General features: G+C 60.2%; 208 protein-coding genes and 7 pseudogenes (1 of these 215 cut by a window edge). 93 read left to right on the top strand and 122 right to left on the bottom strand.

Features of this window, described 5'->3' with window-relative positions; translation table 11 throughout:
* A protein-coding gene (locus N1937_RS24970) for an AI-2E family transporter (RefSeq protein WP_222295200.1) crosses the window boundary here: on the bottom strand, positions 1-622 show its 5' portion. It extends 428 nt beyond the left edge of the window; 622 of the gene's 1050 nt are visible here — the first part of the coding sequence; the start codon lies at positions 620-622; its stop codon lies off the left edge, out of view.
* A gap of 159 nt (positions 623-781) precedes the next feature.
* Between N1937_RS24970 and N1937_RS24965 the strand changes: the two genes are divergently transcribed.
* The 3 genes from N1937_RS24965 (at position 782) to N1937_RS24955 (ending at position 3113) form a co-directional block, all read left to right on the top strand.
* Positions 782-1708 carry an alpha/beta fold hydrolase gene (locus tag N1937_RS24965; RefSeq protein ID WP_260059647.1) on the top strand — a complete coding sequence of 309 codons (927 nt, stop codon included), beginning with the start codon at positions 782-784 and terminating at the stop codon, positions 1706-1708.
* Between the two features lie 179 nt (positions 1709-1887).
* Positions 1888-2562: a L,D-transpeptidase gene (locus N1937_RS24960; protein WP_017967731.1), complete on the top strand. Its 675-nt coding sequence runs from the start codon at positions 1888-1890 to the stop codon at positions 2560-2562.
* Between the two features lie 59 nt (positions 2563-2621).
* Positions 2622-3113, top strand: coding sequence for an OmpA family protein (locus N1937_RS24955; protein ID WP_206120705.1), 492 nt, complete (start codon positions 2622-2624; stop codon positions 3111-3113).
* A 279-nt stretch (positions 3114-3392) separates the two neighbouring features.
* Here N1937_RS24955 and N1937_RS24950 read toward each other — a convergent pair whose 3' ends face one another.
* Positions 3393-3863, bottom strand: coding sequence for an Hsp20 family protein (locus tag N1937_RS24950; protein ID WP_025396923.1), 471 nt, complete (start codon positions 3861-3863; stop codon positions 3393-3395).
* A 622-nt stretch (positions 3864-4485) separates the two neighbouring features.
* Positions 4486-6948: a beta-glucosidase gene (locus N1937_RS24945; RefSeq protein WP_260059646.1), complete on the bottom strand. Its 2463-nt coding sequence runs from the start codon at positions 6946-6948 to the stop codon at positions 4486-4488.
* A gap of 199 nt (positions 6949-7147) precedes the next feature.
* Here N1937_RS24945 and N1937_RS24940 point away from each other — a divergent pair, with 199 nt between their 5' ends.
* Positions 7148-7786, top strand: a complete 639-nt coding sequence (locus N1937_RS24940) for a TetR/AcrR family transcriptional regulator (protein ID WP_260059645.1) — start codon at positions 7148-7150, stop codon at positions 7784-7786.
* A gap of 62 nt (positions 7787-7848) precedes the next feature.
* Here N1937_RS24940 and N1937_RS24935 read toward each other — a convergent pair whose 3' ends face one another.
* Positions 7849-8685, bottom strand: coding sequence for an alpha/beta hydrolase (locus N1937_RS24935; protein WP_170259437.1), 837 nt, complete (start codon positions 8683-8685; stop codon positions 7849-7851).
* Between the two features lie 113 nt (positions 8686-8798).
* On the opposite strand from N1937_RS24935, the gene N1937_RS24930 reads away from it, so the two are divergent.
* Entirely contained in the window at positions 8799-9740 is a 942-nt protein-coding gene (locus N1937_RS24930; protein WP_260059644.1) for a LysR family transcriptional regulator, read from the top strand.
* Positions 9741-9835: 95 nt separating this feature from the next.
* Here N1937_RS24930 and N1937_RS24925 read toward each other — a convergent pair whose 3' ends face one another.
* The gene (locus tag N1937_RS24925) at positions 9836-12862 is read right to left on the bottom strand and encodes an alpha-mannosidase (RefSeq protein ID WP_260059643.1); all 3027 of its coding nucleotides are present in this window, start codon (positions 12860-12862) and stop codon (positions 9836-9838) included.
* A gap of 274 nt (positions 12863-13136) precedes the next feature.
* Complete coding sequence (locus N1937_RS24920) at positions 13137-14156, bottom strand: LacI family DNA-binding transcriptional regulator (RefSeq protein ID WP_017967738.1); 1020 nt, start codon at positions 14154-14156, stop codon at positions 13137-13139.
* A gap of 170 nt (positions 14157-14326) precedes the next feature.
* Between N1937_RS24920 and N1937_RS24915 the strand changes: the two genes are divergently transcribed.
* The 8 genes from N1937_RS24915 to N1937_RS24880 all read left to right on the top strand — a co-directional run bounded on the left by N1937_RS24915 (position 14327) and on the right by N1937_RS24880 (position 23490).
* On the top strand, positions 14327-15586 hold the full coding sequence (locus N1937_RS24915; protein WP_260059642.1) for an ABC transporter substrate-binding protein: 1260 nt from the start codon (positions 14327-14329) through the stop codon (positions 15584-15586).
* A 63-nt stretch (positions 15587-15649) separates the two neighbouring features.
* Positions 15650-16531: a carbohydrate ABC transporter permease gene (locus N1937_RS24910; RefSeq protein ID WP_162115867.1), complete on the top strand. Its 882-nt coding sequence runs from the start codon at positions 15650-15652 to the stop codon at positions 16529-16531.
* Positions 16524-17360 (top strand): carbohydrate ABC transporter permease, encoded by an 837-nt coding sequence (locus tag N1937_RS24905; protein WP_260059640.1) that lies wholly within the window; start codon positions 16524-16526, stop codon positions 17358-17360. The genes N1937_RS24910 and N1937_RS24905 overlap by 8 nt, the downstream gene beginning before the upstream one ends.
* A gap of 13 nt (positions 17361-17373) precedes the next feature.
* The gene (locus N1937_RS24900; RefSeq protein ID WP_162115869.1) at positions 17374-18516 is read left to right on the top strand and encodes an ABC transporter ATP-binding protein; all 1143 of its coding nucleotides are present in this window, start codon (positions 17374-17376) and stop codon (positions 18514-18516) included.
* 141 nt (positions 18517-18657) lie between these two features.
* Complete coding sequence (locus tag N1937_RS24895) at positions 18658-20031, top strand: NosD domain-containing protein (RefSeq protein ID WP_260059639.1); 1374 nt, start codon at positions 18658-18660, stop codon at positions 20029-20031.
* Between the two features lie 92 nt (positions 20032-20123).
* Positions 20124-21797 carry a glycoside hydrolase family 32 protein gene (locus N1937_RS24890; protein WP_260059704.1) on the top strand — a complete coding sequence of 558 codons (1674 nt, stop codon included), beginning with the start codon at positions 20124-20126 and terminating at the stop codon, positions 21795-21797.
* A gap of 162 nt (positions 21798-21959) precedes the next feature.
* The gene (locus tag N1937_RS24885; protein WP_246730835.1) at positions 21960-22142 is read left to right on the top strand and encodes a hypothetical protein; all 183 of its coding nucleotides are present in this window, start codon (positions 21960-21962) and stop codon (positions 22140-22142) included.
* A gap of 208 nt (positions 22143-22350) precedes the next feature.
* Positions 22351-23490, top strand: coding sequence for an ROK family transcriptional regulator (locus N1937_RS24880; protein WP_260059637.1), 1140 nt, complete (start codon positions 22351-22353; stop codon positions 23488-23490).
* Positions 23491-23498: 8 nt separating this feature from the next.
* Here N1937_RS24880 and N1937_RS24875 read toward each other — a convergent pair whose 3' ends face one another.
* Positions 23499-24545 (bottom strand): Gfo/Idh/MocA family protein, encoded by a 1047-nt coding sequence (locus N1937_RS24875; RefSeq protein WP_026154527.1) that lies wholly within the window; start codon positions 24543-24545, stop codon positions 23499-23501.
* A gap of 367 nt (positions 24546-24912) precedes the next feature.
* On the opposite strand from N1937_RS24875, the gene N1937_RS24870 reads away from it, so the two are divergent.
* The 6 genes from N1937_RS24870 to N1937_RS24845 all read left to right on the top strand — a co-directional run bounded on the left by N1937_RS24870 (position 24913) and on the right by N1937_RS24845 (position 31431).
* Complete coding sequence (locus N1937_RS24870; protein WP_017967749.1) at positions 24913-26211, top strand: extracellular solute-binding protein; 1299 nt, start codon at positions 24913-24915, stop codon at positions 26209-26211.
* A gap of 169 nt (positions 26212-26380) precedes the next feature.
* Positions 26381-27310 (top strand): carbohydrate ABC transporter permease, encoded by a 930-nt coding sequence (locus N1937_RS24865; protein ID WP_170255532.1) that lies wholly within the window; start codon positions 26381-26383, stop codon positions 27308-27310.
* Positions 27307-28149: a carbohydrate ABC transporter permease gene (locus N1937_RS24860; RefSeq protein ID WP_260059636.1), complete on the top strand. Its 843-nt coding sequence runs from the start codon at positions 27307-27309 to the stop codon at positions 28147-28149. The genes N1937_RS24865 and N1937_RS24860 overlap by 4 nt, the downstream gene beginning before the upstream one ends.
* Positions 28150-28189: 40 nt before the next feature.
* Positions 28190-29428, top strand: coding sequence for an ROK family transcriptional regulator (locus N1937_RS24855; RefSeq protein ID WP_260059634.1), 1239 nt, complete (start codon positions 28190-28192; stop codon positions 29426-29428).
* A 65-nt stretch (positions 29429-29493) separates the two neighbouring features.
* Positions 29494-30348, top strand: a complete 855-nt coding sequence (locus tag N1937_RS24850) for a sugar phosphate isomerase/epimerase family protein (protein WP_260059633.1) — start codon at positions 29494-29496, stop codon at positions 30346-30348.
* 21 nt (positions 30349-30369) lie between these two features.
* A complete protein-coding gene (locus tag N1937_RS24845; RefSeq protein WP_260059632.1) occupies positions 30370-31431 on the top strand; it encodes an ABC transporter ATP-binding protein in 1062 nt (353 codons plus the stop codon).
* A gap of 171 nt (positions 31432-31602) precedes the next feature.
* On the opposite strand, the gene N1937_RS24840 is transcribed toward N1937_RS24845, so the two are convergent.
* The 5 genes from N1937_RS24840 to N1937_RS24820 form a co-directional block, all read right to left on the bottom strand.
* A complete protein-coding gene (locus N1937_RS24840) occupies positions 31603-32076 on the bottom strand; it encodes a ProQ/FinO family protein (protein ID WP_260059630.1) in 474 nt (157 codons plus the stop codon).
* Positions 32077-32347: 271 nt separating this feature from the next.
* Positions 32348-32881, bottom strand: a complete 534-nt coding sequence (locus N1937_RS24835; RefSeq protein ID WP_260059629.1) for a TetR/AcrR family transcriptional regulator — start codon at positions 32879-32881, stop codon at positions 32348-32350.
* A 184-nt stretch (positions 32882-33065) separates the two neighbouring features.
* Positions 33066-34010 (bottom strand): aldo/keto reductase, encoded by a 945-nt coding sequence (locus N1937_RS24830; RefSeq protein WP_222296296.1) that lies wholly within the window; start codon positions 34008-34010, stop codon positions 33066-33068.
* A 194-nt stretch (positions 34011-34204) separates the two neighbouring features.
* A complete protein-coding gene (locus tag N1937_RS24825; RefSeq protein ID WP_260059702.1) occupies positions 34205-35725 on the bottom strand; it encodes an MFS transporter in 1521 nt (506 codons plus the stop codon).
* A gap of 1 nt (position 35726) precedes the next feature.
* On the bottom strand, positions 35727-37085 hold the full coding sequence (locus N1937_RS24820; protein WP_260059628.1) for an HlyD family secretion protein: 1359 nt from the start codon (positions 37083-37085) through the stop codon (positions 35727-35729).
* 295 nt (positions 37086-37380) lie between these two features.
* On the opposite strand from N1937_RS24820, the pseudogene panC reads away from it, so the two are divergent.
* Positions 37381-38291, top strand: a pseudogene (panC, locus tag N1937_RS24815) (pantoate--beta-alanine ligase).
* The gene (panB, locus tag N1937_RS24810) at positions 38288-39109 is read left to right on the top strand and encodes a 3-methyl-2-oxobutanoate hydroxymethyltransferase (RefSeq protein WP_260059627.1); all 822 of its coding nucleotides are present in this window, start codon (positions 38288-38290) and stop codon (positions 39107-39109) included. The pseudogene panC and the gene panB overlap by 4 nt, the downstream one beginning before the upstream one ends.
* 21 nt (positions 39110-39130) lie before the next feature.
* Here panB and N1937_RS24805 read toward each other — a convergent pair whose 3' ends face one another.
* Positions 39131-40045: a hydrogen peroxide-inducible genes activator gene (locus tag N1937_RS24805; protein ID WP_222296288.1), complete on the bottom strand. Its 915-nt coding sequence runs from the start codon at positions 40043-40045 to the stop codon at positions 39131-39133.
* A 143-nt stretch (positions 40046-40188) separates the two neighbouring features.
* On the opposite strand from N1937_RS24805, the gene katG reads away from it, so the two are divergent.
* Positions 40189-42369, top strand: coding sequence for a catalase/peroxidase HPI (gene katG, locus N1937_RS24800; protein ID WP_260059624.1), 2181 nt, complete (start codon positions 40189-40191; stop codon positions 42367-42369).
* 63 nt (positions 42370-42432) lie between these two features.
* Here katG and N1937_RS24795 read toward each other — a convergent pair whose 3' ends face one another.
* A complete protein-coding gene (locus N1937_RS24795) occupies positions 42433-42843 on the bottom strand; it encodes a type II toxin-antitoxin system VapC family toxin (RefSeq protein ID WP_222296283.1) in 411 nt (136 codons plus the stop codon).
* A gap of 164 nt (positions 42844-43007) precedes the next feature.
* Entirely contained in the window at positions 43008-43982 is a 975-nt protein-coding gene (locus N1937_RS24790) for a zinc-dependent alcohol dehydrogenase family protein (protein ID WP_260059623.1), read from the bottom strand.
* Positions 43983-44032: 50 nt separating this feature from the next.
* Between N1937_RS24790 and N1937_RS24785 the strand changes: the two genes are divergently transcribed.
* The 3 genes from N1937_RS24785 to N1937_RS24775 are packed head-to-tail and all read left to right on the top strand — an operon-like array spanning position 44033 to position 47191.
* The gene (locus N1937_RS24785) at positions 44033-44449 is read left to right on the top strand and encodes an acyl-CoA thioesterase (protein ID WP_017967760.1); all 417 of its coding nucleotides are present in this window, start codon (positions 44033-44035) and stop codon (positions 44447-44449) included.
* Positions 44450-44478: 29 nt separating this feature from the next.
* The gene (locus N1937_RS24780) at positions 44479-46008 is read left to right on the top strand and encodes a class I adenylate-forming enzyme family protein (RefSeq protein ID WP_260059621.1); all 1530 of its coding nucleotides are present in this window, start codon (positions 44479-44481) and stop codon (positions 46006-46008) included.
* Positions 45986-47191 (top strand): thiolase family protein, encoded by a 1206-nt coding sequence (locus tag N1937_RS24775; RefSeq protein WP_260059620.1) that lies wholly within the window; start codon positions 45986-45988, stop codon positions 47189-47191. Before N1937_RS24780 ends, N1937_RS24775 begins: the two co-directional genes overlap by 23 nt.
* A 20-nt stretch (positions 47192-47211) precedes the next feature.
* Here the strand turns inward: N1937_RS24775 and N1937_RS24770 are convergent, their stop codons facing one another.
* Positions 47212-47670, bottom strand: a complete 459-nt coding sequence (locus N1937_RS24770) for a carboxymuconolactone decarboxylase family protein (protein ID WP_170281015.1) — start codon at positions 47668-47670, stop codon at positions 47212-47214.
* 398 nt (positions 47671-48068) lie between these two features.
* Between N1937_RS24770 and N1937_RS24765 the strand changes: the two genes are divergently transcribed.
* Both N1937_RS24765 and N1937_RS24760 read left to right on the top strand, forming a co-directional pair.
* On the top strand, positions 48069-48833 hold the full coding sequence (locus tag N1937_RS24765) for an SDR family oxidoreductase (protein WP_222296275.1): 765 nt from the start codon (positions 48069-48071) through the stop codon (positions 48831-48833).
* Between the two features lie 43 nt (positions 48834-48876).
* Positions 48877-49290: a cupin domain-containing protein gene (locus tag N1937_RS24760; protein ID WP_017967765.1), complete on the top strand. Its 414-nt coding sequence runs from the start codon at positions 48877-48879 to the stop codon at positions 49288-49290.
* Positions 49291-49355: 65 nt separating this feature from the next.
* Here N1937_RS24760 and N1937_RS24755 read toward each other — a convergent pair whose 3' ends face one another.
* The 17 genes and pseudogenes from N1937_RS24755 to oiaX all read right to left on the bottom strand — a co-directional run bounded on the left by N1937_RS24755 (position 49356) and on the right by oiaX (position 69986).
* On the bottom strand, positions 49356-50639 hold the full coding sequence (locus N1937_RS24755) for a cystathionine gamma-synthase family protein (protein WP_260059619.1): 1284 nt from the start codon (positions 50637-50639) through the stop codon (positions 49356-49358).
* Between the two features lie 72 nt (positions 50640-50711).
* Complete coding sequence (locus N1937_RS24750; protein WP_222296269.1) at positions 50712-51791, bottom strand: YihY/virulence factor BrkB family protein; 1080 nt, start codon at positions 51789-51791, stop codon at positions 50712-50714.
* 3068 nt (positions 51792-54859) lie between these two features.
* Positions 54860-55484, bottom strand: a pseudogene (locus N1937_RS24740) (protein-L-isoaspartate O-methyltransferase family protein); the annotation flags it as partial.
* A 23-nt stretch (positions 55485-55507) separates the two neighbouring features.
* Positions 55508-56454 (bottom strand): IS630 family transposase gene (locus tag N1937_RS24735; RefSeq protein ID WP_260059618.1). Its coding sequence is split into 2 segments (ribosomal slippage): positions 55508-56079 and positions 56079-56454, totalling 948 coding nucleotides; the frame shifts between segments, so codons are not numbered across the junction.
* Between the two features lie 93 nt (positions 56455-56547).
* Positions 56548-56707 (bottom strand): annotated as a pseudogene (locus N1937_RS24730) (protein-L-isoaspartate O-methyltransferase); the annotation flags it as partial.
* A gap of 165 nt (positions 56708-56872) precedes the next feature.
* Complete coding sequence (locus N1937_RS24725; protein ID WP_017967770.1) at positions 56873-57442, bottom strand: GNAT family N-acetyltransferase; 570 nt, start codon at positions 57440-57442, stop codon at positions 56873-56875.
* A 64-nt stretch (positions 57443-57506) separates the two neighbouring features.
* Positions 57507-58148, bottom strand: a complete 642-nt coding sequence (dhaL, locus tag N1937_RS24720) for a dihydroxyacetone kinase subunit DhaL (protein WP_260059617.1) — start codon at positions 58146-58148, stop codon at positions 57507-57509.
* 3 nt (positions 58149-58151) lie between these two features.
* Positions 58152-59156, bottom strand: a complete 1005-nt coding sequence (locus N1937_RS24715) for a dihydroxyacetone kinase subunit DhaK (protein ID WP_260059616.1) — start codon at positions 59154-59156, stop codon at positions 58152-58154.
* A gap of 55 nt (positions 59157-59211) precedes the next feature.
* Entirely contained in the window at positions 59212-61074 is a 1863-nt protein-coding gene (apnL, locus tag N1937_RS24710) for a D-apionate lactonase (RefSeq protein ID WP_260059615.1), read from the bottom strand.
* Positions 61071-62105, bottom strand: a complete 1035-nt coding sequence (locus N1937_RS24705) for a Gfo/Idh/MocA family protein (protein ID WP_260059614.1) — start codon at positions 62103-62105, stop codon at positions 61071-61073. The genes apnL and N1937_RS24705 overlap by 4 nt, the downstream gene beginning before the upstream one ends.
* A 1-nt stretch (position 62106) precedes the next feature.
* Positions 62107-63171, bottom strand: a complete 1065-nt coding sequence (locus N1937_RS24700; protein ID WP_017957302.1) for an ABC transporter permease — start codon at positions 63169-63171, stop codon at positions 62107-62109.
* Positions 63168-64718 carry a sugar ABC transporter ATP-binding protein gene (locus tag N1937_RS24695; RefSeq protein WP_260059607.1) on the bottom strand — a complete coding sequence of 517 codons (1551 nt, stop codon included), beginning with the start codon at positions 64716-64718 and terminating at the stop codon, positions 63168-63170. Before N1937_RS24695 ends, N1937_RS24700 begins: the two co-directional genes overlap by 4 nt.
* Positions 64715-65359 (bottom strand): DUF2291 family protein, encoded by a 645-nt coding sequence (locus N1937_RS24690; protein WP_260059606.1) that lies wholly within the window; start codon positions 65357-65359, stop codon positions 64715-64717. Before N1937_RS24690 ends, N1937_RS24695 begins: the two co-directional genes overlap by 4 nt.
* A 72-nt stretch (positions 65360-65431) precedes the next feature.
* Positions 65432-66373, bottom strand: a complete 942-nt coding sequence (locus tag N1937_RS24685; protein ID WP_003550404.1) for a D-ribose ABC transporter substrate-binding protein — start codon at positions 66371-66373, stop codon at positions 65432-65434.
* A gap of 75 nt (positions 66374-66448) precedes the next feature.
* Entirely contained in the window at positions 66449-67276 is an 828-nt protein-coding gene (locus N1937_RS24680; protein WP_260059600.1) for a phosphogluconate dehydrogenase C-terminal domain-containing protein, read from the bottom strand.
* Between the two features lie 110 nt (positions 67277-67386).
* Positions 67387-68724, bottom strand: a complete 1338-nt coding sequence (locus N1937_RS24675; protein WP_260059701.1) for a four-carbon acid sugar kinase family protein — start codon at positions 68722-68724, stop codon at positions 67387-67389.
* A gap of 5 nt (positions 68725-68729) precedes the next feature.
* Positions 68730-69986, bottom strand: coding sequence for a 3-oxo-isoapionate-4-phosphate decarboxylase OiaX (gene oiaX, locus N1937_RS24670; protein ID WP_260059599.1), 1257 nt, complete (start codon positions 69984-69986; stop codon positions 68730-68732).
* A 176-nt stretch (positions 69987-70162) separates the two neighbouring features.
* On the opposite strand from oiaX, the gene N1937_RS24665 reads away from it, so the two are divergent.
* The 3 genes from N1937_RS24665 to N1937_RS24655 all read left to right on the top strand — a co-directional run bounded on the left by N1937_RS24665 (position 70163) and on the right by N1937_RS24655 (position 72163).
* Positions 70163-70867, top strand: coding sequence for a transcriptional regulator NanR (locus N1937_RS24665; protein WP_170276194.1), 705 nt, complete (start codon positions 70163-70165; stop codon positions 70865-70867).
* A gap of 172 nt (positions 70868-71039) precedes the next feature.
* The gene (locus N1937_RS24660) at positions 71040-71360 is read left to right on the top strand and encodes a hypothetical protein (protein WP_170276195.1); all 321 of its coding nucleotides are present in this window, start codon (positions 71040-71042) and stop codon (positions 71358-71360) included.
* 275 nt (positions 71361-71635) lie between these two features.
* Positions 71636-72163 carry a sigma-70 family RNA polymerase sigma factor gene (locus N1937_RS24655; protein WP_017967784.1) on the top strand — a complete coding sequence of 176 codons (528 nt, stop codon included), beginning with the start codon at positions 71636-71638 and terminating at the stop codon, positions 72161-72163.
* A 707-nt stretch (positions 72164-72870) separates the two neighbouring features.
* On the opposite strand, the gene N1937_RS24650 is transcribed toward N1937_RS24655, so the two are convergent.
* Both N1937_RS24650 and N1937_RS24645 read right to left on the bottom strand, forming a co-directional pair.
* A complete protein-coding gene (locus tag N1937_RS24650) occupies positions 72871-74256 on the bottom strand; it encodes a sensor histidine kinase (RefSeq protein WP_017967786.1) in 1386 nt (461 codons plus the stop codon).
* 645 nt (positions 74257-74901) lie between these two features.
* Positions 74902-75414, bottom strand: a complete 513-nt coding sequence (locus N1937_RS24645; protein WP_162118918.1) for a ferritin-like domain-containing protein — start codon at positions 75412-75414, stop codon at positions 74902-74904.
* A gap of 195 nt (positions 75415-75609) precedes the next feature.
* Between N1937_RS24645 and N1937_RS24640 the strand changes: the two genes are divergently transcribed.
* The 9 genes and pseudogenes from N1937_RS24640 to N1937_RS24600 form a co-directional block, all read left to right on the top strand.
* Positions 75610-76434, top strand: coding sequence for a manganese catalase family protein (locus N1937_RS24640; protein ID WP_260059597.1), 825 nt, complete (start codon positions 75610-75612; stop codon positions 76432-76434).
* A gap of 64 nt (positions 76435-76498) precedes the next feature.
* Complete coding sequence (locus N1937_RS24635) at positions 76499-76996, top strand: DUF4142 domain-containing protein (RefSeq protein ID WP_170255511.1); 498 nt, start codon at positions 76499-76501, stop codon at positions 76994-76996.
* A gap of 74 nt (positions 76997-77070) precedes the next feature.
* Entirely contained in the window at positions 77071-77991 is a 921-nt protein-coding gene (locus N1937_RS24630) for an alpha/beta hydrolase (protein ID WP_260059595.1), read from the top strand.
* Between the two features lie 272 nt (positions 77992-78263).
* Positions 78264-79022, top strand: coding sequence for a FadR/GntR family transcriptional regulator (locus N1937_RS24625; protein ID WP_260059594.1), 759 nt, complete (start codon positions 78264-78266; stop codon positions 79020-79022).
* Between the two features lie 23 nt (positions 79023-79045).
* Complete coding sequence (locus tag N1937_RS24620) at positions 79046-80020, top strand: sialic acid TRAP transporter substrate-binding protein SiaP (RefSeq protein WP_017967793.1); 975 nt, start codon at positions 79046-79048, stop codon at positions 80018-80020.
* Between the two features lie 272 nt (positions 80021-80292).
* Complete coding sequence (locus N1937_RS24615; RefSeq protein WP_017967794.1) at positions 80293-80865, top strand: TRAP transporter small permease; 573 nt, start codon at positions 80293-80295, stop codon at positions 80863-80865.
* A 4-nt stretch (positions 80866-80869) separates the two neighbouring features.
* Complete coding sequence (locus tag N1937_RS24610) at positions 80870-82276, top strand: TRAP transporter large permease (protein ID WP_017967795.1); 1407 nt, start codon at positions 80870-80872, stop codon at positions 82274-82276.
* 10 nt (positions 82277-82286) lie between these two features.
* Positions 82287-83321 carry an L-idonate 5-dehydrogenase gene (locus N1937_RS24605; RefSeq protein ID WP_260059593.1) on the top strand — a complete coding sequence of 345 codons (1035 nt, stop codon included), beginning with the start codon at positions 82287-82289 and terminating at the stop codon, positions 83319-83321.
* A 23-nt stretch (positions 83322-83344) separates the two neighbouring features.
* Positions 83345-83623: pseudogene (locus N1937_RS24600) on the top strand (FAD-dependent oxidoreductase); the annotation flags it as partial.
* Between the two features lie 82 nt (positions 83624-83705).
* On the opposite strand, the gene N1937_RS24595 reads toward N1937_RS24600, so the two are convergent.
* From N1937_RS24595 to N1937_RS24555, 9 genes are all read right to left on the bottom strand, one after another.
* Positions 83706-85361: an alpha-keto acid decarboxylase family protein gene (locus N1937_RS24595; protein ID WP_260059592.1), complete on the bottom strand. Its 1656-nt coding sequence runs from the start codon at positions 85359-85361 to the stop codon at positions 83706-83708.
* 36 nt (positions 85362-85397) lie between these two features.
* Positions 85398-86222 carry an MBL fold metallo-hydrolase gene (locus N1937_RS24590; RefSeq protein ID WP_260059591.1) on the bottom strand — a complete coding sequence of 275 codons (825 nt, stop codon included), beginning with the start codon at positions 86220-86222 and terminating at the stop codon, positions 85398-85400.
* Between the two features lie 139 nt (positions 86223-86361).
* Positions 86362-87378, bottom strand: a complete 1017-nt coding sequence (locus N1937_RS24585) for a sugar phosphate isomerase/epimerase family protein (RefSeq protein WP_260059590.1) — start codon at positions 87376-87378, stop codon at positions 86362-86364.
* Positions 87379-87505: 127 nt separating this feature from the next.
* Positions 87506-88444, bottom strand: coding sequence for a myo-inosose-2 dehydratase (iolE, locus tag N1937_RS24580; RefSeq protein WP_260059589.1), 939 nt, complete (start codon positions 88442-88444; stop codon positions 87506-87508).
* A gap of 45 nt (positions 88445-88489) precedes the next feature.
* A complete protein-coding gene (locus N1937_RS24575; protein WP_260059588.1) occupies positions 88490-88975 on the bottom strand; it encodes a hypothetical protein in 486 nt (161 codons plus the stop codon).
* Positions 88972-90090 (bottom strand): ferritin-like domain-containing protein, encoded by a 1119-nt coding sequence (locus N1937_RS24570; RefSeq protein ID WP_260059587.1) that lies wholly within the window; start codon positions 90088-90090, stop codon positions 88972-88974. The genes N1937_RS24575 and N1937_RS24570 overlap by 4 nt, the downstream gene beginning before the upstream one ends.
* Positions 90091-90190: 100 nt before the next feature.
* Complete coding sequence (locus tag N1937_RS24565) at positions 90191-92062, bottom strand: GMC oxidoreductase (protein ID WP_260059586.1); 1872 nt, start codon at positions 92060-92062, stop codon at positions 90191-90193.
* Positions 92063-92157: 95 nt separating this feature from the next.
* Complete coding sequence (locus N1937_RS24560) at positions 92158-93588, bottom strand: glycoside hydrolase family 15 protein (RefSeq protein WP_260059585.1); 1431 nt, start codon at positions 93586-93588, stop codon at positions 92158-92160.
* Positions 93589-93914: 326 nt separating this feature from the next.
* Positions 93915-94259: a helix-turn-helix domain-containing protein gene (locus N1937_RS24555; protein WP_018245423.1), complete on the bottom strand. Its 345-nt coding sequence runs from the start codon at positions 94257-94259 to the stop codon at positions 93915-93917.
* A 181-nt stretch (positions 94260-94440) separates the two neighbouring features.
* On the opposite strand from N1937_RS24555, the gene N1937_RS24550 reads away from it, so the two are divergent.
* On the top strand, positions 94441-95079 hold the full coding sequence (locus tag N1937_RS24550; protein WP_222295851.1) for an acyl-homoserine-lactone synthase: 639 nt from the start codon (positions 94441-94443) through the stop codon (positions 95077-95079).
* Between the two features lie 163 nt (positions 95080-95242).
* A complete protein-coding gene (locus tag N1937_RS24545) occupies positions 95243-95968 on the top strand; it encodes a helix-turn-helix transcriptional regulator (RefSeq protein WP_222295852.1) in 726 nt (241 codons plus the stop codon).
* Positions 95969-95984: 16 nt separating this feature from the next.
* Here the strand turns inward: N1937_RS24545 and N1937_RS24540 are convergent, their stop codons facing one another.
* Positions 95985-96449 (bottom strand): Lrp/AsnC family transcriptional regulator, encoded by a 465-nt coding sequence (locus tag N1937_RS24540; protein ID WP_260059581.1) that lies wholly within the window; start codon positions 96447-96449, stop codon positions 95985-95987.
* Between the two features lie 126 nt (positions 96450-96575).
* On the opposite strand from N1937_RS24540, the gene alr reads away from it, so the two are divergent.
* From alr to N1937_RS24525, 3 genes are all read left to right on the top strand, one after another.
* Entirely contained in the window at positions 96576-97709 is a 1134-nt protein-coding gene (gene alr, locus N1937_RS24535; protein WP_260059579.1) for an alanine racemase, read from the top strand.
* A gap of 29 nt (positions 97710-97738) precedes the next feature.
* Entirely contained in the window at positions 97739-98989 is a 1251-nt protein-coding gene (locus tag N1937_RS24530) for a D-amino acid dehydrogenase (RefSeq protein ID WP_260059577.1), read from the top strand.
* 74 nt (positions 98990-99063) lie between these two features.
* Complete coding sequence (locus N1937_RS24525; RefSeq protein ID WP_260059699.1) at positions 99064-100086, top strand: helix-turn-helix transcriptional regulator; 1023 nt, start codon at positions 99064-99066, stop codon at positions 100084-100086.
* A 75-nt stretch (positions 100087-100161) separates the two neighbouring features.
* On the opposite strand, the gene N1937_RS24520 is transcribed toward N1937_RS24525, so the two are convergent.
* A complete protein-coding gene (locus N1937_RS24520) occupies positions 100162-101496 on the bottom strand; it encodes an aspartate aminotransferase family protein (RefSeq protein WP_260059576.1) in 1335 nt (444 codons plus the stop codon).
* 143 nt (positions 101497-101639) lie between these two features.
* Here N1937_RS24520 and N1937_RS24515 point away from each other — a divergent pair, with 143 nt between their 5' ends.
* Positions 101640-102188: a cupin domain-containing protein gene (locus N1937_RS24515; protein WP_003550363.1), complete on the top strand. Its 549-nt coding sequence runs from the start codon at positions 101640-101642 to the stop codon at positions 102186-102188.
* A gap of 98 nt (positions 102189-102286) precedes the next feature.
* Here N1937_RS24515 and N1937_RS24510 read toward each other — a convergent pair whose 3' ends face one another.
* Both N1937_RS24510 and N1937_RS24505 read right to left on the bottom strand, forming a co-directional pair.
* Positions 102287-103069 carry a pyrroline-5-carboxylate reductase gene (locus N1937_RS24510; RefSeq protein WP_260059575.1) on the bottom strand — a complete coding sequence of 261 codons (783 nt, stop codon included), beginning with the start codon at positions 103067-103069 and terminating at the stop codon, positions 102287-102289.
* A gap of 4 nt (positions 103070-103073) precedes the next feature.
* Positions 103074-103793: a GntR family transcriptional regulator gene (locus N1937_RS24505; protein ID WP_027664541.1), complete on the bottom strand. Its 720-nt coding sequence runs from the start codon at positions 103791-103793 to the stop codon at positions 103074-103076.
* Between the two features lie 199 nt (positions 103794-103992).
* Here N1937_RS24505 and N1937_RS24500 point away from each other — a divergent pair, with 199 nt between their 5' ends.
* From N1937_RS24500 to N1937_RS24460, 9 genes and pseudogenes are all read left to right on the top strand, one after another.
* Positions 103993-104826, top strand: a complete 834-nt coding sequence (locus tag N1937_RS24500; RefSeq protein ID WP_170255502.1) for a substrate-binding periplasmic protein — start codon at positions 103993-103995, stop codon at positions 104824-104826.
* A gap of 60 nt (positions 104827-104886) precedes the next feature.
* Positions 104887-105669: an amino acid ABC transporter ATP-binding protein gene (locus N1937_RS24495; protein WP_260059572.1), complete on the top strand. Its 783-nt coding sequence runs from the start codon at positions 104887-104889 to the stop codon at positions 105667-105669.
* 27 nt (positions 105670-105696) lie between these two features.
* On the top strand, positions 105697-106359 hold the full coding sequence (locus N1937_RS24490; RefSeq protein WP_170259375.1) for an amino acid ABC transporter permease: 663 nt from the start codon (positions 105697-105699) through the stop codon (positions 106357-106359).
* Between the two features lie 9 nt (positions 106360-106368).
* Positions 106369-107034: an amino acid ABC transporter permease gene (locus tag N1937_RS24485; RefSeq protein WP_170255499.1), complete on the top strand. Its 666-nt coding sequence runs from the start codon at positions 106369-106371 to the stop codon at positions 107032-107034.
* Positions 107035-107065: 31 nt separating this feature from the next.
* Positions 107066-107944: a 4-hydroxy-tetrahydrodipicolinate synthase gene (gene dapA, locus N1937_RS24480; protein ID WP_260059569.1), complete on the top strand. Its 879-nt coding sequence runs from the start codon at positions 107066-107068 to the stop codon at positions 107942-107944.
* Positions 107945-107966: 22 nt separating this feature from the next.
* Positions 107967-109253 (top strand): NAD(P)/FAD-dependent oxidoreductase, encoded by a 1287-nt coding sequence (locus N1937_RS24475; protein WP_260059568.1) that lies wholly within the window; start codon positions 107967-107969, stop codon positions 109251-109253.
* Positions 109254-109286: 33 nt separating this feature from the next.
* On the top strand, positions 109287-110777 hold the full coding sequence (locus N1937_RS24470; RefSeq protein ID WP_260059567.1) for an aldehyde dehydrogenase family protein: 1491 nt from the start codon (positions 109287-109289) through the stop codon (positions 110775-110777).
* Positions 110774-111808: a proline racemase family protein gene (locus N1937_RS24465; protein ID WP_260059566.1), complete on the top strand. Its 1035-nt coding sequence runs from the start codon at positions 110774-110776 to the stop codon at positions 111806-111808. Before N1937_RS24470 ends, N1937_RS24465 begins: the two co-directional genes overlap by 4 nt.
* Positions 111801-112239, top strand: a pseudogene (locus tag N1937_RS24460) (SDR family NAD(P)-dependent oxidoreductase); the annotation flags it as partial. The gene N1937_RS24465 and the pseudogene N1937_RS24460, both read left to right, overlap by 8 nt.
* 103 nt (positions 112240-112342) lie before the next feature.
* Here the strand turns inward: N1937_RS24460 and N1937_RS24455 are convergent.
* The 18 genes and pseudogenes from N1937_RS24455 to N1937_RS24370 all read right to left on the bottom strand — a co-directional run bounded on the left by N1937_RS24455 (position 112343) and on the right by N1937_RS24370 (position 127699).
* Entirely contained in the window at positions 112343-112924 is a 582-nt protein-coding gene (locus N1937_RS24455; RefSeq protein WP_260059565.1) for a TadE/TadG family type IV pilus assembly protein, read from the bottom strand.
* A 1-nt stretch (position 112925) separates the two neighbouring features.
* A complete protein-coding gene (locus N1937_RS24450; RefSeq protein WP_170255494.1) occupies positions 112926-113456 on the bottom strand; it encodes a TadE/TadG family type IV pilus assembly protein in 531 nt (176 codons plus the stop codon).
* Positions 113453-114814 (bottom strand): TadE/TadG family type IV pilus assembly protein, encoded by a 1362-nt coding sequence (locus N1937_RS24445; RefSeq protein WP_170255493.1) that lies wholly within the window; start codon positions 114812-114814, stop codon positions 113453-113455. Before N1937_RS24445 ends, N1937_RS24450 begins: the two co-directional genes overlap by 4 nt.
* Before the next feature lie 399 nt (positions 114815-115213).
* Positions 115214-115927 (bottom strand): RNA polymerase sigma factor, encoded by a 714-nt coding sequence (locus tag N1937_RS24440; protein ID WP_170255492.1) that lies wholly within the window; start codon positions 115925-115927, stop codon positions 115214-115216.
* A gap of 41 nt (positions 115928-115968) precedes the next feature.
* Complete coding sequence (locus N1937_RS24435; protein WP_017967809.1) at positions 115969-116289, bottom strand: cupredoxin domain-containing protein; 321 nt, start codon at positions 116287-116289, stop codon at positions 115969-115971.
* Between the two features lie 9 nt (positions 116290-116298).
* Positions 116299-116820 (bottom strand): DUF4142 domain-containing protein, encoded by a 522-nt coding sequence (locus tag N1937_RS24430; RefSeq protein WP_170255491.1) that lies wholly within the window; start codon positions 116818-116820, stop codon positions 116299-116301.
* 152 nt (positions 116821-116972) lie between these two features.
* Positions 116973-117068: pseudogene (locus N1937_RS24425) on the bottom strand (DUF488 domain-containing protein); the annotation flags it as partial.
* 64 nt (positions 117069-117132) lie between these two features.
* Positions 117133-117366, bottom strand: a complete 234-nt coding sequence (locus N1937_RS24420; RefSeq protein ID WP_017967811.1) for a BrnA antitoxin family protein — start codon at positions 117364-117366, stop codon at positions 117133-117135.
* A gap of 146 nt (positions 117367-117512) precedes the next feature.
* A complete protein-coding gene (gene ligD / locus N1937_RS24415; RefSeq protein WP_170255490.1) occupies positions 117513-118571 on the bottom strand; it encodes a non-homologous end-joining DNA ligase in 1059 nt (352 codons plus the stop codon).
* A gap of 8 nt (positions 118572-118579) precedes the next feature.
* A complete protein-coding gene (ku, locus tag N1937_RS24410) occupies positions 118580-119398 on the bottom strand; it encodes a non-homologous end joining protein Ku (RefSeq protein WP_170255489.1) in 819 nt (272 codons plus the stop codon).
* A gap of 12 nt (positions 119399-119410) precedes the next feature.
* The gene (ku, locus tag N1937_RS24405; RefSeq protein ID WP_170255488.1) at positions 119411-120310 is read right to left on the bottom strand and encodes a non-homologous end joining protein Ku; all 900 of its coding nucleotides are present in this window, start codon (positions 120308-120310) and stop codon (positions 119411-119413) included.
* A gap of 216 nt (positions 120311-120526) precedes the next feature.
* The gene (gene derI, locus N1937_RS24400) at positions 120527-120982 is read right to left on the bottom strand and encodes a D-erythrulose-4-phosphate isomerase (protein ID WP_170255487.1); all 456 of its coding nucleotides are present in this window, start codon (positions 120980-120982) and stop codon (positions 120527-120529) included.
* Positions 120983-120993: 11 nt separating this feature from the next.
* Positions 120994-121764, bottom strand: coding sequence for a triose-phosphate isomerase (locus N1937_RS24395; RefSeq protein ID WP_170255486.1), 771 nt, complete (start codon positions 121762-121764; stop codon positions 120994-120996).
* Entirely contained in the window at positions 121761-122537 is a 777-nt protein-coding gene (locus N1937_RS24390) for a DeoR/GlpR family DNA-binding transcription regulator (protein ID WP_260059562.1), read from the bottom strand. Before N1937_RS24390 ends, N1937_RS24395 begins: the two co-directional genes overlap by 4 nt.
* A 93-nt stretch (positions 122538-122630) precedes the next feature.
* Positions 122631-123566 (bottom strand): sugar-binding transcriptional regulator, encoded by a 936-nt coding sequence (locus tag N1937_RS24385; RefSeq protein ID WP_027686361.1) that lies wholly within the window; start codon positions 123564-123566, stop codon positions 122631-122633.
* 70 nt (positions 123567-123636) lie between these two features.
* Entirely contained in the window at positions 123637-124569 is a 933-nt protein-coding gene (locus N1937_RS24380; protein WP_260059555.1) for a sugar phosphate isomerase/epimerase family protein, read from the bottom strand.
* Between the two features lie 11 nt (positions 124570-124580).
* Entirely contained in the window at positions 124581-126092 is a 1512-nt protein-coding gene (locus N1937_RS24375; RefSeq protein WP_260059554.1) for a glycerol-3-phosphate dehydrogenase, read from the bottom strand.
* Between the two features lie 32 nt (positions 126093-126124).
* Positions 126125-127699, bottom strand: coding sequence for an FGGY-family carbohydrate kinase (locus N1937_RS24370; RefSeq protein ID WP_260059552.1), 1575 nt, complete (start codon positions 127697-127699; stop codon positions 126125-126127).
* A gap of 793 nt (positions 127700-128492) precedes the next feature.
* Here N1937_RS24370 and N1937_RS24365 point away from each other — a divergent pair.
* From N1937_RS24365 to N1937_RS24335, 7 genes are all read left to right on the top strand, one after another.
* Entirely contained in the window at positions 128493-129149 is a 657-nt protein-coding gene (locus N1937_RS24365) for a DUF2291 domain-containing protein (RefSeq protein WP_260059551.1), read from the top strand.
* Positions 129146-130690: a sugar ABC transporter ATP-binding protein gene (locus tag N1937_RS24360; RefSeq protein ID WP_260059550.1), complete on the top strand. Its 1545-nt coding sequence runs from the start codon at positions 129146-129148 to the stop codon at positions 130688-130690. Before N1937_RS24365 ends, N1937_RS24360 begins: the two co-directional genes overlap by 4 nt.
* 22 nt (positions 130691-130712) lie before the next feature.
* Positions 130713-131765 (top strand): ABC transporter permease, encoded by a 1053-nt coding sequence (locus N1937_RS24355; RefSeq protein ID WP_017967824.1) that lies wholly within the window; start codon positions 130713-130715, stop codon positions 131763-131765.
* A 110-nt stretch (positions 131766-131875) separates the two neighbouring features.
* Positions 131876-132823 carry a D-ribose ABC transporter substrate-binding protein gene (locus tag N1937_RS24350; RefSeq protein ID WP_017967825.1) on the top strand — a complete coding sequence of 316 codons (948 nt, stop codon included), beginning with the start codon at positions 131876-131878 and terminating at the stop codon, positions 132821-132823.
* Between the two features lie 149 nt (positions 132824-132972).
* Positions 132973-133815, top strand: coding sequence for a DeoR/GlpR family DNA-binding transcription regulator (locus N1937_RS24345; RefSeq protein WP_003562490.1), 843 nt, complete (start codon positions 132973-132975; stop codon positions 133813-133815).
* Positions 133816-133852: 37 nt separating this feature from the next.
* On the top strand, positions 133853-135382 hold the full coding sequence (locus tag N1937_RS24340) for an FGGY-family carbohydrate kinase (RefSeq protein ID WP_260059533.1): 1530 nt from the start codon (positions 133853-133855) through the stop codon (positions 135380-135382).
* Between the two features lie 37 nt (positions 135383-135419).
* Entirely contained in the window at positions 135420-137171 is a 1752-nt protein-coding gene (locus N1937_RS24335) for a glycerol-3-phosphate dehydrogenase/oxidase (RefSeq protein ID WP_260059531.1), read from the top strand.
* Between the two features lie 117 nt (positions 137172-137288).
* Here N1937_RS24335 and fba read toward each other — a convergent pair whose 3' ends face one another.
* From fba to N1937_RS24305, 6 genes are all read right to left on the bottom strand, one after another.
* On the bottom strand, positions 137289-138353 hold the full coding sequence (gene fba / locus N1937_RS24330; protein WP_260059530.1) for a class II fructose-bisphosphate aldolase: 1065 nt from the start codon (positions 138351-138353) through the stop codon (positions 137289-137291).
* Between the two features lie 305 nt (positions 138354-138658).
* Entirely contained in the window at positions 138659-139507 is an 849-nt protein-coding gene (locus tag N1937_RS24325; RefSeq protein ID WP_260059528.1) for a sugar phosphate isomerase/epimerase family protein, read from the bottom strand.
* An 11-nt stretch (positions 139508-139518) separates the two neighbouring features.
* Complete coding sequence (locus tag N1937_RS24320) at positions 139519-140505, bottom strand: ABC transporter permease (protein WP_260059527.1); 987 nt, start codon at positions 140503-140505, stop codon at positions 139519-139521.
* Complete coding sequence (locus N1937_RS24315; protein WP_260059526.1) at positions 140505-141533, bottom strand: ABC transporter permease; 1029 nt, start codon at positions 141531-141533, stop codon at positions 140505-140507. Before N1937_RS24315 ends, N1937_RS24320 begins: the two co-directional genes overlap by 1 nt.
* Positions 141526-143040, bottom strand: coding sequence for a sugar ABC transporter ATP-binding protein (locus N1937_RS24310; RefSeq protein ID WP_260059525.1), 1515 nt, complete (start codon positions 143038-143040; stop codon positions 141526-141528). Before N1937_RS24310 ends, N1937_RS24315 begins: the two co-directional genes overlap by 8 nt.
* A 126-nt stretch (positions 143041-143166) precedes the next feature.
* Complete coding sequence (locus N1937_RS24305; protein ID WP_260059523.1) at positions 143167-144150, bottom strand: autoinducer 2 ABC transporter substrate-binding protein; 984 nt, start codon at positions 144148-144150, stop codon at positions 143167-143169.
* 246 nt (positions 144151-144396) lie between these two features.
* On the opposite strand from N1937_RS24305, the gene N1937_RS24300 reads away from it, so the two are divergent.
* Positions 144397-145455: a LacI family DNA-binding transcriptional regulator gene (locus N1937_RS24300; protein ID WP_260059522.1), complete on the top strand. Its 1059-nt coding sequence runs from the start codon at positions 144397-144399 to the stop codon at positions 145453-145455.
* Between the two features lie 65 nt (positions 145456-145520).
* Here the strand turns inward: N1937_RS24300 and N1937_RS24295 are convergent, their stop codons facing one another.
* Complete coding sequence (locus N1937_RS24295) at positions 145521-147062, bottom strand: cation:proton antiporter (RefSeq protein ID WP_260059521.1); 1542 nt, start codon at positions 147060-147062, stop codon at positions 145521-145523.
* Between the two features lie 100 nt (positions 147063-147162).
* Here N1937_RS24295 and N1937_RS24290 point away from each other — a divergent pair, with 100 nt between their 5' ends.
* Together N1937_RS24290 and N1937_RS24285 are read left to right on the top strand one after the other, a co-directional pair.
* Entirely contained in the window at positions 147163-148392 is a 1230-nt protein-coding gene (locus tag N1937_RS24290; protein ID WP_260059520.1) for a flavin monoamine oxidase family protein, read from the top strand.
* A gap of 142 nt (positions 148393-148534) precedes the next feature.
* Positions 148535-148879 (top strand): YkgJ family cysteine cluster protein, encoded by a 345-nt coding sequence (locus N1937_RS24285; RefSeq protein ID WP_260059519.1) that lies wholly within the window; start codon positions 148535-148537, stop codon positions 148877-148879.
* A gap of 219 nt (positions 148880-149098) precedes the next feature.
* On the opposite strand, the gene N1937_RS24280 is transcribed toward N1937_RS24285, so the two are convergent.
* Entirely contained in the window at positions 149099-149548 is a 450-nt protein-coding gene (locus N1937_RS24280; protein ID WP_222313327.1) for a cupin domain-containing protein, read from the bottom strand.
* A 107-nt stretch (positions 149549-149655) separates the two neighbouring features.
* On the opposite strand from N1937_RS24280, the gene N1937_RS24275 reads away from it, so the two are divergent.
* Entirely contained in the window at positions 149656-150615 is a 960-nt protein-coding gene (locus tag N1937_RS24275; protein ID WP_260059517.1) for a LysR family transcriptional regulator, read from the top strand.
* A gap of 556 nt (positions 150616-151171) precedes the next feature.
* On the opposite strand, the gene N1937_RS24270 is transcribed toward N1937_RS24275, so the two are convergent.
* Positions 151172-152230 carry an LLM class flavin-dependent oxidoreductase gene (locus tag N1937_RS24270; RefSeq protein WP_260059516.1) on the bottom strand — a complete coding sequence of 353 codons (1059 nt, stop codon included), beginning with the start codon at positions 152228-152230 and terminating at the stop codon, positions 151172-151174.
* 158 nt (positions 152231-152388) lie between these two features.
* The gene (locus N1937_RS24265) at positions 152389-153438 is read right to left on the bottom strand and encodes a LacI family DNA-binding transcriptional regulator (RefSeq protein ID WP_260059515.1); all 1050 of its coding nucleotides are present in this window, start codon (positions 153436-153438) and stop codon (positions 152389-152391) included.
* A 263-nt stretch (positions 153439-153701) separates the two neighbouring features.
* Here N1937_RS24265 and N1937_RS24260 point away from each other — a divergent pair, with 263 nt between their 5' ends.
* The 12 genes from N1937_RS24260 (at position 153702) to N1937_RS24205 (ending at position 168075) form a co-directional block, all read left to right on the top strand.
* Positions 153702-154778: an ABC transporter ATP-binding protein gene (locus tag N1937_RS24260; protein WP_260059513.1), complete on the top strand. Its 1077-nt coding sequence runs from the start codon at positions 153702-153704 to the stop codon at positions 154776-154778.
* A gap of 58 nt (positions 154779-154836) precedes the next feature.
* Positions 154837-156090, top strand: a complete 1254-nt coding sequence (locus N1937_RS24255) for an ABC transporter substrate-binding protein (RefSeq protein ID WP_260059512.1) — start codon at positions 154837-154839, stop codon at positions 156088-156090.
* A gap of 138 nt (positions 156091-156228) precedes the next feature.
* Complete coding sequence (locus tag N1937_RS24250) at positions 156229-157164, top strand: carbohydrate ABC transporter permease (RefSeq protein WP_260059511.1); 936 nt, start codon at positions 156229-156231, stop codon at positions 157162-157164.
* A gap of 5 nt (positions 157165-157169) precedes the next feature.
* Positions 157170-158024 carry a carbohydrate ABC transporter permease gene (locus N1937_RS24245; protein ID WP_017967306.1) on the top strand — a complete coding sequence of 285 codons (855 nt, stop codon included), beginning with the start codon at positions 157170-157172 and terminating at the stop codon, positions 158022-158024.
* Entirely contained in the window at positions 158021-159766 is a 1746-nt protein-coding gene (gene araD, locus N1937_RS24240; protein WP_017967307.1) for an L-arabinonate dehydratase, read from the top strand. The genes N1937_RS24245 and araD overlap by 4 nt, the downstream gene beginning before the upstream one ends.
* Positions 159767-159776: 10 nt before the next feature.
* Positions 159777-160580 carry an HpcH/HpaI aldolase family protein gene (locus N1937_RS24235; RefSeq protein WP_017967308.1) on the top strand — a complete coding sequence of 268 codons (804 nt, stop codon included), beginning with the start codon at positions 159777-159779 and terminating at the stop codon, positions 160578-160580.
* A gap of 10 nt (positions 160581-160590) precedes the next feature.
* On the top strand, positions 160591-161475 hold the full coding sequence (locus N1937_RS24230) for an SMP-30/gluconolactonase/LRE family protein (RefSeq protein WP_260059508.1): 885 nt from the start codon (positions 160591-160593) through the stop codon (positions 161473-161475).
* A 3-nt stretch (positions 161476-161478) separates the two neighbouring features.
* Positions 161479-162243 carry an SDR family NAD(P)-dependent oxidoreductase gene (locus N1937_RS24225; RefSeq protein ID WP_260059507.1) on the top strand — a complete coding sequence of 255 codons (765 nt, stop codon included), beginning with the start codon at positions 161479-161481 and terminating at the stop codon, positions 162241-162243.
* Between the two features lie 24 nt (positions 162244-162267).
* Positions 162268-164259: an alpha-glucosidase gene (locus N1937_RS24220; RefSeq protein WP_260059505.1), complete on the top strand. Its 1992-nt coding sequence runs from the start codon at positions 162268-162270 to the stop codon at positions 164257-164259.
* 2 nt (positions 164260-164261) lie between these two features.
* Complete coding sequence (locus N1937_RS24215; RefSeq protein ID WP_260059503.1) at positions 164262-165035, top strand: sulfite exporter TauE/SafE family protein; 774 nt, start codon at positions 164262-164264, stop codon at positions 165033-165035.
* A complete protein-coding gene (locus N1937_RS24210) occupies positions 165032-166501 on the top strand; it encodes an NAD-dependent succinate-semialdehyde dehydrogenase (protein ID WP_260059502.1) in 1470 nt (489 codons plus the stop codon). The genes N1937_RS24215 and N1937_RS24210 overlap by 4 nt, the downstream gene beginning before the upstream one ends.
* A gap of 200 nt (positions 166502-166701) precedes the next feature.
* A complete protein-coding gene (locus N1937_RS24205; RefSeq protein ID WP_260058593.1) occupies positions 166702-168075 on the top strand; it encodes an ISNCY family transposase in 1374 nt (457 codons plus the stop codon).
* Positions 168076-168546: 471 nt separating this feature from the next.
* Here N1937_RS24205 and N1937_RS24200 read toward each other — a convergent pair whose 3' ends face one another.
* The 14 genes and pseudogenes from N1937_RS24200 to N1937_RS24130 all read right to left on the bottom strand — a co-directional run bounded on the left by N1937_RS24200 (position 168547) and on the right by N1937_RS24130 (position 178178).
* Entirely contained in the window at positions 168547-169272 is a 726-nt protein-coding gene (locus tag N1937_RS24200; protein ID WP_170259719.1) for an amino acid ABC transporter ATP-binding protein, read from the bottom strand.
* Positions 169250-169909, bottom strand: a complete 660-nt coding sequence (locus N1937_RS24195) for an amino acid ABC transporter permease (RefSeq protein ID WP_260059500.1) — start codon at positions 169907-169909, stop codon at positions 169250-169252. Before N1937_RS24195 ends, N1937_RS24200 begins: the two co-directional genes overlap by 23 nt.
* Positions 169906-170577, bottom strand: coding sequence for an amino acid ABC transporter permease (locus N1937_RS24190; protein ID WP_170275893.1), 672 nt, complete (start codon positions 170575-170577; stop codon positions 169906-169908). Before N1937_RS24190 ends, N1937_RS24195 begins: the two co-directional genes overlap by 4 nt.
* Before the next feature lie 79 nt (positions 170578-170656).
* Positions 170657-171442: a transporter substrate-binding domain-containing protein gene (locus N1937_RS24185; RefSeq protein WP_260059497.1), complete on the bottom strand. Its 786-nt coding sequence runs from the start codon at positions 171440-171442 to the stop codon at positions 170657-170659.
* Positions 171436-172197 carry a GntR family transcriptional regulator gene (locus tag N1937_RS24180; RefSeq protein WP_260059495.1) on the bottom strand — a complete coding sequence of 254 codons (762 nt, stop codon included), beginning with the start codon at positions 172195-172197 and terminating at the stop codon, positions 171436-171438. The genes N1937_RS24185 and N1937_RS24180 overlap by 7 nt, the downstream gene beginning before the upstream one ends.
* A 194-nt stretch (positions 172198-172391) precedes the next feature.
* Positions 172392-172817 (bottom strand): type II toxin-antitoxin system VapC family toxin, encoded by a 426-nt coding sequence (locus N1937_RS24175; protein WP_260059493.1) that lies wholly within the window; start codon positions 172815-172817, stop codon positions 172392-172394.
* Positions 172814-173068: a FitA-like ribbon-helix-helix domain-containing protein gene (locus tag N1937_RS24170; protein ID WP_260059698.1), complete on the bottom strand. Its 255-nt coding sequence runs from the start codon at positions 173066-173068 to the stop codon at positions 172814-172816. The genes N1937_RS24175 and N1937_RS24170 overlap by 4 nt, the downstream gene beginning before the upstream one ends.
* 154 nt (positions 173069-173222) lie before the next feature.
* The gene (locus tag N1937_RS24165; RefSeq protein ID WP_170258387.1) at positions 173223-173993 is read right to left on the bottom strand and encodes an amino acid ABC transporter ATP-binding protein; all 771 of its coding nucleotides are present in this window, start codon (positions 173991-173993) and stop codon (positions 173223-173225) included.
* An 11-nt stretch (positions 173994-174004) separates the two neighbouring features.
* Complete coding sequence (locus N1937_RS24160) at positions 174005-174664, bottom strand: amino acid ABC transporter permease (protein ID WP_017967322.1); 660 nt, start codon at positions 174662-174664, stop codon at positions 174005-174007.
* 5 nt (positions 174665-174669) lie between these two features.
* Positions 174670-175332, bottom strand: coding sequence for an amino acid ABC transporter permease (locus N1937_RS24155; protein ID WP_017967323.1), 663 nt, complete (start codon positions 175330-175332; stop codon positions 174670-174672).
* 116 nt (positions 175333-175448) lie between these two features.
* Positions 175449-176288, bottom strand: a complete 840-nt coding sequence (locus tag N1937_RS24150; RefSeq protein WP_017967324.1) for a transporter substrate-binding domain-containing protein — start codon at positions 176286-176288, stop codon at positions 175449-175451.
* Between the two features lie 445 nt (positions 176289-176733).
* A pseudogene (locus N1937_RS24145) lies at positions 176734-176931 on the bottom strand (DUF1217 domain-containing protein); the annotation flags it as partial.
* Between the two features lie 36 nt (positions 176932-176967).
* Positions 176968-177612, bottom strand: coding sequence for a TetR/AcrR family transcriptional regulator (locus N1937_RS24140; protein ID WP_017967326.1), 645 nt, complete (start codon positions 177610-177612; stop codon positions 176968-176970).
* A gap of 317 nt (positions 177613-177929) precedes the next feature.
* On the bottom strand, positions 177930-178178 hold the full coding sequence (locus tag N1937_RS24130) for a type II toxin-antitoxin system VapB family antitoxin (protein WP_260059490.1): 249 nt from the start codon (positions 178176-178178) through the stop codon (positions 177930-177932).
* A gap of 202 nt (positions 178179-178380) precedes the next feature.
* On the opposite strand from N1937_RS24130, the gene N1937_RS24125 reads away from it, so the two are divergent.
* Positions 178381-180198 carry a methyl-accepting chemotaxis protein gene (locus tag N1937_RS24125; protein WP_260059489.1) on the top strand — a complete coding sequence of 606 codons (1818 nt, stop codon included), beginning with the start codon at positions 178381-178383 and terminating at the stop codon, positions 180196-180198.
* Between the two features lie 148 nt (positions 180199-180346).
* On the opposite strand, the gene doeB is transcribed toward N1937_RS24125, so the two are convergent.
* From doeB to N1937_RS24075, 10 genes are all read right to left on the bottom strand, one after another.
* Positions 180347-181354 (bottom strand): N(2)-acetyl-L-2,4-diaminobutanoate deacetylase DoeB, encoded by a 1008-nt coding sequence (doeB, locus tag N1937_RS24120; protein WP_260059488.1) that lies wholly within the window; start codon positions 181352-181354, stop codon positions 180347-180349.
* Positions 181355-181361: 7 nt separating this feature from the next.
* Positions 181362-182543 carry an ectoine hydrolase DoeA gene (gene doeA / locus N1937_RS24115; protein WP_260059487.1) on the bottom strand — a complete coding sequence of 394 codons (1182 nt, stop codon included), beginning with the start codon at positions 182541-182543 and terminating at the stop codon, positions 181362-181364.
* Between the two features lie 32 nt (positions 182544-182575).
* Positions 182576-183568 carry an ectoine utilization protein EutC gene (gene eutC / locus N1937_RS24110; protein WP_260059485.1) on the bottom strand — a complete coding sequence of 331 codons (993 nt, stop codon included), beginning with the start codon at positions 183566-183568 and terminating at the stop codon, positions 182576-182578.
* A complete protein-coding gene (gene eutB / locus N1937_RS24105) occupies positions 183565-184566 on the bottom strand; it encodes a hydroxyectoine utilization dehydratase EutB (protein ID WP_260059484.1) in 1002 nt (333 codons plus the stop codon). The genes eutC and eutB overlap by 4 nt, the downstream gene beginning before the upstream one ends.
* Before the next feature lie 4 nt (positions 184567-184570).
* The gene (eutA, locus tag N1937_RS24100) at positions 184571-185350 is read right to left on the bottom strand and encodes an ectoine utilization protein EutA (RefSeq protein WP_260059482.1); all 780 of its coding nucleotides are present in this window, start codon (positions 185348-185350) and stop codon (positions 184571-184573) included.
* Between the two features lie 2 nt (positions 185351-185352).
* Positions 185353-186012 (bottom strand): ectoine/hydroxyectoine ABC transporter permease subunit EhuD, encoded by a 660-nt coding sequence (gene ehuD / locus N1937_RS24095; protein ID WP_170258399.1) that lies wholly within the window; start codon positions 186010-186012, stop codon positions 185353-185355.
* Positions 186013-186016: 4 nt separating this feature from the next.
* The gene (gene ehuC / locus N1937_RS24090; RefSeq protein ID WP_260059481.1) at positions 186017-186676 is read right to left on the bottom strand and encodes an ectoine/hydroxyectoine ABC transporter permease subunit EhuC; all 660 of its coding nucleotides are present in this window, start codon (positions 186674-186676) and stop codon (positions 186017-186019) included.
* A gap of 81 nt (positions 186677-186757) precedes the next feature.
* Positions 186758-187606: an ectoine/hydroxyectoine ABC transporter substrate-binding protein EhuB gene (gene ehuB, locus N1937_RS24085; RefSeq protein ID WP_260059479.1), complete on the bottom strand. Its 849-nt coding sequence runs from the start codon at positions 187604-187606 to the stop codon at positions 186758-186760.
* Between the two features lie 55 nt (positions 187607-187661).
* A complete protein-coding gene (gene ehuA, locus N1937_RS24080) occupies positions 187662-188447 on the bottom strand; it encodes an ectoine/hydroxyectoine ABC transporter ATP-binding protein EhuA (RefSeq protein ID WP_170275908.1) in 786 nt (261 codons plus the stop codon).
* A gap of 122 nt (positions 188448-188569) precedes the next feature.
* Positions 188570-189955: a MocR-like ectoine utilization transcription factor EhuR gene (locus tag N1937_RS24075; protein WP_260059477.1), complete on the bottom strand. Its 1386-nt coding sequence runs from the start codon at positions 189953-189955 to the stop codon at positions 188570-188572.
* Between the two features lie 101 nt (positions 189956-190056).
* Here N1937_RS24075 and N1937_RS24070 point away from each other — a divergent pair, with 101 nt between their 5' ends.
* From N1937_RS24070 to N1937_RS24030, 9 genes are all read left to right on the top strand, one after another.
* Positions 190057-190554 carry an Lrp/AsnC family transcriptional regulator gene (locus N1937_RS24070; RefSeq protein ID WP_260059476.1) on the top strand — a complete coding sequence of 166 codons (498 nt, stop codon included), beginning with the start codon at positions 190057-190059 and terminating at the stop codon, positions 190552-190554.
* 117 nt (positions 190555-190671) lie between these two features.
* Entirely contained in the window at positions 190672-192168 is a 1497-nt protein-coding gene (locus tag N1937_RS24065; protein ID WP_260059475.1) for an NAD-dependent succinate-semialdehyde dehydrogenase, read from the top strand.
* A 31-nt stretch (positions 192169-192199) separates the two neighbouring features.
* Entirely contained in the window at positions 192200-193579 is a 1380-nt protein-coding gene (locus tag N1937_RS24060; protein ID WP_260059474.1) for an aspartate aminotransferase family protein, read from the top strand.
* Positions 193580-193592: 13 nt separating this feature from the next.
* Positions 193593-194666, top strand: coding sequence for an alcohol dehydrogenase family protein (locus N1937_RS24055; protein WP_260059472.1), 1074 nt, complete (start codon positions 193593-193595; stop codon positions 194664-194666).
* Between the two features lie 166 nt (positions 194667-194832).
* Positions 194833-195225 carry a DUF4112 domain-containing protein gene (locus N1937_RS24050; RefSeq protein ID WP_170275913.1) on the top strand — a complete coding sequence of 131 codons (393 nt, stop codon included), beginning with the start codon at positions 194833-194835 and terminating at the stop codon, positions 195223-195225.
* Between the two features lie 148 nt (positions 195226-195373).
* Positions 195374-196480: an HlyD family secretion protein gene (locus N1937_RS24045; RefSeq protein ID WP_260059471.1), complete on the top strand. Its 1107-nt coding sequence runs from the start codon at positions 195374-195376 to the stop codon at positions 196478-196480.
* 1 nt (position 196481) lies between these two features.
* Positions 196482-198092 (top strand): DHA2 family efflux MFS transporter permease subunit, encoded by a 1611-nt coding sequence (locus N1937_RS24040; RefSeq protein ID WP_260059470.1) that lies wholly within the window; start codon positions 196482-196484, stop codon positions 198090-198092.
* A gap of 523 nt (positions 198093-198615) precedes the next feature.
* Positions 198616-200298, top strand: a complete 1683-nt coding sequence (locus N1937_RS24035) for a DUF262 domain-containing protein (RefSeq protein WP_260059469.1) — start codon at positions 198616-198618, stop codon at positions 200296-200298.
* A gap of 124 nt (positions 200299-200422) precedes the next feature.
* Positions 200423-201223, top strand: a complete 801-nt coding sequence (locus N1937_RS24030) for an HNH endonuclease (protein WP_260059468.1) — start codon at positions 200423-200425, stop codon at positions 201221-201223.
* Positions 201224-201250: 27 nt separating this feature from the next.
* Here N1937_RS24030 and N1937_RS24025 read toward each other — a convergent pair whose 3' ends face one another.
* From N1937_RS24025 to N1937_RS23975, 11 genes are all read right to left on the bottom strand, one after another.
* The gene (locus tag N1937_RS24025) at positions 201251-201790 is read right to left on the bottom strand and encodes an ATP-binding protein (protein WP_260059467.1); all 540 of its coding nucleotides are present in this window, start codon (positions 201788-201790) and stop codon (positions 201251-201253) included.
* Positions 201787-203322: a GNAT family N-acetyltransferase gene (locus N1937_RS24020; protein ID WP_260059466.1), complete on the bottom strand. Its 1536-nt coding sequence runs from the start codon at positions 203320-203322 to the stop codon at positions 201787-201789. Before N1937_RS24020 ends, N1937_RS24025 begins: the two co-directional genes overlap by 4 nt.
* On the bottom strand, positions 203297-204091 hold the full coding sequence (locus N1937_RS24015; protein WP_260059465.1) for a helix-turn-helix domain-containing protein: 795 nt from the start codon (positions 204089-204091) through the stop codon (positions 203297-203299). Before N1937_RS24015 ends, N1937_RS24020 begins: the two co-directional genes overlap by 26 nt.
* A 408-nt stretch (positions 204092-204499) precedes the next feature.
* The gene (locus tag N1937_RS24010; RefSeq protein ID WP_260059697.1) at positions 204500-205465 is read right to left on the bottom strand and encodes an ROK family protein; all 966 of its coding nucleotides are present in this window, start codon (positions 205463-205465) and stop codon (positions 204500-204502) included.
* A gap of 14 nt (positions 205466-205479) precedes the next feature.
* Positions 205480-206181 (bottom strand): ribulose-phosphate 3-epimerase, encoded by a 702-nt coding sequence (locus N1937_RS24005; protein WP_260059464.1) that lies wholly within the window; start codon positions 206179-206181, stop codon positions 205480-205482.
* 5 nt (positions 206182-206186) lie between these two features.
* Complete coding sequence (locus N1937_RS24000; RefSeq protein ID WP_162115654.1) at positions 206187-206996, bottom strand: alpha/beta fold hydrolase; 810 nt, start codon at positions 206994-206996, stop codon at positions 206187-206189.
* The gene (locus tag N1937_RS23995; RefSeq protein WP_170259698.1) at positions 206993-207838 is read right to left on the bottom strand and encodes a sugar phosphate isomerase/epimerase family protein; all 846 of its coding nucleotides are present in this window, start codon (positions 207836-207838) and stop codon (positions 206993-206995) included. The genes N1937_RS24000 and N1937_RS23995 overlap by 4 nt, the downstream gene beginning before the upstream one ends.
* Positions 207838-208914, bottom strand: coding sequence for a Gfo/Idh/MocA family protein (locus N1937_RS23990; RefSeq protein WP_162115652.1), 1077 nt, complete (start codon positions 208912-208914; stop codon positions 207838-207840). Before N1937_RS23990 ends, N1937_RS23995 begins: the two co-directional genes overlap by 1 nt.
* A gap of 133 nt (positions 208915-209047) precedes the next feature.
* Positions 209048-210193, bottom strand: a complete 1146-nt coding sequence (locus N1937_RS23985) for an ABC transporter ATP-binding protein (RefSeq protein ID WP_017967352.1) — start codon at positions 210191-210193, stop codon at positions 209048-209050.
* 227 nt (positions 210194-210420) lie between these two features.
* Entirely contained in the window at positions 210421-211356 is a 936-nt protein-coding gene (locus tag N1937_RS23980) for a PfkB family carbohydrate kinase (protein ID WP_260059462.1), read from the bottom strand.
* A 3-nt stretch (positions 211357-211359) separates the two neighbouring features.
* Positions 211360-212160: a class I fructose-bisphosphate aldolase gene (locus N1937_RS23975; RefSeq protein ID WP_260059461.1), complete on the bottom strand. Its 801-nt coding sequence runs from the start codon at positions 212158-212160 to the stop codon at positions 211360-211362.
* A gap of 247 nt (positions 212161-212407) precedes the next feature.
* Here N1937_RS23975 and N1937_RS23970 point away from each other — a divergent pair, with 247 nt between their 5' ends.
* A complete protein-coding gene (locus N1937_RS23970; protein WP_260059460.1) occupies positions 212408-213169 on the top strand; it encodes a DeoR/GlpR family DNA-binding transcription regulator in 762 nt (253 codons plus the stop codon).
* 91 nt (positions 213170-213260) lie between these two features.
* Here N1937_RS23970 and N1937_RS23965 read toward each other — a convergent pair whose 3' ends face one another.
* Positions 213261-214079 (bottom strand): sugar phosphate isomerase/epimerase family protein, encoded by an 819-nt coding sequence (locus tag N1937_RS23965; RefSeq protein ID WP_260059459.1) that lies wholly within the window; start codon positions 214077-214079, stop codon positions 213261-213263.
* Positions 214080-214362: 283 nt separating this feature from the next.
* Here N1937_RS23965 and N1937_RS23960 point away from each other — a divergent pair, with 283 nt between their 5' ends.
* Positions 214363-215511, top strand: coding sequence for a Gfo/Idh/MocA family protein (locus N1937_RS23960; RefSeq protein ID WP_260059457.1), 1149 nt, complete (start codon positions 214363-214365; stop codon positions 215509-215511).
* A complete protein-coding gene (locus tag N1937_RS23955) occupies positions 215508-216443 on the top strand; it encodes an alpha/beta hydrolase (protein ID WP_260059456.1) in 936 nt (311 codons plus the stop codon). Before N1937_RS23960 ends, N1937_RS23955 begins: the two co-directional genes overlap by 4 nt.
* Before the next feature lie 19 nt (positions 216444-216462).
* On the opposite strand, the gene N1937_RS23950 is transcribed toward N1937_RS23955, so the two are convergent.
* Positions 216463-217497: a LacI family DNA-binding transcriptional regulator gene (locus N1937_RS23950; RefSeq protein WP_170259694.1), complete on the bottom strand. Its 1035-nt coding sequence runs from the start codon at positions 217495-217497 to the stop codon at positions 216463-216465.
* Between the two features lie 569 nt (positions 217498-218066).
* On the opposite strand from N1937_RS23950, the gene N1937_RS23945 reads away from it, so the two are divergent.
* From N1937_RS23945 to N1937_RS23935, 3 genes are all read left to right on the top strand, one after another.
* Entirely contained in the window at positions 218067-219314 is a 1248-nt protein-coding gene (locus N1937_RS23945) for an ABC transporter substrate-binding protein (protein WP_162115646.1), read from the top strand.
* Between the two features lie 88 nt (positions 219315-219402).
* Positions 219403-220341, top strand: coding sequence for a carbohydrate ABC transporter permease (locus tag N1937_RS23940; RefSeq protein ID WP_222280675.1), 939 nt, complete (start codon positions 219403-219405; stop codon positions 220339-220341).
* Between the two features lie 5 nt (positions 220342-220346).
* A complete protein-coding gene (locus N1937_RS23935) occupies positions 220347-221192 on the top strand; it encodes a carbohydrate ABC transporter permease (protein WP_017967361.1) in 846 nt (281 codons plus the stop codon).
* A 25-nt stretch (positions 221193-221217) separates the two neighbouring features.
* Here the strand turns inward: N1937_RS23935 and N1937_RS23930 are convergent, their stop codons facing one another.
* The 9 genes from N1937_RS23930 to repA form a co-directional block, all read right to left on the bottom strand.
* A complete protein-coding gene (locus tag N1937_RS23930) occupies positions 221218-222198 on the bottom strand; it encodes a sugar kinase (RefSeq protein ID WP_260059455.1) in 981 nt (326 codons plus the stop codon).
* Positions 222199-222216: 18 nt separating this feature from the next.
* Entirely contained in the window at positions 222217-223032 is an 816-nt protein-coding gene (locus N1937_RS23925) for a carbohydrate ABC transporter permease (protein ID WP_170279704.1), read from the bottom strand.
* Positions 223032-223970 carry a carbohydrate ABC transporter permease gene (locus tag N1937_RS23920; protein WP_260059453.1) on the bottom strand — a complete coding sequence of 313 codons (939 nt, stop codon included), beginning with the start codon at positions 223968-223970 and terminating at the stop codon, positions 223032-223034. The genes N1937_RS23925 and N1937_RS23920 overlap by 1 nt, the downstream gene beginning before the upstream one ends.
* Complete coding sequence (locus N1937_RS23915; protein WP_017967365.1) at positions 223970-225298, bottom strand: ABC transporter substrate-binding protein; 1329 nt, start codon at positions 225296-225298, stop codon at positions 223970-223972. Before N1937_RS23915 ends, N1937_RS23920 begins: the two co-directional genes overlap by 1 nt.
* A gap of 55 nt (positions 225299-225353) precedes the next feature.
* The gene (locus N1937_RS23910; RefSeq protein ID WP_170276273.1) at positions 225354-226031 is read right to left on the bottom strand and encodes a GntR family transcriptional regulator; all 678 of its coding nucleotides are present in this window, start codon (positions 226029-226031) and stop codon (positions 225354-225356) included.
* A 7-nt stretch (positions 226032-226038) separates the two neighbouring features.
* On the bottom strand, positions 226039-226923 hold the full coding sequence (locus tag N1937_RS23905; protein ID WP_260059451.1) for a dihydrodipicolinate synthase family protein: 885 nt from the start codon (positions 226921-226923) through the stop codon (positions 226039-226041).
* Positions 226924-227037: 114 nt separating this feature from the next.
* Positions 227038-228333 carry a plasmid replication protein RepC gene (repC, locus tag N1937_RS23900; RefSeq protein WP_260059450.1) on the bottom strand — a complete coding sequence of 432 codons (1296 nt, stop codon included), beginning with the start codon at positions 228331-228333 and terminating at the stop codon, positions 227038-227040.
* A gap of 154 nt (positions 228334-228487) precedes the next feature.
* Positions 228488-229489 carry a plasmid partitioning protein RepB gene (gene repB / locus N1937_RS23895; protein ID WP_260059449.1) on the bottom strand — a complete coding sequence of 334 codons (1002 nt, stop codon included), beginning with the start codon at positions 229487-229489 and terminating at the stop codon, positions 228488-228490.
* Positions 229490-229492: 3 nt separating this feature from the next.
* Positions 229493-230686, bottom strand: a complete 1194-nt coding sequence (repA, locus tag N1937_RS23890; RefSeq protein WP_003550127.1) for a plasmid partitioning protein RepA — start codon at positions 230684-230686, stop codon at positions 229493-229495.

Genomic DNA, 230686 nt, shown 5'->3' with positions numbered 1-230686 from the left:
TCGCGTGAACGACCGAAGTGAATTTGGAGGTGAAGCGAAGTGTATGAGCATCGCTGAGAGGCAGCGCTCTTCTGATGGCGCGGGCAAGGGCGCGCCCGTCCCGGAACATGAAGAACAGGAGATAGAGCATGACGCCGAAGGTGACGAAGAACCGCAGGGTGTTCTGACCGAGGCTCAAGGCACGCCCGGCAAAGAATCCCCAGCCCTGCATCAATGCCGAGGAAACGCGGTCTTGAAACATACCGACGCCATTCAACTCGATCCTCCGGAGCCAGTCGCGGAGGAACAAGGGCATTGCTTCTTGCAGTTTCTGGACAAAGCTCCGGACATCGATCTCGCCGCTGTCCATGCGTTGGTAGAGAAGGTTGCCCTGCTGGACGAGTGAACTGAGGACGATCAACCCCGGTATGATCACGACGCAAAGGCAGACCAGCACCGAGAGGGCTGCAGCAAGGTTTGCCCGTCCACCCAGCTGGGCCTCGATACGGGCGTGAAGCGGGAAGAAGATGATGGCGAGGACGACTGCCCAGAATATTGCTGAATAAAACGGTAGCACGATGGCGACGAACGCAATGGTCACGAGGACCAGAAGCACATAAAAACTGACACGCTGAAGGAGCATTCGATCTTTCCGCTTCGAGACCGCGATGATGATGATAGCACAGATGCGGCAGCAGTGCTGGACCTCCCTTCCATCCTGTCTTGATGGCTCGATCCGCACGCGCCGTCTCGCAACCGACCGGAACTTCTTCTTCCGATTTTTGTTATTCGGCTCATGTTAATGAACCAATCAGTCCAGCCGAGGCTCGGAACAACAATTCATATCGAAGATCAGGATGTTCACATCCTTGACGGAGGCAACCCACATAGCCTTCCAGTCGTCCTCCTGCATGGCTGCGGCAGTCTTGCGCAGGAAATTTTGCTCGCCTTCGACAACAGCGATTTCCGGATCATTGCACCCGACCGGCCTGGCTATGGACTGAGCACGCCACCTGCACCAGCTGAGCGTGGACCTGAGGGACAGTCCTTCTGGCTTGAGCGCCTTCTCGCGTCTCTCGACCTGCCAGAGGTGAGGATCGTCGCGCACTCGATCGGCAGCGCAGCGGCCTTACACCTTGCTGCAAGAAGACCAGACCTCGTCAGGGGACTTTTTCTCATTTCCCCATGTTGCGCGCCTGTGCCATCGAAGCCGTTGATTGTGCTTAGATCGGCGGTCGCTCCGGTGGTCGGGCCGTTGATCCGCCAGCACGTCATCGGCCGGTGGCCCGCATTCTTTCTCGATCGAGGTCTGAGGTCGTCCTCTTTTCCAAATCCCCTGCCTTCTCATCTCGCGGACCTGCCGGCCTCTCACGTGGTCAATCCGATTACCATCCGCACGATGGCCGACGAGTTGCGCGCCTTCAACCGAGACATGGAACGCCTTCCAGATCTGCCTGGCGATCTTCCCCTGCACGTTCTCTTCGGCATGGCGGACCGCGTGATTTCACCGAACTGGCATATCGATTGGCTTTGCAGGAAGCATCCAGGGCCGGTCGTCAGATTGCTGGCAGGTGTCGGGCATTTACCCCATCATGTGGTTCCTGGCGTGGCGCGAGAGATGCTTTGTGATGTTGTGGAGGCATCGGCACAAGAAACGAAACTCCCGTGCCTGAGGAGCATCGGCTCGCAGGCGGTTGCAGAAGCGAGTGCCGGTCTCGAGAGAAGATGAATCCCCGGCCCTCCGATTCGACGTGCCGCGGTATTCCAGAGTAACGATGGGGCAATACCAGACCAGAAGGCCGCAAGCCAATCTCTGCCGGTAGAGTGGAGATGATTTTTCTGTTGTGGCAAATGAAAAATCTGATTTACTGACGCTTCGCTGCTTGGCTTTAAGGGGGGATATTGCCGATGCCGTGGACTCGCAGAAATATTGTGCTGGGTGGTTTGGCGTTACTTGGCGCCAGTGCAGTCCGGAAACCGGTATTTGCCGCGGCGTCTTCCTATTTCGACGGCACTACCGTCGACAATGGCGTGACGTTCCGAAGGACCAACTTTGCCAAGATCGACAGACAGTGGCACCGCCAGGTTGTCAAATATTTCAGCAGCGAGCCAATCGGCACCGTCGTCGTCGACACGAGGCACCATTTTCTCTACGTGATCATGGAGAACAAGACGGCCATCCGCTATGGCGTCGGCGTCGGTCGCGAGGGCTTCAAATGGTTTGGCCGCGCGACGATCGACGATAAATCGCTGTGGCCGCGCTGGACGCCGCCGCCAGAGATGCGCAAGCGCCATCCGGAACTGCCCGAATTCGTGGCGGGAGGCTCACCGAAAAATCCACTCGGTCCCCGCGCCATGTACCTGCATCGCGACGGCGTCGATACCGGCTATCGCTTCCACGGCACGCTGGAGCCGTGGAGCATCGGCAAGGATGCCTCCAGCGGCTGTATCCGCATGTTCAACGAAGACGCCATCGATCTGTACCAGCGTTGCCCCATCGGCACTGCGGTGCAGGTTCTGCCGCATATTGCAGACCAGGCTGAAAGCGCCACTCAGGTCAGCCAGACAACCCCGGTCGAATAAGGAATATCACCTTGATCTCAATTGCGACCGGATTTACCAGGCGCCTTCTTGCCGCGACAATGCTCTTGGCGCTTGCCGCCTGCTCCACCACCGAACTGGCCTCGCTGGAAGAACCTGCGGCGGCGCCAATGACCGGCCAGACGAACGATCCGGCGCCTGGTTTCGAAAACGTCGCGGCTGGCAGCGAGGAGGATTTTATCCTCAATGTCGGCCGACGGATATATTTTACACAGGACTCTGCCAAGCTCGATTCCGTCGCCATGGCGACCCTGGACAACCAAGCCAACTGGCTCAACAACAACCCGACCTGGATGCTCAAGCTACAGGGATTCTCCGACGATTCAGGGTCCGCATCCAAAATGGAGACGCTGTCGCACAAGCGCGCCGATGCCGCGATGGCTTATCTTGTCTCGAAGGGCGTGGACCCAAAGCGCATGTGGGCCAAAGGTTACGGGAACGAACGCGAAGTCCGCGACTGCACGGAGCGCTCCTGCAAAGTGCAGAACCGGCGCGTCGTCTCCAACCTCCGCAAGCAGCCCGACGCCGTCTGATCTCTTCGCGATGCCCATCGCGCAAAAGCGGATGAAGCCACGCAATTCGCGGCAAGACGACGTCGCGTAGGACCGCCAGACAAAAGGGCCGGCCACCAAGCCAGCCCTCCTGGATCCAACTCAATTCAGGATCGCGTTACCGGGATAGAGGCTCCGGAGCGGAGCTTGTCGAGAAGCTTCGAGAGCACACGCTTTCCCGCGTCCTTTGCGCTTGCCCCGCGGCGTTTCCTGATTTCGACCGTGAACGGCTTTTTCCGGGACTTCATCGAGAAGCCCTCCTTAAGCCACCTGGCGTTCGGCTTCGATCTGAAGAGGCGCCTGCTGAAAGGAGCCGTCTCCAATGGCGATTTTGCGCGGCTTCATGGCTTCCGGCACCTCACGCTTCAGCGCGATCGAGAGGATACCGTTCGTCAGGGACGCATTCTCGACCCTGACATGGTCCGCAAGTTCGAAGCGACGTTCAAACGCGCGCCCGGCGATGCCGCGATGCAGATATTCGCCATCCTTCCCTTCGGCCTTCTGGCCTTTCACCACAAGCACGTTCCGCTCCTGGGTAATCTCCAGATCGGCCTCGGCGAAACCGGCGACTGCCATCTGGATACGATAGTCGTCTTCGCTCGTCTTGACGATATCATAGGGTGGCCAGGTCTCGATCGCCTGCAGCCGCTGCGCATTGTTCAAGAGGTTGAAGACCCGGTCGAAGCCGATGCTGGACCGATAAAGGGGTGCGAAGTCAAGTTCGTTTCTCATAGCCATATCCTCCGTAAAGCAACATGGAATGGAGACGCGTCGAAAACACGTCCCCGGTCTGGTCGACCCGTCTTTGCGCTGTCGACGAAAATGATCTGGTTTCGGGCGTTTTTCGATTCAAGAGGACATCCAAAAAAAGTTTGGGCGAGGCTTGAGGCGGACCGCAAGCCTGTTAACCGCTGTTTTCCTTCACCTAAATCGAAGGGTGTCTGAAGATGTTCTCGTTTATGTGGAAATTTTTGGGAGAAGTTCATGACCAGCAAAAAGCTTCAGCACGAGCCCTCCGGACGGTGTCATCGAGGCGATCTTCGCCTCGCACATTCTTCATCCCGTCTCCATGTCCATTTCGCCTCTCCGAACGAAGTTCTCGCCGCCGAGATCGCTGCGCAGGAGAAGAGAGCGATCCTGGCGTCGTGGGCTTCGGAACTCTATGCCGTAGAGGCCGTTCCGGCTCTGCGGCGGCGCCTGGCGTGCCATCCCCGGTGCGTTATGCCGATATCATCATCGCGCTCAAAGCTCCGGATAGCGGAGGTGGTACGGCAGGCCATGTCGGAAAAGGGTTCCGACGCTGTCGTCCCACCGCGACGACGACATGGCGGCCTTTCACGTGTGCGACCACGGCCTACTGCGAAGGCGGCAGCAGATAGGCGCGTGGTGACGGCAGATCGATGACGAACCTGATATCCATGGCATTGGCCGCCACGACCAGCTGGTAGTCGCCGGGCTCAGCGCGGAAGGCGCCGGCCTCGACGTCGAAATAAGCGAGATCGCGCGGCAGGATCTTCAGTTCGGCCGTGCCTGTCTCACCGGGATTCAGCGAAAGCTTTGCGAAGGCGCGCAGCTCCTTGTCCGGCCGCTCCACCTTGGACTTTGGCGAACGCACATAGAGCTGGACCAATTCCGACCCGGCCCTGTCGCCGATATTGGTCAGATCGATGCTGACAGTCACGCCTTCGGCACCCATTTCGCTGGCTGAGAGCCGCGGCTCTCCCCAGCTGAAGCGCGTATAGCCAAGGCCGAAACCGAAGGGGAAGAGGGGCTCGACAGCGCGTGTATCGTGGTGACGGTAGCCAACGAACACGCCTTCGGCGTAACGCACATGCCCATCCTCACCCGGATAGACGGCTGGATCGCCTGTGATCGCGGAATTGTCGGCAAGCGCTTTCGGGAATGTCTGCGGCAAGCGTCCGCCGGGCTCGACATCGCCGAACAGGACATCAGCGACGGCATTACCCAGCTCCTGTCCGGGATACCAGATCTGCAGCACGGCGCGAACCTTGCCGAGCCACGGCATTTCCACCGGGCCACCGGTCTGCAGCACGACCACGGTGTTGGCATTGACGGCCGCAACACGCTCGATCAGTTCCTCCTGCCGGCCGGGAAGCCGCATGTCGGGCAGGTCCAAGCCCTCGGTATCCCATTCGCCGTCGCGGCCGACGAAGAGAAGCGCCACATCGGCATTCAACGCCGTCTCGACGGCTTCTTGCATATCGGCCTCGCCCAAGGGCTTTTCGACACCGAAGCGAATGGCCGTGAGGTTGATCCCCTCCCCCGTCGCCACCGGCGTGTCGTACTCGACGGTGACGGTATGGGCCTTGCCCGCATCGAGCGCCACGGTGCCGCGCTGTTCGTCATTGGCCGTGCCGAAATAGTTCTCGCCGCGTGTCCAGCCGTCATGGCCGTCGACCGTGAGCCTGCCATCGACGAAGAGCCGCGCCAGTCCGGCATTGGTCATGCCGAAGACATGATCGCCGCTCTCTTCCGGCGCGAATTGCATCGTCATCCGCGCCGAGAAATCGGTGGGGTCGAGTTCGCCCGACGGCAGCTCGAACCAGAAGAACTCGCCCTTGTCGACGGTCTCGACATGAAGCGGATTGCCCTGACAGCCACGCCCCTTGAAATATTCTACGGTGATCTTTCCCTTGAACACCTCGATCAGGCGGTTATGGCGGCAGCCGACTGCGTGGCTGACGCTGTTGACATTGGCAAGGGCGGCCCGAATCCCCTCGAGCGGGCTGATTGTATAGTGCGCCGCGATCTGCGCGCTGCCGCCGCCCATGACACGCGCGCTCGCAGCGTTGGGTCCGATGACGGCGATCCGGTCGAGCGACGTCTTGGCAAGCGGCAGGATGCCGTCGTTCTTCAAAAGGACTGCGCCTTCTGCGCCGAGACGCCGGATCAGCGCCCGGTCTTCCGGCAGGTCGACCGCCTGCTCCGTAAGGTCGGGCCTCTTCTCGAACGCACCAACCCGCTCTAGCAGAAGCAGGATACGTCGCGCCGCCGCCCGGACGGTCGCCGCCTCGACCCTACCTTCGCGCACGGCCACGACCAGCTTCTCGCCGCGATCACGCGCCGGACCGGGCATTTCGAGATCAAGCCCGGCATTGATCGTCTCGGCCGTCGAATGCGAACCGAACCAGTCGGACATGACGATCCCGTCGAATCCCCATTCCTCGCGCAGCACCTTGGTCAGCAGCCACTGATGCTCGCTCGTATAGGTGCCGTTGAGGCGGTTATAGGAAGACATAACGGCCATAACGCCGGCGCGGCGAACCGCCTGTTCGAAGGGTGGAAAATAGATTTCGCGCAGCGTCCGTTCGTCGATATCGGAAGACATGGTCTGCCGCTCGATCTCGGATTCGTTGCCGGCGAAGTGTTTGATGGTTGCGGCGATCCCCTGGCTCTGCACGCCCTTGATATAGGCGACCGCGAGTTCCGCGGTCAGCATCGGATCCTCGGAATAACATTCGAAATTTCGCCCGTTGAGACCGGAACGATGGATATTTACCGTGGGAGCGAGCAGCACGGCTGCGCCCTTGCTCTTTGCCTGGTGGGCAAGCGCCACGCCCATGCGCTCGACGAGATCTGGGTTCCAGGTGGCGCCGAGCGCGATGGCAACAGGAAAGCAGGTTGCCTTGACGCCGCCGACCAGCGAACCCGCGCCGCGAGCCCCATTCGGCCCGTCCGTCACCTTGATCTTCGGCACATCAAGACGTTCGACGGGAACGGTCGTCCAGAAATCGGCGCCTGACAGCAGCGAGACCTGCTCCTCGAGCGCCATCTTGTCGAGAATGGAATCGATCATGCAAACCTCTCCTTCAACGGAATTCGGGCATTGCGAAGTGCTGGCCGAGCATGCCAGGTGTCAATTCATCCGGCGGCATCATCACTTCTCAGCGCCAGACAGTTATTAAACCTACCGATTACTCGGTATTTTTAAGATGTCAACTGTCGAGCCGTGATGTATGGATGGAGGGCGGGAGAAGAGGCAGGCGAAAGAGACGATGGCACAATTTCTCGAATCGAAGACCGGACTGGACGAAAAGCAAGGGCGCCGATCTCGCAAGGGCGAAGCGCGCCGCGCGGAGATCCTGTCGGCTGCGATGCGACGTTTTGCCGAAGACGGCTACCAGAATGCCGCCATCGGCGATGTGGCTCGCGACGTCGGCCTGTCGCTGCCGGGCCTGCTGCACCATTTCCCGACCAAGGTCGATCTCCTGCTTGCCATTCTGGACAAGCGCGATCTCGAATGTGAAAGCTACATCGGGCCCTATCGTTCCGATCTCCGCGGCCTGCTCAAGGGCATGGTAGAGGTCTTTCGCCGCAACGCCGAAATGATCGAGGTCATCAGGACCTTCGCCATCTTGAATGCCGAGAGCCTGATGAAGGATCACCCGGCCAAGGCATGGTTTCTCGATCGCGCCACCCAGCTGCAGGACGACATCGCCGCCACCTTCGAACAGGCCGTCGCCGATGGATCGATCGACGGCACGATTGACGGCCGGGCGATGGCGGCCGAGCTGATCGCCGTGATGGACGGACTTCAGATGCTCTGGCTGCGCGATCCCACCCGCTTCGATATGGTCGGCGGGTTGGAAGCCTATGTCGGCCGCTTGCTGGTGAGCCTTGGTTTGGAGGATTGAGTTTTGGCTTGCGACTCTGCGCTGGGGAGCCGGTCGCGGATGACGCTCTATCGGAAGATCTATCATCTATCAAAGCGTGCCAACCAGGCCATAATGCGGCTTACGGCTTCGTAATACCTCTGCCCGACAAGCAGACCTGTGTGTGTCGTACCCCAGAGACCTAGATACTCGCCGCCGATGTGACGTGCTGTCGCTCGGCCTCGATGTTCATCGGATTCGTCGCTGATCGCGCAAATGACGAGGCTGGGACAGGCGATCTTCTCGCCTCTGATGGAAATCCCCTCCGCCCCGAAATGAAAGGAAAATGCGCTGAACGCCTTTGCAGATTCCATGGACAGGTAATTCCGCTGGAATTCGATATCCTCGAATGTTTCATCGACACTGATTTGCTCGTCGCGCACGGGAGCAGGCACGACGAGGCCGGGCATTCGCAACGCGAGATCGCGATAGGGCGCCTCCGCATGCACTTCCTTGCAAATGCTGGAATCGATCAAGACCAGCCCGGCAATCTTCACACTTTCCGCCAGTTTCTGGCTCAGGATTCCGCCCATGCTGAATCCGATCACGATGGGCGGGGTTCCACATTCTTTGGTGATTTCGGTGATCACCAGCCGGATGTCTTCCAGGTAATCTTCAAACAGGATTTTTGTGAAATCCACCGACCTGCTTTTGTAGTGACCCCGCAGGTTGATGCAATAAGAGTTCCATCCAGCCGATATGAAATGAGGAATATATTTGCTCCACATCCAGCTCCCGGTAAAGGCGCCGTGGACGAAGAGCAGAGGCGGCCGAACGGACTGCCTCGAAGCGCTGTGCGCATCAAATATTTCGAGAAATAGGTCATTCTCTCCGACGTATTTTCCCGTGTGGTCGGGTCTTTCTTTTGCATAGTCCCGCATACCGCTCACTCTTTGTTATTCGCTGGGGACCGAGGATATTTCCTATGCAATATTGATCAATGGTGCCTCGTGGCCGTACATAAAGGACAAAATATCTTCAATCAGGTGCTATTGTGGATAGTCTTGCGAACGTTGTCGCCTTCGTTCACGCCGTCGAACAGCAAAGCTACGTCGCAGCTGCCAGAGTTGCCGGAGTTTCGCCGTCCGCGGTCGGAAAAGCGGTGGCGCGTCTCGAAAGCCGGCTGGGCGTGCGGCTCTTCAACCGGACAACGCGCAGTATCAGCCTGACTGAGGAAGGAGCGGTTCTCTACGAGCGCTACAAACGCATCATCGACGACATGGATGACGCAGAGGCCACAATCTCACGAAGCCGGGAACGTCCAAGGGGGCGCCTTCGCGTCAGCGTACCGCATATTGTCGGGCATCACCTTCTCATACCGGTTCTACCCACTTTTGCCGAGCAATTTCCGGAGATCGAACTGGACATCGATTTCGAAGACAAGGTCATCGACCTGGTGGCAGAGGGCCTGGATGTCGTCGTGCGGAGTGGCGAGCTCGCCGATGCTCGATTGATTGCCCGCCATCTTGGCGACCAGCATTTCGTCGTTTGCGGAAGTCCCGATTATTTCAAGCGCCATGGACAACCGGAGACGCCGGATGACCTCTCCCAACATGCCTGCATTCATTTCAAATACCCATCCAACGGCCGGCTCGCACCATGGGCATTCCGCTCGCCATACGATCGGGTAATTTTCCCAAGAAGCCTTACATTCAACAATACGGACGCAGGGCTGCGGGCAGCGCGGGACGGTTTGGGGATCGCGCACCTGCCTGTCTACGTCGCAGAGCCCCATATGCGAACCGGAAGTTTGGTCCCTGTCCTGACCTCCTTCATGGTGCCGTACGGCTCGCTCTCGCTCGTCTGGCCGTCCAATCGTCAGCTTTCACCAAAAGTCCGCGCTTTCGTGGATTTTGTAGTTGCGAATTTTGCCGCCCGACCCGACGCTTTTCGCCCGCTGGATGCGGCTGGCGTCTCATCCAATTCTGGGGGATAGCGGCCGCTTTCAGAAGCGCCCGCCAGTCCTTGAAATCACCGTCCTACATGCTTGCCATAGGCCATTTGATTCCCGGCACGTATGGCGGTCAGGCGTCAGCCATTCTGCAGCTTCCAGGTCCGGATTTCAAACGGCATGATGTCGGCAGGTCCCTTCCGCTCCATCGGCTCTTCGAGAATGTTCAGCGGCTGCGATGCTGCCCATCCGGAAGGCAGCTCGAGGGCGAGGCTGCCGCGCCGGCCGGCCGGTTCGTAAAGGCGAAGGATAAGCCCATCGCCCTCTTCCGCCGGCTTCAGGCCTGAGAACGCGACGGGGATGCCGGTGACCGCAAGCGGCGCAAAATTGCCGGCGGAGAGACCGCTGGATTCAGCCGAGACGAGCGGTTGGTTGAGATCGATCGCTTCGTCGAGAACGCCGCCTTCATGCCAGGCGCCTTCATGCGGCATCAGCGCATAGGTGAAGCTCTGCTCGCCTTCGTCGGCCAGCGGATCCGGATAGATCGGCCCGCGCACGAGGCTCATGCCGATCACGTTGCCGCGGGCGCTATGGCCGTATTTGGCATTGTTGAGCAGCGCCACCCCGAAATCCGGCTCGCTGATATCGACGAAGCGGTGCGCGACGGCCTCGAACATCGCCTGCTCCCAGGACGTATTCGTGTGCGTTGCCCGCTCGACGATGCCGAAGGCACATTCGAAGGTCGCCTTGCGGGCCTGCGCGGCGACCGGGTTCAGGGTGCGCAGCAGCGTGCGGCGATCATGCCAGTCGATCGTCGTTTCGATGTCGAGCCGCCTGGCGTTGGCCGTCAGCACATAGGTCTGCGTGACGCTCGAATTCCGGTAGCGGTAAACGACGCGGATCGCCGCGCGGTGCGGGCCGTCTTCCACGAGGGTGATACCATCAGACGCATCGAGGCGGACGGCCTTTTCGGCATAATCCGCGTCGATATCCCAAGCGTCCCAGTTGCGCGGCTTGTCGGCCGGATAGACCCAGAGCTGGTTTGCCGAACCATCGACCGCTTCGCGGCCGGTCGCCTTGTGGATAAGGCTCGCAACCGCTCCGTCCTTGCCAATGACGACCGCGAGGTGGTCGTTTTCGAGACGGTCGGGGCTAGCCTTTAGCCCGCCCGCCGGCTTGAGCGAGCCCTTGTCGAAGACCGCGACGGACAAGGGCGCGACGAGATCGGCTGCCGCGACGACCGTACCGTCGGAAAGCGTTGCGCTGAGCGGCCTCGGCGCAAGAGACGGATTGACGACGACGAGGACATCGCCCGCCCCGCCCTTCGGCAGCTTGGCCGACAGCGCTTGCAATGCCATCGCCTGTTCGGCCATGGCATGTTCGATGACGCCCCCCAGTTCCTGCTCCGCATCCTGATAGACTTCACGGATGCTCGAGCCCGGCAGAATGTCGTGGAACTCGTTTTTCAGAACCACGCGCCAATCCGCCTCGAGGCTTCGGGGCCTGTCTGCTCCGAGCATATGCGCCAGCGAAGCAATTGTTTCGGCTGTGATCAGCGCCCGTTCGGCCTGGCGATGCTTGCGCTTGACGCCGCTTTGCGACGTCAGCGTGGCGCGGTGCAGTTCGAGATAGATTTCACCGTCCCACACGGGAAGGTTCTTTTCCCCTGCGGTGCGGTGCGCCTGCTCGTAATAGCTTTTGACCGTGCCCCAGCGCGCCTGCGGAATTGCCGGGAAATCGCGCAGCTGCACTTCGCGTTCGACCATCTCCGGCGTGACACCGCCGCCGCCGTCGCCATAGCCGACGGCCAGCAGCGAAGTATCGTGCTGCGTCTTGCCGCGGAAATTCTTCCATGTCGGCACGTAGCAATCGGCTTGCACGAAACCGTTATAACCCTGCATCGGATTGTCGAACGTGTGGGTCAGAACCCTGCTGCCGTCGAGACCCTTCCACCAGAAGAGATCGGAGGGAATATGGTTGGTCTCGCTCCAGTTGACCTTAATCGTGAAGAAGCTGTCGATGCCGCCCTGTCTCAGGATTTGCGGCAGCGCACCTGAAAAGCCGAAGCAATCGGGCAGCCAGCAGACCGTGTGGCGGGTGCCGAAGGTCTTTTCAAAATAACGCTGGCCATAGAGGACCTGACGGGCGAGGCTTTCGCCGGTCGGCATGTTGGTGTCGGGCTCCACCCACATGCCGCCGACGGTTTCCCACTTGCCTTCCGCGACCTTCTTCTTAATGCGCTCGAGAAGCTCCGGGTCTTCTTCTTCCATCTGCGCATAATAATGAGCGGTCGATTGATTGAAACGAAAATCGTCGGAGCGCTCCATCAGCGACAGCGCCGTGTTGAAGGTGCGCCGCATTTTCCGGCGCGTCTCGCGATAAGGCCAAAGCCAGGCGAGATCGATATGGGCATGGCCCGTCAGCAGCAGTTCTCCATTCGGCGGGAAGCGCTTCTGCAGCTCCTGCAACCTCGCCGTCAGAGCCTCGAATGCGGTGGTCGCCGAGCCGCTCTGCTCGTCCGTAAGGCCTGCCGGATCAGCCTCGAGCTCCGGCAGTTGCCAGATCTTCTGCTGCATGACAGCGCTTGATGTGCGGGAGATATAAGCCGCCGTATCCGACGGCCAGTCGAGGCTGCGCAACGCATGCTCGGCGGCATCCATCAGATGCGGCACAACTTCATGCTCGCCGAGCGCATCGATTGCCTCGGCAACCTGCTTCAACAGAAGGTGCAGGCGATGGGCGGGTCCGTCGAGCCAGATAAACCGGGCCTTGTTGAGTTTGGGCGCTCGATTGGGCTCGCCGAACGGAAAGCGGGCGACGGTTTCCGTTGCAATCGAAAAGCGGCGGCCCTTCACCGGGAATTCCTGATGATAGGGATCGAGACCGAATGTTTCCGTCTCTCCATCGGGATAGCTCAGTGTGATCAAGCTCTCGCCGCCGAGATCGAGCTGCAGGCGAGTATCTGCAAGAGGCCACGACTCCGGCGCTTCAGCGGTCGCGGCAAAATGCACCACTCCCTGGCGGTGCGGCCAATCCTGGTGATGGCCGATCGGCTCGCCCTCGAAACTCCAGCCGTCGATCGCAGCACTTTGTCGATCCCGCCAATGCGCCAACTCGGCAATGCGAACTTTCAGACGATCGAGGCGCTGGGCAATGGTCAGAGGCATGGCTTATCCTGTTGAAAATCGACGGCTGACAATCTTGTCGTCATGCTTTTGAGGTCGTGGTCATGGTTTTGGGGGAGATGAAGATGGCGCGACCGACATCGCGATTGCCCGGCCCCTCCTCCAAGCGGGCTTGCAGAGTCTTAGATTAAGTAACTTTGATTTGGCGTCAAGCCCGGAAGAAGTGAACCGCTCCGGGTTTACCGGATATCACCGTCACACCATTTCTTGCGAAAGCTTGCTTGCTCGACCAGACACTCTCGCGCATGAGGTCAGATTACAAGGAGGACACCGAAAGTCGCTCCACCAAATTGCAGGACATAACTCGACTGCTCGGGCAAACTTCGCTTCCCGCCACCACGCTATTCAACAATTCAGCCCCTTGCAGACCAAGACCGTAATATGGCAAGGCGGCAGTGGTCAGCTCCGGCTTCAGCGCCAGGGAAACTGTCCGGAAATCGTCAAAACCGACAATACTGACATCCTCGGGAATCCGAAGACCCAATGCCATCGCCGCGATATAGATTTGGATTGCCATTTCGTCGTTGCCGCTCATGATTGCGGTCGGTCGATCCTTTTGTTGAAGCATCTCGGTGGCGGCAGCAAAAACGTAGTTCTTCTCTGCTCCGACGGGTCCTTCCATGCCAAGGCGGATCGTGAGGTCACTGTCCGCAAGGCCAAAGTCTCCAGCGGTCTTGCGGAAAGCATCGAGGCGCAGTTCCGCACCAAGCAAAATCGGATTGAGCCGGATGTAGCCGATCTTTCGATGACCCCGCTCAAGCAGATAGCGGGTCAGATCTCGCGCACCCTGATAGTCATCGGGTTCGATCGACGGCAACAATTCGCTCGTTTTTGGTCGGCAGTTGATCATGACTGTGGGGATAGCGACGTCGCCGATTTCGGGGTCAACGATGCGATGGTACATCGTTACATAGAGAACACCGTCAATGCGGTGCGATTGGAACATTTTCCAAATTTTAATTTCCTGTTCGGATGCGCCGCCGGTATTTGCCATCAGAATGGTCTTGCCGTTAGCATTAGCCCAATCCTGGATCCCGCGAACGATATCCACTGAATAAGGCGTCGTCGACACGTAGTCAGCGATGATACCAAATGTGTTGGAGCGACTTGAGCGTATCTGGCGCGCCGCCATATTCGGCACATATCCGAGGTCTCGAATTGCCCTTTCGACCCTCTCCCTCGTTTCCTCGGTCACATATGGTTCGCCGTTAATGACGCGAGACACAGTTTTGTTCGAAACCCCCGCCACTTTCGCGACGCTGACTATGCTCACCATGGACGCCAATCTCCTTGTCGGGATTCGTTTTAAACCACGCGCATGACAACGTCGACATATTTTTCTGACAACGTCGTCATTTCATATTGACAACGTCGTCATACGAGGACTACCTTCGCACCAAGAAGGAGGGCTCAGTGCAAGTGCAGCGAGCCAAACGGGAGGAATCAATGAAGAAATTGCTTGGTGCCAGCGCACTCGCGCTTGTTTTCATGGCCGCCACTGCCAATGCCGAAACCATCAATATCTTGGTCGAAGGTGGTGGCGAAATGTTGCAGAAGGCGGTCGCCGAGAAGTTTACTGCCGAAACAGGCATCAAGGTGAACTTCACGACCGTTCCCTATCAGGGTGTATTCGACAAGTTCTCAGCCGAAATCGCCTCAGGTTCTTCCGCGTTCGATGTCGTGACGATCGACGTCGTGTGGAATGCGAAGTTTGCAAGCCACGTCGAGGATCTTTCGGCTCTTTTCACCGATGCGGTTCGCGCGGATCTGCCGCCTTCCTTGCTTGCCGACGCGAAGGTCGGTGAAAAGTTGATCGGCATGCCTGCCTGGGCCAATGCAGAGATCGTGTTTTATCGCAAGGACCTGTTTGATAAGGCGGAGGAAAAGGAGGCTTTTCAGGCCAAGTATGGCTATCCTCTCGCGCCGCCCAAAACCTGGCAGCAGTGGCGCGACATCGCGAAATTCTTCACGCGTGACACTGACGGCGATGGAAAGACCGACTTCTGGGGCACCGACACCATCGGCACGTTTTCAGAGGAATGGATGGCACATGTGCTGCAGGCGGGTTCGCCAGGGGTGATCCTCGACAAGGACGGGCAGGTCATTATTGACAACGAGGCGCACAAAAAGGCACTTGAATTCTACATCGCGCCACACTGCATTGATCATTCCGTTCCTGAAAACGTGAATGAAATCGGCTGGGGCGAGGCGCAGAACCTGTTCTACCAGGGCAAAACAGCCATGATGAAGTTCTGGGCGCACGCCTACAAGATGACGCCTCCGGATTCAAAGGTCAGCGGCCAGGTCGGCGTGGTGCCGATGCTGGCCGGCGACGCCGGGATCGCAGCTGTTCCCGGGCCTTGGTACAACGTCGTTCCCTCGACATCCGAGCACAAGGACGCCGCAAAAAAATTCATCTCGTTTGCCATTGCCAATAATGCATTGGGCATCGAAGCTCCGCTCGGCCTTGCCGCGACGAATTCCGCCTATCGCAGCTATTCAGGCAAGGCCGGCTATGAGCACTTTCCCCCACTTCTTGAGACGCTGAGCGCGCGTGCCACCCAGGGCCGGCCGATCAATGAAAAATATCAGGAAATCGTCGACGAAGCCGTCCTGCCCGCTATCCAGAAGGCACTCACCTGCAAGGCGGATACCGGGGAGGTTCTGACGGAAGCCAAGGAAACGATCGAGGACATTCTCAACTAGCCTCGTACATTCCTCCACATCGTGGGGCAGAATATGCCCCACCCTTAGCTTTCGGAGACGGACATGTCGGGTGAAGACCGATTTGTACTTTGCATGCTCGCGCCTGCAGTTGCCATCCTCGGCGTGCTGGTCGCTTACCCGGTGGGGCTCCTGGTCTTCGATTCCTTTTTCAAGGTCGATACGATCACGCCCCATATACGCGAATGGGTCGGGCTGCAGAACTATGTCGACGCGTTGACGTCGAAACGTGTCATCGAAAGCGCTCTGCGGACCGTTCAGTATTCGCTCTTCGCGCTGTTCTTCGAGTTCACGTTCGGCTTCTGTGCGGCGCTGCTTTTTTCGGCGCTTGCCGGTCAATCGCGGTGGCATCGCACGATTTTCGCTCTGCCGTTGATGGTTCCGCCGATCGTCGCGGGTCTACTCTGGCGCTTTCTGCTCGTCGGCAATATCGGCATCCTGAACTACGGGCTCGTTCGTTTGGGTCTGATAAGCGATCCGGAAGCGATCGCATGGCTGTCCAGCGAAGATATTGTCATCTATTCCGTTTCCTTTGCCGACATCTGGTTGACGACTTCCTTTGTCGCCCTTGTGTCCTATGCCGGGCTGACGAACATCCCGAAAGACCTGCTGGAGGCAGCGCGGATCGACGGGGCGAATGCGCTCAAGCGCTTTTGGCATGTCACCCTTCCCCTTATGCGGCCGGTGATTGCCGTCGTGGTGATCGTGCGGGGCGTGGATGCTGCAAAGACATTCGACCTGATCTGGATACAGACGCAGGGTGGTCCCAGTCATGCTTCTGAAGTGTTCTCGATGAACATCTACCAGCGCATGGTTCGGTTCGGCGATCTCGGCGAGGCTTCCGCGTCCGGAACATTGTTTCTCATCGTCATGATGCTCTTGGCGGCAGTCGCCTATTGGAAGATATGGAGGCCGGTACATGCGTAGAGCTCCCCGCCTCAATCTCAGCGGAATCCTGATCAACGCGGCGGCCCTCGTGTTGGTGCTATCCTATGCGCTGCCTTACATCTATCTCCTCATGACCTCCATCAAGCCGGCGGCTGATGTCCAACAGATCCCGCCAAGCTTCTTTCCCGCCGTTGTCTCGTTCGAGAATTTCCGCGAAGTGCTGCGATCCTCCACCTTGCCGAGAGCCTTCGTCAATTCCCTCACCGTCGCGGTGCTGACGACGGCTCTCTCGCTTTCGGTGGCCGTGCCTGCCGCTTACGTTGCCACGCAGTACCGGCGCCGGATCACCACCATTTTTCTGCTCTTCGCCTTGGTGACGCGCATGGTGCCGTCGGTGGCGCTCGGAGTGCCGCTGTTCCAGCTTTTGAAGTCGCTGGGTCTGCTCGATACCATTCCAGGCCTGGTGCTCGCTCACACGTCGGCCGCGGTACCACTGGCACTGTTGCTCATGTCCGCGTTCTTCGAGGGCATACCGAAGGAGCTCGAAGAAGCGGCGCGCATGGATGGCTGCACACGATTCCAGGCGTTTCGAAAGATCGTGCTTCCGATCATGACAGGCGGGATAGCGGTCACCGCGCTCTTTACCTTCATCACAAGCTGGAACGAGTTCCTCTACGCGCTGCTGCTGACGTCGGAGGCGACCAAAACGGCGCCGATCGTCATCGCCGAATACAATTCGGTATATGGGCTTGCCTGGGGGGCGATGACCGCCGCGGCCGTCCTCTACTCGCTGCCGGTCATCATCGTAACGCTCGCATTGCAAAAACAGATCGTCGGCGGCCTGACTTTCGGTGCTGTAAAGGGATGAGGGAGGCAAAGGCATGGCCGGCATAGAGTTGCGCAATATCAACAAGGTCTACGGAAACAGGTTTCACGCTCTGCACGATCTGAGCTTCGACATCAGGGATGGCGAGTTCATGGTGTTTGTCGGTCCGTCAGGATGCGGAAAGTCGACGGCGCTCAGGATGATCGCTGGCCTGGAGAGCATTACGAGCGGTGAACTCAGGATCGGTGACAGACTAATCAACGATGTCGATCCCAAGGATCGCGACATCGCCATGGTCTTTCAGTCCTATGCGCTCTACCCACACAAGACGGTGCGGGAGAACATTGGCTTTCCCTTGCTGATGGCAGGCCTGCCGAAGGCTGAGATTGCCAGCCGCGTAGACGAAGCCGCCCGCATCCTCGAACTGACAACTTTGCTCGACCGCAGACCGGCACTCCTTTCAGGAGGTCAGCGTCAGCGTGTCGCCATGGGACGAGCGATTGTCCGCAAACCAGCAGCCTTCCTGATGGATGAACCGTTGTCGAACCTCGATGCCAAGCTGCGCGTGCAGATGCGCGCCGAGATCGCCAGTCTCCAGAGAAAACTGAATGTCACGACGATTTACGTGACCCACGACCAGGTCGAGGCGATGACGATGGGTGACCGCGTCGCAGTCATGAAAGGCGGCGTGCTGCAGCAAGTCGACACACCGCAAAACCTCTACAATCGTCCTGACAATGTCTTTGTCGCCGCCTTCATCGGATCGCCCTCGATGAATTTGTACGAGGCCGTTCTGAATGGGAGAACGCTGACCCTGGGCAGCAACAACCTGGAAATCCCCGACCGGGTATTCGAAGACCGCCCCTCGCTCAACGGTGCGTCCAACCGCCGGGTCATTGTCGGTATCCGGCCCGAGCATATGAACGACGCCGCAATCCGGCCCTCTTCGGCCGAGATCTCGGCCCCGGTTACTCTTGTCGAGGCGCTAGGTTCTGAATCCATGGTGCATCTGAATATCGACGCCAGCCGGGTGGACGCCGGCGACCCGGACGCCGTCGTCGACATCGGCAACGAAAAGGCTGCTGTAGCCCGCTTTTCTCCGAAGAGCGCAGTCCGCGCAGGTGACATCGCGCGCATCGCTATCGATGCCGACGAACTCCATTTTTTTGAACCGGACATCCGCACCAGCATACGGTGATGGTGCGCAGGATTTTGCTCCAAACTCGAACAAGAGAGCCGGTTGAACGCATTTTCCCAGGCGGCTTGGGCACGACAAGCCAATCAAGAACATCGGTCTACTCTCGCTGCAGAGTAGGAAATGACCGAGGAGACATGAACCATGGCAAGTGACAACTTTTACGACGTTACACAGTATCCCGTAGGCAACCCCTATGAGGATATTGGCGCGGTCATCAATAGCATCATTGCGGATATTAAAAGCAGGCAAGCGGTTCCCGACCATAATGACGGCGGAAAGCCTGGAGCAGTGATCTATATACCGCCAGGCGATTATCGTCTTGTGACCCAGGTGGTGATAGACGTGAGCTATCTGAAGATTGTCGGCTCGGGACATGGCTTTACGTCGTCGAGCATCCGTTTCAACACACCTGCGGACGAACTGGCACAGTGGCGCGAATTGTGGCCGGGCGGAAGTCGCATACGTGTGGGCATGTCTCCGGACGCCGCCGACGGCGGGGCTGCCGGAGCCGCGTTTTATGTCAAGCGCACCGGCAATCCTCGCATAAGCTCTGTGGAGTTTGCTGATTTTTGCATCGATGGCCTGCACTTCATGGACGACGGTTCAGGGCAGAATGATGCGGAAAATACCTACAGGAATGGCAAAACGGGAATCTATGTGGGCAGCGCCAATGACTCATTCCGAATAACGGGGATGGGCCTTATCTATCTGGAACATGGCGTGACTGTTCATGACGCGGATGCCCTGGCGATAGACAATAATTTCATTGCAGAGTGCGGCAACTGTATCGAATTGAAAGGTATGGGGCAGGCCTCGAGGATAGCGAATAATTTTGTCGGAGCCGGATATAGAGGACATTCCGTCTACGCTGAAAATTACGGAGGCATCCTGGTCTCTTCAAACAACGTCTTCCCCCGAGGCGCGAGCAGCGTCTATTTTTCCGGCGTCGTGCGTTCCTCGATCACAGGAAACAGATTCCATTCCTTCTATCCCGGAATGTTGGTTTTTTCTGCGAACTGCTGCGAAAACCTGGTGTCCTCAAATCATTTCTTGCGTGATCGCGAGCCGTGGGCGCCGATGCAGAAGTACGATAACGGCCTGGATGACCTGTTCGGACTTTTGCACATTGATGGCAGCAACAATTCTGTCATCGCCAACCACATTTCAGAGACGATCGATACTCAATATATCAAGCCTCTCGCCGCAAAGCCTGTGATCATCAATGTCGTTTCCGGCAGCGGTAACTACATCGCCAATAATCACATCGTGGCCACAACCGAAATGTCGCAAATCAACGATGCACCAAACAGCGCCTGTTTTTCCACGCAAGTGGGCGCGTTGCTTTCAACGGACAATTTGAAGGCGCTCGAGGTAACGGCAGTACGGGTGCAACGGGGTTCGGTGCGGAATACCGTTCTGGATTCAGGCAATGACGAACAGGTCGAGATGGACAGAGCGGTGAATGCTTTCAGGGGCACTCCAGTTCTTGGGCAATCGTCGGCAGGGTTTCACTAGACCGGGCATAGCCAGGTCGTCGGTCGAAAATCCAGTGATTATTCGGAGTTGTGTTCGTGGCGAACCAAATGGACCGGGAAGATGACCCGTTGATGCAGCAAAACCTGTTCCTACCCTCTGGGTACCGCTTGGAATTTTGGGCCGCGGGCGACGGCTTTTTTCGTATCGACATTAACGGGAAAACGGTTTGGCAGGTTCGGTCATTTGCCATCGATCCGGAGTTTTTCAAATATCACCACAGGGAAGCTTGCGAGGTCACCATTGTCACCAATGCCCCGGACGCTGTTCTGTGGGCCTATGGATATCAGCCTCAAACCGTGAACGAGAGCGGTATAACGGTGTTTGAATTCTCGCAAAAAGGGATCCTTCAGCACACCGGCGCGGAAATTAAAGATTGGCTTCGGTCCGATCCGGATCGTCCTGTGCTTCATTTCTCGCCAATCCGGCATTGGATGAACGACCCCGTGGGTCTCTGCAAGATCGACGAGCTATGGCACCTTTTCTATCAATTCCATCCCGGCGGCAGTGATTGGGGACCGATGCACTGGGGACATGCGACCAGCCGCGATCTGGTCAATTGGCTTCATATGCCGGTATTTCTGCATCCAGAACAGAACCTGTGGCGTCTCGGCGCTACAGGAGGCGCCTTCTCCGGCAATGCCTTTCGGGATCGAGATGGAAGTTTGATGTTCTTTTACACCGAGCGCCTGCCCGCCTATGACCTTTTCAAGGGTTATCGGGAAGTTCAGAAAATAGCGCGCCCAGATCGGCGGATGATCAAGGCGGAAGGCATTGTGACGGTGTTGGAAGAGCGTCCCGACGGGGTCGAGCACGATTTCCGCGATCCAAAGGTTTGGTGGGACGACGCAGCCAACGCCTATCGCATGATACTCGGCGCGTCGATCGAAGGCGATCCCGCGGTGTTGTTGTTCGGCTCCGGCGATGGCCTCGATTGGCAATATCTCAGGCCGCTCTACCGTGCGCCGGTTAAATTCCGCCAGGAAGGCGCGCGTGCGGTGGAATGCCCGGATTTCTTTCGGCTGGAGGAAAAGTGGGTTCTGGTGATGGGTTTTGTTGGCCATGTCGAGCCACGAACACGGCGCCACAATCTCCTTTATGCCCTGATCGGCGAGTTTATTGACGACTGCTTCGTGCCCGACATCCCGGAACTGCAATTGCTGGATTTCGGCACCGATTATTACGCGATGCAGAGTTTCGAAGCGGGAGGGCGCCAGATCGCCTTTGCCTGGCTGTTCAACTGGGAATACCGCAAGCTTGAGGGTTCGTCCTATTCAGGGGAGCTGTCCCTGCCCCGTGTTCTGAGATTGAGCGAAGATAGGAAGAGGCTGCGCATGCTGCCGGCGATCGAAGTCGACGATCACTTTGCCGCTGACCCTATCGTCGAGGAACAAAGCGGCAAATTCTCGCTACCGATGGCGCCCATTGAAATCCGCCTTTCCGGCGCCCTGGAAGGTAGCAAGGTCGTTGCGACGCAGGGCGGCGAACTTGCATTCGAGGTGGGCGTCGCCGGCGGTATCCTCTCGATCCGGCTCGCCCAGGACGACGGCTCGATCCGTTACGTGGCGGCGCTTGGCGACGGAAAGGAGCTTCGTCTGTTTCATGACCGTGGAATCGTCGAGATCTTCGCCGATGGCGGAACGGTCTGTGGAACCCGTCGCGGCTACGCGAACATCAACCCAGATTATCTGGAAATCTCATCGTCCGCTTCAACGCGGGTGGTGGAAAGATATGCGAAACGCCGCTGAGCTGCCGCGAGATGAGTTATTGAATGAAACGCTCGTCACTGGTTCATGCTCGTCGAGCGCTTCAAACTGGCGTATGGATCATAGACTGATCACTGGGTCGGCCCTATGTGACCGAGAATTGCAGTGATATCGCAAATTTCAGGCAGCGCTGGGGAGGGTGGGATGCTTCAAGTCCGCAAATTATTGACAGCCGCGACAGCCGTCATCGTGGTTGCCTTATCGTCCTGCACGACGAGCTCGAATGACTCGATGCAAACCGGCTCGGTTGGATATACCGGCACCGACTATTCGCTCAGACCTGCCTGCCGCGATGGATTTGGCAACGATCATCCTTGCAGCTATTAGTGACCGATAGAGTGAAGCTCCGATTGCCGTGTCGTTTCGACGATCTGTTGACGCATTGTGCGGCATTCGCCCGCCGCGCTTCGTCAGCGCGTGATGGCCCTGATCTCGGTTGATAGGACGTTCAGCTGAAAAAGCGGCTGCAAAGCTCGGCTTTCCCATAGCCCGTGGATGAAGTACACAGCCCGGAAACGCTCTAGGAAATACAGTCATGCGGTATCTTCGGTCAGGGCCGCGTGGGCTTCACACCCAGGAGATGGGCGGTCCGCGCGCCAAAACAGTGGGTCTGAGGTCGGGCGAGATCGCCGACCGGAATATTCGCGTCATCCTGGAGGCGATCCGCCGCCATGGCCCGCTGACGCGGATGGAGCTTGGCCGGCATTGCGGCCTGACCGGGCCTGGCATCACCAATATCCTGCGGCGGCTGGCGGAAGAAAAACTCGTCACGTCAAACCGCCGCAATGGGATTGGAGGTGGCGCAACCGCCACGGAATTCGCGCTTCGACCGGAAGGTGCTTTCTCGATCGGCGTCAAGCTTCGCCAAAGGCGTGGCGAGGCCGTGCTCATCGATCTGAGTGGCCAGGTGCACGACCGGGTCTACTTCGGCCTGGACCCCGCTGATAGAGTCGGCCGGCTGCATGCGGCCGTCAGGGATATGGTCGATCGCCACGCCGCCCTGCCGATCATTGGTCTCGGCATCGCCGCCAACGACTGGACAGAGGATCAAAGCGAGCAGATCGCCGCGATGTCGACGATCGCGCATCCCTATGTCGAGAACGAGTGCACGGCGAGCCTTCTCGCCGAACGCACGATCGGTAGCTCCGGCAGGGAAGGCGGACTTGCGATGATCATCATCGACGACGACGTTCAGGCAGGCTTTCTCATTCGCGGTATTCCCTATTCCGGCGTGCATGGCCGAGCGGGCAGCATCGGCGAAATGCTGACAGGCCCGGACAATGTCCAGCTGAACACCGTGGTCGGTTTCGAGTCGCTGCGATCACGGATCGGCGACGACGCATTCACCCGCCTACTGCAAGGGGAAGAATTCACCTCGCCGTCACTGTCACAATGGATACGGGAAGCCGCAGGCCATCTGCTCGACCCGATCATCGCCATGGCCGGCTTTCTCGCCCCGAGCGTTGTCATGATCGGCAGCGACCTGCCGCAGAGCGTGATCGAAGCGCTGATCCATCAGCTTTCGATCGAACGCCGCGACACCTCGACAAGACCATTGCTGACGCCCTGGATTTCGCCGATGAAACCCGCGAGCTTCAGCGGCGGCGGCGTTGCGCTCGGTGCAGCACTCCTGCCCTTCCTCAACACTTTGCTGCTGCCGCCGGCTTCGGCCTGATGGCCGGGTCAGGCGAGCGCTTCATCGGCGTGGCTGAGATCGGAGGCCAGCGCCTTGTCCAGGACTTTCTGGATATTGGCCGCCCGCCGGAACGAGGGTTCCTGGGTCCTGCCCGCCCGCACGGCCTGGACGAAACGCTGATAGTTCGTCTCGACCGGATCGAAGGGGACGTCGCGCCAGGTCGCCGTGTGCACGTCTTCTCCACGACAGGCGCGTAGCGTCGATTTTCCGGTATCGTAGATCATCTCGATCGAGCCGGTTTCGCCATAGACCCTGAGGCGCAGCTGATCCATCTGTCCGGCCGCCGTCCGCGTCGCCTGGATCGTCCCAATTGCGCCATTGGCGAAATCGACATTCATCGTGAAACTGTCGTTGGCGTCGAGATCATATTCGCCGATCCTATGGTCCGGTGCCTTGTCGAAGGTCTTCAGCCGGGCGAAGACATGGGCGATGTCGAGCCCTGAACCATAGGATGCGAAATCGACGATGTGGATGCCGATGTCGCCGAGCGCGCCATTCGATCCATGTTTTTTGCTCAGCCGCCAAAGCCATTTGCTCTCGCTCTTCCAGTCGCCCCAGTGGCGACCGACCAGCCAGCTTTGAAGGTGAGACGCCTCGACGTGCCTGATCTCGCCGATTTCGCCGGCGAGCACCATCTGCCGGCCCTTCTGAAGGGCGGGCGAGTTGCGGTAAGTGAAATTGACCATGCCGACCTTGCCCGATCGCTCGATGGCCTCGGTCATCTCCATGGCCTTGATGGCATCGGTGGCGAGCGGCTTTTCGCAGAAGACGTGCTTGCCGGCTGCAATCGCCTGCAGCGTCGTCGGGTGATGAATGCGGTCCGGCGTGACGTTCGCCACTGCGTCGAACTCGCCCCAGGCGAGAGCATCCTCGAGGGTCATGAAATGATTGGCGATGCCATGTTCGGTGCAAAAGGCAGCGAGCCTTTCCGGGACAACATCGACGCCGCCCACGACACTGACGCCTTCGATCGCCTTGAAGTTGGCAGCATGCTGGTTGGCCATTCCGCCCGTACCAAGAATGAGTAAACGCATCTTATCCTCCATGGAATTAACTTCCGCCGCGGCTCCGCCGGGCAAAACCACACTCACGCCATCGCATCCATCCGCGATTGCCTCGTGCTCTTCTTCAGGAAAATTGCGGTGGATGCGTCGCGCGTCCCACGGGACGCTCCATCACCTTCACGACGCAGATCCTTTTCCGAAAATCGATCTCGATTTTTCGGAACTCTGCGCTAGCTGCTGTTGATTGTCGCCAGCATCTCAACCTCCCAGGTTCTGGCTCCCACGCTGTGGCTTGACATCAAATCAAAGTAACTTAATCTAATTAATGCAGCACGGAAATGAGGAGAGGTCAACTGACCGCCAGGCTGTATCCGTTCAAATGGGGAGGAGACCCATCATGAAGAGCGCCACCGTCAGCGCATTTGCGCTGAGCACTATGTTATTTTCAGCATCCGTTTCATTTGCCCAGGAACTTGCCACGAAAGACAGGATCGGCCTTGCCGATGCGCCAAAATCCCTCGTCGTCCGTCTGACGAACGACAGTCCCAACAATCCGGATCCGGCGATCGCCGAGGGCTATCAGAAGCTCTTCGTCGATTTCATCAAGAAGCATCCGGACTGGAAATTGCAGATGCAATTCATGTCCTCGGACATCGGCACCGAACAGGCCAAGATGCTGGAGCAGGCCAAGGCCGGCAACGCGCCTGACTGCGCTGCCGTCGACTCCTTCGTCCTCTCGCAGTTCATGGTCAATCATGTGCTTGCGGACTTCACGCCGTATTTTTCGAAGGAGGAAGTGGACGACCTGTTCCCCTTCATCCGCAGCGGCATCACCGATAAGGACCAGACCGTCCGCGCCTGGTGGTGGGATACGGACCTTCGTGTGCTCTACCGCAACAAGTCGATCGTTGCCGATGCGCCGCAGACATGGGACGACCTGAAAAAGGCCGCGCTCGCCTCCACCAAGGAAGGCATGGAAGGCGTTCTCTTCAACGGCGGGCGCTGGGAAGGGACGACGTTCGACTGGCTGGCGAATTATTGGGCGCTGGGCGGCAAGCTCGTCGACGACTCGGGCAAGCCAGTCTTCGGCGAAGGCGAGAACAAGGAGAAATTCCTGAAGGCGCTGAATTATTTCAAGGATCTCGTCGATTCCGGTGCCGCGCCCAAGCGCGTCAGCACGATCGCGAACTACGACGATATGAATGCTGCGGCCGCAGCGGCGACGACGGCGCTCTTCATCGGCGGCAACTGGCAATATGCGCAGCTGAAGGCCACGCTCGACGAGGACGAGTTCAACAAATGGACCTTCTCGCCGATTCCCGGCCCCAGCGCCGATCAGCGTTCGACCGGCACCGGCGGCTGGACGATCGCCTCCTTCAGCAAGGACAAGGACAAGGTCGAGATGTGCGCCAACCTCGCACGCGAGGTCTATATGGGGCCGGCAAACGCGCTGCAGCAGCAGTTGCCGACCAGGAAATCACTGTTCGACAAATATGAGGTCTTCTCCACCGAAGCCAACAAGACCTTCGCCAAGGCTCTGGTTGACGGACAGGCGCGCCCGGGTGTGCCGATCTATCCTGAAATCTCCAACCAGATCCAGATCATGATGGGCGACGTTCTCTCCGGGACCAAAAAGCCGGAAGACGCCTTGAATGCCGCCTTTAACGCGGCGCTGGAGGCTTACAAGCGTCTCTAGTGTTTCCGACTGTGACGGCGCCTGCCCGCTAGGCGCCGTCACCTACAGCGTCGTGCGCCTTTTCACGCGCAAAAGGACGCTGGAACACGTTGAATCTACGCATCGTGCTTTCCGAAAATCGATTCCGATTTCGGGCCGATGCGCGAGCCAACCCGGACAGAGAAGCTTAATGAGCCCCATTGCCATCGAGGTTGACAGCCCGCCTCAAAGCAGATCGTTCATGCGCCGTTTCGCCGGTGCGCCGCTGCCCTGGATCATGCCCGTGATCATCGTCATCGGCATCTTCTACCTTTACCCCGTCATCGACGTTTTCAGGCTTTCATTCACCAATGCCACGCTGATCGGCGACAATCAGGATTATACGCTGGGGTCGATCACCAATGCGTTGAGCTCGCCACAGCTGCCAGACATATTATGGGCAACCTTGATCTTCGTCGGCGGCAGCGTCATCGGTCAGCAGATTTTAGGCCTTGCAGTCGCCGTCGTGGTTATCCGCGGTGAGAAGCGTGGGCTGTTCGGCACCACCATTTTGAGGACAACGGCGCTAGTTGCGTGGGTGGTCCCCGGAATCGCCGGCGGTATCATCTGGCAGATGCTCTTTTCCGAAGCGCCTTATGGTGCGTTGAACAGCATTCTAAGATTGATGCACATGCCGACGGTCGCCTGGCTCTCGGACCCTGCTATTGCGCCGTGGTCGACCCTCATCTCCAACATATGGCGCGGCACGGCATTTTCGATGGTCGTCATGTATGCGGCGCTGAAGTCGATCGATCCCTCACTCTATGAAGCCGCCGAGGTCGACGGCGCGACGGCATCGCAGCAGTTTTTCTTCGTCACGCTTCCGCAACTGCGCGCGGCAATCCTCGTCAACATGATCCTCATTACGATCCAGACGGTGAATACCTTCGATGCGATCATCACGCTGACGGGCGGCGGTCCGGGGCGCGCGACCGAGGTCATTTCGCTCTACGTCTTCAATATCGTCTTTAGAAACTACGACCTGTCCGGCGGCAGCGTGCTCTCCGTGCTCATGCTGATCATCAGCCTCGGGCTGGCCTTTATCTATGCGTCGTTCCTGCCGAAGGATGAAGAGCAATGAACGGACGGACCGGAACGCGGCTCGGCGATGCCATGAGCTATCTTTTCATGCTGGTAATATTCGTGTTCTTCGCCGGCCCCCTCACCTATCTCCTGTCGATGGCAATGCGTGACAAGCGCGAGATCTATCGCGGCGCGGCGCGATATATTCCAAACAATCCGACCATCGACAATTTCATCACCGTTTTGAACAACAGCTACTTTCCGATCTATCTCTGGAACGGCCTCAAGCTTGCCGCCCTTAGCGGACTGGGCGTCCTGATCGTCGCTCTGCCTGCCGCATACGCTTTTTCCCGCTTTCAATTCCGGGGCAAGGGCCTGTCGATGATGGGGCTGCTGCTCTTCCAGATGATCTCGCCACTTGTGATCATGGTGCCGCTTTACCGCTACATGAACCGTCTGGGGCTACTGGATACGCATTTTGCCGTCGTCATGGTGTATATCGCGCTTGGCGTTCCGCTGGCGACCTGGCTTCTGAAGAGTTCGGTCGACGGCATCCCGCGCAGCCTCGACGAAGCGGCCATGATCGACGGCTGCAACAGGTTTTCCGTCTTCTGGCGGATCATTCTGCCATTATCGGCGCCGGGCATAGCCTCCGTCTTCATCATCACTGTGATTGCCGGCTGGTCGCAATTTTTGGTGCCTTTTCTGTTGCTCACGAAAAATGATCTGATGCCGATCGGCGTCGGGATCTTTAACTTCCGCGGCATGCAAACCGACTCGTCCATCCAACTGCTTGCCGCCGCCTGCCTGATCGCAGTCGTTCCGGCAATCGTTGCCTTCCTGTCGCTCCAACGGCTGATCCTCGGTGCGATGACCAGCGGCGCGGTCAAGGGATGAGGAGCGGTTTAGTCTTTATGCACAAGGAAGGATTTCGGGCATGAACCAGACACTCGGCGCCAGGCTGTCCCCGGATCTGACCGGCGCCAATGTCGAAGATGCAGGTGAGCACAACAGGGCCGTCGTGCTGCGCTGCATCCATCGCCAGGCGCCGATTTCGCGCGCCGAAATCGCCAGGCGGACGGGTTTTACCAAACCGGCAATCGCCCGGATCGTCGATCGTCTGCTGGACGAGGGCCTGATCATGGAAGCCCGCCGGCGGCATGGGCTGAGAGGCCAGCCGGCGATCGAACTCGAAATCAATCCGGATGCCTGCTTTGCCATCGGCATCAACATCGATCGCGACCATCTGACGATCCTGGCCGTCGATGCCGTCGGCAATGTCCGTGCCCGCGTGCATCATGAGAAACGTTTCATCCTGCCGACGGAATTCCTGCAACTGACGGCCGATGCTATTTCGCATTTCCAGCGCAGCCGGCTCATCGACGACGCGCGCCTCGCCGGTATCGGTCTGGCGATGCCGGATTGGCTTGGCGAGATTTCGCTCCTCGGCAAGCCCAAGGCTTATCAGGAATGGACTGCATTCGATGTACGCACCGCACTGGAGAACCTGACACCCCATCCCGTCTTCATCGAGAATGAAGCCAATGCCGCAGCCCTGGCCGAACTCGATTACGGACTGGGTGCTGAAAGTAGCAGCTTCTTCTACGTCGCCATCAATCCATGCCCGGGCGGCGGCCTCGTGCTCGACGGCAACGGCCATCGTGGCGCCATGGGCCTCAGCGGTGAAATCGGCTGGCTGCCGATCGCCGACAGCGGTGACGGGAAGGCCCATAAGGTCCAGCTTCTCGGCGAGATATTCTCGCTGTTCTTCCTCTATGATTTCCTTGCGAAAAACGGCGTCGAAGTGAATGTTCCCCACGATCTCCTGACGCTGGATGCGCATGGCAGGCGCCTCGTTTCGCAGTGGCTGAAGGAAATGAGCGCGCATCTGGCCGTCGCCGTCAAGCATATCGGCATGGTCGTCGACCCCGACGCCGTCCTCGTCGGCGGCCGATTGCCGATCCGCATCGTCGACGAGTTGCTGCGTTATGTGCACGAGCATCTCGATGCCGAGGACCCCAACCTGCCCTCGCTTCATCGCGCCTCGCTCGGAGAGGATGCCTCTGCCATGGGGGCGGCGGTCATGCCGATGGCAGCGGCCCTCATGCTCGCATCGGCTGACCCTGCTCAACGCACACGCTCGCCACTCAAGAACATGGACCGCCTGAACAGTTGAAACGGTCGGCAAGGCCCAGGGATTTTGGTGAAGATCGGGATTTTGGTGAAGATCGGAGGATTTTGGTGAAGATCGGCTTTTACACATCGACATTCAACGATCGCCCGCTGGAGGAAGTGGTGGATTTCGCCGCATCGGCCGGGTTCGACGCCATCGAGATCGACATCGGCGGCCATATCAAGACGCCGGATCAGGTGGAGGCCGCCGTCGCGCTGGCGCGCAGCCGCGACCTCTTCGTGTCGTCGATGACCTATTTCGGCAATCAGCTCGATGCCGACCGGGGAAAACGAACGGCACTTCGCGAGACGACCGCCGAATATGCGAGCGCGATCGGGCAAGCGGGCGTCCCGATCTTCGTGATCTTCCCGGGCCGGGACGACACCGCAAGCGACGAAGCCAATTATGATGACTTCGCCGATTTCGCCAACGGGCTGATCGCGAGGACAGAACCGTATGGGCTCACCATCGCAATCGAGAACTGGCCGGGTCCGAAGGATAATTTCATCGGAACGACACCCAAAGGATGGCAGGAGCTTTTTCACCGGATCAGCGATCCTCGTTTCGGGCTGGAATTCGATCCCTCCCACCTCATTCGCATCGGCGTCGATCCCTATCAGGCGATGGAGGCGGTGAAAGACCGCATTGCCATTCTTCATGCCAAGGACACGGCAATCGATCCGGAGAGGCTGCAGGCAATCGGCTATCACGGCAAGGGCTGGTGGCAATACAAGCTGCCCGGGCTCGGCCTCATCGATTGGCCGAGGTTTCTGCGCCAGGCCCGCGGTGCTGGTTTCAACGGCACGCTGTCGATCGAACATGAGGATGCCGCCTATGGCTGGCCGGGCAAGGACTTGGCCGCGCGCAAAGACGGCGAGCGCCTCGGCCTCGATTATTTGAGAAACGTCCTGAGCGGACTTTGACAGAGATTTCGGAGGACGGTAATGGCTCATGTTTCGGTTAACAATGCTCGCAAGGACTACGGCGCGTTCAAAGCCATAAAAGGCGTCTCGGTCGATATCGGCGACGGCGAGTTCGTCGTTCTGGTCGGTCCCTCGGGTTGCGGCAAATCCACACTTTTGAGAATGATTGCGGGCCTCGAGGGCATCACCTCAGGGCAGATCCAGATCGGCAAGCATATCGTCAACGAGCTTGCCCCCAAGGACCGGGACATCGCCATGGTGTTCCAGAACTACGCGCTCTACCCGCACATGACTGTTGCCAAGAACATGGGCTTTTCGCTGCGGCTGAAACGAATGCCGAGGACGGAGATCGATCAGCGGGTCGGCAACGCCGCGAAGATCCTCGGCCTCGAGAGTCTCCTGGAGAGATACCCCAAGCAACTGTCGGGCGGCCAGAGGCAGCGTGTGGCGATGGGGCGGGCGATCGTGCGCGACCCGGCCGTCTTCCTGTTCGACGAGCCCCTGTCGAACCTCGATGCCAAGCTCAGGGTGCAGATGCGCTCCGAGATCAAGGAATTGCATCAACGGCTGCAGACGACCACCATCTATGTCACCCACGACCAGATCGAAGCCATGACCATGGCTGACAAGATCGTCGTCATGAAGGACGGCCTGATCGAGCAGTCGGGTTCTCCGCTGGAATTGTACGATCGTCCGAACAATCTTTTCGTGGCCGGCTTCATCGGCTCCCCGGCGATGAATTTCATCAGTGGGAACATGACGGAAGAGGGGTTTCGAACCGCCGACGGTCTGCTCCTGCCAAGCGAGCGTCGTGCGCCTGAAGCCGTGACTTACGGCATTCGCCCCGAACATATCCGATTGGACCGAGGCGGCATCGAGGTCACGACGGTGGTCGTCGAGCCCACGGGTTCGGAAACGCTCGTCATCGTCCGGTTGGGGACGCAGACGCTGACCTGCGTCTTCAGGGAACGGATCAGGGCAGCCCCCGGCGAGGTGCTGAGGATTGCGCCAATCCATGATGCGGTTCACCTGTTTGCCGGAAACGAGCAGCGGATCACATCAGGCGAAGCGCCGTTGAACTGACCCGGCCGATTGCCCCTCCCCTTCGGTCGGCGCCAGCCGGGGGCGCGTTTTCCGCGCCCCCGATGCGGCCAAGCTCAGAGAGCGACTACGTCGCCCTTGTGAATAACGGTCGCATGACCAAGAACCCGCAATGACGGCCAGGCGGATATGAAACGCTGATGTCACCCCGCTCTAGCTGGCCGCGTTCCTTTTGCCGAGGAGGGCTGCACGGATCTGTTCGCTTTTGCTCAACAGCGGAGCGGGAACCGGTGCTGTTTGTTCTGGCGCGTCGGCTTTGCCAGTGGTCTGCTTGAGGCTCAGGAAGCGCTTTTGCGCAACCAGCCGGTCTTCGGACGACAGTGGTTCGACGGGTTCGCCGTCAAGGCCATGGCGCATGGAATCGGGTTGGGCGCTGGCGAAATAGTAGCGCCGGCAGTGGACATAGGCCGCGGTCGCTCGCCTGAGCGTGGTGACACCGGCATCGGGCTTCAGGAGCGGGCGGAGTTCATTGAAAAGGCCGACGGCAAAAGGAAGGACCGGATCTCCCGCCTTGGCCGGAAGGACGCCCGCCGGCCGGATCAACAGCACATTGATCGCGTTTGCCTTCTCCACGTCGAGCTCGGTTGCCGCAATCGGTCCGCGGCTGATCTTCCAGGGCTTGTCCATGCGTCCTCCATATAACGTCCATAACGGCCGACTGTGATGGTTTCTTGACGGCAGGGCGAGCAACGGAAGTCGCACATCGTCGTTTCCACTGCAAGCCGGTGGGATGCGACATGAGAGCCTATAGGAATTCAACCCCCAAACGACTCCTCGCGAGGAACCGAATGCAGCAAACCAATCTCTGCTGGGATCAGTCCTTGAAAAAACGGACAATTTCACCGTGTTCGGCCATAAATCTCGGCCAGGCCGGACAAGGCTGGCGGTGGCACGATGCTCAGGACTGAACGTGTCGTGGGACACCCGAGATCTGCATCATGACAGGCCCAATTGCGTCTTCGTCATGAAGTTCGCCGATCAAAAGTTTAAACCAGCTAAACCCCACCCAAAGCGAGACCTTGTCATCGACCTCCTCGAGGCATATTTCGCCGCGGGCCGCGCCACTGGTCAATATATGCCTCACGTCGGCAGTGCGGTCCGGAAGGAACTTGTCGCGCAGTGCTCCCAACGCCTCTTCGGTGCCTTGTGCCTCCGCGATCAATCCCTTCAATGCAGCTCCGGCCGGGTGGGAGGACCAGAAACGCCACAGACTCGTCGTGTACTGCACCAGCTCTTCGACCAAGTTCCCGACGTCGGGCACCGTCACAAAAGTCGATCGTTCCATCGTATAGATCGCGATAAAGAGATCTGCCTTCGTGGGGTACCATCTGTAAATGGTGGTCTTTCCCGCTCCAGCTCTTCGCGCGACTTCTTCGACAGAAAATCCCGCGTAACCCTTCTCAGAGATGAGTTCCCTCGCGGCTGCCAGCACTGCGGCCTCCGCCTCCGGATTGCGACGCGATCCGATAGAGGTTCGTTTTCTTGCCGAGACAGCATTTGGGGTCGTGATCATTATTCAGGCGTAGCCCAAGTCGATGTCACCGATCAACAGGCAATGGGGAAGAACCTATGGCGGACGCCTCAGGAGCGTTTCGGAAATCTCGCCAAACTCCCGCTCACTGACTGCCTTGAGTTGGACCGGCCCGAGGAATGAAACCCGGGACTCCAGTTTCGACGACTCCGTTGAAGCGGATGTTCGTCTTTATGCCATCTCGGATCTGCTGCATCGCGTCTTCCGGCAATGCGGAAAGGTCAAAATTCTCCCTGGTCCGGCTGGATGTGACCGAGGTGGTGAGGAAGGCAGTGCCGCGCTGCACTGCCCAGGCCAGCGCAACCTGCGCCGGCGTCTTATTGACGCGATGAGCTATTGCCTTAATGACCGGATCTTCGAGCAGATTGGGCTCCATGCCATGCCCGAGAGCCGCAAAGGCCAGCAGGACGATCCCGTGCTCTCGACAAAAGTCAAGCAACTCCCATTCCGGCAGGTACGGATGCGACTCCACTTGCACCACGGCCGGCTTGATCCGCGCAACCGCGACAATGTCCTTCAACTTTTCCAGCGTAACATCCGACAGGCCAATGGACCTGCACCTGCCACTGTCCACAAGCGCCTCAAGTGCGCGCCAGGTGTCGATTAGACTCACTCCTGAATCGTAAATGACCTCGCCGTGTTCGTCCCTTGGATCATTCTCGTCGCCGGGTTGAAACGCGAAAGGGGTGTGGATGAGATAACAGTCGACATAATCGACCTGAAGACGTCGGAGGCTCGCCTGAAATGCAGCAAGCACCCGCTCTGGACGGTGATTGGTATTCCAGAGCTTGGTCGTGACAAATACATCTTCGCGCCGGACAGTGCCAGCGGCGAGGGCTTCGCGCATCGCCTCTCCGACTGCGTCTTCATTGCCATATCGTTCCGCGCAATCGAGATGCCGGAACCCAGCTTCAAGCGCTGCGGCAACGGCACGTTTGGTGGCGGCAGGATCGGGGATTAGCGTACCGAAACCCAATGCCGGAATCGAGGTCGCGCCGTCGGAGAGGGGAATTCTTTTGTAGCGGAGCATATGAGCGGGTTCCATGTTAAGTCCCTTGATTTAGAGTGGATGATGATTGAGCGCGAACGCTTCCTGGCGTCTGAATGCCGAACGACGGCTGCAAATGCGCCGCCTTCTTCATGAAGAAAGCAACCGACTGGTCGTCGACGACACTTCCCTAATGCACGGACAATCGCGACCCCAATACGGCGGCGCGGGATCGTTTATCGTGTCGTCAGCGGATGAGAGGGGGATGGCGCCATAAGCGAGACGACAACCAGCCCCGCAATCGCGGCCGCAAAGGTGATCCAAAAACCATCAATGTAGGCTTGGGCGCTCGCCTCCCTTTGCACCAAGCCCGCCAGCACGCCGACACCCCGCGCCGCCGAACCTGAACCGAGTTGCGTCAATGTCGTATTCCACCCGGGCGTCGCACCCGTGACATGCGAGCCGATAAAATATGAGTGCAGTTGTTCCCGCTGCCGTATCCAGGTGTTCATCGTCGTCGTGACAGTTTCCGAGCAGATTAATCGCATGACCTGTACATATGCGGTGAGCGATATCGCCCTCGCTGGATTTACATTGCTGAACAACGTCGCGACCGCGGCCAGAAATACGGTTTCTTCACCGAACGTCTGAAGGATGACGATCAGCCGGAACTCCGGCAGCGACCACAAGCTGGTCAACTGCGTGCCAAGCCACGCCGATAGAGCGAAGCAGATGAACCCGATCATCAACGTGGCACGCTGCTTGACCGTCTGGACAAGGGCGACCGCAGCGATAGTTGCGCCGGCCAGAAGGAGAATTGCATAAGGTGCGGCAAAGTCACCAATTTGTTCCGGTCGCAAATGTGCCACCGCAATCAAGAAGCTCGGCTCCAACAGAGAACTTCCGAGACTCGCCGTCATAAAGCAGCCAATAGCGGCGAAACCCAGAGCGATGTTTCTTGCGAACAGGATCGAGATGTGCGCCCAGGGATACTGTACGCGAGCCTCGTGCCACAGGAAGATGCACGCGAGAAACGCCGTGGCGAGAAGCAGCGAGATGATGAAGCCGGATTGAAACCAGTCCAATCGATTGCCTTGGTCCAAAGCAACGTAGAGGGTCGTAAGAGCCACGCCAAAAATAGCCATTCCACCCCAGTCGGCTCGATTGAGGAGCACACGGTCGACCGGCGTCGGCTTGCCGCCGTACCAGAAGAGGATGCCAATCAGGGGGCCGACAACTGCGCCCTGCCAGTACAGCCACTGCCACCCTATCGTCTGCGTATAGCTTCCGGCCGCATACAAGCCGAGATTTTGCGCGAATGGGATTCTCAAAACGTAAAATGCCAGTGCGAAAATCCAGAATTTTCGGTCGATGTTTCGAAAAGCCGTCATGAGCGTCGCGCCGACGAACAGGCCGAGCAAAACCGCTCTTAAGGCGTGCAGTGCGGCCAGCATTTCGAAGTTGCTGGAGAATGGTATGAGTAACGAAATTGCGGAATAAAAGATGGTCGGCGCGATCATTACTCTTTTAACCCCAAAGACCGCGATCAACCATCCGACGCTCGGAGCAGCCAGAATCTGTGGAGCGGTGGCGAAGGTGCCAAGCCACGCCCCCTCGTCAAAGGTCAAGCCAAAAGCGCCTCGCAGGTCCGGCAAACCAGTGCTTACTGAACGTATGTCAAAGGCAGTTAATATGGACGCCATGAGCAAAGCGACCGCGACGAATCCTTGGCGTGGCAGGTCGTTCGGATGATTCATCCTAGACATGATGGTCGGCCTTCGTGGAGATATGGGTTATAACCGACATACCAGGGCGGAGGCGGTCAAACTTCGGCTGGTTCGGGTCGAGTTCGATCCGAACCGTCAGGCGTTGAGCGACCTTCGTGAAGTTGCCGGTCGCGTTGTCGGATGGCAGCAGCGCGAATGTCGATCCGCTTGCGGGCGAAATTCTCGAAACCGTCCCATGCAGCTTTGCCTCGGGCAATAGATCGACCGATATGTCGACCGCTTGTCCTTCCCGGACCATTCTCAATTGGTTTTCCTTATAATTCGCAAGGATATACACCTGAGGGAGCGGAACGATTGAGATCAGGCTTGTGCCGGCGCTGACATAATTTCCACGTTGCGCGTTTCGTTTGGCGACCACGCCATCGACGGGTGCGCGCACATTCGCGTAGCTCAACTCAAGCTCACGCGCGGCGACATCCGCAGCAGCAGTGTCGACATTGGCCTCAAGGACCTCACGCTGCTTCGACAGCACGCCAAGCTTGACTTGTTGGGCAACGACTGTGGCTCGCGCCGTTTTCGAACTCGCCAATGCACGCCCGCGCGCCGCAATGGCCTTTTCGAGGGTCTGGATCGAGCTTGCCCTGCCGTCGGTACCAAGACGTGTCTGTCGTTCCAGTTCCTTGCTCGCCTGGATCTCATCCGCCTTCGCGGCCTCCTGCTGTGCAAGTGCGACATCGATCTGGGTAAGCTGGAACGAGCGCTGGGTGTCGTTTTCCCCAAGCTGCGCCTGAGCTGCATCCAGCTTCGCCTTCGAGGCGCGGAGAGCAACTTCGTACGGCCTGGGATCAATCGAGAACAGGAGGTCTCCAGCCTTGACATGGGAATAGTCATCGATCGAGACCAAGTCGATGGTGCCGCTGACGCGAGCGCTGATTGAGGATATGTCCGCGTAAACTGCAGCGTCCTCGGTGGACTGCACCGCACGTCTTGCAACCCACCAATCCCAATTTGCCCCGGCCGCAACGACGGCTGCAAGGGCTATGACGATTGCCGACACTGGGACAATGAGTGACCCCGCAGATGCCAAGACTGGCGGCGCAAAGGAGTGTCCAGGCGCGACGACCTCTACCTGAGGCGCGGCCACCAGGGCAGTGACATTGATTCCAGATCTTTCATCCATTTCGTTCTTCTTTCGCGACCACGACATCTTTTCATCCGTTCGCAGGACGGTCCGTTTTTTAACAACCCGGCTTTCTCCGCCGACAGCTACCAAGCCATCCTGCCGCTCGGGCTTCACGGCCCACAGGTGACTCGATCTGATGTTGACTGCCCCATCGCCATTCCTTCGTTTGGGACCGCGTGTCACTTCGAGCGAGAAACCTGACTTCATATAAACGCTACGTATCGTTTTATCAAGCCCGTGAACAGTCACCCGTTTTGGGCCGGTGTTAATGAGAAAATGAATCGTGTCACTCGACCTTGCGTCCATTTGGGACGCTAGCCCCGCGAGAGCGGAGCGGAAATTGTACTTAGGTGTCGTGCTGGAGGGCAGCCTCGTTCTATTCCGCAAAAAGGTCAGCCGCCGATGCGTCTAATCGTTTTTATCGAGAAATATGCATTGACCTGCCGCATCGATTACACTTCATATCCGCGCCCAAGATGGAGTGACCGGCCGGGGAGGATATATGCGGGTTTTCTCGAGCATTGACGAGCTGCGCCACACGCTCGACGCGCTGAGGCGGCAGGGGCGAACCGTCGGCCTTGTTCCGACCATGGGCTATCTCCATGCCGGTCATATGGAGCTGGTCGCGCGCGCTCGCGCCGAAAACGACATCGTCGTCGTGTCAATTTTCGTCAATCCGCTGCAGTTCGGTCCGACGGAGGATCTCAGCAAATATCCGCGCGACCTGGAACGCGATGCCGCCATGCTGAGACAGGCCGGCGTCAATTTCCTTTTTTCACCTGGCGTCGAGGACATGTATCCGCACCCGATGCTTGCTGTCGTCGACGTTCCCGATCTCGGGCGCGAACTCGAAGGAGCGGTCCGGCCTGGGCATTTTGGCGGCGTTACCACGGTCGTCTGCAAGCTGTTCAACATCGTGCAGCCGCAGACCGCCTATTTCGGAGAGAAGGATTACCAGCAGGTCGTCATCATCAAGCGCATGGTGGAGGATCTCGCCGTGCCTGTGCGGGTGATATCGGTGCCGACGGTCAGGGACAGCGACGGCCTCGCATTGTCGTCGCGCAACGTCTATCTCAGTAGGGCGGAGCGTCGTGCCGCGGCGATCGTCCCCCAGACCCTTGACGAGGCCGAGCGTCTGGTCGCCGGCGGCCTTGCCGATCCGGTGGAACTCGAGGCAAAGCTCACGGCGTTTCTTAGTCGCGAGCCTCTGGCAAAGCCCGAGGTAGTCGCCGTCAGGGATGCCTCAACGCTGCAGAAGGTCACGTCGATCACAGACCCGGTCGTCGTGGCGCTCTTCGTTCGGGTCGGCTCGACAAGGCTTCTCGACAACAGGGTCGTTGGTGACAACCGATGATCGGGAACAACAGGGTTGTCGGCGGGCGGGGCCTGCCGGGAAAGGGAGTGACCAGATGAGCGCGGCAGGAATTCAGAAGCGCCTTACGCCAGCGCGCATTTCAGCCATGAAGGGCGGCAAGCCGATCGTCTGCTTGACCGCCTATACGACGCCCATGGCGCGGCTGCTCGATGAGCATTGCGACCTTCTGCTGGTCGGGGATTCGCTCGGCATGGTGCTCTATGGGATGGAAAGCACCATCGGCGTCACGCTCGAGATGATGGTCGCGCACGGCAAGGCGGTGATGCGCGGCGTCGGCAAGGCCTGCGTCGTGGTCGACATGCCGTTCGGCAGTTATCAGGAATCCAAGGAGATTGCCTTCCGCAACGCTGTCCGCGTCCTGCAGGAAACCGGCTGCGATGCCGTCAAGCTGGAGGGCGGCGAGGAGATGGCCGAGACCATCGCCTTTCTGACGAAGCGGGGGATACCGGTTATGGGCCATATCGGCCTGATGCCGCAGCAGGTCCAAACCGCAGGTGGTTATCGTTCCGTCGGCCATTCCGAACACGAGACGTCGAAGATCCGCCGCGATGCGCACGCCGTTGGCGGCTCGGGCGCCTTTGCCGTCGTCATAGAGGGCACGGTGGAGCCGCTCGCCCGGGAGGTGACGGGCGCCATGCACGTCCCGACCATCGGTATCGGCGCTTCTTCCGCCTGCGACGGTCAGATTCTGGTTTCCGACGACATTCTGGGTCTTTTCAATGATTTCACCCCGCGTTTCGTCAAGCGCTACGACGAACTCGGCAAGAGGATTTCGGCCGCCGCTGCCGCTTATGCCGAAGAGGTCCGATCGCGACAGTTTCCGGCAGCGGAGCACACCTTCAAGCGGCGATCCTGACGCGAGACGATGAAAGCTCCATCATCGCGCGATATACTGCTCGCGCATGGTTTCGGCGGAGCGGCGGACCGCCTCGGAAACCTGCTGGAGCTGTTTGGCCATTGGCGTCGAATTGCGCCAGATCATGCCGATCGTTCGCGACGGCTGCGGAGACTGAAAACGGGAGATCGAGACATGCGCCGAGCGCGTTTCGAGGGGAACGGCCATCTCGGGAATTAAGGTGATGCCGATACCGGCGCTGACCATCTGGACCAGGGTGGATAAAGAGCTGCCTTCCATGACTTCCCGGGGACGGGCCTGCCCTATCTTGCAGAACGACAAGGCCTGATCGCGAAAGCAGTGGCCTTCCTCGAGCAGCAGCAACCGCATTTCGCGAAGCGCCTCGCGTTCGGGCACCGGCTTACCCTCGTCTTCGGGCCGCCGGACCAGCACGAACTCTTCCTTGAAGAGCTCGAGTTCTGCCAGGGAGGGTTCCGACACGGGCAAAGCAACGATTGCCGTGTCCAACTGGCCTTGCGCCAGCTCCTGAACCAGCTTCGACGTCTGCGTTTCGCGCACTTCGATCTGGATTCCCGCAAAGCTCTTGTTCAGGTCATTGATGATGGCCGGCAACAGATAGGGCGCAATCGTCGGTATGATGCCGATGCGCAGCCGCGTCAGGAAGAGATCACGCGCCGCCCGCGCCAGCTCCGCAAGCTCGTCCACGCCACGCAGGATATCGCGGATCCTGAGAGCCACGGTCTGACCGAAGGCGGTCAGCTTCACCTCACGCGCGTTGCGCTCAAAAAGCTCACCGCCCAATTCTTGCTCAAGTTCTTTGATCTGCATTGACAATGCCGGCTGGGAGATCGCACAGGCGTCGGCAGCGCGCCGGAAGCGGCCATCTCTTGCCAGTGCTTCAAAATAACGTAGCTGTTTCAGGGTAAGGTTCTTCATAACTTCATCTTATCGCGACGATCAGTAAATCCAACTTAAATTTATGAAGCGCTTCCGATATGAAGACTTCAGGGAGAGAGTGGGGCGCCAGCTCGGCTCATCTTTTTGGACCGAAGACAGATCAAGCAATCAAGGAGACGATCATGGACAACCCCACTGACAGCGCAGGCAAATGTCCTGTTGCACATGGCAATACGCCTCGCGGTAGATCCAACCGCGACTGGTGGCCCAATCAGCTGAACGTGCAGATTCTTCACCACAATTCCGGCCGCGCCGATCCCATGGGTGAGGCGTTCGACTATGCCGAGGAGTTCAAGAAGCTCGATCTCGACGGCCTGAAGAAGGATCTTCACGCGCTGATGACGGATTCGCAGGATTGGTGGCCGGCCGATTTCGGCCATTACGGCGGCCTGTTCATCCGCATGGCCTGGCATAGCGCCGGCACCTACCGCATCACCGACGGCCGCGGCGGCGCCGGTCAGGGCCAGCAGCGTTTTGCGCCGCTGAACAGCTGGCCCGACAACGTGAACCTCGACAAGGCCCGCCGCCTGCTGTGGCCAATCAAGCAGAAATACGGCAACAGGATCTCTTGGGCAGACCTTCTGATCCTTACCGGCAATGTCGCGCTCGAATCCATGGGCTTCAAGACCTTCGGCTTTGCCGGCGGCCGCGCCGACGTCTGGGAGCCGGAAGAACTCTACTGGGGTCCTGAGGGTACCTGGCTGGGTGACGAGCGCTACAGCGGCGAACGCGAACTGGCAGAGCCGCTTGGCGCCGTGCAGATGGGCCTCATCTATGTCAACCCGGAAGGCCCTAACGGCACTCCGGATCCGCTGGCGTCTGCCCGCGACATCCGTGAAACCTTCGCTCGTATGGCGATGAACGACGAAGAAACCGTGGCACTGATCGCCGGCGGGCATACCTTCGGCAAGACCCATGGCGCTGGCGATCCCTCGTTTGTCGGTGTCGACCCGGAAGGCGGCGAGCTCGAAGCTCAGGGCCTGGGCTGGATCAGCAAGTTCAATACCGGCGTCGGTCGCGATGCCATCGGTAGCGGCCTCGAAGTGACCTGGACCCAGACGCCGACCCAGTGGAGCAACTACTTCTTCGAAAACCTGTTCGCTTTCGAATGGGAGCTGACCAAGAGCCCGGGCGGCGCGCATCAGTGGCAGGCCAAGAACGCCGACGCCTCCATTCCGGATGCCTATGATGCATCGAAGAAGCATCTGCCGACCATGCTGACCAGCGACCTGGCGCTGCGTTTCGATCCCGTCTACGAAAAGATCTCGCGCCGCTTCCTGGAAAATCCTGCCGAGTTCGCCGACGCCTTTGCCCGCGCCTGGTTCAAGCTGACCCACCGCGACATGGGACCGAAGGTGCGTTATCTCGGCCCGGAGGTTCCGGCCGAAGACCTGATCTGGCAGGACGTGATCCCGGCCGTCGATCATCCGCTTGTCGACGATAAGGATATCGCCGACCTCAAGGCAAAGGTGCTAGCAACCGGCCTCACCGTGCAGGAACTGGTCTCGACCGCCTGGGCGTCCGCCTCGACCTTCCGCGGCTCCGACAAGCGCGGCGGCGCCAATGGCGCGCGCATCCGTCTTGCCCCGCAGAAGGATTGGGAGGTCAACCAGCCGGCGCAGCTAGCCAAGGTCCTCCGCGTTCTCGAAGGCGTCCAAAGGGACTTCAACGCCGCCCAGGCCGGGGCCAAGAAGATCTCGCTCGCCGACCTGATCGTCCTGGCCGGCGCAGCCGGCGTCGAGAAAGCGGCAGCGGCCGGCGGTCATGCCGTCAGCGTGCCGTTCACGCCAGGCCGTATGGACGCCTCCGAGGCACAGACCGACGCGCATTCCTTCGCGGCGCTCAAGCCCCGCGCCGATGGTTTTCGCAACTATATCGGTGGCCGGCAGTTCATGAAGCCGGAAGAGGCCCTGGTGGACCGTGCGCAGCTGCTGACGCTGACCGGACCTGAAATGACCGTTCTCGTCGGCGGCCTGCGTGTGCTGAAGGCCGGCGCACCCGAACATGGCGTCTTCACCTCCCGTCCGGAAACGCTGACCAACGACTTCTTCGTCAACCTGCTCGACGTGGGCACGCAGTGGTCCCCCGCTGCCGGCAAGGAAGGCGTTTACGAAGGGCGTGATCGCAAGACTAACGACGTCAAGTGGACCGGCACCCGCGTCGACCTGATCTTCGGCTCGCACGCGCAACTGCGCGCCTTTGCCGAAGTCTACGCCCAGTCCGACGCCAAGCAGAAGTTCGTCAAGGACTTCGTCGCGGCCTGGACCAAGGTCATGAACGCCGATCGTTTCGATATCGTCTGATCGGCAGCATTTTGCCCGGGCGCCGTTTCGGCTGCGCCCGGGCATTTTTTTTGGAGACCGGACCTACCGCCCGACCGTCCAGTCCTCGACACGCAGACCATCGACGCGGCGGAATTCCCCGACATTGTTGGTGGCGAGAACCAGATCCCGGGTCCTGGCCTGAGCGGCGATCAGAACATCAAAGGGACCGATCGTCGTTCCCTTTGCCGCCAATGCGGCACGGATCTCCCCAGCGGCCAACGCATCCTCATGCTCGAAACCGACAACTGAGAAATCCGCCACGAACAGGCGCAGGGTTTCGAGATTGTAGGAAATTTTTGCGCTTTTATAGGCGCCATAATAGAGTTCGTGCATCACCACGGTCGACAGCCCAATCGATCCCTCGTCGCTGTCGATCACGCTCTTCAGCAGTGTTTCGGATTTCCTGCCGATCAGGGCGATCACCGCATTGGTGTCGATAAGATGCGTGATCACTTGAACAGGTCCTGAAGACCCGGTCTCTCCTGCTCCCTTGGCTGCTCTCGCCCTTCCGCCATGAAATCGTCGCTGAGGCCGCGCTCCAAGGCGCCATGCAACGATGCCCACCGCATGCCGCGATCGGCCAGCCTCAAAACGTTGTCGCGGCCTGCTCATGTTCGTTAGGCCAGCAGCACTTTGCCGCCCGTCCGGAACGGAACGGCGGATCCCAGTGCTTCACTGACCTTTTCCAGAGGAAACACCTCCCGCACCTCGGTGGCGATGACCTTCGAGGCGATCTGCGCGGCGAGCTCGGAATAGGCCCGCTGGACGTCGCTCATCGCTTCGGAATGAACCCATTCCCGGAGGTGACAATAGGAAAAGGCAATATCGGGATGTGACATCCAGAAAGAAGCCGGTATGCCCTGCCCCGAAAGCAGACCGTAATGCACGAAGTGTCCGCCGGGTTTAAGCGCATCCGCGAGGATTGAGGCGTGCGCGCCTCCGACGCAATCAAGCACCGCGTCGAGCCCATGCCGGCCGGCGAGCCCGGCGACCAGATCGCTTTCGCTTTCCTCCCTGTCGACGATGACAGCCTCGACCCGGCCGCGCAGGCGCTCAAGCGATCCTTCGTTGCGGATGATGGCGATCGGCTCCACGCCCGCGCTATTGGCGAGACCGATCAATATCGCTCCGATCGAAGAGGCGGCGGCATTGATGGCGATGCGCATTCCCGGCCTCAGCCCGATCTTGGCATGCAGCATCAACCAGGCCGTCATCGGATTGACGTAACTCGTCGCAGCCTCGAAATCGGTGAGCTCGTCTGGAACACGCAGGCACCAGCCTGGATCAGTGTCCTTAAATTGCTGCCCAGCCCCGGCGCTGCGCACGGGCAGCACGCGTGTTCCGAGGGGAAGCCCATGAACCTCCTCGCCGCACTGTTCGACCACGCCGAAAGCTTCGAAGCCGGGAATGAAGGGCAATGTCGTGCGTCCGCTATAGGCTCCCGATATGGTGATGATATCGGACGGATTGATCGCCCGCGCCAGCAGGCGCACCCTCACCTGGTCGCGCCGCAGCGGCGGCAGCGCCGCCTCCTCGAGTTCGACAACATCCTGAGCCCGGCCGAATTTGCGCACGACTGCCTGATATTGCATTGCATCCCCCACACACTGCGATTAGATCACTCCGTCGAATTGGTGATCGAATGAGCGTTGACGACAGGCCTTTAGCATTGTTCCGGGTCTCGATGCGAGACATCGACATCTATGGTCACGTCCACAATTCCCGTTATCTCGATTATTGCGAGGATGCGGTCGTCGAATTCCTGCGGCAAGGGCAAATTCTCAGCCATTTCCGTCACACCTCCTCCGGCGTTGCCTATCACGTGAAGAAGGCGGAGATCATCTTTCACAGCCCGATCGACCTCGATGATGTCGTCGAGGCAAAGGTGGACGTAGAAAAAATCGGGCGCACGAGCCTGTCCTTTGCCATAGGACTCTTTCGCCAGCGCGATGGCGCCCATTGCGCATCGGCACATTTCGTCTGGGTCTGCGTCGGCCTCTCCGACAGCCGCCCGACGCCGATCCCCGAAGCGACCAGAGCGGCTCTGTCTCCCGGCTGATTGCCGATCATTCAAACCAGCGGGTGTCCATGCCGATCCATGCGCAGCTTCTTCGACATGCAAGGGAGACACCGGACAAACCGGCGCTGGTGATCGACGGGCACTCGCTCAGCTACAGCGAGCTCTATTTGCGCGCCAAGGCAATCTATCGGTTTCTCCAAGATCTCCCGCGCTCGAACCGCCGCATGCTCCATCTGCCCGGTGTGGAGAAGCTTGCCGCTCTCAGCCTTGGCAATCACATCGGCTTTGCCCAGTATTTTGCGGCGGCCACCGCGTTGCCGAATGCCTGTGCGGTCATCGACCCGATGATGCCGGTGGAAAGGATCGAACGCATCATCGAGCGCCTGGCGCCTGACGTTCTGATCGTCGACGACAATGCTGGGCCGAGCGCCGAAATTGCCCGAAGACTCGGCATTCCCGTTGTCGCTGCCGGAGCGGAGGCCTTCGACCTTGCGTCGACGGAAGGTAAAGCCGAGTTGCCGGTCGATGCCGACAAGACCTTTCTGATCGGCTTCACGTCAGGGACCACCGCCGAGCCGAAGGCCTATTATCGCTCGCGCGAACAGTGGCGCCGGAGCCTCGATCGGGGACGCGGCGTTTTCGAACTCGAAGACGCGCCGTCGACAATGTGCCCGGGAGCCCTCGCGCATGGCCTGGCGCTTTATGCACTGGTCGAAGCTCTTGATGCCGGGGCAACCTTCCATTCAGTCCGGAAATGGGACCCCCTCGCGGTCGCAAGCACGCTCTCCTCCTGGCACATCGAGCGGCTGGTCGCCGTGCCGACACATATAGCCGGCATTGCAAGGGCGTGGGCAGGCGAACCCGCTCTGACGTCCTTGCGCGACGTTCTGACCGCCGGCGCAAAGCTTGACAGGAACGGGCTCGAATCCATGCGTCGCCTGTTTCCGAAGGCCCGTATCCGGGAATATTACGGCGCATCCGAGCTCGGTTTCATGACCGTCTCGACCCTTGTCGGCGGCGAGATCGATTTTCCGATCGAGCGGGTGGGGCAAGCCTATCCCGGCGTCAAAATTTCCATTCGTGACCCCGATGAAAACGACGTCGGGACCGATGTGGCCGGAACCATATTCGTCGACAGCGACCTGATCGCGGATGGATATCTTTGGGGCGACGACGGTCAGGCGTTCCGGGTCACGGAAGCGGGAGCGACGGTCGGAGATCTCGGCGAACTTGATGCCAATGGCATACTGCGGGTGATCGGCAGGGCGGGCGGCATGATGATATCAGGCGGCAACAACGTTTATCCCGCCGAAGTCGAGAGCGCGCTCAAAGCCTGCCCCGGCGTAGAAGATGCCGTTGTCTTCGGGCTGCCGGACGCCTATTTCGGTCAACGGATCGTCGCTGTCGTCTCGGGAGAGATGACGGACCCGAAAATCCTGGCCGATCATTGCGCGCGGATGCTCGCCAGGTACAAGATCCCCAAGCGATTTTACCATATAAGGTCCTGGCCGATGACAAGCAGCGGCAAGATCTCGAGGGGACAAGTGGAGCGGGCCGTGGTTTCGGGAGGCGATTTTGTCGTACGCCTATCAGCCTGACGGGGATTGGCAGCCGTTCGTGGTTGCCGCCTATCGGTCGCCGATCGGCCGGGCGTTCGGATCGCTGTCGACCGTCGCAGCAGAAGACCTGCTCGCGCCGATCATCCGCCGGATCGTGTCCGAAACGGGAGTTGCACCCAACACCATAGACGACGTTTTGGTGGGCAATGCGGCGGGCGGCGGCGGAAACATCGCGCGGCTGGCAGCGCTCACCGCAGGTCTGCCCATGACGGTTCCGGGAGTGACCATCGATCGGCAATGCGGCTCGGGCCTGGAAGCGATCATCATGGCAGCCCGACTGATCCAGGCGAAAGCCGGCGCATGTTTTCTCGCCGGCGGCGTCGAGAGTGTCAGCACCGCGCCATGGCGCGTCGAAAGACCAAAGCCGAATGGGGCGCTGCCCCGCTTTTACGGGCGCGCCCGGTTTTCGCCTGACGCGATCGGTGACCCGGAAATGGGAATTGCCGCCGAAAACGTCGCCAGGCAGTTCGGCATATCGCGCCAGAGACAGGATGAATTCGCCTTTCGCAGCCACCGGCTCGCCGTAACGGCGGCCGAGGCGGGCATCTTTCGCCCCGAGATCGTCGACATTTCCGCCAGCCACGGTTTGATCGAACGGGACGAGTGCCCACGTGCGGCTACATCCCTCCAGGCGCTCGCACACCTCCGGCCGGTCTTCCTGGCCGATGGTTCGGTAACAGCCGGCAATGCCTGCCCGCTGAACGACGGCGCCTGCCTGGTGCTCATTATGAGCCGCGGCATGGCGAGAAGCATGGGCATCGAAAAGGGCCTTGCCTTCATCGACAGCGCCGCTGCCGGCGTTGACCCCAACCTGCTCGGCATCGGCCCGGTCGCCTCGACCAGGAAGCTGCTGCAGCGTCAGCCCGGGCTCTCGCTCTCCGCCATCGATGCCATCGAATTCAACGAGGCCTTCGCGGCCCAGGTTCTGGCATCGCTGGATCAGCTCGATATTCCTGCCGACACGATCAACAGGAACGGCGGAGCCATTGCCTTGGGCCATCCGTTCGGGGCCTCCGGCGCAATCCTCGTTACCCGCCTGTACAGCCAGCTGATCCGCAACACCGGGGATGGCTGGGCGCCCGGTGCGACTGCCCTGGCGATGATCGGCATCGGCGGAGGCATCGGGCTGACAGCCATGTTCGAGGCTACCCAGCTTTCCTGATCCGCCGAAGGCGCAGACCGTCAGGCGGCGGCGCGCTTGTGATCGGCTGGATGCTGTAGCCGAAAGCCAATCGCCAGCCTGTTCCAGGCGTTGATCATCGCGATGCCGATCGAAAGCGCCACCAACTCGTCATCCGAGAAGTTGGCGTGCGCTTCTTCATAGACATCATCCGGCGCATGGCCTTTCGCAATCTCAGTGAGAGCCTCGGCCCAGGCGAGTGCGGCCCGCTCCCGGGCGGTGAAGAGCTGCGACTCCCGCCACGCGTTCAGAAGCAGCAGCCGGTCATCCGTTTCGCCGAGCTTCAGTGCGTCCTGGCGGTGCATGTGCAGGCAATGCGCACATCCATTCATCTGGGAAACGCGGACTTTGACGAGTTCGAGCAACTTCGGATCGAAGCTTTTGGCAATCCAGCCTTCAACGGCCACGAGGCCGTCGATGCCGCTGTTCTTATGGGCCATGAAGTTCAGACGCTTGATCATTCTTATCTCCATCGTGAGAGGATTGATGACGCAAGCCTCGGCTTGCAGGCCAGTGAATACGCCTTGCCTTCCGGGGCGGCCATCTGCCCCGACGGTACATCTGGCCAATACCTGTCGATGTGATGTTCCGCCAATTCGGCCGACTGCCTCGACCGCAGAGCCAGCTGGCCTACGACGTTCGCATAGGCTGACAGCGACCGAGGAAGAATAGTTTGGGGCAACGATCCGGCGCATCCTCCTGCCCATCGGTTTACATCGGTCGCACCGGCGACGGTCCCGATGAAGTCGCTTGGCTCTCCAGGAGGCGGGGGCATGCCGAGCAGTTGCCTCCTCGCTTTCAAGTCAACAAAGGCAAGTCAACAGAGGAAACACCTCGTAAAGGACAAAGGAGACTACCCGTGAAAATCGTCGTTATCGGTGGCACTGGCCTCATCGGCTCAAAGACCGTGGAAAGATTGCGCAAAAAGGGGCACGAGGTATTGGCGGCTTCGCCGAACTCGGGTGTGGACACGATCACTGGCAAGGGCGTGGCGGATGCGCTCGCCGGGGCGCAGGTGGTCCTCGATCTCGCGAACTCGCCCTCGTTCGAGGACAAGGCCGTTCTGGAATTCTTCCAGACGTCGGGCCGCAATCTGCTCAAGGCGGGGGCTGCCGCCGGCGTCAAGCATCACATCGCGCTGTCGATCGTCGGCATGGAGCGGCTGCAGGGCAGCGGCTACATGCGCGCCAAGATGGCCCAGGAGGAACTGATCAAGAGCTCCGGGATACCCTATACCATCGTGCACTCCACCCAGTTCCATGAATTCATGGCTGGCATCGCCCAGTCGGGTACCGTTGGCCAGACCGTACATCTGTCGCCGGCCTATGTGCAGCCGATCGCCTCGGACGACGTCGCCGACGTCATGGCCGAGGTGGCGCTCGGCACGCCTGTGAACGGCACGATCGAGATCGGCGGGCCGGAGAAAGTCCGCCTCACCGAAATCGTGACGCGTCTCTTCAAGGCGACGAACGATCCGCGGCAGGTGATGGCGGATCCGCACGCCCGCTACTTCGGCGTGGAGCTCGAGGATAATTCGCTCGTGACCGGCGCTAAGGCGCGGCTCGGCAAGATCCGCTTCGACGATTGGCTGAGCCGGCAGCCGCCTCAGCAAAAGAGCGCCTGATATCGGGCGCCCGACCCATTCCCATCAACGCAGGAGACCAGACATGCTCAGAAAAATGATCTCGGCGGCGGCGCTCGCCATTGTCCTTGCCGCCGGCACTCAGGCTCACGCCGCAGGCGGCGACGCGAAGGTAAGCGTCGTTTTCGACCAGAAGCTTCCGAATGTTCCCGGCAAGAGCATGCGGGGGGTGCTCGTCGAATACGCGCCGGGCGGTTCCTCGCCCGGCCATACGCACCCGGCTTCGGCCTTCATCTATGCCACCGTTCTCGAAGGTGCGATCACCAGCAAGGTGAATGACGGGCCAGAGAAGGTTTACAAGGCCGGCGAAAGCTTTCCCGAATTTCCCGGCGATCATCACAGCGTCAGCAAAAACGCCAGCAAGACAAAGCCGGCGCGCCTTCTTGCGGTCTTCGTACTGAATACTGACGAGACGGAACTGACGACCGACGACAAATGAGGTCATGAACGCACCGATGCCCGGGTCGCCGGGCATCGATATCAATGACAGCGCTGCGATCGGCGTCAGGCCGCCTGCAGCGCCAGCTCCAGGTCGGCGATCAGATCGTCCGGATGCTCGATGCCGATCGAAAGACGGATCGTCGATTCCAGAACGCCGATGCGCTGGCGGACGTCGGCGGGCACGCCGGAATGCGTCATGGTGGCCGGATGGCTCGCAAGCGATTCCGTGCCGCCGAGACTGACCGCGAGCTTGAAGATCTGCAGCGCGTTCAGGAATTTGAACGAGGCTGGCTGACCACCGCGGATGTCGAAAGAGAAGGTCGAACCGGCGCCGGTGCATTGAGCGATGAAGGTCCGCCCGGCCGGCGATTCCGGATCGTGGTAGGACAGGTAGTGAACCTTCTCGACCTTCGGGTGATCACGCAGAAAATCTGCGACGGCCCGCGCGTTGCTGTTTGCCCGTTCCATGCGCAGCTGCAGCGTTTCCAGCGAACGGCCGAGCATCCAGCAGGAATGCGGATCAAGCTGGGTGCCGATCGCGCCGCGCAGGGCCTTGATCTGCTTGATGACCGCCTTGCGACCAAGGACGGCGCCGGCGATCAGGTCGGAATGACCGCCGACATATTTCGTCAGCGAATAGAGCGATATATCGGCGCCGTGCTCGATCGGCCGCTGGAAGACCGGTCCGAGTAGGGTATTGTCGCAGACGATGATCGGCATATGGCCCTGTCTTGCACCGATCATGTCGGCCACGCGCCGGATCATCGCGACATCGACCAAACTGTTGGTCGGATTGGCAGGCGTCTCGATCAGGATGACGGAGACGCGGCCCTTGGCCATCGCCTCTTCTGCCGCCTTTTGCACCGATCCTTCGCTGACGCCGTCGGCAAACCCGACCGCGGCGGCGCCGAGGTTCAGGAAGGTCTTCGCCAGCAAAGTTTCCGTTCCCCCGTAGAGCGGCTGAGAATGCAGGATCGCATCGCCGGGCCGGACGAAGGCGAGCAGAGTGGTGGTGATCGCCGCCATGCCGGATGAAAACAGCACGCCGCTTTCCGTCCGCTCGTAGACGGCGAGCCTGTCTTCGACGATCTCGCTGTTTGGATGGTTGAAGCGCGAATAGACGAGGCCGGCCCCCTTCCCCTCGGGAGGCTCGCGACGGCCCGACACATAATCGAAGAAATCGCGGCCATCCTCGGCCGTCTTGAACACGAAGGTGGAGGTGAGGAACACCGGCGGCTTGACCGCTCCTTCCGAGAGTTCCGGATCGTAGCCATAATTCAGCATCTGTGTTTCGGGATGCAGGGCATGATTGCCGATATGGGTTTTGGAAGGATGCGGGGCGGTCATCATCATCTCCTGTGTCGGACTGGCGAAATGTCAGAATACATCAAAACTGTAGGAGAGGAGCAATCTTCGCGGTCAGTTCCTGGTCTCGCCCAAAGTGTCCGCGACATAGGCGCCTCGCGCTCCCATTGGCAGCGGTGTCCCCGTCGTCGTGTCCCTGGCGGTCTGATGTTCGAGTTCGCCGTTCAGCTCTGCCCCAATGATGAGAATGACAACGGACAACCAAATCCACATGAGGAAGCCGATCAGCGCTCCAAGGGTGCCGTATGTCGCGTTGTAATTGGCGAAATGATTCAGATAGAAGGAAAAGCCGAGCGACATGAGGGCCCAGCCAACAGTAGTCAAAGCCGCGCCCCACGTCATCCACCGGGCTTTTGCAGGCTCCCGGCTTGGGCCAAAGCGGTAGACCAGTGTGACGGCCACCGCAACCACGAGCAGGAGCAGCGGCCACCTAAGAAGAAGAGCCAGGTGCTCCTTGAATTGATCGAGCCAAAGATAGGAGAGCACGACTGGCATTACGCCAACGAGGGCCACCATGACGACCGCAAAAGCCATTGAACATAGGGTGAAGCAGAGACCCGTCAGATTCAGTCGCACGAGGCTTCGTTTCTCCTTTTCCTCATAGGCCACGTTCATGGCGTCGAATATCGCCAGCGTTCCATTATGCGTGCTCCATAGCGCGATCGCGAGGCCTACGAAAAAGGCGATTCCGAGTGTGCTGTCGCGCCGTTCGACGAGCGCCTTGATCTGATCTGCAAGAAGGTCGAACGCGCCAGGTGGCATGAGGACGGCCAGTTCGCGAAGGTGTTCTGATATGGTAGCGGGATCGGCAACCAGCCCGTAAAGAGAGACCAGGGCCGCGAGGGCAGGAAATATCGCCAGCAAGAGATAGAAGGTCACGCCTGCCGCGATGAGAGTGACCCTGTCATCTAGAATTTCATGGAAAACGCGCCAGAATACGTCGCGAAGGCCGCTGAAAGGGATAGCCTCGGGCGTCCTGGCGCTGCGGCCATGATCGTCAACTGCGTGGCCAGGTTCCGCAGACGGGGCGGCCGACCTGCGCTCGATTGCCTGCATGTAGACAAGTGCGCCGACCGCCGCGGCCATCATTGCAGCCGCGGTAGAGAACCTCTTACGTTGAAGCACATCAGGCATATGGATGGTCTCCGATCTAGTGCGGAGATAACGCGGCGTGCCGCTAAAGGATGCAAGCCATTACTTGGCTGCGGGCACTTGATGCGGGACTGAGATCGTCCGTTTGACGAATCGTGTGAGGATCGAACCGATTAAGCCGCGTCGCCACCGCGCTCAGTATCTCCTAAAGCAAGGCCAATGGAGTAGTTTCAGAAATCATAATCCATTGATATTACTGCAAATTGCTCGCTGTGCGGAAGCAAGCGCGGGCGTTAGTTCCCTTACTCCATGGTGGTGCTTTGGTGCCGCTACAGGCAGATCGGTGCGCAGCCAAAATAGGAAGCGGCGCTTGGATCGGAATCCCTTGCTTTCACCCGATCCGCGCGCCGGCGTCCGGCATCTGCAGCAATGGCCTCTGTCTCGGTGCCTATAAGAATAACGCCGTTGACACCGACGTGCAATAGCCGCTTACGGCTCTGGCTGCGAGCCGATTGTTTCCCTCCGTGTGTCCCCTGGCAAGCGTCGGCGACACCGGGAGAATGCCCGCCTGAAGACGCGATCGCGATGGCCTCGGTGATTGCTCGATAGTGTCTCGGCGGTACGAGCTGAAATCGATCAAGTGGCCGCGCGTGGGCTGAGCCGAGCGCGAGGTGGCGGAGGTGCGGTGCACGCCGCTTCGGCCGCAGGCTAGTAGCGTGGCGCTACTTTGCGGCACCCGCCCCTCTCGACCTGCGCTGAAGGTGCTGCTCCCCCCGGCGTACCGTTTATAGGTGCAGGAACATCTTCCGGCATGTCGGTCGGGGATGAACGCAGCTCTTCTACAGTGGCTGGCAGCGGGGCTGCACGCTATCAGTAGCTGTATCGGAGACGGGCGCCGCGCATCGAGCATGATGGGACGGTCTGGGCTCTGAGGTCGGCTATCTCAGGACAAGGTGGACCCATGACTGCCGTCCCCACATATGCTCGGCTCACTGTCGCAGGCATGTCGACGATAGTCGCCGCTGCGGCAGTGCGCTCACGGACGTGGTCTACGTCAGCGACTGCCTGTTGCAATGGGCTGATGCGCCCGACGGGCTCGGCCGTGAGCTCCCGATCTTGCGGAACGAAAGGATGCCCTCCCCTACCGCTCGGCCATACGATGAAACGGATGACAGCGAGGCGGTCGGACTGCTGGCCGACTACTGAGGAGCCGACGCCGTGACCAAGGCAGAACGTTGGCTGATCACGCCGTTGTCCGCGGACAACCGCATGTTCCGCAAGATCGTTTGCTCCTGAAGCGGGTTCCGCAGCAACTGGTTTGCAAGGATATTGCGGCGGGATCAACAGCTCTGCCTGACGTCGTGCAAAAAGCCGGTTCATAAGCCTCAAAGGCGTCACATGTGCGGCTTCAAGATCTCTGTCCGCAATGCCGAGGCATGCACCATGTTTGGCGACGAGAAGAGCGCCGTCCAATCGACAAATCGCGGCACTGTGCGCGCTGCGGCTTCATTCATCGAATGGCAAAGGTTGTGGGCCGCCGCAGCGCCATCATCCTTGCGGCTCTTGCGTCGCATGGGGCAGCAATCGAGACTCCCATCGTTTGACAAAGGCAGGCTGGCTAACGGCAACGCGGCGTTTGGGCAGAGCGGGTGCCCCAACTGAGCTAATCGGGAAGAAGGCGGCGAGCCAGTCCTTCGAGGCCCCACCGGCCGCCCCAGTTGGGTAGAGAGGGCGGCACGCAACGGCAGCGAACCGATCAGTCTGTTGGTTCAGGGGGGGGTCGATCAATTGGTCCGGTTCAAGCTATGTCGACTGGCCGTCTTGCTCAGACTGCAGGCCGAAGGTTGATGGATGATGGAGTGGACGGCTGAGCGCCGGCCGCAGCATTCGCAAATGTGGCTGGATAGTGGGTGTTGTCGCCGTCGTTTGTAATCGGCGCGCGATCTGTCAGGTTGGCGATCGCCTTCTTCGATGCCTCGATCAATTCGGCCGTCAATCGGGTGGAAATGAGTGAAGCCAGAACATCTATTGGGCGAAGGATGGGGCACTGTGCGACCAAGACGGATCGCCGTCGATCATTGAGATGATCTCCTCGCGTCATGCTGTTGGCACAGCCGCGGTGCGATCCTGGTGCGCTCATCAAGCGCCAGGACGTCGGAGAGAATCCCTCCGCCAAGATCCCCGCTCGGCAAGTTGTCCGCGGACAACCCGCGCCCGGGCCGATAGCGTGCCAGAGAAGGCTGCATTTGCCTTGAGGCTCGTCTGCGATATCAGTGCGGCCGCTAGGCTTGAATTTGCCGCATTGCGGCACTACCTCGTGACCGACCGAAGCGCTAAACCCCTCCGAGCCGCTTCGGCCCGACGGACAGCACTCCTCCTCCCAGGCTGTCGGTCACTATCGAAGCCCGGCGCATTCTCCCGCGCCGGGCTTTTGCCGCCTCCGCGACCCACCGTCCTCGCCGGTCAGCGAGCGTCTCCTTGTCCTCCATTCTTGTCGCTCCGGTCCCCGAACCGGTTTCGGCGGCGATTTGGAACGCCGAGCGGCGGCGATCAATTGCGTGCGTCGGCAATCTGTGTCGCTGCTGCCGTGCTGCAGCCAGCAGAGGAGCCGTGATCGTCCGGGGTGGGGCACGCCGCCGACACGCCGCCGATCGAGGGCCGTCGCCTACTGGCCTTCATCGCCAGTCTGAGTGCCGTCCTCCCAGAGGGGCGTCGAGAGCCGTAGTGGGATCGCGCCGGTAAGTTCGGACCGGCCAGAGGTCGCCAGACGGCGCGGACTGTCCGGCTCCTGCTGCTCACAGATTTCGATAAGCGCGACGGGTCGCCGGCTGGGAGCCTGCAATGAGCTTTGAGATAGCTGCATCCGAGGTCGGCACCCAGGGGCGTGTTCTCGCCCTCGCCTTGCTCCGGATGTTTGAGCGTGGCGACGCCATCGTCGGTCGGAAGGCGAGCTAGCGGTCGAAAGGAGGATGGTGTCGAGGACGTCAAGCTCTTCGGTGCCGCGGCGCGCTATATTGCTCGGCTGAGGTGAGGCGGCCGACTTTCGCGAAGTCGGCGCGGATATTTTAGGCGCCATCATAGCAAAGCGCCCATTGGTCGCCGATATGCCATCAGCGTCCGATCCGCGGCTCCGTCTTCCAGAGCAGCTCTTTGACGAACTCGATGCCGCCGCGGCTGAAGGCGGCGGTGAGCGCCTCGATCTCGTTATCTTCGATTGTTAATCCACCATTGGCGCAGACGAAATAAGCTGTGCCGATCCAGCGTGCTGCAAATCCACCCTCGCCGCGCTCAATACGAAGTGCAGCACCATGGGGTAGGTGACGGCCGCCTTTCGGCGGAGTGGCAGCACGAGACGCCCTCCAGGCCGAAGCCTTTCGATCCAGAGTTCCGCGGGCCGCGCGACGGTGAAATTCACATCGATCGCATTCATCTCTTCCAGCGGCCATTGGCTGCCGTCGGCGTTAATGACGCTGACATTGGCCCGATCGGCAAGCGCTGTTTGAGCGTGGGCAGCGAGATTGGGATCCATCTCGACGACATAGACATGACCGGAAGCGGGACAAGCTCCGAAAGAATAGCGCTGTAACAGCCGGTGCCGGCACCGATATGGGCGATGCGATCGCCGACTTCTATGTCCAGCTCTGCCAGAGTCGGGCGTGCAGTGAGAGGCTGCCATTGTTGACACCCTTGTCGGGCTTCCTGATAGGTCAGAAACAAGTCGGAGGAGGGGAGGGGCGATATCCATGGCCTAGAGCGGTTCATGTTTTGACTGAAGCGTATCCTGCATTGCGGAAGTAGTTTTCGCATTCGTCTGGTTTGATGGTTTCGACGAGGTGCCCGAGATGGCGCCATGTATCCTCGCTGGTTCGCTTTTGAGCTTCGCGCATCCAATGCTTGATTTTGGCGAATGTCTGTTCGATCGGATTGAGGTCGGGCGAGTATTTCGGCAGGAACCACAGCCTTGCCCCGACCGCCTTGATGGCATCCCGGATTGCTTTGGATTTGTGAGAACCGAGATTGTCGGCGATGACAATGTCGCCGGATTTGAGGGTCGGAATCAGTTGCTGGCTCACATAGGCGCGGAAGCACTCGCCGTTGATCGGGCCGTCGAAGACGCAGGGCGCGGTTAGCCGATCGCAGCGGAGCGCGCCGAGGAAGGTCAGCGTTCGCCAGCGGCCATGCGGGGCAAAGCCGTGCAGCCTTTTGCCCTTTGGCCCCCAGCCCCGCAACGGCGTCATGTTGGTTCTGATCCAAGTTTCGTCGATAAAGACCAAACGACTCGGGTCGAAACGGCTTTGCCAGGCTTTCCAGCGCCTGCGGTGCCGGGCATATCGGCACGGCCTTGCTCAAGGGCGAATAGTGTTTTTTTAAAGCTGAAGCCTTCGCGACGCATGAACTGCCAGATGGCGTTGTGGGAGACTGTCACGCCGTGCGCCGCCAGTTCGTCCTTCAGACGATGCAGGGTCAGATGCGAGGTCTTCTCAATCCGCTCGATGATGAAGGCACGATGCGGCTCCAGCACCCGCCGGCGATGGCCGCCCATCTTCCCAGGCATAACGCTGCCCGTCGTTCGATAACGCTGCGACCACTTCACCACAGAGGAAACAGCTATATCGAACCGATCCGCCACCACCCGGCAGCTCTGACCGGCCGCAACTGCAGCGACAACTCTTTCACGAAGATCATTGGAATATGGTCGTGTCATGGATACTGGCCTCCTTTCCAGTACCCATCAGGAATCACATATTTGCTGATTCGAGAATCTAGCGATTCCGAGACGCGATGAACCGCTCTAGGTCGCAATCTGCCATGGCGGCGCACCGAGGAATTTTTCGCGCGGGACGGTGGCGAAGGCAGCTTCGATCCGCGGGCTCGTGGTTACGGCGGTTGCCACCATCTGATGGGCGTAAGCGCGGCGGACCACTGCGTTCGTCGGCTGTGAACAACGCAGTCGGCACAGCCAAATCTCCGGGCTCGGCTATGATCAATCCCTTTTTTACGTCCCGGCGGCTTCCAAATCGCTCTCCCATCTCGAACGCCTGATTCAGCGGAATGGAACGTGTGACGGAAGTTAAATGTCATATCTCTTCCATTACGGAAAACTACGTTGCTGCATCATAAGGTTAGGGTCCCAAGGCCGGCGCGGTCTGGTCTTCGGATAGCAGGCACTCCCACAAACACGTGTAGGTGCCCGGCATCGTGTGGTGCCCACCGCCCACTGTGAAACGCTTCTTGATCCTGTCGACGGGCGTCCCGTCCTGAAGCGGAACCTGGATTAGCCGATCATAGGTCTCGAAGCCCATCTTTGTGTAATAGCCAAGGCCACTGACATTGTCGGCGCGAATGGTGGCATTGATGAATTCGAGCCCGAATTCTTCCGCTGCCGCTCGGGTTGCGGGGAAGAGAGCGCTGCCGACGCCTGCGGTCCTTGGGTGCATACGGGCAAAAGTCGCGATGTCGGCGAAGCCTTTCGGCGGATCGCCGTATAAGCTCAGGGACTGAAAACCGACGAGCGACTGATCGTGCTCTGCAACATGGCAGGTCAGAGGAAACTCTCCATCGATGAACCAGTCCGCAAACTCGGCAGCCGAAAGCGGCGTCTCGAGTGCGGTTGTTCCGCCGGCAAGGATGATCTCGTTTAAAAGACTGCTCAGTTCCTCCGCGTCAGCAGAGACGGCCCTTCGAATATGCATGTCTTGACATCCTTGTTTCGGCTCGAGAGGCCCTGCTTCACTATCGTTTAGACGTGCCCTTCTATTAATCGACGGAACGAGTAAATTTTGTCATTGCCGCGATGATGATAGCGGCAGACGCAGCCCCTGGATCGATGTGTCCGATCACGCGGTCCCCCAATCGCGAAGCCCGTCCCTTGGCCGCCATCATGTTGCTGGTCGCGTCACAGCCTGACCGCGCCGCGCTCTCCGCTGCCTCCAAGCATTGGGCGAGGGGCTTTCCCGACTGCCACGCTTCGAGTGCCGCGTCGGCAGCGGGCCTCCACGCGTCGACCATCGTCTTTTCACCGGGTTCGGCCTTTCCGCGTTCCTGGATTCCCTTTGCCATTGCCGCAAAGACGCGCAGGAAGTCATCATCGCTCAATGTCTGCTTGTCTTTGGCGGCGGCTCCGGCGCGCATGAAGGCCGTGGCATATAGCGGGCCTGACGAAGCGCCGACTGCATTCAGGAAAGCCTTTGCCGCGGCGTTGAACGCGGCTGTCGGGGCGATCCTGGCGTCAAGCTCGCCGACCGCTTTCGCCGCTGCCCGGCAGCCCGCATCCATGGCAAGGCCGTGATCCCCATCGCCAATGGCACCGTCCAATTCGCAAAGATGATCTCGTTCCGCCGCGATATCCTCGGCAATCCCGGCAAACAAACGCTGCAGATCTTCGGTCGTAAACATCATCGATCACCTCGCAAACATCGCGCAATCGCAGGGGTGGTCGATCAATCGCTGAAGCTCGTCGTCGAGGTGCATGATCGTGATCGACGCGCCGGCCATTTCGAGCGAGGTGCAGTAATTCCCAACGAGCGACGTATGGAGGATAAGGCCCGCGTCGTCCAGCCGGGACTTCACGCGCCGCATCATGATGTACAGTTCCATCATCGGGGTCGAGCCCAGCGAATTGACGAGTACCGCGACACGATCACCGCGGTCTGCCTTCATCTCCCGAAGAATACCGTCCATGAGTCCGTCGGTCACCGCGTCGGCCGATTTCAGCGGCTCACGCGCCACGCCGGGCTCGCCATGAATGCCCATGCCGATCTCCATCTCGTCGTCGCCGATCAGGAAGTTCGGTTTCAAAGTCTGAGGCAGCGAACAGGGCGAGAGCGCCACACCCATCGTATAGGTCCGCGCGTTGGCATGGCGGGCAGCGCGCTCGACTTCATCGAAAGAGTAGAGAAGATCGCATGCCGCGCCGGCAGCCTTGAAGATGAAGACGTTTCCCGCCACGCCGCGTCGCTTGTCCCGCTGATCGGCAGGGGCGGACGCTACATCATCCGTGGTGAGGACGGTGCGCACTTCGATCTCGTCAAGCGCAAGCATCTCGGCAGCCATGTCGAAGTTCATCACGTCGCCGGCATAATTGCCATACATGAAGAGGACACCGGCGCCGCCGTCGACCGCCATGGCGCAGGCGACGATCGGATCGGGCGGCGGCGAGGCGAAGACGTTGCCGATTGCGGCCGCGTCCGCCAGCCCCTTGCCGACAAACCCCAGAAACGTCGGTTCGTGCCCCGATCCGCCGCCGATGACCAAGCCGACCTTGCCCCTGCGGGGCCCGTTTCTGGCAATGATCGCGCGGGGCATGTTCTCCACGGCGTAAAGGTGGCGCGGATGCGCCGCCAGAACGCCTTGCAGCATCTCATCGACGGCATCTGCGCCGGCATTGATAAGCTTCTTCGTCTTCATGCCGATCCTCCAAGTGCGAGCTCCGCCTGCATAAATGCGGTTGCAGCGCCGAAGGTCAATCCGCCAGCGGGAGGGCTGCGGTCGCAAACGGCGCGAGCAGCAACGCTTTGCCCGAATCCGCCGGCCGGCACGCGCCGCAATCGACCTTTCGTTCTTCGCCCGTCAGATTGACGACGTGAAGCCTGGCGCCCGCGGCATCCCGTGCAACGAAAGACAGGACCTCGGAGGGCGAGGAAGAGACGCATGCCTGCCAGGATGCGCCAGCCAATCGGGATAATCTGTGCACGGCGTTGAATAGCGGCCGCCGACCGCCTTGCTCCACCGGTTCATCAGGACCGGCGATCAAACCGAACGGGCCTGACACGGCCGAGAGCGTCAGGCATTCCAGATCGGCATCGAGCACCCGTATCGCGTAACCGAACGCGAAGGCCTCCGCGAAACGCCCATTGTGGCGTGGGTCGCGATTGGCCATAGGGATACGCGCGCCCGCCGAATTGTCCATCGTGCGGCTGCCATAGGGGTTCTGCCGCATCGGGATCGTCGATGGACCAATCCGGTAGGGCTTGTCGCCATAGATCGCTCGCACCGACCGCGTGATGAAGGGCAGCGCTTCCAATGTCTGCATGATGCTGAGGTCGTCGGCCGCGTGCACGATCGGATTGGTACAGTGGCTGACGAAGTCGAGCTGTCCGTCGGGTACGCGCTTCCGGTTGAGTTCAGTGAAATAGCTCAGCATGCCGCCGCCGATGCGAATGCCGGGAAAGGCGGCGCGGGCAGCTGTATAGACCTCATCCAGGGGCGGGCAATCCGGCCATTTGCTGCCGGGCGGCGTCGACTGCCGGTCGACGGAAGGCGAGACCATGATCGCATCCGGCCGGAATTTCGCCAGCTGCATCTGGCGGGCAATCTCAGCCGCCTCGCTTGAGGGGGACGACCTGCAGGGAAGGGCGATCTCCAGCGTCGAGCGGCCGCGATGGGCCGCGGCGAGTACGGCGAACTGCGCGAGCGCGTCGACGCCGTGCCCGGCACTGGGGTCGAAATGGAAGAGGAGTTCCTGGGGAGCGATCTCCGACAGCAAGGACTTTGCCGAGAGAGTTGCATCTGCCTCTTCGGGTGTGATGATCACTCCGATATCAGGCATGGTGCCGGTGCGGGCCCCGAGCTCGAGTTTTATGGCGCCGCCTGACGCCGCAGTTGGAGGATGCCGCGTGGCATCGCCCGCATCTTTGATGATCAGCGACGTCTTTTGCCGAACGGGTTGATTAGCGGCAATTCGGTAGGGCCAAGGGAGGGCGAGCGGCCTGACATATGTCTTGTAGGATGCGTCCGACCAGTTCCGTTGATCCTCCATCTCAAAGGTGTCGCCCTCCATCCGACATTCCGCCTGAACATCAGGCATAACCTCGTGGGTGATGGCCCGCATGTCCTTGAACGGCTGCCAGGGCTCGATGAGATCGGGAAATCGTGTTGCCACGGTCCGTCCGTCGACATGCTCGACCGTCGCCGGTGAACCCGCCAAGCCGACGATCGGATGCAGGATGCAGAAACCGCAGCGGTTGGTCACGAAGCCGGTTGGGGCGACGGCTTCGGCCTCGAAGTCAAGCCGATCCGGACTTCCGACGATGCGAACATCGATGATGAGCTTTGTATCATCCGGTCCCTCGCAGCGGGCGAGATAGGCGACCTCGAAACGATCGTCACGTTGCTCGATCCTGAAATCGGCGATCTCGGGACTGTAGGTCCCCCAGTCCCGGTCGCGAACGAGATAGGAAATCGCCCGCAGCACCTCGGTTCCATCGTAGCGGATGGTGCGGAGGTTACCGTTGGCGAGATCGGCTTCCAATTTTCCGGCTCTCAGGCGAACCGGCGACGGATCGACGAGATGGGTGCCGTAGAGCTGGAACGCATCGATCGTCATCGCAGCATCGCTCCGACATCGATCGTCTGTCCCCTGGCCGCACTGTCATAGGCGGCCTCGACGAGCGCAAAAGTTTTCAGATTGTCGGCCCCCGACGTCGAGTGTTCCGCGCCGCGCTCCAGCTGATCGACCCAATGCTGCTGGATCGCGTAGACGCTCTCCTGGATGTTGTGCCAGGGGCGCGAGGCCCATGACAGCAGCTTCGGCGATACGTCCGTGGTGGTGGTGCCCTTGGCGTTGGTGATTGCGAGGCCGTAACCCTGGGTCAGGCGGATCGTGCCCTCAGAGCCGTCGAGCTCGATCAAGGTCTCGGGAAACGGCTCTCTGGAAAGCCTGGTGGCGTAGCTGACGTCGACCACCGACGTGGCGCCGTTTTCATGATCGAGCAGAATGGTCGCGACATCCTCGCCCTTGATCGTGGGATTGACCCGTTTGGTGCGGGCCGTGAGCCCTCGAACGTCGCCAAGGATATAGCGGGCGATATCGAGCGTATGGATGCCGAGGTCTTCGATGATGAACCGTTCGCCTTCGGCGAGATAGGGCTGGCCGGAAAAGACGTCGTAGGCAGAACGGAAGGAGAAGCGGCCCCAGAAGGGCTTGCCGATGACATCGGTCGCCAGCGCCTTGCGCACCGCCTGGATCGGCGTCTGCCAGCGAAAGTTCTCGTGCACCATCAGCGGTATGCCGGCATTGCGACACGCCTCGACCATCGCCTTCGCGTCCGACAAGGTCTTGGCGAATGGCTTCTGGCAGATGGCCGGCACCTTGTTCCGAGCCGCCATTTCGACGAGAAAGCGATGGCTTTGGACTGTTGTGGCAATGTCGACGAAATCAAACTCGCCATCGGCAAACATAGCCTCGGCATCGCCGTAGCGGCGATTAATGCCGAACTGATCGCCGACGATTTTCAGCCGCTCGGGATCGCGATCGCAAATCGCGACGATGCCGGCGCCCCGAACGTCGTTCCAGGCATGCATCTGGTTGATCGCAAAGAAACCGCAACCGATCAAAGCCCCTTTCAATTCCGTCATATCAACCTGCCTTTGCCATCTGCATCAGGGTGACGCGCTGCTGCAGGCGGCGCTGCGCCTGGTCGACGACGACAGCAATGATGATGACGAGGCCCTTGATGACCATCTGCCAGAAGGAGGAGACGCCCATCATCACCAATCCGTCGGAGAGGATGCCGATGACGAAGGCGCCGATGATCGTGCCGCCGATTGTGCCGCGGCCGCCCGACATCGAGGTGCCGCCGAGCACGGCTGCGGCAATTGCATTGAGTTCGAAGCTTTCGCCGGTCGCCGGATGGGCTGCCATCAGTTCGGAGGAGATGACGACGCCGACGATGGCCGCGCAAAGCCCGGAAAACATGTAGACGAAGATCTTAACGACATCGACCCGGATACCGGACATGCGCGCGGCTCGCTCATTGCCGCCGACGGCGAAGATATGACGGCCGATCGGTGTCGAACGGGCGACATAAGCGGCCAGCAGCGCAAGCACGATCAGAATCCAGATCGACACCGGCAGGCCGAGAATGCGTCCCGCGCCGAAGAAATCGAAGCCGGTCGTGGCATATTCCGGCCGGCCGACAAGGTTCGGAAAGGTCTGCCCGTCCGACGACAGCAAAGCGAGACCGCGGGCGATGTAGAGTGTGCCGAGCGTGGCGATGAAGGGCGCGACGTTGAGCTTGGTGATCAAGAGACCGTTGATCAACCCGATCAGCAGGCCGATCGACAAGGTGATCAGCACGATCTCGAAGAGGTTGAAAAAGATCGTGTAACCGATCGGCAGTTCGATGCCGTAAAGGATCAGACCGCCGGCGACCATGCCGCAAAGCCCGACGATCGATCCGACCGAGAGATCGATCCCGCCTGTAATGATGACGAAGGTCATGCCCATCGCCAGGAAGGCGTTTAGCGCCACATGCTTCGACATCAGGATCATGTTCGCCGTCGAGGTGAAGTTCGGGGCGAAGATCGCAAAAAAGATGATCACGGCAAATAACGCGATGAACGTCCTCAGCTTCATCAGTGTCAGAAGCGCCGAGCCGTTGGCGCCCTTCGGCGCAAGAGTGGTTGATGTAGCCGCCATCATGACGCGATTTTCCCTTGATGTCCGTGTCCCTTGGCCGAAGCCGCGATGATGGCTTCTTCCGTCGCCTCGTTGCGGTCGAAGACGGCCACCAGCTGGCCGTTGCTCAAGACCGCGATGCGATCGGAAAGCGCCATGACCTCTTCGAGGTCGGAAGTCGAAAATAGAATGGCGAGCCCGTTTGCCGCCAGCCGCCGCATGGTTCGGAACACATCGGCCTTGGCGCCGACATCGATGCCGCGGCTCGGCTCGTCCATCAGCAGCACCTTTGGATTGGTCATCAACGCCTTACCGATGACGACCTTCTGCTGATTGCCGCCGGACATTGAGGTCACCTCGAAATCCGGGTTCGGCGCCTTGATCGAAAGATCGCGGATTGCATCGCGAATGGCACTCTTCTCCGCACCCCTGTCGATATGAAAGAGCCGGGTGAAGCGGCCAAGGCTCGCCAGCGTCAGGTTGGAGGCGATCGAGAGCACCTGGACCAGACCTTCGCGTTGCCGGTCTTCCGGAATGAGCGCAAGGCCGCGGCGGATGCGCCGCGTGGTGTCGCGGGCACGAACCTGCTTGCCGTCGATGAAGATCTTGCCGGTCGAGTGTGTGTGGCGACCGATCACGCATTCGAAGAATTCGCTGCGGCCTGCACCCATCAGACCGTAGATGCCGAGGATTTCGCCTGCCTTGACGGACAGCGAGACATCGTTGACCGAAAGACCGCCTGTCGGCCGCGGCAGGCTGATATTTTCGGCGCGAAACATCTCGGCTCCGACGACGTGGTCCACGGATTTTGCAAAATCCTTGGCATCCGAGCCGATCATCGAGCGCACGATCCAGCGCGTGTCGATGTCGCGGACCATTGCTTCACCGGTGACCTGACCGTCACGCAGCACGGTGATGTAGTCGCCGATGCGCATCAGCTCTTCGAGCCGGTGGGAGATATAGACGATTGCGACACCCTGTGCCTTCAGTTCGGCGATCACCTTGAACAGGATCTCGACTTCGGCTGCCGAAAGCGCCGACGTCGGCTCGTCCATGATCAGGATCCGGGCATTCAATGACATCGCCTTGGCGATCTCGACGAGTTGCTGCTGGCCGATTGGCAGGTCCTCGACCATCGTATCCGCCTCGATCCCGGCATCCAGACGGTTCAAGAACGCATTGGCCTTTTGAACCTGTGCCTTGTGATCGATCCCGAGGATGCCGCGGGTGATCTCACGCCTGGCGAAAATGTTCTCGGCGACCGACATGTTGGCGAACAGATTGAGCTCCTGGAAGATCATTCCGATGCCGTGCGCCTGCGCATCGGCCGGGCTGTCGAAGGAGACAGGCTTGCCATCCAGAATGATGCGGCCGAGCGTCGGACGCTCGACACCGGCGATGATCTTCATCAGCGTCGACTTGCCGGCGCCGTTTTCGCCGACGAGGACGTTCACCGCGCCACGCCGCAGTTCGAGATTGGCGCGCTTGACGGCGACGATACCCGAATAGACCTTCGACACCTCGTCGAGGCGCAGGATGATGTCGTCTTTTTGTGCTTCTCCTGTGGTCATGAGCCGACCTTCAGTTCCGAAGGCGTTATGAGCGGAAGCTCGCCGCTTTTCGGCAGCGGAAAGGCGCCGACTGCGGTCACCGTCTTGCCGACCAGACCTTCGCGCGGGACGGCAGAGAGAAAAGCCGTATTGGCCTTCTCGTTGAAGGCTTTGCCGAACTGCGCCCACTCGATCTGGTTCTTGAATTCGTTGAAATTGACGAACTCCAGCGTGTCGCGCAGCGCCGTGCCGCGCAGCGCCGGCCCGATCTGGACCTTGGCGTCGGCCTTGCCGTCGCTATCGGCGTCGACATCGAGTGTTGCTGCGCGCGAGGCCGTATCAGCTGCGACAACCTTGCCGGTGATCTTCACCGCATAGGTCCATGGCGAGCTGCTCTGCTTGCGGGGATTGCCGTATTTCTCGCCGGCGGCGTCGGGACTGGAAGCGGAAAGCTGCATGACGTCTTTCAGGTCGCCGGCACGCTTCTCGAAATAGGGCACTGCCTCGGACTGCCAGATCGCCTCGACCTTTGCATTCGGATCGAAGGCGGTCTTGGCCGCTGCTGCCGCCTTTTCCTCAGCCGTCGGCGTCTTGATGATCTTGCAACCGGGCAAGGCCGCCGCCACGATGGCAGCAAGCAGGGCGCCCTTCACTTTCAACATGCTTAAACCTCGACGTCTTGCAAAATGCATTGCGGAGGGCGCAGAGCTGCGCCCTCCGCAATTCGCGGCTGATCAGTTCGTCAGGGCGAAGGTTTCGAGCTTGCCGGCATTGTCGGCGTTGATGAGAACGCAATCCATCAGCTGCTTCTCTTCCTTTGGCGTCGTCTTGTTCTTGATGTAGGCATCGGCCTGTTCCACTGCCAACTGAGCCTGCGCATAGGCGGGTTGCAGGACTGTTGCCTTGATGCCGCCCGACTTGATGGAGTCGCGCACGTCGTTGGAACCGTCGAAGCCGACGACGATCACGTCCTTGCGGCCGGCCGCCTGCAGCGCTGCGATCGCGCCCATGGCCATCGTGTCATTCCCTGAAATGACGCCCTTGATGTCGGGATTTGCCTGGAGGATGGTTTCCATCTTCGAATAGGCTTCCGTCTGGCTCCAGTTGGCCGACTGCTTGGCGACGGACTTCAGGTCCGGATAGTCGTCGATGACGTCGTGATAGCCTTGCGAGCGGATGCCGGCATTGGTGTCGGACTCCTTACCGACCAGCTCGACGTAATTGCCCTTCTCGCCCATCAGCTTGACGAATTCCTGCGCTCCGAGCTGGGCGCCCTGATAGTTGTTCGAGACGATCTGGGCGACGGCAACGCCCGTCGCGTTAATTTCGCGGTCGATCAGGAAGGAGGGGATGCCTGCATCCTTTGCCTTTTTGACGGCCGCGACGGAGGCGTCGGCTCCGGCATTGTCGAGAATGATCGCCTTGGCGCCGCGCCCGATCGCCGTATCGATCATTTCGGACTGCTTGTTGGCGTCGTCGTCATGCGTCATGAGCAGCGTCTCGTAGCCGAGCTCCTTAGCCTTGGCTTCGGCGCCGACGGCTTCGGCCTTGAAGAAAGGATTGTCGTGCGCCGGCGTAATGATGGCGATGAGATCGGCCGAAAAGGCCGGAAGAGCCGTCCCAAGCGCCAGGGCGCCGGCAAAAGCTGCAAGTGTCAGTCTGCGCGTCAGTTTCATTATTTCCTCCCTGTTGTGAATGAAGCCCCTTCTCCCTGGGGCGGTTGAGGGGAGGGCTTGCCTCCCCAAGCCGGTTCAGGTGATGCGCCGGATGCTTTCGGCGATCTCCTGCGGTTCGAATACCTTTTTCCAATCGTCGCGCATCAGCGCCGGGATCCCGAACTCGATCGCCTTGTTGCAGGCATCTGAAAACACGCCGTCGATTTCCTTGAAAATGACCGCGCCGAGCACGTTCATATGGCCGAGCAGGAAGTCGCGGGCGGCCTGTTCAGGGACGCCGCGTGCCACGCATTCGTCCATGGCCTGCCGCATGACGACGAGCAGTGAGGCACAAACGGTTTCCGACAAGCCCGGTTCGAGCATGGCAAGCTGGTCGACCGTGACCCGGTGCGAGCGCATGACCGGGGCCCAGATCAGCTTGGCGATTTCCTCCCCAAGCGCATAGGCGCTTTCGGGACCCTGCATCAGTGCTGAGACGATATGCTGCTTGGCGAAGAGGCCTCCGAAGTGGTCCTTTTTCGCCTTCATGTCCGTCTCGTCGTTGAAGATCGGCGGATGGCAGGGATGGGTGACGAAGTAGGTAAGATCATCGCGCTTCGGCAGGTGGCCGGCAAAGGGAGCCGCAGCGTCAAGCGCGATCACCATGGTGCCTGATGTGAGCTTGTCGACGATGCCTGCCGCGACTTTTCCGATCACCGTGTCCGGCACGGCAAGGATCACCACCTCGGCGCCGTCGAGCCCGACATCGACGGATACGCAATCGACACCGAGATCATTCTTCAAACGAGCCTTGCCTGCGTCGCTTACCTCGACATGGCGGACCTCGAAACGCGAGCCTTTGAGATTTTTGGCGAGCCGGTATCCCATTTTCCCGCCTGCGCCGAAGAGGGCAATCTTAGTCATGTTTCCTCACCTTTTCCGTTTCTCGATAGGATCACACACTGGTATGATGAGTCAATCACCATATCACCTGATCCGAGCTTTTTTCTGCGCCAAGCCGGATCGGGAAACCATCAGGGTTTCCTTCCATCGCGGATCTGCGTGAAATAGCCGTCAGTCCCGACCTGACCGCCTTTGAGGGCGATCTGCAGGCCGTTGGTCGGCTGGTAGTCGCCATGCGCAAGACAAAGCGGAGAACCAGGCGTCTGGGGCAGCGGCAGAAGCGTCGTCAGCGCGTCGATCTTCAACTGCCTGAGTGCGTGACTTGATGTGTCGCCGCCGGCGACGACGGCGCGTGAAAGCCCTTCGCTCTCGATCAGGCGGCGCAAGATCGTGCCGAGCGCGCTCCCGAGCCGGTGACGAGCCCCCGGAAGCCTGTCGATGTCGGCGCCGCGGTCTGCGGACGGTCCAAGCGCGGTATACAGGATGACGCTCTTGCCTTGTCTGAGCTTCTGGATGCCGGCCTCTACCGCTGCATCCAACGCGCCTTGACCATGCTCCGAGACCAGCGCAAGCGGATCGAGCGCGATGCTCTCGAAGCCGTTCTCGACGGCCGTCCGGATCTGGCGCTCGGTCGTTGGCGATACGCTGCCCGACACGACGGCCAGGCGGTCGACAGGGCCGATATCAGGAAACTCGGTGCTGCTCGCGCCGATGAAGCCGCTCCGCCGCCATGCGCTGAACAGGGCATATTCGACACCCGAGGAGCCGGCGACAAACCTTCCGGAACGGCCGGTGACACGAAGCAGTTGTCGGCCCGCGGCCTCCTGAGTCGCCTCGGAATCGACATCGATGAGCAGGATCCCCTCCGAACCCGACGCCAGTTCGTCGACACGCGCATCGGCGTCCGTCGCGGTGATGGCGACGAGATCGGCGACCAGGACGGGAAGGCGGGTCTGCTTCGACAGGTGCACCGCAAGGTCCGCCTCGTCCATCGGTGTGACTGGATGGCGGCTCATGACGGGATGGCGGTCGATGCGAAAGATCCGGCCCTGGTAAGCGGCAAAGAGATTGCCGAATGCCGTGTAGCGTTTCAATTGCGGCGCGCCGACGATGACCGGCACGACGGATTGGCCGAAGACCGATCGGCCGATTTCGATCGCCTTGCCGATATTGCCGATTTCGGGGCTGGAATCGAAGGTCGAGCAGACCTTGTAGTGGCAGATGTCAGCGCCGAGCGAATTCAGCCACTCGAAAGCGCGCGCAAGGTGCTCTTGCATCCATAAGGGGGTCTCACTGCGGCTTGTCCCGGCAATGCCGATTGCACGGCAATCTCCAAAACGCGCGAGCAGTTCCGGCGTCGGAATGTCGAGGAAGAGCACGGTCGACACGCCGTTCGAGGCCAGGGCCTCCATCACGTCGGTGGAGCCGGTAAAGTCGTCCCCGTAATAGCTGACGAGAGGTCCATGCATCGCGGTCACGCGCCCTTGCCGTCGCTGAATTTTGCAATCGAGGCAGCGAGTTCCGGATGATCTTTTGCATAGACCTCCAACGGGATATCTGCGACTGCTGCCTGCCAGGCCTGTTGCACGGCCCGAACGCCGGCGGCCGGTCCGTCGGGGTGGCTGACGATGCCGCCGCCGCAGAGATAGAGAAGATCGACGGTGCGGCCGGTCCGCTGATAGGTCTCCGGCGCCTGTCCACCCCACTGGCCTGAACCGGCAACCGGAAGCGGGCAATCGGAGGCATCAAACAGCGGCGTGCTAACGGCCTTGAAGGACGAGACGAAACTGTCGTCCGGTTCCCAATACTTGACCCTGATGCCGTTGATCTGGAACTGGTCGACGCCCAGCAGCCGCCAGAATTGCTGGTAGACCTTGAAATCCATGCCGGCGCCCGGATCGCGCGTCAGCACATCCCAACCGTTTCGATGCGCGTGAAGCACTAGGTTGGAGCGCTTGCGCAGAAAGCTCATGCCGCCGAAGCCGATCGAGTTGATGTTGACGACGGCGCAATTGCCGCCGGCCCTGGCGACGATGTCGTGGTTGCGCATCATCTGGTCAGGGTCTGTATGCGAGATGCCGAAGGCATACATCACCTTCCTGCCGGTCTTCTGTTCGTGATCGAGAATGCGCGGCATGATAGCCTGAACGCGGTCCTTGAGCGGCGAATAGGCCGGGCTCATCAGTTTTTCGTCATCCTTGATGAAGTCGACGCCGGATGAGATCAGCTCGCCGACGAGTTCCGCCGTCTCGTGCGGTCTAAGACCAAGCGCCGGCTTGACGATCGTTCCGATGATGGGGCGACCTTCGACGCCGGTGAGCCGGCGGCTTCCATGAATGCCGAACTGCGGTCCGAGATGCGCACTTTTGAAGGCGTCGGGCAGCGTCATGTCGACGATGCGGATGCCGGTCATGCCCTTGATAGAATAGACGCCGCCGATCGCAATGGTCATCAATGCGGAGAGGTCGGTGCCGATCGCGTCCAGCGGAAAGGCGATGTCGACATCGGCACGACGAAGCAGCGTGCCGGGAGCGACCTCGGGCCAGGTCGGATGAAACGTATCTTCGCGCGGGCGGATCGCCAGCACGCGGGCGGCGACACGCGACTTCAACTCTTCCGTTTCACCGGGAACGGGCACGAAGGTGCCGGTCGACTGGTCGCTCGCGATCTTTTCCGCCATCGCCTCGACGCTGCCGGGCGTTTCGATACGGTATGTCAGGGTAATCATCATGAAACGGACGGTTGCTCCTCTCGCAGGCAAATTGCCATGGCGCCAACTCATGATCTGGTATAATGAGTATTCCAAGTGATGAAAAGTAGAATCTTCGGATCCGCAATTTTCGCCGACAGCTTTGTTCTCGACCCGGAAAACTGTTAGGAGGAGACATTTTGAACCAGCGAGATGTGATGACCCAGCCCCTCGAACAAATCGTCCGCCGGAAACTCTCTGACGAAGTGTTTGATCGACTTGAGCGAATGATTACCTCGGGCGAGCTTCAGCCTGGCGACGAAATGCCCTCCGAGCGTGTGCTGATGGAACGCTTCGGTGTCGGTCGGCCGGCAATCAGGGAGGCCATGCAGTCCCTTGCCAACAAAGGTCTTGTCAGCATTTCGCATGGCGAGCGTGCGAAGGTCCTCAGGCTGACGGCAAGATCGATATTCCGCCAGGTCGATCTCACCGCCAAGATCATGCTGTCGCAATCGGCGGACTCGCTGGAATACCTCAAGAGCGCCCGCATCTTCTTTGAGCGGGGCATGGCGCGCGAGGCCGCGCAGCGCGCCTCGGCAAATGATATCGCCGATCTCAGGAACATCATCGAACGCCAGCGAATGTCGCTTGGGCGGGCCGAAGAGTTCATCGACGCGGACATGGAATTCCACACCCGCATAGCGCAGATATCCGGCAATCCGATCTACGTCGCCGTCAGTGAAGCGATGCTTGCCTGGCTGAAGGAATATCATACCGAGATGCTGATCTGGACCGGCAAGGAAAAATTCACGCTCGCCGAACACGACGAAATCGTCGATCGCCTTGAAGCGAACGACGTGGATGGCTCGGAAACGGCACTCCTCAAGCATCTCGAGCGGTCGCGGGCGCTTTACGCGAAATAGTCGCCTATCCCCTTACGCGCAATAGCTTCCATTTTGCTGCTGAAACGTCAACTTTTGACTGCGCGCTTGCCATGGGCGCGGTAGTGGATTTTGTCGGCTGCAGCGGAACAATGATCTAAGAACGAGGTTCTGACTGGGTCAAGCATGGAAGGATCCCAAGGAGGACATCACAATGCGTATGAAACTCGTAGCAGCGTCACTATTGGCTATCGGCATGGCCACATCCGCCTTCGCCCAATCGAATCCGGCCCCCGCAGGTGCCACCATCGATAAGAACCAAGCCGACCAGGGTGGCGGCGCAGCCAGCGACACGAAGACCAAGAAGCCAATGGCAACGGATACCACCACAACGGGTTCCACGACCAGCGGCACAATGAAGATGGACAAGACCAAGTGCCCGAATCCGGTCAACAACTCTGCCAAGCTTCAAACACAGGGCGGTACGAGCAACGCCACCCCGATGGATGAAGCCTGCGCAGCTCACAACAATTGATCGGCTCCTTCACGAAAACTCCGCCTCGTGAACCTGACCCCCGAAAGTTGGCAACCCAACCTCGGGGGTTTTGCATGGGCAAACTTCAGTAAGCGGTCCAATCGGGCAGGACCGCTGGCGGCACGACGGCTTGAGGCCGCTTGCTCTCCTTTTGCGATGACGTGATTCACCAACGCGAAACGGGGCGACCGGGTCAAATGACGTGTTTGTCTGATATCGTACGGCAACGATTAGGACGTCCAGAACTTTTCCCTCTCATCCGGAGAGAGAGAAAAATGGCGTCAGTATCTTCCATACATTCTGCATCGGATGACAAAAATAAGTCCGCAATCGAGCTAGAAATCGTTGCACTGACGCCGGCATTGCGCGTCTTTGCCCGAAGGTTCCTGCGCAGCAACGACGATATCGACGATCTTGTGCAGGAAACCTTGTTGAAGGCATTGAACTCGCTTCATCTCTACCGCCCCGGCACCTCCTTGAAATCCTGGCTTTTCACCATCCTTCGAAACACGTTCTGCACCAATTATCGCAAACAGAAACGCGAACCGACGGGAATTGACGTGATGGTAGAACGGATTGCGAGCGCGCCGACCCAGGAATGGGCGCTGCGGGAACACGAACTGCAGCAGGCACTCACACTTCTTTCCGACGACAGGCGCCGCGCCCTGACACTGGTGGCTGCCGGTAACAGCTACGAGGAAGCCGCGAGAATGTGTGGGTGCCGGATCGGCACGCTGAAAAGCCGCGTCAGCCGCGCCCGCGAGTCCCTGCAGTTGATGCTCGGAAACCATCTTCGCGACTGATCATCGGCCTGTTCTTTTGATCGTGCTGTTCTTGGAGACGATCAGAAGCTCCGGCTATAACAGGATGATTTTAGGGCGGTTCGGCTTAGTCTGAATCCTCTTCGACATTGTGTAGTTCGAGCATGATGTCGTCCGAAAAACGCTCACACTTTTCGGGATCATGCTCTAGTGGAACGCCGGATCGCCAGTCCGATCAAACGCCCCCGGGTTCCCGTTCCGGAATGACGTAGCTCCCAGTAGCGATCTCCTCCAGCCTTTCTCGGTCGAGAATCCTGACGTTGGCGCGGGTCGACCTAATCGCTCTCATTCCTTCGATGACATGCAGTCCTGCCATCCCCGGTATCCGGCATGTCCGACCTCGCTTCGTCTTCGACGTTCGTCGCCACCATCGATACCAGACCGCTTTCGACCAATCAGGCATGCTCGTTCGGCTGGTCGGACTCGACCAGCACATGTCTCAATGGCAGCTCGACGGTCTGGCATCGGCGGCCGGCAGTTCAAAGGCCTCGGTGGGCAAACCTGCAATAGCAAGTTATGAACAATACCCTGATCCGGTGCGGCAAGGCCACTTTCCAGCGGGAGGGAGCCTGCGCTCATACCGGCATCTTTGTGATCTCGGTAATAACAGCTTGCGCCGTGATAGCAGCCATATCCATATTTGGCCTTTGAGCAGTTTTGGCAAAGCTTTCGGGCTGCCGGCAACTCTGTCACGGATTTCGGGGTACACGGATCACAAAACTCGCGCCGGGCCGCCGATTCTCGATGTGAAGCTCGGCCCTCAGCTGCTGCGCCAGAACGCGCACGAGTTTCATGCCCAAGCTCTTGCCACCATTTTCGCAGACGGAAAATCCCTCCGGGAATCCTTTTCCATCATCGGCGATTTCAAGGCGGATTTCGTCGGTGGTGGCGCGCGCACGGACGGTGACGGTGCCTGAAATATCGGCATAAGCGTGCTTAAAGGCATTCGTCACCAGTTCGTTGACGAGAAGGGCAAGCTGGATTGCCCGGTCTGCATCGATAACGCACGCATCCGCGTCGACCGAAACAGTGTGCTTTGACGCCGCCTGCTGCAGGCGCTGACATAGGCTCGACAGAAAATCCGCCAGTTCCACCGTTTCGATGTTCGGTTGGCGCCACAATTGGTCGTGAACCTGGGCAATGGTGCCGACACGCGCTTCAGCATCGCGCAAGGCCGCTGCCACTTCCTGATGTTCGGCCGAGCGGGCCTGCATCGCGAGCATCGCAGCGACAAGTGCGAGGCTGTTTTTGACGCGATGACTCATCTCGCGCATCATGATTTGCTGGTGCTCATCTGCAAAGTGACGCTCGGTGTCATCTCGCAGTACCTTGAGATAGCCGGCTTTTTGATGATGGGCGCGCAGCGGCATGGTCAATCCGCTGCCCCAGAAGGTCGATCCGTCCTTACGCAAGTGAAATCGTTCGTTTTCAGCACGACCGCGCTCACGCGCCGTCTCCATCTCGCGATCAAGCGCCCCGTCGCCCTCGGTACGGTCTTCCGGTACGAAGAGAATGCGTGCATCGTGACCGAGAATCTCATCTTCCTGATAGCCAAAAATACGGCAAGCCCCGGTGTTCCAGCTGATGATCCGCCCATCTTGATCAAAGGCGAAGATCGCATAATCGATTGCACTTTTGAGAATAAGCTGGAGGCGTTCCTCGCTGGCGCGCAACGCTTCGTCCTGCTGAAGCGTCAGGGTCCGGTCCCGGACGATTTTGATCAAGCCGTAAATCCCGCCCACGTCGTTGCGAAGCGGCATCATCAACCCTGACGCCCAGAACATGCTGCCGTCTTTTCTGACGTGCCACCGATTGTCGTCGGCGCGACCGTTAGCTAGCGCAAGCCGCCTCTCTTTGAGCGGTGCTCCGGCGAGCTGATCCTCGAACGAAAAGACGATGATCCCATTTTGCCCGATCATCTCGGATGCCGAATAGCCGAAGAGTTGTTCCGCACCAGCACTCCAGGTCGCCACAGTGCCATCGAGATCCATGGCAAAGATTGCGTAGTCCAGCGCGCTCTCGACAATGTGGCGATAGATTTCAGCTTCGTCGCTCGGGAAGGAATATTGATCCATACCAGTGCCCCCCAGCCGGATTACCTTAGGTGAAACTTTAGCACCTGCTAAAGGAATTTCTCGACGCGTCCGATTGCGTACCAAACCCGGTCGGCGACCCGCGTGCTGAAGAGGCGCCGTAGGTCAAATGGATAGCAATTGGCCATCCTTCGGGGTTCGTCATCGCCCAGCAGACTTCATGGCGCTCGCGGCTGGGAGACCGCGTGCTCTTGCCAAACAAGGCGGGCAGCGCGATGCAACCTTTCACAAGCGAAAATCTCATCCTATTGCGGTTGGCGGATCCGGAACTTCCGGTTCTAGAGAGCATTCTCGAGTCAGTCTCTCTCCCGCGCGATTTTGGCCTTGTCGGTTTCAGGAAGCCGGTAAGCCACTATTTCCTGGGCAGCGGTATCTGTTCCATGGTCGCGACGAGCCATGAGGGCAGAAAGGGATCGAGGTCGTTCTCGGCCCGCGAGTAAACTCTCCTTTTTCAGTTTGTGCGGCGGATTGACCTACAACCAAGCGATGTTACCTGTGTTGGTCAGGCAGTTGACGAGCTTGCGGCTTGAGAGAAGCTGGCTAGCGAGGCCACGATGTTTTCGCGCCGATTTCCTCGTCGGGGCAAGGTCGGTCTCGGACAGGGGAAGTTGATTGGTCATGCCGAACCTAGACCTTCGCCGTCTCGCCCACCTGTCGCAGCGAGAGAAACTTTTCCGTGACAGCGACCAGATTGTCATTGAGCCATTCAGCCATTGCCAACTCCTCGTTCAGATTTGCCCGAAGCCCAGTCATGGCGGCGCCATATCCACCTGACTCGGCAACCACCAGCAGCGACTTGTAAGCTGCCGCTTCGTAATTTTCGAAGGCGAAATTGGCGAACGAATTCTTCAGGATTTCGTCGCCTGCAACCGTATGGCCGAGGGCTGCCATGGACCCTGTGAAGGATAGCGCCATATCTTTTAGCGTCGACTTGTCCTCGTTCAGACTGTCAAGGATCTCCTCCAGACGGACGATCTGCCCGTCGGTTTCCCGGATATGCGCGTCGAGCCGTTGGGCAACCTCCGGGTAATTCTCTATGCGTTTGAGCTGCGGTTTCATGATGCTGAGCGCCTGGTTTTCCATGGCGTGGGCATTTTTCAAACCGGCGATGAAGACTTCCCTAATCTCGGTTCCTGGCATTTTAGTCCTCCTTGTTGGTTGACGCCTAACCACGATTAACCGCCCTGGTTCCGCACCTCGGCCCGAAACACGGTATCCAATTCCCAGATATTTCCGAACGGCGGGAACTGCCTCTCAGATTTGTTGTTGGGGCAGCTTCTGAATGTCAGGTCCACTCGTCGGATGTGGCGAGCGCCCCTCAAGAAGGAGAGTTGAATGTTTTACACTGATGGAAAGCTGCAGTTCCCGGTGCGGGTCGAGACGCCCGATCCCCATTTCGCCCGCGCGCTGCAACAGGCGATCGGCGGGGTCGAGGGCGAGATCAGGGTTGCCATGCAATATTTCTTTCAAGCGTGCGGCGCCCGCGGCAACCCGAAGTTTCGGGACCTGTTGATGAACACGGCGGCGGAAGAACTCGGGCATATCGAGATGCTGGCGACCGCGGTGGCGCTGAACCTCGAAGGCGCGCCTGTCTCGGTTAAGGATGAAGTGGCGCGCGACCCCGTGGCAAGCGCGGTTCTCGGTGGACTGAACATGAAAAGCCTTCTTTCGGCCGGTCTTTCGGCCATGCCCGTCGATTCGGACGGCGTCCCGTTCGACATGTCGCACATCTATGCCAGCGGCAATATCGCAGCCGATATGACCGCGAATGTCGCTGCGGAATCCACCGGTCGTGTGTTGGCGACGCGACTGTTCAACCTCACCAATGATCCCGGGATGAAGGAGATGCTCTCCTACCTCATCGCCCGCGATACCATGCACCAAAACCAATGGATGGCGGCACTCGAGGAGCTGGGCGGGCCATCGAAGGTCTTCCCGATCCCCAACAGCTTCCCTCAGGAGAAAGAGCTGCAGGAGTTCAGCTACGCCTATCTTGGATTTCAGCAGGATGGCAGCGAGCCGGTACCGGGACGATGGTCCAACGGCAAGTCGATCGACGGCAAGGGAAGCTTCAAGACAATGGTGCCGCAGCCCATGGGACAGAAGCCCGTTCTTGGGCCCGCAAAGCCTGATAGCGGCGCACAAGCCGAGCAGAATTGAGCCGGAAAGGGGGCGGGCGATTGGTCCTTCGCCCGCCTTCGCCCTGCGCACTTGGAGAATAACGATGAAGCTCAAATTCAATCTTTGCTTTCTTTTGCTGATCGCAACGCCCGCCTTGGCTGCCGATGACGCTGCCCGTCAAAAGGCAGTGGATTTCGCCACCCGCGCCGCGATGTCAAACATGTTCGAACTCAAAACCGCCGAGATTGAAGTCGCCAGGGGCGCGGCTGAAGATGCAAAGCAGTTCGCCGGCGATATGTTGAAAGATCATGGGCGAGCCGGCCCTATTCTGGCGGACGCCGCCAACGAAGATGGAGTCCAACTGCCAGCTGCCCTCGACGATGAGCACAAGAAGAAGCTCGAAGCGCTGCAGCAAAGCGACCGGGAAAACCTGGACCAAGCCTATCTTTCGACGCAGGTGACTGCGCATCAGGAGGCCGTGGGGCTCTTTTCAGATTATTCGAAAAATGGCCCGGATGGGGCATTGAAGCGGGCCTCGCAGAAGATTCTGCCCGATCTGAGAATGCACCTGACGAGAATAGAAGGGCTGACCTCGAAGTGAGAGGAGCGACGATCGGGGACGAAGCAGGTGAGGGGACACTGTCCTTCACCACGCAAGAACTTAGCCGCGCCCGAATGTTTAATGCCGTCCTCGGAATTCTTCCCCGTTATCACGTTGATCGCCGCTGGAACGCTAAATGCGTTCAAGCGATGACCAAAGCGGTGCAGTCGCTGGTGCCCGATCGAGCGATCCGCCACGGCGAAGCGGTCAGCCGCTTCGCTGCCGCCAACGGCAGGAAAATCGGCTTAAGGCTGATCGTGCCGAAGGGGGCCCCTCATGGCCTCTATGTCCATTTCCATGGTGGTGCCTGGGTGATGGGTAATGCCCGTCTCGACGACGGCATTACCCGCCCGATCGCAGGGCGCTGCCAGACTCTGGTGGCCGCCGTCGATTTTCATAACGCCGTCGATGATCGGCTCGACGACACTGTGCACGACTGCAGGACGGCAGTCGATTGGCTCGTCGAGCATCTCGCCGAGCTTCAGGTCGAGCGCATCATCCTCGGTGGAGAGTCGTCCGGCGCGCATCTTGCGGCCGAAGCGCTGCTTCATCTGCGCCAACGCGGCAAGGCGGAAGCCGTTGCTGGATTCATTTCCATGTGCGGCGGCTTTGATCTGACGGGCTCGGAAAGTCTGCGACGGTCAACGGGAAGAAGCCTTGTCATCGACGGGCCATCGGCGCTTCGAAACCTTCAGCGTTTGACGCCGAGCCTTTCCGGACGTGAGGCTCGCGGCCCCCGGTTCGCCGATCTGTCCAAGCTTCCACCCGCATTGTTCATCGCTGGGGCACTTGATCCGATCATTGATGACAGCCTGTCAATGAGCCACCAGTGGCAACAGCAAAACGGTAACGCCCACTGCGTCGTTTTCCCGGAGGCGCCGCATGGTTTTAATCGATTTCCCACAAACTTGGCGGCAAAGGCAAATGGCCTTGTCAGGGAGTGGATATCGCGCCGCCTTGACAATGGTCAGGCTAAATCTCCCCGAGCGGGTTAGGCATCATTCCCGGTGGCGCCGGTCTTTCGAGGTCGGGCTCCTGCATCAAACCGTATTCGTCCGCGGGGAAGAGTTAGCCGCCGCTTCGTCTCTGCCGCCTTCAGCGGCATGGTTTCTCCGCCGAGCGCACCGGACGTGGCCATGACTCGTCCCAAGGAGCCTTTTTGCGCGGCGCATTGACGCACCCCTCGGTGAATGATACCGGTAGATCAATTGGTCAGGCCAGTTGACCAGCTGCGGGATTTGAGGAGAAGTCCGCCGGGGAGGCTATCATGTTTTCGCCTGTTGAATCACGCCGCCTTTACCGGCAGGTCGCAGATCAGATCCGGTTGATGATCGCGAGCGGCGAACTTGCTGTCGGTCAACGGCTGCCGGCCGAGCGCGACCTGGCCGAGCAACTCTCGGTTTCACGTCCCACCGTCCGCGAGGCATTGATCGTCCTGGAGGTCGAAGGTCTTGTCAACATCCGCATGGGATCCGGGATCTATGTGATACGCCAGAATGCCGCAATCGTCGCAGGCGCCGAACGTGAGCCTGTAGAGGGACCTTTCGAGCTGCTGCAGGCGCGCGCCCTCATCGAATGCGCCATCGCCGAAGAAGCTGCAGGCCGCGCCAAACCGGATGACATCGCTCTGCTCGACGAAGCTCTGACGCGTATGAGTGGCGTGGTCAACGATGCAATCGCGGTGCTCGATGCCGATCGCGCTTTCCACACCGGAATTGCTGCCATCATTGGGAATGCGACATTGATCCGCGTCACGGGCGAGATGTTCGACATGCGCATGACCCCCTATTTCGCAAGGCTTGCCAGCCACTTCGAGGGGCCGACGACCTGGCGCAGGGCATTGGACGAGCATCGGGCCATTCGCGACGCGATCGCTGCCGGCGATGCCGCTGGCGCCAAGGCGGCCATGCGCGCCCATCTCACCATGTCGCAGAAGAGGTTTTCCGAGAGCTTCGGGGAGGAGTTCTCGGAGGAAGAGGAGCGCGGACGCAACAAGCGGCCGCCGAAAGGAACTGCCAAGACTTAACCCAAGCTCGGGAGGAGAGAGCAATGAAAAGCAGACTCGCAACGATACTTTGCACTGCAGCCGCGATCATGGCGAGCAGCGCGATCGCCCATGCCCAGACAGTGCTGAAATGGGCGCATGTCTATGAAACGTCAGAGCCCTTCCACACGGATTCCGTCTGGGCCGCGGAAGAGATCAACAAGCGCACCGACGGGCGCTACAAGATCGAGGTCTATCCGGCCTCGCAGCTCGGCAAGGAAGCCGACATCAACCAAGGCCTCAAGCTCGGGACGGTCGACATCATCATCTCGGGATCGAGCTTTGCGGCACGCGACTACAAGCCGATCGGCGTAACTTACTTCCCTTATATCTTCCGCGGTCCCGATCACCTGATCGCCTACACAAAGAGCGATGTCTTCAAGCGTCTTGCCAAAGGCTATGAAGACAAGACCGGCAACCACATCGCTGCCGTCAGCTATTACGGCACGCGCCATACGACATCGAACAAGCCGATTGCCAAGTGCGCCGACATGCAGGGCCTGAAGATCCGGGTGCCTGACGTTCCGGCCTATCTCGCCATGCCGCGCGCCTGCGGTGCCAACACAACGCCGATCGCCTTTGCCGAAGTCTATCTCGCTTTGCAGAACGGTACGGTCGAGGCGCAGGAAAACCCGCTGACGACAATCGAGGCGAAGAAGTTCTACGAAGTCCAGAAGAACATCATCCTCACCGGCCACATCGTCGACCACCTCAATACCGTGATCTCGAAGACGCGGTGGGCGAGCCTTTCCGACGAGGACAAGAAGATATTCGGCGAGGTCATGCAGGAGGCCGCCGAGCGCACGAGCAAGACGATCGCCGGCAAGGAAAACAGCCTGATTGCGACCTTCAAGGAAAAGGGCCTGAATGTCACTGAAGTCGACAAAGCCGATTTCGAAAAGACCGTGATGGAAAAGGTCAAATTCGAGGATTTCGGTTACGAGAAGGCCGATTGGGAAGCAATTCGCGCGATCCAGTAAAGCCCGTAAGCCACCTTTTCGTGATGCCCTCACCCTAACCCTCTCGCCGTTTAGACGGGGAGAGGGGACGTGCCAAATGTCAGCGCTGAGGCTTGAAGACCGGCGCGGCATGTCCCTTCTCCCCGCTGGCGGGGAGAAGGTTGCGGCAGCCGGATGAGGGCAGGAATGGCGCTCACCGAGCCGAGGTCACGCCGAGCAAAGGACGATGTTTGTCGACAACTGAAGGGCGCGGCCACGCGCGCTCCTTCTTCCCCAACCGGAACAGGCCGATCATGTCGCAAGAAATTCATACGCAAATCACGGCCGAAGAAATCGGTCACGAGTTCGAAGGGCAGGCGCCGACCGCAAACGTCTCGGATTACGCCATCGAGGACTGGATCACGCTGCTGGTCTTCTGGCTGATGGCCGGCTGCGTCTTCCTGCAGTTCTTTACGCGCTATGTCCTGAACGACAGCTACGCATGGACCGAGGAGATCGCGATCAACTGCCTGATCGGTGTCGTCTTTCTCGGTTCCGTTATGTGCGTACGCACGTCGCGGCATATCCAGGTGGATGTATTCTATCACTATATGCCGGCAGGTCTGGCGCGCGTGCTCGCCACTTTCGTCGATATCGTCCGCATCGGCTTCTTCGCCTATGGCTGCCACCTGATGTGGCGTTACGTCGACATCGTCGCGGACGAGCAGATGGTCACCGTCGACCTGCCGCGCAACATCGTTTTCTACAGCGTTCTCGTCGCTTTCGTGTTGATGCTGATCCGTGCGGTCATCGTCTTCATCGCCAACATGCGCCGCGGCTACTCCGTTCTGGAGCGCCCCGAAGAATTCCAGACGATCGAGGGTTGAACCGATGCTGCTGCTTCTTGGCTCGTTTCTAGTTCTGATGCTGATCGGGGTGCCCGTCGCCATTTCGATGGCTGTCGCATCGGTGCTCTACATCGTCCTTTACGGCGTTGCCCCCGACATCATCGTTGCCCAGCGGATGATTGCCGGCGTCGAAAGCTTCCCGCTGCTCGCTGTGCCGTTCTTTATCCTCGCGGGCAATCTGATGAACTCGGCCGGTGTCACCGGCCGCATCTATTCCTTTGCGGTGGCTCTCGTAGGCTGGATGAAGGGTGGTCTCGCGCAAGTCAACATCATCGGTTCGGTCATCTTCTCCGGCATGTCAGGCACTGCGCTCGCCGATGCGGCCGGTATCGGCACGATCGAGATCAAGGCGATGAAGGACCACGGCTATCCGGTTGAGGCGGCGGTCGGCGTAACGGCGGCGTCTGCCACGCTCGGCCCGATCTTCCCGCCGTCGCTGCCTTTCGTGATCTACGGCATGATGGCGAACGTCTCGATCGGCGCTCTCTTCATGGCGGGCATCTTGCCCGGCATCGTTATGACGCTGCTAATGATGATCACCGTCGCCGCCTTTGCTTATAAGAAGCGCTGGGGCTCGGACGCGCCGTTTAATGTTAGAGAACTCCTGTCGGCGGGAATGGAAATCGTCGTCGTCCTGGCGGTGCCGCTTGCCATCTATCTGCTGATGCAGGCGGGCGTATCGATGAATGTTGCGGCGGGCATTGCCCTTGTCCTGCTTCTTGCCCTCGACTGGTATTTCCGCTTTTCCGCGGTCATGGCGCTGATGACGCCCGTCATCCTGATCGGCGGCATGACGATGGGCTGGTTCACGCCGACGGAGGCCGCCGTCGCTGCCGTCCTCTGGTCCCTGTTCCTCGGTCTGGTGCGTTACCGTACGATGACGCCCTCGACGCTCGCCAAGGCAAGCTTCGATACGATCGAGACGACGGCATCCGTTCTCTTCATCGTCACTGCGGCTTCGGTCTTCGCATGGTTGCTCACGGTGAGCCAGGCGGCACAGTTGCTGTCCGATGCGATCCTGTCGATCACCGACAACAAATGGGTTTTCCTGATCCTCGTGAACCTCTTGATGCTCTTCGTCGGCTGCTTCCTGGATACGATCGCGGCCATCACCATCCTCGTGCCGATCCTTCTGCCGATCGTCCTGAAATTCGGGATCGATCCCGTCCAGTTCGGTCTCATCATGACGTTGAACCTGATGATCGGCCTGTTGCACCCGCCGCTCGGCATGGTGCTTTTCGTGTTGTCGAGGGTTGCGAAACTCTCCGTCGAACGCACCACGATGGCGATCTTGCCCTGGCTGGTGCCGCTCTTCCTGGCGCTGATCCTGATCACCTTCGTGCCCGCAGTATCGCTTTGGCTGCCGCAGCAGCTTGGACTGTTGAGATAGGATGGACACGATGCGGACACGTCTGGCACGGCTTTACCAAAAGGGCGATCTCAGGATCGAGACCGAAACGGTTGCGGCCCCTGGTCCCGGCGAGGTGCTTCTCAAAATGGCCGCGGCAGGAATTTGCGGCTCCGACCTGCATTATTATCAGGATGGCGGCTTCGGGCCGGTCAGGGTTCGCGAGCCGATCATACCCGGCCACGAGGCATCGGGAACCGTGAGCCAGACGGGCGAGCGGGTCGACCTGAAGGCCGGGACGCTGGTGGCGGTCAATCCGAGCCAACCCTGCGGACATTGCGAATATTGTGAGAAAAACATGCCGATCCACTGCCTGGAAATGCGCTTCATGGGCAGCGCGATGCGCCTGCCGCATGAGCAGGGCATGTTCCGGGAATGGCTGGTGGTGCCGGCCAAACAGTGCTTTGCGGTCGGAGTTGCGACAACTGCTGCGGAAGCGGCTTGCGGCGAGCCGCTATCCGTCTGCCTGCACGCGGCATCGCGCGCTGGAGATATCACAGGCAAACGGGTGCTGGTCACCGGCGCCGGCCCGATCGGCGCCCTAATGGTTGCCGCCGCCTCCTATCATGGCGCCAGCGAGATCGTGGTGACCGATCTCGCTGATGCGGCGCTGGACCGGGCAAAAGCGATGGGCGCCACCCGCACGATCAATGTTTCCAAGGATGCCCCCGCGCTTGGGGAATTCGAGGCGGGAAAGGGCTATTTCGATCTCGTCTTCGAATGCTCGGCCGCCGCCCCGGCCATCCGTGGCGCGATTGCCGCCATCAGGCCGCGCGGAACCATCGTGCAGGTCGGCGTCACAGGAGACGTGCCGATCCCTCTCAACGCGATCGTCGGCAAGGAGCTTCAACTCCACGGAACGCAGCGCTTCCACGAGGAGTTCGGCACTGCCGTCGCGCTGATCTCCAGCCGCAAAATCGATGTGCGGCCGATCATCAGCCACAGCCTGCCGCTCGAAGAAGCCACCGCAGCCTTCGCTCTCGCGGGGGACCGTACGGCCGCCTGCAAGGTGCAACTCACCTTTTAAAGCGCGTCGCGGAACTCACACCTGTGCTCGGCGGGCCGCGCACGCCACGGCCTGCGCTGACCAGACCGGTCATTGCCGACGTCGCGATCATCGGCGGTGGTTTCGCCGGCCTCTCCGCGGCCCGGCACACCTCGCGCCTGGACCGGACCGCGCGGGTCGCCGTCCTTGAAGCGGGCAGCGTCGGCGAGGGGCCAGCGGGCGCAAATTCGGGCTTCATCATCGACCTGCCGCACGAAGTCTCGTCCGACGATTTCAGCGGAGAGTCGGAGGCCAAGTTCAGGCAATCCGTGCTCAGAGAGCGCTAATGCTTGGATACCGAACTGCGGTGTTGGGTAGCGCTCCAGCAAAGACTGAAGCCCCAGAATTTCTGAGGCATCGGCCATTCTAGTTTGCTTTCCAGTTCGCATTATCGGGGATCGACCGCTGAGGCACGACGACCTGGATGATGGACGGACTGTTCAGGTTTTCCTTGGCGCCATTTATGGCTTCCTCCAGTTCGCCATAGGTGTCCACTCTCCACCCTTGGCAGCCAAAGACCTCTGCCAACTTGCTGTAATTCCATCGGTGCAGGATGCATGAATTGTAGAACGGCTTGTTACCATGGAAAACCGATGCATCGGCAAGCCATTGCTCCACGCCATAGATGCCGTTGTCCATCACGAAGATGATCGGGTTGAGATTGAAGCGGGTTTGTGTCGAGAGGCATTGAGCGGTCATCTGAAACCCGCCATCTCCCGCAAAGACCAGTAGCCTTTGTCTATCTTGCTTCGCCAGCGAAACCCCGGTCGCGGCCGGGCCGATATAACCGATCGCCGAATAGGATGATTGTACGATAAAGCCGCGGCGAGCGCCCACTTCAAGAAGCAGGCTCCCGAAATAATTCAAACTCGCATCAGCACCAACGATAGTATTTCCGTCGATCTGCTGCTGAATGAAATCGTAGAAGCCCTGATAGGTAATTTCGCCTGCCGGATTCACGGCCGGCGCTTGCCGGGCCGTTTTCGCCGGAAGACTTTGGGCTTTGCACGTTAGCCTTTTGGCAATCAAGCCGCTGACGATATCCGCCAGCGAAACCTGTCCGTTGAAGATCGTGCCGTATTTCACTGTATCCCAGGAGGCGAATGCGGTTTTATCGAGATCGATAGGCCAACCCAAATCATTGATATCAGTCAACCAGACGCCCAGCGCCAATACGAAGTCGGAGTCTTTGACCAACGACTGGACATAGGGTGACGACGATTCGCCATCAAACACCCCGGCAAATTGTACATCGTCTTCCGATAGGATGGCCTTGCTCAAAAGCTCGGTCACGTAGGGAATCTTGAGGTCCCGAATGAGCCGCTCCGCCTGGTCGTGAAGGCCAAACCGGTCGATCTCGACACCGATCCAGATCAGGGGTTTGGTGGCATTTTGCAATCTTTCGCTGATTTGCGCGATCGACTGATTGAGACTGTCCTCGTCGGATATGTCCGGCGCCGCTTTTAATGCATTCGACGGGCGCGTGCATTCCAAGTCCACCATATCTTCCAGCAACTCGATATAGACCGGGCGTCTTTCCGTGATGCACTGCGTCAGCGCATAATCTATGAGCATTGGCGCGAGATGAGGGCTATCGATGCGGACGGCAGCGGCCGTTATGTATTCGAACACCTGAAGATCCGTTTCCCGCCCGCTGATGAAGTGATGCGAACTGTAGCCGGTTTGTTCGAACGTGAGCGTTTTCTTGATGTTTGGCGCACCGTTGATCAGAACGACCGGCACTTTCTCGACGTAAGATCCGGCGATCGCATTTGTTGCGCAAAGCGAGCCTGCGGAATAGGTAACGCAAAGCGCACCAATTCCTTTCAGTCTCGCATAGCCGTCAGCCGCATAACCGGCATTCAGCTCATTCACCTCTTCGATGACCTGAATATCGCTTTTCTCGACATAACTGTTCACCCATTCGATCGAATAATCCCCCGCTACGGAAAACAGGTGTCCCAGGCCCAGTTCGCGAAGTCTGTCGACCAGATATTGTCCAACCGTGTATGTATCGCCCATGTTCCAACGGCTCTCCTGTTGACCACAAATGACGTATTAAAACTCGCTCGCGTTATCGAATAAGCGCGGTATGTATATGTCGAATATTCCGGGGCATTTTCGTTCGGGAAATCTTTCCAGCAGGAAGCGCTTGAAAGCATCATTGGTGAGTCCGTTGCCGGCGGCGTCCATGGCAACGGACAAGTACTCTATATTTTTGGCAACCTCGTTCTTGTCAGCCGGAAAGCCGTGGCCGGGAAGGAACAGGTCATAGTCGGACAGCAGCATGCCCTGCAAAATCCCAATCCAATGCTCCATGTATTTCGTCAGGTAAAGGTGCGTTCCGCTGTAGATCAGGTCTTGCGCAATAAAAACGCCCGCGTCCGGAAGACCTATGGTGAGGAGAAAATCGATCTCCGTATCAACGACTTCATCAAAAACGTATTTGACTCCGTCGATGATCTCGTGGCCGGCGCGGACGGTTTCTTCAGGAATTACCAAGCTCTTCGGAGCGAGGTTGCCCAGTTTCCAATGGTCATTCAGGGAATCTTGTCCGTGCTGCTTCAAGAACTCTTTCGTTTCCGGCAATGCATAAATCGGAATGTCGCTGAATGCGGCTCCTAGGCCGAACCAATGGTCGGGGTGCCTGTGCGACAGGTAAATCCGGTCGATTTCCTTGCCGATACTGTCGGCATACGCCCTGAATTGCAGCGCATAGGGGACGAGGAATTGCCCATCGACAAGAACAAGCTTGTTCCTGCTTTCGATGATGTGCGTTGCATTGGCGATATTGTCATCCGTGAAAGCTGAAATGAAAGTATGAATACGGACATCGCCTGCTCGCCTGACGATTTTAATGGGATCCGGCAATTGCGTGACCATAGGTATCTCCCTGATTGAAGGTCGTTTGCTGAGGTTTGACGTTCACCCGGGCACGGCGAAGATGTGACTCCCCAGCATTCCTGGCCAACATTCCCGGGTTGTTTCCAACATGTGCGCCCGAGCGCCATCACGGATGAGATCAACGACGGTGCGACGCGATCTGTTCCTCCAATGTCCTCAGGGCAGCGCGCGCAACGTCGTAGGCGCTGTCGACGTCCGCCTCCGGCGCGTCCTCGCCGGGCCGCCAAAAGCGTCTGCGCGTCATTCGCATCGAGCTCTCGAAGGGGGCAATCGCGTTGAAGACTTCGACGAGATAAGGGCCGGAATAGACCGGCTCGATTTCGTCCAGCATGATCTCCCAGGGAATCCAGCTATCTCTGACAGCGCCCCGGTCCGGCGCTGAGATATGAACGTAATTCAGCCGGCTTTGCTTTGCTGCACGGGCGACATTTTTCCTGAAGATTGCCGGCCCCTGGCTTTCCATCACGACCTGAGCGGTATCGATCGTGACGCCACAGACCGGTATGTCGGCGCTTTCGAGAAAATCCAGCGCTTCCGAGACCATGGTCGGTCCGGGCGTTTCCCAATTCTTGACGGGTTCGATGGCTAGCTTCACCCTCTTCTCCGCAGAATATTGCGCCAATTCCCGGAAGATGGAGGCGGCCGCCGCATATCGTGGCTTCATCCAATCCTGAAGCGCGTCGCTCCAGATCCCTTCACCGTCATCCGTCAGCGGAAAGATACCATAGGGGTACAGGAACGGCCCCGACATGATCGTATTCTCCCCGCCCAGCACCGAAGTAATGTCGACGCGGGATTTGAGATAGGACAAAGCCTGCTTGCGCTGTTCCTCGTAGGACGAAGTCGGATCGAAGGTTCGCGTGGTCCCCACGTTGGTTGTGAACTTCACGTCCCGGAAGCCTGCCCCATCGAACGCCCTCTTGAGACTGATATAGCTTTCGACCTCAGCATGATGACCGACATGGGCCGGTCCTGGGGCGATATGTACATCGAAGCCGGTGTAGCCGATCTCGGTAAGAGCTGTCAGATGTTTGACCAGAACCTGGGTATAGCCCGCGTCATTCGGCCTCAAATCGGCTGTAAACATAAAGAAGCTGAAATATATATCTCGCCTGCGTGCCTCTTCCATCTTCATCGCTCCAGCTGTCGCTATCCAGTAATGCGTGGTTCAGGATGATGTCTCGCCCGGCATTGTGATGAGGCGATATCCGTCTCGCCTCCTTCACATTGCCATCGGGCTGAAACAAACGGTCCGCGCCGGGCTACCATCCAAGCAGCTTGCGCAGGTATTCGCGGCCCATTTTCGCGTATTGCAGCGGATTGGCCTTGGCCGGGTCCTGCTCTGCCTCGACGCAGATCCACCCGGCGAAATCCGCCTCGGCCAACGCATCCAGAATTTCCGGAAAGGTCTCTATGGAGCCGTCGCCCGGCACAGTGAAGATCCCCGCCTCGATCCCTTGCTGGAATGACAATTCCTCATTGTGAATCCTCGTAACCACCTCGGCGCGGATGTCTTTCAGGTGAACATGCTTGATGCGGTGGGCGTATTTTCTGGCCAGCGCCAGCGGATCGACACCGGCAGCCGCCTGGTGCGCGGTGTCGAGAAGCATGCTGACCAGGCGAGGATCCGTCTCATCCATGAGCCGGTGGATCGCTTCCGTCTTCATCACCCCCGTTCCGAGATGCGGGTGATAGCAGAGCCGGCGGTTACGGGCCCTGGCTCTCTCTCCCGCTGCGTGCAGGCCTTCGATCAGATGTTTCCACTGATCCTCGGAGAATTCGGGGCAATTCGGAAACAGGGCGACCGGAAGCGGATTGACCGCTCCCCCAAACTCGGCGACGACGAGATCGGCCCTGCGCGGATCGTCGCTGCCGCCTTCCATTGCTTCGAGGAAGTCGAGCTGAGCATCGACGCTTTCAAGCGTATGACGATTCATTGCCTTGATGGTGAAGTAAGTGCTCACCCAAGGTTCGGAAATCCGTAATCCCCTTAGCTCGAGGGCAGGCCGCAAGATTTTCGGATCCGTCGGATATTTATGGCTGACGCCGCATCCGACATAGCCGGCGAGTGCCATTTCACTCAGTGCCTGCTCGTAGGGGATGCCGATGTCAATGTTGATAAAATCGTCATTCCACCAGAGCGTGGGGATGACACCGAGCCAGACCTTGGCGGGCGTCAGTCGATGCAGATATGTCGTCATGGCAATGATCCAGTTCTTTTAAGACAAAGCGGGCGTGACGTCAGGTCAGGTTTGGAAATCGAGAGCCGGAGAAAAAGCCGGAATCTTCGGCGGAAAGGCCCAGGAGCCGAAGCCTTGCCCCTTGGCGCCTGCAGGGTGGGCTCCGATCGCCTTCCAGAGCAGACCCTCGACATAGGCATCGGGAGAAACGACGAAGGTGATATTCGCAGGCCTGGGGCCGAAGCGCTCGGTCCAGGCAGAGGACAACTCGAACCAGGTGCCCGAATACCAGAGCTTGATCAGCGCGCGGGCCACGTCTCCCAGCAATTCATTGCCCAAAATGGTTGTGCGCACTGCCTGGATACGGGCCTCACTTTCTGGCGGTGGCAGGGCGGTGAAAGCGGCCAGCAGCGCGTCGGTGATCTCGCCGCCGACCACCTTGTCGAGCGTGGCGAGATAGCGTTCCGCCAGGCCAGTTCCCAGAAGATCGAAGTGGGAGAAGGCGGTCAATTCCGCGGAAAGACCCAGAAATGGCTCGAAACGGCTGGTCATGCGTTCACCTCCGCCTGCCAGGTGACGGCTGGCTGTTTGATACCGCCTTGGATCTCATAGGTGGGGCTGCCGTTCTTGCCGGGATGTTTCGGCAGCGGATTGCGGATGAGTTCGAGGATCATGTTGCGGAATTCGAACATCATCGGAACGGCCTCCAGCAGCAGGCTGGGCTGGCCGTTATAGGCACGCGTCAAAAGCCGGAGAAATTCGCCATAGCGCGTGTTGAAGGCGATCGCCGCCTCACGCAGTTCCGAGCCTTCGCGTATGTCCCCCACTTTCAGGTTCTCTTTTATGGGATACGCGCCTTCCCAATCGACCTGCAACTGCGGACCTGTGGGGTGGCCGGGCTGGTCGCCCTTCTGGTAATAGCGGCCTTTAACCAATTCCTCGAAACGATAGTAATGCGCCAGTTCGTGGTCGTTATCGTCGTAGATACCGCCACCGTCGCCCTCGCCCTGTTCGATGATGAGCTCGATGGCTTCCAAGGCGCTTTTCAGATCGGTCACGGGAAACAGCTCGCCGCCGCCGGAGTAATAATATTCCGAGGTGATCTGGCGCGACCTGTCGCCGGTAAAGATGGTTGTGCCCGCCCCATGCGCTTCGGCTTCCAGGTATTTGATGCCTTCCGCGATAGTCGAGTAGAACTCGCCGATACTGTAGAAATGGAGGTCCTCATGCATCGGATGGCTGGCAAGCGCGGTGATATCAGGCGGAGTTTTGCGGTATATCAGGCCCTTGCCGACGAGATGTTCAGGACGCTGGGCCGGCCGCTCGATTTTCAGGAAGGTCGCTAGCGCCTCACGGCCGAAAGCCAGGATGCCGACCTTGAAATCGGTCTCACCGTCCGGCAAGGAGGCGGGATAGCTGGTTACGAAGTCCGGCCTGACAAGATCGGGCTTGCCGCCGATGGCATTGAGAATATTGGCCGCGATGGTCAGATGCAGCATTTCTTCCACGACGATCACGCGCAGAACCTGGGTCGCGTCCTGGTTGACGCCGGGCTTGATCGAGTAAAGCGCCGTCAGGTACGGCGGAATCGTCGCATGTTCGAGCTGCATCGCCCGGTAGAGAAACTCTTTCAGCTCATCGAGTGTCTTAATACTGGAGGAATCCATGCTCAGGCTCCATGAAAGATAAGTTGGGTGCACAGGGCGGCTTCGTGTCGCCTGCGTCGAGCTCATCGGTCCGTTCCGCGCAGCGGATGCCGGTCTTCGTTCAATGCAGAGACTTCAGAATGTCGCGACCGCTTCGGAAGCACATGGCGGCCAGCGTCAACGTGACGTTGGCCGTGCCGATCGTCGGCATGCTGCCACCGCCCACGAGATAGAGGTTTTCGTGGTCCCAGCTGCGCTGGTTCTTGTCCACGACGGAATTGGTCTTCGTTGTTCCCATGATATGGGTGCCGGCCAGATGATTGCCGCCGCGGATCGCATAGCCTTGCCCCTCATAGGCCACATAGCCGAAATCACTGGGGTTGTATTGGGTATGATCCTGCGCGCCCAGACGCGCAAAGACGGTGCGCGCAAACTGGCGGCCATAGGCGGCACCCTTCATGGTATATTCCGGAACCGTGAAGGACAGGATGGGCCGCATGTTGCCCAGAGCATCGGTATATTGCGGATCCACCGCGATGCGGTTGCTTTCGAGGGGCATGACCTCGATCATGAATGCGAGCAGCAACTGCCGCGAAACCTGGTCGATCATGCCGTGCCGAAGATCCGCCCCGTAGAGGTTGCGATCATCCACCAGTTCGAGAAGGTCGGAGGTCGGCGCACCCGTGGCCCAACCCCAGCCGTCGTTATGGATATCGATGGCGAAGGCGGCCTGCCTTTCCCGGAAAGGGCCGTCCCGCAGGTCCACGATACCGCCCGTCGAACTGGTGCCGCGCATCGTGCCGCAGATTTCCGGCATCAGCGCCCAGTTCAGCAGATAGGCGTGGTCCATCAGATTGCGTCCGACAAGACCGCTGGTGCTACGCAGGCCGGAGGCCAGCATCAGACGCGCCGTTTCGATGGCGCCTGCCGCAAGCACGAAAACCTTGCCCTTCACGGTGATGGTCTCGTGGGCCGGTGAGGCCGGGTCTTTGTAAATCTTGACCTCGAGAGAGCGGACTTTCCCGCTATCCGGATCGATGTTGACCTTCGATGCGACCGCCTGCGGCAACAGTTCGACGAGCTGCTCGCCCCTTTTCCCGTTTACCGCGAACGCTTTGGCAAGCGTTTTGCCGGAGTGGTAGCGCGCTTGCACGGGACAGAGCGGTACGCAGTTGGTGTTGCCCTGGCAGCGACCGCCCTCTTCGACCTGATGCGTATCGACCGCGCCGATTGGACGGTAGCCCTTCCCACCGTCATAGGCCGGGTTTGGTATGCTGTTGCGCCCCTGCGGATAGGGCCTGACCTTCAGGGGATAGGTCTTGTCGTAAAGTTCGACACTGGTGCCTTCGATGCCTTTGTTGACCTGCTGATCCAGATAGGAAAGCGGCAGGCCGCGCATGGGATAGACATAGTCGCCCGGGAAGGTCTGCCCCAGATATTGCTGATCTTCGACATTGGCCGATACGCCGATTTCCCGCTCGGCCAAGCGGTAATCATCCTCGATTTCCTCAAAGCTCAGCGGCCAGTCCAGCCCTTGGCCGAAAATGGTGCGCGTCTTGAAATCCGAGCGAAGCAGGCGGGGCGTTTTCGCCTCCCAGTGCATGGTCGTTCCGCCGAAAATACGGGTATATGTCGTATCGCTGACATAAGGGCCGGATTGAACGATATAGCTCGAGCTATCGGTTTCCCCCGCCTGCAGCTTGCGAAGCTGCGGGCTGCGGGGTATGGCCGCGTTCGCATTCAGCGGAAAGGGCGACTGGTTGTCCTTGGAGGCTGCCGAATAGAAAGTCGTCAGCAGATTGTCATAGCCTGCCAGAGTGCTGTTGGCTCCGGTTCCGGCTTCAAGGATAAGGACGCGCTTGCCCGCTTCCGCAGCCTGCTTGGCAATGATTGCTCCGGAAATGCCGCTGCCGACGATCACGATATCGTATTCGTCAGACGCTGCGACGGTTTCGGCATCGGCTTTTATCGCGGATTCGAGGGGAAAAAGCACTTTGGTCCTCCATTATTCCCGGAAAGCCGCATCAGGCTTTACGGATCATGCGGTTCTGGACTCAATCGAGATTTCAAGCCGTCCGGCCTGAATCGTCATGATTTCGCGACGCGGGCGTTTCGGGGTTTGAACTTGGCGGCCGGGGCGGCGGCGGAGCGGGCTCTGACTGCCGAGAGAAAAGAGGCGTAACTCCAGGTCAGATTCCGGACGCTTTTCTCATAGCCAACGGTTCCGTCGAACTGTTCGCTCAGTTCATAGTGATCGCTGTGATAGACGATGGCGCGCAGCATGGCGTCAGACGAAGCCCGCAAGGCAGTTGACGCGTCGGCGGCGCTGCTGGATGCGCCAAGTCCCAGTTCCACGAAGAAGGGTTCGGAGAACTGATCGAGGGGGATGGCGCCGCTGGCCTCGATGGCATTGGCAAGCCGATATTGAAACTCGGCGAAGTTGGCGGTGCACAGAGCCCAGGGATGCCCGCCGACCACCGGAGCCGCCACATCGCCATCGTAATGGTCGCCTGGATAGCGCCCGAAGAGTGGTCCGAGCCCTTTGGCCGCGTCGGCGCCATTGATCGGGTAATAGTTCGAAGACGAAGGATCGGCCCACTGGCGCCGCAGGATGGCCGCTGTTGCCAGAAGCTTGGTATCGGTCGGCTCGATCCCGCCATAGCAGACCGAAGAAACGATATCGATGTTCGCGTCGTAACCGGCTTGCCCGGCGGCATCCAGAATGCTCACATAGAGCTGCCCGTTCCAGTGGGTGGCCAGCTCGCTTTCCAGCCAGGAGATGGCATAGGCCACTCCGGCAGGCACGGCAATACCGATCGTGTTTGCGGAAATTTCCCGGAAAAAGCGCAGCTGTACGCCTCTTGCGAAAAAGGAATAGCCCTCATATTCCTCCCAGAGATTTGTGGTCTTGTTCTGGTAAACTTCGAGAAGATAAGAGAGGTTGGTCTCGACCAATTGTTTGGCGATCGTCTGCGTGGCGCCATCCAGCTGATCGAACAAGGTCAGGATCGCAATCGACTGGATGGCCGGCCCGTCATTCTGCTCCGACCACGGACGAACATCGCCGGTGATGGTGAAGCAGGCGTGGCCAAGTGTGACGGTCGCGGAATTCTTCGCATTCGCCTGGCAGAGCGCGGCGAAGTTCACGTAGTCGACCAGGCTCGGCAAAACCCCGCCAGGAATGGGCAGCAAGCCGGCAAGTGCGATCTCGATGGCCGTAATGGCCCCGTCGCGGACCCAGTTGAAAACATAGTCCTGGTCGACACCCGGCGTGTTCGCTGGATAGGAGGGTGCGGCAATGACGCAACCCGGGGCCGAAAAGACACCGGGCGATGCCGGATCCTCGATGACATAGCCATCGCTTGTGATGTTGCGCATCATCAGAAGAGAAAAATAGCGCGACAACGCGACCAGGTCGGTCTGCGCGAAGGCAGGCCGCGGTTTGACGGTGGGCGCGTTGGCACCGATATGGGCCGGGTTCGCACCTGTCATTGACTGACTCCAAAGCGCAACTGTCATTGACTGACTCCAAAATCGGTTGAGACTTGCTGGGACCAGATCGAGAAAATATTCCAGGCCCGGATGGGAAAAATATGCGGCCGAATGGGTGGCGATGCGTTTTTCGATAATTTCCGTGCAGCGTATTTCACGTCAAAAGCCGGCGCCAACGACCCTTCTGCGTTGAGAGTGAAAACAACGTCTCTGCGGCGGCGAGGGCAGGGCGGGCTGCCGCCCTGTTGTTCAGCCGTTGAAGCTTCAACTAGAAAGATCGTCGAAGATCCGTATTTTATCAACCTAAAGGTGTTGATCTCAGGGCAAAAAATCTCGCAGAATTGCGCCTGGCGTTACGGGTGCTCCGGAGGTATGGATTCAACCAGCCCAGCGAGATTGGACCGTGTTGCCGCAGACCGGTTGCGCAACGCCAGAACCATTTGCAATTCCGTGGCGGAGATCGCGCTGTTCCTATGCCAGTCCATGGTGCCTCGCCCGAGCAGCAGCCAGTCGAGGGAGACATCCAGCAGGTCGGCGAGCGCGCAGGCGCTTTCCAGCGAGGTATGACCGCCGTTCTGCCAGCGTGAGACGGCGGCGACCGACACGTCTAGTTCGGCCGCGAGGGCGTGAACTTTCCGGAACTTGCCCCGGGATATCGCCTCTCGAATACGTTTGCCGCGTGCCATGTCGTGGGTCATCAAGAATCCTCCCATTGGTTGCGCAAAATTGGCAATTGCCAAGAGCCTTCGTTCAACGAACTTCAGAAATTTCTTATGAAAGGTGTAGGCGAAGCGAAGCACTGGTCAACCTGGTGAAATATCCAGATTGCTCCCGGTCGGCTTCTTGTTGTGAAACGTCAGCACATCAGGAGGGACGGATATGTTGCGGATACTCACCAAAGACATGCTCGAGACCGATCGACGTGCTTTCGATGAAATGTTTCGGGCTCGCGCCGCCGTTTTTCGCGATCGGCTGGGATGGCAGGTCGATGTCCGGGACCAGTGGGAGAGGGACCGATACGATGAGGCCGAAGATCCCGTTTATCTCGTCACGCAACGACCTTCTGGCGCACTGACAGGTTCGCTGCGCCTGCTGCCGACCACGGGAGCGACGATGCTCAAAAGCGAGTTCAGGCATTTCTTCGATCAGCCTATCGACGTCGACAGCCCGACGACCTGGGAATGTACCCGCTTTTGCGTTCACCCGTTTGCCGGACACATGGAGCAATCGCGCACAGTCGCCACGGAGCTTCTCTCAGGGCTTTGCGATCTTGCGCTCGACACCGGTATCGAAAGCATCGTCGGCGTCTATGATGGCGCGATGGTCGGGGTGTATCGCAGGATCGGCTGGCGGCCGACGCCGCTTGCCCGATCACTGCCCGAGATCGGCAAACTGTATGTCGGCCTGTGGGACGTGACTGCAGACAATTGTCGGACACTTCGGACCAACCTGTCCCGACTTCTGGAGCAAGCCTCTTCCTGTCCTGGCAGAGCCCATGTCGATGGCGGCATGCGGTAAACGCAGTCGCTGTCTCTCCGCCGAACAGTGAGGTCGGCCCCGCCAGCTCTTTAACCTGTTCTTCATATCGCGCCATGGTTGATATAAATTATGCTGTTCTCGGCAGCCGTGAAATGTTACCACTGCGAGCAGCCAGGACATCACACAACCACGAGTCCATCTCATGCTGAGCAGTTCTCGTTTTTTCTACAGTCTGGACCGGATCTCCGCATCGCCGACATTGGGGGACCTGGAAACGACTCTGGACGAAGTCCGCCACATCTATGCGATATCGCACATGGTTCTGCATGTGACCCGCTCCTCGGGCACGGCGACCAACAATCCATTGCTGATGCTGACCTACCCGCCCGAGTGGGTGAAGCAGTATCTTGCCCGGGATTACTTCAGTATCGATCCCGTCGTACGCCTCGGCCGGCGCGGCTTCCTGCCCGTGGAATGGTCCGCATCAAAATGGGATTCAGGCCAGGCATATGGCTTCTTCAAGGAGGCGATGGCCTTCGGTATCGGCCGGCAAGGCGTTACCCTGCCGGTGCGGGGACCTCACGGGGAGCGATCGTTGTTTACGGTGACCTCCAACCATCCCGACGCCTACTGGCGACAGTTCCGCATGGACAGCATGCGCGACCTCCAGTTTCTCGCCCACCATCTCCATGACAGGGCGATGGTCCTGTCGGGTATGAGAAAAATTGTTGATTTTCCGCAATTGTCGCGCCGCGAGCTGCAATGTCTTGAAATGACGGCCAATGGCTTGCTGGCGAAGCAGATTTGCGCGCGGTTGTCCATTTCGACAAGCGCGGTGCAGCTCTATCTCGCGTCGGCGCGGCGGAAGTTGACCGTCGCCACGACGAGTGAAGCGGTCGCCAAGGCCACGGCACTCGAATTGATATAGGTTTGATAATCGCGTTTCAGCGCCTGCCCCTCGTGCGCGTCGCCAGAACATTGCGGATCGAGAAGCTGGAATGAATCCTGAGAACGCCGGGTAACGTCGACAGTATCTCTTTGTGGATCCGCTCGAACTCGCCGGCATTGGCGACCTCCACGCGCAGCAGGTAGTCCGAACCGCCCGTCATCAGAAAACATTCCCGGATCTCGGGATGCCGGCGAACCGCCGCCTCGAGCCGGTCGAGATAGTCCTCCGTTTGTCGTTCGAGGGTGATGTTGATGATCACAGCGATCATCTCATCCGCATTGCCGGTGTCTACCAGCACCGTATAGCCGCGGATCACGCCTGATTTTTCCATGATCTTGATGCGCCTGAGACAGGCCGATGGCGAGAGACCGATCTCGGCGGCGAGCTTGGCGTTGCTCATGCGGGCATCGAGGCGCAGCAGTCTCAGGATATGGCGATCGATCGCGTCGAGAGCAGGCATGATGAATCATTCCAATCTTTTATCGATTATGCGGATATGCGGCGCATTGCGCAATAATCGACTACTAAATGATCGGCAATTTCGCTCGTTATTTCATAAACTGCCTGAGGTCGAAAAGGGGTGAACATGGATAGCGATATTTTGGTTTCCCGCACACGCACTGCCACGACGATGCAGGGAGCCACGGGCTATCTGACGATCGATCTTGCTGCGCTTGGACGTAACTATCGCAAGCTCGTATCGATGCTGGCACCGGTCCGCGCGGCGGCCGTCGTCAAGGCCGATGCCTATGGTCTCGGCGCCGAGCGGGTCGGAAGAACGCTTTACAGTGAAGGTTGCAGGCATTTCTTCGTCGCCCAGTTTGTCGAGGCCGTGAGGCTCCGGCCGACCCTTGCACACGACGCCCAGATTTTCGTGCTGAACGGATTGCAGCCGGGCAATGAGATCGCCTGCGCCGAGATGGGCATCGTCCCGGTTCTCAATTCGCTGGCGCAGTGGCGGCAGTGGTCAGCGGCTGCGCGCATTCTGAAGCGCTGCCTGCCGGCGGTCCTGCAATTCGACACCGGCATGTCGCGGCTCGGTTTTCCCGAGGAGGAAAGGGCGGAACTGGCGGCAGCGCTTGGCGACAGCACCAATGTCGAAATCCTGTTTATCATGAGCCATCTGGCTTCGGCCGATGACATGGACAGCGAGCAGAACGGCGAGCAGTTTGTCGAGATGTCGCGCATCGCCGACGAGTTTCCGGGCCTTGATATATCCTTCGCCAATTCCGGCGGCGTTTTCCTGGGTGACGCCTACCACGGCGTGCTCGCTCGTCCCGGCATCGCGCTTTATGGCGGCGCTCCGAACGCCGGCGAGAAGAACCCGATGGAGCCGGTCGTCAGCCTTGATGTCGCCGTCGTGCAGACGCGCACCGTGCCGGCGGGGACGAAAGTCGGTTATGGCGGCGCGCATGTCACACAACGGGAAACACGTCTCGCCACCATTGCCGCCGGCTATGCCGATGGCCTGCCGCGGAGCCTCAGCGACCGCGGCGCCGTCTATTTCAAGGGCATTCGCCTGCCGATCGTCGGCCGCGTGTCGATGGACAGCGCGACCGTCGACATATCAGCACTGCCCGAAGGGGCGCTGACCTTCGGCAGTCTCGTCGAAGTGCTTGGCCGCCATCAGACGCTCGAAGACATTGCGCGCGACGCCGGCACCATTTCATACGAAATCCTAACCGGCCTGGGCGATCGTTATGACAGGCAATATCGCTAAGAGCCGGCGGCTCCATCATTGGGAACATCATGAAGGTCATCGTTCTAGGAGCCGGCATCGTCGGCGTCACATCCGCTTATCAGCTGGCCAAATCAGGCCATGAGGTCACGGTCGTCGACCGGCAGCCGGGTCCGGCGCTGGAGACGAGCTTTGCCAATGCCGGCGAAGTCTCCTTCGGCTATTGCTCGCCATGGGCCGCGCCCGGCATTCCCATGAAGGCCATGAAATGGCTGTTCATGAAGCACGCGCCGCTCATCCTGCGCCCGAAACTCGACATGGCCATGCTCTCCTGGATGGCCAGGATGCTGTCGAACTGCACGTCCGAGCGCTACGCGATTAACAAGAGCCGCATGCTGCGCCTTGCAGATTACAGCCGCATCGCACTGGCCGATCTTCGCGCCGAGACCGGCATTGCCTATGACGAACGCATGCAGGGCACCCTGCAGCTGTTCCGCACTGAGCAGCAGCTCGATGCCTCGCCAAAGGATGTCAAGGCGCTGGCTGCCGACGGCATTCCCTATGAGGTGCTGGACCGGGACGGCTGCATCCGCTTCGAACCAGCACTGAAGCATGTGCGCGACAAGATTGTCGGCGGTCTGTTGACGCCGAAGGACGAAACCGGCGATTGCTTCAAGTTCACCAATGCGCTGGCAGCCAAAGCCGAGGCGCTCGGCGTCCGTTTCGCTTACGGGACGACGATCAAGGCGCTGGATGTCGAGGCCGGCCGCGTGCGTGGGATCATCACCGATCGTGAGCGAATGAGCGCGGAGGCGGTGGTGGTCGCGCTCGGCAGCTATTCGCCGCTGCTGCTCAAGCCGCTCGGCATCCGGCTGCCGGTCTATCCTGTCAAGGGCTATTCGCTCACCATCCCGATCACCGATGCGTCACGCGCGCCGGAATCGACCGTCATGGACGAGACCTACAAGATCGCGATCACCCGGCTCGGCGACCGAATCCGGGTCGGCGGCATGGCTGAAATATCAGGCTATACCAATGATCTCGGCCTGGCCCGCCGCAGCACGCTGGAACATTCGGTCACCGATCTCTTCCCCGGCGGCGATATTTCCAGGGCCTCCTTCTGGTCGGGCCTGCGGCCGATGACGCCCGATGGCACGCCGGTCATCGGTGCGACCAAGGTCGCCGGTCTCTTTCTCAATACCGGTCACGGCACGCTCGGCTGGACCATGAGCACCGGTTCGGCCAGGCTCATCAGCGATCTCGTCAGCGGCGGACAGCCGGAAATCGATGTTACGGATCTCGCAATCAGCCGCTACGGCTGAAACTACCCTCGCAACGCAAGAGATGAACATGATTGCGCAAATCCATTATCATACATCGTCTTTCGAGGTCACGAATGTCCGTTAGTTCTCATATACATAACGATGGCAGCCTCGCCCGACAGCTGGCGGTGCAGAGCATGTTGTTTCGCGAAACGGCGCATAGCGGAACGGACCCAGATGAGCTGTCGGAAATATTGTCGACGCCAAACTCCCCGATCAAGGTTGCGGCGGAAGGCAATATGCCGATTGCATACGACTGCAATTTCGTCTCCGTGGGAGAAGAGGTAACGGTAGCCGACTGCACCTACGAAGGCACAATCCTGATCAGGCGGGAGGCGCCCAGCGACAGGATGATCGTTTTCCTGCCGGTGGAAGGAACCGCGTCTTTCGAGGGCATGCGGGAGCAAATCTATTCGGTTCCAGCCCGTGGTACCATTCTGGAGGCAGGTCGCGCCGCCGGTGCCCGCCTGTTTGGGCCGCGCCGTCATTTCGGCCTGTTCGTCGATCAGGCGAAGATCGTCAGTCACCTCACGCATATGTTTGAGAGAACGATCAGCGGCGACATCGATTTTCATCCGCACATCGATCTGGCGAGCGGCCCGGGGCTTGTATTGCAGCAAATTGTTTCGAGCCTGCATCGCGGTCTCAGCGGCAACGGACCGCTGCAACGGGCCCCGTTGGCCGCCAGCCTACTCTGTGACGCGGCGATCTATCTGCTTCTGGAATCCTGCCCCAATCGTTATTCCAACGAGCTTGCGCTTCCTGCTCCTGGGCCGGCTCCGCGCCATGTGAAATGGGCCATCGACTTCATGCAGGAACACATCGCCGAGCCGATTTCGCTCAACGACATTGCGATGGCAGCCAAGGTCAGCGTTCGGACCTTGCAACAGGGCTTCCGGCAGTTCAGGGAGACGACCCCGATGTCCTACCTGCAGGACCTTCGGATGGCTGCCGCCCATCGCGATTTGCTCGAATCCGACGCGAGACAGGCCATCGCCGAAGTCGCGCTGAGATGGGGCTTTACGCATCCGGGGCGATTTGCGGCCGAATACAGGAAGCGTTTCGGCCTACTGCCGTCACAGACCTCGAAGCGCTGAGCTCCATCTCGCTGCGCCGGGTGGTTCCGTCGGGCGATGGACCAGACATCCGATCGCCGACGGAAGCTGCACTCGCTATACCGCGCGCTTCAGAGCATCGCCGAGGATCGAAACGATCGTGTCGATCTGGGTTTTCTCGATAATGAGCGGCGGGGAGAGGGCGATAATGTCGCCGGTCACCCGGATCAGCAGGCCCTTGTTGAAGCAGTCAACGAAGATTTCGTAGGCGCGGGTCCCCGGCGCGCCGTCACGAGGAGCCAGTTCGACAGCGCCGACCAGTCCGAGATTGCGGATGTCGACGACATGAGGCAGGCCTTTCAGCGAATGGAGCGCCTCCTGCCAATCCTCGGCCAAATCGGCCGCGCGGGTCAACAGGCCTTCTTCCTCGTAGATCTCCAGCGTAGCGAGCCCGGCGGCGCAGGCGACCGGATGGCCGGAATAGGTGTAGCCATGGAAGAGTTCAATCGCGTTTTCCGGTCCGACCATCAGGCCGTCATAGACCTTCCGGCTGGCAAAGACCGCGCCCATCGGGATCGCGCCGTTGGTGATGCCTTTTGCCGTAGTGATCAGGTCGGGGACGACGCCGAAATAATCGGTCGCAAAAGGAGTACCGAGACGCCCGAAGCCGGTGATGACCTCGTCGAAGATCAGCAGAATGCCGTGCTTGTCGGCGGTTGCCCGCAGTTTCTCCAAATAGCCTTTCGGCGGCAGGACCACGCCGGCCGATCCCGACATCGGCTCGACGATAACCGCGGCGATTGTTTCGGCGCCGTGCAGTTGCACCAGGCGCTCGAGGTCGCCAGCCAGTTCGACGCCGTGTTGGGGAAGGCCCTTTGAAAACGCATTGCGCTCGACGTCGAGCGTGTGGCGCATGTGGTCGGCTGGTATTTGCGGGAAGACCCGCCTGTTGTTGACGAGACCGCCGACGGAAATGCCGCCGAACCCGACGCCATGATATCCCTTCTCGCGCCCGATGATCCGCGTGCGGGTGCCTTGGCCGATCGCCCGCTGATAGGCGATGGCGATCTTGAGCGCCGTATCGACCGATTCCGAGCCCGAGCCGGTGAAGAAGATCCTGTCGAGCTTGGCGTCAGGACCGCCCGGCGCGATCGCAGCCAATTTCGCAGCGAAGTCGAAGGCGATCGGATGCCCCATCTGGAAGGTCGGCGCAAAGTCCAGGGTTGCAAGCTGTCGCTCGACGGCATGGGCGATCTTCCTGCGGCCGTGGCCGGCATTGCAGCACCAGAGGCCGGCCGTGCCATCAAGCACCTGATGTCCATCGACGTCGGTGTAGTACATTCCCTCCGCGGCTGCCAGAAGGCGCGGCGTCGCCTTGAACTGCCGGTTCGCGGTGAACGGCATCCAGAAATTTTCGAGTACGGGCGCGTTCGTCTTGCTGAGCTGGTCCATCCTGGCCTCCTTTGGGGTGGCGCCGAGAATGGCAATTTCTCCCTTTCAAACAAGTCCTTTTCTTTGTCGGTACAAGCTATTGAAATTAAACAGATGCAAAGGTATATTTTTGGCTATTCTGGACAACGCAAACGAACCGTATCATGTCAGTCGACATCGGCAGCCGCCTTCGCCATCTCCGCATCGCCCATAAGCTTTCCCAGCGTGAGCTCGCCAAGCGCACCGGCGTGCCCAATTCGACGATCTCGCTAATTGAATCGAACGCCTCCAACCCGTCGGTCGGGGCCTTGAAGCGAATCCTGGACGGCATCCCCATCGGTCTGGCGGAGTTCTTCGCCTTCGAGCCCGAGCGTCCCAGGAAGGCCTTCTATGCGGCCGAGGAGCTGGTGGAGATCGGCAAGGGCGCCATCTCCTACAGGCAGGTCGGGGAAAACCTGTTCGGGCGCAGCCTGCAAATTCTCAAGGAATGCTACCAGCCGGGCGCCGACACCGGAAAGGTTCCCCTTGTTCACGAGGGGGAGGAGGGCGGGATCGTGCTCTCGGGAAGGCTCGAGGTGACGGTCGATGACGAGCGGCGTATCCTTGGCGCGGGCGATGCCTACTATTTCGAAAGCCGACGCCCGCACCGCTTCCGCTGCGTCGGACCGGTGCCCTGCGAGGTCATCAGCGCCTGTACGCCGCCGACTTTCTAAAGCGCGTCGCGATCTTTCAGATTCGCTCCTCGCGCTTTAGGTCTTTGTTTACGCATGTCGTTATCGCAAAACCGCTGCACACTTTTGCGCGACATGCTTTAGTTCCTGCCCTCGATCCGGGCAAGCACGCCATCGAGTGCAGCGGCCAGCGCGGCAACGCCGCCTTTCTTCTCGAAATCTGAAAGAACCTGCTCGTTCAGTCCGCCTTTGGTCGCGAATTCGCGGCTCAGCACGCTGAACGGTTCGTTGCCGGGGCGGTTCGCTTTCTGCGCGAGGCTTGCAAAGAGCGGGGCAATGTAGGCCTGTGCCTTCGCCTTTTCGAGGCCGCTTCTTTCCAGCCAGACGGCAACCTGCTCCATGATGCCGAAATAGGTCGACATCATGGAGCTCGCTGCCGCGAGAAGATCATATTCCTTCCTCGACTGGCATTGGACAGCCGTTCCGAGCGTATCGAAAAGCGCTGCGACAGTGGTATCAGGCGGATAGACGGCGGTGACGCCTTGCCGGCCTGCGACGAAGGGCAGGGGGATCGCCTGCACCAGATGCACGTCGGCGCCGATCCATTCGGAGAGTGCTTGGCGCTCCGTCGCCGCAATCAGGCTGATGACCATTTGGCCGTTCTTGAACGATAGCGCGCGCACGACCTCCTCAGCGACCTGCGGCCTTATTGCCAGGAACACCATGTTGCTGCGCTCGACGACGTCCTGGTTGTCCTTGGCAATCCTGGCAGCGGCAAATTCGTCGGCCAGTGTCGCGGCGATGTGAGCGCTTCGTGGAGATAGGTGAATCTCGGAGACATAGGCCGGTTCGGCCAGAAGGCCGCGAACCATGGCCTCGGTAATTGCGCCGGTTCCGACGAAGCCGATACTGTCTATTTTCATTTGATTACTCCGCAGCCCGCAGCGGGCCTAACGCGACATCCGTCGTATAGTTCTCGCGCATGAAGTTGATGAAATTGTCCTGGAACTGGCGCGTATGGGCGTGGGCGAGTTCGTCGGCGAGTTCCACGTTCTTGTCCCTGACCGCATTGAGCATGAGCGTGTGCTCGTCGGTCAGCAGATAGCCCTCGTGCGTTCGCTCCAGATATTCGAAATGCAGATGGAGCATGCGCTGCCCCTGCGACAGCAGCTTCTCGTAGAACGAGGCCAGGTACTGGTTTTTTCCGGCATGGGCGATTGCCATGTGGAATTCCTTGTTGGCTTCCGACATCGCCAGGTGATTGCCTGTTTTGACCGCCGCCTCGAACGACTTCAGCCGCTTGGCGATGATCTTCAGGTCAGCCTCGGTTCTGAGCGCGGCGGCAAGCCGCGTATTCATCCGCTGCGCGATGTCGAGCGCCTCCACATATTTGGGAAACGTCGCCACTTCGATCGGCGCTACGATCGTGCTCCGGTTCGAGAGCGTGACGACCAACTCGTCGGCGCCGAGCCGGATCAGGGCTTCGCGCACCGGCGAGCGCGACATGTCGAAGCGTTCGGCAAGCGTCATCTCATCGAGAAGCTGACCGGGCGGTAGAGCGAGCGACAGGATCTCGTTGCGGAGCGTCTCGTAGACGCTTTTCCAGCCGGTCCCGCGGATTCGTTTCACTTCCGATTCATCAGACACTTAGGTCCCTTTCTCTCGACGCGGGTCCCATTGGGCCAGAAAAGCCGCGTGTCGGCAATGTAATTTTTCCGCTTGACTTTGTCGACACGCTGTTGACATATCTTTCTCAGTCGACACGAAGCCGACAAGAAAATAACAGAAACGGCGACAGCCGACGAGTGGAACCGCGCGCTTCGCGCACAGCAAAAGAGGAATGCCGATGCTTTCGAAGTTGATAACGTCCGCCTTGCGGGCGCTGCCCGTGCTCGCCCTGATCGGAGGTCTTTCCGCCACCGCCGCACAGGCTGAGACCGCTGAGGGATATTGGCAGGGTGTGCAGAAGGCGGGCGTATTGCGCTGCGGCGCAGCCGTTGCCCCACCCTATGTCATGCGCGATCCGGCGACCGGAGAATATTCCGGCTTCTTCGCTGATCTCTGCAAGGAATTTGCCGATGTTCTGAAGGTGAAGCCAGAATTCGTCGATACGACCTGGGACAACATCGTTGCCGGTCTGCAGGCCGGAAAATGGGATCTGTCGCTGGCGCTGAACCGGACGCCGGCCCGCGCCATGGCCGTGCAGTTCTCGATCCCGGCGATGGAGTACCAGATCTCGCTCGCCTATAACAAAAACAATCCGAAAATTGCAGCCGGCGCCGCTTCGGTCGCCGATATCGACAAGGCGGGCGTGACGCTCGCTGTCATGTCTGGCACGGCGCAGGACAAGGCAATTTCCGCGGCGGTGAAGAACGCCACGGTCATGCGCCTTCCCGGTAACGACGAGACCCGCCTGGCGGTCACCTCGAAGCGCGCCGACATCCTGGTCGACGCCTCCGACACCAACCAGCTCTTCACCCAGTCGAACCCGGAATGGGCAGTGGCGCTCAACCCGACGCCGGCCCTCGCCAAGCAGGGGGTCGCTTTCGGTCTGCCGCACAATCTTTCGGCTGCTGACGTCGAGGTGGTCGATATCTTCCTCGAAGAGAAGGTCGCGACCGGCCACGTCGACGAGCTGATCAAGAAGGCGGTCGACGACGTGCTCAAGGGCGCAAAGTAATCTCACCGGCCGGTGCGAGGTTCGCGCCGGCCCTTCCAGCTTCGATCATCGGAGATTGGCATGACCACGTCCTTCAGCCTTCCCCTCGTGAAAATGCAGGCGCTTCACAAAAGCTACGGCAACGGCGCCGTACAGGTGCTGAAAGGCATCGATATCGAAATGAAGCCCGGCGAACGCGTCGTCGTCATTGGTCCGAGCGGCGGCGGCAAGAGCACGTTGCTGAGGGTGATGATGGGGCTGGAGCAGATCGACAGCGGGTCGGTCAGTTTCGATGGGAAACCCTATATTTCTTCCGAAAGCGCGGGCAGGAAGACCCAGATCGACACCAATGTCCGCCGTTCGATCGGCATGGTCTTTCAGCACTACACGCTGTTTCCGCACCTGAACGTCATACAGAATCTGGTTCTCGCTCCCTGCAAGGTGCGTGGAGAAGCCAAGGCAAAGGCTACGGCCCGAGCCCGGGCGCTGCTCGAGCGGTTCGGCCTCGGCGCCAAATCCAATGCCTATCCGGCCCAGCTTTCCGGCGGCCAGAAGCAGCGTGTCGCCATCGCCCGCGCGCTGATGCTCGACCCGAAGCTGATGCTGTTCGACGAGGTCACCTCGGCGCTGGACCCGGAACTCGTCAGCGAGGTGGAGCATGTCATCCTGCAGCTCGCCGCCCAGGACATGCCGATGATGATCGTGACGCATGACATGTGGTTCGCCAAGAACATCGCCTCGCGCGTCATCTTCTGCGCTGGCGGCGTGGTCGTCGAGGACGGCCCTCCCGAGCAGGTGCTCGGCGCCCCCCGCGAGGAGCGGACGAAGGAATTCATCGACCGCGTCTTTCATATCAAGCAGTAGGCCATATCAAGCGGCAAGGAGGGCATGGTGAACTACACGTTCGACTTCAACGCAGTATCCATCGCTCCGCTTCTGCAGGGGCTGTGGGTTTCGCTCGAACTGACGGCTGCGGCAAACGTCATCGGCATCGTCTTCGGCTTCGCGCTCGCCCTTCTGATCATGAGCCCCTACCGCGCCGTGCGGCTGCCGTTCATGCTGTTCGTCGAATTCTTCCGCTGCACGCCGGCCATCGTTCAGATCGTCTGGATATTCTACTGCGTGCCGATGCTGTTCGACGTCTTCCTCGATCCGGTGACGATGGGCATCCTGGCACTTGGGCTCAATCTGATGGCGTTCAACGCCGAGGCCTACCGGGCGTCCATCCAGGCGGTTCCGCGCGAACAGCTCGACGCCGGTATCGCGCTCGGTCTCAATCCGCTGCAGCGGGTGCTCTACATCGTCTTCCCGACGGCATTCCGCGCGTCGATCCCGGTGCTTCTGACCAACGGTATCGTCATCTTCCAGCAGAGCGCGCTGGTCGCGATCGTGGCGATCCAGGACCTGATGTACCAAGGCAAAACGCTGGCCACCGAGACCTACCGCCCGATCGAAACCTTTACGGTCGTCGCTCTCATCTATTTCGCCGTGTCCTTCCCGATAACCCAGATCGTCGGCCTGCTCGAACGCCGCCGCCAGATCCTTGTCAGCTAGGAGGCCAGAATGACGCTCGACTTCTCCATCCTGCTGCGTTTCGAACACGCACTTCTGCTCGGCTTGTGGATGACGCTCAAGCTGACGGTCATCTGCATCGCGCTCGGATGCACCCTCGGCTTTCTCGTCGGTCTCCTCAGGACGTCGCGCAACCTCGCACTTCGTGCGATCTCCAGCATATATGTCGAATTCTTCCGCGGCACGCCGGTGCTTATCCAGCTCTTCTGGATCTTCTTCTGCCTGCCGCTGCTGCTCGGCGTCGAGCTCTCGAACCTGGCGTCGGGTGTCATCGCGCTGACGCTCTATATGGGGGCGATCACCAGCGAAACCTTCCGGGCAAGCCTCAAGTCCATCGGCCGGGAACAGCTGGACGCCTGCGTCGCTCTCGGTCTGCCGCGCAGGAGCCAGGTGATGAACGTCGTGCTGCCGCAGGCCGTGCTGCGCGCAATCCCGACGCTGCTGTCCAACTGCGTCAGCCTCTTCAAGGAGAGCGCCCTGGTCTCCGCCGTCGGCATGGCGGACCTGATGTTCGTCGGCCAGAACATCTCCAACAACACGGCTCGTCCCGTCGAAGTGCTGACGGTCGTCGCCCTCATTTACTTCGCGATCGCCTTTCCTCTGACGCGGGCCGTCTCGCTCGTGGAAGGCCGGATCCTGAAGAAGCTCGCAATCTGAAGATAGTCGTTCCCAGACAGGAGAATTCCCCATGAAACTTTCCGGCGTCATGCCCGCGCTCATCACTCCCTTCGACACGAACAACAAGATCGACTTCAAGGCGTTCGAAAAGCACCTGACGGCACTGCGTGCGGCCGGCGTCACGGGCTGGGTGCCGATGGGTTCGACCGGCGAATACTTCTCCCTCTCGAACGAGGAGCGCGACGAGGTGCTGAAGTTCGTCAAGGACTTCGCCAATGACGGCGAGATCCTGATCGCCGGCACCAACGCGCCTGCCACCCGCGAGGTGATCGAGAACACGGCGCGCGCCAGGGAGATCGGCTATGACACCGTTCTGCTCGCCACACCCTTCTACACGCGTCCGACGCAGGACGAACTGCTCGCACACTACCGTGCCGTGCTCGACGCCACTGATGTCAATCTCATCCTCTACAACTATCCCCCGAAGGACGGCATCGAGATCTCCTTCGACCTGATGGATGCGCTCGCCGGCGATCCGCGAGTGATCGGCATCAAGGAGAGCTCGGGCGTTCTGCAGCGCGCCGTCGACATCCATTCGCGCTACAAGGGCCGTATCGACCTCGTCTCGGGTTCCGACGATATCGCCCTCGACTTCATGTTCTGGGGCGCAGATTCCTGGATCTGCGGTCCGGCCAACTGCATGGCGAAAGCGTGCTGCGACCTCGACCGGACGTTCCGTTCCGGCGACCTCGAAAAGGCCCGCGAGATGATGACGGTTCTCTACAGGGCGCTGAACATCCTCGAGAGCGGCAAGTTCGTCCAGAAGATCAAATATGGCTGCGAGCTCCAGGGCACGCCGGTCGGCACCTGCCGCGCGCCGCTCGGCGAGTTGACGGCGGAGGAGAAGGCCGAATTCAAGGCGGCGATACAGCCGATCCTCAACTGGTAACAGACCTCGACTGGTAACAGCTATGGGGCGGCCAAACCGCCCCGAAACCACTGAAATTGCGAGGTTCGCCGTGTCATCCATCGTGGTCGTCGGCGCCGGCATTATCGGCACCACAATCGCCTATGAACTGCAGCGCCGGGGACAGACCGTCACCTTGCTCGACAAGGCGGCGCCGGGCCGCGGCGCTTCCTATGGCAACATGGCGAGCATCGCCGTCACCGAATTCATGCCGGCCTCGCGTCCCGGCATCTGGGCGCAGATGCCGAAATGGCTGCTCCATCCGGAGGGTCCGGTCCGCATCCGCCCCGGCTATCTGCCGAAACTGGTGCCCTGGTTCCTGCGGTTCCTGGCTGCAAGCCGTCCTTCGAAGCTGCGGGAACTGGAGGCGGCCGGCGCCATGCTGTGCCGGCGCGTCCACGAAGACCTGGACGCGCTCCTGAAGAAGACCGGCTTGACACACATGCTGACTGCTGAGGGATGTCTCAGTCTCTATGCCGATGACGCCGAGTTCAAGGCGGATCTGGAGCATATGGAAGTCCTGGAGCACTTCGGCTTCAGGCACGAAATCCTTGGCGGCAACGCCATCCGGGACATCGAGCCTGTTTTGACGACGAAGATCGGCAAGGCGGTCCTCTTTCCCGACAACCGGTCGATTACCGATCCCTACAGGCTTGTCGTCGCCCTGTCCGAGAGGTTCGAAGCGCTCGGCGGCGGGATCACCGAAGGTGACGTCGTCGATTTCGAGCAAGGCGCCGCCGGCGTCTCAGCGCTTCGGTTGGCGGACGGGCGCACCATTGCGGCGGACAAGGTGGTGCTTGCGGCCGGTGCCTTCACCGCCCGGCTTTCTGCCTTGCTGCGGGAACATATCCCGCTCGAAACCGAACGCGGCTACCACACGCAGATCATGGAGCCCGGCATCTCGATGCGCCATTCGATCATCTGGCCGGCGCGCGCCTTCATGGTCACCCCGACGGCAGGCGGCATCCGCGTCGGCGGCACGGTCGAGATGGCCGGTCTCGACGCGCCGCCGGACTATCGGCGCGCGAAGATCCTGGTGAAGAGGGCTCAGGAGGCATTGCCTAGCCTGAAGGTCCGGCAGGCGACGGAGTGGATGGGGCATCGCCCAGCACTGCCCGACACCGTGCCGGTCATGGGGCCTTCCGCCAAGCGCCGCAACGTATGGTACGCAACCGGCCACGGACATCTCGGCCTCACCTATGCGGCGACGACCGGCCGGCTGATGGCCGATCTCATCACGGACGTCGAACCGACCGTGGATATGAAACCCTATCGCGTCGACCGTTTCTGAGAGTGGCGTCGGCGCAAGGCCAAGGGAGTGACTATGCGAAGCGAACTCTACATTGATGGGCAATGGGTGAAACCGGCCAAGGGCGGAACCTGCGAGGTGATCAACCCGGCGACCGAAGAGGTGATACACAGGATCGCCGCCGCAACGGCCGAAGACGTCGACCTCGCCGTGAAGGCCGCGCGCCGCGCCTTCGATAGGGATGGATGGCCGAAGCTGACGGGGGCCCAACGCGCCGGATATCTCCGCGCCATCGCGGACGGTATCCGCGCCCGTCAGGCCGAGATTGCGCGCCTCGAAGTGCTCGACAACGGCAAGCCGTTTCCGGAGGCCGACTGGGATGTCGCCGATGCGGCGGGCTGCTTCGATTTCTATGCGGGGCTGGCCGAACAGCTCGACAACAACCCCGAGGAGGTGATCGCGCTTCCCGATCAGCGCTTCACCTCCAAGGCGGTGCGTGAGCCGATCGGGGTGGCCGGCGCGATCATTCCCTGGAACTATCCGCTGCTGATGGCGGCATGGAAGGTTGCCCCGGCGCTCGCCGCCGGCTGCACCGTGGTGCTGAAGCCCGCCGAATTGACATCGCTGACGGCGCTTGAGTTGGCGGCGGTTGCCGACGAAGCCGGACTGCCTGCCGGCGTTCTCAATATCGTAACCGGCGCCGGCTCGATCGCCGGGCAGGCGATCATCGATCACAGGCAGGTCGATAAGCTCGCCTTTACCGGCTCCGGACCGGTCGGCTCGAAAATCATGGCTGCGGCTGCCCGCGACATTAAGCCCGTCAGCCTGGAGCTCGGCGGCAAGTCGCCCTTCGTCGTCTTCGAGGACGCCGATATCGACAAGGCCGTCGAGTGGATCATGTTCGGCATCTTCTGGAATCAGGGCCAGGTCTGCTCGGCCACCTCCCGCGTTCTCGTGCACGAGGCAATCTATGGCCGTCTGCTCGAACGGCTGGTCGAAGAGACGAACAGGATCAAGATCGGCAATGGTCTGGACGAGGGAACCCTTCTCGGCCCGCTCGTCTCGAAACGCCAATATGACCAGGTCGTCGCGGCGATCGAAGGCGCCCGGAAGGCCGGCGCCACCGTCGCCTGCGGCGGCACGCGTCCGGAAGGATTCGACAGGGGGTTCTATCTCAGGCCGACGGTGCTGGCCGACGTGCCGCTCGACAGCGACGCATGGAAGGAGGAGATATTCGGGCCCGTGGTCTGCGTGCGCGCCTTCAAGACCGAAGAGGAAGCAGTGGAGCTCGCAAACGACTCGCGCTTCGGCCTGGCCGCGGCTGTGATGTCGAAGGACGATGCTCGCGCTGAGCGAGTTGCCGCCGCCTTCCGCGCCGGGATCGTCTGGATCAACTGCTCGCAACCGACGTTCACCGAAGCGCCCTGGGGCGGCTACAAGGAATCCGGCATCGGCCGAGAACTCGGACGCTGGGGCCTCGACAACTATCTCGAGACCAAGCAGATCACCCGCTTCACCAGCGAGGACCCCTGGGGCTGGTACATCAAACGGGAGGCGGCCAAGTGAACTGGAACCGGACCCTGGAACTCTTACAGGTCCACTGCCAGGGCGAGATCGGCAAGGTCATCGTGGCAGGAGCGCCTGAGATACCCGGTGCGTCGATGCTCGACAAAATGAACCACATCAACACGGTCGACGACAGTCTGCGCCGCTTCGTGACTTTCGAGCCGCGCGCCAACGTCGCCATGTCGGTGAACCTGCTGATCGCCCCGACACGCAGCGATGCGGATGCCGGCTTCGTCGTCCTCCAGGCCGATCGCGCCCACCCGATGTCCGGAAGCAACTGCATCTGCGTGGTCACCGCACTTCTGGAGAGCGGGCGGGTGCCGATGTCGGAACCGGAGACGGTCGTCCGTCTCGACACGCCCGCCGGTCTCATCGTCGCACGCGCCGTCTGCCGTGACGGCCAGTGCCTGTCCGTCAGCCTCGACAATGTGCCGAGCTTCGCCGAAGCGCTGGACAAGGAGATGGAGACGCCGAAATGGGGTCGCATCAAGATCGACGTCGCCTTCGGCGGCGTCTATTACGCGCTCGTTGATGTCGAGCAGATCGGTCTCGATATTGCACCTGCCAATGCCCGGCTGCTCGCAGAAGCCGGTATCGAGCTCAAGTCGCTCCTCGCCCGGCAGGTCTCGGTCGCCCATCCCGTCCTCAGCGGTATCGACGAGATCGCGTATGTGATGTTTCGTGGACAGGAGGCCGACGGCGCGGTGCGAACCTGCACGACACTGCAGCCCGGCCGGGTCGACCGATCGCCCTGTGGGACGGGCAGCTCGGCGAACCTTGCTGTGCTCCACGCCCGCGGAGAAGTCTCGGTCGGAGACCGCAGGACGTCGCGGTCGATCATCGGCGGCGAATTCTTGGCGGAGGCGATCGGAGAGACCAAGGTGGGCGGCCGCCGCGCCGTGCTGCCGCGAATAACCGGCCGGGCCTATGTCTACGGTCGCGAACAGCTCCGCTTGTCCGACGACGATCCCTTCACGGCGGGATTTGCGCTGTCCGACACCTGGGGTCCCCAGGTCGGTTTGCTGGATTAGGAGCCGGCATGTCAACCTGGATTCGATGTTCCATCTCTGCCGCGCGGCCCTCCCGCACATGATCGGCGCCGGTGGCGGCGCGATCGTCAATACCGCCTCGCAATGGGGGCCTCTACCCTGCGCCGAACCACATCGCCTATAACACGACGAAAGCGGCGGTCGCCGCGTTCACCCAGAACCTCGCCCGCGACTATGCGCCCGACAAGGTCCGGATCAATGCCGTCTGCCCCGGCGAAATCCATGCTCCGATGCTCGAATCCGGTGTTGCGCACACTGGGCGGACGATCGCCGATCGCGACAAACTCGTCCCCTACGGCCGTATCGGCAGGCCGGAGGAGGTGGCAGCGCTCGTTGCGTTCCTTGCATCGAATGAAGCGGCCTTCATGTGCGGCTCGCTGGTGGAAATCACCGGCGCGCAAGCCGTGGCTTGAAAGCGCGGGTCGAGCTCAGTGACGGCATGCCGGAAGCGCCATCCTGCTTTGGTTTCGGATTTCATCCGTCTACAAGGTGAGAAGGCTGCGAACGATCTCCGGCTTATTTGTAAGTGATCTTGTCGCCGACCCTCGGGCGATTGAAGTAATGGCGATCGAAGCTGTAGCCATTCTGCCCGGTGAAGTTTGAAAAGAACGCCGAGACCGGCGTCGTCAATGTGTACTGCACCCGGGTCAGCACGACCTGCACGCCGTCATCCTGGATCTCCGAAGGGACCTCGATCGTGCTCGCGGAGCCGGAGTTCAGTGCCGAGGTGTTGAGCGCTGCGGACCAGTTGACGGTCGCGCTGCCGCTCGTGGCGATATCGTCCACCGCCAGCGTGATCGTCAGCCCATTCGTCTCATAGGGCTGCAGGATGAAGCTGGCGCCGGAGAGGAGCTTGGCGACATCGGACTTCGTCCAGGAGCCCTGCTGTGAAATCATGTCGCCTGTGGAAGCGGCGATCTCATCTATCTTTCGGCTGACCGTCAGCGCATGGCCGAGATCGACGGTGCCGAACAGGAGCATCACCAGGATCGGTAACACGAGCGCGAATTCCACGCCCGAAGCCGCCGACCGGTCGCGCATGAGATGACGGGCGAGGGATCGGGCAAAGCGGAAAAAGGACTGGCTCCATCTCATCATGTCAGAAAGGCTCGTTGCGGAACAGAACGGAAGAGCCGAGCAGGTAGCGGCCGTCCGAAAGCTTGGCGCTCGACAGGCTGAAGAAATTGACGACGGCGGTCCATGGCAGGAACGTCTGAACCAGGATGTAGTCGCTGCCCTTGCCGATATCATAGGTCTCGGTGACCGTGAGATTGCCGCTGTCGTCGATGGGATCGCCGCTGGCGGCGGACGAGAGGTCCGAGAGCACGTTCACCTTGACCAGGAGATCGCTGGAGCAGCTGAACGAGAGAAGCATGTCGTTGCAAATCCTGGCCTTGAAATCGGCCAGCGTGATCTTGGAGGATGCAACCTCGCCGGTGCGGATCATCCGGGAGATCTTGTGCACCGAAGCGTCCAGCGCCGAGTTGACGAAGAACATCAGCGACACTTCGATAATGCCGAAGATCATGATGAAGAGCGGCAGAGCCAGGATCGCAAATTCGATCGCAGCGACCCCTTTGCGATCGCCAAGCAGGCGGTGCAACGATGCGAAGCGTTTCCCTGGCCTCATTGGGTCAGCCGGACGGATGCGAGATATTGGGTGAACAGCGCCGACAGGCCTGCGGTGATCTCGGCTGACGACGATGCTGATATGAACAGGCTCTTGGAAGATGCGCAGTCGGAAAGCGCATAGGGGATGTAATCCCGTCTCGTGATGCTGGTCGACACGCCACTTTGCATGGTGCCACCATAAGTGCCTTTCCAGTTGGCGCTGGCCATGGTCGAACCGACGGTAGCGTTGTAGCCCCAATCCGAGGTGAGCGGCAGGTATTCGGTATAGAGAACCGCCATGGTGGCAGACTGGTTTTTGACGTAGGCGCACCAGTCCGGATTAAGCGGCGCCACTTTGTTCCAATACGCCCCGGATATCGCCTGCCCGTTTTTCCAGGTCACCTTGTCGGTCACCCATTCGCGCTGCGACTGGACGCCATCCGTCAGCAGGAGAACCAGCTTGAGCGGCGAGTTCGAGGTGGTCCCGTCTCCGCCGGTGCCGACTTTCTGCTTGAGCGTCGCAAGCGACACGTCAAAATAGGTGGCTGCCTTCGAGGTCGCGCTGGTGAGGCCGTAGCTTGCGTCCGCGAGGCGATTGCGCGCCGTGTCCGTGCTGAGCGTCGGGGCCAGAACTTCCGAAAGGGTATCGCCGAGGCTATATAATCCGACCTTGATGCGTTGATGATTGCTGTCGGACGTATCGATCAAGGCGAGCACGTCCTTGACGGCGTCGCCGGCGACATCGGCGCGCAGCTTTATGTTCGTGGCCTTGCTGTATTCGTAATTGTTGGCGTATTTCGTCTTGCCGACAGTGTGCGCATCACCCGTATGGCAGGCGAACTGGCATCCGATGCCGGAATACATGGTCGACTGGCCGGCCGTCGTTGCCGCCAGAAGCATCGACGGGGATGTGTCGATGACGATATAGACGTTGAGGTAGGAGGTGGCCGGCCCCTTGACGGCGCTTGCCACGCTGACGGGAACGGTGTCGATGTTGGCGATCTTCATCAGCGTCGTCGGAACCGTGCCGCCGGCCGTCGCCGTGATCTTATGGTTTGATGTATCGATGTCGATGTCGCCAAGCGCATAGCTGTTTTCCACCTGCGCATGGAACCAGTCGGAAACCTTTTGCTTGAGAGCGACGGTGTCGTCGGTATCGATCTCTTTGACTGCAGCGATCAGCGCCGTGTCGAGGTCGCTCTGCATCCTCTGCCGGACATTGTAGGTCCTGATGTAGTCAAAACTCGCGCCGACTGCGACGATCATCGGCACCAGGGTGAGCGCAACGACGATCGCAACATTGCCGCCTCTGTCTCTTCCGAGACCGCGAAGAGCTTTGAAGATCCGAGCAAGTGAATGTGAAAGACCCGAGCGCAAGAAACCACCGTCACATAAGTCATACTAATGTGCGAGAAGTATCCGAATTGCTTAAGTCTCTGTTAATTTTTGCATTTTCCGGCAGAACGCGGACTGTCGACGCATTGTTTCGTGCGCATATTGTATATGTCTGCGAATTATGGATAGTCGCGGCGTGACACATCATCTCTTTCATGCGACGGGGATCCGGATGTGTGAGTAAGCCGCAAGCGGGGATACGCCCGCGCCGATGCGCGACCTCTTCAGCGATTTCATTCGAAAGCCTGAGCTATCCAAGCAGATCAGCGTGCTGGCAGCAGGTTTTCTCTTTCTACTGCTATCGCGCGAAAGACAGGCCGACGAGGCCGGCGACCGAGACGCTTGAGGCCAGAGCATTTCTCCCGTCGATACTGCGAGTCATCATCGCGTGTCGTCGTGAAGGGCGGCAATGACGCGATCGGCCATGTAGGCACAACGGGCGCCATCGAACGGGAACAGCGCCGAGAATGCTCCGGAGAGCTTCCTTTCGATCGACTGGCGCATCATCTTGCGCGCCCGGTGCAGTCGGGTCTTGGCCGTTTCGGGTCTTATGCCGAGATAAGATGCGGCCTCCTCTGTGCTCATGCCCTCGACATCCCGCAGCACGAAGACGGCGCGAAAATCATCGGGGAGTTCGTCGACGGCGTTTTCGAGGAGATGCCGCGCCTGGCTTCTGGACAGCTCGGTTTCCGGGTCGGTTGCAGACAGAGAGGACGGAAACTGTAACACTTCGCCACCCGGCGCCGTCGTCTGCATGTCGATTTCCTCGAGCCCGGTGGTGTTCTTTCGGGCCCGCACACGGCCGAGCGCCTCGTTGAGCGTAATGCGGGTCAGCCACGTCGAGAGTTGCGCCTCGCCGCGGAATGCCGCGAGATTGGTGAAAGCCTTGGTGTAGGCCGCCTGGACGACATCTTCAGCTTCCCAATCATTGCGGATGACGGCGCGCGCGGTGCGGAACAGACGCTGATTGTGCCGCTGCACGATGGTTCGGATGGCGGACTCGTCGCCCATTTTCGCCAGCGGCACCAGATCGACGTCGGACAGTGTCGACGTCTGCGGCCGATGTTGCCCTGCCGGAACTGGAATGGCTGCCATGGAAATTCTCCGCCTGCTTACCTGTTCGATTGAAGCCCGGCCTACGGCCGAACCTCCAGTTTGCCCGTCATCGCGGGATGAAAACGACAATAGAAATCGATCGCTCCCGCTTCGCCGATCGTCATCCGGCCTTCCGATTTCGGCGGCAGGTCGACATCGAAGCTCTTGTCGCGAGCGGTTGCCGAGTGTCGGAATATATCATCGTTTTTCCAGACGATCACATCGCCGACATGCAGCTCGGCAGGCGGCGAGCCGAATTTCATGCCCGCGATGGTGATCTGATACTCCGTCGCCGATGCAACCCCGTTGCCCGCCCAAAGCAGCACAGACAGCAGCGGGAGCGATTTCATGAGCGAGCCCATCCCTCCTGCCTATTTGATTATCGAAGCCAGATGCTCGGCATGCACCTGATGTTCCTTGAACAGGGTCAGGCCCGTTTCCAGCAGCGATTTGAGCTCTTTATTCTGCGCCGAAGGGATCAAGGTGTTGGCAAGCGCGTCGTTGACCGACTTGTGATAGGCAACTTCGTTTTCGACATAAGCCTTGTCGAATGCTGCACCGTTGAGTGTCTCCAGCGTCTTCAGCTCCTTATTCGCCTTTGTCGACAGGGATTGGCTGACCGGGTTGTCTTCGGGTGTCACTTTCAGCTTCTTGACGAGGGCGAGCGCCTGGTCGTTGACGGCCTTGTGGTCGCGCTCCATGGTTTTGGCGAAAGCGATGACTTCGGCATTCTTGCTTTTCTTCAACGCCTGCTCTGCTGCCGTGACATCGATCTGCCCTGCCGTATAGGCGATGTGGGCGATCTGAGGATCGGTCGGCTTGGCGTCGGCGGCGATCGAAGCCGTGCCGAGCGCTGCCGCCATCAGGGTGGCGCCGAGAATTCGTTTCAACATGATCTGTCTCCCTTGTGTCGTGACCGAATGCCTTCCGGCGGCAACGGTGATGCGCCTTCGGAAGCGAACGTTGGATGCAGGTTTGTCGAAAAGGTTCCCGGAAATTTCGGACACGGAAAGGGCGCTTGTCATCAATGTCGGTCGCCGACGCGTCAGCCTTTGCCGAGAAAGCGCTGAAGCACGATGGCGTGGTTATGATGCAGATCTTTCGCCCCGTAGAGAAGCGTCGCGTCAGCTTGCCGGATCTGGCGCTTGCTGGCTGAGCCGTGCATCACAGCGATCACCCGTGGCGTACCAGACGGTGCAACAGGGTTAGAGGCCGTTCTTCATCGCAGCGCGCAACGTATCGTTGATACGATCCTGCCAGCCGGCGCCATTTTCCTGGAAAAAAGCAAGCACATCACTGTCGATCTTGAGCGAAACAAGCTCCTTGACATTCGGCAGTGCTGGCCGCTCAACAGCTTGTTCCGCCTTCTTCTTCGCGGGTTTGAACAATGCTTCTGCAGCATCCATTGGATTGACAGGTCGGCGGGGCGGGTTTGCCATGGTAATGACTTTCTGTTGCCAGTCGGATCGACATATGAGCGGCATAAGGGATCTCGGCTGCTTCGTCGACTATTTAGCTTGTTTCATGCGATCGATTTAGCTGGCCTGCTCGGCCGCTCCATGTGGGGCCGCCGTGATCGCGGCCCTCAATCGCCCATGAAGCCAGTCATATCGAAGACAGCGGCGTTGTCTTGAACCTCGCGCAGCCCCTTGTAGGACGCATGGCGGAGATTGCCGTCATCGGTCCAGCCGCGAAACTCGATCTCGGCAATCAGCGTCGGCTGGACGAAGACGAGGCGCTTGCCCTTCAAGGGAACGACCGGCCGGCTCGTCTTCAGCCGGTCCAGCGTCTTTTTCAGGTGTTCAGCATCCCTGGCAGTGAAACCAGTCCCCACCGACCCCACGTAAACCCAGTCGAAGCCTTGTCTGCCGGCCACAAGCAGGCTGCCGATGCCGCCGCGGGCGGATGCTGACTGCTCATAACCGACGATCATGAAGCTCTCGCTCTGGACGCACTTGATCTTCAGCCAGTCGCCCGTGCGGCCACTGCGGTAGGGCCGGTCGCGATGTTTGGCAATGATGCCTTCCAGATGACGATGGCAGGCGTGCTCGAGGAGGTCTTCGGCCGGCAGGTCTACTTCTTCGGAGATGCGGATCGTCTGATCATCGCCGTCCGGTATCAGGTCTTCAAGCAGGTGCCGGCGTACGTCAAGCTCGGTGCCTGTCAGATCGTGTCCATCGAGATAGAGAAGGTCGAAGGCAACGAGGATTGACTCGGTCGACACCCGCTTGCCGCCCCGCCCGCCGAGCGAACGCTGCAGGGCGCCAAAATCCGATCGGCCATGATCATCGAGTACGACAGCCTCGCCGTCGAGAATGGCGGTCGTTGCCCCAAGCTCCTTTGCCGCCGTGGCGATGGCGGGGAAGCGATGTGTCCAATCATGTCCGCCGCGGGTGATGACCCGCACGCCCTTCGGCTCAATATGGATTGCCAATCGATAGCCATCCAACTTCACCTCATAGAGCCAATCCGGCCCCACGGGCACGGTCGGCTTCAGCAGTGCGAGGCAAGGCTCGATGCGCGACGGCATTGGATCGAAGGGCAGACTGGGCTGGTCGCGATCGCGCTTGCGGATCGGACGAGACTGCAGCATTGGGTGAGATTCGTCGAGCAAGGGCCGAATTGGGCGGCGCGGGCGCGTCATGATCAGGCCTAGCGCCTTCCGGGGCGGTTTTCCGCTTCGACCGACTTGCGCAGGGCATCCATGATGTTGATGACATTGCTTGGTGCCGGCTCTTGCTTTTCCTTGGACTTGGACGTTGTCCTGCTCGGCTTTTTCATCTGCTTCTTCTTCGCGTCGATGATGTCGAGGAGCTTGTCCTGAACCGGATCGGAAACCATCTTCGGGCTCCAGTGCTGCGTCTGCTTTTTAATCAACTGCTGGACAAGCGGCATCATTTCGCTGTCGGCAGGCTGGTCATCGACTTTCTCGAAATAGATCTCGGCATCGCGCACCTCATCCCCATAACGCAGCGTCCAAAGTACGATGCCCTTGCCGCGTGGCTCCAGCATGACGGCGCGTTCCCGCCTTGAGATTACAAGTCTTGATATGCCGACCATATTCTCGGCAGCCATGGCGTCGCGGATGACCGAAAATGCCTCCTGGCCGACCGGATCGTCCGGAGAAAGATAGTAGGGCGTATCGAGCCAGATCCAGTCGACGCCGTCGCGCGGTGCGAAAACTTCGATGTCGATTGTCTTGGTACTGTCGAGCGCGATACTTTCGAGTTCCTCGTCTTCCAGAATGACATACTCGTTCTCGCCACGCTGATAACCCTTCACCTCGTCTTCGTCCTTCACCTCCTTGCCGGTGACGGAATCGACATAATGACTGACGACGCGGTTCTGCGTCTCTCGGTTCAAGGTGTGGAAGCGGACCTTCTCATTTTCCGACGTCGCCGGCATCATCTGAACGGGGCAGGTGACGAGCGAGAGCTTGAGGTAGCCTTTCCAGTGGGGACGAAGCGCCATCGAATCCTCCAATCAGCTGGCGCGGCGGTGTTGAACGCCACCGGTGCCACGCGATTTCGTCGACGTCGCACGCGCTGCCTTCTGGCGCCCCTTTCCGCCATCGGCGTTAACCGCTGAGCGCTTGGTCTTGGCGGGCGCGGACATTCCAGCACTTTCACGCAGCGCCTGAAGCAGGTCGCTGGGCTTGGATGCCGGGGGCGTTTTCTTCTTCGGCAGCGTCCGGCCCTCAATCTTGGCCTTCACAAGCTCTGCCACCGCCGCCTCATAGCGGTCGTCGAACTGCTTGGGATCAAATTGGCCTTTTTTCGTGTTGATGATGTGTTTGGCGAGCTCCAGCATCTCACCTTCGATCTTGAGGTCCGGCATTTCCTCGAAAGCCTTTTGCGACGAACGGACCTCATAGTCATAGTTCAAGGTGGAACCGACCAGGCCGTTGCCGTGCGGCCGAATGAGAACGGCGCGCAGACGCCGGAACAACACCGTGCGAGCAATCGCAGCAACCCTGGCCTTTTTCATGCCGTCGCGCAGCAGCTTGTAGGCGTCGCCGCCCAACTTGTCGGGAGCAAGGTAATAGGGCTTGTCGAAATAGACATCGTCGACTTCATCGCAGGGAATGAACGCCTCGACCGTAAGTGTCTTATCGCTGTTCGGAATCGCGGACGCGACTTCGTCGGGTTCAAGCACGACATATCGCCCGTCCTCGATCTCGAAACCCTTGACCTGATCCTCGCGCTCGACGGGATCGCCGGTTTCACTGTCGACGAACTCGCGCCGAACCCGATTGCCGGTTTTTCGGTTCAGAGTGTTGAAGGCGATCCGTTCGGAGGAGGATGCCGCAGTGTAGAGCGCGACAGGAAACGCGACTTCTCCAAACTTGATGTAGCCTTTCCAATTCGCCCGCGGGGCAACCATCTGCGCGACTCCCTCACACAACCAACGCGATTCAACTGAATCACCTGGCAAATTGTTCCGAGTCGAAACGAATCTAAATTCAAGGACTTAACACGTGGAGATCTCCCGTATTCCGAGTCTGGAGATGTTTTTGATTCGATGACTCTTTTTGTCGTGACGTGCGTTTGAACGAGGCGGCAACCACCAGGATATGTCCGGTTTCACCGCCAGCATTGTTCAACGGGCGCTGTACTTCGCGTCGAGATCATCCATGGCCTTGACGTTACCGGCAGAACGGCCGTTCTCGTCGAAGGTCTGGGCAAGAAACGCATCAGCGATCGACTTTGCAAGCTCCGTTCCGATGACGCGGGCCCCCATGGTAATGATTTGCGCATTGTTGGAAAGTGCTGCACGCTCGGCCGAATAGGTGTCGTGCGTCAGGGCGGCGCGGATACCCGGAACCTTGTTGGCCGAAATGCAGACGCCGATGCCGGTGCCGCAAACGAGGATCGCCTTGTCGTAGGTGCCGTCGATGACGCCTGAGGCGACGCGATCCGAGAGGTTGGCGTAGAAAGGATCGGCACCGGCGCTGGTGCGCGAGACTTCGTAGACGTCGAAGCGGTCCTTCAGATGGTCGGCCAGAACCTTGGCGAGGCCTTCGCCGGCACTGTCTCCTGCAACGGCAAGCTTCATTGTCTTTCTCCTCAGAGTTTGGCGGCGCATCTTGCCAGGATGTCGAGGTAACCTTCGACGTTCCAGGCCGAACGGCCGATGAAGAGCCCGTCGATATGCGGGCTCGAGATCAGTTCTTCGCAGTTCTGCGGGTTGACCGACCCGCCATAAAGGCAGGGAATCTTCCGGCCCAGCACAGCTTCGGCAACGGCGATGATTTCAGACTGGCGGGCATCCGCATAATCTGCGGTCGCCGGGATGCCCTTGTCGCCGATTGCCCAGACAGGCTCGTAGGCCAGCAGGATTTCGGCATCTTTTTGCGCACCCGAAAGTTTCGAAAGCGCGCCGCGCACCTGGGTGGCGAGGATGTCGGCGGCCTTTCCGCTTTCGCGGTCGGAAAGCGTCTCGCCAATGCAGATCAGCGGAATGAGACCGTGGCGAACCGCTGCTTCGGTCTTCAGCCCCACTGTCTCGTCGGTCTCTCCAAAATGTTCGCGCCGCTCGGAATGGCCGAGTTCGACGAGATCGAGATTGCAGTCCTTCAGCATTACGGGCGAGACTTCGCCGGTCCAGGCGCCCTGGTCGGCCCAATGCATGGTCTGCGCGCCGACCTTCACCGAGGTCTTGGCAAGCATCGCCTTGATCTCGCGCACGGCCGTGAAAGACGGAATGACGAAGCGCTGGATACGCGGATCGCGTGCGGCATCGGCAGCTTTGAGACCGCGGGCGAAATGCTCGGCTTCAGCAAGCGTCTTGTTCATCTTCCAGCTGGTGCCAATCCAGAAGCGCGGCTTTTCGGTCATGTCGGATCCTGCGTTGATGCGATGGTGAGCGTAATGCCCGCCTGCTCGAATTCCTCCAGGACAGCAGCATCGGGTGCGCTGTCGGTGATAACGGCGTCGAAGTCAGCCAGATCCGCCATGACATGCAGGGCGGTGTGGCCGATGCGCTGGTGATTGACGAGAAGGCAGGTCCTGGTCGACGACGCGATCATAGCCCGCTTGGCGCGCACGACATTATCGTCCATGTGATAGGCGCGCCCGCCGCTGACGGCCGGCGTCGAAATGAAGGCGATGTCGGCCCTCAGCCGCGACAGTGCCTCCTCGGTGACGACGCCGAGATAGGCGTTGAATTTCGCCGAATAGATACCACCAAGCGCGATCAGCGTGATGCCGGTTTCGTCTTTCAGCCGCTCCATGATCGCCGCATTGTTGGTGATCAACGTCAGCGGCCGCTTCTGCAGCAGCATTTCCCCGAGCACGGCCGCCATCGAGCCGTCGTTCACCATCACCGTCATCCCCGGCTCGACCAGTTCCAGCGCGGTCTCAGCCATAGCCAGCTTGGCCTCGCTGCCCTGGCGCTCGCGAATACGGAAGTCGCTTTCGAACTGCGTCCCTGCGTCAATAGTCGCGCCGCCGCGAACCTTGCGCAGGACACCCGCCTGCTCGAGATCATCGAGATCGCGATGGATCGTCATCTTTGACACGGTGAAGCGATCGGCAAGGTCGTCGAGATCGACGGTCTTGTTTTCGACGAGCAGGTTGACGATCAACTGCTGACGCTCTTCTCGCCTCATCCCGCTCTCCACCTTGTTGATGTTAAGATAACGGAGCATGCGTGATAATCAACATTTATTGTGTTATTTTGCGATCAAATGTTGTTTCCTTCCCTACTTCAGCAGCGCCTGCGCGGTTCGCTCGTCGGTGATCAGCCCGAAAAGGCGGCGGCTATTCAGAATTGCCCGGATGGCCGGCACTTTCGACTGTCCGCCCGCCAGCGCCACGAGCCGCTCTTTCTTGGTCTTGGGGAAAGACGCGGAGAGCGTGCGCGCCGTCAGCGCGGTGTCGAGGATATGGCCGTCGGCGTCGAAAAAATGTCCGAGGATTTCGCCGACGCCGCCTGCGGCAGCGATGTCGTCGATTTCACCGGGTTCGACCATGCCGGACAAAACCAGCTGCGCCTCGGCATCGACAGTTCCCAGGCCGACGAGCTTCAGATCGGCATTGTTGGCAAGATCGAAGACCTCTTTGACGGCCCGCTGCGCCTTCAGCACTTCGCGGTCCTCGCCGGTATTGGCGAAAAAGGGAACCGGCATGACATAGGCATGGGCGCCGGTCTTTTCGGCGATGCGATGCATCACGTCATAGGGATTGGCGCCGTAGTTTCGCGTCAGCCCGCCAAGCAAAGAGACAAAGCGCAGGTTCTTCGCGCTCACCCTCGGCATATATTGCACGGCGGCGGAAAGCGTGCGGCCATGGCCAAGGCCGATGACCGTATTGTCGCCGCGCTCGATCTCGCGCTTGAGATAGCCGGCGCCGGCATGGCCGAGTGCGCGCAGCGGCAAGCCTTCCTCGCCGAGATCGGGTGCGACCTCGCAATATTGAAGCCCGAACCGTTCCGAAAGCCGCATCTCCAGCTCGACGCATTCGACGATATCCCCGTCGATCGTGACTTTGACGACGCCATCGGCGACCGCTCTGGCGATCAGGCGATGGGCCTTTACCGACGGCACGCCGAGGCGGCGCGCAACGTCGGACTGCGTCAGGCCACCGGCATAGTGAAGCCAGGCGGCACGCACGGCAAGCGTATCATCGGCATCCGTCATTACGGCTCCCTTTCGAATGGCGTGCGGCGATTCCGCCGTATCGCAGTGCTGCCTTTTAAAGATCCCCGCCTCAGATGTTCAAGTCGGCGACGCCGGTGTCGATATGCGGCGCCCAGAAGGCGATGCTTTCGGCGATCTGCGGGATGACCTGACGATCGTTCGGCTCGCGTTCCTTGAAGGAGAGTTCCAGGCAGATTTCATTGTCCTTCGCCCCACCTTCGGCCAGGGCCTGGAGCAGAGGTGCCGGCTGTATGCGGCCCTTGGCATTGAATTCGGCGGTAAAGGGCCGGTGCCCGCCCTTGTCCATCAAGCTCTGTTTGATGTGGATGATCGGCGATACCGGCGGGACGGCGCGTGCCCAGGCATAGGGGTCGTAGTCATCGGGATCGGCGGAGGTGATGTCGCCATGATCGATATCGGCCATCATCCACATCGGGATGGCCGTTGCGGCGGATGTCAGCCGCTCCTGCAGCGACAGGCAGGTGCCGATCGTCTCGCCGAACTCGCGGCCGATGCTCATCGGTTCCCAGAACATGTAGGAGAGGCCTGCGGCCCGCGCGTGCTCGGCGACGTCAGCCCAACAATCGATCGCGATCTTGATCAACTCCTCGCGTCTAGCCGGATCGTCGAAGTCCTTATAGGTGAAGATCGCAAATTGCGTTCCGACCGAGTGGCCGCCGAGATCGGCGGTGATGTCGGCAAAGGTCTTGAACCAGTCGACGTAGTAGCGGCGGACATCGGCATCCGGATGTCCGAAATGGTTGAGGCGCCCATATGGGCCAGTCATACCCGAGGTGACCCGCACGCCGGTGCGCTTCAGCGCAGCGCTCATCATGCGCGTCAGGCGGCGGATGACCGGTGCCTGCCAGCTCGGATTGATGAACTCGTGGGTCAGTTGGAGGTCGCGGATCCGCAAATCACGCGCAACCGTATCGATCAGATCGTCTGGGTCGGCGAAGCGGTTCACCAGCGGATTGGTGTTGAGCGAAAGGGTCAGCGACATGGCGGCATCCTTCAGGCGGCGGCAAGGCGGGTTGAAGCAAACCACTCGCCAAAGGCCGCGCGCTCCGCTTCGTTCAGATGGAGGTAGTGTTTGGTGCGGCGATAGAGGATGTCCTCGGCCGTTTCGGCCCATTCCGTGAGAACGAGATAGCGGGCCTCGGCCTCATAAAGCTGTCCGCCGAAATGCCGCCCGAGCCCTTCTATGCCCGTCGCGCCGGCAACCACATTCCCAGCCCGGGCGCCATAGAGACGGCCGTAGTGATGCACAAGCTTGCGCGGCATCCAGGGATAGATATCGCGCAGGCTGTTGGCGAAGCTCTCGTAGTCGGCATTCGGAATTTCACCGCCCGGCAGCGGCGCTTTCTCCGTCCAGTCGCCTCCCATATTCGGGAATATATGCTTCAGGCGCTGCATGCCGCGTTCGGCGAGCTCGCGGAACGTGGTGATCTTGCCGCCGAAGACGTTGAGCAGCGGAGCGCCGCCGGTCTCGTCGAGATCGAAGACATAGTCGCGGGTAACGGCCGACGGATTCCCTTTGCCATCGTCAAACAGCGGGCGCACGCCGGAGAAGCTGTGCAGCACGTCGTTGCGACGCAGCTTTTCCTTGAAATAGCGATTGACCGCCTGGAGCAGATACTCGATTTCCGTCTCGTCGGCGGTAACATCCTCGGCCCGGCCTTCGTACGCGATATCGGTCGTCCCGATCAACGCCTTGTCGCCCTCGTAGGGATTGATGAAAATGACGCGCTTGTCATGGTTCTGCACCAGATAGGCATTGGCGCCCGCCCAGAACTTCGGCACGATGATGTGGCTGCCCTTGACGAGGCGGACGTTGCGGCCGGAGTTCGATCCGGCGACGCGATTGATGATGTCCATTACCCAGGGGCCGGCGCAGTTCACGAGACATTTGGCACGGAAGGTTCGCGTCTCTCCCGTGGTGTTGCTTTTCGTGACCACGGTCCAACCGCCATTCTCGCGACGGGCCGACACGGCGGGCGAGCGGGTCAACACCAAAGCGCCGTTTTCCGCTGCGCTCAGCGCATTCAAGGTCACGAGGCGGGCGTCGTCGACCCAGCAATCGGAATATTCAAAGCCGCGTGTGTATTGATCGAGGATCGGCGTGCCTTCCGGGTCGCGGAGCAGGTTGAGCGTGCGGGTCCCAGGCAGCTTCTTGCGGCCGCCGAGATGATCATAGAGGAAGAGGCCGAGCCGCACGAGCCATGCTGGGCGATCCTCAGGGCTGTGCGGCAGGACGAAGCGCATCGGCCAGATGATATGCGGCGCGGCGTTGAGCAGCACTTCACGCTCGATCAGCGCCTCACGCACCAGGCGGAACTCGTAATATTCGAGGTAACGCAAACCGCCATGCACCAGCTTGCCCGAACGCGACGAGGTTCCCTGTGCCAGATCGTCCTTTTCGCACAGCACGACCTTCAGGCCGCGGCCGGCAGCATCGCGTGCTATCCCCGCGCCGTTGATGCCTCCGCCGATGACGAAGAGATCCAGGGGTTCGGGTTCGGTCATGTCATGCTCCTTCGATGCCTGCTGCATCAGAATTACGCGCCTACCGGCGATGTCGTTGCGGCTTCGGCGAGCTTGTCCCAGGCAGGCGCCATTGCCTGGCGCACATCGGTGTAGACAGAAAAGAGCCTGTCGAACCGGTGAGCCTCGCTGGTGTCTGGTGTCTCCAAATCGCCGAGCAGCGGCGTCACCCAGTCGGCGATGCAATCGTCCATGCTGGAATAGACGCCGACGGCCACCGCGGCCATCATCGCCACGCCGGCCGCCCCCGTCTCCTCGCGGCGCGACTGGCGGATCGGTGCGTTGACGGCGGCCGAGAGTGAACGGCGGAGCGCGACGGAGCGTGTGGCGCCGCCCGTGAGCCGCAGCTCTTCGGGCATCGCGCCCATCGCCGCGTAGCAGTCGCGCGTCGCAAGCCCCAACCCTTCGACCACGCTGCGCAGCAGGTCGGGGAAACCGTGACGCATCGAAAGCCCGGTGAAGCCCGCGCGCGCATTCGCGTTGACGAAAGGCCCACGTTCGCCCGCTTCGGAAATGTAGGGATGGTAGAGCACCGCTCCCGGTCGGCTTTCTGCAAACCAGCCGTCGATACGTGCAATGAGGTCTGCATGCGAAGCAGGCTTGCCTGCCTCGGCCATCAGATAGGCGGCAACGCCGAGGATCCAGTCTATGTTGATCGTGGCGCCCATATTCGTCTGGACCTGGGTGACGATGCCGGGGATGGGCAGGGCGATCACATAGCCGGTGCCCTCACGATTGAGCTGAACGTCGGCAACGGACTTGGCGCGCAAGTGCACGCCGGTGGAGCCGATCGTCGAGCAGGCGGCGTTGCGAGCGCCGCTGCGCACGCCTGCGCCAAGCGCCGTCATCACCATGTCGACATAACCGAGGCAGACCGGCGTTCCGGCAAGAAGCCCGCAGGCCTCCGCCGCCTCTGATGTCAGCTTGTGGCTGATCTCGCTGCCGTCGATGATTTCGGGCAGGAGCCCGCGTCTATGGTCAAGACCGAGCGCGTCGATCACGACGGCATCATACTGGCGCGTTCTGAAATTGCCGAAGGTGAAACTTGCCTCCGATGGATCGGTTGCCCGCACGCCTGTAAGGTTGAGATAGAGCCAGTCCTTGCAGTGCAGCGCCGCCTCTGCCCGATCGAGAAGATCCGGCGTGAAGCGGTCCATATGGGCAAGTTGCGCGCCCTGCTGGCAAGTGTTGAGACCGGTGCCCGTCGCCTCGAAGCGGGCACGGTTCTGCGTTCCGCCGGTAAGCGACGTGACTGTCGGCGCGGCACGCGCGTCGAGCCACAGCCAGGCATCGGCAACCGGCCTATTGCCGCGGCCGACGAGCCAGGTGCCGTCGCCCTGTCCGGTGACGGCGATGGCCGCGGTGCGTGACGCAAGATCAGGGACTTTTTCGCTAAGGCCACGCAACGCGCTGGCGCAATCGAGCCAGGTCTGATCCAGCGACTGCGTTGCCGAGCCATCGTCTCCGGTGGCGTATCGGTTGCGAACGGAGGCCGTGGCGATCTGGCGGCCGGACAGATCGAAGGCGACGGCCTTGATGACCGAGGTGCCGGCATCTATGCCAATGATGATCTTCTGGGTCGATGTCATCGCAGGCCTATCTCGCCACCACCGCAAGCGCCGCGGCGGGCAATACGCGCATCAAATTCATCTGAAGTCCTCCCGATCCCTAAACTCATCTGGGATGATGCATCCGGCTGCCAACTTCGGTGCCCTTCCACGGGCAACGGCAAGCGCGCCGCCTTTGACAAATCCCAGATCTGGCACGCAGCCGAAACCTCTCTGAGCTCACTCGAAAACATAACATAACGATACCACAATTCCAGTAAGATTTTTCTAGCGGTGTAATTTTTTTCATTTAAAATGGAGGAGCAAGGAGTTTACTGCCGCGCTGTCAAGCTATCGGCGTGGGGCATTGAAAACGATAGTGCGCGCAATGATCGATCTGTGAATTTCTTAATGAAAATCATATAGATGATCGCATCGCTCGACCGAATGACAAGTGTAAAGGCGACTGCATTTCCTGCCACTTTTTGCTGCGCCGCAGCGTGATGAACAAGATGTGAGGCCGTGCCTTTTGGTCAAGTTGCTGCGATAGTGCCGTTGACAGTTCGTAAAATTTATAACATCATTTCTGGCATAAGTAACATACTTCTATCACGGAAGTGGGTTCCTGATGGAGAATTTGCAGGGCCAGGCGGTTGGAGGAGACAGTCGCCGGTCTTGTTGAGGAGGCTTCCAATGCGAATTTTCGTCCAAAGTTGCGCTCTTGCGGGTGGCCCGCCGGCTTCTGTTCCGGTGCGGCGCAATGCTTCAGCCCGCCTGCGATCATCGTCGCGCTAACCCTCTCCATCTCGCCATTCCAAGCCAAGGCCGTCCGGACATGAGTACATCGCCCGATTATCCAGCATCAAAGCCGAGCAGCGGCAATCGCGGGCTCCTTGTCAGCGCGGCGTTGGCGGTTATCGTCGTTGCAGCGATCGCGTTCGATACGACGGTCGTCAAGATCGGTTCCGAAAACGATGTCCGCCAGCAGGTATTCTCTCCGGAAACCTTCGGCGCCGAGCAGTTCCCGAAGATCAAGGCGAATGTCGAGGAGCGGGCCGTTGCAGCCGCCGATCTCGCGGCCGCCATTGCCGCCGACAAGAAGGCGGCAGCTGAGAAATACGGCGCTGCGACGAGCACCGGACCGGTCATTCCCGTCACGCTGACCGGCGTTTTCGGCGCCCGCAAGTCGAATACTAACGAAATGAAGATTGATGGGTTGCCTCCCGAGACGGTGGTCCGTGTCCAGACCGGACCTGCGGTCAACGGCACGGACCTCCGCGATGCAACCGGCACCATCGAATTCGGCCAGTTTACCAACCAGATCCAGTATCAGGATGCCGGTTCGGCCATCAATAACGAGATGAAGAAGGCGGTTTTTACGGGCCTGGATCCTGACGCCCTGGACGGAAAGCAAGCGACCGTGGTCGGCGTCTTCAAGCTCATCAACCCGAAGAACTGGCTTGTCACGCCCGTGAAGGTCGAGCTCAAATGAGCCAGCCGCAACGCAGCAACGGGGCAAAAGGCGAGGTCGTCCTCGCAGCCCGCAACATCGCAAAATCCTACGGCAGCGTTCACGCCTTGAAGGGGGTGAACTTCGACATCCATCGCGGCCAGGTCACAACCCTGTTCGGAGAGAACGGCGCGGGCAAGTCGACCTTGATGAAGATCCTTTCGGGTGTGGCGCAGCCAAGCTCCGGCGAGATCATTCTCGACGGCTCGCCGATCAGCTTCAGCTCGTCGACCCATGCGCGCGAGTGCGGGATCTCCATCATTCACCAGGAGCTCAGCCTGGCCCCCAATCTCAGCGTCCGCGACAATATTTTCATGGGCCGGGAGATCATCAAGGGCGGTGTCGTCGACTTCGCTGAAGAGGAGCGCCAGACCCGGGAGCTGATGGAGGAACTCGAGGAAGACATCGATCCGCAGACACGGGTCGAGGATCTTCGCCTCGGCCAGCAGCAGATCGTCGAAATTGCACGAGCCCTCTCCATCAATTCGCGCATCCTGATCATGGACGAACCGACCTCGGCGCTGAGCGCGACGGAGGTGGAAGTGCTCTTCAAGGTCATCCACGACCTGACGAGCCGAGGCGTGTCGATCGTCTACATCTCGCATCATCTGGAAGAGGCGCTGCTGATCACCAATCACGCCGTCGTTCTGCGCGACGGAAACATGACGGCCTATGCCGAGCGCAAGGACATCGATCTCGAGTGGATCGTCCGCAACATGGTCGGCGAGAATTTCGACCTCGGCAGCCCGCCGGAAGGTCACCAGGTCGGAAACGTCTCGCTTTCCATCGAAAACCTCAGCGTCCCCGGTCCCTCCGGCGCTGCCTATAATGCAGTCGATCGCCTGTCTCTCCAGGTGCGTGCCGGCGAGATCGTCTGCATCTACGGGCTGATGGGCGCCGGGCGCACGGAACTGCTCGAGTGTATTGCCGGACGACTGCGCGCAAGTGGCGGAAAGGTTCTGCTCGAAGGACGGGACGTCAGTGGGCTCAGCATAGCGCGGCGCATTGCCAGCGGTCTCGTGCTCGTGCCCGAAGATCGCCAGCGCGACGGTCTCGTCCAGACGATGACTGTCGGCTCCAATCTGTCGCTTGCAAGTATTCGCGCCTTCACCAAAGGGCTTTTCACCTCAGGCCACCGGGAGCGCGATCTCGTCAGCGACGCGATCCGGCGGGTGCATGTGAAAACCGATGGCGGTGCTGCTTCGATCGGCTCGCTCTCCGGCGGCAACCAGCAGAAGGTCGTCATCGGCAAGATGCTGGCAACCCAGCCGAAGGTCATCCTGCTCGATGAGCCAAGCCGCGGCATCGACATCGGCGCCAAGGCGGAAGTTTTCAAGTTACTCGCGGAGCGTGCCAAGCAGGGATTGGCGGTCGTCTATTCGACGTCCGAAGTCAATGAATGCCTGAGCATCGCGCACCGCATCATCGTCATGCATCGCGGCAGGATATCGGCCGAGTTCGGCTCGGATGTCACCAAGGAAAAGATCATGGCCGCCTCCGGCGAAGCAGTGGTCGCGAACTAGCCTGGATTATGGAGCACTGATTATGTCAGTCACGAACGTCACCGAAAAGAAATCAGTTTCCAGCGGGCAGAAGCGCAATACCAATATCGTGCGTCTCATCCTGGAAGGCCGGGCCTTCTTCGCACTGATCGTCATCATCGCGGTCTTCTCGTTCCTGTCGCCTTATTACTTTACGCTGAACAACTTCCTGATCATGGCGTCGCATGTCGCGATCTTCGGCATTCTGGCGATCGGCATGCTGCTCGTCATCCTGAATGGCGGCATCGATCTGTCGGTCGGCTCGACACTGGGGCTTGCAGGCTGCATCGCCGGTTTCCTGATGCACGGCGTCACGCTCACCTATTTCGGCGTGATCCTCTATCCGCCGGTCTGGGCCGTCGTCGTCATCACATGTGCGCTCGGCGCGCTGGTCGGTGCGGTCAACGGCGTGTTGATCGCCTACCTCAAGGTGCCGGCCTTCGTCGCCTCGCTCGGCGTGCTCTACGTCGCCCGCGGTATCGCGCTCTTGATGACCAACGGCCTGACCTACAACAATCTCGGCGGCCGCCCGGAACTCGGCAATACCGGCTTCGACTGGCTCGGCTTCAACCGGCTCGCAGGCATTCCGATCGGGGTCATCGTGCTTGCGGTTCTCGCCATCATTTGCGGCATCGTGCTGAGCCGCACCGCCTTCGGCCGCTGGCTCTACGCCTCAGGTGGGAACGAGCGCGCCGCCGACCTTTCCGGCGTCCCGGTCAAGCGCGTGAAGATCATCGTCTATGTGCTTTCGGGCGTCTGTGCTGCGATCGCCGGCCTGGTCCTCTCCTCGCAGCTGACCTCCGCCGGTCCGACGGCAGGCACAACCTACGAGCTGACGGCGATCGCAGCCGTGGTCATCGGCGGGGCGGCGCTGACCGGCGGCCGCGGTACGGTTCGCGGCACCATGCTCGGCGCCTTCGTCATCGGTTTCCTTTCGGACGGTCTCGTGATCATCGGCGTCTCGGCCTACTGGCAGACGGTGTTCACCGGCGCGGTGATCGTTCTCGCCGTCCTGATGAACAGCATCCAATACGGCCGCAGGGTCAAATCGTCCTAACGGCTGAGACCGCACTTATCCACGACGGCAGGCTGGAATCCACGAAGCCGATTGGGGAAAGCACTGCCGGATCCCCGGCAATAACTGAACTCACAAATGGGAGAGAGACTATGTTTAAGAAAGGCATGCGCATACTTCTGGCCGCCGCGGCCGTAGCACCGCTTCTGGCAAGCTCGGCCTGGGCAGCGGGCATGATGACGATCATCGTCAACGATCCGTCGAATCCCTATTGGCTGACGGAAGGCAACGTCGCCAAGGCAACTGCCGAAAAGCTGGGCTACACGGCCTCGGTCAACGCCCACAAGGGTGACACCAATACCGAAAGCAACCTGATCGATACGGCGATCACCAACAAGTCGGTGGCGATCATCCTCGACCCGGCAAACGCCGACGGTTCCGTCGGTGCGGTCAAGAAGGCCGTTGCTGCCGGCATCCCGGTCCTCCTCGTCAACGCCGAAATCAACCAGGAAGGCCTGGCGAAAGCGCAGCTCGTTTCCAACAACGCACAGGGTGCCGCCCTCGGCGCACAGCAATGGGTCGAAGCGATCGGCGACAAGGGCAACTATGCCGAACTGTTCGGCGCTCCTTCCGACAACAACGCGGCAACACGGTCGAATGGCTACGAGACTGTCCTTTCGCAGTATCCGGATCTGAAGAAGGTCGCCAAGGAAGTTGCCAACTGGGACCGCACCCAGGGCCACAACAAGATGCAGTCCATGCTGCAGGCCAACCCTGATATCGTCGGCGTCATCTCGGGCAATGACGAAATGGCGCTTGGTGCGATCGCAGCACTCAAGGAAGCCGGCAAGCTCGCCAATGTGAAGGTCGGCGGCTTCGACGGTTCGCCGGATGCCGTTGCCGCCATCAAGGCCGGCGAACTCCAATACACCGTCCTCCAACCGGTTGCCGTCTTCTCCGAAGAAGCCGTCAAGCAGGCCGACAATCTGATCAAGACGGGTAACACCGGTGCCAAGAGCGAGAAGCAGCTCTTCGATTGCCTGTTGATCACCAAGGACAACATCGACAAGTACACTGGCCCGTTCGTTCTGGCGCAGTAAACGGAAGAGGGCGCTCGCGAGAGCGCCCTCATTTTCATGCTGGAAGCGACGGCCGACGTCTCAATCTTCGGTTGCGTTTCGCCTTTTTGCCTTGGCGCGGCAATCACTGTACGAAGCTGGGATCCACAATTCAGCGACAGGGGTGACCCGTGACACAGAAGACCAGCCGGGACGACGATCTGTTGGACCAGCTCACCAGCGACAGCCGGCAGACGCGCCAGATTGCGCGCCGCCGCATGATTGCAGAAGCCGTGATGGGTGAAGGCTCGATGCGGATTGAAGACCTGACCGACCGCTTTGGGATCAGCCTGATGACGGCTCACCGCGATGTCGACGAACTCGTCAGCCGCGGCCTCTTCAGGAAGACGCGCGGCATCGTCACTGCGGCGGCGACCAATCTCATCGAATCCAGCGACGTCTATCGCTCGAACCGCCAGTCGGCGGAAAAGAAGCTAATCGCCGAGGCGGCAATGCAATTCGTCGAACCGGGGCAGGCGATCTTTTTCGATGACTCGACCACAGTTCTTCAGATGGCGGCACATCTGCCTTCGAAAGTGCCGGTCACCGCAATCACCAATTCCCTGACCCTGATGAACGCGCTGACGGGCCTGCACGACGTGACGCTGCTCGCCCTCGGCGGCCAGTATTACAATTGGTGCAATGCCTTCATGGGTCGCATGACCATCAACGAGATCAAGGCTCTCAGGGCAGATGTCGCGTTCATCTCGATGTCGGCGATCAGCGATGGCACGGTGCTGCATCAGTCTCCTGAGACAGTCGATACCAAGCGCGCCATGTTCGATTGTTCCGTAAAGCGCATCCTGCTTGCCGATCATACCAAGTTCGAACGGCGTGCGCTCCACAGTTTCGCAGCACTGGATGAGTTCGACGTCGTTATCGTCGACGACAAGACCCAGCCGGTGCACATCGACCGCATGCGGTCCAGAGATATCAACGTGGTCATCGCCAAGGGCGCCGGAGGGCGCTCCTGACGGCGCGTGCCGGTTGTCCCTCGTGAGGTAAAAGTGAATGCCGACACTGCTCGGGATCGATAGCGGTTTGACCGTCACCAAGGCGGTCATCTTCGATATCGACGGCACGCCGCTTGCAGCCGCGCGTCGCCGCGTCACGCAGTTCATTCCGAAGGCCCGTCATATCGAGCGCGACATGGATGAATTGTGGAAGGCGACGGCCGATGCCATCAGAGAGGCAATTTCCCTTAGCGGACGGCCGGCAAGCGACATAGAGGGCATTGCCGCTACCGCGCATGGAGACGGCATCTACCTGCTCGATCACGCCCAAAAGCCGCTCGGCCGGGCCATTCTCTCGCTGGACAGCCGGACAGGGGCGATCGTCGACCGGTGGACGAAAAGCGATGTCGCCGACCTGTCGATCGAACTGACGGGGCAGATCCCGCATGTCTCAGCGCCATCGGCATTGCTTGCCTGGATCCGCGAAATGGAACCTGAACGCTATAAGCGCATCGGCCATTTCATCAGCTGCAAGGACTGGCTGCGGTTCTGCCTGACCGGGATCATCGGTACGGACCGCACCGAAGCGAGCACCTCCTTCACCAATGTCAAATCGCAGAACTACAGCGAGGACGCCCTGCGGTTGTTTGGATTGCAGGATCTCGTCCACGCCCTGCCGCCGGCCTCGCGCTCCGACCAGATCGTCGGTCGCGTCACCCGTGAAGCCGCGCAGCTGACGGGCCTTGCCGAAGGAACGCCGGTCGTTGCCGGTCTGCACGACGTCACGGCCTCGGCGCTCGGGGCAGGGGGCTATGCCGAAGGCGTTGTCGCGGTCATTGCCGGGACCTATTCGATCAACGAAACGCTTTCGTCGGAACCACGTGTCGACCGGCGCTGGTTCTGCCGCAACGGGATTGCGCCCGGCATCTGGAACAGCATGTCGATCTCTCCGGCATCGACAGCCAATTACGACTGGTTTCTGGACACGCTCTGCGCTGCCGAGCGGAAGAATGGCGAGGTGCAAGGCAACTCGATCCATAGCCTACTGGCGCCCGAGATCGCTGCCGCCTTCGAGCGCCCCTCGACCGCGCTCTTCCATCCCTATCTGTTCGGCTCGCCTTATGGCGCAGCCGCCAGCGCCGGCTTCTTCGGGCTCGGTGGATGGCACGACCGCGGCGACATGCTGCGCGCCGTGCTTGAGGGCATCGCTTTCAATCATCGCATTCATGTCGATGCGCTTCGCGACGGCTTTGCCTTCGATCAGGTGCGGCTCGCCGGTGGCGTCTCGCGCAATCCTGCCGTCGTCCAGATGTTTGCCGATGTGCTTGGCATGCCGGTGACGGTCACCGAGACGGATGAGGCGGCCGCCTGGGGTGCTGCGCTTTGTGCCGGGTCGGGCGTGGGTATCTTCGCCGATCCGCAGAGCGATCCGCGCGACACCGCCTCCATTGCGAAGACTTGCCGGCCGGATGCAGCGCGCAGCGCGGATTATGAAATGCGTTACCGGGTATTCCGCGATATTGCCGACGCGATGATCCCTCTTTGGCCTAGGATTGCCGCGCTTGCGCCGGAGCAATCGGCAAACTGAAAAGACAAATGCCTGCTGCGGCGGGCGATAGAGGACGATGAGCATGACCCCCGATTTGCAGCAGCGCTTCTCGAACCTCGGCGAGAACGATATCGACGTTTTGATCATCGGGGCAGGCATCAACGGCGCCGGCCTGTTCCGCGACCTCTCGCTACAGGGTGTCAATTGCCTGATCGTCGACAAGGCCGATTTTGGTTCCGGCACGAGCGCCGCACCATCGCGGCTCATTCACGGCGGCCTGAAATATCTGGAGACGGGTGAGTTCGGGCTGGTGGCGCAGTCGACTCTTGAGCGCAATCTCCTGCTCAAGAACGCGCCGCATTGCGTCGAGCCGCTGCCGACCTTCATTCCGGTCTTTTCCTGGACGCGCGGCATCTGGGCCGCGATCCGGACGCTCTTTGGGTCGAAGACGGCGCCACGCAGCCGTGGTGCGGTTCTCATCAAGATCGGGCTTCGGCTCTACGACTTCTTCGGTTCACGCGACCAGGTCATGCCGCGCCACCGGCTGATCCTGAAGAAACAGGCGCGCCGGGAGATGCCGCATATTACCCCCGCCATCGTCGCCGGCGGCATCTATTACGACGCCAAGATCAGCAGGCCGGAGCGGCTCGTCTATGAGCTCGTGCGTGATGGTCTCGATGCGAATGCGAGGAGCCTCGCGGCAAATTTCGCGACACTGGCTGCCGTTTCAGAAGGGCGTTTGACCTTCCGGCAGCCCGATGGTCGCGAATTCACCGTCGCTCCCAAGCTGGTCGTCAATGCGGCAGGTCCCTGGATCGATCACGTCAACACTTTGCTCGGCGCTCCATCGCGGCTGATCGGCGGCACCAAGGGATCCCATATCCTGCTTGACCATCCCGAATTGGTGCGAAGCCTCAACGGCCATATGATCTATTTCGAGGCCGACGACGGCCGCATCTGCCTGGTCTACGAGTATCTCGGGCTGGCGCTGGTCGGGTCGACCGATATTCCGGCGAATGATCCGGACAATGTCTCCTGCGAGGAGCCGGAAACGGAGTATTTCCTCGAAAGCATCCGCTCGCTGCTGCCGACGCTCCGCTTCGATCGCGATCAGATCGTTTACAGCTATAGCGGCATCCGCCCGCTGCCGGCATCGGATGCGACCGCACCGGGGCTGATCAGCCGCGACCACTCCGCGCCGGTGAAGGAGCCAGAGAACGGCAGACCGTTTCCGATCATTTCGCTGGTCGGAGGCAAGTGGACGACGTTCCGCGGCTTTGCCGAAGAGGTCGCCGACACCGTTCTCTCCCGGCTGCAGCGCAGCCGCAGCCAGTCGACACGCTACCTGGCGATCGGCGGCGGCAAGGCCTTTCCGGCTGTCGCCAAGCAGCGCAACGCCTGGATCATGGATACCGCCTCGCGCAGCGGCGTTGTTGCCGAGCGAGCCGACGAGCTGCTCGGCCGCTACGGCACGATGGCCGCGGCGTTCCTTTCCTTTCCTTCAGGCTATTCCGACGAGCAGCGCCTGACGGGTGCGCCGCGTTACAGTTTCCGAGAGATCGACTGGATCGCCCGGAACGAACTCGTCGTCCATCTGTCGGACATCGTAATGCGCCGCACGACGCTCGCGATCGAGGGCCGGTTGACGCTGGAAGGCCTGCGGGAAATCGCCGGCGTTGCCGGGGCAGCGCTCGATTGGAATGCCGAACGAACGGCAAGCGAAATCGAGGACGTTGTCAGCCAGCTGAGCCGCTTCCACGGCCAAGCACTGCCGGGCGGGCCTGTCGCCGCCGAGCCGGAAAAGGCACCGCGCCCGGCCTCGGGCTAGAACAGGATGATTTTAGGCCGGTCGGCCTAAAATATGAATCCTGTTCCACATTATATGGTGAGAGCATGATGTCCGAAAACCGCTTCACACTTTTCGGCATCATGCTCTAACCCAGTTTCAGGAGAAAGCCGGATCGAGAGAACCGGACTTGTAACGTTTCGCCATTTCCGAAACGGGAAGGGGCGTGATGCGGCCCGCCATACCGGCCGTGCCGAACTGTTCGAAGCGCTGCTTGCAGAGCTTGGTCAGCGCCGCCATCGCCGGCTTCAAATATTTGCGCGGGTCGAACTCGCTCGGGTCCTCCTGCAGCACGCGGCGAATCTGGCCGGTCATCGCCATTCTGCCGTCGGTGTCGATGTTGACCTTGCGCACGCCGTTCTTGATGCCGCGCTGGATTTCCTCAACCGGCACTCCCCATGTCGGCTTCATCTGGCCGCCATATTTGTTGATGATCTCCTGCAGTTCGATCGGGACCGACGACGAGCCGTGCATGACGAGATGCGTGTTCGGCAGCTTACGGTGAATTTCTTCGATGACGTTCATCGCCAGCACCGAACCGTCCGGCTTGCGGGTGAATTTGTAGGCACCATGCGATGTGCCCATCGCGATGGCGAGCGCGTCGACCTTGGTTTCGCGCACGAACTTCACGGCTTCGTCCGGATCGGTCAGCAACTGGTCGTGCGAAAGCCTGCCCTCGGCGCCGTGGCCGTCCTCGGCCTCGCCCATGCCGGTCTCCAGAGACCCGAGAACGCCGAGTTCGCCTTCCACCGAGATGCCGCCTAAATGCGCCATATCAGTCACCATCTTGGTGACGCCGACATTATAGGCCCAGTCGGCAGGCGTCTTGGCGTCCGCTTTCAGCGAACCATCCATCATCACCGAGGTGAAGCCCGCCTGGATCGCCGTCATGCAGTTGGAGGGATCGTTGCCGTGATCGAGATGCACGCAGACAGGAATATGCGGATAGATTTCGACGACGGCATCCATCATGTGCTTCAGCATGATGTCATGGGCGTAGGCACGGGCTCCGCGCGACGCCTGCATGATAACCGGCGCATGACACGCGTCGGCGGCTTCCATGATGGCGAGCGCCTGCTCCATATTATTGATGTTGAAAGCGGGAACGCCGTAGCCTTCCTCCGCAGCATGGTCGAGCAGTTGCCTCAGCGTAATGCGTGCCATCCAGGATTTTCCCCATATCGGTGGTCGAACGAAATGCCGCCATCTCCTCGAAACTAGAGCCCGGCCGCGAGCCGTTCAAGCGTCTAATTTAATAGGCAAAATGGCATAGGAGGAGAAATGTAACAAGCGACAATAACAATATCACAAACAGTATGATATTTCTCAAGAGTCATTTCCGCATGCACGAGCCGAATGAAAATCGGTGCATGTGCTGAAGATGGCGCGCCATGCCTTGCCGGTGATGGCGAGAACTCTTCAGACAGACACCCTGCGGCCGCGGAATCCAGAATATTGGGTAAACCGGGTCAGATGAGACCGTATTGTTCCGCCTTATTCCGCAGGAACGGGAGGCCCTTGTCCATGACCTCTTCCATATCGCGCGCAACGGGGCGCCAGACGGCCAGGCCATAGGCGACCTCGGCCGGCATGTTGATGAAGCTTTCCATGGCAAGCCCGCCCTTGAAGCCGATTGCGGCAAGAGCGGCATAGATCGCATCCCACGGGATGTTGCCGTAGCCCGGCGTGCCGCGGTCGCTTTCGGAAAGATGGATATACTTGAGGTGATCGCGGGCGATCAGGATGCCGTTTGCCGCACCCTTTTCCTCGATATTCATATGGTAGGTATCTAGGTGGACGAAGATGTTATCCGCGCCGACACGCTCCACCATGTCGACGGCTTGCTGCGCCGAGTTGATCAGGTGATTCTCGTAGCGGTTCACCGCCTCGACGCCGAGCTGGATGCCGTACTTCTTCGCATGCTTTGCCGCAGCGTCGAGCACCTTGGCGATGTTGTCGTATTCGCCTTGCGTCGGCGGCACGCCGCTGCGCTCGCCGATGCCGCCGAAGATGACGCCGGACAGAGCTTCCGCGTTCATGTCAGCGGTCTTTTCGATCGCCACCCTCAGGTGCTCGATCGCTGCATCCGGGCGGACGGAAGCCCAGGCATTTTCCGGCAGGCCGAGCGAGCAGACGGCGCGCAGCTTGTTTTTTTCAAGCAGGTCGCGGGTGTGTTTGGCATCGACGGCAGGCGCGTTGAGCAGCGCGATCTCGATGAAATCCATCTTGTAGTGCACGGCTCCGGCAATCGCCTTCTCGGCCCCTGCGCGGTCCCAGTTCATGGTCCACATGCTGGTGTGAACGCCGAAACCTTCCATGGTGGTATCTCCTATTTCACGATTCTGATGAACTTGGCCGAGAGCCACCGCAGCACCATCACGACGATGAGCAGGACACCCCAGACGGCAGTGGTGAGGTGCTGGTTGGCACCGAGCAGGTTGAGCCCCGAAGAGAGAAGCTGCAGCACGATGAGCGCGACGAAGACCGGCAGGACGCGGCCGAAGCCGCCGAAGGGATTGATGCCGCCGAGGAAGCAGGCAAGCACGGTGATCAGCAGGTAGGCCTCGCCGTGGCCGACGCGCACCGAATTGAAGCGCGCAAGCATGATGATCCCGGCAACCGCTGCCATCACGCCGGAGAGCATATAGACCAGCACCAGGACCTTGCGGGTGTTGATGCCGGAATAGCGGGCAGACTCGATATTGGAGCCGATCATATAGGTGGAAAAGCCGAGCTTGGAGCGCGAGAGCAGAATGTGGCTGGCGATCACGCAGGCGACCAGGATCAACAACGGGACCGGGATGCCGAGGATGCTGCCGTGGCCAATCGGAGCGATGAAGGTGGGGAAGCCTGAGATATCGCCGCCGCGCGTCAGGAACTCGCCGAGGCCGCGCAGGAAGATCATCATCGACAGTGAAACGAGGATCGGATGGGCGCGGGAAAAGGCGATGACAAGGCCCATGACCAGGCCGCTTGCCGCGCCGACGGCGAGCGCCAGAGCCGAGCCGAGGAGGAAGGCGCCCGGGCCGGCATCGATGCCGCCATTGGCCTGCAGCGTCCAGGCGAGCGTCAGGCCGGCAATGTTGGCGGTGAAGGTGATCGCAAGGTTGAGGCCGCCGGTGAGGATCGGCATCAGCATGGCAAGCGTCAGAACACCAAGCTCGGGAAGCTGAAAGGCGACCGATCCGAAGGTCGCGCCCGTCAGGAAATGCGGCGAGGCGAAACCGAAGACGATGAGCACGACCGCCAGCGCGGCGAGGGGACCGGCCATGTCGGGTCCGAAGAGGGCGTTGAAGCGGGCGGCGAGTGCGTTCATCAGCTCCCTCCGCTGTGTGCAGACCTGTCATCGGTCGATTTGCGGGTCGTAAACACCGGCACCAGATTGCCGATGCGGGCGCTCGACAAGGTGATCGCAACGAGGATGATCGCGCCGACAATCATCTTGAAGGCGAAGGGCGAGACGCCCATCAGATTGAGGCCGTTCTGAGTGATCGAGACGAGCAGCACGCCCAGCACACAACCGAGCACCGAGCCCTTGCCGCCGCCCAGCCGCGCCCCACCGAGCACCACTGCAGCCAGAACATCGAGCTCGCGGCCATAAAGCGCGTTCGGCACGACCTCCTGCGCATAATGCGCCTGCATGAGCCCGGCGATACCCGCCATCAACCCAAGCCAGCCGAAGGCGATGAACTGCATGGCGCCGATATTGATGCCGAAGCGGCGCGCCCCTTCCGGATTGTCGCCGAAGGCATAGAGCTGCCGGCCGGTCGTCGTGCGCGTAATGAAGAGCCAGGTGGCGAGCGCGCAGACGGCCATGACGACAACCGGCAAGGTGATCTCAGCCCAGCTCCCATCGGCCATTTCGCGCTCGTAGATGATGACGCGGCTCGTCAGCCAGTCCGGCAGATTATAAATCGACACGCCCTTGGTGAAAAACATCAGCAGGCCGAAATAGACGTTGAAGGTCGCGATCGTCGCGACGATCGAGATGATGCGGAAGCGGTGGATCAGGAAGGCGTTGATCATGCCGAGTACGATGCCGATGCCCGCCGCGATCAGGAAGCCGGTTAGCCATCCTCCCCCGCCGATCCGCTCGAGCGCAAGTGCAGTGACATATTGCACGATCGAGGCTGCGACGGCGAAGGAGATGTCGATCCCGCCTGATATCAGCACCACGAGCAGGCCGACGGCAAAAATGATGTTGACCGCGCTGATATTGAGCAGGTCGAAGACATTGCCGAGCGTGAAGAAACGGTCGGTCGTAAAAGCCAGGACAAGGCTCATCGCGATGATGACGGCAAACAGCATGAATTCCGTCGTATAGGAGAGGAACAGCTTACGCATAAACCGCCGCCTCCAGGTCCTTCAGTGTGGTCGCGCGCGGATCATGCCAGCCGGCGATGCGGCCCTTTTCCATATGGATGATCCGATCGGCGTTGAAATAGACCTCCGGCACCTCGTCCGAAATCAGGATGATCGCCAGCCCCGCCTCGGCGAGCCGGGCAACGATTTCGAAAATACCGGCGCGCGCGCCGACATCGACGCCGACGGTGGGCGCATCGAGGATCAACACCTTGGGATCGGTGGCGAGCCATTTGGCAATCGCGACGCGCTGCTGGTTGCCGCCCGAAAGCGTCGAGATCGCATCGTCCTGCTTGCCAATCCTGACGCCGAGATCGGCGATCCAGCGCGCGACGAGCGAGCGCTTCTTTTCCGTCGAAATGAGCCGACCGCTGAGGATGCGGTTGAGCGAGGCCATGACCAGATTGTCGGCGATGGATTGCGGCTGGTTGAGACCGAGCGAAAGGCGGTCTTCGGAGAGATAGGCGATGCCTGCGGTAATCGCCTCGCGGTTGGAGGCAAAGCGCACCGGCCGCCCCTCCAGCATAATCGTGCCGGCTGCAGGCCGGCGCATACCGAACAGCGTCAGCGCAAGTTCGGTGCGCCCGGAGCCTAGCAGGCCGGTGATCCCGAGCGTCTCGCCACGGCGCAGATCGAAGGAAATATTCTCGAACTCGCCGGGCCGAGAAAGATCGCTGACGGAGAGCAGGACCGGGTTCTGCGATAGGTCGCGGGCGCGAACATTCTGGTCGAAGGTGCGCCCGGTCATCAGCTCGGTGATCTTAGACTGAGTCATGCCCTCCACCGGATAGACCCCGACCAGCGCGCCATCGCGCAGCACCGTGATGCGCGAGGAGATTTCCAGCACTTCGGCAAGGCGATGGCTGACGAAGACCACGGCAACGCCCGAGGCCGATAGCGTGCGCACGATCGCCAGCAGATGATCGGTTTCCGACTGGGTGAGCGAGGCGGTCGGCTCGTCCATGAAAACGATCCGGGCCTCTCCAATCAGCGCGCGCGCGATGGCAACGATCTGACGCTGGGCGATGGCGAAGTCCTTGAGAGGTCTGTCGACGTCGAGGGTGACGCCAAGCCGGGCGAGCGCGTCCTCGGCTGTCCTGCGGATCGCGGCATAGTTGACGAAGCGCGGGCGCGAACCGGAAAGGGTCTGGAAGGCAATATTCTCAGCCACGCTCATTTCCGGAAAGAGCGCGAGGTCCTGCCAGATGATCTGGATGCCGCGGGACTGGGCCATGGCAGGCGTCATGTGGGATATCGCCTCACCGTCGAAGACGATCTCGGCGCCGTCTGCAGGCCGATAGACGCCGGAGATCACCTTGATAAGGGTGCTCTTGCCGGAACCATTCTCGCCGGCCAAGCAATGCACCTCGCCAGGCAAGACTTCGAAGGAGACGTTTTTCAGTGCCTTCACACCGCCGAATGTCATGTTGATGCCGCGAAGCGAAAGAAGCGGCTGGGCCTTCACACCATCATCCGTTGCCATGCTCATGCCGGTTGCCTGTCCAGTCGAATGCCATCAAAGGTCAATGGTCCAGCCATGGCCGGATACCGCTCGTTTTCCCGAACGTCGGGCCGGTCGATGTCGACCGGCCCGACACCCGGGGAGGGGGCCTCTTCAGAGGCCCATTGCGGCCAGGTCGTCGACCGTATCCTTGTTGATCGGCAGCAGCTGATCGACGATGATGTTATTGCCGACCGGCTTGATCACGCCGAGACCCGGGATATCATCACCTTCCTTGATGCTTTCGCCCTTGATCAGCCGATCGGCGAGCGTGACGAAGACTTCGCCGGCCTGCTTCGGATTCCACATGAAGCCGCCCGATATCGCGCCTGATTTGATCAGCTTCTGGCCCTGGCCTGGCGAGAACGGGCCGAGCACGAAGATCTTGCCCGTCTTGCGGCGTTCCTCGATAGCGCGCCCGGCGCCGATCGGGCCCTGGCTGCCGAAGGCGAGGAAGCCTTTCAGATCCGGATGGGCAGCGATGAGATCGAGCGCCGTCGAGCGGCTTTTGTCGACATCTTCTGCAACACCATAACGGTCGCCGACAAGTTTCATGTCCGGATAATTCGCCTTGATATAGGCGATTGCGGCGTCCGCCCAGGCATTGTGCAGGGGCACGGTGAGCGAGCCGACGAAGACGGCATATTCGCCCTTGCCGCCCATCTTTTCGGCGAGCAGCTTGCCGTGGGCCTCACCAAAACCGGTGGCCGATGCGAGTTCGAAATTCCAGTCGGCGCCCTTTTGCGAGGGCGATTCATGCGTAATGACCTTGATGCCGGCGGCTTGCGCCTTGGTCAGCACGGGCTCGAGCACCTTGGCATCGTTCGGAACGACACCGATGACCTTGACGCCCTGGGCGATCAGGTCTTCGATGGCGCGCACCTGCAGCGCCGGGTCGGCGCTGGTCGGGCCGATCATGAAGGCATCAACACCTAATTTCTGGCCCTGCTCCTTGATGCCGGCTTCCATCGCATTGAACCAGGGAATGCCGCCGATCTTGACGACAATGCCGACCTTCGGCGCGTCCTGCGCAAGCGCGACTACCGCCCCGGCAAGCGACAGCGATGCGGCAAATGCCGCTACGATAAGTCTCCTCATCTTCACTCCTCCTCAAGGTCGCTCATGGCGAACGACGACCACCGGCCGCTTTGCGGCAGGTTGTTCCTGGTTGCTTCGCGGCGAGGGAATACCCTTGCCTCCCGTCCCGCCTCCTCCGGCGAACCATTTTTGCGCAATCGATCTTTCTTTTTTGCACAATCGATGGTGCAATAACTATCGATCAAGGTATGGCTTTCGTCAAGAGGGGTTTGTTTCTAAGGGGAACGACAGGGGAAAAGGCGAGATATGGCAGACATCAGCAAGAAAAAGGCGACGATCTACGATCTCTCGATCCTATCGGGAGCGTCGGCTTCCACCGTAAGCGCCGTATTGAACGGAAGCTGGCGCAAGAGGCGTATCAAGGAGGCGACGGCCCAACTCATTCAGAACCTCGCGAACGAGCACGGATATACGGCAAATCTGCAGGCCCGCGGCCTGCGTTCGTCCCGCTCCGGCCTCGTCGGTCTTCTGCTGCCGGTGCACGACAACCGCTATTTCTCCTCCATGGCGCAATCTTTCGAGGCACAGGTCAGAAGTCGCGGCCAGTGTCCCCTCGTCGTCAGTGCCTGTCGCGATCCGGAGGAGGAGCGTCAGGTCGTCGAGACGCTGATCTCCTATTCGATCGACGAGCTTTTCATCGCCGGCGCAACTGATCCGGATGGGGTGCACAAGGTTTGCGAAAAGGCAGGGCTGAAGCACGTCAACATCGATCTGCCGGGCACGCTGGCGCCGTCGATCATCAGCGACAATTATGAAGGCGCGCGCATGCTGACACAGGCGATCATCGAGCGCGCGCAGGAGGATGGCCCACTTTCACCCGACGATCTGTACCTGTTCGGCGGCCGCAACGACCATGCCAGCCATGAGCGAATTCGCGGTTTCCGCGACGTAAAGCGCGCATTGCTGGGCGCGGATCCCAACGTCTGCATCCAGCCGACCGGCTATTCCCCCGCCACGACGGCGCGTGCCTTCGAAGCCTTCTACGAAGGCCACGGAAAGCTGCCGCGCGCATTCTTCGTTAATTCCTCGATCAATCTCGAAGGGCTGATGCGCTTCCTCGCGCTGCACCCGCACGAGACCTTCGCCGATATCATCGTCGGCTGCTATGACTACGACCCGTTCGGCTCCTTCCTGCCTTTCCCCGTTTTCATGATCCGGCAGGACAGCGAGGCGATGATCACCAAGGGGTTTGCGATCCTCGATGCAGACCGCCGCCCGCCAATCACGCATCTGGTGCGGCCGACGCTCGTGCCGCCACGCACGGCACTGACCGGCCCGCTCGATGCGCTGAAAGATATCGAGTGATGCGTCCTGCCTCGTCGGAAACGCAGGTCTGATGAAGCAGCGTGTCGACAACCGCCTTATCGGATCTAGCTTTCTGTGATGCGGCGATCCTCATCGGAGCCGACGGAAAGCTGCTTCCAGTCGAGGTCTTCCTGCAGCTCGAGATATTGCGTCGCGCCGATCTGGTCTGTGTCGCGCAATTCCTCGAGGCGCTGGCGCTGGGCGAGAACGGCAGCGATCGTCAGGTGACGGCGGCGATCGAGCGGCGAGGTCTTGTTTGCATCGTTTGATGCGGCCCAATGATCCTTGCAGATCGTCCGGATCGCTTCGGCCTCAGTACCGTCTTCCTTCTCAAGCCGCTGAAAGGCCGCTTCTGCGAGCGATCTTCGGGCAGCCCTAAGTTCATCGCGGACCTCTGCCTGCCGACCGAGCTTCAGGAAATGGATCATCGGTGCCAGGGTCGCCCCCTGAATGACCAGGGTTGCGAGAACCACCGTGAAGGCCGTGAGCACGACCAGGTCTCGTTCCGGAAAATCGGCAGGGAGAGCGAAAGCCGTCGCCAGCGTAACGAGGCCGCGCATACCGGCCCAACCCACCAGCAAGGTTTCTCCGGATGTGAAAGGCGCCAGTTCATGGCCGCTTCGGTGGCGAGACGCGACGACGGCGTGAAGCAGGAACGCCATCGCCATGCGCGCCAGGATGACGCCGACCACCACGATGGCGGCAAATCCCATCGCCCGCTGAAGCTCTTCAGTCGACATCGTCTCGAGGATGCGGCGCGCCTGCAGCCCCATCAGCAGGAAAGCCACCACATTCAGCAGGAAGACGACCGTCGTCCAGACCGCGAAGGAATGCACCCGCATCCGTGGCGAATCCTCGACCGAAGAGAGGGCGGCGATGGTCATTGCGCTCGCTACCGTGGCAAGGACAGCCGACAGGTGCAGATGCTCCGCGATCAGCCAGGTCGAAAAAGCGTAGACGAACTGAAGCAGGGTCCCACCAACCGTATTTTCGGTTATCGGCCGAAGCCGCGAGACGACAAAACCGAAGACGATGCCGAACAGGATCCCTCCAGGTGCGGCAAACCCCACCTGAAGCGCCGTCCCGGCATCCAGCCCACCCCGCGCCTGGACCGTGAGCGCGGCCCCGAAAAGCAGCAGTGCGGTCGCATCGTTGAACAGGCTTTCCCCCTTGAGCAGGGCATCCACACGGCGCGCGATGGGCAAATTGGAAAGGACCGCCGTGGCGGCTGCGGCATCAGGCGGTGCAACGATTGCGCCGAGTGTGACCGCAACCGCAATCGGAAGCCCGACTGTCAGCATGCTGATCGACACCACCACGCCTGTCGTGACGAGAACCGCAACAACAGCATAGAAGAACAGCGGCACCAGCATGCGCCGGGCCGCACCCACCGGGAAATCATAAGCCGAGTCGACCAGGACGGGGGCGATGAACAGGGCAAGCGCCGTCGGCGGATCGATGGGGATCGTGGGTGCGCCGGGCAGCATCGCTACTGCGACGCCGGCGGCAGCCAGGATGCCGGGGTAGGGCAGGCGCGTGCGACGCGTCACCTGCAGCAACAAGATGGCAACCGCCAGCAATGCAACGAGTGTTTCGAAGAACGTCATTTCAGCATACTAGCAGGCTTTCGAGCACATTGAAGCGGGTGCGGCCCCGATGTAAAACTTGTGTCGTATCAAGCTGCTGATGCAGCGGCGGAGGGCGATCATGGACTACGAGGTTGCGATTGTCGGCGCTGGCGCGGCCGGCATAGCAGCAGCAAAAGGGGTGGCCGATTCCGGCCGCTCGGTCATCATCCTGGAGGCCAGCAATCGCGTTGGCGGACGAGCCTGGACAATCGAATTGGCCGGAATGCCGCTGGATATGGGGTGTGGCTGGCTGCATTCTGCCGAGCGCAATCCTCTCGTCGCTATCGGCCGTGCCGCCGGGTTCAACATCGAGCGCGGGCCGACGGCGTGGCAAAGCCAGTGGCGCGATCTCGGCTTCACGCAGGAGGAGCGCGCGGCCGCGGCGGCGGCATGGACCGCGCTTGAGGAGCGGATGCGGGCTAATCCCCCCGCCAGCGACAGGGCGTCGGACGCCCTGGAGCCAGATGGCAAATGGAACGCCTACTGCCAGTCCCTCAGCGGATATATGAACGGCGTGCCGCTCGATCTGCTGTCGGTCACCGACTTTCTTGCCTATGACGATACGGCGACCGATGCCAATTGGCGGGTGCATGAAGGCTATGGAAGTCTGATCAGCGCGGCCGTTCCGAACGTGGCCCTGCACCTTTCGACGCCCGTACGACGCGTGACATTGACCGCGAACGGCGTCCAGTTGGAGACCGACCGCGGTCCTGTCACGTCACGTACCGTGATCATCACCGCATCGACCACCGTTCTGGCCCGCGGAGCCATTATCTTCGACCCGGAGGCCGACGATCACCTCCATGCCGCAAGTCGGCTGCCGCTTGGCCTCGCAGACAAGCTGTTTTTGGAACTCCATGGTAATCATGGTCTCGAGCCGGAAACCCATCTGCTTGGCGACCCGCAGAATGCCGAGACCGGCAGCTATTATATCCGGCCGTTCGGCCGGCCGATCATCGAAGGCTTCTTCGGCGGAAACGGCGCTGTCGTCATCGAGCGCGCGGGTTTGGTGGAGGCATTTGCCTTCGCACTCGACCAGCTGTCATCGCTGCTCGGCAGCAACATCCGCCGCCACCTGCGGCCCCTGGCAGCCTCTTCCTGGTGTCGTACCGATTGGATAGGCGGCTCCTATAGCCATGCGTTGCCCGGCCATGCCGACGCACGCGCAGTCCTGGCGCGCCCGGTCGGCGACCGGCTGTTTTTCGCCGGCGAGGCGACGCACCAGTCCGACTTTTCGACCGCGCATGGCGCATGGGAAAGCGGCTTGCGGGCCGCCGACCAGGCTGCAGCTGTTCTACCACCCTCGTGATATCCCGGCCACTGACCCCTTAAGGTCGAATTTCACCGCCTAACGTCAGGACGAGGAGCCTGATGAAATGGATGCGCTCGTTCCAAGGGAAGCGGTTAGCCTGCAGCTTTATCATTGGCAGCTTGTGTGGTAGGAGCGGGTCATGACATCACTGATCGATTTCGATTGCCGAAGCTGCGGAGCCTGCTGCTCCTATTCGCCGAGCTGGCCCAGATTTTCCACCGAAACGGAAGCTGCTCTCGATTTGCTGCCGGCGCACCTCGTAGCCGCAAACGAGCAGGGAATGCGTTGCGACGGTGCGCGTTGCTCCGCTCTGGTCGGTCGCGTCGGTTCAGAGACATCCTGTCAGGTATACGATCTTCGGCCTGACGTCTGCCGCGCCTGCGTCCCAGGCGATGGCGCTTGCTTGACCGCCCGCGAGTTCTTCGGGATCGGTCAGTCAAGTTTGTCGCCCGCCCACTTCGATGCGCGTTTGCCAGTCAACTGAGATGTCACCTCGACTCCGCGGGTTGGACACGGCGGCGCCGAGACAGGATGAGCGAGCTAAAAAGAGTCCGCCACCTCCAGTTCCATAGGGTTCTGCTCCTAGGCGCGAAAACGCCTGTGATCAGCGACATACGGGAACTGTGGATTCACCAAACCTCAACGCTAACGGGCTGAGTGTCGCCGGGTGTTTGCAGGCGATCGAACCATCTGGCTATAATGGCTAGCCGTTGCCAAGCGGCGGCCCAGTGAAACGAAGGTGGTGCCTGCGGGCAGATTCTGCGATGCGATCCATGTCCTGCGGAATCTGGAACTTGCCTGCCGCCATGTCGGCAAAAAAATCTTCGAATCCCCCCGGCGTCAGGATCACCAGATGGCGCGAAGGCATGCCGCCGATAACCCTGAAGGTGTGCTCCATTCCGCGTGGCACGAAGACAGTTTCGCCGGCCTTCTTCGTGAACCTCTCGCCTTCCACCCAGAACTCGCACAAGCCGGAGAGAAGGACGAAGGTCTCGTCCTCTCTTTCATGGATGTGTCGCGGCGGCCCGCTTCCGACGGGAGACAGGCTGTCGACGATGGACATCGCTCCGCCAGTTGCTGCATTCGTCAGAATAGGTCGGTAAGAAACACCGAGCCATTCAATGGTATCGGGACATTCCAGTAGATCAATCATCGTTTCCTCCTCGGTTGGGATGAAACGAAAGCGCTTTCGTGTTGTAGTTTTTACCATCCGATCCGTTATTAAGAAAATCGTTTGATCATATAGAAACTATCGGTGAAATGAATTTCGCGACCTTTGATCTCAATCTTGTGCGTGTGCTCGACGCCTTGTTGCGGGAAGGGTCGACCGTGAAGGCCGGTGAGAAACTTGGAATGTCTCAGTCAGCGGTTTCCGGCGCACTCTCAAGACTGCGTCATGCGCTCGATGATCAGCTGTTCGTCCGTCATGGCCAAGGTTTGCGCCCGACGGATTATGCAAGAGGTTTAGCCATGCCTCTTCGTGAGACGCTCGACAGGATGGAGGCGCTGTTCAGTAGCACCTCTTTTGATCCCGGTAGCGCCAGCCTCACTTTCAAGCTAGCAGGAAGCGATTTCTTTGCGGAGATGCTGATGCCGCGGCTGGCGCGCGAGATTCACGAACGTGCTCCGGGTATTCGGGTGCAATTGGTCGACCTCGTCCCAAACAGCTACATCGATTCTCTTGAGCGCTATGAAGCCGACATGGCTCTCATTCCTGATGCAGAATTTCCAGACTGGATCGACCGACATGCGCAATTCCGGTCGTCCTTCACAACTATCGCCCGAAAAGGAAACGCAGCAATCGAAGCAGCCGGAATAAAATCTGGCGCAACCCTGCCGATCGATCTTTTTTGCGATCTCGGGCACATCCTCTTCTCCCCTGAAGGAAACACAAAAGCCATGGGTGATGCGGCACTGGCCAAGATCGGACGAACTCGGAAGGTGGTCATGACGGTTCCTGTTTTCTTCGGCGTCTGCCGAGCTGTAAGCGAGAGTGATCATATTGCACTCGTCCCTCGACAATTGGCAGAGCGCTTGGCGGATCTTTTCGGGCTCTCCCTCTATAACGCTCCCATGCCGCTTCCGCCGGCCCTCATCGTCGGCGTGTGGCACAAGCGCTCGACAGGGAACCCCGCCCATCGTTGGATTCGGAACTTGATCGCCGAGATATTGCTGCCACTTAATGTCGGCGAGCAGCCCCTGCCAAATGAAGCGTGCTGACGGTGCTTTCCCGCGTCGATCGGCAAACAACGTGCCCATTCTCCATTACATATCGAGGCTGGCGTGAACGTCGGATTTCGCGCGGCTGCAACCTGCTGCAAGCGAGGAGGGAGGCGCTTGCCGATAATCGCGAACTCATCGCTGAGGCTGCAAGGGGTCATCTCTGCCCGGCGCATGGAGATACGTGACGGATCGGGGGAAATTATTGGCTACGCTCCGTTTCTCCGATGCCCTAATCTGCGAAGACTGCTGATAAGGGCATAGAGCTCGGCGAAGTGAGTGCAAACCGGACAAAATTGGTCTTCCCTTGATGTGACGGGAAACCAGCGTCCGTCAACGGCAGTTCGAGTGGAGGCAGCCGTATGCGTCGGTGTCGACAGTATGAGGCTCCGCGCCGGCACAGTTCCATAAATCAACGTTATCCAAACTCGAACTGACAATCGGAGGTCGTCAGTTTGAATCTCATCAAGGCGAACATGATTGCTAACGCCGCGCACCCGAGGTGCTGCGGGCCCAATTTAAATTCCGACGCGGGCCTGTTGCAGATAGCGTTCCATCAAAGTGGACCGTGATCCAATCGAGATAAGACGTGACGGGAAAAGAGGTCGGCCTCAGCCATGTGCGGGTAGCCCGAGAGGATAAAAGCTTCGATACCTTCCGCCCGGTAGGCTCGCAGCTTTGCAAGAACCTGGTCCGGATCGCCGACGATCGCAGCACCACAGCCGGAACGAGCGCGGCCGATCCCGGTCCAGAGATTGTCCTCGACATAGCCCTCGTCGCCGGCCTGCTCGCGCAGTTCCGCCTGGCGCCGCACGCCCACCGATTGGCTGTCCAGCGATTTGGCGCGGATCGCCGCACCGGCCGAGTCGTCGAGCTTCGACAGCAGACGGTCCGCGGCAATTCGCGCCTCTGCTTCTGTTTCACGAACAATGACGTGTACGCGGTAACCGAACCGGAGCGTCCGGCCGCGCCTTTCCGCACGGCTGCGAAGATCGGCGATCGTTTCGCGCACGACCTCCATGCGGTCCGGCCACATCAGATAGATATCGGCACCTTCCGCAGCCGCCTCTCGAGCGTCCTCTGAGAGGCCGCCGAAATAGAATTGCGGGCAGCGACTCGACAGCGAAGCGATCCGCGGCGGATCGACTTTCAGCTTCCAGAACGCGCCGTCGTGATCGAGTGGCTTTCCGTCAAGCAGCGTGCGCAGGATCGACATGGCCTCGATTGTGCGGGCATAACGTGGGCCGCTCGCAAGAGTTTCGCCGGGCATTTCGCTGGAGATGATGTTGACCGACAGGCGGCCACCGGCCATGCGGTCGATGGTGGCAATCTGGCGGGCCAGTTGCGGCGGCCAGCTTTCGCCGATTCTGACAGCCATCAGCAGCTTGATGCGGCGTGTGAGCACGGCCATCGCTGAGGCAATGGCGGTGGTATCAATGCCCAGCGCATACCCCGAGGGAAGCAGGATATTGTCGAAGCCGCTGCTTTCAGCCTGCAGCACGATATCGCGACAGTGTTCGAAGCTCGATTGCAACTGCGGATCGGGGACGCCGAGAAACTCGTAGTCGTCATCACATAGAGCGGAAAACCAGCTGACTTCGCAGGCTTTGGTCATAAATGATGTCTCCCATGCTGTAGCGCCATCTGCGGCGCGGATTCTCTTGTTCTTGCGGCGCGGCCTTGCGCGTGATCGCCAGTCGTAGCAGCCGTTCGGGTACTTTTGATCTTCCTCCGTTTGTAGATCAAATTTTCGATCGTTGCGGTGTTTTACCGCTAGCTGCTTTGCCGGTGAAGCAGGGTGAACCGGGTGTCGATCACCGTGGGGGTCCTCTCTCCGCCATGCGCGCTGCGCTCAAGGATCAGACGTGCCGCCTCGGTGCCGATCAGATCTCCAGGCGGGCGGATGGTGGTCAGGGACGGGTTGGAAGCGGCACTAAAGCTCAGATCTCCGAAGCCGACGACCGAGAGCTGCCCCGGAATGTCGATGCCAAGCCGCTGGCATTCGAAGATCACGCCGAGCGCCACATGGTCGTTGGAGCAGGCGATGGCGTCCACATCGCGAAACGTGCGCATGGTTTCACCAAGCAGCATTGCGCCCACTTCCGCACTCGACGGCGCCGGGTGCTTGATGATTTCGGCGGTGACGCCTGGGGTCTTGCGGGCTTCATCGACAAATCCTTCGGCCCGGTGCGCCGCTCTCTTGTCTTCCTGCAGGCGGGCGCCGAGAAAGACGAGCTTGCGACGGTTGCGCTGGACGAGATGAGCAGCGGCTGACCGGCCGACCTGTTCGTGGTGGAAGCCGACGGCCATATCGATCGGCTCCGAACCGAGTTCCCAGATTTCGACCACCGGCACGCTGCTTTCGCGCAAGAGCTTTCTGGTTGCGTTGCTGTGGCTAAGCCCCGTCAGCACGATCGCTGCCGGAGCCCAGGACAACGCCATGCGCACGAGGTTTTCCTCCTCGCGCTCGCTGTATTCGGTATGGCCGAGCAGAACCTGCAGCCGCTCCTTACCCAGTTCCGCCTGCATGGTTGCAACTGTTTCGGCGAAGAAGGCATTTCGCACCGATGGCACAATAATGCTGACGGCGCGGGAAGAGGCGGCGGCGAGCCCTCCCGCCATCAGGTTCGGAACATAGTTGAGAGCTTCGATGGATTTTGCGATCGCCTCGCTGGCCGACGCTGATACGGCTTCCGGCTTGCGCAGATAGAGCGAGACGGTAGAGGGCGAAACCTCCGCCCGTGCCGCGACATCCATCATCGTGACACGCTGAATCTTGCGGCGTTTGCGTGTCGGCTTAACGGAGCGTCGAGTATCCACCATTCTTCCTGTCGATATAATAGCGCTATTATTCGCACGCATGATAACCCATGGATTTCTGCGGAACAATTCCGTTTGGAAGATAATAGCTTAATTACCTGATATAGCTCAGTAAATCGCAAACTTCACAGCGTCCTCGTCGGTCTGCCAGCACCTCGCGAGCCGATTTTGAGCAGTCCTGCTTGCAAAAGAAAAATCGTAGCGCTATTATTAAACCTAGAAATAGCGATGGGCACGGGATGAGGTGCCATCCCCGGGAGGTTGAAATGGCGGGAGTGAGCCTGCGGGCGCTGGATAAGAGTTATGGCGCCCTTCGGATCGTCAAGGGTATCGACCTGGAGATTGCCGACGGCGAGTTCGTGGTCTTTGTTGGCCCCTCCGGATGCGGCAAATCCACCACTTTGCGCATGGTGGCCGGCTTGGAATCGATCACCGGCGGCGAGGTCAGGATCGGCGATCGCGTCGTCAACAGGCTTGCGCCACGCGAGCGCGATATCGCCATGGTGTTTCAGGATTATGCGCTCTACCCGCACAAGACCGTGCGCGAGAATATGGGCTTCAGCCTGAAGGTGCGCGGCATCAATTCCGTTGAAGCTGCGGTGCGGGTCGGCGAGGCTGCCAGCATGCTTGGCATTGCCCACCTGCTCGACCGCCGACCTGGTCAGCTCTCCGGCGGCCAGCGTCAGCGTGTCGCCATGGGCCGCGCCATCGTCCGCCGTCCGCAGGTGTTTCTCTTCGATGAGCCGTTGTCCAATCTGGATGCGAAATTGCGCGGTCAGGTCCGCACCGAAATCAAGAAGCTGCATCAGGCAATCGGCACAACGATCATCTACGTTACCCATGATCAGGTCGAGGCCATGACGCTCGCGGACCGAATCGTCATTCTGCGCGGCGGCGAGATCGAGCAGGTGGGAACGCCGGACGAGGTCTATAACAGCCCGGCCAGTGTTTTTGTCGGCGGTTTCGTCGGATCACCCGCGATGAATTTTGCGAGAGCCAAGGCGGATCACGACAATCTGGCCTTCGCAAACGGCGATCGATTGCCCCTGTCGGCGATCCGTGCCGCCGATCATGCCGGGGCCGTCGATGGTCGCGAGTTCATCGTTGGTATCCGCCCGGAACATTTTAGCGCCAATGCATCCGACGTTGCCCTGACGTGTCACGTTCAGGTTGTTGAGCCGCTTGGCTCCGATACGCTGGTCCATTTTGCCGTGGGCAATGAGACGTTGACGGCCCGCATGCCGCCGGAAACGCGGGTCAAGGCTGGCGAAACGCTCAAGATCGGCGTGGACCCCACGAAAATTCATCTCTTTGACGCCGCAACAGAACGCGCCGTCCATTGACGACCCGCGCGGGAAGAATGCCAAGACCGCGCGACCACAAACCAAACGGGAGGAAACCATGACTTTTTCGAAATTAACCGCTTTTCGGAAATTAACCGGTATATTGTTCTGCGGCACGATGCTGGCGTTTGCGATGCCGGCTTCGGCCGAGACGGCGCTGAACATCTACATCTCCAGCCAGCACCAGCCGGACGTCTGGCGCAAGGCGCTCGACAAATATGAAGCCGCCAATCCGGATGTGAAGGTCAAGATCGAGACGGGCGGCAACACGTCCGAAGCCCAGGCGCAGTATCTCAATACCGTGATGTCGGCCAAGGATACCTCGCTCGACGTCTTGATCCTCGACGTCATCCGCCCGGCGCAGTTTGCCGCTGCCGGCTGGACCAGCGATTTCGCCGGCAAGGACATGTCCTCTTACCTGCCGGCCTATGCGGGCGCCAATACGGTCGATGGCAAGGTGATCGCGCTGCCGGCCTTCGCGGATTCGCAGTTCCTCTACTATCGCAAGGACCTTCTGGAGAAATACGGCATCGCGCCGCCCAAGACCTGGGATGAACTGAAGGTTGCTGCCAAGAAAATTGCCGAAAGCGAAGGAAATGCCAATCTCCAGGGCCTGTCGTTCCAGGGCAAGGCGATCGAGGGCGCCGTCTGCACCTTCCTCTTGCCGTATTGGAGCCAGGGCAAGGTGCTGACCGACAACGGTCGCCTGACCTTCGATCGCGACGCAGCGATCAAATCGCTCGGCCTCTGGAAGAGCTTTGCCGACGAGGGCATTTCCAAGAAGAATATAGCCGAAGTCGGCACCGACGACACGCGCAAGGAGTTTCAGGCTGGCAATGTGATCTTTGCCGTCAACTGGTCCTATGCCTGGGCGCAGGCTCAGGGCAAAGAATCGGCCGTTGCCGGCAAGGTCGGCGTCGCCCGTCTACCGGCCATGACCGGCGGCGAGCAGGCGACGTGCCTCGGCGGCTGGGAATGGGGTGTGTCGGCCTATTCCGAACATCAGGATGAGGCGAAGAAGCTGGTTGAATACCTGTCTTCGCAGGACGTTTCGAAGTTCATGGCCATCAACGGCTCGCTCCTGCCGACCTACGCCGGCCTCTACCAGGACGCGGAAGTGACGAAGAGCGCGCCGTGGTTTGCAGATGCGCTGCAGGTGGTCGAGACCGCCAAGCCGCGTCCAGTGACGCCGCGCTACAATGAAGTGAGCGAAGTGATCCGCACGACGGTCAACGCCGTTCTTGCCGGGGTAACGACGCCGGAAGATGGTGCCGATCAGATCGAGGCACGCTTGAAGCGCGTTCTGCGGTGAGGACCCCTTAAGCTCTCGCGGAATCCCCTCCCTGTCTTTGGGGAGGGGAGAGTTTCTCAAGGGGTGGGACGAGCGACCTTTCGGTTGCGAGGCAAAAGGCCTCGCCGTCCGACCCTCTCAATGTTTCGGAACGAAACCATGGCGACGACAACCACATTCAAAGCGACAGACGCACAGGAAGCCCAACCTGCCAATTGGACGCGCTGGCTCGACCTCAGCGACCGTTCGCTGGCCGTACTGCTTCTATTTCCGGCCGCAGTTCTCCTGGCGCTGATCATCGTCTACCCGGTCTGCCGGCTCGTCTATACTAGTTTTTTCAATCTGTCTCTGACCTCGGGCCTGCCGGCCGAGTTTGCCGGGCTGGACAATTACCGGTTGATGATCGGTGACCCGGTCTTCTGGGAAACCACCTGGAACACAGTGTTGATCACGCTGATCACCGTTCCCGGCGCTCTGTTGGTCGGGCTTGGTCTCGCCCTGATGGCGAACCTCTCGTTCGCTATGCAGTGGCCCGTTCGCCTGTCGCTGCTCATCCCCTGGGCGCTACCGCTATCCTTCGCCGGCCTGATCTTCGCCTGGTTCTTCCATTCGGAATACGGTGTCGTCAATGACGTGCTGAACCGTCTCGGCTTCGAGGGGATCATCTGGTTTAATTCTCCGAACTGGGCCTTCGCCGCCATCTGCCTGACCATCATCTGGAAGACCTCGTCCTTCATGGCGCTGATCATTCTCGCCGGCCTGCAGACCATTCCGCGCTCGCTCTATGAAGCTGCGGATGTCGATGGCGCCGGGCGGCTGCGCCAATTCTTCGAGATCACGCTGCCGCTTCTGAAGCCGTCGATCGTCGTGGCGCTGATTTTCCGGACGATCACCGCGCTGCAGACCTTTGATATCCCCTACATGATGACGGGCGGCGGGCCCGGCACATCGACCTCGACGCTCGCGATGTACATCCATCAGAACACCGTTTCCTTCCTCGATCTCGGCTATGGGTCGGCACTCGCCGTCGTCATGTTCGCACTTTCCATGTGCGTAACGGCCGTCTACCTCCGCATGATCCGGACCAAGGAGTAATCGCCATGAGCATGACATTGGCTTCGGGTTCGACATCCTTCCTGTCCGGCAAGCCGCTGCGGCTGATCGCCGCCGGAATTCTTCTGATCAACGGCATGTTCCCGGCGCTCTGGATCCTGTTCACTTCGCTGAAGACGGAAACCGAGTTGACGGCTAAGCCCATTAGCTGGATCCCGCATGCGCCGACCGTGCAGAACTTCGTGCAGGCCTTTTCCGACCAACCGTTGCACGTCTTCCTGTTCAACAGTTTCATGGTGGCGCTGCTTTCGACTGCTCTGACGCTGCTGGTCTCGGTGCTGGCGGCCTATGCGCTCGCCCGGCTCAACCTGACTTATCGTGGGCTGATCCTGTCGCTGATCATCGCCGTTTCGACATTCCCGCTGGTGACGCTGCTGGTGCCGCTGTTCGAGATCATGCGGGCGCTCAATCTCCTGAACAGTTGGACAGCGCTCATCCTGCCCTACACGGTGCTCAGCCTCCCGGTTTGCACGCTGATGCTGGTGTCCTTTTTCGAAGGTATCCCCCGCGATCTGGAAAATGCCGCGATGATCGACGGCTGCACGCGCATGGGCGCGCTTTTCAAAGTGGTGGTACCGCTCTGCGCACCCGGTGTATTCACCGCAGGCATCCTTGCTTTCGTCAATGCATGGGATGAATTCCTGCTGGCGCTTTCGTTCAACTCCAACCCGTCGCTACGCACGCTGCCGGTCGGCATCCAGCTCTATCAGGGCGAGTTCGCCTTTCCCTGGCCGGTCATCTCGGCAGCACTCGTCGTCGGTATCGTGCCGGTCGCCATCCTGATCGTCATCTTCCAGGAGCGTGTTGTCTCCGGCCTGACCGCCGGCGGGATCAAGGGATGAGCGACGTGAAGAAAAAACGCGATCTTTCGGAACTGCGCAGCCAACGCTGGTTTGCCTCCGACGACATGCGCGGCTTTGCCCACCGGCAGCGCACGCAGCAGATGGGCATGCGCCGCGACGAGTTCATGGGCCGGCCGGTGATCGGCATCATCAACACCTGGAGCGAGATGAGTCCTTGCCACGCGCATCTGCGCGACCGGGCCGAGGCGGTGAAGCGCGGCGTCTGGCAAGCGGGCGGCTATCCTGTCGAGATGCCGGCCCTCTCGGTCGGCGAGGTGATGGTGAAGCCGACAACGATGCTCTATCGCAATTTTTTAGCGATGGAATGCGAGGAACTGCTGCGTTCGCATCCGGTCGATGGTGCCGTGCTGCTCGGCGGCTGCGACAAGTCCACGCCGGCGCTGTTGATGGGCGCGATCTCCATGGATATTCCGGTAATTTATTGCCCGGCCGGGCCGATGTCGAACGGACAGTGGCGCGGCGTCAAGACCGGGGCAGGGACGCATACCAAGAAATACTGGGACGAACTTCGTGCTGGCAACATCACGCAGGATGACTGGGTCGATCTTGAAAGCCGGATGACCCGCTCCGCCGGTACCTGCAACACGATCGGCACGGCCTCGACCATGACCTCGATCGTCGATGCGATGGGGTTGACCTTACCCGGCGCGTCCTCGATCCCGGCGACCGATTCCGGCCATCCGCGCATGGCGTCAGCCTGCGGCGTGCGCATCGTCGAGATGGTCTGGGAAGATTTGAAGCCGTCCGACATTCTCGATAAGGCGAGTTTTCTCAACGGCCTCGTCGCCTATATGGCGCTCGGCGGCTCCACCAACGCCGCCGTCCATCTGGTTGCGATGGCGCGCCGCGCCGATATCGATCTGTCACTGGACGACATGGCAGCGATGGCCGGTAAGGTGCCGGTCGCGGCCAATGTCTTTCCATCGGGCGAATACCTGATGGAGGATTTTTATTTCGCCGGCGGTCTGCTGGCGCTGCTGAACAAATTTTCCCGTCACCTCGACCTCGCCCGGCCGACGGTCAACGGCCAAACGCTCGGCGAAAACATCGCCGGCGCGGACTGCTGGAACGACGATGTCATTCGCGGTGAGGACAATCCGGTGGTGCCGCTGTCGCGCGGCAAGACACTGGAAGTCCTGCGCGGCAATCTGGCGCCCAACGGTGCCGTCATGAAGTCCTCTGCGGCCAATCCGAAATTCCTCAAGCATCTCGGCCCGGCTATCGTCTTCGACAATCCCGGTGTCATGAACAAAACGCTCGACGATCCCGATCTGGATATCACCGAGAACACGGTCATCGTGTTGCGCAACGCCGGCCCGGTCGGCGCCCCCGGCATGCCGGAATGGGGCAATCTGCCGATCCCCAAAAAGCTTCTGAAGCAAGGCGTGCGCGACATGGTGCGTATCTGCGATGGCCGCATGAGCGGTACGCATTACGGCACCTGCATCCTGCATGTCTCTCCCGAGGCCGCCATCGGCGGACCGCTGGCGCTTTTGAAGACCGGCGACCTGATCGAACTCGACGTTGAGGCGGGGACGATCAACATGCAGGTCGACGAGGCGGAAATTACCCGCAGGCGCGCCGAGTGGAAGCCCGCCCCGCCGGCCTACCAGCGTTCTTTCGCGGCACTTTACCAGCAGCATGTCAGCCAGGCCGATCAGGGCTGCGATTTCGATTTTCTGAGTGGAACGGCCGCCGTGCCCGATCCTGCCATTTACTGAGGAGACGACCATGAGCCTGACCAACCATTTCAAGGCATGGCTTGCCGAAAAGGACCGCGCAGCCCCGCTCGGCACCTGGCTGATGGCAGCGGCACCCGCCACGGCCGAGGCCCTCGGCTATGCCGGCTTCGATTTCCTTGTGGTCGACATGGAGCATGTGCCGGTCGAAGTCTCCGATGTTGCGGGCATCCTGCGCGCCATCGGCTGCACGCCGGCCGAGGCCGTGGTGCGCCTTGCGTGGAACGATCAGGTGCTGGTCAAGCGCGTGCTCGATGCCGGCGCGCGCACCGTCATGCTGCCCTTCGTCCAAACGGCCGAGGAGGCGCGCGCGGCTGCATCCTACACGCGCTATCCACCGCAGGGCATTCGTGGTGTCGCTGCCGTTCATCGCGGCTCTAGATTCGGCACGATCCCTGACTATCTGAAGCGGGCGAACGGTGAGGTCTGCACCATCGTCCAAATCGAAACGCCGGAGGCGATCGAGCGCCTGCCGGAGATCGCTGCGGTCGACGGCATCGACGCGCTGTTCGTCGGGCCTGGCGATCTGTCGGCTGCGATGGGCCACATCGGCAATATCTCCCATCCGGAGGTGCAGGCGCTGATCGAAAAGGCGGCAAAGGACGCACATTCGGCCGGCAAGCCGGTCGGCATCGTTGGTCCCAATCCCGATATGGTAAAGCGGTTCCTGGGCTATGGTTACGATTTTGCGGCGATAGCATCCGACATCGCCATGATGACCGGTCGCGCCAATGATTGGCTTGGCGTGTTGAAGGGGCAGGTAGCCCCCGCCGCGGCACCTGCCGCCGCCTACTGAGGATTTCGGCGTGCAAACGGGTTTCGAACTTGTTCTCGACCTCAAGGCGTCTCTCGGCGAATGCCCGTTGTGGTCGGTTGCCGAGCAGGTGCTCTATTTCGTCGATATCAAGCGCTGCTGGATACATCGGTTCGATCCGGAGTCCGGTGGCTTGAAGACAATCGAACTTCCCGAGGAAGTCGGCTGCATCGGCCTCGCCGCGGCTGGCGGTTTCATTGCCGGACTGCGCTCGGGCCTGTGGCTGGTCGGCACCGACGGGACACTTCTGCGCAAACTCGCAGACAATCCCGAGGATCAGGCGAGCAGCCGCTTCAATGACGGCATGGTCGATCCGAAAGGGCGCTTCGTGGCCGGAACGGTGGATGAGACCCGCGAAAAAGGCATTGCCGGTCTTTACCGCTTCGATCGGAACGGTCTAGCCCAGCTGGCCGATGGTCTTTTGACGTCGAACGGCGTCGCGTTCTCACCGGACGGGCAGAGGCTCTATCATGCGGACACGCTGCGCTACGCCCTCTATACCTACGACTATGCGCCTGAGACAGGTACGGCTTCCAACCGGCGGGCTTTTGCTCGGTTCGGAAGCGACACCGATAAGGGCCGCCCGGACGGTGGCGCCGTCGACGTCGATGGATGCTACTGGACCGCGTTATTCGAGGGCGGGCGCGTACAACGCTACAGTGCTGATGGAATTCTCCTCGCGGAATACTCAGTGCCGGCGAAGTGCCCGACGATGGTTACCTTCGGCGGCTCCGACATGCGAACCCTCTATTGCACAAGCGCCAGCATTGGCCGTTCTGCAGACGAGATCGCCGCCTTTCCCCTGTCCGGCGCAGTGTTTGCAATGCGCACCTATATCGCCGGTTTGCCAAAACCCCTTTTCAACTCGGAAGCCTGACCAATGCCATCCAACTATGACAGCGTTCGCTACACCTCCCTTGAAGGGCGCACCGTGCTTGTCACCGGCGGCGCCTCTGGTATCGGGGCGGAGACGGTGAAGGCTTTTGCCGCGCAAGGCGCGAATGTTGCGTTCATCGATATCGATGCCGAAGAGGGGGCAAAACTAGCTGCTTCGATCGGGGCGACGTTCGCCGCTTGCGACGTCACGGATATTCCAGCGCTGCGTAGGGCCATTGCCGAGGTCGAACAGGCACGCGGCGGCATTGATGCTCTGGTCAACAACGCCGGCAAGGACGATCGTCACGTGATGAGCGATCTCGAACCGGAGTCCTGGCGGAGAGCCTTGTCGCTCAATCTCGACCACCAGTTTTTCGCAACCCAGGCCGTCAGCGCCCGCATGGCCGAAAAAGGGAGCGGGTCGATCATCATGCTGGGGTCAGTCTCCTGGATGCGCGGCCGTCCCGGCATGGTCGGCTATACCACTGCGAAGGCCGCCATCAACGGCATGACCAAGACGCTTGCCCGCGAACTCGGCCCCTCCGGCATCCGGGTCAACTGCATCGTCCCCGGCGCGATCGTCACAGAACGGCAATTGAACCTCTGGACGTCGCCGGAACAGAACCAGCAGTTCATCGACTTGCAGGCGTTGAAGTTCCGCCTCGATGCAAGCCATGTGGCGCGCATGGCATTGTTCCTTGCCTCTGACGAAAGCGGCGGCTGCACCGGCGCGAACTTCGTCGTCGATGCCGGGCTGACGCAGAACTGAACATGCGATCCGAAAGAAAGTTTCATGAAACTCGAACAGACAGAAACCGGCTTCATTCTCACTTTCGGGGGCCGGACGATTCTTGAGCACAGCGCAGCCGCGCCTGCGATCTTTGCCGGTCATGGCGAAGAGCGCATGGATATGTATCGCGGCAATTTCGAAATCGAGGACTATGTCATCGAGCGTCGTGCCTTTGCGCATACGGAGATCGAACACAATCGGGTTTTTCTGTCGGACGGACCGGGCCGGCCGGCACGCCTTGTCCTGAACATCGATGGAGGTACCATCGGCTTTGAGGCGCTCGATACGTCGCTGAATCGGCTATGGATGCGTGTCCCTGCCGATCACGACGAACATGTCTGGGGTGGCGGAGAGCAGATGTCCTATCTCGACATGCGCGGCCGGCGCTTTCCCCTTTGGACCTCTGAGCCGGGCGTCGGCCGCGACCGGACCAGCGAGATCACCTTCAAGTCGAACGTCAAGGATCGGGCGGGCGGCGATTATTTCAACACGAACTACCCACAACCGACCTATGTTTCCTCGGCGCGCTACGCGCTGCATGTCGAAACGACGGCCTATTCCGTTTTCGATTTCCGCCGCAAGACTTTTCACGAGATCGAGGTCTGGGCGATTCCGTCGCGGATCGAGCTTTTCGCCGCGCCGACCTTCGTCGAACTGGTCGAGGTGCTGTCGGATCGCTTCGGCCGCCAGCCGCCGCTTCCCGACTGGGTATACAACGGCGCGATCATCGGGCTGAAGGATGGCGAAAATTCCTTTTCGCGGCTTCAGTCGATGCGCGATGCCGGCGTCGAGGTTTCCGCTCTATGGTGCGAGGACTGGGTGGGGCTGCGCCAGACCTCCTTCGGCGCGCGCCTCTTCTGGGACTGGCAGGCCAACGAGGATCGTTATCCCGGTCTACGCCAGAGGATTACCGAGCTGAACGGTGATGGCATCAGGTTCCTCGGTTACGTGAACCCCTATCTCTGCGTCGATGGCCCCTTGTTTGAAATCGCGGAAGCGGAGGGCTACTTCGCTACGGATGAAAGCGGAAAAACGGCATTGGTCGATTTTGGCGAATTCGACTGCGGCGTCGTCGATTTCACAAATCCGGCCGCGGCCGAATGGTTTGCCGAGGACATCATCGGCAAGAAGATGCTGGACTATGGGCTTTCGGGATGGATGGCAGACTTCGGCGAATACCTGCCGATCGACGTGCACCTTGCAAACGGCATCGATGCCAAGCTGATGCACAACCAGTGGCCGACGCTTTGGGCGGAAGTCAATGCGAAGGCGGTTGCCAGTCGCGGTCAGACCGGCGAGGCGCTGTTTTTCATGCGCGCCGGCTTCACCGGCGTCCAGAAACATTGTCCGCTGCTGTGGGGCGGCGATCAGTCGGTCGATTTCTCCCGGCACGATGGGCTGGTCACCGTCATCTGTGCTGCCCTGTCTTCCGGCCTCCTCGGCAATGCCTATCACCACTCCGACATCGGAGGCTATACCAGCCTCTTCGGCAATGTCCGCACGCCCGAGCTTTTGATGCGCTGGGCCGAAATGGCGGCATTCACCCCCGTCATGCGCAGCCATGAGGGAAATCGCCCGCGCGAAAACGTGCAGATTGATCAGGACGCGCAGGTGCTGTCGCATTTCGCCCGGATGACGCGGATCTACAGGCATCTTGCTCCCTATCTCAAATCGCTGTCCGATGAGGCGGTTGCGCGGGGTCTGCCGGTACAGCGGCCGCTGTTCCTGCATCACCAGGACGATCGTGAGACCTATGCAATCCAGGACAGTTATCTCTACGGCGCCGACATGCTGGTCGCGCCCGTCTGGGAGGCAGCACAGGCGGATCGTGTCGTCTATCTGCCGAAGGGCGCGTTTTGGGTTCACGCCTGGACGGGCGAAACATTCGCCGGCGGCGAAAAAGTTCGGATTGCCGCGCCGCTCGGACAGCCGCCCGTCTTCTACCGAGCCGGTTGCGCCGATGAAGCGCTGTTTGCCGGTCTTCGAGGTCTGTGACAGTGAGCGCTGCCGGTCTTGCGGGACTTCTGGTGCTGGCGGGCCTTGCCGCCTACATGCAAACCCTGACCGGTTTCGCCTTCGGGCTGATCATGATGGGTGGCATCGGCCTTTCCGGGCTGATGCCGCTGCCGGAGGCCGCCGTGCTCGTGAGTTGTATGGTGCTCGTCAACGCAGTCCAGGTTCTGGCGCGCGGCTGGCGCGATATCGCCTGGGCCGAGTTCTGGCCGGTTGTCATCTCCAGCATTTCGGCGCTTGCTGCCGGATACTGGCTGCTGGGCGAGATGGTTTCGGCGTCCATCCACTGGCTGAAGCTTGTACTCGGGATCGTCATCATTGCCTCGAGCCTGCAGCTTGCGCTGAAGCCGCAGCCGCTGGCCGTGCGGTCATCGCGCGCTTCCTTCGCGTTTTTCGGTGCGGTTGCGGGTCTGATGGGTGGCCTGTTTTCCACCGCCGGCCCGCCGCTCGTCTATCACCTCTACCGGCAGCCGCTGCCGGCAGTCAGCATCCGCGAAACTCTGGTGGCAGCGTTTGCCGTCAATGCCGTAATCCGGCTGGCCATGGTCGCGGCTGCCGGCGACGTCCCGCATAGCAGCTTCTGGTGGGGTCTGCTCTGCATCCCGGTCGTGATGATCATGACCTTTGTCGCCAAGCGGTGGCCGCCACCCTTGTCTGCCCTATCCATCCGCCGCATGGCCTTCGGCCTGCTTCTGTTGTCCGGCCTGTCGCTGGCCGTTCCCGCCCTTTTGAAGATCATAGGAGATCATGCATCATGACCGAACGCCGCACGCTTGCCCTCAAGGACCCCGCCCTTCTCACAGACAAGGCTTTCGTCGCCGGCGCGTGGATCGGCGCACCCGACGGCAAGTCAATTGCGGTGACCGATCCCTTCGACGGTGCGCTGATTGCCAATGTGCCGGATCTCGGCCAGGCGGTCGTCGCGCAGGCGATCGATGCCGCAGCAGAAGCGCAGAAGCTCTGGGCAAGGCGCACGGCCAAGGAGCGGGCGCAGGTGCTCAAGCGCTGGTACGACCTCATCATCGAAAATGCCGACGATCTGGCGCTGATCCTAACGACCGAGCAGGGCAAGCCGCTGGCGGAGGCGAGGGGCGAGGTCGTCTCCAACGCGGCCTATCTCGAATGGTTTGCGGAAGAGGCGAAGCGCATCGATGGCGATATCATTCCCGGCCCCAATGCCGGCCAGCGCATCATGGTGCTGAAGCAACCCGTTGGCGTCTGCGCGGCAATCACGCCATGGAATTTCCCCAACGGCATGATCACCCGCAAGGCAGGCCCGGCACTCGCTGCCGGCTGCAGCATGATCCTGAAGCCGGCTTCGCAGACGCCGCTGTCGGCCCTGGCGCTCGCCGTGCTCGCCGAGCGCGCCGGCGTACCGAAAGGCGTGTTTTCCGTCGTGACCGGCGAGGCGAAGCCGATCGGTCTTGAGTTCTGCCACAATCCGAGGATCGCCAAGATCACCTTCACCGGTTCCACCGGCGTCGGGCGCTGGCTGATGAAGGAGGCTGCCGGCGGCATCAAGCGCCTCTCGCTGGAATTGGGCGGCAATGCGCCCTTCATCGTTTTCGATGACGCCGATCTCGATGCCGCCGTCGAAGGCGCGATGATCTCCAAATTCCGCAATGCCGGCCAGACCTGCGTTTGCGCCAACCGTATCTACGTGCAGGAGAGTGTTGCTGCAGCCTTCACCGAAAGGCTGCTTGCCAAGGTTTCGGGTCTTTCGCTCGGTCGCGGTACAGACGCCGGCGTCAGCCAAGGGCCGCTGATCGATGAGAAGGCCGTTGCGAAGATGGAAGAGCATATCGCCGATGCGATGGCCAATGGCGGGACAGTTCTCACTGGGGGCAAGCGTAGCGTGCTTGGCGGCACTTTCTTCGAGCCGACAGTCGTGACCGGCGTGACGCAGACGATGAAGGTGGCCAAGGAGGAAACCTTTGCGCCGCTGGCACCGATCATTTCGTTCAAGCACGAGAACGACGTCATCGCCATGGCCAATGATAGTGAATTCGGTCTCGCCTCCTATTTCTATGCCAAGGATATGGCTCGCATTTGGCGTGTCGCGGAGGCGCTTGAAGCAGGGATGGTCGGCGTCAATACCGGCATGATCGCCAACGAAATGGCGCCCTTCGGCGGTATCAAACAGTCCGGTACCGGGCGCGAAGGATCGAAATACGGCATAGAGGGCTTTCTTGAACTGAAATATGTGGCACTTGGGGGAATGTAATTGACCCGATTGTCGCGTTGGCCGGCAGTCGCCCTGAAATAAGGGCTTGATGAAACCGGACACTGGCACACAGAAGGATGGGGTCAGTTCCATAAACTGGGTTATGCCACTTTTATATTGTAGCCGCAAAGTTGAAGTGTCCTGTTTCTGCAAAGTTGGAATGTCACTCTCCCCTTGTTTGATGACGGTGGAGATTGCGGATGGGACTGATTGCGATGAGCGAGCGCGACCTGCAACGGATCGAGATTCTATCGAAGGTCATCGCCGGCCGGATGACGATGGTGTCGGCGGCACATGTGCTTGATCTGAGTACGCGCCAGGTGCGTCGTCTGCTGGAGCGGATCAACACGGGTGGTGCGGCGTCGATCCGGCACAAGGCGATCGGTCGACCGTCGAACAACCGGATCAGCGACGGTGTTCGGAATTACGCCGTGACGCTGGTTGGCGAACGCTATGCAGACTTCGGACCAACCTTGGCGGCCGAGAAGCTTGCCGAGCGCGATGGGTTGCGGGTGTCGCGCGAGACGTTGCGCAGCTGGATGGTGGATGCGGGCCTGTGGCTCTCGCGCAAGCAGCGGCGGACGTTTCATCAGCCGCGCTTGCGGCGTGAAGCCTATGGCGAGCTGATACAGATCGACGGGTCCGAACATCGCTGGTTTGAGGACCGCGGTGATCCATGCTCGCTGCTGGTGTTCGTCGATGATGCGACGGGCAAGCTGATGCAGTTGCGGTTCGTGCGCTCGGAAAGCGCCTTCAGCTATTTCGAGGCGCTGGCGCTTTACCTGCGCGATCACGGCGCGCCTGTGGCCTTCTACTCGGACAAGCATTCTGTGTTCCGGGTGGCGAAGAAAGACGCCAAGGGTGGCCAGGGCATGACCCAGTTCGGCCGTGCGCTCTCAGAGCTAAACATCGAGATTCTTTGTGCAAATTCCAGTCAGGCCAAGGGCCGCGTCGAGCGGATGAACCGGACGCTGCAGGATCGGCTGGTCAAGGAATTGCGGCTGGCCGATATCTGCGACATGGAGGCAGGCAATGCGTACCTGCCTGACTTCATAGAGCATTACAATGCGCGGTTTGCGCTCGCCCCTGCCCGATCCGGTGACCTGCACCGGCCGATGAATCTCGCCCCAGATCGGTTGAAGGAGATCCTGTGCAAGCGCGAGCAGCGCTATGTCGGGGCGCAGCTGACGTTTTCGTTTGAACGCAAGCGGATCATGCTCGAGGAGAACGAGGTGACGCGTGGATTGGCTGGCCGCTATGTCGAGACCTATGCCTATGCGGACGGCCGGCTCGATGTGCGGTGGAAGGGATACTCCCTGCCCTACAAGGTGTTCGACAAGGACCAGCGGGTGACGCATGCGGCGATCATCGAGAACAAGCGACTCGGAGACGTGCTGGCCTATATCAAGGAGCGCCAGGAGCGGCAGTCGCAGCCTGATGTAAAGACCAACAGCGAGAAGAACGGCTATGTGCGACGTGCTCGCGGTCCGGGACGGCGGAAGGATTTCATGAACGATCCCGCCGTCATTGCCCGACGGCGACAAGCGCTCTCTGACCTCGATGCGGCGGAATGACTGGCTGCTCCAATTGTCAAAGCTAAAGCCGAAGGGGAGCATCTCACCCGCCCCCGCCCTTCCCTTGCAACCCGGTCCAGCCGGTCCGGTCGGGGGCTTGCCTCAGCGCAAGTGGACATGCCGAGTGTCGCATTTCTAAATAGCTGAAGACGCGTCCGAAGTGACACTTCTACTTTGCACACAAACGGACATTCCAACCCTGCCGCCACATATATTGTATGTAAGGGCTATTTAGCAATGCGACAGTTGGGCCAGTTAGAGATGCGACAGTCTCGCCTCTCGACGCACTGGTCAACGCCAACGTCGGGAGCAAGGATGACGATCTTCAGCCTGGTCGAGACCATGAGCGGTCGGAGTCGTCATGTCCTTTATGATCACCATGTCGCAGAAAGAGTTGCATCGCCTCGAAGTCATCCAGAAGATCCGTGACGAACGCCTGAGCGTTGTCCAGATGGAAAACGCACGGATATTCTAGCTGACGCCGAGAAACTGCTTCAGCTCCGCAGTCTGAGGATTGGCGAAGACTTCCTCCGGCGGGCCTATTTCGTGAACGCGGCCCTGGTGCATGAAGACGACGCGGCTGCAGACATCGCGGGCGAACTTCATCTCGTGCGTTACCATCAGGAGCGTCATTCCCTCGGCCGCAAGCTCGCGCACGACGGCGAGAACTTCGGCGACCAGTTCCGGATCGAGCGCCGAGGTGATCTCGTCGCAGAGAAGTGCTGTCGGCTGCATGGCGAGCGCGCGGGCGATAGCGACGCGCTGCTGCTGGCCGCCCGAGAGCTCGTCGGGATAGGCGTCGAACCTGTGGCCCAGCCCTACCCGCTCCAGCATCTTGCGGGCGGTAGCCTCGGCTTCGGCTTTCGGGGTCTTCTTGACCACGGTCTGCGACAGCATGACGTTGCCGCCGACGGTCAGGTGCGGGAAGAGGTTGAACTGCTGAAAGATCATGCCGACCTTGAGGCGCAGTGCCTTCAGATGCAGTTCGTCATCAAGGAGCTGCGCGCCGGCCACGGAGATGGAGCCATCGGTGATGGTCTCCAGGCCGTTGATGCAGCGAAGCAGGGTCGATTTGCCTGAACCGCTCTTGCCGATAATAGCGATGACTTCACCAGCCTCCACGTCGAGATTGATGCCTTTCAGCACCTCGGTGGTGCCGAAGCTCTTGCGGACTTCAGTGATTTCGATGAGCGACATTGAGCTTCCTTTCCAGGATCTGGCTGCTTTTCGACAAAGGCCAGCAAAGGGCGAAGTAGATGAGGGCGACGAGCCCGTAGACGGTGAAGGGCTGGAAGGTGGCATTGGTGACCACCGTGCCGGCTTTCGACAATTCAACGAAACCGATGATCGAGGTCAGCGCCGTTCCCTTGACGATTTGAACGGAGAAGCCGACCGTGGGTGGTATCGCGACCCTCAGCGCCTGCGGAAGGATGACATAGCGCATCTGCTGCAACCGGCCCATGCCGAGGCTGGCGGAGGCTTCCCATTGACCCCTCACGACCGCTTCGACGCAGCCTCGCCATATTTCGGCGAGGAAGGCGGCGCTCCATAAGGTGAGCGCCAATCCCGCAGCAAGCCAGGCCGGCACATCTATCCCGAAGAGGCCGAGACCGAAAAACGCAATGAAGAACTGCATCAGCAGCGGTGTGCCTTGGAAGAGCTCGATATAGTATTTTGCGACCGTCCTGAATGACTTGCGCTTGCTGATGCGCAAGAAGAGCAACCCCAGTCCGACCGCGCCGCCGCCGATGAAGGAGACGATCGAAAGCAGCATCGTCCAGCGGGTGGCGAGCAGCAGGTTGCGCAGGATATCCCAGAGTGTGAACTCGATCATCGCGCCGCTCTCCTTGGGAAAATGAACCCGCCGACCACCGCCAGCACCTGCCGGAGCAGGATCGCCAGCACAAGATAGATTGATGTCGAGACGATGTAGGCCTCGAAGGCGCGGAAGGTTCGCGATTGTATGAAGTTCGCAGCAAAGGTCAGATCCTCTGCGGCGATCTGCGACACCACCGATGAGCCGAGCATGACGATGACGACTTGCGACGACAGCGCCGGCCAGATGCGCTGCAGCGACGGCACGAGAACGACGTGCCGGAAGGTTTCGAAGCGGGTCATGGCAAGGCTCTCGCCTGCCTCGAACTGACCCTTCGGGGTTGCCTGGATGCCCGCGCGGATAATCTCGCAGCTATAGGCGCCGAGGTTGACGACCATCGCGAGGTTGGCGGCCGTCAGTTCGGAAAGCTTGAGACCGAGCGACGGCAGACCGAAAAAGATGAAAAAGAGCTGGATCAGGAACGGCGTGTTGCGGATCAGCTCGACATAAGTCGCAACGACAGGCTTCAGCCAGGCCGGGCCGAGTGCGCGCACCCAGGCACAGAAGATGCCGAGCGAAATGCCGAGCATTCCGCCGATGGCGATAAGCTCCAGGGTGATCAGTATGCCCTTGACGATCTCAGGATAATATTCAAGCAGCCAGCCGAATTCGAAATGGTAACTCAAGGAATTGTCCCTTCTTGCGGTGGCGGATCGTCACGTCATCCCGCGCAGGCGCGGGATGACGTCCGTGAGACCGAGTCCCTTAGAGATCCGACGGGAGACCGGCGCCGAGCCACTTCTGTGATATGGCGTTCAGCGCGCCATCGGTTTTGGCCGCAGCGATAATGCCGTTCACCTTCTCCAGAAGAGCTGCCTGTTCCTTGTTGAGACCGATATAGCAGGGCGAGTTCTTGATGAGGAACTTCATCTCAGGGCGCTTGGGGGGATTTTTGGCGAGGATCGCAGCGGCCACGACGTTGCCGGTGGCGATGGTGTCGACCTGGCCGGAGAGGAAGGCCGAGATGGTGCCGTTGTTGTCCTCGTAGCGCTTGATCGTCGCATCGGCCGGCGCGATCTTCGTCAACTCGAGATCCTCCACGGCGCCGCGCGTAACGCCGATGCTCTTGCCCGCGAGATCTTCCACCTTGGCGATCGAAAGATCGGCGGGCGCGAACACGCCATTGAAGAAGGGGGCGTAGGCCGTGGTGAAATCGATCACCTTTTCGCGCTCCGCATTCTTGCCGAGGCTTGATATGACCAGATCGACCTTATTCGTCTGCAGATAGGGAACGCGGTTGGCGCTGGTGACCGGCACGAGTTCGGTCTTGACGCCGAGCTTTTCGGCAATGAGGTTGGCCACATCGATATCGTAGCCCATCGGCGCCATATCGGTACCGACGCTGCCGAAGGGTGGGAAATCTTGCGGAACCGCGACACGCAGCGTGCCGCGCGCCGTGATGTCGGCGAGAGCATCGGCATGAGACGCGGAGCCGAATCCGAAGGTTGCAGCCAGGGTCGCGATGGCGAAGAAGACTCGTCTTGTCAGCATGTTTTAATTGCTCCTTTGAAGTTGTGGCTTTTGGGGTATGACAGTTGGGAGACCGAGGGCACGGTTTTGGCAGGGAGTGACAGGGAACTGCGCAGTTCCGAGAGTGGATCCGGGCGCGTGGTGGGGTCGAGGCCCATCTCCACTTCGTCCAGATGTTCGACAGAAAGTTCCGCAGCCCTGACGAAATCGCCCGCTTGCATGGCCTCGAAGATGCGGCAGTGCCCGTCATGGGACTGTGCGGCATGAAATTCAGACTGATAGAGCATCGAGATGAGGATCGTCCTCGCGGTGAGATCGCGGAGGATATCGACGATGATGGCGTTCCCGCTCAATTCGGCGATGCGGATGTGGAAATCGCCCATCAAATAGGTCAGGCGCTGGCGGTCGCCCGCAGCCATTGCGGTCTTTTCCTCGTTCAAATGCACGTCGAGAGCTTTGCGTCCCTCGTCTGTCAGGGCGCGCATGCTGCGCAGCAATCCGGCCTCGATGACGCGCCGTGCCTCATAGACCGCGACCGCCTCTTCTGCGGACGGCTCGACAACAAACCAGCCTCGTCTTGGACTGACATGCACGATGCCGCGTGTTTCCAGGCGCATCATGGCTTCACGAACGCGGGTTCGAGACACGCTGAAGAGCGTTGCCAACTGGTTTTCACCAAGACGCGTCCCAGGCCGAATTTTGGCTGAAAGAATTCCAGAGACGATCGTCTCCTCAATCGTCTTCTGCGTGCTCTCAGATGTGTGGCTATCTTGCATACAAGACAGGAAAGCAAAGCGCGTGCCAAAAATTCTGCGTTCAGGATTTCCAAGATGTCTCGGATCCCTCCCCTTGGAATTTGCACGCTGGGAATGCAGACTGAGCGTAAATTGAGCGCGTGCCTGCAACGCCTTGCAAACGCAGACCAGCGTCGAACCACTCGTGGCGGCTTGTTCTTACTGACCGAACGACCTTATGCGGTCGAAGCCGCCCAGGGGTTGATCACTTCAACGCCTGCAGCGTCGAAAGCACTTGTATCGCGCGTGGCTACGGCGAACCCTTTCGATGCCGCGATAGCGGCGATATAGCCGTCCGGAGTGGGAAATCCTCTGCCAGCAGTTCGGGCCTTGACCGCGAGATCGGCATAGCGCCGTGCCGCTGTAATGTCGAAAGCCAAAATACGGCGTTCGAAGAGTTCCATCAGACCGTCCAACGCGTCGGAGAGCCTTTCCTTGCGTTTGCCAGCCGGGAGGGCGCCGATTCCAAACATCAGCTCGGCGATCGTGACGCTAGAAAGGAAGAGGGTTTCGGCTGCCTGCTCATCGAGCCAGAATTTCACGGTTTCGTCGGGCGCGGGTTTCATCGCCTCGGAAACGACGTTCGTATCAAGGATAATCACTCAAAGCTCAACGGCTTTGCAGGCAATGCGTCGCGAGCTTGGTCCAGAACGGCAAGGTCCTCATTTGTCAACCCGAGGCGACGACTCCGTTCGGCGAGCGCGCTGCCAAGATGCAGCCGCGTTTCCGGACGGACGGCAGCCTCGAGGATTTCGCGCATTTCCGCTTCGGTGCTGCGCCCGTGATGAGCCGCACGCACCTTGAGAGCACGGTGGGTCGCCTCGGAGAGGTTTCTGATTGTGACTGCGGGCATGATGGCAACCTTGTGGAACATGATAGCGATGCTAGCAATATAATGGATTTGCCATCACATTCAATGTGCGCTTGCCATGCGATCGTAAGCCAAACAGTGGTTAGGGGAGCTGCGCCCACCGTAACTTGTGATCGTCATGGATTTCTCTTTTCGCTTAATTGAAACTCGAGGTTTTGAGGAATTCCGCCAGCCGTTCGGTCCTCGGATGCACGAACATGTCCTTCGGATCACCCTCCTCGCAGATGACGCCCTGGTTCATGAAGATGACTCGTGACGAAACGTCGTAGGCAAAGCGCATCTCGTGCGTGACCAGCAGCATGGTCATGCCGTCGGCGGCAAGCCCCTTGATGACCTGGAGCACTTCGCCCACCAGCTCCGGGTCGAGCGCGGAGGTCACTTCGTCGAACAGCATCAGCCTCGGCGACATGGCGATGGCGCGGGCGATCGCGACGCGCTGCTGCTGGCCGCCGGAAAGCTGTCCGGGATAATGGTTCGAGCGGGCGGAAAGGCCGACACGATCGAGCCATTTTTCCGCAATGGCGCGGGCGTCCGGCTTGGTCATCTTCTTCACCTTGACGAGGCCGAGCATGACGTTTTCAGCGGCACTCATATGCGGAAAAAGATTGAACTGCTGAAACGCCATGCCGGTCAACGCGCGTTGGCGTGCAATCTCTTTCTCGCTCTTGCGGCGCCGCGCTGTCCCTTCGACGCGATAGCCGATCTCCTCGCCGTCAAGGCTGATCGTGCCGCCCTGGAATTCCTCAAGCATGTTGATGCAGCGCAGCAAGGTGGTCTTCCCGGAACCGGACGAGCCGATGATGGAAATGACTTCGCCTTCCTGCACGGCGCAATCGACGCCCTTGAGGACTTCGTGAATGCCGTAAGTCTTGCGCAGACCCTGGATGTCGAGAATGGTCTTGGCCATTGGATGTCTCCTCAGGACGGCAGGGCGGTCTTGCGCTCGACATATTTGCCGAAGTGCTCGATGCCGTAGTTGACGATGAAGTAGAGACCGCCGGCCAGGAAATAGAACTGGAGGCTCATGAAATTGCGGGAGATGATTTCTTGCGTGCGCAGGAGAAGCTCCGCGACGCCGATAACGGAGAGCAGCGTCGAGGCTTTGACCATCTCGGCCGCCGTATTCACCCAGGCCGGCAGGCACTGGCGCATGGCCTGTGGCCACAGCACCGAGGTGAAGGTCTGGGTAAAGGTCAGGCCGATCGCCTTGGCGGCTTCGGTCTGCCCCTTCGGGATCGCCTGAAGTGCTCCGCGCACGATTTCGCCGACATGGGAAGAGCAGAAGATGGCAAGGGCAAGCACGCCGGCCGAGAACGGCCCGAGATTAAGGCCGACGGCGGCGGAGACGTAGTAGCTCGCCAGCACCAGCACGAGCACCGGCGTGCCGCGGATGATATCGGTGTAGGCGCGCACGGCCAGACGCAAAACAGCGCCGCCATAGACGAGCGCCAGGCCGACGAAAACGCCGAGTATGGAACCCGCGAGGATGGCGAGCAGAGAGATCGACACGGTCACGCCGATGCCGTTCATGATGACGTATCGGGCGATCCAGAGTTGTTCGAGAAAAGTGTGGGACATCAGGTCTATCTCGGCAGGGCCAGGCGGCGCTCGACGAAGCGCATCACGGCGGCGATGAGGAAACAGGTCGCGACATAGAGGGCTGATGTGACCATCCAGGTTTCTATGACGCGGAAGCTCTCGACATTGATCTTGCGAGCCGCGAAGGTCAGTTCCGGCACCGCGATGGCGGCGGCGAGCGAGGTGTCCTTGAAGAGCGAAATGATCGTCGAAGACAGCGACGGCAGCACGTTGCGCAGCATCAGCGGAGCGATGATGGAACTGCGGATCTGCATCCCCGTCAGGCCGATGGCAAGACCCGCTTCCGTCAGCCCTCTCGGAATTGACAGCAGCCCGGCGCGGAACACCTCGGCCAGATAGGCGCCGGAGTAAAGGGATAGAACCAGGACGAAGCTTTTTATCTTGTCGAGCCGCAAGCCCATCTGCGGCAACGCGAAAAAGGCAAAAAGCACCAGAACGAGAATTGGCAGGTTGCGAATGACAGTGACATAGACCCGCGCCGGCACGATCGCAAAGCGGCTTTTGGACGTCAGCGCGAAGGCGACGGCAAGGCCGATCGCCGCCCCGATCAGGATCGAGATCACCGCCAGGCCGAGGCTGAGCGCGAGCCCGCTCAAAAGAAAATCGAAATTGCGCCAGACGGCAGCGAAATTCAACGTGTAACCCATGCGGGCCGCCTTTCAGACCAGAGCATGATACCGAAAACTGTGAGCGGTTTCCGGACGGCATCATGCTCTCACTCTTTAAATGTGGAGCGGGAAACATGTCCCGCTCCACATGGCTGTTACTTGAACTCGACCGGGAAGCCGATCTGCGGCGGCGTCAGATCTTTGCCGAACCAGGTTTTGAAGGACTTGGCGTAGAAGTCGAACTCAACGCCGGTCATGGCCTCGTGCAGAGCGGTGTTGACGAAGTTCAGCCAATCCTGATCGCCGCGCTTGACGGCGCAGGCGTAAGTCTGCGGATTCCAGCCATAGCCGGCGTCTTTGTAACGGCCGGGATTCTGCGTCATGTACCAGGCGAGCGACGACTGGTCCGTGGCGACAGCATCGGCGCGTCCCGATTCTAGCGCCTGATAGATCAGGTCGACGGAATCGTACTGGTCGACGGTCGCCTCCGGCAGCGCCGCATGCACCATCGCCTCGGCATAGACGTTCTGGAGAACCGAGATGGTGACGGAGGAACCGGCCGCCTTCAGGGCGGCGTAGTCGGCATATTTTCCGTCCGCCTTGAGCATCAGGCCGACACCCTCGCGATAATAGGGAATGGTGAAGGCAACCTGCTGGGCGCGCTCGCCGGTAACGGTCATGAACTGGCAGGTGATGTCGACTTTGTCGGTGGTAATGTTCGGGATGCGGGCATCGGAGGACTGGTTCACATATTCGATCTTCTCAGGGTCGCCGAAGAGCGCCTTGGCGATGATATGGCCCATGTCGACGTCGAATCCCTGAAGCTTGTCGTCGGCGCTCTTGAAGTGCCAAGGCGCATTGGTGCTGCCCGTGCCGAGGACGAGATGGCCGCGGGCCAACACTTCATCGAGCTTGCTGCCTTCGGCCAGCACAGGCGTGGACAACAGAGCGGCGGCGACCAACGACATCACGCCGGTGCGAAAGGAAATGGTCATGGCGTTCCCCTTATGGATTGTTCCTATATTCCAGTATAATGGACGCATGTCTGTTTTACTGGAATAACGTTATCAAGTGCCATCAAGGATGAATTGTCAATGGGGTATGCCGAAAAAACGCGCAGTGGCGCGCGTGGCGATTTTTTCGGCAGCGCAGCATTTTCATCCCACTTCCGGACCGCCCGGCTGCGCTAGCCTTGGTAAATGGAATATGCAAGCGAGGCGTTGGCGCAGGCGGCGAATTAGGATCTCGGGAAACTGCCAACCTCAAGCCAACGGCCAACTTTCGCCAACCGGAAGCTTCCCGCTTCGTCCAGAGCATTTCAGCAAAAATGCGCGGTGGATTTGCAGGGAATGTGTGAAAACGAAAATACAGCGCATTTCGGTAAGAGAAATCTAGGTATGCGCTGGGGGAGGCTTGTAGACTTCATGGATTCTAATGAACTTCCCGCTGCACGTCCGATCGCGCCGTCTTCGTCTCGCCGGCGAATTTGAAGGCGGCAGCCAACTCTGCATAGCGGGTGTCGCTCAAGCTGTGGGCGAAGCGCACTCTCCAGCACCTTCTTCATGAAGGCCTTGGCATAGCCATGTCTTCACGCCCGCAGGCCTGCATGGCATAAGATTAGAGCTTGTAATCGCTCATCGACGTCAAAAGCCGAGGGATCGCCGTCTTTCGGGGTCACGCGGCGCCGACGCCTGCGGCAAAGACTGCAATGCAGCGCTGGAGATGGGCAAGCAGTGTTGCCCGATTAGGCCAAGCCTTTGCTCGTCCTTCCGGCGGACCCATGGCGCCAAAGATCATATCCATCAGCATCCGGGCCCCGCTGTCCGGATCATCAAGCGACAACTTGCCTTCCACCCTGCGGTCCCTCAGCCAGTCTGCCAGATGCTGCCGGCTGGCAAGCATGCCTTCACGCTGCAGTATGTCGATAAGTTCGGGAAACTGCCCCGCTTCGCGAAAGACGAGCTGCAGGAAACCGGCACGATCCGCATCCTTGTCGTCATCCATATCGATCATGAAGATGCGTTCGAGGCTCTCGGCGATCGAGAGATCTTCAGCAGGCCGCGGAAGGTCGAGCATCAGGCGCCGATGTGCTCCGACCACCGCGGCAAACAGCTCTTCCTTGCTCTGAAACAGCTTGTAAAGCGTCTGTTTTGAAACACTCGCCTCGGTAGCGACGACTGCGGTCGTGCTGCCAGCATAACCGTATTTTACAAAAACGCGGCGGGCAATTTCAACGATATGCGCCCGCTTGTCATCGTCACTGGAGACTTTCGGCCGGCCGCGCTTGCGCGGCTCATCTGCGGGCTCGACAACATCCATTATGGCCTAGACCCCCATCGAGGCACAAGTCGAAGGCCGCAGAAAGGAGACAAGGACTTCTGAGAGGCGATTCTTCAGCTGTGGCATTGGCAATTTCAATTTAGAGAACTCATCAGCTCTGCAATGCGTTGCATCTCTCACCGTCTACCGATGGAGCGCCTGTGACCGCCATTTCCGCCGCAACCTCTATCTTTTCCTATTCCTATTCCTATTCCTATAGCAAGAGTTCGACCGCAGCATCCCAGGGTATCCCATCCTCTAACGCAGTTTCGGCAACAAAATCAACCGCAAGCCTGTTTTTACTGGAACGAGAAAGATCAAAGTTCGATGCCCTTGTGTGCCTGTCTGTCCTCTTTGAGGACTGACTCAAGGTCGATATCCGTGCCACTTTGTTGCGAAAGCTGAGCATAAAAGGCCGTGGCCGCCTCGCGGCCGGTCTCCCGTATTTCATACGATTCGAGGGCCCGCTCAACGATGTCAGCTATTGATCGATTTTCGCGCCGAGCAAGCCGATGTGCAAGATCGCGTGCCTTCGCACTGCGCACGGAAAGTTGAGGTTCGGCCATGTCGGTCTCCTTTCATCTGCATGTAGCAGCAGTCGCTAACATCAAGATTGCAGATGATGGCTGCGTACTACAAGTAGTCCCGGTCCTGATTTTGTTCCGATGTCAAAAACAATTAACCATATTTCAGTGTTCTATCGACATAGTACTTCACGAGGGATCAGGCATCTCAAGCAGAGAAGCCACATCATGTGGGAGACAGTCCTTGGCATTCACCATTGCCCGCAGTCTGGTTGCGTTCGGTGTCGCCGTTTCGGCAGGCCTTTTCATGTCGATCGGATTGCAGCAGTCGGCCCTTGAACGGCTGAAAGTCAACGGGCCGGTTTACGAGCAGGTTGTCTACGGCAAGGATTTGATTGCCGATATTCTGCCGCCGCCGCTGTTTGTGGTGGAATCCTACATGCTCTCCTTCGAGGCGAGCAAATTTCCCGAACTCACCGACACCAATCTTGCCAAGATCGCAAATCTGAAGGCCGCTTACGATGACCGCCGCGCCTATTGGAAAACCACTCGGCTGCCGCAGGCTTTGAAGGACGAGCTTGAAAACGATGTTATCGCCAAGGGCGATGCGTTCTGGGGCGTGATGAACCGTGAGATCATTCCGGCCCTGAATGCCAAGGATGAAGACAAGGCGCACGGGGCGATCGAGCAGTTGCGCGTCGCCTTTCATTCGCACCAGGACGCGGTTGAGAAACTCGTTGCCAATTCCGACGCTTTCCTGAAGGGTGAGGAGCGCAATGCCGCCTCGGAGATCGTCACCTGGACGATCTATGCGGGTGCTGCAGGCTTCGGTTCGTTCGGGCTGTTGCTGGTGGGACTTTATCTCCTGCGTCGCCGCGCAATTGTGCCGCTCGATGGCATGAAGGCCTATATGGGCAACCTTGCCGAAGGTGATTTTTCGACCGAAGTCCCCTATGCCAACCGGTCCGACGAGATCGGAGCCATGTCCAAGGCCGTGGCGGTATTCCGTCGCAATGCGCTTGAGCGGCAGGACGCGCAGAAGCGCGAGACCGCACTACGCGATGCGGAATTCGAACGCGAACGCAGCCAGCTGGCCGAAAGGACGGCCGAGGAACGGATCCGCGAAACTGTCATCGATCAACTGACATACGGCCTTGAACAGCTGTCGACCGGCAATCTTGATTGCCGGATCACGACACCATTCGCTGCAGCCTACGAGACCTTGCGTGCGAAGTTCAACGACAGTATGGACGCGCTTTGCGCTTCGATGGCCGAGATCGCCCAGACCTCCAAGCAGGTGGGCAGTTCCTCGGCCGGCATCACCGATGCAGCCGACAGTCTTGCGTCGCGCACGGAACAGCAGGCCGCGATGCTCGAAGAGGCCACAGCCGCACTCGATGAAATGAATATCAAAGCCAAAGACGCCTCCGACCATGCCGGCAGAGCCACCGGCATGATGGCCGAGACCCGCACCAGCGCCGAACATTCGGCAGCCGTCGTTCGCGAAGCCATCGCCGCCATGGAAAGGATCGAAGGCTCGTCCTCCCAGATTGGCGCCATCGTCAATGTCATCGATGAAATCGCCTTCCAGACCAATCTTCTCGCGCTCAATGCCGGGGTTGAAGCAGCGCGCGCCGGCGAAGCAGGCAAGGGTTTTGCCGTCGTTGCCCAGGAAGTACGTGAACTTGCCATGCGCTCGGCCAACGCCGCCAAGGAGATCAGAGCTCTGATCTCCACCTCCTCCGCCCAGGTCTCCACCGGTGTGGACCTCGTCAACCGCACCGGTAAGGCGCTCCTGGAAATCGAAGGACAGGTCGAGCAGGTTGCCGGCCTGATCGCCCGTATCGTTTCGGTGTCCTCCGAGCAGGCGGTGGCGATCGGCGAGATCAACGCCTCCGTCAACGCGCTCGATCAGGTGACGCAACACAACGCCGCCATGGCCGTCGAAACCGCCACGGCCTGCCGGGCACTCGGCAGCCAAACGCAGACGTTGGAAGGGGTGGTAAACCGCTTTCAGATCGACGCGGCCGCCAGCGGGTCAAGACCGCAGAAAGCGGCTTGACGCCTGACCGTCGAAGCTCGACCTGTCCGATCGCCTAGAGCATGATGCCGAAAAGTGTGCGCGATTATTCGGACGACATCATGCTCTAACCATTTAATTTGGAACAGGATTCAGATTTCAGGCCGACCCGGCCTAAAATCATCCTGTTCTAATCGTCAACAACCGCCACGACGGCAACGCAATCGCCTGATTTGACCAGCCCCGGGAAGTGCCGGGCACAGAGAATGCCGCTCATGCCGGCGCGGATCTCGCGGGGCACCACCCCGGTCCGCCCGGTCGGATAGATGCGAGCGATGACCGCATCGTCAGTGACGGCTTCACCGAGATCGATGACAGGTTCGATCAGCCCGCCCTCCTCTGCGAAGGAGAAGCAGCGACCGTCCGGCATGTCGAGCCAGGTCGTCGGACCAGGATCGACGATGCCCGCGACGATCCCGGCGTGGCGCAGCACGTTCATGGTGCCGCGCTTGGCAATCGCCGCACTTTTGGCCGTGGCGGTGCCGCCGCCGCCGAGTTCCGTGGTGATGAAGATCTTGCCCATCTCCTCGGCCGCGGTGTCGTACATGCCGACCGCATCGATCTCCAGCATCTTCATCGAATAGGGTGCCGCAAACGCCCTCACGAATTCGAAAGCTTTTTCCTCCTGTTGCTTGTTCGGCAGGATGTGGGCCGCGCAGAACGGCAGAAAATCGAGCGTCTTGCCACCGGAATGAAAATCGAGGACGAGATCCGCCATCGGCAGCAGCACACGGCTGAAATAGTCGGCGATCTTCTCCGTCACCGTGCCGTCCGGCCGGCCCGGGAAGCTGCGGTTCATGTTGCCCCTGTCGATCGGCGAGGTCCTGGTTCCCGCTTGGAATGCCGGATAATTCATGGCCGGCACGATAATGACGGTGCCCCTCACCTCTTCGGCCTTCAGCGAGTTGGCAAGATCGAAGAGCGCGATCGGTCCTTCATACTCGTCGCCGTGATTGCCGCCGGTCAGCAGGGCCGTTGGCCCCTTGCCGTTCCGGATGACCGTTATCGGCACCATCACCGATCCCCAGGCGGAGTCGTCGCGGCTGTAAGGCAGGCGCAGGAATCCGTGCTGGATACCCTCGGCGGCGAAATTGACCGTCGCGCTGATCGGCGACGGCCGCAAGCCAATCTCTGTCATGACAGCCTCAATCCTTGACCATCAGTCTGCGCGGCACGTTGGCGAAGCACTCGACGCCGCTGTCGGTGATGAGGATGCTCTCGGTCGTCTCGAAACCCATGTCGTCGAGCCAGAGACCGGTCATGAAATGGAAGGTCATGCCGGGCTTCAGCTCCGTCCGGTCGCCGGGACGCAGGCTCATGGTGCGCTCGCCCCAGTCCGGCGGATAGGAAAGACCGATCGGATAGCCCGTGCGGTTGTCCTTGACGATCCCGTATTTCTTCAGCACCGCGAAGAAGGCGTTGGCGATATCCTCGCAGGTATTGCCGGGTCTGGCGACCGCAAGGCCGGCCTCCATGCCCTCCAAAGTCGCCTTTTCGGCATCGAGAAAGGCCTGCGTCGGCTTGCCGAGGAAGACGGTACGCGACAGCGGCAGGTGGTAACGGTTATAGCAGCCGGCGATCTCGAAGAAGGTGCCCTCGCCCTTCTTCATCGGCCGGTCGTCCCAGGTCAGGTGGGGCGCGGACGCTTCGGCGCCGGACGGCAGCAGCGGCACGATCGCCGGATAATCGCCGCCGATGCCGTCGACGCCGCGGGTGCCGGCATCGTAGATTTCCGCAACCAGATCGCACTTGCGCATACCGACCTCGATCTTGTCGAAGATGCGGGCATGCATCGCCTCGACGATGCGGGCGGCATTGCGCATGTACCTGATTTCGGTCTCGCTCTTGACCGCGCGCTGCCAGTTGACGAGGGCGGTCGCGTCGACGAAGCGGGCGTTCGGCAGGTGCTTCTGCAGCGCCGCAAAGGCCGCCGCCGAGAACCAGTAATTGTCCATCTCGACGCCGATCGTCAGCTTGCCGAAGCCGCGCTCGGTCAGGATGCCCGAGAGATAGTCCATCGGGTGGCGCTCGGTCGACTGCACATAGTGATCGGGATAACCGACGATGTTGTCGTGTTTCAGATAGGCAGTGAACTTGGCGCCATTGGCATCCTGGCCGCGGCCGAACCAGATCGGCTCGCCCTGCGGCGGCACGATCACCGCCTGATGCACGTAGAAAGACCAGCCGTCATAGCCGGTCAGCCAGGCCATGTTCGACGGGTCGCTGACAACAAGCAGGTCGACGCCCTTCGTCTCCATGGCACGCCGTGTCTTTTCCAGCCGCGCGGCATATTCGCCGAGCGAGAATTTGAGGTTGGGCTGGGTCATGTTTCTTCCCTTCTCTTCCGGCGCCGCGCCGGTCAGCTTTCGAATGTGGTCCCGGCATTTGCCGCGCCGGCGCGGGCAAAGGCGAGTGTGGCGATGGCGGTGTCCTGGATGCCGGTTCCGGTCAGGTCCGCGATGGTGATCTGGTCGTTGCGCGTCCGTCCCGGTGTCCGGCCGGCGACGATCTGGCCGAGCTCGGCAAAGACCGCATCGCCTGCGACCAGCCCGGCATCGATTGCGTGATGCAGTTCGCCGAGACGCCGCGTCTGCTTCAAGCTGTCGGCGACGTAGAGGCCGGCACCCGCGATGGCGGCCGGGTCGATCTCGTTCTTGTGCTCCGCATCCGAGCCCATCGCCGTCAGATGCTGTCCGGGTTCCAGCCACCCGGCCTCGATGATCGGAATTTCCGACGGCGTGGTGGTGACGATGAGATCAGCGCCGGTCATTGCGCCTCTGGCGTCCGGTGTCGCAGTGACCGGAAACCCGAGCTTTCCGGCCAATTCCGCTGCCACGCTTTGCGCCTTGGCAGCGTCGCGCGCCCAAATCCTTGCTTCGCGGATCGGCCGGACCAGCGTCAGCGCTTCGAGCTGCAGCCGCGCCTGCATACCCGCACCGAAGATCGCGGCCACGGACGCATTTTCCCGCGACAGATGTTTTGCCGCGACGGCGCCGGCTGCTGCGGTGCGCACGTCGGTGAGATAGCCATTGTCCAGCAACAGCGCATGCACCAGCCCGGTCCGGCTCGACAGCAGCACCATCATGCCGTTGGTACTCGGCAGGCCGATCTTCGGATTGTCGAAGAAACCGGGGCTGATCTTGATTGCGAAGCCCTCGATGCCGGGCACATAGGCGGTCTTTACATCGACTTCGCCCCGATATTCCGGAATGTCGAGCCGCAGAATCGGCGGCATGGCGACGGCTTTGGTGGCAAGCGCTGCGAAAGCCTCCTCGATGCAGGCGACCGCATCGCGATCAAGCCCGATGACTTTCCTCAGCTCCGCTTCCGTCAGGATGATCATCTGGCTCATGGTCTCTCCTCGCCGTAGAGCGGCTGTGTCCCGTTGATCACCCGAAGATGCTGTTCCATGTCGACATTCTGCCCGGACAGGATCGCGACGATGGGACCGTTCGCCACAATTTTCCCGGCAAGAAGCACTGCAATGCCGACCGCGCCCGCGCCTTCGACAATCTGGCGTTCGCAGGCATAGGCATGGCGCATGCCGGCGGCGATCTCCGCTTCCGTCAGCAGTATGACGTCGTCGAGAAGCTCGCGGCACATGGCAAAAGTGACGCGATTGTCGAGGCCGCTGCCGCCGCCGAGCGAGTCGGCAAGGCTCGGCACTTCGTCGACCTGCACCGGCCGCCCCGCATCGAGGCTTGCCTTCATTGCAGCGCCCTTCTCCATCGTCAGGCCGATCACCTTGGTCGTCGGGCTGACGCCTTTGACCGCAGCGGCAACGCCCGCCGCAAGGCCGCCGCCCGAGAGCGGCACCAGCACGATTGCCGCCTCCGGCAAGGTGTCGATGATTTCGAGCCCCAGCGTCCCCTGCCCGGCCACGACAGCAGGATGGTCGAAGGGCGGGACCATCACCAAACCCTCCTCGCGAACCAGCCGGTCGACTTCCAGCTGCGCCTCGTCCTGCGATAATCCGACGATGTGGACATCGGCCCCGAGGCGACGGATTTCCGAAACCTTGTTCTCCGGCACCAGCCGCGACATGCAGATGGTCGCAACCGCCCCTTCCGCCTTTGCCGCATAGGCAAGCGCCCGGCCGTGATTTCCGGTCGAGGCCGCGACGACGCCGCGCGAGCGCTCTGCCGGCGACAAGGAGAGCACCGCATTGGTCGCGCCGCGCAGCTTGAAACTGCCGGTCGTCTGATGATGCTCAAGCTTGAGATGGACAGGAACGCCTGCCAATTCGCCAAGGGAAGCGGACTGCACCATCGGTGTACAGAGCACGCGGCCGGCGATCCGGCGCGTCGCCGCACGGATATCCTCCAGCGAAACGGGCAAGGGGCTCGCCATGATCTCAGCCTTCTCGATAGGGCTTGGTCATCAATTGACCGAGTTCGGGCCGCGCCAGATCGTCGCCGCAAAGCCGCAGGCAGGCCCAAGCCGTCGCAAGATTGCTGGTGACGACCGGCTTGCCGATTTCAGCCTCGATCCGGGCCGCGACCTCGGCTGCCCGCACCGCCGTACAGGAGATAAACAGCGCATCCGACTGCGGCGCCAGTGCCTGGCGTGCGAAGGCAAGGATCTCGTCCGGCGCGATCCGCGCCATCTCGCGATCATCGATCAGGCCGAGACAGGTGAAGCGGTCGATCGCAAAGCCGAGATCCGAAAAATAGTCGGCCATCGGCCGGCTGGTCTCGATCGTATAGGGCGTCAGCACCGAAATCCGTCTGGCGCCCAGCGCCTTCAGGCCGGTCACGGCGGCAGCCGTCGGCGTCACGACGGGAACGCCGGGCTTGCCCGCATGGATCGCCGCCTCGATGTTCCGGTCGCCGATCACCACCGAGGCGGAGGTGCAGGAATAGACGATGGCATCGAGTGCCTCGTCCGGCAGGATCAGTGCCGCGCCTTCGGTCAGCGACGGCTGCATCTTCAGGAGGTTTTCCGGCGTGACCGGATTGGCATAATGGATGCGGCTGACATAGACGCCGAGGCGATCGCCAGCGACCATGCGCTGGAAGTCGACTTCTGTCGTGTGGTCGGTTGCCAGGATAATGAGGCCGATGCGCTTTTCCAGCGGCCGGTCGTCCAGTCGCGGCAGCCGGCCGGCGGGAATGATCTCGATCTCTACAGTCATGATCAGTCATCCATCCTGGCGTAGCGTTCCTCGAGCCAGCGTAATCCCACGACCGAAATCAGGCTGATGACGAGGAAGAAGACGCCGACCAGCGTCATCGGCTCGATGTAGCGGTAGTTGCTGTTGGCGATGCTCTTTGCCTGGTTCATCAGTTCGAGCACGGTGATCGCCGAAAGCAGCGGCGTCTCCTTGAACATGGCGATGAAATAATTGGCGAGCGCCGGGATCATCGGCGGGATCGCCTGCGGCAGGATCACGTGGATCCAGGCCTGGCGCGTCGACAGATTGGTGGCCTTGGCTGCCTCCCATTGTCCGCGCGGCACGTTCTCGATACCGGCGCGATAGACCTCCGCGGTATAGGTTGCATAGTGAATGCCCATGCCGATGACGCCGGCGGTGAGCGGCGCCAGCCGGATGCCGATATCCGGCAGCACATAGAAGATGAAGTAGAGCTGCACCAGCAATGGCGTGCCGCGGATGAATTCCGAGACGAAAGCGACCGTCCTGGAAATGCCGGCGACCGGTGAGCGCCGCGCAATGGCGAGCCCCAGGCCGACGATCATGGCGACGGCAGCGCCGAGGATGGTCGCGAGAAGAGTGATTTTGAACCCTTCGAGAAGGGTCGGCATGATCTGCCAGACGAAGTCCCAATCCCATTCCATCCGATCAGGTCCTTATGCCGTCGAGGCTGCGCGCCATCCGCCGCTCCAGCCAGCGCATCGTCGCGGAGATCGCGGAGGCCATGAGAAAATAGAGGATGAGGATCGTCGCGAAGGGCACCAGCGTATTGCCGGTCTGCGCCCGCACCACCTGCGCCTGGAAGGTCATATCCGTCAACGAGATCAGCGACACGACGGCCGTGCCCTTCAGGAGTTCGATCGCATTGTTGCAGAAGGTCGGTAGCATCAGCGGCAGCGCCTGCGGCAGGATGACGTGGCGCATGCGCTGGTATCGCGAAAGGTTGAGCGCGATGCACGCTTCCGACTGTTCGCGCCCGACAGCCTTGACGGCGCCGCGCACCACTTCCGCCGCATAGGCGCCGACGTTCAGCCCGAGCGCCAGCACGCCTGCCTGCAGCGGCGTCAGGGTCACGCCCGCAAAGGGCAGCACGAAATAGACCCAGAAGAGCTGGACGAAGATCGAGGTGCCGCGAAAGAATTCGATATAGGCCGTCGCCAGAGCCCGGACGGCAAAGAAGCGCGACAGCCGGCCGAGGCCCGCCAGGAACGCCATGACAAGCGCCAGCGCCGAGCCCATGACCGTCAGCTGGAGCGTCACCAGGGCGCCCTCAAGGATCAATGTCAGATAGCCGGACCATCCCGACATCGGCAGCTCACTTCTCTTCTCTGGAGATCGTTCGAAGACGATCCGGCCATGCCTGGGGCATGGCCGGCTGCTTACCCTTTGTTACTTCGCCGCGGCGCAGAGCTTTTCGCGGCTCGTCGACATCGCCGCCTTGGCCGAGAAGCCGTAGGGCTCGATGATCTTGGCGAATTCGCCTGATTCCTTCAGCTTCTTCAGCTCGACGTCGAAGGCGTCGCGCAACGCGACGTCCTGCTTGCGGAAGGCGGCACCATCGCAATAGACCGGCGCATTGACGACGGGAGCGACGGTTTCGAGGTTCGGATCGTTTGCCTTGGCCATCAGATCATGGATCGACAGGACCGGCAGCGAGTACACGTCGATGCGGCCGTCCTGCAGCATCTTGATGCCGCTCTGGCCATCCGGAACGACGATGACGCGATCACGCGGCACGCCGGCCTCGAGCGCCAGCTTCTCCTCGGTGCCGCCGCCCGGCGCGCCGATCTTGGCGTCCGGATTGTCGGCGATGTCCTTGTAGCTCGTCAGCTTCAGCGGGTTGCCCTTCTTGAGAGCGAAAGCCTCGGCATCGCAAAGGATCGGTTCGGAATAGGCGACGGCAGCGCAACGCTCAGGCTTCATGAAGAGGCCTGCGGTGATCGCGTCGTGGCGGCCGGCCTGCAGGCCGGGGATCATCGCGCCATATTCCGAGATCGAGGCGACCACTTCCTTGACGCCCAGCTTTTGGAAGATTGCGCGGGCGACATCGGGGGCCGCACCGGACACTTTGCCGTCGGCGCCGACAGCGGTGAACGGCGGCTCGTTGGCGATGGCGATGCGCGCAAAGCCTTGCTCCTTCAGCTGCTCGAGCTTGTCATCGGCGGCGGAAGCAGGCGCGGCCGCTGTGATCAGAAGCACCGACAGGCTGGCGGCGCTCAAAAGATATCCTGTTTTCATCGTTCCCAACTCCTCTGATTTTCCTTAAGTTTCTTCTTGCGGGCAATGTCTGAGGTCAGACGCGGTGCCCCGCCGCAATGATCTTGCGCAGGAAGGTCTGCGTCCTCTCCTGGGTCGGATTGCGAAAGATGTCGCCCGGCTTGCCTTCCTCGACGATCTTGCCGCGATCGAAGAACAGCACACGGTCGGCGAAATCATGGGCGAAGCCCATCTCATGGGTGACGAGAAGCATGGTCATGTCGGTCTCGGAAGCCAGCCGCCGCATGACGTTCAGCACCTCCTCGACCAGTTCCGGATCGAGCGCCGAGGTCACCTCGTCGAACAGCATGATCTTCGGCGATAGCGCCAGCGCCCGGGCAATGGCGACGCGCTGCTTCTGCCCGCCGGAAAGCTGCGCCGGGACACTTTTAGCCTTGTCGGCCAGGCCGACCATGTCGAGAAGCTCCATCGCCCGTTTTTCGGCTTGCGGCCGCTTGATACCCTTGGTCAGCATCGGCGCCAGGGTCACGTTGTCGAGCACGCATTTATGCGGGAACAGATTGAAATGCTGAAAGACCATGCCGATCTTTTCGCGCATGCGATGCAGATGCCGTTCGTCGGCCGGCACCAGCCCGCTGCTACCAGGCATATGGTAGAGCTGTTCGCCGTCGACCTCGATATGGCCGCCGCTGATCGTCTCCAGCGTCATCAGAATACGCAGGATCGTCGTCTTGCCGGAGCCGGACGGTCCGATCAGCGCCAGCTTCTCGCCCGGCATGACATTCATCGACAGGCCGTCGAGCACGGTCAGCGGGCCGTATTTCTTGACGATATTGTCGATGCGGATGATGGGCGGAAGCATTCATGTCTCTCCCTGTTGAGACAAGCAATGTCCTAACGATGACGGTCCATCAAAATCATGTCAATTCGTAAAATAATATCATGACAATTATTCTGCGCGCGCTCAAATACAAGGCGTCGGCATCAGATCGCAAGCAGCAGCTCTTCCGGATTGCCTTGCGCCAATGAGGCGACGATGCCGAGCCCGGTCCGCAACTCGCTTTCCGTCGTCGAACCAAGCGAAATGCGCACGGCCGGTGTCCAGCCCTGATCGGCGGTGTGAAACGCTTTGCCAGGCGCGATCGCCACGCCGCGCAGCCTTGCCTGCGAAACAAACCCATCCTCAGTATGGTTGCCGGAAAGCGGCAGCCAGACGTGCAGACTCTGCGGATGCGCCCGATAGCTGAGACCGGCCAGCATCTCCGCCGCAATCGCATGCCGGCTCGAAAGCGCACGGCGCTGCCAGTTGACCAGTTCCATCGCCGTGCCGTCGCTGACCCAGCGGGTGGCGATCTCCGCCATGGCAGGCGTCGCCATCCAGTTGGAGACGAGATGACGGTTGGCGACGGCCGCGACATAGCGGTCGGGCGCGGTGAGATAGCCGATCCGCAGGCCCGGAACGGTAATTTTGGTGAAGCTCGTGACGTAGAGTGTCCGTTCCGGCGCAAACGCGGCCATCGGCGGCGCGCGACCCTCGACCATCGGGCCGAGAATATCGTTTTCGATGATCGCGATATCATGCTTGGCCGCGACGGCGGCAAGCGCCTGCCTGCGCGCCGCGCTCATCAGCGCCGCCATCGGATTGATCACCGAGGGCTGCAGGAAGATTGCCCGGATCGGTCCCTTTCGGCAGGCTTCGTCGAGTGCCTCGGGGATCATGCCCTCCTCGTCGATCGCCAGCCCTTCCAGATGCAGACCGAGATAGGTGGAGAGCGGAACGAGCGTATGATGGCTGATCGCTTCTGTCGCAACCGTCGAGCCAGGCGGGGCAACGCTCATCAGCGCCACTGTCATGCCCGACGTCGCACCGTTGGTCACGCTGATGTTCAGCGGCGATACCTCCAACCCGCAGCGCGCCAGCCATTCCGTAGCGACGGCGCGATGGCGTGGAAACACCATATTCGGCCTGAACGAAAGCGCCGAGCTGGAGGGCAGGTTTTCCGAAAGCCAGCCGAAGGCCTGCCGCAGCCTTTCCAAATGGATCTGCTCGCAGACCGGCTTCAGGATCGACAGATCGATCACCTCGCCCAGCCGTTCCGGCAGATAGGGCGGTTCCGGTTCGCGCGGCCTGGTCTGGACAAAGCTGCCGCGTCCGATCTCGCCTGATATCAGTCCCCGGCGGATCAATTCGTCATAGGCGCGGCTGACCGTCTGCACGGAAAGATGCAGGTCATCCGCCATCTTGCGATGCGGCGGCAATTGCACGCCATCGGAGAGCTTGCCGTCCATGATCGCGTTTGCGATCTGCTCGGCAAGCGAAAGATAGGCCGGCCGGCGGAGTTGCGAGGGATCGGGGCGCCACTTTGTCATGATTTCAACACTGCTGAAAATCAGTTCAATTGACAATGCCAAAATGCGCTCCCATTGTCTTTTCGCTGCGTTTGAAATGATTTCTTTCTAAAGAAAGCACCATGAAGCTCGACGCCATCGACCTGCGCATTCTCGACGCCGTCCAGCGCGACGGCCGCATCACCAAGCTGGCGCTGGCCGAAAAGGCCGGGCTGTCGCCGACGCCGTGCTGGATGCGGCTGCGCAAGCTCGAAAAGGCCGGTGTTATCACCGGTTACCACGCGCGCGTCGCGCCACGGCGCATCGCGCCGGTCGCCAGCGTGATGATGGAAGTGACGCTCGCCAATCATCGCCAGGCGGATTTCGAACGCTTCGAGCGCGCCGTGACCGCAATCCCGGAGATCGTCGCCTGCTGGTCGGTCGGCGGCGGCGTCGATTACATCTTGAAGCTCATCGCGCCCGACATCGACGCCTATCAGCGGCTGGTCGACGGGCTTCTCGACCGCGAACTCGGCATCGACCGCTACTTCACCTACATCGTCACCAAGACGGTGAAGGAGGACACTGTCCTTCCGATCTCTTCCTTCACTGCCGCCGGCGAAGACGAGACCGTGTCGTAGACAATCTCTCTGCCAGGCCGCCGTCCTTTAGACCATCTCTCTGTTTTCGCCTTCACCAACAGACAATCTCTCGCCCGCTCCCGTGGAAAACTTGCGTCAGCCACGAGGAGACTTGATATGACCGCCGCTTTTGCCCGCCCCGCCTATCATGACGCGCTGTCGCGGCTTGCCGACCGTCATCTCCTGCGCGATCTGGCCTATGTCGGCGGCCGGTGGATCGCCAGCAAATCAGGGAAAAGTTTCGAGGTCACCGATCCCGCCTCTTCGGCGACGCTGGCCTGGGTTGCAAGCCTTGGCGCGGATGAGACGGCGGTGGCGATCGATGCCGCGTCGGAGGCTTTCGCCGGCTGGCGCGCGATGCCGCCGCAGAGCCGCGCGGCGATCCTGCGCAAATGGTTTGAGCTGATGCTGGCTGCCAAAGAGGATCTGGCGCTGATCATGACGCTCGAACAGGGCAAGCCGATCGCGGAATCGCGCGGCGAGATCGATTACGCCGCCTCCTTCGTCGAATGGTATGCCGAGGAAGGCAAACGGCTGAACGCCGAGAGCGTCACCAGCCATCTGCCCGGCGCGGAAATGATCGTCCGGCGTGAGGCGCTCGGCGTCGTCGGCATCGTCACGCCCTGGAATTTCCCCTCTGCCATGCTTACCCGAAAGGCTGCCGCGGCGCTGGCCGCCGGCTGCACGGTCGTCGCCCATCCCTCCTCCGAGACGCCGCTTTCGGCACTGGCGCTTGCTGAGCTCGGCGAGCGGGCGGGCATTCCCGCCGGCGTCTTCAACGTGGCCCCCGGCAATGCCGCTACGATCGTCGGGCGGATGTGCGCCGACAATCGCGTGCGCGCCATGAGTTTCACCGGCTCGACCGGGATCGGACGGCTGATCGCCGCCCAGTGCGCTCCGACACTGAAGCGGCTGGTGATGGAACTCGGCGGCCACGCTCCGCTGATCATCTTCGAAGACGCCGATATATCAAAGGCGGTCGAGATCGCCGTCAACGCCAAGTTTGCCACGTCAGGCCAGGATTGCCTCGCCGCCAATCGCATTTTCGTCCAGCGCCGGATCGCCGATGCCTTTGCCAAGGCCTTCGCAGACCGCATTGCCGAACTGAAGGTCGGCCCGGGGCTCGAGGATGGCGCCGAGATCGGGCCGCTGATGCATGAACGCGCCGTCAGCAAGGTCGAGGAGCACGTCTCCGACGCGCTGGCGCATGGCGCGCGGCTCGTTACCGGCGGCAAGCGCCACAGGGCCGGCCGGCTTTTCTACGAGCCGACGCTGCTGACCGATGTGCCGGCGGATGCGCTGATCATGCGCGAGGAGACTTTTGGGCCAGTGGCGGCCATGACCGCCTTCGATACGGAAGAAGAGGTTATCGCCCGCGCCAACGATACCGAATACGGCCTCGTCGCCTATATCGTCACAGAAAACGGCGCCCGCCAGATGCGGCTCGGCCGCGCACTGGAATACGGCATGGTGGCGGTCAACCGCGTGAAAATCACCGGCGCTCCCATTCCCTTCGGCGGCTGGAAGCAGTCCGGCCTCGGCCGCGAGGGTTCCCGCCATGGGCTCGAGGCCTTCACGGAGCTTAAATATCTCTGCATCGACACGGCCGCCTGAGCCGCCCCATTTTCAAGAAAGAGGCTACGACATGCTCGATAGAAGCAACGAACTCACCGCCTGGGACCGCGATCACTTCTTCCATCCCTCGACCCATATGGGTGGGCATGCTCGTGGCGAGACACCGACCCGCGTCGTTGCCGGCGGCGAAGGCGTCTACATCACCGACACGACAGGACGCAAAAGCCTCGACGCCTTTGCCGGCCTTTATTGCGTCAATGTCGGCTACGGCCGCCAGAAGATCGCCGATGCGATCGCCGAACAGGCGAAGAACCTCGCCTATTACCACGCCTATGTCGGCCACGGCACGGAAGCCTCGATTACGCTTTCGAAGATGATCATCGACCGCGCGCCCGACGGCATGAGCCGCGTCTATTTCGGTCTCTCCGGCTCGGACGCCAACGAGACCAACATCAAGCTCATCTGGTACTACAACAACATCCTCGGCCGCCCGGAAAAGAAGAAGATCATCTCGCGCTGGCGCGGTTATCACGGCTCCGGCGTCATGACCGGCAGCCTCACCGGCCTGGCGCTTTTTCACAACGCTTTCGACCTGCCGCGCGCACCGGTGCTGCACACCGAAGCACCCTATTATTTCCGCCGTCCCGACCGGTCGATGAGCGAGGAGCAGTTCTCGCAATATTGCGCCGACAAGCTCGAGGAGATGATCATTACCGAAGGCCCGGAAACGGTCGCCGCCTTCATCGGCGAACCCATCCTCGGCACCGGCGGTATCGTGCCGCCGCCGAAAACCTACTGGCAGAAGATCCAGGCCGTGCTCGACAAATATGACATCCTGCTCGTCGCCGATGAAGTCGTCACCGGCTTCGGCCGTCTCGGCACCATGTTCGGCTCGGATCATTACGGCATGAAGCCGGACCTGATCACCATCGCCAAGGGCCTGACCTCGGCCTACGCTCCCCTTTCCGGCACAATCGTGTCGAACAAGATGTGGCAAGTCCTGGTTCAGGGTTCCGATCAGATGGGCGCGATCGGTCACGGCTGGACCTATTCCGCTCATCCGATCTGTGCTGCCGCAGGCATTGCCAATCTCGAGCTGATCGACGAACTCGGCATCGTCGAGAATGCGGGTGCGACCGGCGCCTATTTCCGCTCGGAACTGGAGAAAGCCATCGGCGGCCACCGCAACGTCGGCGAAGTCCGCGGCGACGGACTGATGGCGGCCGTCGAATTCGTCGAGGACAGGGACGACCGAAAATTCTTCGATGCCGGCCGCAAGATAGGCCCGCAGGTCGCCTCCGCCCTCCTCGAACGCGGCGTCATCGGCCGCGCCATGCCGCAGGGCGATATCCTCGGCTTCGCCCCGCCGCTCTGCCTGACCCGCGAAGAGGCCGATATCGTGGTCAAGGCCGCGGCGGATGCGATCGAAACCGTCTTCACGAACATCTGAGGAGAAGAACGGCATGACGATCCCGGAAAAGATGGCGGCCGTATTGCTCACCGGCCATGGCGGATTGGACAAGCTCGTCTATGACAGGGACGTGCCCGTCCCGAGACCCGCGGACGGCGAGGTTCTGATCCGCGTCACGGCCTGCGGCATGAACAATACCGACGTCTGGGTCCGCCAAGGCGCCTATGGCACCGAGGACGATCCGTCCGCCGTCTCCACATGGCGCAGGCAAGGCAACACGCTGACATTCCCGCGCATCCAGGGCACCGATACGGTCGGCCATATCGTCGGCGTCGGCGCCGGCGTTAATCCGGCACGCGTGGGCGAACGCGTCATGGTCGACTTCTCGATCTATAACCGCGACGACGATAGCCTCGCGGACATCGATTACATGGGCCATGGCCGCAACGGCGGTTATGCCGAATACATGGCGCTGCCGGCCGAGAACGCCCATGTCGTCGCAACCGATCTGACCGACGTCGAACTCGCCACCTTCTGCTGTGCCTATCTGACCGGCGAGCGCATGCTGGAGCGGGCAAGGCTTGGCGCCGGCGAACGCGTTCTGGTGACCGGCGCCTCGGGCGGCGTCGGCTCGGCGATCATCCAGCTCGCGCGGGCCCGCGGCGCCATCCCGATCGCGGTCACAGGCCCCGGCAAGGAGGCGGCGATATTCGATATCGGCGCCGAGGCGGTCGTCACCCGCGGCAAGGGCGATCTCGTAGAAGCCGTCCATTCCGCCAGCCGTGGGCAGCCGATCGATGTCGTCGCCGATCTCGTCGGCGGACCGCTGTTCAACGATCTGCTGAAGATCCTGCGCCCCGAAGGCCGCTACACGACGGCCGGCGCCATCGCCGGCCCGGTCGTCCAGCTCGATTTGCGAACCCTGTACCTGAAGCAGTTGGAACTGCACGGCTCGAGCCAGGGAAGCCGCGCCGACTTTCGTCGGATCGTCGGCTATATCGAAAGCCGGAAAATCCGGCCTCTCGTCGGCGGCATCTATCCGCTGTCGGAATTCCACCGCGCGCAGACCGACTTCATGGCGAAGAACTTCGTGGGCAAATTGGTCGTGGTTCCCGGCCAACGATAAGACCCGATCGCTGATCACGCCGCAGGCGAACTTTATGAGCCTTGCGGCGTTTCACGGCCATGGAAAATCATTGCAATGACATCGAGCGTTCGCTGCTGCGGAAGATCCAAGGCTTCCTTCTATCCATGAAGGAGACCGAACTGTCGTTCGCGCCACGCGGCCGCTGATGCCAACCGGCAGCACGACATACCTCACCCCTGCCGAACTCGCAAGAATTCGGCGCGCCGTCGGCCTAGCGCGCCTGATGGACACCGCGGTCAGATTGCCCGTCATCGGCGTGCGGATCGGCGCGGACTCGGTTCTCGGCCTCATCCCGGCGGTCGGCGACATTGCCGGATCCCTCATCGGTCTTTTCATCATCGATGAGGCAAGACGTCTCGGCATTCCCACCCACAAGCTCGCCCGCATGGCTGTCAATCTCGGGATCGACGCCGCCGGCGGAACGGTTCCCCTCCTCGGCGATCTTTTCGACGTCTATTTCAAATCTCATCGCCGAAACGTCGGCATCATCCTCGACCACTTTGGGATCAACGAAGACGAGCTGAACCGGCGCATTTGACGAAGCCGATTGTTTCGCTCAGCGATCACAATCCTTTGCAGTTCTTCCACATCAGGAACCTATGCGGGGTTTTGGCGTTCGCCCTGTTTCAATCACCAAGTGCGAGACCGGCCCGTTGGATCAGAGCTCTCCTCCCAAAAGCGATGAAATGAAACGCCTGCAGGATCAATCCGCGGAAGATGATGCACGGCAGAATGACGGTAAGGAGGAAGAGCGCCCTTCGCTGCTTCGCCGTCATCCATTCATCGTCCTCTCCGGCATCGCTGCCCTGTTGCTGCTGGCTGTCGCCGGCTATTTCATCTGGCTGGTCTATTTCCACCCCTACGAGACGACGGACGATGCCTTCGTCGATTCCCGCAGCTTCTCGGTTGCCGCAAAGGTTTCAGGTTATGTGTCGGACGTATCCGTGACGGATAATCAGCACGTGACGTCGGGCGATCCGATCCTGAGGATCAATCCTCGCGATTATCAGATTGCGCTTGATGCGGCGAAAGGCCAGGTTGGGGTCGCCGAGGCGGCCATTTCAAGCGCCGAGGCGCAGATCGCAGCGGGCGATGCCGCTATCGACGAAGCCAAGGCGCAGCAGAATTCGGCAGCAGCCGCACTTCAGTACGCGCAGGACGAGGCCGATCGGCAGCAGCAGCTGGTCAAATCGGGCGCCGGTTCCGAACAGGCTGCGCAGCAGGCGACCTCCACGCTCAGGCAAAGCCAGGCAAGCCTGGCGCAGGCGCAGGCAAGTGTCACCTCGGCGCTGAAGAACAAGACAGCCGCCGAAGCGCAGAAGGCGAGCGCGATTGCCGGCCTGCGTCAGGCCCAAGCCCAGGTCGAGGCCGCCGAACAGAACCTCGCCGACACGACCATCACCGCAGCGCAGCCCGGTCGCATCGTCCGCCTTTCCGGTTCCAGAGGGCAATATATCCAAGCCGGCCAGGCCGTGTCGATGTTCGTTCCCGACGAGATCTGGGTGACTGCCAATTTCAAGGAGACGCAACTGACGGATATGCGCCCCGGCCAGCCGGTCGAGCTGACGATCGACGCCTATCCGAACAGACCGCTGAAGGGCCACGTCGATTCGGTCCAGCCGGGATCGGGCACCGCCTTTTCGCTGCTTCCCGCCGAGAACGCGACCGGCAACTACGTCAAGGTCATCCAGCGCGTTCCCGTCAAGATCGCCGTCGACGACTGGCCTCAGGACGTGGCGATCGGACCTGGAATGTCGGTGGTTCCGACGGTAACGGTCCGCCCGAGGGATTGACGTGAGCGGCGCTGCGACCACCGCTGGCAGCCAGTCATCGCCGACACAAGCGGCAAACCCGTGGCTGATCGCTCTCGTCGTCTCGCTCGCCACCTTCATGGAGGTGCTCGACACGACGATCGCCAACGTTGCTCTTCGCTATATATCTGGTGGCCTCGCCGTCAGCGCCGACGAAGCCTCATGGGTCGTCACCACCTATCTCGTCTCGAATGCCATCATCCTCGTCGCCAGCAGCTTCATCGCGAAACGCTACGGCCGGCGGCGCTTCTATCTGCTTTGTCTTGCGACCTTCACCATTGCCTCGATCCTTTGCGGCATGGCCTGGAACCTGGAATCGCTGCTGATCTTCCGGATGATCCAGGGGTTTGCCGGCGGCGGCATGGTGCCGATCTCGCAATCGATCCTCGCCGATTCATTCCCACCCGAAAAGCGCGGGCAGGGATTTGCGCTGTTCGGCGTTGCCGTCGTGGTTGCGCCGGTGATCGGCCCGACGCTCGGCGGTTATCTCTCCGACAATTTCTCATGGCACTGGTGCTTCCTGATCAATGGCCCTGTCGGGCTCTTCGCCTTCGCGCTCGTCTATATGCTGGTGAAGGAGCCGGACTCGCTGAAGCGGGAGCGGGCGGAAATGCGCCGCACCGGTATTCGCATCGACATCGTCGGGTTCCTGCTCGTCGCCACCTTTCTCGGCGCCCTGGAAGTGGTGCTCGACCGGGGACAGATCGAGGATTGGCTCGATTCGAATTTCATCGTCGTCACGATTGCAATCTGCATCCTCGCCCTTGCGGCCGCCATTCCCTGGCTGATGACGAAATCGAATCCGATCATCGACATCCACCTGCTGGCAAGCCGGCAGTTCGGATCGTGCTTCATCGTCATGCTGGCAACGGGCGCGATCCTGATCGCAACGACACAATTCGTCCCTGAGGTTCTGCAGCAGAACTTCGGCTACACGGCCACCTGGGCCGGCCTCGCGCTATCGCCCGGCGGCCTCATGGCGATGGTCATGATGTTCGTGTCGGGCCGGCTCTCCGCCCGCATCCAGCCGAAATATCTGATCGCCATCGGTACGGCGATCATCGCGGCGGCCATGTGGGACATGACGAGGATCCATGCCGATCTCAACTTCGGCTTCTTCGTCTGGTCGCGCATCTTTCTCGGCCTCGGTCTGCCGCTGATCTTCATTCCGATCACCTCGGCATCCTATGACGGCCTGCGCCCCGACCAGACCGACCAGGCATCGGCGCTGATCAATGCCGCCCGCAACACTGGCGGCTCGATCGGCGTGTCGATCGCCTCAAACGTTCTTGCCCATCGCGAGCAATGGCATCAAAGCCGGCTCGTCGAAAGCGTGGTGCCGTCCGATCCCGCCTACCAACAGACGCTGCAAACCGCCACGCAGCATTTCATCGACAGGGGTTCGACGATGACGGACGCCCAAAGGCAGGCAACCGACTGGATCGGAGAGCAGGTTCAAACGCAGGCGAGCTATCTTGCCTATATCGACGTCTTCCACACGCTCATGCTGATCTCGCTCTGCCTCATCCCCCTCGCCCTGATCCTGCGAAATATCGACCTGAAACAAGGCGGCGGTGGCTCGGGTCATGGCTGACAGCCCGATCGGAGCATCTGCTCCATCAACCGACATGGGCACCCAGCGCCATCAGCATCGGGGCTCGAGTTCGCGACCTGGCGGGCTTGCATCCAAGCGACAATAATTTCCTCTTTCAGTTCTGGAGCGGCCGCTCATGTAGCGATATATAGAGGCTGGCTTCGCGCCTCCCTGTCGGCCATTCAGCCGCGTGTCTGGTCACCTAAAAGCTGCCGTTTCTCACGAGCACCCCATGTCCCAAGATCAAGGCTGATACGGCCATGTCCCGAAGGCCAGCGGTCCGCAATTCTTGGCGTCAGAAAACGCGATAGGCGTGTCCAAAATTGTCCTCAACTGAGGTCTTAGCAGTCACGAACCCTAAGCTCATCACGATCGATTCGGCAGCAGATTTTAACAGCATTTTCGATTAGATGAATTATCCGGCTCGCATCTCCGCATTTCTGTGAATCAGCGGAATGAGGTCTTTATTTTTTGCATTATTTGCGCAGATTTAGCTTTGTAAAACATCAAATAGCGGGTCAGCATGAAGAGAATTTCGGGCGCCGAATTCCCACTGTCGAAGATCTTCAGTTCGGATTTTGAATTTGTCATACCGTCTTATCAGCGACCTTATGCTTGGGGCGAGACGCAGACCTCTGAACTGCTGGACGACTTGCTGGCCTTTGCGGATGACGAGTCCGAGGAAGGATACTTTCTTGGAAGCATTGTCCTGATCAAGACGGAGGACGCACCCCGCGCCGAGGTTATCGATGGTCAGCAGCGCCTCACGACCTTGACGATCCTGCTGGCCGCGGCGGCCGCGGCGCATGGTGGCGCAAACAAGGACGACACCAGGCCCTACATCCTGGAACCCGGGAAGAAGATGGAAGGGATCAAGGCAAAGCCCCGGCTCGCGTTGCGCGAACGCGATCGAGAATTCTTCGCCAAGTACATCCAGAACCTGCGCTTGGAAGACCTGCTCGAACTCGATTCAGGCAACATCGAGAACGAGTCCCGTCGCAACATCCAGACCAACGCGCGCTATCTGTTGACCCAGATCGAGAAGCGCTTGCCGGGTCCGGAAGCGGTCGAATGCTTCATCAACTTCCTTCTGACGCGCTGCTACCTAGTGGCCGTATCGACCCCTTCGCAGGAATCGGCCTTCCGAGTCTTCTCTGTGATGAACAGCCGAGGCTTGGATCTGCAGCACACTGACATCATCAAGGCCGACATGATCGGCCAGATTGCCGGAGAGGCTGCCCGTCAAACGTACAACGACAAGTGGGAAGACATGGAGGTGGAACTGACGCGCTCAGGCTTCAACGACCTCTTCAGCTACATCCGGATGATCTACGCCAAGGAGAAGTCCAAGCGTACGCTTCTTGAGGATTTCAGGAGCGTCGTACTCCCTCACAATTCCAACCCGCAACGGTTCATCGATGCCGTCCTTGAACCTTTCGCTGAGTCCCTGCTCGACATCCGGTCGGCTACCTTCGCCGCCTCCACCCATGCAGAGGAGATCAACTACTACCTGCGGTGGTTGAACCGGATCGACAATTCCGACTGGGTACCAGCGGCGATGCTGTTCATGACCAGGTCAAGGAACAAGCCGCGCGTACTAGCCAGATTCCTGAAGCTGCTGGAGCGGCTCGCAGCCTTCATGCACGCCAGCCGGTATAACGTGAACGAACGCATCGAAGCCTACGCCGCGGTCATCACCGAAATTGAGTCATCTATGGCGCCGGACGATATGGAATCGTTGCAGTTTGATCGTCCATCCACCAAAGACTTCCGCGAGGCGCTGAACGGGGACATTTACCAGCTGACCCCACGGCGTCGGAATTACCTGATCCTAAGGCTGGATTCTTTCATCTCCGATGGCGCCGCCACCTACGACCCAAGCATCCTGACAATAGAGCACGTGCTGCCGCAGAATGTCGCCGAAGGTAGCAAGTGGGAGGAATGGTGGCCCGACGAGGAGCAGCGCAACGAGTGGGTGCACCGCATTGCCAATCTGGTACCACTCAATAAGAAGCGAAACTCCGCCGCTCAGAACTTCGACTTCGCCGACAAGCGTAACATCTACTTCAAGGGCACCAGGAACGTCAGTTCGTATGCGCTCACCACGCAGGTTCTCGGCAAGGAGGATTGGACGCCCAAGTACCTCAAGGCCAGGCAGAAGGAGTTGGTGAACGCGATGATGTCGAATTGGGAGCTCGATATCTAAATTTACTGCTGCTTCATCTCGACGTGGCGGGAAGCCGAGCCATGTAACTCGCTTCCCTATCTTGACAGTACTTGCAGGCCTCTGAAATTCCTAAAAATCGTCCGTCTGCTTCTCCGAGGAATAGATGCGTTGTATTTTCTGCAAGAACCCTTCTTCCTCCTCAAGGAGTGTTGAGCACATTGTTCCTGAATCGTTAGGAAACAAACGGCATGTTCTTCCCAAGGGGATCGTGTGCGATGGATGCAACAATTACTTCTCCAGAAAGGTCGAAAAGCCGTTCCTGGATCTGCCAGCCGTCCAGCAGTTGCGTTTCCAACAGAACCTTGAAAGCAAACGTGGCAAAATCCCGCCGATAGACGCGCTGATAACGCCCGATATACCTGCAGTGCTTACACGATATCCGAAGCACGATTTTACGTCTGTGCAGGTCTCTGAACCGGACCTCTCGAGGATCCTCCAGGCCAGCGAAGGAATAATGCTCTTTCCACAGACCGGAGGGCTACCCAATACGCCAGTCGTCTCGCGATTCCTAGCGAAGGTCGCGCTGGAAGCAATGGCCCTGCGTCTTGTCGAGTTTCCCGAAGGGATCGCCTATCTTTGTGACGAGGCACAGCTTGATGTCCTGCGCGATCATGCCAGGAGGGGTTATGTCAGCCCTTGGCCCGTTCACATCAGGCCCATTTATCATCAAAACGGAAAGACTTTCGGGCCTGAGGGCAATGCAGAACAGATCGTTCACGAGTTCGATTTTCTCGTAACTGATCAAAGCGAATGGTTTTTTGTCCTGGCGATATTCGGGGTGGAGTTTACGATCAACCTGGGAGGGCCAGAAATTTCCGGCTATCGGCGTTGGCTTCAACAGACCGGCGGTCTTAGTCCACTGTACACCGATAGGCATGGCGGCCTTGCAGCGATGCCAAAATAGCAACGCTGCCACCGGTGGTGGGCCGAACTACTGATCGAGAAACATTGCGATATCGGAATGTTCGTTCAAGCTAACAATGAGCAAAGGTACACGGAGAGCCAGCGCCGCACGATAGGCCGCAAGCACGGACCGTTCCTGATGTTCAGCTACTAGCTCCTCTGACGATCGGAAGGGTCTCGTTCTCCGCGTATCCGACAAACGTCGCAACGCGATCTTTTCAACGTCATCGACCAAGACAACGAAGCGGGTAACACCGATAGCCGAAAAAATCGAAGGTGAAATTTCCGCCAAGCCATCAGGCGTATCTATGATGGTATGACCGTCGAGAACGATCAATCCTTCTTTCGGCGCGTGTCTCATGAAACCGGATAGCAGAAGGGCCTGGTTGTCGTCGATATTTCCCTCGCGCAGAAGATCGTGGGCTACAGGCTTGCCTTGGCGCTCCTGCCTCTCCGACTTGATGAGATCACTGGCCCGCAAGTGCTCAAAACCAGTCTTCGGCGCGCATCTTCGAGAAGTGTCGATGCCTGACAAACCTGCCAAGGCAACAACCTTCCGCCTGCTCATGCTTGAAATCCGAGGTCGATCTGCGAAAGCAGGTTATCCAGACGGGGGCGCGGTATGCGAAAGATCGATTGAGGCGGGTGCTCCGCAATAACCTTACTTTCTTTAAGCTGCTTCAGCCCGATAGCCGGATCAATATACGCGGCGAGCAGGTAGTTGATGACTTTGACGGGCGATTCGGCAGATGCCTGCCAACCCTCAAGGTCTTTTTCACTATATACTGACCGTCCGCCTGTCATCTGGAGCAGCTCTCTCGTGGATCGCGCAAGACGAACGTCCTCGAGTATTCCAATTGCCGACAGTGCCTGCGACGGTGATGACACCGATTTGCCCTTGTAGAAGAACAGGATTGAACCTGCCGGGCCTAAATTAGATGGTGCCCGGCACAGATACACCTTTCGGATTGTGTTTCCTGGTCGCCGCGGGCCTCCTCCTAAGCCGAGTGCTCCGAAGAGATCCAACTGGTTCTGCTGCCTGAGATCTGGATAGAGGATATCGTGGTACCCCTCTTTGATCGGGATGCCAAATGCTGCGGTGTTCGGCATGATGGCGAAGCGCGGATAATTCACCCGATGGACATCAAAGTGATTTTCGCTATCTCCCGGCGTGGGTGCGCGCGTGCCCATACGTTTTTCATAGATCCTCTCATCGTCCTCCTTTGTCGCAGTATGGGTGAACCCGAAATACTCAAGAAGATCGATGAGCGAGGTCTGGCCCTCGTACGTGGTGACATAGACGAGGTCATATTTGTTCTTTTGAGCGAACCAGAAGACCTTCTTCAAAAGCAACTCACCGAGTTTAAGGCCACGCCTCTCCGGCCGAACTTTGAACGTGCAGATCTTCAGTATCCTGTTGGCTTTTTCAGTTGCGTCGGTGTCCGAGCCGGTCTCATCCTTTCTGACGAGAAGGCCGGCAATTCCGTCGTCTTCGATGATCCAGCAAAGGCGCCGCTGCTTTACGCATTTTTCCGACCACCATTTATCAAAACCAGGATAGTCCTCCCGGAGACTGTCAAAGATAGTGTCCGTCAGGGGTATCGCGTGAGCAACGACCTCATCGATGAAACGTACCGGCGCTTCGATCGGCTCATAGGTCGTTCGAAGGAGCTGAACAGCGTCTGCTACATAGAGCACCCGGCGACCGAGTTCTGGAGAATGGCGCCTGGCCCGCTCGTGGAGACCTCTGTCCTGGCTGACAAGAAAGTCCACGGCGCCGATGTGAAGAGCATGCAGCAGGGTCGCATCGACTATGTCGTTGTGCTTCGGAAGAGGCCCGAATGCGTTCGAAAGCTCTGTCACGCTCAAGCCGCGGACTTTTGATAGCGATTGAAATTTACCGAGCTTACTCAGAGATATCGCTCGACGGGCTGTATTCTTGTCGCGACCAACATCGTCGCGCGCCGCCTCATGCACGAAAATATCGACCTTGTGCTTGGCGGCGAGGCTTGTAAGTGCGGAAAAGGCCGGCTCTACGGTTTTATTGTCTTCAAGATGAATAATTACATTTGTATCAATCAGATATGTTTGTGTGCTCATTCCGCAGTGCCTTTTGAAGGTCGGGCTTCGCGTAGAGGAAAGACTGCGGAGCCTTAAATCCAAATCGCTCCTTCAGTTCAGGCAAGGTCAGCGGCCTCGTAAATCGGCGCGGTGTCGACAGTTTTAGTGCAAAGCCTTCTTCCAGGCCACTAAAGTACTCGTCAAAATCGGCTTTCTTGATCGATGCAGATCGGCCGTGCTTTTTCCAGAGGACAGAGAGTTCGAGACGTTCAACGTTCTCAATTTTAATAGCGCCCACCAAAGCCATTTCTGGCGAAGTAGAATAAATATAGGCTGTGGCGCCGGGAGATACGGACAAAGGGAAACGTCTTCTCAGCTCGATGGTCTTAACGCCATCAAAAATCTTGCCCGAATAGTTCGGCTTTATGCTGATAACGATGTCCCGTTTTGCAGGGCGGGCATCGTCGCGATCGCCAAAAATCGGAAGGATATACTGATCGTCGTCGGCATCGGCTCCGCCAAGCTCGGCTTGGATCCGCACTCCGAACTCCGAATGAACTGGAAATGCTGCATCGATGCGCAAGCTGGCACCGAGAGCCTCGACGTAGCGCTGCAACGAGGAGATCTGGACATCGCCTCGTTGTTCGATCTTGGAGATCGCTGCTTGCCCGACGCCCAAACGCTTGGCCATCTCGAGTTGAGTAAAGCCCGCTGCCTGCCTCAACGCCCTGAGAGATCGACCCACAACGCGTCCCGCGTCGCCATCGGCAACCCGGACGGCGTCAACAAATTCGAGTTCAACCGACATTGTTCGACACCACTACTTTTCGAATCATATTCCCGAATATTCCCTTAAGGGAATAGCACCGCTCGGATATCCCATGCAACTGCGGAAGTGGCGAACGGATTGCCTACGATGGCGTCAGTCGAGTGGCCAGTTTGAAGAACAGCCATCAGTTTATTTTGATGTCCGGATGCTATTGGCAGCTTCCGCGAGGAAAGCTAGGCATGGCTGCTTTTTAACGGTTTCGATGCAACGCTGCCGGTCATCAATCGCCCCGTTTTTGGCCAGCGCGATTACAGTGCGTAATGAGAAACCGCTCCGATTTGACGGGTGCGGTATGTCTAATCTTTACAAGCCTCTGTGCAGTTACGCTCCCGATCGCAAGCCGCCCCCTTCGGTCCTTGCTCACCGGAGCGGATCGGCGGCCTGACTTTATTGATGATCGACCGCAGGGACCTTGCCAGTCAGAAACGCGAGAGCCGCTGCGCCGACGAGGCCCGAGTTCTGGTCCAATGCCGCCAGTACCACTTTGACATCCTTGAATGCCGGCATTGCCCATTGCGTGATGTAGCCTCGAATGCCGGGTTGCAGCCGATCGAACTCGTGGGAAAGCCCGCCTCCCATCACGACGATATCGGGGCTGAAGATATGGATCAGGCTGGTGAAGCCACGACCGAGAATTTCCGCTTCTTCGTCAATCAGTTGATTTGCGAGCCGATCGCCACCTCTTGCGGCTGCGAAAACGCTGCGGCTGTCGATGGCACCGCCATCGCTGCCGATCGTCGTCCCGCAGGTTTCTATCGACCTCATTTGGGCGCGGCGCGCAAAAGCCGTTCCGGATCCGTAGGCCTCGAAACAGCCTCTGTTGCCGCAGGGGCAAAGCTCTCCATTCGGCACGACCGACATGTGGCCGACATGGGCTGCCATGCCTTTGCGACCGCGCACGACGCGGCCATCCGACACAACGCCACCGCCGATACCGGTGCTCACGGTGACATAGACCAGATTATCGAGCCCCTTGCCGGCTCCGAACTGCCACTCGCCGATGGCAGCGGCAATCGCGTCGTTCTCGAGGTCTACCGGAAACGGAAACCGCTTCTGCAATTCCGCCTTCAGTGGAAAATCGACAAAGCCGGAGAGGGTCGGGATATTAGAGGCGACCCCCGCGACCGTATCGAGCGGGCCCGGAGCAGATACGCCGACGCCCACCACCGAAGCAGGGTTCAATGCTGCAAGCAGTCCATCGGTCAGGCCGCAGATTTGGGCGAGCACGCGGTCGGGGCCTGCCAGCGCATCCGTTGGTTCGGCTGCGCGCGCCAGGATCCTGCCCTGCTCGTCGACGAGGGCAGCGCGCACCTGCGTCCCGCCGAGGTCGATTCCAATGGCAACCTGCTGCATGTGAAGACCATGAGTTAGAGTGCGCGCAGCCATGCCATCCGCTCGTCGAGCGATGGCGCATTGAAAGCCAGGGAACCGAGAACGACGGTTTCCGCGCCCGACTGGCGCAGAAGCGGCACGGTGTGCTCGCGAATGCCGCCGTCGGCCGCCAGCACGATCCGATGCGCCGCGCCGCAGCCGGCAATGATTTGCTTTGCCTGCTGAAGCCGCGCTCCGGCTTTTTCGTCGAGACCCTGGCCCTTCACGCCTATCGCCGTACCGAGCAGCGTCACAAAGCGCAGCCGGGAAACATATTTCTCGACCCGCTCGACAGGGGTATCGACCTTCAGCACCATGCCGGTTGCGACGCCGCGGCGATCGAGAAGATCCAGAGCCTCGGCGGCGACGCTTTCGTTTTCGACATGAAGACTGATCAGGTCGCTGCCCGCATCGGCGAACTGCTCGATCTGCGACAGGAGGATGCTGTCGGCGACCATCAGGTGAACGTGGATCGGGCGCGAGGACGCTTTGCGCACGCCGGCAACAAGATCAGGGAAAAACAACATGGCCGGCGCGAAATGGCCATCGGCGACATCGATGTGGAGCATGTCGACGTGAGAATCGACACGCGCCAGATCGGCCGCCAGACGTACGAGATCGGCCGACCAGACCGAGAATTCGGCAATCAAGCGATCCTTCGGAAGATCGGCGATCCAGGTCTTGGAGGGGGGCGTCATTGTTTTCAGAGCTCCTTCAGAAAATTGCCCATGGCAAGCCGGAAGTCGGCGACGTATTGCGGGCGGCTCTCGGTCTTCGATGTGATCTGCACGAAACGCGCGCCGGCAATCCGCTCGGCAAGAACCTGCGCGTGGCTCAGAGGATGAATGTTGTCCCGATCATGGCCGATGATGAGCGTCGGCACGGTGAGGTTGCCGACCTCCTCGTCGGTCACATCAGGACCGTCATTGGAAATCCTGGTGAGCAGTTCGGCGGTCACATCCAAAGGCGTGCGGGAGAAAAAGCCGGCAAGCGAGGCCAGATTGTCCGGCGCCTCGGCGGCGAGCCGCACGCCAACCGGCCCGGCGAGGAATGCGGTCTTTGCCACATCCGGCGGCAGAGTTTTCAGGAGCCGCCCGACTTCGTCGTTGGGTGCCATATTCTCCGGCGCGGATGCCGTCAGCCAGGCCGGCCTTGCAATGATCAGCGCCTTGACAAGGTCGGGCCGCCTGACCGCGAGACGCAAAGCGATCGCCGCGCCCATCGAGATGCCGCCGATCACGATCGGTAGCGTAAGATTTTTCTCGATATAGGTGGCGATATCATCGCAGGAGGTCGCAATCGACAAAAGCTCCAGATTGCCGGCTTGGGAATGGCCGTGGCCGCGCGCTTCGATCGTAACCCGGCGAAAACCCGCATCGAGCGGAAAGACTTCGTCGGTCTGCGCAGCGTCGCCGCATAGGCCGTGCTGGAATATGACGGACGCGCCCTCGCCCGACATATCGACATTGAGAATGGTCCCGTCGCTGGTTTCGAACGGTTGCGCCCATTTCATCTTCCTGCCCCCGCAGGTTCGCCGTCGAGACTGCTCTTCAGGAAGGTTGCCGCACCGGTCGCCTCCGAGGCCGAAAGGCCATGCGTGACGAGACTGCCGTTAAAGCCGATCGCCTTGAGACGGCCGAGATAATGCGCGTAGTCGAGCACACCCTTGCCGGCGGTCGCAAAACTTCCGTCCGGATTGCGATCTTTCGCATGCGCCATGACGATCCGATCGGCCAGAAGGTCGATGGAGGAAGAGACAATGCTCCGCTGCTTATCCAGCGTCGCGACCTCGAAGAGATTGGCAGGATCGAGCACGATCTTGATGCGGGGGCTCTTCAGTGCGGCAATCAGCCGATGGGCTTTCTCGGCCGAGTTGACGACATTGGCAAGCTCGGGCTCGATGCCGAGATTGACATCGTAGCGCTCGGCGATCTCGATGGCTGCGCCCATAGCCTCGAGGAGATCCCGCCAGGCCTCCGGCGTGTCGTTGTCGGCATGCGCCTTCCACTGATCGATGGGGTCGCGTGTGCCGGTGCAAAGCGTGATCAGCGCCGTCGACATGCCGGCGCAGCCCTCCGCCAGTGTCGCCAATCTGCGAAGGCCGGCCTCGCGCATGGCGGGATCCGGATGGATCATGTTGAAGGTGCCCGAAACGGCAACGATTTCGACGCCGCTGCTACGCGCCGCTTCGCCGACGGCGCGGGCCTGGGCCTCCGTAATGATCTCCGGCATCGACAAAAGGCCCGAGCAGGCCATATTGTATTGTGCGCAGGTGAACCCGGCTCCGGCGACCGAGTTGAGAACGGTCAAGGGTTCCGTTCCCTCGAAGGTCTTTGCGAAGATACCGAGCTTCATCACACGCCACCTGTGACGTCGGACAGCGCAACCGCCTTGCCGCTTTCGGCGGAACGCGCGACGGCGACCATGGCCCGAACGGATGCCAGGCCATCATCGATGTCGGCGCCTTCCGTCGCGGTGCCGTCCAGAATGGTGCGGGCGAAGCCCTCGACCTGACGGCGATAGAAATGGCCGTCGGCACCGAGCACGCGATGGGTGGCACCGTCCGCTTCCCGGAAAATGTCCACCTCGCTGGTCTTGTAGTACCACGGGTTATAGGTCTTGCCCAAAATGCTGCCGTTCTCGCCGTAGATCTGAAAGCCTTCGTGCCAGTCCATGCGCACCTGGACGGTAAGATCGAGATGGCCGAGCGTGCCGGAGGCAAATTCCACGTCCACGAACCAGCACCAGATGCCGGCGCGCTCGGACAGACGAGCGTTGACGGAGACGATGTCGCCGGCGAAATACCGTGCCGTGTCGATCAGATGGCAACCGTGGGCAAGCATGTAGTAGCGCCGCAGGTCGGCCTTCGGATTGGTAGAGGGTTTCTTCGCATTGGCGCTGGTGACGATCAGCGGCTGGACCGCATCGGTCATCGGATAGCGATGCGTGCTGTCGCAATACCATGCTTTCAGAGCAACCATCTCGCCCATTTCATCGCGGATGAAGGACTTGGCGGCCTGGAGCCCCGCGTCGAAACGCTTCATATGCCCGACCTGAAACACCTTTCCCGACGTGTCGACTGCAGCCTTCAGTTCAAGGCATTCCTCGATGGTGACACCGACGGGTTTTTCGCAGAGGACATGCTTGCCTGCCTGAAGGGCGCGAATGGAAGCCGGGACGTGAAAGGCATCGGCGGTCGCGATGATCACCGCATCGAGGTCGGGATCGGCCAGCATCCTGTCGAAGTCGCCATAGGTTTTTTCCGCCTGGTGGGTGATGGCCATCCGTTCGCGGAGATCCTCGGCAACGTCGCAAATCGCATAGAGGTCGGCATTGGCTGCCTTGGTGCAGCTCTCGAAATGCGCGGCCTGGGCAATCTGGCCCGCTCCCAATACGCCGATGCGGAGACGTCTTTCCTGTTTTGCTGGCATCGATAAGCCCTTCGGGTCGGGTAGTGAAAATGAACGCTGGTTTCGGCGTCGGGTGGAATGATTTCAAGACATCGAACGTTGCCGACGTCTTCTGGCCGGACCGCCACCGGCGTGTCGGCTCTCCCTCCTCACTTCATAGCGCCATATGTGTTTGAGGATTGAAAAAGTGCAGTTTCGCCGGGTCGATGGCCAGATCGATCGATTGGCCCGTCTCGACCGCGCTGACCGCTTCGAACCGCGCGACGGCATTGGCGGCCCCGCTCAGGTCTTCGACGGCATCGGGGTCGCCCGAATCGATCCGGACCGCATCGATCTTCAAATGCACGATCAACTCGGAGCCGAGCTCCTCGATCGACTTCACGACAACCGGGATCGTCGGATGGGAGGCGCCTGACGGCAACCGGCTGTCGTAGAGGTCCTCGGGCCTGACCCCAAAGATCACGTCCTTTCCCTCAAAGGCGGACAGGCCGGGAGCGCGCTCGGTGGCGCCGTCGGACAAGGGAATGGAGAAGCCCGGCAGATGGATCCGCCCGCCCGCCAGACGCCCTTCGAAAAGGTTCATCGACGGCGAGCCGATAAAGCCGGCGACAAACGCATTGACCGGCCGGTGATAGAGAGCCCTGGGCGTATCCACCTGCTGAAGCACGCCGCCCTTCAGCACCGCGACCCGATCGCCCATGGTCAGCGCTTCGGTCTGGTCGTGCGTCACGTAGATCGTCGTCACGCCCAGCTGTCTCTGCAGGCTTGCGATCTCCGCCCGCATCTGAACCCGCAGCTTCGCATCGAGGTTCGAGAGCGGTTCGTCCATGAGGAATGCCGCGGGCTCGCGGACCATGGCGCGGCCCATCGCGACACGCTGGCGCTGGCCGCCGGAAAGCTGTGCGGGCTTATTGCCCAGCAAGGGCTCCAGCTGCAGGATCTTGGCAATCTCATGCACGCGCTTGGTGCGTTCGGCCTTGTTTTTTCCGGCCAGCTTCATCGAAAAGGCAATGTTGTCGAAGACGGTCATGTGCGGATAAAGCGCATAGCTTTGAAAGACCATGGCAATGTCCCGGTCCTTGGGCGCGAGATCCACGACGTCCTGACCGCCGATGCTCAACGTTCCGCTGCTGATTTCCTCGAGCCCGGCAATCATGCGCAGAGCGGTCGACTTTCCGCATCCGGACGGCCCGACCAGAATCAGAAACTCGCCATCATGGATCGTCAGGCTCAGATCCTTGATCGCATGGTAGCTGTTTCCATAGGTCTTGCAGATTTTGTCGAGTACAACCACAGCCACGTCTCGTCCTCCCGTACCGGTCCGGATCGCACCTTCAGACAGCGCTCCCTGCCATCTCCGATCGTTTCGACAAGAAGGCTCAGGACTGAGCTTCAAAGTCAACAAAAGAATCGAGGAAAACTCGCTGTAATCGGTCAGACGATCTGCATATCTCTTTGAAAGAAATAGATATTTTACAGAAAATTAAAAATTATTTGCGGAACTATATTTTTTATCGCGCGTAACTTTTATGATTGGCGCATCGGGAGCGGCATGGGCGCATTCTCCGCCGCCATCCATGCCAGACACGTCCGGTGATCCGGCAGGCCTCTGCGCCCTCCCCGTGCGGTCACGGAAATGGCGGCCGCCGCCGTGGCATAGGCAGTGCAATCAAGCGGGCTCTTCCCCTCCGCGAGGGCAAGGGCGTAGGCACCGTGAAAACAATCACCGGCGCCGGTCGTATCGACCGCCTGAACCTGATACGCCGGCACATGCCACCAGGTGGCATCGCTTTTCTGGCGGAGGTAGGTCCCTCGTTCGCCATCAGTGAGGACAACCGCGGACCGATCCTTTGACCAAAGCTTGTCCAGGATCATCGTGGGATCACTCTCACCGGTGTACTCCCGCCCGAAGGCAAGCGGCAGCACTAGGTGATCGGCAAAAGCCAGGATTCGGTCGGTCGCGGCACCGACCGTCCATTCGATATCGGCAATCACGGCCAGGCCCAAGGCGCGTGCGCGCGCCACGACCCGTTCCGAGTGCGTGGCGTAGCCATCGATCAGCAGCACCGGAGCCTGCATCAGAACATCGTCGGGCAGCGTATCCGACGTGCCGTGCAGCACATCGTCGTCATAAGCGATGAACCGGTCGCCGTCGGGACCGACGGTGATCACCGAGCGGATCGGCGCGGCATCAGCGTGGCGGGGAGCCAGCGATATGTCGACGCCGTCGCGCTCGAGCTCGCTGGCCGCCACATCGGCCGCCCGCTCATCGCCGAGCCAGCCGATGAAGCCGGCGCGCCCGCCAAGCCGGGCGACGGCAACAAGGGCCGTCGCCACGTTGCCGCCATGGTCCGTGGCACGCTTCGTCACCTTCCCCTTGCCGGCCGTCAGCCCCCGATCGACATAGATGATGTCATCGATGGCCAGGGCGCCGAAGCCCAGAACCTGGAAAGGGCGCGACACGTCTCAAGCACCGGCCGCCGCCAGCGCATCCTCCGGCGTCATCCCCTTATGAATGACGAGCTTGAAGGCGCGTGCGGCCATGGTCGTATCGCCGTGACCCCAGAGGTTGCGACCGACGACCGCGCCTTTGGCCCCGGCGCGCAATGCTTCCGACGTTTGGACGAGCGCTCCAAGCAGCGTATCGGTCTTCGGGCCGCCGGCGATCACGACCGGAATCGGGCAGGTCGCAACGGTCTCGCGGAAGGACTCGAAATCGCCGGTGTAGCCGACCTTGATCACATCGACGCCGGCCTCGAAGCCGATGCGCACCGCATAGGCAATCTCATCCGGGGTGAACACGATCTTGCCGCCGTCGGAAAAATCGCGGGGATAGACATGGGCGACGACCGGCATCTCGAAGCGGGCGGCGGCGTTGACCGTATCGGTGAGCCAGCGGATATACTCTCCTTCGGTGGCGCCGCGCACGGGAATGGCGACAGCCAGAGCGTCCGCACCATAACGCACCGCGTCTTCCGGGGTCGCAATGAGCTGGCGAATGCGGTCGTCGGCGGTGAAGCAACCGCCCTGAATGACGAGCGCTGCCTTTCCGGCATATTCCGACCAGAGGTGGCGCGCCGCGCCGGGCTGGATACTGATATAGTCGGGGCCTCCCGCCATGACGCGTCTCAGCGCACCCGGCAGGTCGGCAAGCCCGCCCTCACGCACATTGCCATAACCGACAAAATGATCGACGGCGCCTCCGAACAGATGACCCGATGGGTTCGAGAACAGGCGTGCGAGGCGGACTTTGGTTCCGAGACCCATGGCGATATTTCCTTTGTGATTGCCGGCTTTACGATTGCTGGCGCCGATGCTGAGGAAACCCTAACTCGAAAACAAACAAATATTCAATATTTCGATTTCTTTCGTTTTTACGTGGATGACGAATTTTTGACGTGCATTTTCGTCATCATGCGGCTATTTTTTATAGCACGAGCCGCAGGATAAGGCGGGCGAACTTTCGTTTTTCAAAAGTCATATGGTCGCAAAACGCGACAGGTCGGGATCACATATGCTTGCAGAACAGAGGCGGCAGCAGATCATGCTGGAACTTCAACGGGTCGGTCAGGCACGCACCCGCCAGCTCGCGGAATTCTTCAAGGTCTCGGAAGTGACGATCCGCTCCGATCTCGAAATCATGGACGCCAAGAAGCAGCTGATCAAAACGCATGGCGGTGCAATCGCCCTGCCATCCGACTCGCCGGCAGCGGCCTTCGAGGAACGCATGCAACGCAATTTCGATGCGAAGCGACGCATCGCCCAGATGGCTGCGCGACAGATCATCGACAATCAGTCGATCGTCTTCGACAGCGGTTCGACGCTGCTGCAGGTGGCCATGCAGATGCCACCGGTCAACAACGTCGTGGTTGCGACAACGGCAATGAACATCGCCCAGCATCTGATGTACCGGCCAGGGCTCGACGTGCACATGATCGGCGGCCGCGTGTTTCCCAGTACCGTGAGCACGATCGTACAGGACTCCGACAAGGCGGTCGGCGGCCTCGTCGCCCACCAGGCTTTTGTCGGCGCCCACGCGATCGATCAGGCCTTCGATGTCGTCGATGTCTCCGAGGACGTGGCGCGGACCAAGCGCAACCTGGTTCGCATGGCCCGGCGTGTCGTCCTCGTGGCGGATTCGAGCAAATTCGACATCGGCGCTTCCTCCAAAGCCTTCTCACTATCGCGCGTCGATCTGATCATCACGGACAGCAACATGCCGCACAGCATTCGCCACCGGCTGGACAAGCTGGGCGTGGAGGTTCGCTACGCGTGACCTGCAGTCCATCTGTCCATTTCAGACGAGAGCCGAACGAGGCTTTGGCGCGGGCCGAAGGCCCCGGCCGATCCCGGGAAATCGAGATGGGCTAAAACCCCAGATGTCGAAGCGTCTCGCGGTTCGCGCGAACGGCGGCGGCAGGATCGGATCCGGCATGGTCCGATTCTTCTTCCACCACGATCCAGCCGATAAAGTTCGGCGCATCCCGAACGGCCGAAATCACGGTAGGCACGTCGCAGACGCCTTCGCCGAGCATCGCCCAGGTCCCGTCGGCGTCGACATCCTTCAGATGCACGTAGCGGATCCGGTCCCGGTGGGCCGCCAGCGTATCGCCGATCTGCTGGCCGCCTCGCAGGATATGGCCGGTATCCGGCACCCAACCCACCCGCGGGTCCAAGAGAGCAAACAGGCGATCATACTCGTTCCGGGTAAAGAGCAGCGTGTTGTGGTGCGAGGAAGGATGAACAGCAACGGCAACGCCGGCCGACTGTCCGATCTCGGTCGCCCGATTGTAGCACTCGGCCGCAATGGCGAATTTCTCATCGCGCGGACCGTCCGAGACGACCGTCGCCGATCCCATCGATATCATCGCGCCGGGAAAATTCGCCGCGAAATCGACCCATCGCCGCGCCGTGTCGAGATCGGAGACAATCTTTTCCGCCACCGTGAAGCCGCTGGCGGAGCCGAAAGCAAAGGAAACCAGCGCCAAACCGGCGTCCGTCAGGGTGCGGGCAAAGTCGGCAGGCTTGAGCGCGTAGTGACCGATCATCGTGTCGGTGATTTCGATACCGGCATATCCGCCGTCGGCAATGGCGCGCACCAGATCGTCCGGACCGCCGCCCCAACCGGTACCCAGCATCTCCCAGGTGAATGTCTGGCAGCCGATCTGCAGCTCAGCATTTTTCATTTCTTAATCCTGACCTGTCCATTGATGCAGCCTATACCGAAGCCGGCGACTTCCCCGCGCGTGCAATCCTCGGAGGCTTCGCCGGCCTTGCCAAACCTCCTCCGCCTGGAGAGGCGGCCGAAGACCGGAACGGCGGGCTCTTCAGCGGGGATTGCGACGCCAGCGTCTTGCCATTACGTATGGTCAAATGTTACCGTACGTCAATATATTTTATTCCTTGCGATTAAAATTGAACGCGCCCCTCAACCCCTTCGCACCCGCAACGGCAAAATCAGGTTCTTAGATGGCACAGACCAATGGTATGAAACTCAGGATCGGCGTGGTGGGATGCGGCAACATTTCACTCGCCTATATGCGCAACGCGCCGCTGTTTTCCGGCGTCGAAATCACCGCCTGTGCAGATCTCAACACAGACGCCGCCAAGCGCCGCGCGGCGGAGTTCGATCTGCGGGCGGCTGACGTCGATAGCCTCATTGACGATAGGAACATCGACCTCATCCTCAACCTGACGATCCCGGCTGCGCATTTTGACGTTTCGATACGGGCGCTGTCGGCAGGCAAGCATGTCTTCACGGAGAAGCCGCTCTGTGTCACGGCCGCCGAAGGACGTAGCTTGGTGGATGCCGCCGCCGTAACGGGCCTCATGCTCGGCTCGGCGCCAGACACGTTCCTCGGGGCGGCCGGACGCCATGCCCGGCGGCAGATGGAAGCCGGCGCCATCGGCAAGCCGGTGACTGGAACAGCCTTCATGATGGGGCGCGGCATGGAGCACTGGCATCCGGATCCCAGCTTTTATTACCAGGCCGGCGCAGGCCCGCTGATGGATATGGGGCCTTATTATCTGACGATGATGGTCAATCTGATGGGGCCGATCCGCCGTGTGCAGGCCGTCGCCACAAGCGGGCAGGAAGAGCGGCTCATCACGGCGGAGGGACCGAAGCAGGGCACCACGTTCAAGGTCGGCACGCCGACCAGTGTGCTGTCGCTGCTGGAATTCGATTGCGGCGCCACGGTCACCTTCGGCACCTCCTGGGACGTCTTCCGCCACTCCAATCACCCCATCGAGCTCCACGGAACCGAAGGCTCGCTGCGCCTGCCCGACCCCGACAATTTCGGCGGCTCCGTCGCGCTCTCCAGCCGCGGCGCGCCCTGGCAGGAAACGGATACATCCGGCGAACTGTTCGGTGCCGTCAATTGGCCGATCGCAGCGCCTGATCGGGCCAACTACCGCATGCTGGGTCTTGCCGATCTCGCGCGCGCAATCATCGAAGGCCGTAGGCCCCGCGCTTCGGGTGATCTGGCACTGCACGTGCTCGAAGTCATGGAAGCGATCCTGCGTGCAGGTGAAACCGGTACGGCGCAGACCATTTCGGGTATCGTCGCGCAGCCGAAAGAATTGCGGGAAGACGAAGCGAGGAGTTTGCTGGCATGACAGAACTGGACGAATCCGCCAAACGCGCCCTAGCGTGGCCTGGCGACCCGCAAACGCCGGTCGAAAGCTGCACCCCGGCGCTGGCGCGGCAGCAGTATCTCGATAGTTTCGCAGACATCCAGCGGCCGCTCGAAGACGTGGCCGAGATCCTGGAAAGGCATGTAGGCGCCGTCAGGTTGAAGATATGGCGCGGCCGCGCTGCGCCGCGCCAGGGCGCACCGGCCTTGCTTTATCTCCATGGCGGCGGCTTTGTCATCGGCGCGCCCGAAACTCATGAGGATATCGGCCGGACGCTTGCCAATATGGCGGGTGCCGTGGTGGTTTCGCCCGACTATCGCCTCGCCCCCGAACATCCCTTTCCGGCAGCGATCGACGACTGCGCCGCCGCACTCGTCTGGATGACGGAGCATGCGGATGAGCTCGGCATCGATCCCTTGCGGATTATCGTTGCCGGCGATAGCGCCGGCGGCAATTTGGCCGCCGTCGTCGCCCTGCTGGCGCGGGACGGACAGGTGCCTGATATCATCGGACAGGTGTTGATCTATCCAGTGACCGACCAGTTGCAGACAAGCGACAGCTACTCACGTTACGAAGAGGGTTTCGGCTTGACGGCCGCAGCGATGAAATGGTTCCGAGACCACTACCTGCCGGACGCCGAAAGCCGGTCGGATTGGCGCGCCTCGCCGCTGAGCGTGGCGTCGCTGACGGGCGTGGCGCCGGCACTGGTGATCCTTGCCGGATACGACGTGCTGTTCGACGAAGGGGCCGCTTATGCCGAGCGGCTCGGCACTGAGGCGAAGGCAACGACCCGGACCTGGCGCGGACAGATCCATGGCTTCGTATCGAAGCGGGGGGCCATTCCGGAGGCGCAAGAGGCCCTTGAAGCCATCGCAATGGCATGGCGCGCCATGGACCCTGCGCTTGCCCGTTGAGACGGGAACCCGCCCGGTCTCAAGCCGAGTCGCGCATAACAAGCGTCGCTTCGAGGATCACCCTGTTCGTCACAGGGGTCGTTCCATCATCCTCGCTTTCGATATGCGCCAGCAAAAGCTCCACGGATTTCGCGGCGATCTCGGGTGCGTTCTGGGCCATGGTCGTCAGTGACGGACAGGTATATCGGCTAAGCGGGTGATCGTCGTGTCCGGCGATGCGCACGTCGCACGTGTCGCTACGGCCGATTTTCAGTCCCGACGCAAAGGCGGCTGCCATCGCGCCGAAAGCGAAGCGGTCGTTGGCACATAGGAGCGTTTTGCCCGGAAGACCGCCAGTGCCAAGAATTCTCTGCATCTGCTCGTATCCGAGACGCTCGAATTCCCAGGAAGGTGGCGCGTCGCAATCGATGACCAGCGCAGTATGCCCTTCCCTCGCCATGGTCGCGCGGTAGCTCTCCTGCCGCTCGCCGGCATTTTCGGTCATATGCGGAATTTCCAGGAAGATCGGCGGCTCACCGGACCGGCAGAGATATTGCACAATGGCTGCCATGCTTTGAGCGTTATCGTTGCCGACATAGGGAAGGTCGGCGTCGGCAGGATTGTCGAAGCAGACGACGGGTATGGCATCCCTCAGCCTTTCCAGCGCGGAACGGCGCGAACCGGCTCCGAGCGGCGCCACGATCGCACCCGCGACCTTCAGCGAGAGCAGAGTCCGAACGGCCTCCGCCTCCAGCTCCGGCCTCGTGTGCGAAGAGATTTGGACGGGCCAGAATCCTCTTTCACGCAACTCCAGCTCAATCAGCGACACCACCTGCACATAAAAGGGATCCGACATGGTCGGGACCAGAATGCCGATATTCCTGGTCCGCTTGCGATTGAGATGCCGCGCGAAAAGGTTCGGCTCGAAATGCGACTTCTTCAGAGCCGCCTCGATCCGCTTGCGGGTCACCTCCTTGATCTGCGAGGGGTCATCGAAATATTTCGACAAGGTCGGACGCGAGACGCCGGCGGCGGTCGCGAAGTCGTCCATCGATTTATAGTTTTTCTTGGCCATTCAATTCCTTACTGGCGCGACGACGACAACCGATCGGCAATGATTCACGCAACGGCCGATCCTCTGGCGCGCCAAATCACGCATTCGGCAATTTGTACAGGTGATCTTCGGATCCTGAAGCGTCGAAAATCACCGCGTAAGCCGGCGTGATCCGTCGTTTTTGGTGCAGGCTCCGCCCTCCCTTTCGAAAATCGAAATATTCCCTTCACTGCGAATTGCACCGTCTGCGCCGCGTGGTTGCAAAAGGTGCTTGTTTCAGCACCCCAAATTCCCAAATTTGCAGTGAAGACGCCAGGTTCCACGCTTTTCATTCTGTTGGGTAAACTTTCATTTGTTTACGAAAGTAAAGAAAAAATGCATCACAAGCAACACAAATGCTGTAGAAAATTACTGCCGATGTCAATCAATTTTATTGTTTTCCATCAATGATTTAACTCAACACGCACCGTGCATCCCGGCCTCCCATCTTTTCCCGATCGCAGTTCTTCATTGACAGCAAGGGGCTCCAGGGAACCTACTTTGCCTACGATCTTGAGGAGGATCGAATAACTGATCTTTGGGAGGCACAGATGAATATCAGAAAATTCGGCGTGACCATGCGGGCGGCCGTAGCGGTATGGGCGCTCTGCGCCACATCCGCGTTTGCCGACACCACCATCGAGTTCATTCAATGGTGGGAACCCGAAATGCCGTCCGGCGCCCTGCGCGGCATTATGAACGATTTCGAGGCCAAAAATCCCGGCATTAAGGTGACGCTGGTTAGCGGTCCCTATGCCACGACGCGTGACCAGATCGTCGTCGGCGCAGCCTCCGGAACGCTGAGCGACGTGGTAGGGCTGGATGGTGCCTGGGTAAACGGGCTCTCCAAGCAGGGCGCGATCGCCTCGATGGACGAACTGATGGAGAAGGCGAAATACGACAAGAGCCAGATCACCGATATCGTCAAGGTCGATGGCAAGAGCGTGATGTTCCCGCTGGCATCCTTCGTCTACCCGGTCTTCGTCAATCTGGATATCTCCAAGGCAGCCGGCGTCGACAAGCTGCCGACCACGCGCACGGAATTCGCCGAAGCCGCGAAGAAGATGACCGACGCCTCGAAGAACCAGTACGGCTGGGTTCTGCCGCTGTCGCTGCAGTCTCCGAGTGGAATCCAGAACGACGTGATGTCCTGGGTCTGGGCCTCCGGCGCCTCGATGATGAAGGACGGCAAGCCTGACCTCGAAAATGCCGCCGTCGTCGGCACGCTCGACTATATCGCCTCCCTCAACAAGGAAGGCGTTATTTCTCCCGGCATCTTCGCCAAGAAGGAACAGGACAAGGTCGAGGAATTCGTCAACGGCCGCGTCGGCATGATGGTGGATTCCCTCGCCCATGTGAACCTCATCCGCGAGCGCAATCCGAAGCTCAATTTCGGCATCTCCGCCTTGCCGGCCACTGACGGCTACACAGGCAAGCGCGGCATGCCCTATGCGTCCTGGGGCATCGGCATCAGCGAGGGCAGCCAGCACAAGGAAGAGGCCTGGAAGCTCGTCGAATACCTGATGAGCCCTGACGTCAACGGCCGTCTGGTCTCGATTGCCAACGCCTTCCCCGGCAACGTCCATGCCAAGCCGGACTTCGTGGCCTCGGACCCGATCTTCGCGGAAGCCTTCAAAATCTTCCAGAGCGGTTATCCGGCGAACGAATTCGTCGGCCTTCCGGTTGCCGAAGAGCTGATGCGCGACATGAATGTCGAAGTTCAGAAGATGTTCGACGGCGGGCAGTCAGCCAAGGAGGCAGCTGCCAACACCGAGAAGGCTTGGCTGGCGAAGTTCTAAGCACGTCGCTTTCACGGATCACCGGCAGCGCAAACAGGCGCTGCCGGTGCAAGTCGTCAAATTTCGGCAGAATAGAAAGTCACAGCTCATGAACCATTCGGCTACGGCTCTGGTCGTTGCGCAATCCAAAGCGCGGAGAAAAGGATGGCTTCGTTACAGCACCTTGAGGAAGCTGGTGCCGTATTTCTACGTTTCGCCGGCGAGCCTGCTGCTTGTGCTGCTGATGCTGTTCCCCATGGTGATGGTCTTCAGATATTCGCTGATGGATGGCGCCATCATGAAAAAGGACGCTGCCTTCGCGGGCGTCCAGAATTATATGACCATCTTCGAAAATCCGGTCTTCTGGCAGTCGGTGGTACAGACGCTTTACTTCACGATCATGAGCGTCGTCTTCCACTTCATCATCGGCCTGGCATTCGCGCTGCTGTTGAACACCAACCGCGTCGATCCGCTTATTCGCAGCATCCTGCGTGTACTCTTCATCCTGCCCTGGCTGTTCACCGCCGTCATCATCGCCATCATCTGGCGCCTGCTGCTCGACCCGAACGGCGTCATCAACAGCGTGCTGATGGCGCTCCATATCATCAACTTCAAGGTCGAGTGGTTTTCGTCGACACGCACCGCCATTCACGCTTTGACCTTCGCAAACATCTGGGCAGGCTATCCGCTCTACATGGTCAGCCTGCTCGCCGGCCTCCAGGGCATTTCGAAGGAGCTTTACGAGGCAGCCGGTATCGACGGCGCGAACGAAGTGCAAAAGTTCTGGTACATCACCATTCCGCAGCTGATGCCGATCATCATCAGCATCGCGCTCCTCGATTTCATCTGGACGATGCAGGTTTTTCCGCTGGTGTGGATGACGACGGGCGGCGGCCCGATCTATTCGACGGAAGTGCTTTCCACCTTCACCTATAAGCTCGCCTTCTCCCAGTACGAATTCTCACTGGCTTCGGCGAGTGCGATGATCATCCTGATTATCTCGATGAGCGTTACCTATTTCTATATCAAACACCAGCAGCGCAGGTAACCGCCATGGCAAAGCGTTCCTTCAAGAGTTCGGCATTGCCGACCATCCTGACCTATCTCGGCCTGGCGATCGGTCTTGTCTTCTCCACCTTTCCGATCGTGTGGATGTTTTTCAGCTCACTGAAATCGAATACGGAAATCTTCGCGCTTCCGCCGCGGCTGTTGCCGGATGATTTTACGGTGGCCGCCTATCTGACGATCTTCAACGATCCGGTGAAAGTCCGGTTCTTCATCAACAGCTACTTTGTCGCCGGCGTCGTCACCTGCCTGACTCTGGTCGTCGCGATCGTGACCGCCTACGGCTTCAGCCGCTATCAGTTCCGGTTCAAGAACACCTTGAACATCTTCATCATCAGCACCCAGACCGTTCCGCCGATCACCCTTCTCATCCCCTATTTCGGAATGGTGGTCGCCTTCAGGATCTTCGATACCTATCTGGCGCTGATCCTCACCTACATGGTCTTCACCCTGCCTTACGCCGTCCTGCTGATGACAGGCTATCTCAACACGCTGCCGAAAGAACTGGACGAGGCCGTCCTTGTCGACGGCGGCTCGAGCTGGACGGCGCTTTGGCGCGTCATCGTTCCCGTCTCCATCCCCGGGATCGTCGCCACGGCGGTCTACACGTTTCTGCTAGCCTGGAACGAATTCCTCTTTGCGCTGACGCTGACGAAATCGATGAACCTCAGAACGGTTCCGATCGGTATCCAGCTTCTGATGGGCCAGCACGCCTTCGAATGGAACGAGATGATGGCGATGAGCGTGCTCGGTTCCCTGCCCCTCCTGGTCCTTTATCTGGTTGCTCAACGCTACTTCCTGGCGGGCATGACCGCCGGCTCAGTCAAAAGCTGATGGGGCGCTGATCGCGTTTCGAATTTCATAACGGGAGCAAAGCGCTGCGGCTAACGCCGACGTCCCAATCCCGCAGGGCATCGCCGACCTCGGCTCTGTTAGGTGCCCCGGTACGACCGCCAAACACTTGGCACTTGAGCGCCGCCGCCATGGATGCAAAGCGCATCGTCTTTTCGATTGGCATGCCTTCCGCAGTAGCCAGCGCAAAAGCGCCATGGAAGATATCGCCGGCTGCGAGCGTATCGACGGCCCTCACCTTCGGAGCGGCAAGATGGACGACTTCGCCGGTCAGGTCATCGAACCAGAAGCAGCCGTATTCGCCAGCGGTGACGCTGATGAAAGCATGCTCGAACTTTCGTTTCAAAAGGCCGACGACCTTCACCAGCTCGGCTGCTCCAGAAAGCCGTTCGGCCGCCGGCTGCGAGAACACGATGTGGCTGGCTGCCGGCGCCAGCATCTCGATCACGCCATCGCTTGCGACATCACCATCGAGAATGGCCGGCTTGCCTGCCTCTCGGGCTCCCAACAGCGTCCGCAGTGCGAGCTTCGGCCACCGGACGTCAACCAGAACCGCGTCGAAAGAAGAAATGTCCTCTGCTGTGACCGGCTTGACCGTCTCGTGCAGGCCCGCATCGTAGAAAGGCACAATGAGGCGCTCGCCCTGATCATCGACAAGGATGGTAGAGATCGCCGAGCGGGCGCCTTCCACACGCAGCATGCCGCTCGTATCTATACCGCTCTCGCTGAGATCGGCAATGATGCGATCGCCGGTGGCGTCATTGCCGACGGCACCCCAGAGGCTGGCATGGCCGCCCAGCCGGGCGACCGCAAAGGCGGCGCTCGACGCCATGCCCTCGGCGATCTTCAGCATGTCGTAGGGCAGAATTTTGCCCTGGCCGGTGGGTAGCGAACGGACGCGAAACAGGGTGTCCATAACCGCCGCGCCGACACACAAGACGCGGCGCGCCAGACCTGGAGGCTGCTCGAAGGCAGTAGAAGTCGTCAAAACTGTTATCTCACCCGCTCACTTGACGGCTCCGGCCGTCAGGCCCGCCACGATCTGCCGTTGCGCAAATACCGTCAAGATCAGCACAGGCAAGGTGACGATCAACGCGGCAGCCGCGAGCGGTCCCCAACTGACCTGTTCGAACGAGAGCATGTTGTAAACCGCAACAGGAAGCGTGCGCGTCTCGCGGCTGGCAAGCACGATGCCGAAGACGAAGTTGTTCCACGAGAAGATGACCGACAGGATGAAGGCGACGACGATGCCCGGCCTGGCGATCGGCAAGGCGACCAGGCGGAAAACCTGCCAGGGTGTTGCACCATCGATGCTTGCAGCCTCTTCCAGCTCCATCGGCGTCGTCTCGAAATAGCCGATCATGATCCACACGACGATCGGCACGGTGACGACGAGATGGATGATGATTTGCGGCATGAGTGTGCCGAGCAGGTTCAGCCACTGGAACAGCAGGAAGAGCGGGATCAGGAAGGAAAGGCCGGGCGTCATGCGCGCTATCATGATGACCATCGCGGACTTCTCCGCCTTCAGCCGTGCGATGCCGTATCCGGCCGGTACGCCAATCAGCAGCGCCAGAAGTGTGGCCGCACCCGTCACCAGCACCGAATTCCAAAGATAGAGGAAGAAGTTGTTCTCTTCGAAGACCTTCAGATAATTCGACCAGGCCAAGCGCTCCGGAATGAAGATCGGCGGATAGGCGCCGCTGTCGATCTCATATTTCAGTGACAGCGAGATCATCCAGAGGAAGAACAGGACGACCGGCGAGATCATCACCAGGGCAACAAACAGCAGTCCGATGCGATCGAGTGTCTTGCGCTTCATCAGCGTGCCTCCCCGTCGGACCAGTTCACGCGCTGCCGGAGCATCATAAGGACGAAGGAGAGCAGGACGATGAGGATGAAGAAGATAACCGCCATCGCCGAACCATAGCCGATATCGTAATAGGCGAAAGCGGTGTTGTAGAGATAGATGTTGATCGTCTCCGACGCCGTGCCGGGACCGCCTTGGGTCATGGCATAGATGATGTCGAAACTTTTCACCGCATCGATGCTGCGGATGATCACGGCAATCATCAGGAACGGCGCGATCATCGGCAGCGTCAGATAGCGGAATTTCTGCCAGACATTGGCGCCGTCGATTTCAGCACTTTCATAGGGCTCGCGCGGAACCGCTGCCAGACCGCCGAGCACGATCAGCATGATAAGCGGCGTCCACTGCCAGGTCTCGACCAGCACCAGCGACGGGATGACGCTGCTCTGATTATAGATCCACTCCTGCGGGCCGATGCCGATGAAGGAGAGGAGATAGTTAAGGACGCCGAGCTGCGGATGGAACATCATCGTCCAGACGAGGGCAATGGCGACGGGTGTGGCCATCATCGGCATCACGAATATGCCGCGTATAAGACCGCGCAACGGAAATTGAGCATCGAAAATCAGCGCCGCGAGCGTCCCGAGAAACAGGGGAACCACCACCGAGAGCGTCGTATAGACCACCGTATGCCACAGCGACTCCCAAAAACGCATGTCGGTGGCGAGGCGTACGTAATTGTCCAGCCCCGCAAAGACCTGCGACTGGCCGAGCGTCCAGCTGTTGACGCTCATCCAGACCGTAAACACCCACGGAAAGACGATGACGGCGGCTATGACGATGAGCGCCGGGATGACGAACGGCCAGTAGTTGGGAGCAAACCGGTCCGGTTTGCTCCTTCCTTTCAACGTCTTGGCCACGGCAGCCGTTTCGATGCTTGTCGAGGCCATTATCCCTCGCTTTTTGCCAGGACGGGTTCGAACTGTGCCGTCGCTGCCTTCAGTTCTGTTTCGGGATCGGCGCCGCCGATCATGTTGGTGAGACCGACGCCATAGACGTCGCGGAACTCGGTGACCGGAATGATGACCGGCAGCGCGAGCTGCGAGATCTTGCCGGAACCGACGACGGCATCAAGCCATGCACCCGGCATTTTGACGCCTTCGCGAACCTTTGCGTCCTCGAGGACGGACTGGCGGAAAGGAACACCGGCGCCGGCTTGCAGCAGACGCGCGCCCATTTCATGCGAAATCGCCCATTGGCAGAAGAGATAGCCGGCCTCCTTTTTCTGGCTTGCCGCGACGACGCCAAGCCCGTCGCCGAAAGTGCCCGCGGCCTGTGCCTTCGGACCTTTCGGCATGATGCCGTAACCGACCTGGCCGACGACGCGCGACTTTTCCGGATTCTCGATCGGCGGCGCAAAACCAACGCCATCCAGCCACATGCCGATCTTGCCCTGCAGAAAGGCAGACTGCGCCTCGGCCCAGTTGAAGCCGGAGACGCCGGGAGGGGCTGTCTTGGTCATCAGCCTTTGATAGAGCTTGGCCGCATCGATCGCTTCCTGCGATGTCGTGCGCAGCTTGCCATCAGGGCCGAGCGGGCTCGAGCCATAGCCGAGCAGCAGCGACGTCCAGACCGGCGTATTGGCGTTCTTCAGGCCGCGGGCGACGAAGCCGTAGGTGTTGCTCGAAGGATCGGTGAGCGCCTCCGCAGCACTGGCGAGTTCTTCGAACGTCGTCGGGTAGGAAAGCCCCTTCTTCTCGAACAGCGCCTTGTTCCAATAGATGATCCAGTAATCGACCGAGAATGGAAGCGAACGCAGAACGCCGTCCGGATCTTTGGCAAAAGTCAGGCCGGCTTCGGCAAAGTCGGTTTCAACCAGAGACGGGTCGGTCAGAGAGGGGTCCTTGAGGAAACCGCCGATATCGGCAAGCCAGCCGCCCTTTTCGAACTGCCGCTTCTGGACATGATAGCTCATGTGCACGACGTCGAAGCTCGGCTTGCCGGAGCTCAGCTCGATGGTCGTCTTCTGACGCTGCTGTTGTTCGGGCGTCGCTTCGGCATTGACCTTGATGCCGGTGAGTTCCTCGAATTCAGACAGGTACTTCAGAAGTATTTCGCTGCGTGGGCTCTTGACCAGGTTGACTTCGAGCGTCGTGCCGGCAAAGCGCTTCCAATCGACGGCAGCCGATGCCAACCGCACGCCGAGCATGCTGCTGGCGCCAAAAGCGGCCGTACCCGCCAGAAAGCCGCGCCTCGTCGGGTTCAAAAACGATGACATGTGGTACCTCCTCCTTTTGCCGGCGATCTCCTCACCCCCGGCTGTTTATTTCCGATTATATCCTGAGCGCACGATCTCTTGCGTGATTGATGTGTGCGACAAGGCTGTTGACGGCGTCCTCCGCCGATCGTCGTTCGATCGCCTCGAGCACTTTCAGATGCTCGCCCATGACAGGTCCGACGTGACCATCGATGCGAAAACGGTCCTGACTGATCAGGCGCATCTTGATCGAGTTCACCCGGTAGGCATTCGAGATGATGGTATTTCCAAGCGCATCGATAAAGGCATCGTGCATGCCCCAATCGACAGCTTGCGCGTGCACCTCCAACTCGTGCGATCCATCGCCGTTTCGAATGGCGTCGGCGATATCTCGATGCTGCTTCAGCAGCCCGGCGATCGTCTCGTCCGACGCAGAGCGGGTGAAAAGCGCGACTGCTTCCTTCTCCAGGAAGACGCGCAGCTGGAACGCCTCGCGAATAAGGTTCAGGTCGATATGCGCAATCTGCAACCCCCGCTGGGGCACCGTCTTGATCAGGCCTTCGGCTTCGAGCCTCGGGATGAGTTCGCGGATGGCGCCAAGCGTCAACCCCGTCAGCTCAACGAGGCGGCGCTGCGAAACGAACTGGCCGGGGCGCACGTCACGCGCAAGAAGGTGGCGTGTGAAGCTCTCATACGCCTTTTCCCGCAGTGTCGGCTGCTCGTCCGTTCCGTCCATCGCCTCTCCCAGAAGCATGTCCAACCTATGCCGCTTTCGAGCGGAAAAGAGTGTCGAACGCAAGAGCGAGTTGCGCCTGCCCTTCGCCGGATATTGAAACGAGTGGCGGGCGAACCGCAAGCCAGATTTCATCCGACGTGAGGTGAGCGACCATCGCTTTCACAGCAGCGGTCACCGGAAATTTCAGCAGTTCGTCAACGAAATCCTCGATGCGGGAATCGTCCTTGCCGTCTTCTGCCATCAGCTTGACTTCGTGGGGTACGAAATTCGCCATGCCGGAGATCGCACCCTGGCCGCCAAGCCGCACGCCCTTCGCCAGATGACGTTCGTCCCCCACCAGGATGACAAGATCGCCATGCGCCTTCAACAGCGCTTCCGTGAACGGCCAGTCGCCGGAAGAATCCTTGACGCCCGTGACGATATTGGGAAAGGCGGTCCGCAGCCGGCCGATCAGCGATACGCTCAGCGGGACCATGGTGACCGAGGGAATGTTGTAGACGATAATGTCTCGCGCCTTCTCGCCCAGGATGGCGAAAACAGCCGAAAACCACTGGAAGACGCCGTCGTCAGTGACGTTTTTGAAGTAGGAAGGGGGAGCAAGAAGGATATTGCGGGCTCCCTCGGAAAGCGCATGCCCGGCCTGCATCGCCGCATCCTCGGCCGCGTCGACCAGCACGCCGACGATGATTTGCTTTGCTGCTATCCCATTATCAAGCATGGAAGTGAGAACACGTTCACGTTCCTTGGTTCCGATGGAAGAACCTTCACCCGTCGTCCCGAACAGCGTCACGCTCGAACATCCGGCCGCGAGGCTTCGCCGTGCCTGCTCGATCATCGCCTCGATCATGATGCCGCCGTGGCTGTCGAATGGTGTGGCGAGAGCGACTGAGAGCCCGAATTTTTGTGTCAAATATGCCTCCTCCCAATTACCGGCTCAGATGTAGCAGACTAACATGTTAGATGTAAAGAGGTGATTGCACACCGTCTCGTTACACGATTTGTCGCGGCCGCGGCTTACCTCCGGTCAACTGGCACGCCTTGCTGTTGGCGCGTTCGCCCGCACGAGCGCCATCAGCATCGGGCCGATCGCAAACTCACCCCTCTCGGTCCTGCGGGTCAGATCTCTGAGATAACCGCCGGGCGAGTTGATGTGGCCTCCCCTTTCCAGAATGCAGGCAATCACGGTGGCGGCATTTTCCGGCCCCATGCCGGAGCAGGCTTCCTCATAGGCCGAGGGACTGACGCCGAGCATCGAGCGCACGACGACAGCAGCCGACATCAAATCTCGCCAGTTGCCGATGGTTCCGCCAGGCCCGTAGTCGAGAATACCGGGGCAGGCTTGGAGGACGAGGCCGAGCGGGAAGGATTTCAGGTTATGCCCGGCCCCTGGATCGGCGGCGCCCCCCGCCCTGTTGCCGGAAAGCTTCGGTTGTTTCAGTCTTTGCTCGTCCGGCGGTCCGGCATTCGGTTCAAGATCGGCAACTGCCGTTTCGCCCTGCTTCGTTTCGAAGCTTGGTTCAAGTTCATGAGAGGAGTTGGGATTTGAACTCTGTTTGTGATGCTCAATCTGAGACTCATTGGCGTCTATTTTTTGTGTGTTTATCTGCTTTTCCAGCAAGTTGACGATTTCAGCCCGAAGCAACCCCATCTCATCGAGTAGCGGGGTCAATTGCTCAGTGGTCGCCACGCGCGGAATCCGGGCGAGGAGCGTTCGAAACATCACCGAAATGCCTTCCCAATCACCGGAGACCTCTTCTTCGAAGGCCGTCGCAATCAGCTTGGAGATGTCGCGCCGGCAAATGGTCAACCGTTCCCTGACTGCGCGCAGCAGTTCCCGGTCGGCAACCGCCTGGGCGGCCAGGTTTTCGATTTCCACTGCACGCGCCAGAAGCGGTGCTACGCTGAACCCGAAGGCCTCGCCGACGGTCCCTGCCCTGTCGCGTCGCGCATAGCGCTTTCCATTCGGGCTGTCCTTGCGCAGGATCAGGCCGGCCTCGACCAGAACGGCAAGATGCCGCCTGAGGGTCGCTGGCGTCATGCCGCGGGCGCGAAGCGAAAGCTGCGCATTCGACGGGAAGACAATCAGGCCCTTCTCCTCGGAGATCTCGTCGTCTGGGTAGAAGGTCAGAAGCGCGTCGAGCACCGTCAGCGCCCGATCGGTAACGCCGAGCGCCGGCCGCGCTTCGCAGATCGCCCTGAACAGCTTCCACTTGCTGCGCTTCATCCCCGGCTCGATGGTCTCGGCCAGTTGCTGGCTTGCCAGCATGCCAAGAGACATCGGCCGCCGCCCAAAGGGCGTCGTCACATATCCACTCTCCATTTGCCTTTACCTTCGTTCAGGCAAAAGAAAACCATCCACCAATTTGGTGCCTAAGACGCTTGACTGTGATTCGTGGAAATGCGATTCTCGATGTGCTTAAGATCTGAGAAGGGCTTCCACGACGGCGTCGTTGGGGGCCTTTTTCTTTTGCGCGCTACGCTCCTCTGTCCTTGTTGAACTCCTGGAACAGGCCCTTCAGCCTTTCCTGGACGAATTGATCGAAACCGGGTGCGGTCTTGGCGTCGAAGACGAAGGTTGCACCGGACGCTGTCTTTTTGATCATGACAGGCACGCCACTAACCTGGGTTTTGGCCACCGCCGGTTTCGGCGCAGCCGTCTTCTTCGTTGCCAGAACGAGTGCCCGCTGAAACCGCTCGTCGCTCGAAATTTTGCGCGCGTCGTCCGCGGACAACTCCACGATCATCTTGTCGACGTCGGCTTTCTCAAGCCGCTCGCCCAATTCCAACCATCGGCGGCGGCCGATATCAGGTGCCGCACCTATGGCGTTGACGAGGTCCAGGGGAACCTGTCGTATGACGATCAGCATTCTCGACAGCGCCGCCTTGTCCACGCCGAGAGCCGCCATGATGACATCGCGGCCAAAGCTGCGTTCCTCGAGCCGCGATGCGAAGAGCGCGCGCTCGATGTAGGAGAGATTGGTTCGAGCGCTGTTTTCCTGTCCCTGGCTGACGACCAGCTGACCGTCGGTGAGATCGCGGACGACCGCGCGCACCCGGATGCCGATTTCTCGGGTGGCAGCTAGGCGCCGATGGCCGTAGGCGACCTGATAGCGTCCCCTGGTTTCGGGATGAGGGCGGACAAGGATCGGAACCTGCTGCCCATGCTCGCGGATCTGCTCGACAAGTTGCGCGAGTTCGGCCGCGTCGATCGCCAATCGATCGCTGACGAAGGAAGCATCGATCAGTCCGGGATCGAGTTCGACGACGGTCTGGCCGGCAGCGAGCTGCCGTTCCAGCTCACTTGCCCGCTCCATCTTCTCGGTAATGTTGCCGAGCGTCTTGGTGATACCGCCGACAGGCGCGGCACTGCGCTCCTGCGGCACGAATCCGGCGATCGGGCGATTGTCACGCGGTGCGACTGCGTCCATCCTTTCCGGGTTTGGAGCGGAAATTTCGATGAGGTTCTTGCGCGCCATCTGCTATTTCCTCCCCCAGGTCGAGCGAATATGCGCCTCGATCTCGCCGTTCACGAGATTAAGGGACTCCAGAGCCCGATCGTAGGTTCCGCGTGTGAACTGCGACCGCTCGACCTCGTAGAGTGTCTGCTTGGTGACGCCGGCGTCGGCCACTGCCGTCGACTTCACCATGGCGTTGTGGAGCATTCGATTGCCAAAGATCGCCCGCATGAAGCCGGTCATCTGGCTTTGCGGTCCGTCGTTCGGCTCGAACCGCGTCACCAGATAGCGCATCCAGTCATAGCTGGTACGCCCTCCGGCCTTTTCGACGACCGACATCAACTCACTCGTCATCGTCAGAAACTGCGACATCGACATGACATCCAGCATCTGCGGGTGGACCGTGATCAAGACCGAGGTGGCCGCGCAGAGCGCCGACATCGTCAGGAACCCCAGCTGCGGCGGGCAGTCGATGACCACGACGTCGTAAAGGCTTTCGATCTCCGTCAGGACTTCGCCGATGCGGGCAAAGAACATCGTCTCCGCCGTACCCGACGCCATCGCCTTCGGCGTCTCGTGCTCGAATTCCATCAGCTCGAGATTGCCCGGAATGAGATGCAGATTGGGCGTGTAGGTGGCGCGCACGATGTCGGCGATGGGGCGCGGCTCCTCATATCGGATCGCCCCATAGATCGTTTCGCCCTCTCCGACGTCGAACTCCGGCTGATGACCGAACAAGGCGGACAAGGAGGCCTGCGGATCGAGGTCGACGGCGAGCACGCGGTAGCCCCTAAGCGCCATGAACTGCGCCAGATGGGCCGCAGTAGTGGTCTTGCCCGAGCCACCCTTGAAGTTCATGACGGAGATGATCTGGAGCTTTTCCCCGGGCCGGCGGGCCGGCACATATTTCGGCGTTCCGTTTCGCTCGTCGAGGACCCGGCGAATCCGGTCCATGTCCGTTGCACTGTAAAGCCGCCGTCCGTTTGCGAGCGGATCGGGCCCATGGCCGTCGGCGGCTACTTGGCGGAGATAACCTTCGCCGATGCCGATAAAGGCTGCAGCTTCCGCCGGCGAAAATGTTCTGATGGTCTTTTGCGAGAGCGGGGGAAAGATTTTTGCCTGATGCTGCTGAAGTTGATAGGATAACTCCTTCGCATCTGTTGCCAGAAGCGATGGGAGGTGCTCTTGATCGTCTTGAAGAGCAAGACTCGGCTGCAT

Source organism: Rhizobium sp. WSM4643 (assembly GCF_025152745.1).
GTDB classification, from domain to species: domain Bacteria; phylum Pseudomonadota; class Alphaproteobacteria; order Rhizobiales; family Rhizobiaceae; genus Rhizobium; species Rhizobium leguminosarum_I.
The sequence above is the reverse complement of the archived record's forward strand: the minus strand, read 5'-3'. Positions and strand labels throughout refer to the sequence as shown.

What these genes read in the sequence shown, in the direction of transcription:
- N1937_RS23945 (WP_162115646.1), top strand. Translation starts at nt 218,067, where the DNA reads ATGAATATCAGAAAATTCGGCGTGACCATGCGGGCGGCCGTAGCGGTA.
- N1937_RS24960 (WP_017967731.1), top strand. Translation starts at nt 1,888, where the DNA reads ATGCCGTGGACTCGCAGAAATATTGTGCTGGGTGGTTTGGCGTTACTT.
- N1937_RS24865 (WP_170255532.1), top strand. Translation starts at nt 26,381, where the DNA reads ATGAGCCCCATTGCCATCGAGGTTGACAGCCCGCCTCAAAGCAGATCG.
- N1937_RS24690 (WP_260059606.1), bottom strand. Translation starts at nt 65,359, where the DNA reads ATGTTGAAAGTGAAGGGCGCCCTGCTTGCTGCCATCGTGGCGGCGGCC.
- N1937_RS24335 (WP_260059531.1), top strand. Translation starts at nt 135,420, where the DNA reads ATGAGCATGACCCCCGATTTGCAGCAGCGCTTCTCGAACCTCGGCGAG.
- N1937_RS24370 (WP_260059552.1), bottom strand. Translation starts at nt 127,699, where the DNA reads ATGACATCGACCCAGAAGATCATCATTGGCATAGATGCCGGCACCTCG.
- araD (WP_017967307.1), top strand. Translation starts at nt 158,021, where the DNA reads ATGAGCGACGTGAAGAAAAAACGCGATCTTTCGGAACTGCGCAGCCAA.
- N1937_RS24870 (WP_017967749.1), top strand. Translation starts at nt 24,913, where the DNA reads ATGAAGAGCGCCACCGTCAGCGCATTTGCGCTGAGCACTATGTTATTT.
- ehuA (WP_170275908.1), bottom strand. Translation starts at nt 188,447, where the DNA reads ATGCTTCCGCCCATCATCCGCATCGACAATATCGTCAAGAAATACGGC.
- N1937_RS24855 (WP_260059634.1), top strand. Translation starts at nt 28,190, where the DNA reads ATGAACCAGACACTCGGCGCCAGGCTGTCCCCGGATCTGACCGGCGCC.
- N1937_RS24290 (WP_260059520.1), top strand. Translation starts at nt 147,163, where the DNA reads ATGGACTACGAGGTTGCGATTGTCGGCGCTGGCGCGGCCGGCATAGCA.
- N1937_RS24160 (WP_017967322.1), bottom strand. Translation starts at nt 174,664, where the DNA reads ATGTCCCACACTTTTCTCGAACAACTCTGGATCGCCCGATACGTCATC.
- N1937_RS24660 (WP_170276195.1), top strand. Translation starts at nt 71,040, where the DNA reads ATGCGTATGAAACTCGTAGCAGCGTCACTATTGGCTATCGGCATGGCC.
- derI (WP_170255487.1), bottom strand. Translation starts at nt 120,982, where the DNA reads ATGAAGCTTGCCGTTGCAGGAGACAGTGCCGGCGAAGGCCTCGCCAAG.
- N1937_RS24310 (WP_260059525.1), bottom strand. Translation starts at nt 143,040, where the DNA reads ATGAGCATGGCAACGGATGATGGTGTGAAGGCCCAGCCGCTTCTTTCG.
- N1937_RS23935 (WP_017967361.1), top strand. Translation starts at nt 220,347, where the DNA reads ATGGCAAAGCGTTCCTTCAAGAGTTCGGCATTGCCGACCATCCTGACC.
- N1937_RS23915 (WP_017967365.1), bottom strand. Translation starts at nt 225,298, where the DNA reads ATGTCATCGTTTTTGAACCCGACGAGGCGCGGCTTTCTGGCGGGTACG.
- N1937_RS24965 (WP_260059647.1), top strand. Translation starts at nt 782, where the DNA reads ATGAACCAATCAGTCCAGCCGAGGCTCGGAACAACAATTCATATCGAA.
- N1937_RS24635 (WP_170255511.1), top strand. Translation starts at nt 76,499, where the DNA reads ATGAAGCTCAAATTCAATCTTTGCTTTCTTTTGCTGATCGCAACGCCC.
- oiaX (WP_260059599.1), bottom strand. Translation starts at nt 69,986, where the DNA reads ATGATGATTACCCTGACATACCGTATCGAAACGCCCGGCAGCGTCGAG.
- N1937_RS24925 (WP_260059643.1), bottom strand. Translation starts at nt 12,862, where the DNA reads ATGCCTCTGACCATTGCCCAGCGCCTCGATCGTCTGAAAGTTCGCATT.
- N1937_RS24165 (WP_170258387.1), bottom strand. Translation starts at nt 173,993, where the DNA reads ATGGCCAAGACCATTCTCGACATCCAGGGTCTGCGCAAGACTTACGGC.
- N1937_RS24605 (WP_260059593.1), top strand. Translation starts at nt 82,287, where the DNA reads ATGCGGACACGTCTGGCACGGCTTTACCAAAAGGGCGATCTCAGGATC.
- N1937_RS24820 (WP_260059628.1), bottom strand. Translation starts at nt 37,085, where the DNA reads ATGAAGTCAGGTTTCTCGCTCGAAGTGACACGCGGTCCCAAACGAAGG.
- N1937_RS24295 (WP_260059521.1), bottom strand. Translation starts at nt 147,062, where the DNA reads ATGACGTTCTTCGAAACACTCGTTGCATTGCTGGCGGTTGCCATCTTG.
- N1937_RS24940 (WP_260059645.1), top strand. Translation starts at nt 7,148, where the DNA reads ATGGCACAATTTCTCGAATCGAAGACCGGACTGGACGAAAAGCAAGGG.
- N1937_RS24520 (WP_260059576.1), bottom strand. Translation starts at nt 101,496, where the DNA reads ATGGACCAGCTCAGCAAGACGAACGCGCCCGTACTCGAAAATTTCTGG.
- N1937_RS24260 (WP_260059513.1), top strand. Translation starts at nt 153,702, where the DNA reads ATGGCGGGAGTGAGCCTGCGGGCGCTGGATAAGAGTTATGGCGCCCTT.
- N1937_RS24075 (WP_260059477.1), bottom strand. Translation starts at nt 189,955, where the DNA reads ATGACAAAGTGGCGCCCCGATCCCTCGCAACTCCGCCGGCCGGCCTAT.
- repC (WP_260059450.1), bottom strand. Translation starts at nt 228,333, where the DNA reads ATGGAGAGTGGATATGTGACGACGCCCTTTGGGCGGCGGCCGATGTCT.
- N1937_RS24590 (WP_260059591.1), bottom strand. Translation starts at nt 86,222, where the DNA reads ATGGTCACGCAATTGCCGGATCCCATTAAAATCGTCAGGCGAGCAGGC.
- N1937_RS24760 (WP_017967765.1), top strand. Translation starts at nt 48,877, where the DNA reads ATGCTCAGAAAAATGATCTCGGCGGCGGCGCTCGCCATTGTCCTTGCC.
- N1937_RS24495 (WP_260059572.1), top strand. Translation starts at nt 104,887, where the DNA reads ATGACCACGTCCTTCAGCCTTCCCCTCGTGAAAATGCAGGCGCTTCAC.
- N1937_RS24945 (WP_260059646.1), bottom strand. Translation starts at nt 6,948, where the DNA reads ATGATCGATTCCATTCTCGACAAGATGGCGCTCGAGGAGCAGGTCTCG.
- N1937_RS24440 (WP_170255492.1), bottom strand. Translation starts at nt 115,927, where the DNA reads ATGGCAGCCATTCCAGTTCCGGCAGGGCAACATCGGCCGCAGACGTCG.
- N1937_RS24305 (WP_260059523.1), bottom strand. Translation starts at nt 144,150, where the DNA reads ATGAGGAGACTTATCGTAGCGGCATTTGCCGCATCGCTGTCGCTTGCC.
- N1937_RS24675 (WP_260059701.1), bottom strand. Translation starts at nt 68,724, where the DNA reads ATGCATGGACCTCTCGTCAGCTATTACGGGGACGACTTTACCGGCTCC.
- repB (WP_260059449.1), bottom strand. Translation starts at nt 229,489, where the DNA reads ATGGCGCGCAAGAACCTCATCGAAATTTCCGCTCCAAACCCGGAAAGG.
- N1937_RS24065 (WP_260059475.1), top strand. Translation starts at nt 190,672, where the DNA reads ATGACCGCCGCTTTTGCCCGCCCCGCCTATCATGACGCGCTGTCGCGG.
- ku (WP_170255488.1), bottom strand. Translation starts at nt 120,310, where the DNA reads ATGGTTGCCCCGCGGGCGAATTGGAAAGGCTACATCAAGTTTGGAGAA.
- N1937_RS24365 (WP_260059551.1), top strand. Translation starts at nt 128,493, where the DNA reads ATGAGTACATCGCCCGATTATCCAGCATCAAAGCCGAGCAGCGGCAAT.
- N1937_RS24560 (WP_260059585.1), bottom strand. Translation starts at nt 93,588, where the DNA reads ATGACAGTTGCGCTTTGGAGTCAGTCAATGACAGGTGCGAACCCGGCC.
- alr (WP_260059579.1), top strand. Translation starts at nt 96,576, where the DNA reads ATGGATAGCGATATTTTGGTTTCCCGCACACGCACTGCCACGACGATG.
- N1937_RS24350 (WP_017967825.1), top strand. Translation starts at nt 131,876, where the DNA reads ATGTTTAAGAAAGGCATGCGCATACTTCTGGCCGCCGCGGCCGTAGCA.
- doeB (WP_260059488.1), bottom strand. Translation starts at nt 181,354, where the DNA reads ATGACAGAGATTGGCTTGCGGCCGTCGCCGATCAGCGCGACGGTCAAT.
- N1937_RS24570 (WP_260059587.1), bottom strand. Translation starts at nt 90,090, where the DNA reads ATGGATTCCTCCAGTATTAAGACACTCGATGAGCTGAAAGAGTTTCTC.
- N1937_RS24510 (WP_260059575.1), bottom strand. Translation starts at nt 103,069, where the DNA reads ATGAAAATAGACAGTATCGGCTTCGTCGGAACCGGCGCAATTACCGAG.
- N1937_RS24320 (WP_260059527.1), bottom strand. Translation starts at nt 140,505, where the DNA reads ATGAACGCACTCGCCGCCCGCTTCAACGCCCTCTTCGGACCCGACATG.
- N1937_RS24200 (WP_170259719.1), bottom strand. Translation starts at nt 169,272, where the DNA reads ATGTCGCTCATCGAAATCACTGAAGTCCGCAAGAGCTTCGGCACCACC.
- N1937_RS24375 (WP_260059554.1), bottom strand. Translation starts at nt 126,092, where the DNA reads ATGACCGAACCCGAACCCCTGGATCTCTTCGTCATCGGCGGAGGCATC.
- N1937_RS24645 (WP_162118918.1), bottom strand. Translation starts at nt 75,414, where the DNA reads ATGCCAGGAACCGAGATTAGGGAAGTCTTCATCGCCGGTTTGAAAAAT.
- N1937_RS24195 (WP_260059500.1), bottom strand. Translation starts at nt 169,909, where the DNA reads ATGATCGAGTTCACACTCTGGGATATCCTGCGCAACCTGCTGCTCGCC.
- N1937_RS24895 (WP_260059639.1), top strand. Translation starts at nt 18,658, where the DNA reads ATGGCAAGTGACAACTTTTACGACGTTACACAGTATCCCGTAGGCAAC.
- N1937_RS24285 (WP_260059519.1), top strand. Translation starts at nt 148,535, where the DNA reads ATGACATCACTGATCGATTTCGATTGCCGAAGCTGCGGAGCCTGCTGC.
- N1937_RS24915 (WP_260059642.1), top strand. Translation starts at nt 14,327, where the DNA reads ATGAAGAAATTGCTTGGTGCCAGCGCACTCGCGCTTGTTTTCATGGCC.
- eutB (WP_260059484.1), bottom strand. Translation starts at nt 184,566, where the DNA reads ATGGCGAGCCCCTTGCCCGTTTCGCTGGAGGATATCCGTGCGGCGACG.
- N1937_RS23920 (WP_260059453.1), bottom strand. Translation starts at nt 223,970, where the DNA reads ATGGCCTCGACAAGCATCGAAACGGCTGCCGTGGCCAAGACGTTGAAA.
- N1937_RS23910 (WP_170276273.1), bottom strand. Translation starts at nt 226,031, where the DNA reads ATGCTTCTGGGAGAGGCGATGGACGGAACGGACGAGCAGCCGACACTG.
- dapA (WP_260059569.1), top strand. Translation starts at nt 107,066, where the DNA reads ATGAAACTTTCCGGCGTCATGCCCGCGCTCATCACTCCCTTCGACACG.
- N1937_RS24715 (WP_260059616.1), bottom strand. Translation starts at nt 59,156, where the DNA reads ATGAAGACGAAGAAGCTTATCAATGCCGGCGCAGATGCCGTCGATGAG.
- N1937_RS24315 (WP_260059526.1), bottom strand. Translation starts at nt 141,533, where the DNA reads ATGCGTAAGCTGTTCCTCTCCTATACGACGGAATTCATGCTGTTTGCC.
- N1937_RS24395 (WP_170255486.1), bottom strand. Translation starts at nt 121,764, where the DNA reads ATGACCGAAAAGCCGCGCTTCTGGATTGGCACCAGCTGGAAGATGAAC.
- N1937_RS24015 (WP_260059465.1), bottom strand. Translation starts at nt 204,091, where the DNA reads ATGTCGGTTGAACTCGAATTTGTTGACGCCGTCCGGGTTGCCGATGGC.
- ehuB (WP_260059479.1), bottom strand. Translation starts at nt 187,606, where the DNA reads ATGAAAACAGGATATCTTTTGAGCGCCGCCAGCCTGTCGGTGCTTCTG.
- N1937_RS24055 (WP_260059472.1), top strand. Translation starts at nt 193,593, where the DNA reads ATGACGATCCCGGAAAAGATGGCGGCCGTATTGCTCACCGGCCATGGC.
- N1937_RS24900 (WP_162115869.1), top strand. Translation starts at nt 17,374, where the DNA reads ATGGCCGGCATAGAGTTGCGCAATATCAACAAGGTCTACGGAAACAGG.
- N1937_RS24470 (WP_260059567.1), top strand. Translation starts at nt 109,287, where the DNA reads ATGCGAAGCGAACTCTACATTGATGGGCAATGGGTGAAACCGGCCAAG.
- N1937_RS24680 (WP_260059600.1), bottom strand. Translation starts at nt 67,276, where the DNA reads ATGACTAAGATTGCCCTCTTCGGCGCAGGCGGGAAAATGGGATACCGG.
- N1937_RS24130 (WP_260059490.1), bottom strand. Translation starts at nt 178,178, where the DNA reads ATGGCCGAACCTCAACTTTCCGTGCGCAGTGCGAAGGCACGCGATCTT.
- N1937_RS24005 (WP_260059464.1), bottom strand. Translation starts at nt 206,181, where the DNA reads ATGACGCCCCCCTCCAAGACCTGGATCGCCGATCTTCCGAAGGATCGC.
- N1937_RS24555 (WP_018245423.1), bottom strand. Translation starts at nt 94,259, where the DNA reads ATGACCCACGACATGGCACGCGGCAAACGTATTCGAGAGGCGATATCC.
- N1937_RS24475 (WP_260059568.1), top strand. Translation starts at nt 107,967, where the DNA reads ATGGGGCGGCCAAACCGCCCCGAAACCACTGAAATTGCGAGGTTCGCC.
- N1937_RS24140 (WP_017967326.1), bottom strand. Translation starts at nt 177,612, where the DNA reads ATGGATGTTGTCGAGCCCGCAGATGAGCCGCGCAAGCGCGGCCGGCCG.
- N1937_RS24020 (WP_260059466.1), bottom strand. Translation starts at nt 203,322, where the DNA reads ATGAGCACACAAACATATCTGATTGATACAAATGTAATTATTCATCTT.
- N1937_RS24210 (WP_260059502.1), top strand. Translation starts at nt 165,032, where the DNA reads ATGACCGAACGCCGCACGCTTGCCCTCAAGGACCCCGCCCTTCTCACA.
- N1937_RS24880 (WP_260059637.1), top strand. Translation starts at nt 22,351, where the DNA reads ATGCGGTATCTTCGGTCAGGGCCGCGTGGGCTTCACACCCAGGAGATG.
- N1937_RS24885 (WP_246730835.1), top strand. Translation starts at nt 21,960, where the DNA reads ATGCTTCAAGTCCGCAAATTATTGACAGCCGCGACAGCCGTCATCGTG.
- N1937_RS24630 (WP_260059595.1), top strand. Translation starts at nt 77,071, where the DNA reads ATGTTTAATGCCGTCCTCGGAATTCTTCCCCGTTATCACGTTGATCGC.
- N1937_RS24805 (WP_222296288.1), bottom strand. Translation starts at nt 40,045, where the DNA reads ATGAAGAACCTTACCCTGAAACAGCTACGTTATTTTGAAGCACTGGCA.
- eutA (WP_260059482.1), bottom strand. Translation starts at nt 185,350, where the DNA reads ATGACTGTAGAGATCGAGATCATTCCCGCCGGCCGGCTGCCGCGACTG.
- N1937_RS24185 (WP_260059497.1), bottom strand. Translation starts at nt 171,442, where the DNA reads ATGCTGACAAGACGAGTCTTCTTCGCCATCGCGACCCTGGCTGCAACC.
- N1937_RS24220 (WP_260059505.1), top strand. Translation starts at nt 162,268, where the DNA reads ATGAAACTCGAACAGACAGAAACCGGCTTCATTCTCACTTTCGGGGGC.
- N1937_RS23965 (WP_260059459.1), bottom strand. Translation starts at nt 214,079, where the DNA reads ATGAAAAATGCTGAGCTGCAGATCGGCTGCCAGACATTCACCTGGGAG.
- N1937_RS23940 (WP_222280675.1), top strand. Translation starts at nt 219,403, where the DNA reads ATGAACCATTCGGCTACGGCTCTGGTCGTTGCGCAATCCAAAGCGCGG.
- N1937_RS24750 (WP_222296269.1), bottom strand. Translation starts at nt 51,791, where the DNA reads ATGCCTGATGTGCTTCAACGTAAGAGGTTCTCTACCGCGGCTGCAATG.
- N1937_RS24280 (WP_222313327.1), bottom strand. Translation starts at nt 149,548, where the DNA reads ATGATTGATCTACTGGAATGTCCCGATACCATTGAATGGCTCGGTGTT.
- N1937_RS24640 (WP_260059597.1), top strand. Translation starts at nt 75,610, where the DNA reads ATGTTTTACACTGATGGAAAGCTGCAGTTCCCGGTGCGGGTCGAGACG.
- N1937_RS24245 (WP_017967306.1), top strand. Translation starts at nt 157,170, where the DNA reads ATGAGCATGACATTGGCTTCGGGTTCGACATCCTTCCTGTCCGGCAAG.
- N1937_RS24935 (WP_170259437.1), bottom strand. Translation starts at nt 8,685, where the DNA reads ATGCGGGACTATGCAAAAGAAAGACCCGACCACACGGGAAAATACGTC.
- N1937_RS24450 (WP_170255494.1), bottom strand. Translation starts at nt 113,456, where the DNA reads ATGAGGCCAGGGAAACGCTTCGCATCGTTGCACCGCCTGCTTGGCGAT.
- N1937_RS24435 (WP_017967809.1), bottom strand. Translation starts at nt 116,289, where the DNA reads ATGGGCTCGCTCATGAAATCGCTCCCGCTGCTGTCTGTGCTGCTTTGG.
- N1937_RS24655 (WP_017967784.1), top strand. Translation starts at nt 71,636, where the DNA reads ATGGCGTCAGTATCTTCCATACATTCTGCATCGGATGACAAAAATAAG.
- N1937_RS24550 (WP_222295851.1), top strand. Translation starts at nt 94,441, where the DNA reads ATGTTGCGGATACTCACCAAAGACATGCTCGAGACCGATCGACGTGCT.
- N1937_RS23975 (WP_260059461.1), bottom strand. Translation starts at nt 212,160, where the DNA reads ATGGGTCTCGGAACCAAAGTCCGCCTCGCACGCCTGTTCTCGAACCCA.
- N1937_RS24845 (WP_260059632.1), top strand. Translation starts at nt 30,370, where the DNA reads ATGGCTCATGTTTCGGTTAACAATGCTCGCAAGGACTACGGCGCGTTC.
- ligD (WP_170255490.1), bottom strand. Translation starts at nt 118,571, where the DNA reads ATGACGCGCCCGCGCCGCCCAATTCGGCCCTTGCTCGACGAATCTCAC.
- N1937_RS24910 (WP_162115867.1), top strand. Translation starts at nt 15,650, where the DNA reads ATGTCGGGTGAAGACCGATTTGTACTTTGCATGCTCGCGCCTGCAGTT.
- N1937_RS24955 (WP_206120705.1), top strand. Translation starts at nt 2,622, where the DNA reads ATGCTCTTGGCGCTTGCCGCCTGCTCCACCACCGAACTGGCCTCGCTG.
- apnL (WP_260059615.1), bottom strand. Translation starts at nt 61,074, where the DNA reads ATGACGATCGATGCGTTCCAGCTCTACGGCACCCATCTCGTCGATCCG.
- N1937_RS24840 (WP_260059630.1), bottom strand. Translation starts at nt 32,076, where the DNA reads ATGGACAAGCCCTGGAAGATCAGCCGCGGACCGATTGCGGCAACCGAG.
- N1937_RS24860 (WP_260059636.1), top strand. Translation starts at nt 27,307, where the DNA reads ATGAACGGACGGACCGGAACGCGGCTCGGCGATGCCATGAGCTATCTT.
- N1937_RS24725 (WP_017967770.1), bottom strand. Translation starts at nt 57,442, where the DNA reads ATGCATATTCGAAGGGCCGTCTCTGCTGACGCGGAGGAACTGAGCAGT.
- panB (WP_260059627.1), top strand. Translation starts at nt 38,288, where the DNA reads ATGAGCGCGGCAGGAATTCAGAAGCGCCTTACGCCAGCGCGCATTTCA.
- ku (WP_170255489.1), bottom strand. Translation starts at nt 119,398, where the DNA reads ATGGCGCTTCGTCCCCACTGGAAAGGCTACCTCAAGCTCTCGCTCGTC.
- N1937_RS24780 (WP_260059621.1), top strand. Translation starts at nt 44,479, where the DNA reads ATGCCGATCCATGCGCAGCTTCTTCGACATGCAAGGGAGACACCGGAC.
- N1937_RS24830 (WP_222296296.1), bottom strand. Translation starts at nt 34,010, where the DNA reads ATGCTCCGCTACAAAAGAATTCCCCTCTCCGACGGCGCGACCTCGATT.
- N1937_RS24705 (WP_260059614.1), bottom strand. Translation starts at nt 62,105, where the DNA reads ATGACGGAATTGAAAGGGGCTTTGATCGGTTGCGGTTTCTTTGCGATC.
- N1937_RS23950 (WP_170259694.1), bottom strand. Translation starts at nt 217,497, where the DNA reads ATGGCCAAGAAAAACTATAAATCGATGGACGACTTCGCGACCGCCGCC.
- N1937_RS24920 (WP_017967738.1), bottom strand. Translation starts at nt 14,156, where the DNA reads ATGGTGAGCATAGTCAGCGTCGCGAAAGTGGCGGGGGTTTCGAACAAA.
- N1937_RS24525 (WP_260059699.1), top strand. Translation starts at nt 99,064, where the DNA reads ATGTCCGTTAGTTCTCATATACATAACGATGGCAGCCTCGCCCGACAG.
- eutC (WP_260059485.1), bottom strand. Translation starts at nt 183,568, where the DNA reads ATGAGCCAGATGATCATCCTGACGGAAGCGGAGCTGAGGAAAGTCATC.
- N1937_RS24225 (WP_260059507.1), top strand. Translation starts at nt 161,479, where the DNA reads ATGCCATCCAACTATGACAGCGTTCGCTACACCTCCCTTGAAGGGCGC.
- N1937_RS24360 (WP_260059550.1), top strand. Translation starts at nt 129,146, where the DNA reads ATGAGCCAGCCGCAACGCAGCAACGGGGCAAAAGGCGAGGTCGTCCTC.
- fba (WP_260059530.1), bottom strand. Translation starts at nt 138,353, where the DNA reads ATGGCACGCATTACGCTGAGGCAACTGCTCGACCATGCTGCGGAGGAA.
- N1937_RS24420 (WP_017967811.1), bottom strand. Translation starts at nt 117,366, where the DNA reads ATGGCAAACCCGCCCCGCCGACCTGTCAATCCAATGGATGCTGCAGAA.
- N1937_RS24270 (WP_260059516.1), bottom strand. Translation starts at nt 152,230, where the DNA reads ATGACCAAAGCCTGCGAAGTCAGCTGGTTTTCCGCTCTATGTGATGAC.
- N1937_RS23990 (WP_162115652.1), bottom strand. Translation starts at nt 208,914, where the DNA reads ATGCCAGCAAAACAGGAAAGACGTCTCCGCATCGGCGTATTGGGAGCG.
- N1937_RS24205 (WP_260058593.1), top strand. Translation starts at nt 166,702, where the DNA reads ATGGGACTGATTGCGATGAGCGAGCGCGACCTGCAACGGATCGAGATT.
- N1937_RS24030 (WP_260059468.1), top strand. Translation starts at nt 200,423, where the DNA reads ATGCGTTGTATTTTCTGCAAGAACCCTTCTTCCTCCTCAAGGAGTGTT.
- N1937_RS24000 (WP_162115654.1), bottom strand. Translation starts at nt 206,996, where the DNA reads ATGAAATGGGCGCAACCGTTCGAAACCAGCGACGGGACCATTCTCAAT.
- N1937_RS24875 (WP_026154527.1), bottom strand. Translation starts at nt 24,545, where the DNA reads ATGCGTTTACTCATTCTTGGTACGGGCGGAATGGCCAACCAGCATGCT.
- N1937_RS24695 (WP_260059607.1), bottom strand. Translation starts at nt 64,718, where the DNA reads ATGACCACAGGAGAAGCACAAAAAGACGACATCATCCTGCGCCTCGAC.
- N1937_RS24390 (WP_260059562.1), bottom strand. Translation starts at nt 122,537, where the DNA reads ATGAGGCGAGAAGAGCGTCAGCAGTTGATCGTCAACCTGCTCGTCGAA.
- N1937_RS24755 (WP_260059619.1), bottom strand. Translation starts at nt 50,639, where the DNA reads ATGACCGCCCCGCATCCTTCCAAAACCCATATCGGCAATCATGCCCTG.
- N1937_RS24355 (WP_017967824.1), top strand. Translation starts at nt 130,713, where the DNA reads ATGTCAGTCACGAACGTCACCGAAAAGAAATCAGTTTCCAGCGGGCAG.
- N1937_RS24540 (WP_260059581.1), bottom strand. Translation starts at nt 96,449, where the DNA reads ATGCCTGCTCTCGACGCGATCGATCGCCATATCCTGAGACTGCTGCGC.
- N1937_RS24650 (WP_017967786.1), bottom strand. Translation starts at nt 74,256, where the DNA reads ATGGATCAATATTCCTTCCCGAGCGACGAAGCTGAAATCTATCGCCAC.
- N1937_RS24485 (WP_170255499.1), top strand. Translation starts at nt 106,369, where the DNA reads ATGACGCTCGACTTCTCCATCCTGCTGCGTTTCGAACACGCACTTCTG.
- N1937_RS24155 (WP_017967323.1), bottom strand. Translation starts at nt 175,332, where the DNA reads ATGGGTTACACGTTGAATTTCGCTGCCGTCTGGCGCAATTTCGATTTT.
- N1937_RS24615 (WP_017967794.1), top strand. Translation starts at nt 80,293, where the DNA reads ATGTCGCAAGAAATTCATACGCAAATCACGGCCGAAGAAATCGGTCAC.
- N1937_RS24575 (WP_260059588.1), bottom strand. Translation starts at nt 88,975, where the DNA reads ATGACCAGCCGTTTCGAGCCATTTCTGGGTCTTTCCGCGGAATTGACC.
- N1937_RS24300 (WP_260059522.1), top strand. Translation starts at nt 144,397, where the DNA reads ATGGCAGACATCAGCAAGAAAAAGGCGACGATCTACGATCTCTCGATC.
- N1937_RS24325 (WP_260059528.1), bottom strand. Translation starts at nt 139,507, where the DNA reads ATGGAAGGTTTCGGCGTTCACACCAGCATGTGGACCATGAACTGGGAC.
- N1937_RS23970 (WP_260059460.1), top strand. Translation starts at nt 212,408, where the DNA reads ATGCTTGCAGAACAGAGGCGGCAGCAGATCATGCTGGAACTTCAACGG.
- dhaL (WP_260059617.1), bottom strand. Translation starts at nt 58,148, where the DNA reads ATGATGTTTACGACCGAAGATCTGCAGCGTTTGTTTGCCGGGATTGCC.
- repA (WP_003550127.1), bottom strand. Translation starts at nt 230,686, where the DNA reads ATGCAGCCGAGTCTTGCTCTTCAAGACGATCAAGAGCACCTCCCATCG.
- N1937_RS24770 (WP_170281015.1), bottom strand. Translation starts at nt 47,670, where the DNA reads ATGATCAAGCGTCTGAACTTCATGGCCCATAAGAACAGCGGCATCGAC.
- N1937_RS24060 (WP_260059474.1), top strand. Translation starts at nt 192,200, where the DNA reads ATGCTCGATAGAAGCAACGAACTCACCGCCTGGGACCGCGATCACTTC.
- N1937_RS24275 (WP_260059517.1), top strand. Translation starts at nt 149,656, where the DNA reads ATGAATTTCGCGACCTTTGATCTCAATCTTGTGCGTGTGCTCGACGCC.
- N1937_RS24625 (WP_260059594.1), top strand. Translation starts at nt 78,264, where the DNA reads ATGTTTTCGCCTGTTGAATCACGCCGCCTTTACCGGCAGGTCGCAGAT.
- N1937_RS24530 (WP_260059577.1), top strand. Translation starts at nt 97,739, where the DNA reads ATGAAGGTCATCGTTCTAGGAGCCGGCATCGTCGGCGTCACATCCGCT.
- N1937_RS24340 (WP_260059533.1), top strand. Translation starts at nt 133,853, where the DNA reads ATGCCGACACTGCTCGGGATCGATAGCGGTTTGACCGTCACCAAGGCG.
- N1937_RS24250 (WP_260059511.1), top strand. Translation starts at nt 156,229, where the DNA reads ATGGCGACGACAACCACATTCAAAGCGACAGACGCACAGGAAGCCCAA.
- N1937_RS24150 (WP_017967324.1), bottom strand. Translation starts at nt 176,288, where the DNA reads ATGACCATTTCCTTTCGCACCGGCGTGATGTCGTTGGTCGCCGCCGCT.
- doeA (WP_260059487.1), bottom strand. Translation starts at nt 182,543, where the DNA reads ATGACCCAGCCCAACCTCAAATTCTCGCTCGGCGAATATGCCGCGCGG.
- iolE (WP_260059589.1), bottom strand. Translation starts at nt 88,444, where the DNA reads ATGACGACATATCTGCATCGACTGACGCCCGCCAAGGTCTGGCTCGGT.
- ehuC (WP_260059481.1), bottom strand. Translation starts at nt 186,676, where the DNA reads ATGTCGGGATGGTCCGGCTATCTGACATTGATCCTTGAGGGCGCCCTG.
- N1937_RS24180 (WP_260059495.1), bottom strand. Translation starts at nt 172,197, where the DNA reads ATGCAAGATAGCCACACATCTGAGAGCACGCAGAAGACGATTGAGGAG.
- N1937_RS24070 (WP_260059476.1), top strand. Translation starts at nt 190,057, where the DNA reads ATGAAGCTCGACGCCATCGACCTGCGCATTCTCGACGCCGTCCAGCGC.
- N1937_RS24905 (WP_260059640.1), top strand. Translation starts at nt 16,524, where the DNA reads ATGCGTAGAGCTCCCCGCCTCAATCTCAGCGGAATCCTGATCAACGCG.
- N1937_RS24515 (WP_003550363.1), top strand. Translation starts at nt 101,640, where the DNA reads ATGTCAGTCGACATCGGCAGCCGCCTTCGCCATCTCCGCATCGCCCAT.
- ehuD (WP_170258399.1), bottom strand. Translation starts at nt 186,012, where the DNA reads ATGGAATGGGATTGGGACTTCGTCTGGCAGATCATGCCGACCCTTCTC.
- N1937_RS24790 (WP_260059623.1), bottom strand. Translation starts at nt 43,982, where the DNA reads ATGCAATATCAGGCAGTCGTGCGCAAATTCGGCCGGGCTCAGGATGTT.
- N1937_RS24585 (WP_260059590.1), bottom strand. Translation starts at nt 87,378, where the DNA reads ATGAAGATGGAAGAGGCACGCAGGCGAGATATATATTTCAGCTTCTTT.
- N1937_RS24010 (WP_260059697.1), bottom strand. Translation starts at nt 205,465, where the DNA reads ATGCAGCAGGTTGCCATTGGAATCGACCTCGGCGGGACGCAGGTGCGC.
- N1937_RS24620 (WP_017967793.1), top strand. Translation starts at nt 79,046, where the DNA reads ATGAAAAGCAGACTCGCAACGATACTTTGCACTGCAGCCGCGATCATG.
- N1937_RS24545 (WP_222295852.1), top strand. Translation starts at nt 95,243, where the DNA reads ATGCTGAGCAGTTCTCGTTTTTTCTACAGTCTGGACCGGATCTCCGCA.
- N1937_RS24255 (WP_260059512.1), top strand. Translation starts at nt 154,837, where the DNA reads ATGACTTTTTCGAAATTAACCGCTTTTCGGAAATTAACCGGTATATTG.
- N1937_RS24665 (WP_170276194.1), top strand. Translation starts at nt 70,163, where the DNA reads ATGACCCAGCCCCTCGAACAAATCGTCCGCCGGAAACTCTCTGACGAA.
- N1937_RS24035 (WP_260059469.1), top strand. Translation starts at nt 198,616, where the DNA reads ATGAAGAGAATTTCGGGCGCCGAATTCCCACTGTCGAAGATCTTCAGT.
- N1937_RS24170 (WP_260059698.1), bottom strand. Translation starts at nt 173,068, where the DNA reads ATGCCCGCAGTCACAATCAGAAACCTCTCCGAGGCGACCCACCGTGCT.
- katG (WP_260059624.1), top strand. Translation starts at nt 40,189, where the DNA reads ATGGACAACCCCACTGACAGCGCAGGCAAATGTCCTGTTGCACATGGC.
- N1937_RS24890 (WP_260059704.1), top strand. Translation starts at nt 20,124, where the DNA reads ATGCAGCAAAACCTGTTCCTACCCTCTGGGTACCGCTTGGAATTTTGG.
- N1937_RS24700 (WP_017957302.1), bottom strand. Translation starts at nt 63,171, where the DNA reads ATGATGGCGGCTACATCAACCACTCTTGCGCCGAAGGGCGCCAACGGC.
- N1937_RS23925 (WP_170279704.1), bottom strand. Translation starts at nt 223,032, where the DNA reads ATGAAGCGCAAGACACTCGATCGCATCGGACTGCTGTTTGTTGCCCTG.
- N1937_RS23960 (WP_260059457.1), top strand. Translation starts at nt 214,363, where the DNA reads ATGGCACAGACCAATGGTATGAAACTCAGGATCGGCGTGGTGGGATGC.
- N1937_RS24500 (WP_170255502.1), top strand. Translation starts at nt 103,993, where the DNA reads ATGCTTTCGAAGTTGATAACGTCCGCCTTGCGGGCGCTGCCCGTGCTC.
- N1937_RS24385 (WP_027686361.1), bottom strand. Translation starts at nt 123,566, where the DNA reads ATGACGGATGCCGATGATACGCTTGCCGTGCGTGCCGCCTGGCTTCAC.
- N1937_RS24235 (WP_017967308.1), top strand. Translation starts at nt 159,777, where the DNA reads ATGAGCCTGACCAACCATTTCAAGGCATGGCTTGCCGAAAAGGACCGC.
- N1937_RS24825 (WP_260059702.1), bottom strand. Translation starts at nt 35,725, where the DNA reads ATGAATCATCCGAACGACCTGCCACGCCAAGGATTCGTCGCGGTCGCT.
- N1937_RS24265 (WP_260059515.1), bottom strand. Translation starts at nt 153,438, where the DNA reads ATGGTGGATACTCGACGCTCCGTTAAGCCGACACGCAAACGCCGCAAG.
- N1937_RS24610 (WP_017967795.1), top strand. Translation starts at nt 80,870, where the DNA reads ATGCTGCTGCTTCTTGGCTCGTTTCTAGTTCTGATGCTGATCGGGGTG.
- N1937_RS24595 (WP_260059592.1), bottom strand. Translation starts at nt 85,361, where the DNA reads ATGGGCGATACATACACGGTTGGACAATATCTGGTCGACAGACTTCGC.
- N1937_RS23995 (WP_170259698.1), bottom strand. Translation starts at nt 207,838, where the DNA reads ATGAAGCTCGGTATCTTCGCAAAGACCTTCGAGGGAACGGAACCCTTG.
- N1937_RS24950 (WP_025396923.1), bottom strand. Translation starts at nt 3,863, where the DNA reads ATGAGAAACGAACTTGACTTCGCACCCCTTTATCGGTCCAGCATCGGC.
- N1937_RS24050 (WP_170275913.1), top strand. Translation starts at nt 194,833, where the DNA reads ATGCCAACCGGCAGCACGACATACCTCACCCCTGCCGAACTCGCAAGA.
- N1937_RS23955 (WP_260059456.1), top strand. Translation starts at nt 215,508, where the DNA reads ATGACAGAACTGGACGAATCCGCCAAACGCGCCCTAGCGTGGCCTGGC.
- N1937_RS24380 (WP_260059555.1), bottom strand. Translation starts at nt 124,569, where the DNA reads ATGTCGCTGACCCTTTCGCTCAACACCAATCCGCTGGTGAACCGCTTC.
- N1937_RS24025 (WP_260059467.1), bottom strand. Translation starts at nt 201,790, where the DNA reads ATGAGCAGGCGGAAGGTTGTTGCCTTGGCAGGTTTGTCAGGCATCGAC.
- N1937_RS24045 (WP_260059471.1), top strand. Translation starts at nt 195,374, where the DNA reads ATGAAACGCCTGCAGGATCAATCCGCGGAAGATGATGCACGGCAGAAT.
- N1937_RS24785 (WP_017967760.1), top strand. Translation starts at nt 44,033, where the DNA reads ATGAGCGTTGACGACAGGCCTTTAGCATTGTTCCGGGTCTCGATGCGA.
- N1937_RS24455 (WP_260059565.1), bottom strand. Translation starts at nt 112,924, where the DNA reads ATGATGAGATGGAGCCAGTCCTTTTTCCGCTTTGCCCGATCCCTCGCC.
- N1937_RS24685 (WP_003550404.1), bottom strand. Translation starts at nt 66,373, where the DNA reads ATGAAACTGACGCGCAGACTGACACTTGCAGCTTTTGCCGGCGCCCTG.
- N1937_RS24430 (WP_170255491.1), bottom strand. Translation starts at nt 116,820, where the DNA reads ATGTTGAAACGAATTCTCGGCGCCACCCTGATGGCGGCAGCGCTCGGC.